Genomic DNA, 228432 nt, shown 5'->3' on the forward strand with positions numbered 1-228432 from the left:
CACGCACGGCAACATCGTCGACGGAAAACCCTGCACGCCGGAGTCGCTGCGTGAAAGCGTCGTCGGGACCGCCCGACCACACTGCAAGCACCCCTCCGGGGCGCAGCGCGGAATAGGCCTCGCGCAAACCGCCGGCATGATAGAGCCCATCGTTCGCCGAGCGGGTCAATCCTTCCGGACCATTGTCGACATCGAGCAGGATCGCATCATAAAATGACTTTTTCGACCTGATGACATCAGCGACATCAGCTTGCCGCATCTCAACGCGCGGATCGTCCAGCGCATTCTCAAAAAGTCCGGACAACGGTCCCTTCGCCCAGGCGATCACCGCCGGGACAAGTTCCGCGACAACGATTTTTTCCTTGGGGCCGACGACCGTCAGCGCCGCGCGCAGCGTGAAGCCCATACCGAGTCCGCCGATCAGAATCCGGCGCTTGTCGCGGTCGGCCGTTCGCGCACAGGCCAGTGTTGCCAGTGCCACTTCCGAGCCGCTGAGGCGGCTGCTCATCAGCTGGTTCTGTCCCAGCATGATCGAGAACTCGGAGCCGCGCTGCATCAGCCGCAGCGTGTCGCTCGTTCCCGGAATTGTGCCGGTGTCGATCAGGGTCCAGGGAAGCATGGAAACGGCTAATTCATCGGTGCTTTGGGGTCGCGCCGCTTCCGGGACGCCTCGATCACCGCGCCATTTCTGGCGGACTTCTTTTCGGAATCACGGCGCGGCTTGATGCTCATCGCTTCGATCCCGGGATCGGGCTTTGCAGTGTCCGCCGGGATGTTCATGGCGGCGATCATGACATCGAGCGACTCCTTATACTCGCCCGTGCTCTCCTCCGCGCCAGCCTGCTGGCGCACCGGTTCCGCTTCCGCGATGCGGGCCGGCTCGATGGCATTGTGATCGAACCGCACGCGCTGGAGCTTGTCCCCGACAAACCAGACGCAGCTGACGCCGGTGATTGTGTTGTCATCGAACACGCTGGTGTTGACCGCATCGATGGTCATGATCGGACCGCCTGACTTCAGCACCACGAGATCGCCTTCCCTCGGAATGGTCATTGGCAAATTCCCTTGGTTCCACTACGCGAATCGCAACCGTTGCATTGCAACAGTAGCAAATCGCTGCAGTGCAATCACCCGTTGCGGGCGGCGATCGCTATGGATCCAGGAGCAGTGCCCCGATGCTGGTCCAATACCGGCTTGTCGCGCTATCTCATTGTTTGGGCGGGCCCATTCGGATCGAAAGCCGGAGGATGACCGTTTTCAGACCAGCCGGAAGCGCAACCTAATCCGCCCCGAGATACGCCGCCTTGACCTTCGGGTCCGAGAGCAGGGCCGAGGCCGCGCCGCTCGAGATGATGTGGCCGGTTTCCAGCACATACCCGCGGTCGGCGATTTCCAGCGCCGCGGTGGCGTTCTGCTCAACCAGCAGCACGGTGATGCCGTCCTGCTTCAGCGCCGTGATCGCCGCCAGGATCTGGTCGACGAGAATGGGAGACAGTCCGAGCGAGGGCTCGTCGAGCAGCAGCAATTTCGGCTTGCCCATCAGCGCGCGGCCGATGGCCAGCATCTGCTGCTGGCCGCCGGACAAACCGCCCGCGGCCAGATGGCGCTTTTCGCGCAGTATCGGAAACATCGCAAATACCCGTTCGCGATCACGCTCGATGCCGTCGTCGCGCCGCATGTAGGCGCCAAGCCGCAGATTGTCATCGACGGACAGCGGACCGAACACCTGCCGCCCTTCCGGCGATTGGGTCATGCCGCGCGCGACGCGCCGGTGCGGCGGCAACCGGTCGATGCGATCACCGAGAAAACGGATTTCGCCACCGGTGGTCGGCTGCACGCCCGACAACGCCCGCAGCAGCGTGGTCTTTCCGGCGCCGTTGGAGCCGATCAAGGCCACAACCTCGCCAGCCTTGACCGCGAGACTGACGCCCTTCAGCACCTCGATGCGGCCATAGGCGCTGTGCAGATCGGTGACCTCGAGCATCGCAGCCTCAGGCACGGGCCGCCTCCCGTGCGCCGTGTTTGCCGAGATAGGCCTCCATCACCGCCGGATTGTCGCGCACTTCGCGCGGCGTGCCCTCAGTGAGGGGCCGCCCTCGCTCCAGCACCAGAATGCGATCGGAGATTTTCATCACCAGCTTCATGTCGTGCTCGACCAGCACCACCGCGATGCCTTTATCTGCCACGCGGCGGATCAACCGGTCGATCTCTTCGGTTTCAACCGCGTTGCAGCCGGCGGCCGGCTCATCGAGCAGCAGCACCTTCGGTTCAGCCGCAAGTGCGCGGGCAATTTCCAGCCGCTTGCAGGCGCCATAAGGCAGCGAACCGGCGAGCTGATCGGCGCCGCCGCGCAAGCCCACTTCATCCAGCAGTTGAAGTGCAGCCTCGCGTGTCGCGCTGTTCTGCCGCGACACCGACGGCAGCCGGAACAGGTCGGCGAACAGATTGCAGCGCTCGCGCAAATGCCGGCCGACCATCACATTCTCGGCGGCGGTCATGCGCTGGAAGATCTGCAGGTTCTGGAAGGTGCGCGACATACCACGCGCGGCCAGCCGATCCGGCGCAAAGCCGGTGACATCATTGCCGGCGAGTTCGACCTGCCCCTGGTCGGCTGCGTAGACGCCGGAGACCACGTTGAACAGCGTGGTCTTGCCCGCACCGTTCGGGCCGATGATGGAGAGGATCTGCCCTGGCGCCACCGTGAAGCAGACGCCGTCGATCGCCTTGATGCCGCCAAACGCAATGCCGATGTCGCGGGCGCTCAGGATGGTCATGCGCGGGCCTTCCGGGTCAGCCACTTGCCGGCGGTGGGCACAATGCCATCGCGCATGAAAATCATCGACACAATGATAATGAAACCGAGCAGCAGGTTCTCGTATTCCTGAAACACGGTCAGCACCTGCGGCAGCGTCACCAGCACGGCGGCACCGACGATGCTGCCGACCACGGAGCCAAGCCCGCCCAGCACCACCATGGTGACCATTTCGACCGAATGCAGGAAGCCGGCCTGATCCGGGTTGGTGAAGCCGTTCATCAGCGCGAGCATCGAGCCGGCCAGCGACGCGTACACCGCGGCCACCACAAACGCCTGCAGCTTGAAGCGGGCGACATCGACGCCGGCGACGCGGGCGGCGACCTCGCTGTCATGCAGCGCACGAAACGCGCGCCCGGTGGGTGTTTCATAAAGATTGAGCGCGATCCAGGTGCCGAGCAGCAGCATGCCGCCCGTGATCCAGTACCAGGTGTCGGAGCCGCTGGCACGCCAGCCGAACAGTGCGAGCTTGGCCACCGGCATGCCATCCGGCCCGCCAGTCCAGCGGCTTTCGGTGGTGATCACCATGGCCACCAGGACACCGAGGCCGAGAGTAGCGATCGCCAGATAATGGCCTTTCAAGCGCAGGATGGGACGGCCGACGAGAAAGGCCAGCACGGCAGAAATCACGGCGCCGGCGAGCAGCGCCGCCAGCGACGGCACGCCAAGATGTTTCGGGCCGATCGCGACCGCATAAGCGCCGATGCCGAAAAAGCCGGCATGGCCGAGGCTGACCTGACCGGCCTGCCCCATCAGCACATTGAGACCGATCGCCGCGAACGCCGACACCCAGACCAGCGCGGCGACGCGATAATAATAACTCGAGGGAAACAGCAGAGGCAGCAGCACGATGACCGCGGCGAGCACCAGCAGGGTGACGGCACGATGGCCCAACTGAAACGGCATCGCTCAGACCCTCTCCACGGTGCGCCGGCCGAACAGGCCCTGCGGCATCGCGAACAGCACGATCAGGATGACGATGAAGGCGAAGGCGTCCTTGTAGGTCGAGGAGATGTAACCGGCCCCGAAGGACTCCAGCAGTCCGAGCAGCAGGCCGCCGGCGACCGCGCCCAACGGATTGCCCATGCCGCCGAGCATCGCGGCCGCAAAGCCTTTCAGCGCCAGCAGCGTGCCGACATCATAACTGGTGAGAGTAATCGGCGTGACCAGAATGCCGGCGATCGCACCAATGGCAGCGGAGCCGCCGAACGCCAGCGCCATCACGGTTGTGATGTTGATCCCGACCAGACGCGCCGCCAGCCGGTTGGCCGCGGTGGCGAGCACCGCTTTGCCGAGCACGGTGCGTTCCAGAAACATGTAGAGCAGCAGCACGATCACCGCGGTGCCGCCGAGCACCCAGAAGCTTTGTGGCTGCACCGCCGCACCAAACAGATTGATCGGCGTGTCGCCGGAGAAGGCCGGCAGCTTGTGGAACTGCTTGTCGAACACCACCTGCGCCGCGCCGCGCAGCAGGATCGAGGCGCCGATGGTGATGATGATCAGCGTGACGGCGGACGCGCCACGCGCCGGCGCAATCGCCAGCCAGTAGAGTAGCAACCCGACGGCGACAGAGACAATCACCGCAATCAGCGCCGCCAGCGGCAGCGGGACGCCCATGGCCGAGACAAACACCGTCACCATGCCGCCGAGCATGACGAATTCGCCCTGCGCGAAATTCACCACGTCGGATGCGTTGTAGACCAGGGTAAAGCCCAGCGCGACCAGCGCGTAGACCGCACCGACCGTCAGGCCCGACATCAGGAATTGAAAAAACTCGGCCATAACCCCTCAACGGCCGGTGATCGGCCGCGCATTCAAGACGTTGGTGATGTGTTTGTCACTTGTTCCGTGACTTGGGTTTTTCGCTGCACGTTGCAGTGCGGCGTGTCGAAGCGTAGCTCCAAATTCTGCGTCATGCCCGCACTTGTTGCGGGCATCCACGCCTTCGCTTCGTCAACAAGGAAGACGTGGATGGCCGGGACAAGCCCGGCCATGACGGCGGAAAGGCAATGCCCCTCAAGTCCCCGGCGCCAGCAGCGTCCAGTCGCCGCCCTTGATCTCCAGCATGCGGAAGGCCGAGAGATCGAGGCCGAGGTGGTCGGTGGGCGACATGTTGACGACGCCGCCGGTGCCGACAAAGCCCTTGGTCTTTTCGATTTCGTCGCGCAGCTTCTTCGGGTCGGTGGAGTTGGCGCGCTTGATGGCATCGACCAGAATGAAGAGGCCGTCATAGGCGTGGCCGCCAAAGGTCGAAACCGGCTGCTTGGTGCCGTCTTCATAGGCCTTCTTGTAGTCGACCACGATTTTCTTCTGCGCGTCCGAATCCGGCAGCTTGTCGCCGACCAGCAGCGCCGCCGCCGGCAACCGGACGCCATCCGCCGCCGGACCAGCGAGATCGATGAAGCTTTTCGAGGCGACGCCATGGCTTTGATACAGCGGCGTTGCAGACATGCCGAGCTGGGCATAGTTGCGGGTCACGATCGCGGGGCCCTGGCCGAAGCCCGGATTGACCACGGCCTGGATGCCGGCAGTGTTCTTGATCTTGGTGAGCTGCGCGGTCATGTCGCTGTCGCGTGGGCCGTAGCTTTCCTCGGCGACGACCTTGATGCCGTATTTCGGTGCGGCGATATTGCATTGCGCGCGCATCGAGGCGCCGAAACCATCGGTGCCGGAGATCATCGCGATGTTGGTCAGGTTGCGCTGCTTCAGATTTTCGAAGATCTTTTCGCACGCCATCTTGTCGGTGTGCGGCGTCTTGAACACGTATTTCTGCACCGGCTGGACGATTTCGATGGCGCCGCCGAGCGAGATCAGCGGCACTTCCGCCGCCTCGAACACCGGGATCATCGCCATGGTGGTGCCCGTGGTCGAGCCACCTACCATCGCCATCACCTTGTCGTCTTCGATCAGCCGCGTCGCAAAGGTGCGTGCCTTGTTGGCGTCGCCACCATCATCATACAGCACGAGCTCGATTTTCTTGCCGTTGACGCCACCGGCCGCATTGATCTTCTCGACATACATCCGCAGCGTCTTGTCCTCGGGCTCGCCCAGGAAGGAGGCGGGCCCCGTGACCGAGAGAACCGAGCCGATCTTGATGGTCTGTTGGGCCAGCGCGGGATGGCACAGCGCTGATACCAGCGCCGTGGTCGCAACAAGACGTTTGATGGCTGAGAATGGTGTCATGTCTTCCTCCAGGGTTGCCTGCTCATTTTTATCGGAGCTTGGCGTCCTCAATATAATTGACCGAACGGTTGGTCAATAGTAAGTTGGTTGGATAACGGCGGCTGCGACAACGCGGCAACAGACCGGCCGAACGGGAGAACACCTTGGACACAGATCTGGTTTTGACCGAAACCCGCGAGGGCTATCGCGTTGTCACCCTCAACCGCCCCGACCGCCTCAACTCCTTCAATGCCCGTCAGCATGAAGCGCTGATGACGGCGCTTGTGGCCGCCGAGGCGGACATCAGCTGCCGCGCGCTGATCCTCACCGGCGCCGGCCGCGGCTTCTGCGCCGGGCAGGATCTGTCCGACGGAGTCTACACCCCCGGCGAGACGCCGGACCTGAGCGTCACCATCCAACGTTATTACAATCCGCTGGTGCGCAAGCTGCGCGACCTGCCGATGCCGGTGATCTGCGCGGTCAATGGCACCGCGGCGGGCGCCGGCGCCAACATCGCCTTCGCATGCGACCTCGTGCTGGCGGCAAAATCGGCAAAATTCATCCAGTCGTTTGCGAAAATCGGCCTGGTGCCGGATTCCGGCGGCACCTGGTTGCTGCCGCGGCTGGCCGGGCGCGCCCGCGCCCGTGGCCTTGCGCTGCTGGCCGAACCGATTTCGGCCGAGCAAGCCGAAGCCTGGGGCCTGATCTGGAAGACGGTCGACGACGCCGGCCTGATGACGGAAGCCCATCGTCTCGCGGCGCACCTCGCGACCCAGCCGACCAGCGGACTCGCTTTGATCAAGCAGGCGCTCGACGCGGCCGAAACCAACGACCTCGACCAGCAGCTTGATCTCGAACGCGACCTGCAGGGACAGGCCGGCCGCACACCTGACTACATGGAAGGCGTCACCGCGTTCTTTGAAAAGCGCGCCGCCGTCTTCAAGGGGCGGGTGTGATGGACGGCGATCACGATGGCCACGCGCTGGCGCAAGTGTCGGCGCAAGCGATGTGGGCGAACGACAACGCCAGCCGCGGGCTTGGCATGACGCTTGTCAGCGTGGCGCCCGGCGAAGCGGTGCTGTCCATGGTCGTGCGCAAGGACATGGTGAACGGCCACGGCATCTGCCATGGCGGCTTCATGTTCACGCTGGCGGATTCTGCCTTCGCCTTTGCCTGCAACAGCCATGGCGAGCCCGCGGTGGCGCAGCAATGCGCGGTGACCTTCATTCGGCCGGTTCGGGAGGGCGAAACGCTCACGGCGCATGCGCTGGAGCGCTCGCGTGTCGGCCGCGGCGGCATCTACGATGTCACCGTGCGCGCCGCCGACGGCGACGCTGTCGCGGAGTTCCGGGGACATTCACGTACGATCGGGGGGCGATCCCCCAGCACCAAGAGTTCATAAAAGAAGTTTCGGGAGGATTCCTTGCTGCAAATTCCACTCCGCAAGCTGGCTGAGCTGAAGCCTCAACCCACCGCGCTCGATCGCTTTGAAACCGCCTCGACCGACGAGCTGCGCGCCTGGCAGCGCGAGCGGCTGGCATGGTCGCTGCGCCATGCCTACACCAACGTGCCGCATTATCGCGCCAAGTTCGATGCCGCCGGCGTTCACCCCGACGACTTCAAGACGCTCAGCGACCTGGCAAAATTTCCGTTCACCGCCAAGGCGGATCTGCGCGACAATTATCCGTTCGGCATGTTCGCCGTGCCGCAATCCCAGGTTTCGCGCATTCATGCGTCGTCGGGCACCACCGGCAAGCCGACCGTAGTCGGCTACACCAAGGCCGACATCGACGTCTGGAGCGACATGGTCGCCCGCTCGATCCGCGCCGCCGGCGGCCGACCCGGCATGAAGGTGCATATCGCCTACGGTTATGGCCTGTTCACCGGCGGCCTTGGCGCCCATTACGGCGCGGAACGCCTGGGCTGCACGGTGATTCCGATGTCCGGCGGTATGACCGAGCGCCAGGTCCAGCTCATCACCGATTTCAAGCCCGACGTCATCATGGTGACGCCGTCCTACATGCTGGCGATCCTGGACGAATTCAGGAAGCAGGGCCTCGATCCGCGCCAATCGTCGCTGCGGATCGGCATCTTCGGTGCCGAGCCCTGGACCAATGCGATGCGTGAGGAGATCGAGGAAGCTTTCGACCTGCACGCGGTCGACATCTACGGCCTGTCGGAGGTGATGGGACCGGGCGTTGCCAGCGAGTGCGTCGAAACCAAGGACGGCCTGCACGTCTGGGAAGATCATTTCTATCCCGAGGTGATCGATCCGGTGACGGGTGAGGTGTTGCCCGACGGAGAACAGGGCGAACTGGTGTTCACCTCGCTGACCAAGGAAGCGATGCCCGTGATCCGCTATCGCACCCGCGACCTGACCCGGCTGCTGCCGGGCACCGCGCGAGCACTGCGCCGGATGGAAAAGGTCACCGGACGCACCGACGACATGATGATCATCCGCGGCGTCAATGTGTTTCCGACCCAGATCGAGGAAAAGCTCGCCACCATCCCGGTGCTGTCGATGCATTACCTGATCGTACTGAGCCGTGAAGGCCGCATGGACGAAATGCAGATCCAGGTGGAAGCGCGTCCGGACGCAACGCCCGAGGCGCGCAAGTCCGCCGCCAGGCAGCTGGAGCAATCGGTCAAGGACACCATCGGCATTACCGCGCGCGTGGATGTCCTCGACCCCGGCGCGATCGAACGCTCGCTCGGCAAGGCCAAACGCATCGTCGATCGCAGGCCGAAGCATGATTAGAAACTCATCGGCCTCGTGGTTCGAGACGCGCAGCCTTGCTGCGCTCCTCACCATGAGGAGTTTCCCCTCATCCTGAGGAGCCCGCGCAGCGGGCGTCTCGAAGGACGAGGCCACGAACTTAAGGACTACGGCACGACATGGCACGCTCTCGCGCCAGCGACTACGACGACAAACGACGCACCATCCTCAACCGATCGGCGGAGCTATTCTCCGAGCACGGTTACGACCGCGCATCGATGAACAAGATCGCGGAGGCCTGCGGCGTGTCGAAAGCGAACCTTTATCACTACTACAAAGACAAAGAAGAACTGCTGTTCGACGTCATTCGCTTCCATCTCGAGGAACTGCTTGAAACGGTTGAAGCTGCCGATCATCCCGAGCTGCCGCCGCCGGAGCGGCTGCGCGATCTCGTCGGCGGCTTGCTCGAGGCATATCGCGACGCGGATTCACAGCACAATGTCCAGATCAACAGCCTGCGTTTCCTGCCCCCCGAGCGCCAGGCGGAGCTCAAGGCGATGGAGCGCGAGCTGGTGCGGATCTTTTCCGACGCCGTACTCGGCATCGCCCCGCAGTTGAAGGGAACCAGGATGCTGAAGCCCGTGACCATGTCGCTGTTCGGCATGTTGAACTGGCACTATCTGTGGTTTCGCGACGGCGGCGACGTCACCCGTGCCGACTATGCCGACCTCGTCACCAAGCTGATCTCCGACGGCACCCGCACGCTGCGCGCACAGCCGCGGGCCGCGTCCAAGCGCTCCGCCGCGGCGGAATAATCACCGACATCCATCCCTTTAACCGCAGAGTGATCCCATGAAACTCGAAAGCTTCGTCCGCGGACAATGGGCGGCTCCCGGCCGCGACTTGATCGACATCCGCAGCGCCGTGACCGGCGATGTGGTGGCCCAGGCCAGCGGCGGCGGGCTCGATATGGCCGAGATCCTGCGTTACGCCCGCACCATTGGCGGCGCCAACCTGCGCAAGCTGACATTCCATCAGCGCGCCGACCTGCTGAAGAAGCTCGCCCAGCACCTGACCGAGCGCAAGGATGAACTCTACAAACTGTCGTTCCAGACCGGCGCCACCCGCACCGACAATTTGATCGATGTCGACGGCGGCATCGGCACGCTGTTCGTCTATGCAGGCAAGGGCCGCCGCGAACTGCCGAATTCAACGTTCCTGATCGACGGCGCGGTCGAACCGCTCGGCAAGACCGGCACCTTCGCGGGCCAGCATATCGTGACGCCGCTGCGGGGCGTCGCGGTTCATATCAACGCCTTCAACTTTCCCTGCTGGGGCCTGCTCGAGAAGCTGGCGCCGGCGCTGCTGGCTGGCGTTCCCGTGGTGACCAAGCCAGCCACCGTGACATCCTATGTCGCGCACGCCATGGTGCGGATGATCGCGGACTCAAAGATCCTGCCCGACGGCGTGCTGCAGTTCATCGTCGGCCCGACCGGCGACCTGTTCGATCACCTCACCTGCCAGGATGTGGTGTCCTTCACCGGATCGGCCACGACGTCCCAGACACTGCAACGCCATCCGGTGATCGCACGCGAAGCGGTGCGTTTCATCGCCGAGCGGGATTCGCTGAATGCCGCGATCCTGGCGCCCGACGCAGCACCGGGCACGCCGGAATTCGATCTCTTTATCAAGGAAGTGGCCAAGGAGATGACGGTGAAGGCCGGGCAGAAATGCACGGCAATTCGCCGCGCCCTGGCGCCCACGGCCCATGTGCCGGCCGTGATCGACGCGCTGCATGAGCGCCTGTCAAAAGTGCAAATCGGCAATCCCGAACTGGAAACCGTGCGCATGGGCGCCCTCGTCGGCCTCGACCAGCGGCGCGATGTGCTGGCGCATGTGGAAAAACTGCGGACGGAAGCGGAGCTTGTTGCCGGCGACCCGGAGAATTTTTCGGTCGAGGGTGCCGACAAGGTCCGCGGCGCATTCCTGCCACCGCTGCTGCTGCATTGCGCCGATCCGATCCGTGCAACCCACGTGCATGCCATCGAAGCGTTCGGCCCGGTGGCAACGGTGATGGGCTACGACGGCCTTGACCAGGCGATCACGCTGGCCAATCGCGGCGAAGGCAGCCTGGTGGCTTCGGTCTATACCCATGATCCACGCACCGCGTCCGACCTGGTGTTCGGCATCGGTGCTTTCCATGGCCGGCTGGTGCTGATCGATCGCGACTGCGCCAAGGAACAGACCGGCCACGGCTCACCGATGCCACACATGGTGCACGGTGGTCCGGGCCGCGCCGGCGGCGGCGAGGAACTGGGCGGCGTGCGCAGCTTGCAGCATTATATGCAGCGCACCGCGCTGCAGGGCTCGCCGGCGATGCTGACCGGCATCACCGGAAGCTGGATCAAGGGCGCGCCGGTGGTGGAAAAGGACCGCCATCCGTTCCGTTATCACTTCGAGGATCTCGACATCGGCCAGACCTTCTTTTCGAAGGAACGCACCATCACGCTGGACGACATCGAGCACTTCGCCCATTTCACCGGCGACACTTTCTATGCGCACATGGACGAGGAGGCCACCAAGGGCCATCCGTTCTTCCCGGGACGGGTCGCCCACGGTTATCTCTTGCTGTCATTCGCCGCCGGTCTTTTCGTGGATCCCGATCCGGGCCCGGTGCTGGCCAATTACGGCCTTGATTCCCTGCGATTCGTAAAACCATTGCAACCCGGTGAGACCATCAAGGTGCGGCTGACGGCGAAGGAAAAGTCTCCTCGCAACAAGCAGTATGGCGAGGTACGCTGGGACGTCGAGATCTCGACCGACAAGGGAGAGACCGCTGCAACCTATGAACTTCTGACCATGAACGCCGTGCGGCCTTGAACTGCGCGGCGGACATCAAAAACAGTTCAGAACAAGGGAAGGAAACCACAATGATCCTCGTCACCGTGATGTACCCTGCCGGCGCAGACACCAAATTCGATCTCGACTATTATCTGAAGACGCATATGCCGTTGGTGCAGAGCCGCTGGGGCAGCCTCGGCCTGAAGAATGCCCAGGTGGTGAAAGGCGCCGCTAAGGGCGACGGCAGCGCCGCCGAGTACCAGATGATGGCGCTGCTGACCTTTGAATCGCTGGACGCATTCAAGGCTGCCGGCAAGGCACACGGCGCGGAGATTTTCGCCGACATTCCGAAGTTCACCAACACCCAGCCCTTGGTGCAGATCAACGACATCCTGGCGTAAACCTCGCAACGCGGAACTTGTCTCCTCATCCGGAGCCCGCGTAGCGGGCGTCTCGAAGGATGAGGCCAAGGAATGCAATGGCCTCATGGTTCGAGACGGCGCTTCGCGCCTCCTCACCATGAGGATCATGTCAGAGCGCGATCGGGGCCATCGTTTCATGACATCATCGGACCACCAACTTGCCAACCGGGAGAGCGCCAGCGCTGCAGCCGCATCGCTCGCACAAGACTTCTCCCTCAAAAGCCTGCCCGACTCCTTTTACGACGACCCCTATCCCACCTATCTGGCCCTGCGAACGCTCGCTCCGCTGCATCGTATGCCGGACGGCTCGCTGTTCCTGACCCGGCATCGCGACCTTGAGGCGATCTACAAGGACACCACGCGGTTCAGCTCGGACAAGAAGGTGGAGTTTGCGCCGAAATACGGCACGGACTCCTTGCTGTTCCAGCACCACACCACCAGTCTTGTTTTCAACGATCCGCCGCTGCACACCCGCGTCCGCCGCCTGATCGCCGGCGCGCTGAACCCGCGAGCCATTGCCGAGATGGAGCCGGGGCTGATCGCGCTGGTCGACCGCTTGCTCGACCGGATGCAGGCGCGTGGCAGCGCCGACCTGGTCGAGGACTTTGCTTCCGCGATCCCGGTCGAGGTGATCGGCAACCTGCTCGCCATTCCGCATGAGGATCGCGAGCCGCTGCGCGGCTGGTCGCTGGCGATTCTGGGTGCGCTCGAACCAGTTTTATCAGCCGAGGTTCAAGGGCGCGGCGAGCGCGCGGTCGATGAATTTCTTGCGTATCTCCGTCGCCTGGTGACGCATCGGCGACAGCATCCGGGCAATCCGGATCATGACGTGCTCACCCGCCTGATCCAGGGTGAGGCGACCGGCGAGCGCCTGAGCGAGATCGAGCTGCTGCAGAACTGCATCTTCATCCTCAATGCCGGCCATGAGACCACCACCAACCTGATCGGCAACGGGCTGGAGCTGCTGCTGCGGTTTCCGGAGCAGCGGCAACGCCTGATCGACGATCTCGCCCTGATCAAGCCCGCGATCGAGGAGTTTCTGCGCTACGAGAGCTCCAACCAGCTCGGCAATCGCGGCGTCACCCAGGATACCGAGATCGACGGCGTAACATTGCCCAAGGGCACCCTGATTACGCTCTGCATCGGCGCAGCCAACCGCGACCCCGAACAGTTCGATCACGCGGAGCAGCTCGACATCACGCGCTGGCCGAACCGGCATCTGGCCTTCGCCTCCGGCGCCCATGCTTGCGCCGGCCTCAACCTGGCACGCCTCGAGGGCCGCATCGCCATCGGGCGATTCATGGCGAGGTTTCCAAATTTTGCAGCGGCAGGCCCGGCGCATCGGGCGAGGCGCGCACGGTTTCGTGGGTTTACATCATTACCGGTGAAGCTGGGCTAGGACGAAAGCTGGATACGCGGGTCAAGCCCGCGTATGACGGCAGAATGTGTCGAGGCGTTGCGACCCTCTCAGCGTCATTGCCGGGCGACTTGGCTGAGCCAAGTCGCGGTCTCAATCCAGCTTTTGGCCCTGGAAGGCCTTTTCATGACCACGCCCTTCGACAAGACCGCCGCCGCCAACTTGCTCAACACTGTCTTTGCGTCCTGGGTGCACGACCTCGACCTTTCGATCGAAACGGTCGAAGCCGAGCGCGCGGTGCTGCGAATGAAATTTTCAGAGAAACTATGCCGCGACAACGGCGTGGTCTGCGGCCAGGCGCTGATGTCGCTCGCCGATACGTCCATGGTGATCGCAGTCAGCGCCGCAGCCGGTGGCTATCTGCCGATGACCACGGTTGACCAGACCATCCATTTCCTGCGCCCCGCCGTGCGTGCAGATCTGCTGGCGGAGGCACGCGTGGTGCGGATCGGGCGCACCATGGCCTATGGCAGCATTACAATTGCGACAGACGGCGATTCACGTCCGGTGGCGATGGCGCAGACGGCTTACGCTCTGTTGCGCGACGCCAAATAATTACATCTGGTCGTAGTCAACCACCACGCGCTCCGACACCGGGTGCGCCTGGCAGGTCAGCACGAAGCCGGCTTTTAGCTCCCACGGCTCCAGCGAATAATTGACATCCATCGTGGTCTCGCCTTCGACGATCCTGGCGCGGCAGGTGCTACACATGCCGCCCTTGCAGGCGTAGGGCAGATCCATTCCGGCACGCAGCGCGGCGTCGAGGATGGCTTCGCCCTCGGCAATGGGCACGTCCTTGCGCTTGCCGTCGACGATCAGGGATGCCACCGCCTTTGGCGGCGCCTCCGGCGCGATCACCACCTTCGGTCGCGGCTTGCCGCCGAACTCGGAGACGAAACGCTCGACATGGACCCGCTCGGCCGGGATCCCCAGATCCACGCAGGTGGCCTCGATCTCCTCGCTCATGGCGAGCGGGCCGCACACAAACACATGATCGACCGCGGCCGCCGGCACCATCGCCCGCAACAGCACCTCGACCTTTTCGCGATCGAGCCGGCCATGGAGGATGGGGAGATCCTGCTCCTCCTGCGACAACACATGGAACACCGACAGGCGTCCCATGAAGCGGTCTTTCAGCTCTTCCAGCGCCTCGCGGAACAGAATGCCGTTGGTGGCGCGGTTGCCGTAGAACAGGAAAAAGCGGCTGTTCGGCTCACGCGCGAGAATACCACGGGCGATCGAGATGATCGGGGTGATGCCGGAGCCGGCGGCAAAGCCGACATGAACGCGCGCCTGGTCCGGCGCATGGGTCACGCCGAAGCGCCCGGTCGGCGTCATCACGTCGAGCTCATCGCCGGCCTTCAACTCCTCAAGCGCCCAGCTTGAGAACGCGCCGCCATCGACCTTCTTCACCGCGATGCGCAATTCGTGGTCGTCGGGACTGGAGCAGATCGAATAGGAGCGCCGCACCTCTTCGCCGTCCATCGTCGTGCGCAGGGTCAGGTATTGGCCGGAGGCAAAGGCATAGTCCTTGGCCAGGTCATCCGGAATGGCGAACGTCATCGACACCGCATCGGCGGTTTCGCGGCGCAGGTCGCGGATGGCGAGACGATGGAATTTCGGTGTGTGCGACATGGTCAAAACCTGACTATTGAACGTTGCCGAAAACTCGATTGGTCAATCCGTCATCCTGAGGTGGCCGTGCGCAGCACGGCCCTCGAAGGACGACGGCCCGGACCGTTCATCCTTCGAGGCTCGCCCAGCGGTGCAAGTGCACCGCAAGGCTTGCACCTCAGGATGACGGCTGACGTCGGTGTCACTCGGTGCATCAATCCTAATGACACTTGAAATAATCGAACGGCTCGCGGCAGGTCTTGCAGCGCCACAGCGCCTTGCAGGAGGTCGAGCCGAATTCCGACAGCACTTCGGTGTCCACCGAACCGCATTGCGGGCAAGCCACCTGCTGTTCGCCGAACAGCGCGCGGCGTCCGCCGCCGGCCTGCGGCGGTGCGATGCCGTACTCCTTGAGCTTCTGGCGGCCCTGCTCGCTCATCCAATCCGTGGTCCAGGCCGGCGACAGCACGGTGCGAACCCGGGCGTTGCGAATGCCTTCCCGTTCCAGCGCCAGTTCGATCTCCAGCGCGATCATGTTTATGGCCGGGCAGCCGGAATAGGTCGGCGTGATCGCCACCTCGACCGCGCCCTCGTGTACGGTGACATCGCGCAGCACACCGAGATCGGCGATGGTCAGCACCGGGATTTCCGGATCGACCACCTGCGCCGCTGCATTCCAGGCGAGCTGGCGCAGATCCGGGTTATGGTTGGCCGTAATCACCATGTCGCATTCGGGAATGTGCGCTGCATCGATTGCAGCTCGCTGAGCAGATGACCCAGATGTTCACTGTGGTGGCCGACCCGGCCGCCCTTCTGCATCCAGTCGTTGGTCGGCCGCTTCAATGTCGCGGTGTCCAGGACGCCAGACACGGTCTCCAGCCACCGCGCACGCAAGCTTTCCGGATCGATCGTGACGCCATCGGCAATCAAGCCAGCGTCGCTCTGGTCAGCATGAAACAGTTCGCCGGTGAAGGCCCAGAGATCGTCGACTGCGGTCTGCGCGCGACGATGGCTTTCCTCGGTGCCATCGCCGAGCCGGATCACCCATTCCGACGAATGCCGCAGGTGATAGGCGCTTTCCTTCTCCGACTTCGCGGCAATCGCCGCCAGGATCTCGTCCTTCGAGCCCATCATGGCGCGCGAGTAGGGATCGGCAAACGCCGAATAGAACAGCTGGCGCACGATGGTGCGGGCGAAATCACCGTTCGGCTGCTCGACCAGCAGCAGATTGCGATATTGCCGCACGTCGCGCAGGTAAGCGTACTTGTCTTCGTCGTTCCCCGCGCCTTCCACCTTGGCGGCATAGCTATAGAGCTCGCGCGCCTGGCCGATCAGGTCGAGGCCCATATTGGCCAGCGCCATGTCCTCTTCCATCATCGGTGCGTGGCCGCACCATTCCGACAGCCGATGGCCGAGGATCAGCGCATCGTCAGCGCGGCGCAGCGCGTACAGCACCAGCGGAGATTCGGTCACGGAGATTGAGGCGGCGGTCATGGGACGTCCTTGCATCCATTCAGCCTCATCCTGAGGAGCCTGCGCAGCAGGCATCCAGAAGGATGAATGTGGCAACGTGAGCGGCCTCATGGTTCGAGACGGCGCAAACGCGCCTACTCACCATGAGGGTTTCAATCACATATGTCCGACTTCGTCCGGCACGTCGTAAAATGTCGGGTGACGATAGATCTTCGACATCGCCGGCTCGAACATCATGTCCTTCTCGGAGGGGTCCGAGGCCACGATGGCATTCGACGGCACCACCCAGATCGAGAGGCCTTCGCCGCGGCGGGTATAGATGTCGCGCGCGGCCTGCAGCGCCAGCGTGGCGTCGGTCGCGTGCAGCGAGCCGACATGCTTGTGCGCAAGGCCATTGCGGCTGCGGATGAAGACTTCCCAGAGCTGAATGTTCTGAACGCTCATGTCTCTCTCCCTCAGGCTGCGACGGCAGCAGCGCTGCTACGCGCCTTCTGCTTCTCGGCATAGGCCACCGCGGCGTCGCGCACCCAGGCGCCGTCTTCGTGCGCCTTGCGGCGCGCGGCGAGGCGATCGCGATTACAGGGCCCGTTGCCGGACAGCACTTCTTTAAATTCGTTCCAGTCGATGGCGCCGTAATCCCAGTGGCCGGTGGTTTCGTTCCACTTCATGTCCGGGTCGGGCATGGTCAGGCCCAGATACTGCGCTTGCGGCACGGTGGCATCGACAAATTTCTGGCGCAGCTCGTCGTTGGAGAAACGCTTGATCTTCCAGCGCGTCGACTGGTCACCATGCTGACTCTGCTGGTCCGGCGGGCCGAACATCATCAGGCACGGCCACCACCAGCGATTGAGTGCATCCTGCGCCATCGCCTTTTGTTCCTCGGTGCCGCGCGACAGCGTCACCATGATCTCATAGCCCTGGCGCTGGTGGAACGACTCTTCCTTGCAGACGCGGATCATGGCGCGCGCATAGGGGCCGTAGGAGCAGCGGCACAGCGGAATCTGGTTCATGATGGCGGCGCCGTCGACCAGCCAGCCGATCGCACCGATGTCCGCCCAGGTCAGGGTCGGATAATTGAAGATGGAGGAATACTTCGCCTTGCCGCTGAGCATCTGCTCGACAAGTTCCTCACGCGAGGTGCCGAGCGTTTCCGCCGCCGCATAAAGATAAAGGCCATGGCCGCATTCGTCCTGCACCTTGGCGAGCAGCGCAGCCTTGCGGCGCAGCGTCGGCGCGCGGGTCAGCCAGTTGCCTTCCGGCAGCATGCCGACGATTTCGGAATGGGCGTGCTGGGAAATCTGGCGGGTCAGCGTCTTGCGATAGGCGGCCGGCATCCAGTCATTGGGCTCGATGCGCTCTTCGGCTTCGACGCGCGCTTCGAACCGCGCGGACTTTGCGGCATCCTCGACCACACGGTCGTCAGCTTGCGGCGCATTCAGTGCCTGCGTGTACATGGCCATCTTCTCCCTAGAGGCGATCAAAATATATAACAAAAAAATCAGATATCAAGATATTTTTGTAACATATTGTCTCAGGTGGATAGGAACCTGCGGCGCAGTTCCGGCCCCGGCGGCGGCAGCTGGCCGGACAGGCTTTCCCCATGATCGTCCAGCCATTTTTCCGAGGCCGGCAGCAGTGCCTGATAGATCCGGGCGCAAAAGAGACGGGCCTCGTCGGCGGGCCAGCCCTCCGGCAGCAGCACCGTCGGCAGCAGCGGATCGCGCAGGATTACCCGACGATAGTGATGGATCAGCAGGATGCGGGCGAGCATGGCATCAGCGGGCGCCGGCCGGGCATCCTGCGCGATCCAGGTCTCCAGCGGCGCGAAGGTCTTGAGGAAATCCCGATAGGAATCCGCCGTGCGCTGCAACGACCAGCTCTCGCTGATCAGCCGCCGCCCCATTTCGTCAGCGGCCGCCACCTCGAGCCGGATCGCACCCGCTGCTTCCGCCGGCACTGCGACGCCTGAGGGTGCCACCCAGACACCAGGCATCGGATTACCGAAGCCAGCCTCAGCCAGCGCGGCGCGCGAACTTTCACGGTCTGCGCCATTGCCGATCAGCAGCAGTTCGAAACGCCCGGCACCATCCGAGATGTGCGGATTGTAGACATGCTCGACGGCGGCTTCGAACCGCGCGCGGCCCTGCGGCGCGAGCTTGTAGAAACTCTTGCGCCCGACCTTGTCGCGGTCGAGCCAGCCGTCGGCGGCGAGCCGCGACACCGCGGTGCGCACCACGCCGCCGTCGGTCTCCAGCATTTCCAGAAACTGCAGCAGAGTGCCGAGCCAGACCGACCCGCCGCGCGGCAGGATGGCATCGCCATAAAATGTGATGATCAGCGAGCCGGTGCGCGACGGCTCACGTTTGAACTGGCTGATGATGCGGGCGAGCGGATGGACCATGATAATGATGCATCATCCATGGTTTTCCCATCAATGTCATCAGCTTAGCCGCCCCCAATAGCAGGCGGCTGCGAACAGCGCCTTGCTGCCTCAGCCTGACGGGTCTCATCCCAACGGGGGATGCATCCCTTATCATTCGAATGATAAGGAATGATCTGGGGACGCATCCCGTATCATTCGAACGATCGATGGAGGGGTTCGTATGACTTTGGAAGCGGAACTCGTGTCCCGCCTGATCGGCGATATCTACGATGCGGCGCTCAATCCCTCCCTGTGGGCCGACGTACTTAAGGACATCGCAGCCTTCACGCAGGGGCAGTCGGCCGGATTTGCGATCCAGAATTCACTGACCAAGAAAGCGCGAGTGGTCCAAACCTATGGCTGCGATCCCCGTTACCTGCAGCTTCAGATTGATATCTACGCGAAGTTCGATCCGACCTCGGATCTGTTCCTGTTTGAACCGGAGCAGGTGGTCAGCATCGCGGACTTCATGCCTTACGAAGACTATCTCCAAACTCGCTACTGTTGCGAGTGGGCTGCACCCCAGGGCTGGGTGGATTGGGCCAGCGCCGTGCTGGAAAAGTCGGCGACGGACCACGCGGTTTTCAGGGTCTACCGGCGCAAGAGCAACGGGATTGTCGATGACGAGATGCGCCGCCGCATGCGGATTGTGGTGCCGCATGTGCGCCGCGCCGTTGTCATCGGCGGCCTGATCGATCTGCGCACTGCGGAGGCGGCAGCCTTCGCTGACGTGCTCGACGATCTGAGCCCCGGGATGTTCCTGGTGGACGCGCGGGGACAGATCGTCCACGCCAACGGCAGCGGCCATGACCTGCTCGGCCAGGGCGACGTACTCTGCGACTCCAACAATCTGCTGACCGCCGTCGATACCCAGGCGAATCAGGCCCTGCGCGAAGTGATTGCGCAGGCAAGCGATGGCGACGACGCGGTGGGCGCGCGGGGCATTGTAGTTCCGCTGTCCGCCCCCGCGCCGGAACAATGGCTGGCCCATATCCTGCCACTCACATCGGGTGCGCGACAGCGAACCGGGCAGACTTATTCAGCGGTCGCAGCGGTGTTCGCGCGCAAGACGGCCTTCGACGCACCCACCACCCTCGAAAGGCTGGCAAAACGCTACCGGTTGACGCCGAGCGAGCTGCGCGTGCTCGACGCCATCCTCAATGTCGGCGGCGCGGTGATAGCGGCCGAAGCCCTCGGCATTTCAGAAGCCACGGTCAAAACCCATTTGCAGCATCTGTTCGAAAAAACCGGTGCGCGGCGCCAAGCCGATCTGGTCAAGCTAGTGGCCGCGCATCATAGTCCATTTCGGAGCTCATGAACCGGCACGCCCGCCGTCGCCAGCGACCCTTTCAGGGCAGCGTTGCCGGATCCAGATGACCTTGCAGCCGCACGCGAAGATCTTCCGCCGTCAAAGCATCAGTGAAATGCGCCACCAGTTCGCCGTCGGGGCCGAGCAGATAGGTGATGGCGGTATGCGGCACCGCATAGCCATTCTTGTCGTCGGGATCGACCGCGCGCTCCGCAAACACACGGAAGGCCTGCTTGACCGCATCGATCTGCTCTCGCGATCCGGTCAGGCCGGTGAAGCGCGGATATGTCCCAAGAAACGTCCGCATCACGTCCGGCGTGTCACGCTCCGGATCGACCGTGATGTAGAGCGGCTGGACGCGATCCGCCAACGGTCCAAGCGCATTGAGCACACCGGACAGTTTGGTCAGCGCCCGCGGGCAAACCACGCGACAATGGGTGAAACCAAAAAACAGCAGCGCAAAGCGGCCGTGGTAGCTGGCTTCAGTGACGGCGCGGCCATGATGATCGGTCAGTTGGAACGATCCCCCCACCGGCGGACGGGACGAGTTCATCAGGACCTCAGCGCCGCTGATTATAGACGTCGAGGCAGACTGCGCCGAGCAGCACCAGGCCCTTGATCACCTGCTGGTAATCGATGCCGATGCCGAGAATCGACATGCCGTTGTTCATCACCCCCATGATCAGCGCGCCGATCACGGCACCCGCCACCCGCCCGACGCCACCATAAGCCGAGGCGCCGCCGATGAAGCAGGCGGCGATGACATCGAGCTCGAAACCGAGGCCTGCCTTGGGCGTCGCGGTGTTGAGTCGCGCGGCAAAGACAAGACCGGCAAGGGCCGCCAGCACGCCCATGTTGACAAAAGTGAGAAAAGTCAGCCGCTCGGTCTTGATGCCGGAGAGCTTGGCGGCTTTCTCATTGCCGCCGACGGCGTAGATCTGCCGGCCGATGGTGGTGCGGGCGGTGACGAAGCCATACAGCGCGATCAGCGCGATCATGATCACCAGCACGTTCGGCAGGCCGCGATGCGACGCAATCAGGTAGGTGAAATAGACGATCACGCCGAACAGAATCGCGTTCTTTAGCGCAAAGAAGCCGAACGGCTCGACCTCGACCCCATGGCTTGCGCGCCGGTTGCGGGTGGTGACGCTGACATAGACCAGGGCGAGCGCCAGCGCCGCGCCGATCAGCAGCGACGTCGGATAGAGCGCGCCGGCATCGGGGAACAGCTCGGGAATGAAGCCGGACGACAATTTCTGGAAGGTCGGCGAGAATGGGCCGACCGATTGGCCCTGCAGCACCGCGAGCGCCAGCCCCTTGAACACCAGCATACCGGCCAGCGTGACGATGAAGGACGGAATCTTGAAATAGGCCACCCAATAGCCCTGCGCGGCGCCTATCAATGCGCCGAGCGCAAGACAGATAATGGTGGCCGGAATGAAATGCACGCCATATCGCACCATCAGCACCGCGGCGATGGCGCCGACAAAGCCCGCGACAGAGCCGACCGACAGATCGATATGCCCGGTGACGATCACCAGCAGCATGCCGAGCGCCATGATCACGATGTAGCTGTTTTGCAGCACCAGGTTGGTGAGGTTGAGCGGACGCAGCAGCGTTCCGTCGGTCACGACCTGAAAGAATGCCATGATCGCCAGCAGCGACAGCAGCATGCCGTATTCGCGCAAGTTGTTCTTGAGGAAGCCCGCATGCTTGCCCGCTTCGGGAAGCGCCACAGTCTTGTCGCTCATGGATGTGCTTCTCCCACCAACTGTTCGCCCATATTCTTGTCCAGGCTGCGGTCAACCAGCCGCTCGCCCTTGCGCACGATCACCCGCATGATCTTCTCCTGCGTCGCCTCGCTGCGGTCGAACTCGCCGACAAAGGCGCCCTCGTTCATCACGCAGATGCGGTCGCAGATCCCGAGCAGCTCCGGCATTTCCGACGAGATCACGATGACAGCCTTGCCGGCATCGGCGAGGTCGTTGATGATGCAGTAAATCTCATACTTGGCGCCGATATCGATGCCGCGGGTCGGCTCGTCCAGGATCAGGATCTCCGGATCGGTGAACAGCCACTTCGACAGCACCACCTTCTGCTGGTTGCCGCCGGAGAGATGCCCCGAGGTCTGGTAGACGTCGGCGCAGCGGATGCGCATGCGATTGCGAAAATCGCTGGCCACCCGAAGCTCCTTGATGTCATCGATAACGCGGCCCGGCGCGACACTCTTGAGGTTGGCGAGGGTGATGTTCTTGCGCACGTCGTCCGCCAGCAGCAGGCCCAGCTGCTTGCGGTCTTCCGTGACATAGGCGAGACCGGCGTCGATGGCGCGGCTGACGGTGGAGAGATCGACGTCCCTGTCGTTCAGGGTGACGCGCCCGGTGATCTTGCGGCCCCAGGAGCGGCCGAACAGGCTCATGGCGAATTCAGTGCGGCCGGCGCCCATCAGGCCGGCGATGCCGACGATCTCGCCGCGGCGGACGTGGAAATCCACATTCTTGATGACCTGCCGGTCGGTGTGCAGCGGATGATAGACCGACCAGTTCTCCACCCTGAACACCGGCTCACCGATTTTCGGCTCGCGCTTGGGATAACGATGCTCGAGATCGCGATCGACCATCTTGCGGATGATGCGGTCTTCCTCGACCGCACCGTCCCGGCAATCCATGGTGTCGACGGTGCGGCCATCGCGCAGCACCGTGATCCGGTCGGCGACCCGCGAGACCTCATTGAGCTTGTGTGAGATCAGGATCGCGGACATGCCCTGCGCCCGAAATTCAAGCAGCAGGTCCAGCAAGGCCGCGCTGTCGCTTTCATTGAGACTTGCGGTCGGCTCGTCGAGAATCAGAAGCCGCACCTCCTTGGACAGTGCCTTGGCGATCTCCACCAGTTGCTGTTTGCCGACACCGATGTTGGTGACCAGAGTATCCGGCGCATCGCTGAGCCCGACCTTGGCCAGCAATTGCTGCGAGCGCTTGTAGACCGCATCGCGGTCGATCACGCCGAAGCGCGACGGCGGATTGGCAATGAAGATATTCTCGGCGATCGAGAGCAGCGGAATCAGCGCCAGTTCCTGGTGGATGATGATGATGCCGCGCGCCTCGGAATCGTTGATGTCGCGAAACTTGCGCTCCTCGCCATCATAGATGATCGAGCCTTCATATGCGCCATGGGGGTAGACCCCGCTCAGCACCTTCATCAGGGTCGACTTGCCGGCGCCATTTTCGCCGACCAAAGCATGGATCTCACCGGCCTTGACGGTGAAATTGACGTCGCTCAGCGCTTTCACCCCGGCGAAGGCTTTGCTGATGCCGCGCATCTCGAGCAGTGTGGTCATGCAGGCTCCCCGGCACAAGGATAACCGTCAGTCATGCCCGCGCTTGTCGCGGGCTTGACTGCGGAGAGTCATCAGTTGAACTGCGACTTCTTGTAGTAGCCACTGTCGACGAGCAGCTTCTCCCAGTTGTCCTTGTAGACGACGACCGGCTTGAGCAGATAGGACGGCACCACTTTGACGCCGTTGTTATAGGTCTTGGTGTCGGTCACGGTCACGGTCTTGCCGCTCAGCGCCGCGTCCACCATGTCGGCGGTGACCTTGGCGAGATCGCGGGTATCCTTGAAGATCGTCGAATACTGCTCGCCCCGCGTCATGGACTTGATCGACTGCACCTCGGCGTCCTGGCCACTGACGACCGGCATCGCCATGTTGCCGCTGCCATAACCGACACCTTTCAACGACGACAGAATGCCGATCGACAACCCGTCATAGGGCGACAAGACCGCGTCGACCCGCTTGTTGGTGTAGAACGCACTCAGCAAGTTATCCATGCGGGCCTGGGCGGTGGCGGGATCCCAGCGCAAGGTCGAAACCTTGTCCATGCCCATCTGCTTGCTGGCGACCACCAGTTTGCCGCTGTCGATATAGGGCTGCAGCACCGACATCGCGCCATTGTAGAAGAAGTAGGCGTTGTTGTCGTCGGGTGAGCCGCCGAACAGCTCGATGTTGAAAGGGCCCTTGCCGTCCTTCAGACCCAATCCCTGCTCAATCGACTGCGCCTGCAGCACGCCGACCTGGAAATTGTCGAACGTCGCATAATAATCGACATTGGCGGTGTCGCGGATCAACCGGTCATAGGCGATCACGGTGACGCCCTTGTCCCTGGCCTGTTTCAGCACGTCGGACAATGTGGTGCCGTCGATCGAAGCAATCACCAGCACCTTGGCGCCCTTGGTCACCATGTTCTCGATCTGCGAGAGCTGGTTGGGAATATCGTCCTCGGCGTATTGCAGGTCGGTGTTGTAGCCGCGCTCCTTCAGCACCTTCACGATGTTGTTGCCGTCATCGATCCAGCGTGCCGACGACTTGGTCGGCATCGCGATGCCCACCGTGGATTTGGTCTGTGCCATCGCCGGGGCGACGAGCAGCACTGAACCAAGGGTGACGGCAGATAGCATCGATTTGAGTAAATTCATGTTTCACTCCCAAAAAGCGTTGAAGCCTGATCGCCGCTATGCCGCGGTCTTGCTGTTGGCGCCGGCGCAGCCGACGCGTGCCGCACTCAAGCGGCTTCGTATTCGTCGCAATGATCTGTCACACGCTGCGGTTTCGCAAGAGGCTCAGTTACAACTGTCACACCACCATGTGGGACAGGGGTCATGTCGGGCCGAGCCTGACGCGGGACTCCGGCACGCCTCGCGCCCACATGTTGAGCAGGAACGTCCGGCCGTGCTCCGGATCGGCCGCGCGTGCGGCTGCGTCCATGCCCTCATAGGCCGACGTCACCAGCAGCCGGTCTAAATCCGAACCGACGAAAACTGGACAACTGGCCTGCCTGGCCGGCACGCGCACCGTGCGCACACGCGCGCCTTCCGGCGAATAGGCATCGATGCATCCGCCGCCCCAGCGCGCATTCCAGATCACGCCGTCCGCATCGACCACGGCGCCATCAAGGCCGCCCACGCCGCGATGCGTATAAAGCGGCGACGGCACGCCGGTCGGAAGGCCCGTCGCCGGATCGAGCGCGACGCGGCACAGCACGTTCTCGCGCGTATCGGTGAAATAACCGGTGGCGCCGTCGGGAGAAAAGCAGATCGCATTGGGAATGCTGATATTGGAGAACAATCGCCGAAGATCACCATTGTGCAGCGCATAAATCGCGCCGGCGCCGGTCTCAGCCTTGCGGCCCATGGTGCCGATCCAGAACGTTCCGGACGGATGCACACGTGCGTCGTTCGAACGGGTCTGCGGATTGTCGGCCTCCAGCGGCAGATGCAGTGTGAGGCGGCCGTCAGGGATACTGCGAATATACAGCCCGTCGTCCGCGGCCAACAGCTGTTGCCGATCGTCGATCTTGGCGAGCGCACTCGCCATCACCGGAAGCTCGTGAATCAGCGTTTCCAATGAATTAAGGCGCGATTCGAACAAGCGGCGCTCGAGAATATCGAACCACCAGGCCGTATTGCTGACGGCATCATAGGTTGGGCCTTCACCGAGATGACAGCGCGTCTCACACAGAGTCATGGTGGGCACATCCTCGATGTGCTCGTCAGGGCCGATCACGCGCATTCCTCCAAGCTGCAACAGCGTGTCGTGATCCACACTCATGGCATCTTTGCGGCGAGATTTTTCAAGCTGCGGAAAAGCGATAGAGCGCATGATGACGATACACCTCCCCCGGCTGGAGCAAGACAGAAGGAAAATCAGAACGATTCGGTGTATCCGGCCAAGCCTGCGGTTCAAGACAGAGCGCGTCGGACTGACGATACAGCCGGCCATGCTTGCCCGGCACACTGCCGTCGAGATAATTGCCCGAATAAACCTGCAGGCCCGGTTGATTGGTGTGAAGCTCCATCACCCGGCCGGAGCGCGGCGCCTCAATCCGCGCGGCAAAGCGCAGGCCCGCATCCGGGCTTAAGCAGAAATTGTGATCGTAACCGCGCCCGCGCCGGAGCTGTTCGTCGTTTTGGCGAATGCGGGCGCCGATCTCGTTTGCCTCGCGAAAATCGAACGGTGTACCGGTGACGCTCCGAGGCAGCTCATGCAGTGGGATCGCAGTCTCATCCGTCGCCAGAAAAGCATCTGCGGCAACGGTCAGGCGATGGCTCAGAATGTCGCTGGTCGACGCCGCGCCGTCGAGGTTGAAAAAACTGTGATTTGTCAGGTTGACCACGGTCGGCCGGTCGGTCGTGGCCGTATGTTCGATCGAAAGTTCTCTTGGCGCCGAGATGCGATAGGTCGCGCTGACATCGAGCGTGCCCGGATAGCCCTCTTCGCCATGCAGGCTGCGATACGCCAGCGTCACCGCAGGCGCCGGTCCATCGTCCACCGCCGTGATGGTCCACAGCCGGCGGTCGAAGCCCTGGAGACCACCGTGCAATGCGTTCGGCCCGTTGTTGGCATCGAGTGAAATGCGTTCGCCGTCCAGCGTGAAACCGGCACCGGCAATCCGATTGGCATAACGCCCGACCGTGGCCCCAAAGAACCGCCGTGCGGCCGCATAGGATGCGAGATCGTCATGTCCCAGCACCACGTCGCCGACTTCGCCATGCCGATCCGGCACGAACAGCGCCTGCAACGCTGCGCCATAGGTGATGATGCGCGCCTCGAATCCATCCGGCGTCCGCAGCCGCACCCGCTCCACCACGGCGCTGCCAGGCAGACGTCCAAAGACCTCGCGGATGACGGACGATGTTGTCGCGGATGTCATGCTCACTCCTCGAACGCGTCGACGACCACACGACGGCCGAGCATGAAGGCGTCGGCGACATGCACCAGCGGGGCGAGATCGACATCGGATTCGCCGCGCGTAATGAGCTCGACAAAACGGCGGTAGATCGCCGGATACGCGACCTTCTTCTCATCCATCAAGACATTGTCGCCATGGATCAGCTTCGCGCCGCCTGCCGAGAGCGTCAACCGGCCCTGGTCGGTCTCGACCACGATGTCCCAGCTCTGCGTCCCGGTCTGGCGGAAATCGAATTCGGCGCGGATCGGCAGCCCCGCCGCGTCGGTAAAATCCAGGTCGGCAGCGATCGGAGCCGCGCAGTTGCTCGGAAAGGCAAGCTCGGCAGCGGTGAGAAAGAACGGACGCGGCAGGATGCGGGTGACGATGGAGAGCGCGTTGATGCCGGGATCGAACACGCCAAAGCCACCCGGCCGCCAGATCCAGGCCTGGCCGGGATGCCAGACCCGGACGTCTTCCTTCCAGATCACATGCACGGAGCGGATCTCGCGCTGCGCCAGGAAAGCTCTCGCCGGCTCGACCGCCGGCGCAAACCGCGCATGCCAGGTTGCGAACAAGGTTTTGCCCGAGGCCCGCGCCACCTCCGTCAGCGGCGCGATCGCGCTGACCACTGCGCCCGGCGGCTTTTCCAGCAGCACGTGCTTGCCGGCGGCAAGTGCCGCAGCGGCCTGCGCGCCGCGCATCAGTGGCGGAGTGCACAAGGCAACTGCATCGATCGGCGGCCCGTTCCGCAGCAGTTCTTCCAGCGAGGCGAAATGCGGAACGCCATCAAGGGTGGCGTTCGGATCGGCCACAGCTACCAGCGTAATGGCTGGCATCGCAGCAATCGACGGGAGGTGCTGATCCCGCGCGATCTTGCCGAGACCGACAATGGCAAGGCGAAGCGGCGTCATGCGGCTTGATCCCGGTGCGCCCAAAGCGATTTGATGAGAGATGTCATCCAGTCCGCACTCCCCCTATAGCGTTCCGTCGCGTTCGCCGGCTGATCTGCGACGTTGCAGGCCGTTGATGATCACCTTGGTCATGGCGTCCGCCGCCGCAGCCGGATCCCTTCGCTCGATCGCATCAACGATCTGCTGGTGGGTCAGGATGGTGACCTCGCGTTCTTCCTGCTCGGCGGGCGCACTGAGCAGAAAAGAAGCACGAAGTGCCGCTTCGATCACGCTTCCCATCGACCGCATGAACGGATTGCCGGAGGCGTTGGCGACCGCAATGTGCAGGCTGAGATCGGCATCGGCGAAGGCGCCGGAGTCGGACGGCTCACGCCGCATCCATGCGATGCTCCGCTGCAGCTCCGCGAGATCGGCGTCCGAACGCTGCCCGGCGGCCAGCGCGGCCGCGCGAGGCTCGACTGCGAGCCGTATCTCGGCAAGATCGCGCACGAATCGCATGTCGATGCCGACATCGAGATGCCAGGCCAGCACGTCGGCGTCGAACATGTTCCAGGCCGCGCGCTCGCGCACCACGGTGCCGACACGCACCTTGGTGCTGAGCAAGCCTTTCGCCACCAGGGTCTTCACGCTCTCGCGCAACACCGGACGCGACACCCTGAAGATCACCGTGAGTTCGGCATCCCCCGGCAGCTTGACGCCTTCCGCATAGCGGCCGGAAATGATGTCGATCCCGATGGTACGGGCGATCTCCGCATGGTTGGAGTGCGCACGGCGCGTGGGGATGACAACGAGCTGGGAACTCACGACACCACGACTCCTGCGGTTCGACGGCCCGATCGCCTGGCGAACCCGACAATGACCTGCTGCAGCACGATGAAGGCGAACAGCAGGATGCCGGTCACGATCTTGGTCCACCAGCTCGACAGCGAACCATCGAAATTGATGTAGGTCTGGATCAGGCCCTGGATCAGCACGCCGACGAAGGTGCCGAATACGAAGCCGTACCCTCCGGTCAATAGCGTACCACCGATCACCACCGCGGCAATGGTGTCGAGTTCGACGCCCACCGCCGAAAGCGAATAACCCGCTGATGTATAGAACGAGAACACGATGCCCGACAGGCCCGCCAGCATGCTGGACAGCATGTAGATGAGGATTGTGGTCGGCGCGACGCGTACGCCCATCAGCGCGGTCGAGACCCGGCTGCCGCCGAGCGCATAGACATTGGCGCCGAACCGCGTGAAGTGCAGCAGAACGATTCCCACGGCGAAGACCGCGAGCAAGATCATGGCGATGACTGTCAGTCGCCCGCCGCCGGGCAAGGCGATCGCATGATCGGCGAGATTCGCATACAGCGGCGCGTTGATCGGGATCGACTCCGTCGACATCAGGAAGCTGGTGCCGCGTGCCAGGAACATGCCGGCAAGGGTCACGATGAAGGGCGGCATGTCGAAAAACTGGATCACAGCCCCCATGGCCGCGCCGAACACGGCGCAGATCACCAGGATCATGGCAAAGGCGGCGAACGGCGGGACGTCATGCCGCTCGATCGCAAGCGCAAGAAACACCGTGGTGAAACCGATCACCGAGCCGACCGAGAGATCGATCCCGCCGGAGATGATGACAAAGGTCATCCCCATCGCCACGATGCCAAGGAAGGCATTGTCGGTCAAAAGATTGGCGACCACCCGGGTTGAGGTGAAATTCGGGAACTGCAGCGAGCAGATCACAAAGCCTGCGATGAACACGGCCGTGGTGACACTGACAGGAAGCAACCGGTTCATTTGCGCACCTTCGACAGCAGCAGGCCGAGATCGAGGCGCGGCGACTGCAGCAGCAGCACGATCAGCACCACCACGGCCTTGACCACCAGGTTGAATTCGGGCGGAAAGCCGGACAGCAGGATGCCGGTGTTCATGGCCTGGATGATCAGTGCGCCGACTACAGCGAGAACCAGGCTGAAACGCCCGCCGAACAACGAGGTGCCGCCGATCACCACGGCGAGGATGGCATCGAGCTCGAGCCACAGTCCGGCATTGTTGGCATCGGCGCCGAGGATGTCGGCGGCCGCGATCAGGCCGGCGATCGCGGCACACAGGCTGCACCAGACATAGACAGCCATGATCATGGCGCGGGTGCCTACGCCGGCCAGCGCACTGGCTTTGGCATTGGCCCCGGTCGCCTCGATCATCAATCCCAGCGCCGTGCCGCGCACCAGAGCGACCGTCAGCGCCAGCATGGCGAAGGCGATCACCACCGGCGCCGGAATGCCGAGCACCGATCCGCCGCCGAGCCACGCCAATTCCGGCGAGGTGAAGGTGACGATGCGCCCCTCGGTGACAAGCTGGGCGATGCCGCGCCCGGCCACCATCAGGATCAGCGTGGCGACAATCGGCTGGATGCCGAGCACCGCGACCAGGATGCCGTTCCAGAGGCCGCACAACAGGCCGGCTCCGAGCGCCGCCGCAATCACCACCGGCAGCGAATAGTTATCCGCGAGGCTCGCCGCGATCGCGCCCGAGATCGCCATCACGGCGCCGACCGACAGGTCGATGCCGCGGGTCGCGATGACCAGCACCATGCCGAGCGACAGCAGCGCCACCGGCGCGCCGCGATTGAACACGTCGATCAAGCTGCCGAACAGCCGGCCGTCCTGCAGCCGCAGGTCGAAGAACTGCGGCGACACCGTCCAGTTGATCGCCAGGATCGCCAGGAAGGCGAGGATTTGCGGCAGGCCGGCGCGCGGCAGACGAAGCGCCATCGTCAATGCTCCCGTTTCGCAAGCGGAGCGTCGGCGGCGATCGCCGCGACAATCGACGACACGTTGATGGCTTCGCCATGCAGCGCCTCGACATGGGCGCGATCGCGCAGCACGATCACCTCATCGGCATAGGTCACGATCTCTTCGAGCTCGGAGGAAATCACCAGCAGCGCCAGCCCCTCCGCACAAAGCTGGCGGATCAAGCGGATGATCTCGGCGTGGGCGCCAACATCGATGCCGCGGGTCGGCTCATCGAGGATCAGCAGGCGCGGTTCGGTCGCAAGCCAGCGGGCCAACAGCGCCTTCTGCTGATTGCCACCCGACAGTAGCCCTATCGGCCGCTCGGGATCGGGCGGGCGAATATCCAGCAGCTTTATGAAACGTTTTGCGATTTCGTCCTGCTCGTGCCGCGACAGCGGCTTCAGCAGGCCACGGCGCGCCTGCAGCGCCAGCACGATGTTCTCGCGCACGGTCAGTTCCGCCACGATGCCTTCGGTCTTGCGCTCCTCGGGGCAGTAGCCAAAACGGTGTTGTACTGCATCGCGCGGCGAACGCAGGCGAACAGCGCGGCCATCGACGGTCACAGTGCCGGTGTCCGGTCGCTCGGCGCCGAACACAAGGCGCGCGGTCTCGGTTCGCCCGGAGCCGAGCAGGCCGGCCAGCCCGACGACCTCTCCCTCCCGCAGTTCGAGATCGAAGGGCGCGAGATAGCCGGATTTGCCGAATCCGGAGAACACCGCACATGGCGGGCGCCGGACATCGGCGGAGACATGCACACGCTCGCTGGTGGCGTCGCTGAGCTCGTGTCCCAGCATCATGTGCACAAGCTCGATGCGCGGCAGATCCGCGGTCTTGCGCTCGCCGACAAGCCGGCCGTTGCGCAGCACCGTGATGCGGTCGCTGACCGCGTAGACCTGATCCAGAAAGTGGGTCACGAACAGGATGCCGATGCCGCGCTTTGCCAATTGGCGCATGATCGAAAACAGGATCTCGACCTCGTGCTTGTCGAGGCTGGCGGTCGGTTCATCGAGAATCAGCACGCGCGCCGACATGTCGACGGCCCGGGCGATGGCCGTGATGTGCTGGATGGCAACGGAATAGTCGCCGAGCGGCACCGACACATCGATATGGAGGCCGAACCCTTCGAGCAGCGCCGCGGCGCGGCGGCGCATGTCGCCATCATGGACCAGGCCGAAGCGGGTCGGCTGCCGGCCAAGAAAGAGATTCTGCGCCACCGACAGGTTCGGCAGCAGATTGACCTCCTGATAGACGGTGGCAATGCCGGCCTTCAGCGCGGCTTGCGCCGAGCGCGGCGCGATCTCGGCGCCATCCAGCCGCACAGAGCCGGCGTCCCGCGACACCACACCGGTCATGACCTTGATCAGCGTCGACTTGCCGGCCCCGTTTTCGCCAAGCAGCGCGTGGATTTCACCAGCGTGCAAGCTGAAATCGACGCCGTCGAGCGCGCGAACGCCAGCAAAACTCTTGCTGAGTCCGCGCGCTTCAAGCAGCGCAGAACCGTGGTCGGAAACATCAGGCATGCGTTCGATGTTCCCGCCGCCGGCGCCCAGCCTCAATATCCGAGGCCTTTCTTGCTGTCGTAGATCTTCTGCGGATTGTCAGCAGCGGTGAAGAGTTTTGACTCGGTCTGGATCCATTTCGGTGGCACGGTGCCCTTGGCTTTGTAGGCGATGATGGCGTCGAACGCAGGCCCCGCCATGTCCGGCGTCAACTCGACCGTGGCATTGGCTTCGCCCGCGGCGATGGCCTTGAAGATGTCCGGCACCGCATCGATCGAGACGGTGAGAATATCCTTGCCCGGCTTCAGGCCGGCTTCCTTCATCGCCTGGATGGCACCGACCATCATGTCGTCATTATGCGCATAGACGGCGCAGATGCTCTTGCCGCCGCCTTCGGCCTTGATGAAGCTCTCCATCACTTCCTTGCCCTTGGCGCGGGTGAAGTCGCCGGTTTGGCTGCGCACCACCTTGATGTTGGCAGACTTGGCAATCGCGGTGTCGAAACCTTTTTTGCGGTTGGCGGCGACACTGGCGCCGACCGTGCCTTGCAGCTCGACCACGCTGCAGGCTTTGCCGCCGAGTGTCTTCGCCAGCCAATCGCCGGCCACCTCGCCTTCGTGCACGCTGTCGGAGGTGACCGCGGTCAGATACAGGTCCTTGCCTGAGGGATCGATGTCGCGGTCGAGCAGCACGACCGGGATCTTGGCTTCCTTGGCCTCCTTCAGCACCGCATCCCATCCGGTGGAGACCACGGGCGCGAGAAAGATGGCATCGACATTCTGCGCGATGAAGGACCGGATCGCCTTGATCTGGTTTTCCTGCTTCTGCTGGGCGTCGGCGATCTTGAAATTGACGTTGCGCTTCTTGGCTTCCGACTTGGAAACCGAGGTCTCAGCAGCCCGCCAGCCGGATTCCGAGCCGATTTGCGAGAATCCAATGGTCAGTTGGGCAGCCTGGGCGTTGAAATTTAGCGCGGGGCCGGTCAGCACCGCAGCGGCAAGCAAGGCTTTAAAGGACAAACCTGTCTTGAAGGACATCCGTGTCATGAGGCGTTTTCTCCGAATTTTGACCACGCCGCTTCGTTGAGCGGCTCAGTGTGCGGCAGACTGACACGGAGAAAACGGCCTTACTAGTAATATTATTAGACTAATTATATTCCCAAAATGTGGGTTAAAACGTCCTTCCAATGACTTACGGTCCGGCGAAGGTCATTGAAAAGGCATGCGGCTTTGTGTCGGGACATCTCATGACGACGCCGTCATCGTCCGCGCGCACCTCGACCGAACCGGTCACACTGAGCGCATCGCCGCTGTCGCGGGCGATCACCTGACCATCGCAGCGCAGTTCCCAGGGGCCGCGCGACCAGATGTTGCCAAGCAGGACGGCGCCATCGGGCGTGCCGCCCTCGATCTGCTGCAAGGAAAACTCCAGCCGGTTCGTCGCCGGATCGAACACCGCTTTGCTAACGTCGACATCAGGCGCGACCCGCAGCAACGCCGGGGCCTCAAAGTGCGCGGCATCCCATGGCGCGTTGTAGAAGTGCCAGAGCCCATCCGGGATGTTGAGACGCGCATAACCGAGCAGCACGTTGCCGGACATCGGCTCCATCAAAGTGCGGTTGCCGGCGGCATCTTCGAACATGTCGTTGCGCGGATAATAGAGGCCACCGTCACGCCAGCGCGGGGCCATGTGGCGATCGGCATGGGTTAACAGACCACGCAATGTCTCCGCATCTCCCATCTCGGAGACCCAGGCCGCGACCCAGCCAAAGTCGCAGTCGTCATTGACGATCTGCTGCCCCATCACCAGCGGACGCGGATTGGTGTTGATCGACAGCGCGCCATCCTTGCCCGGCTTCACCAGGTCGCGGATCTGGCGCGGATAGTGTTCATGCACGAAATCGCGATTCCACATGTTCAGCAGCGCACCGGCCCAGGCATCGACCCATGGCGATTTGCCGATGTTCTCGCGGACCGCCTTGGTGTCCTGCGACATCATGATGTGATAGTGGCCATTCTCGCCGACCCGGCCAAAGTCTTCCCACGCCTGTTCGTAGCTGTGCGTGACCTCGTCAGCCATGGTGCCGCCATAGACCAGATCGTGCATGCGAAAGCCGAGGATCGCCGGCTGATTGCAAATCTGGAACACGCAGTTCGGCTCGCAGGCGACGCCGAGATATCCGCTCTCCACCATCTGCCAGTAGATGTGGTCATTCAGCGACTTCTGGTCGTATTCAAAGCGCTTCTCGCCACCACCCCAGAAGAACGACCAGTGCTTGAACGTCAGCGCGCCCGGCTGCGCATAACGGTCATCCTTGAACAGATAATTGTACATCAGCGCCATGGACTGCACGTAGGCGCTGTACATGATGTTATCACGCACCACCGGATTCCATTCCTCGCGGTAGTTTCCGGCCAAGTGCGCATTAAAAACGCTGCCGCCACGGCTGACGTCGCGCCAGTACATCCACACTTCCGGCAGCAGCATCTTCTCCATCAGCTTCTCGAACACCGGCTTGAACACGCCGGGTGCCGCGGGCAGGCGATGGCGGTGGGTCAATGCGAGCGCGTAGGCCATATAGGCAAGCTGAAAACGATAGCCGCCAAAATCCTCCTGGCCGTAGCCCTTGCCGTTCATCAGCTCCCACTGATTGGGCGGCTGGTTTGCCAGATTGGCGAAGTGGCGGAGATGTCCAAGCTGCAGAGCATCGAGTCCGTCGGCATCATAGGCCGTCATGGTGCTAGCAGTCATGGCGCGCTCTCCCTCGGGTGCTCTGCGGCACCGCCTTCACATTCGCCGGTCAAACTCCCGGCCCGAAGCCGACAGTGTCGCTCGCGCCCAGCCGTCCCAGCAAATCACGCAATTGGTCCATCTCGGCGTCGCTGAACTTGCCGTTCAACTGCGTGTCGAAACTCATCACCGCCTGGCGCAGCCGCAAAAACAGCGCCCGCCCTTTCGCCGTCAGCTCCACCACCTGCACCCGCCTGTTTTCCGGCTGGCGTGTTCGCGTCAGCAGCCCATCGCGTTCCATGCTGGTGAGATGATGGGTCAGGGTCGGCCCCTGCACGCCGATGGCGGCGGCAAGATCGGCCTGGGTGCGATGCTCGCCGTCCATCAACGCCAGCAGGATCAGCCAGACCGGACGCGATCCGCCCTTCTCGTTCAGCGTATCCTCAAAGCTGCGCGCGACGGACTTCGCCGTCTGCACCAGCAGCAGTCCGATCGGTTTGCGACCCGGCTTCATTATCATGCCAGATACATAGACATCTAACAGTTAGATGTCTATGTATTTCACGCAAGCGGATCTTCCCTTCCATTCGAAAGGACACCCCCACCATGATCACTGGAGTCATCATCCTGATCGCACTGCATGCCCTGAGCGGCATATTCTGGGCCGGATCGACCTTCACCTTGGCGCGCTCCGGCGGCGCCGGCAGCGACGCGCTGTTTCGCCCTCAGATGGGTGCCGCGGTTGTCGCGGTGCTGACGGGTGTCGGCATGTGGCACCTGCTGCACGCCGGCAATTTCGGACTGGGAGAGAAGGTGCTGGCAGCCGGTACACTTGCGGCCATCGCCGCCGCGGGCGTGCAAGGCGCGCTGCATCGCAAACAACCTGCGGTGGCGCAGCGGATCGCGGGAGGACTGTTGGCCCTCACCGTGGTGTGCATGGTGGTGGCGCGTTACGTCTGATCTCAGGGCATTGGCAGGGAATGCCATGCTGTTATATCTGTGGGGTCCGAGTTGCAGAAAAAGCAAACCCCACCGATGGACTTACGCCAGCTCCGAACATTCCGGTCGGTCGCCGAACTGGGCAGTCTCAGCAAGGCCTCCGACCGCCTGCGCGTCGCCCAGCCGGCACTGAGTCGGCACATCAAGCTGCTTGAGCACGAATTGCGGGTAGAACTGTTCACCCGCAACGGCCGCGGCATGATCCTCACCAGTGCCGGCCAGATGCTGCTCGATCGCACCAGCGGTGTCGTCAGGCAGATCGAGCAGGTGCGCGACGACCTGCAATCGATCAAGGGGACCCCATCGGGGAATGTGGTGCTCGGGCTGGTGCCCACAGTCAGTTGCGTGCTGTCTGCCGGCTTCGCCCGCCGCATTGTCGAGCGGTTTCCCGACATTTCACTGCGGATCGTCGAAAGCTATGGCGGGCATCTGGTGGAATGGCTGCACCGTGGCGAAATGGATCTCGCCATCATCTACGGGCCATCCACCGATCTGCATCTCTCGGTGCAAACGCTGGGGCGTGACGACTTGGTCGCGGTCGGCCCTCACGGTTGCGGGCTGGCCCAGCGCAAGCAGGTCGACATCGGCTGGCTGGCCGCGCAAAAGCTGGTGCTGCCGAGCAACTCGCACGGACTTCGTGTGCTGATCGAGAAAGCCGCCGCCCGCAAGTCGCTGTCTCTCAACGTCTCGGTCGAAGCCGACTCGTTTCGTGTGCTGACCAGTTTTGTCGAGGAAGGGCTCGGGTTCACCGTGCTGCCGCAGTCGGCGGTTCGCACCGAAGTTGCGCAGGGCCGCCTCGAAATCGCTGATATCGTCAAGCCGACTCTCAGCCGCGAACTGATCCTGGCGGCGCCGGCCGACCGTCCGCCGTCGATCGCGACTGCCAGCATTTCGAGCCTGATCCGCAAGGAGATCCAGAGCCTCGCCGACGACGGGCTCTGGAATATTCGTCTGGCGGCACAAACCGAGCGTAGCGTTGCACGAGGCAAGCGGTCGCAAGCCAAGTGACTTGAGTTAAGTGACCTGAAACCCGAGGTGCTGGCGGAACCGGTTCTTGACAAACGCACCATCGCGCGGCGGCAGCACGCGGGGCGGATTACCCGGTGCGATCGAGATGCGCAGGAAGCGCGGTCCTTCGCTCACACTCTGCAGCTTGCCGCGATAGGACTCGATGCCGGCGAGATCAGCGACGTCGGTGACCGACGTAAAGCCTGCGCCCTCGGCCACCGTGCCAAGACGCGCACCGCGCCCGGAATGGCTGAGCTGCATGCCGGTTTCACCGAAATGACCGTTATCGAGCACCGCAATGGTCAGATTGAGCGGCCGACTGACGCCGACCGTGAACAGGGCGCCGAGGCCCATCAATTGCTCGCCATCGCCGGTCAGCACCAGCACCGGCCGCTTCGGCTGCGCCTGGGCCAGGCCCAGTCCGATCATCGCCGCGCCGCCCATCGCGCCCCAGAGATAGAAATTGGCGTCATGCTCTCCGGCCGCGAACAGGTCGTAGGTCGAGGAGCCGAGTCCGGCCACCACCAGCAAATCCCCGCGGTCGGCCAGCAACGCCTTGACCGCATCACGACGATGCATTGTTCCAAATGTCGCTGACATCACTTCTGCTCCAGCCATTTCTTGCGGCCAATCATGCGTTGGGAGATGAGGACGGCCACCTGCTGGTCGCCGTCAAAGGCCAGCGACGCTGCCGCCGACACCACCTCCTCGGCTTCCTCCGGATGATTGATCCGCAGCACGGTGACGCCCATCAGCTCGAACGCGCCCGGCGTCGCCTGCCCCATCGGAATCTGCCAGGGATTGAACTCGGCCCATTCACCGCGCATGGTCACCAGAGTGAGGAATGGAAACCTGCAGGAGTTCATCAGCGAGAACATGTTGACGCAGTTGCCGACCCCGCTCGACTGCATCAGCAGTACGGAACGGCTGCCACCGAGCCAGGCCCCCGCGCAGAGCGCGACGCCCTCTTCCTCGGTGGTCAACACCGTGGCCGTCACAGCCGGATCGTCGTGGGACAGCGTGATCAGCCGCGAATGGCCGGCATCCGGCACATAGCAGACTTGCGCGACATCATATTGTTTCAGGGTCCGGTAGATCTGGAGCGGCCAGTCGGGTCCCGCGGCCCCGTCGCTCTGCGGGCCGGTCTTCTCAGCGACACCATCCATGGCAACCTCGTGATTTGCTTGTCGTTGGTTTAGCTATCGCATCAATTCGGGCACCTGACCTTCACATCTGTTTCAAGCTGTCATGCCGTTCTTTTATAGGCTGCAATCCGCTGCGCGCGTATGCTCACCGGCACAGGCGTCTTGCCCAGGTTGCTGCACGACAGCAAGAAACTGAAAACGAACAACAATTCAGGGAATGGAAGCACATGGAAAAAGTCGGCTTTATCGGATTGGGTCGCATGGGACGGCCGATGGCATCCAACCTGTGCCGCAAGGGCTTTCGCCTCACCGTCAACGACATCAACCCCGAGGCCGTTGCCGAACTCGAGCTGCTGCAGGCCGCCAGCGCGCCGACGGTCGCCGAGGTGACGAAGGCCTCCGACATCATCGTCACCATGCTGCCGAACTCGGCCGTGGTGGCCGATGTCATCGGCCGTGTCGACGGCATCATCGCCAACGCCAAGCCTGGCTCGCTGATCCTGGACATGAGCACCATCGATCCGGACACCACCGACCGGCTGGCCAAGGATGCCGCCGCCAAAGGACTGCGTTTTGTCGACGCCCCGGTGGGTCGGCTCGCTAGCCACGCCGACCGCGGGGAGTCGCTATTTATGGTCGGCGGATCAGTCGCGGATTTCGAGCGTGTCAAGCCGCTGCTCGAGGCGATGGGAAACACCATCTACCATTGCGGCGATGTCGGCACCGGCACCCGGACCAAACTGGTGAACAATTTCCTCGCGGTGTCGTCCTGCCAGATGAATGCCGAAGCGCTGGCGCTGTCGCAGCGCTTCGGGCTCAATCTCGAGCGCACTCTCGACGTGCTCTATGGCACCACCGCGGTCAACGGCCAGCTCAAGATCGCATGGCCGACCAAGGTGCTGGTCGACGACACCGAGCCCGGCTTCACCATCGATCTCGCCCACAAGGATCTGACGCTGATCATTGATTCCGCCAACGCCGCGAAGGCGCCGATGCCGATGGCCGCAGCCGCGCGGGAGGCTTTCAGCACCGCACGGGCGCGCGGTTTCGGCGCGAAGGATTTCTCGGCCATGGTCGATGTGCTATGCGACCTCGCTGGCATCAAGAAGCCACGGTTGCCGAAGACATAAGCCGCTACGGTGCTTTGTCGAAGCTCATCGCCTTCACATAAACCCAGACCTGTCCGTCAGCAATTCGCACGGGGTAGCGGCGCAGATCCCTGCTCGGCCATCCCGGCGAGATCTGGCCGTCGCGCAGGTCGAACGACGCGCGATGACGCGGGCAGAACAACCGGCCATCCCGGACATCTCCCCGGCAAAGATCGGCCTGCTCATGGGGGCAGGCGCGCTCGAAGGCGTAGATCTCCGAGGCATCGCGCAACACGATGAGCTCGATGCCATCGACACGAGCGGGAATGATCGAGCGCTCAACCAGGCGCTCGGACTCACAAATTGCAATCCATTCGTCCGCCATCACTGGCCGGCCACCGCGCCAGGCCTATCCGCCGAGATACGCACGGCGCACATGCTCGTTCTCGATCAGGTCCGCACCAGGACCGGACAACACCACTCGTCCGGATTCCAGCAGATAGGCATGGTCGCACATCTCGAGCGCGGCGAAGGCGTTCTGCTCCACCAGCAGCACGGTGGTGCCGGCATCGCGGATGGCGCGGATGATGGCGAAGGTCTGTTCGACGATATTGGGCGCGAGCCCCAGTGACGGCTCGTCAAACAAGACCAGCCGCGGACGCGACATCAAGGCGCGGCCGATCGCCAGCATCTGCTGCTCGCCGCCCGACAGTGTGCCGGCGACTTGCCGGCGCCGCTCGGCCAGCCGCGGAAACTCGCCATAAATGCGAGCCATATCGGTTGCGACCGCAGCGCCATCCGAGCGCAGATAGGCGCCCATTTCGAGATTTTCCTCCACACTCATGTGCGGAAACACCCGCCGGCCTTCCGGACAGTGGGCGATACCGCGTTTGAGCACCCGCTGTGGACCGGCATGGGTGATGTCTTCGCCGTCGAACAGCAGGGTGCCGGCGCGCGGCGGTACGAGCCCCGAGATCGCACGCAAGGTCGTGCTCTTGCCGGCGCCATTGGCGCCGATCAGCGCCACCAGTTGTCCGGCGGCAACCGTGAGCGACACGCCTTTCAGCGCCGTGACCTGGCCATAGCCACACACCATGTCGCGGATTTCAAGCATGGCGTGCCCCCTTGCCGAGATAGGCTTCGATGACATCGGGATTGGCGCGGATCGTCTCGGGCACGCCCTCGGCGATGATGCGGCCGTAGTTCAGCACCACAATGCGATCCGACACACTCATCACCATCGGCATATCGTGCTCGACCAGCAAGATGGTGACGCCGCGGTCTCTGATCGAGCGGATCAGTTGCACGAAGGTGTGGGTTTCCGAGGCATTCATGCCGGACACCGGCTCATCCAGCAACAGCATCGACGGCTCGGCCGCCAGCGCCAGCGCAACGCCGACCAGCCGTTGCTCGCCATAGGACAGTGAGCCTGCGATATCGTCGCTGCGCGCGGCAAGCCCGACCCAGTCGATGATCTCGGCTGCCCGCGCGCGCAACGCCCGCTCGGATGCGCGCGCCCGCGGCAGGCCTAGCACCGAAGCCGGCAGTCGCACTTTGTTTTGCCGATGCAGGCCAATCAGCACATTATCGAACACGGTGTCGCCGGGGAACACGCTGGTGCGCTGGAACGTCCGGATCAGGCCGAGGTCGGCGATCTGATGCGACTTTAATCCGCTCAACGGCACGCCGCGGTAACGCACCTCGCCTTTGCTCGGGGCGAGGAAGCCCGTCATCACGTTGAAGGCGGTGGTCTTGCCGGCGCCGTTGGGGCCAATCAGGCTGACGATCTCGCCTTCGCCGACGCTGAAATTGAGATCGGACAGTGCCACCAGGCCGCCGAACTGGACGCCGACATGCTCGATCGCCAGAACCGGTGCGGAACTCGCTGTCATCATGCCCGCTCCTCGACATTGCGTTCGACAAAACCGACTGCTGGTTTCGCCCGCCGGAAACGGCGCCAATGTCCAGCGAGCGAGGGCACGATGCCGCGCGGCAGCACGAACAGGATCACGATCAGCACCACGCCATAGGCGATCCATTGTGCTTCCGGCGCCATGATCGGCCGCAATGCCACCGGCAGCAGCCCGAAGATCAGGCCACCGACAATCGGCCCCGCCAGCGATCCCTTGCCGCCGCTGATCACCATGATCACCATGGTGACGGTGTTGAGAAACATGAACACGTCCGGATCGATGATGCGGATGTAATGGGCATAAAGACTGCCGGCCGCCCCCGCGATGCCGGCGGAGACGACGGCGGCAAGCGTCAGTGTGCGCGTCACATTAATGCCGACGGACACCGCGAGCGTCTCGTTCTCCTTCAGCGCCCGCATTGCGCGGCCGAACGGCGAATGGACCAGCTGGGAGATCAGGACATAGGTGGCGGCCCCCACCGCCAGCACCGCATAATAGTTCTGCAGCTTGGTGCGCAGGGTCAGGCTGCCGAACGCCGGCAGCGCCAGGGTGAACGAGGGAATGCTGGTCAGCGCCAGCGGCCCCTGGGTCAACTCCACCCAGTTTAGCGCCACCAGCCGCACCACTTCGGCGAACGAGATCGATACGATCACAAAATAAGCGCCACGCACACGGAACGATAGCCGCCCGACCAGATAACCACACAGCGACGCGATCGCGATCGCTAATACGAAACCCGCGACCGCCGGCCACGGCTCGTGCACGATGCGGAAACCGCCCGGCAAACCGATATCGAAGCCCAACGACGTCAGCGCGCTGACATAGGCGCCGATGCCGAAAAACGCTACATGGCCCAGGCTCAGTTGCCCGGTAAAGCCAAGCAGCAAATTGAGGCTCATGGCGGCAATGATGAAGATGCCGGTGGTGATCAGCGCGTTGAGCAGATACGGATCATGCAGCCAGAGCGGCACCGAGGCGAAAGCGAGCAGACCGACGAGGAAGCCTGTCAACCGGTTCATCCGACGCGCTCCGTCCTGGCGAACAATCCGGTCGGCTTGAACAGCAGCACCGCGATGATGATCAGAAAACCCATCGCATCGCGATAACCCGACGACACGTAACCGGCGCCAAGCTCTTCCGCCAACGCCAGTGTGAAGCCACCGATTACCGCGCCCGTGATGTTGCCGAGGCCGCCGAGAATGACGATGGCAAACGACTTGGCGGCGGCGAGATCGCCCATCTGCGGGAAGATCACATACACCGGCCCGAGCAGCGCGCCCGCCGACGCCGCCAGGCTCGATCCGATGGCGAAGGTCGAGGTGTAGATCAGATTGACATTAACGCCCATCAGCGCCGCGGTGTCGTGGTCCTGAAAGGTGGCGCGCATGGCGCGGCCGAGCTTGGTGCGATTGATCAGCAGATACGAGGCGATAATCAGGCAGGCCGCGGCGCCGAGCACGAACAGCCGCAGCCACGACACCGACACCGGGCCGAGCACCAACGGCTCTTCCGGAAACGGCGTCGCCACCGATTTCGCGACCCCGCCCCAGGTCCACAGCGCACCGGACTGCATCGCGATCCAGGCGCCGATCATCACCAGCATGGTGGTGTCGATGTCGGAGCCGCGCAGCGGCCGCAGCAGCGTCAGTTCGATCAGCGCACCGAGCAGCCAGCCGGCAACCACGGCCAGCGGCAGCGCGAGAAAGAAATTCACCCCGAGTTGCTGGGTGATCAGGAACATCATGTAGGCGCCGAAGGTGTAGAGCACGCCATGGGTGAAATTCACCACATTCATGATGCCGAAGATCAGCGTCAGCCCGATCCCCAGCAGCGCGTAGGTGCCGCCGAGGACCAGGGTGTTGACCAGATGCTGCAGGAATTCGCTCATGGCCGCTCGTTTGTTGAGAGATTCTATTGCTCGGCATTCCGGGGCATCGCGACAGCGATGGACCCGGAATCTCGGTCCTTACCGGTCGCTCCATCGAGATTCCGGATCGCCGCTACGCGGCGTCCGGAATGACGCGAAGGACGGTCAGTTACAGCGACGACAGCGAGATCTTGCCGTCGTTGATTTCGATCATGTAGACGTTCGGCTGGCTCTGGCCGCTCTCCTGGCCGGCCGGCCCCGACTTCTTGAAGATGATGTCGCCGTTGAGGCCCTTGACGTCGATGTTCCACAGCGCCGCCTTGATCGCCGCGGGCTCGGCCTTGCCGGCTTTCTGGATTGCGGCGGCCGCGGTGCGAATGCCGTCATAGCCACGGAAACTTTCCGTCACACCGGCGAACTGGAAGCCGCGCTTCTTCCACTCGGAAATGAAGTAAGCGGTCGCTTCCGGATTCGGGGTTTTCTCCGGGAACCAGGGCAGGAAGGTCGTCAGGTGCATGGTGCCGTTGGCGGCTGCGCCCGCCTGCTCGATGATCTGGTCGGGATTCTGCGAGCCGCCGGTGGTGATGATGCGTTTCTTCAGCCCAAGTGCGGCCGCCTGCTTGAAGATCAGAGTGAGCTGGTCCACTGCGGTCGTGATCATCAGCGTGTCGGCGTCGGAGCTCTTGAACTTGGAGAGCTGCGCGCTCATGTCCTGTGCCGACTGATCCATGGTTTCGATCAGACCGACGGTGACGCCCTTGTCCTTCAGCATCTTGCCGAAGTCTTCGGCGGCGCCGCGGCCCCAGTCATTGTTGATGACCAGGAAGTCGACCTTCTTGAGCCCGATCTTGCCCACCAGCGGGGCGAACGCCGCCGCCTCCACCGACGACGGCGGCGAGATGCGGAAGATAAAGGGATTGCCGGATGTGGTGATCTTGCCCGAGGACGACGTCTCGACCACCATCGGCGTCTCATAATCAACGAGCTTGGGCATCACCGCGAGCGTGAGGCTCGACCCCCAGGCGCCCATCATCACCGGGGTCTTGTCGCGGGTGATCAGCTTTTCCGCAACCGCGGCTGCCTCGGTCGGGTTGCTCTTGTTGTCCTCGATCACAAGCTCGAGCTTCTGGCCGAGCAAGCCGCCCTTGGCGTTGATCTCATCGGCTGCAATCTTTGCGCCGTTGACGACGTAGGTGCCGGATGCGGCAAAGGCGCCGGTCAGCGGCTCGTTGACGCCGATCTTGATGGTTTGTGCCGAGGCTGTGCCATCGAGCATGGCGAGCGCCAGCGCGATCGCCGGAAGAGACTTGAACGCGGTCATATGGTTCTCCAATCTGATACGCTGTTGATCGTTGCGTAGTCCAAACCCCGTCGTTCGCGCCCGGCACGCGAACGCCGATTCCTCACGCTGTGTCTCCACGTCCCCCGCGGTGGCGAAGCCATTGCTTCAGCTGGCCGCACACGAGACCGAACAACAGCGATAATCCATTCAAATCCTTGGCCGGTGCAGCAACCGCATCCATGGCGCCGCCCGACAGGCGGCGATCGAGATTGCTTGCAAACTCGGCGATCAGCCGCGCGGCGAGATCCCGCACCAGCGCGGGACGGCCGACCTGCGCCAGCAGGCCCTTCAGGCTGTAGCCGATCGCAAGCTCCACCCGTGTCGCGGCGCCGCCGTCGAGCGGTAACAGGCGGTAGCGGATTTCACCCTGGGTCGAGGACCGGCTGCGCGCATCATTGCCGATGCCGATAATACGGCCGGATCGGCTGGCGGGATCGCGCTCGATGCGCGCCGCGCCCTGGAAGGCCGCGGCGATCGGGCCAATTTTGACTCGGATCGCCCCGGTGACATGTTCCGGCTTCGGATCACCGGTCAGCGCGGCACCGGGCAGGCAGGCCGCGACCGCAACGATATCGCCGAAGATCTCCAACACTCGTTCCGGCGGATGGGCGATGTCGAAATGCTGGTCGAGCACCATCGCCGGCGTGAAATCGGGAATGACAATGGGTGCCCCGGTATCAGCCGCTTCGACATCCTGCACGCGCGTAAGCCTCGCGCTGGCGGTGCAAACGCCAATCTGGTGCCCGGCCCCTGCCGGACCAAGGCCAGCGCGGCCGGACACAGGCGCAATGCCACGGGCCCGCCGCGCCGAGATCACTGAGCGCACTGCGCGCACGATGCCGACATACCCGGTGCAACGGCAGAGATTGCCACTGAGGCCGATACGAATCCGCTGCTCGTCCGCGTCCGGCAGCCGCAGCACCAGGTCACGCGCCGATATCAGCATGCCCGGCGTGCAGTAACCGCACTGCAAGGCGTGCTCGCGGGTAAAGGCCGCCCGCAGTTCGATCGCGACTTCGTCGTGATCGAGGCCTTCGATGGTGGTGACACGGGCGCCGCCGCAGGTGACGGCAAAGGTGATGCAGCTGCGGGCCGGGACGCCGTCGAGCAGCAGGGTGCAGGCGCCGCAGACGCCGTGCTCGCAGCCGAGATGGGTGCCGGTCAGATCCAGCTTGTCGCGGACGAAGTCCGCGAGGTTGGTGCGGGGCTCGATCGCCGCATCGACGGCGCGGTCGTTGACGGTGAGCACGAGGGGCGTCATGCCGCGGCCTCTGCAACGGCGCGGCGCAGCACCGCGACATGGATGTGCCGGTCGGTTGCATTCGCAAGGCCGGCCTTGGCGAGAAAAGCATCGGCGACGCGGGCGTCGAACTGTCGGCCGAAATCGGCCGTGATGCGGCCGCCAAACAGTTCGGCGCCGTCGGCCAGGACAATCGGTGCGGCTTCCACGGCACCGACCACCACGCGAGCCGTCGCCGCATCGACATCGATCAGCACCGCACCAATGGCGTGAGCGAATTCGCCCGGCTTGCGGCAGCTCTTGGCGTATCCCCAGCGTGCCGAGGATGCCATCGCCGGCACTCGCACAGCTTCGACGATCTCGCCGGGCCGCAGCGCCGACTCCAGTGCGCCGATTACGAAATCTGCCACCGCGACGCGGCGTGTTCCGGTGCGACTGCGCAGGCTCAGTGTCGCACCGAGCGCCGCCAACGCCGAAACCCAGTCGGCCGAGGGATCCGCATGGCTGAGCGAGCCGCCGATGGTGCCGCGATTGCGCACCGCACGATAGGCGATGGCACTGGCCACCCGTTGCATGGCGCCACGGGTGAGGTCGGGAATGCGGCCGTCCTCGATATCGGCGTGGGTGACGCAGGCGCCGATTACCAGTTCGCCACCGCTCACCTCCACATGCTTCAGTTCCGCAAGACCTGCGATATCCACAATCAGATCCGGCGCCACCAGCCGCAAATTCAGCATCGGGCCGAGCGACTGGCCACCGGCCATGATCTTGATCACGCCATCGGTGCCCGCCATGGCAGCCAGCGCAGCACCGAGATCGGCGGGGCGTTCATAGGCGAAGGGAGCCGGTTTCATGCCGCCGGCCTTTCCGCGTCGCGCGCCGCCAGGATCGCCGCAACCACGCGGCGCGGCGAGATCGGCGAGTGCAGCAACTCGACACCGAGCGGGCGCAGCGCATCGTTAACCGCGTTGGCGATTGCCGCCGGCGGAGCGATGGCACCACCTTCACCAATGCCCTTGACGCCAAACTCAGTATAAGGCGACGGCGTTTCCATGTGATCGAGCCGCGGCTCCGGCACCTCGGTCGGACCCGGCAGGAGATAGTCGGCCAGCGTCGTTGCCAGCGGCTGACCGGCGGCGTCGAACGGCATCTCTTCATAAAGCGCTGTGCCGATGCCCTGGGCGAGACCACCAAAGATCTGGCCGTCGACAATCATCGGATTGACCAGCACGCCGCCGTCTTCGACGATGACATAGTCGAGGATCTCGACATCGCCGAGATCGGGGGCGACGGCCACAATGACCGCATGCGCGGCATAACTGAAGGTGCCGGAATCACGCTGCGGCTTGTAACCGCTCGTCGTCTCGAGTCCGGCCGGATCAACATCGGACGGCAGATCCTGCGGCCGGCGATACCAGGTGTGCGCAATCTCGGTGAGGCTGACGCTGCCGCTGCGTCCCTTGACCAGGCCATCGGCGAGAACAACATCGGCGGCGTTGAGCTGCAGCAGTTTCGCGCCGATCTTTTTGGCGCGCTCGCCAAGCTCGCGGCAAGCACTTGCCACCGCGCCACCGGCCATCACCATCGAGCGCGAGCCCCAGGTGCCGGTGGAATATGGCGTCATCGCGGTGTCGCCATGCACCACGCGCACCTTGGCCGCATCGACGCCAAGCATCTCATGGGCCACCTGCGCCAGCGTCGTCTCCATACCCTGGCCATGGGAGTGCACGCCGACCCGCAACTCCAGGCCACCATCCGGCGTCAGCCGCGCGCCGGCCTGCTCATGCCCCGGCACCATCGGGATGCCCCAGCCGGCATAAACCGACGTGCCGTGCGCCGCCTGCTCGCAATAGATCGACATCCCGACCCCGATCAGTCGCCCATCGGATTCGCCCTTGCGCTGGCGTGCACGCACGCCGGCGATATCGATCGCGGTCAGCGCGCGGCGCATCGCTTCGGGATAATCGCCGCTGTCGAAATGCTTTTTGGTGATGTTGTCGAACGGCATCTGCTCTGGGCGCACCAGATTGCGGAGCCGCACCTCGCCGGGCTCGAGGCCAGCTTCAGCCGCGACCGCATCGAGCATGATCTCCAGCGCAAAACACACGCCGGTGCGCGCCACCCCACGATATGGCAGGATCGGGCATTTGTTGGTGGCGACGGAGAAGGTCCGGCAGCGATAAGCCGGCATCTGATAGGGGCCCGGCAGAATGCTGGCGACTTGCGCGGCCTCGAGGCACGCGGAAAACGGATAAGACGAGTAGGCGCCGGAATCCACGGTCGCCTCGCAGTCGATGCCGCGCAGGGTGCCGTCCCGATCGGCATACACCGTGATCTTGTAGTGATGCTCCCGGCAATTGGCGCTGGCGACCAGATGCTCGCGGCGATCTTCGGTCCAGCGCACCGGATGCCCCCGCTGCAGGGTGAGCCAGGACAGGCAGACTTCTTCCGGCAGCAGAATGCCCTTGTGGCCGAAGCCGCCGCCGACATCGGGCGAGACGATGCGGATTTGCCCTTGCTCCATGCCAAGGCAATCGCTGAGGCCGTTGCGCACGATGTGCGGCATCTGGCTGCCGGTATGGAGCGTCAGCTGGTCAAGGCGATGATCGAAGCTCGCCACCACGCCGCGGCCTTCCAACGGCGCCATGCATTGCCGTGCGGTGGAAATCTCTCGCGTCACTTTGATCGGCGCGTCCAGCGCCGGCGTCAGGTCCACCTCGAAATTAGTCTCGAGAAAAACATTGTCGCCCCAGTGCTCGTGCACCAAGGCCGCGCCCAGCTCACGCGCTTTCAGCATGTCATAAACCGCGGGCAACTCTTCGAGATCGAGCGTCACGCTGGCTGCGATGTCTTCCGCTTCCGCGCGCGTCGGCGCCACGCACATGGCCACGAGTTCGCCGACTTGGCGCACCTTGTCTGTGGCCAGCACCGGCTGCTCGGACACCTTGAAGCCCGGCAATCCCGATACGGCGCGGATCGGCTTGATGCCGGTGAGATCGGCCGCGGTGAACACCGAGCCGCGATAACGCTCCGGCACGTGAATGCCACGAATGCGCGCATGCGCCAGCGGGCTGCGCACAAAGGCGACATCCTGCAGACCGGCGAGGCGGATGTCGGCGACGAACTGGCCACGCCCGCGCATCAGCCGATCGTCCTCCTTGCGCGGCAGCCGCGCACCGACGCCCTGCCCGGCGCTAGCATCCGAGGCAGGCTCTTGCGCGTTGCGCAGCATCATCACATCACCGCCGTCCAAGCTGACCCCCTATCCCCTCATGGCGAGCAGACGTGTGGTTATGCGGCCACCGCTTGCGGCAGGATCGAGGCCACCGCGTCGTAGCGAGTGCCAGCGCGCAGGCAGAACGCCGGCTGCAGCAACCGTTCGGCAGTCACTTCGGTGTTCTCGTTATCACGCAGGATGAAACGCCCCTGCTTTTCGCTGAGCACGCTGACGTCGGCCTCCATGCCGACCTTGAGTGCGCCAATGGTGTCGGAAAGGCCGAGCATCTGCGCCGGATGCGAGGTCACCATGGGCACCACCTGTTCCAGCGTCAGCCCCAGCGCCATCATCGAGCTCATCGCCTGCACCAGGCTGAACTTGGCCTGGCCCGCGAACGGATGGTTCTCGTCGTCCTCGTGCTCGTCGGGCGTGCCGGCGGGCTGCGGCACGTGAGTGTTGTAGCCATGGATATCGGCGCCGAGCGTCGTCGGCACGATGCCCGCAGCAATCGCCTTCTTCGCCAGCCGGTAGGAGAAGTGGCTGCCGTGGCCGACATCGACCCGCAGGCCGCGATCGAGCGCGGCACGGATCACCGGATGCACCTCGCCCTCGCGATTGACGAAGCCGCCGGGATGGCGCGTGAACGGGTGCGCAAGGATATCGCCGGGGCGCAGCAGCGGAATGACGCGATCGAGGATGGTGTCGACGTCCTCGCCGTTGTTACCGCTTTCCGGCAGGCCCCAAAGCTGGCCAAAATGCACATAAACCGGCAGGTCGGAGCGGCGGCCGATTTCGGCAGCCATCTCCATCACCCGGATGCCCCAGCGCGCGAAACCGCCGATCTCCGCATGCGCCTTGATGCCGCGCACCAGATCGAGATTGGCCGTGGCGGACTTTACCGTGGCGTCGACGTCGACGCCGTCGGGACTATAAAGCTTCGGATAGAAATGTCCTTCCAGCCCGCCGACCAGATAGGCGGAGAGAAATGCGTAGACCCGAGATTTCGCGGGCTCCGCAATGAAATGCCGGAAACCCGGCAGCGTCATGCAGGACGCACCGCCCTGATCGACCAGCGTGGTGACGCCGGACTGCACACCCACCATATCCGGCGCCATGCCGAAGCGGCCGGTGACATAATGATAGACGTGGCCGTGCGTGTCGATCAGCCCCGGCAGCACCAGCTGGTCGGTGACATCGATGACTTCTTTCGCGCTGGTCGGCAGGATATCCGCCTGCACTGCGGCGATCCGCCCATTGCGCACGGCGACATCCCTGATGCCGTCGATGCCCGAGGCCGGACAAATCACGCGGCCGCCGCGCAGCAGCAGGTCGAACGTGGGGCTGATAGACATGATCGGTCTCCTTCTCTCCGTCTCGTCATCCGGGCGGCGACCGCTTCCATCGGCACCGCCGAGATACGAAGCATACTTCGCATTCGGTGAAAGCAAAGCGGTATTACGAAGCATGCTTCGTATTTGCTAAAAGCAAGGAGCGTGCCATAAAGCGAATGCCGCGGTGCACACGAATCGCGCGCAGACAGTGTCCGGGCAGCGGGAGCAGATGGTGCGGAAGACCAACACGCGTCGGGATCAGACTCAACATCCGGCCTGGCCGCTCGAGCAGCGGCCGGGCTTCCTGATCCGGCGCCTGCATCAGATTCATGTGGCGCTGTTTCAGGACGCCTGCAGCAAATATGAGGTGACGCCGCTGCAATACAGCCTGCTGTCGGCATTGGCGCAGCGCGGAACCGCCGACCAGACCACGCTGGCCGCCGATATCGCGCTCGATCGCACCACAACGACTGGCGCGCTGAAGCGGCTGGCGGCCCGACATCTGGTCGAGCGCGCAGTGAATCATGAAGATCGGCGCGCGCGCGCCTGCCGGCTGACACCTGCAGGTACCGCATTGCTCGCAAAAATCGAAACGCCGGCCCGCGACGCGCATCGCGCGACAATCGCGGGCCTGAGCAAGGCCGACCAGACCCGGCTCATCGCCTTGATGCAGCGAATTGTCGCTGACGATGCCGGCCGCACCAGCGCCAACGACGCGATTGAATAAGGACACTCACCCTCGCGCAGCGATGAGAACTTAGGCAACGTGCCTCAGATCAAGCAGCGCGCCCTCACAGCTCCATCTTCATCGGCTCCGGGAAATAGCGGAAGCCGTCGCCCTGCTTGGCGATATGGCCGATGCCGGGCCAGGCGAAATGGTAGGCCAGCACGGGGGTGCGATTGGTCGCGAGTGTGGTGAGCATCTTCACCCGCGACTGCGCCGACTGCTTGGGATCGGTGTCGTAGGCGAATTCGGTCAGCGGCTTTTCCAGCAGCAGCACCGGGTGATGGGTCAAATCGGCGATGTAGCAGAGCTGCTCCTTGCCGGATGAGATCATGAAGATGGTGTGGCCGACGGTGTGCCCCGGCGCCGCCATCGCCTGGATGCCGGGCAGAAATTCCTGGCCGTCCTTGATGAACACCATGCGGTCGCGGTTGGGCGTGAGATTCTTCTGCGCGTGATCGAGAAACGCCTTCAGCGACGGCGCCACCTTGGCCGGATCTGTCCAATACTCATAGTCGGCCTGGGTGATGTAGTACTGCGCATTGGGGAAGTTGCGCGTGTCGGTTTCCGACATGCAGCCGCCGCAGTGATCGATGTGGGCATGGCTCATCACCACCGCATCGATGTCGCCGGGGTCGATGCCCGACGCCTTCAGGTTGGCCACCAGCTTGCCGGTGGTCGACCCGAACAGCGTCGAGGTGCCCATGCCGGTGTCGAACAGCACCATCTTGTCACCGGTGTTGAGCACCAGGATGTTCTGCTCCAGCACCGCGTTGGACACCGGCAGAAAATTGTCGGTCAGTTGCTTGTCCATCTCGGCCGGCGTCAGGCCAGCGAAACTCGCATGGGGATCGCCGAGCGGCAGCGTGCCGTCGGAAATGATGGTGGCCTCGGCGTCGCCGAGCTTGAAGCGATAATAATACGGCGCCGGCTTGTTGATCCTGGCCGCCTTGGCCAGCGCGTCAGGCGAACCGGACAGCGCCAGCGCACTGAGCGATGCGGCGCCGCCGAGCATCAGGTTGCGGCGGGAGAGAGAAGCGAAGTTGGAAATCGGATGGTCGGTCATGCGTTTCCCCTTGTTCTTCTTTGATCTGCCCGTTGTGGGCGAAAGGTAACTCCGTAAGCGCGATTTCGATCCCTGAATTCGATTGGACACTGATGCTGACAGTTTGACGCAGCCCGGATGCCGCTGATCACACCGGGCTGCGTCGGTTTTGATTTAAATCGTACGGCCGCCGTCGACCGGCAGCACCACGCCGGTCAGGAATTCAGCGTCGTCGCTGCCGAGATAGATGCAGGCATTGGCGATGTCGGATGGTTTTGACATCCGCCCCAGCGGAATCGTGGAAACGAACTTGGCGCGGTTCTCCGGTGTATCCGGCACGCCCATGAAGGATTCCAGCAGCGCCGTGGCGCCGATCACCGGCGCGATGCAGTTGACGCGGATGCCGTCGGGCGCGAGATCCAGCGCCATCGATTTCGACAGCAGGTTCACCGCACCCTTGGTGGCGTTGTACCAGGTCAGCCCCGGGCGCGGCCGCACGCCGGCGGTTGAGCCGATATTGATGATGCGGCCGGATTTCTGCTGGCGCATCACCGGCACCACCGCATTGGTCATCAAAAAAATCGACTTCACATTGATGGCGAAGACCTTGTCGAATTCTTCTTCGGTGACGTCCAGCAGCGGCTTGTTGCGAAAGGTCCAGCCGGCATTGTTGACCACGATGTCGAGCTTGCCGAAATTGTCGACCGCCGCCTTCACGGCTTTTTCGATGTCGGCTTTCTTGGTCACGTCGCCGGCCACAGCGATCGCGGTCTTGCCGGCCTCAGCCGCAATTTTCGCCGCACCCTCGCCGTTGAGATCGAGGATCACGACACTGGCGCCTTCGCGCACATAGGAGAGCACGATCTCCGCGCCGAAGCCTGATGCACCGCCGGTGACGAGAGCGGATTTTCCCTGAAGTCGCATAGTCATCTATCCTTGTTGTTGTTCGAAAGTTCTTTTGTTTGTCATCGCCGGGCTTGTCCCGGCGATCCCGATAAGGAAGGCACTGCGTCCCTGAGAGGGGCCACCGGGACAAGCCCGGTGGCGACAAGGAAAAAATATCAGCCGTGCTTGACCACGAGGGTCTTCATGGCGGCGAATTCGTACAGCGCCTCAAAGCCCTTTTCGCGGCCGTGGCCGGATTTCTTCATGCCGCCGAACGGCAGTTCGATGCCGCCGCCGGCGCCGTAGCCGTTGACGAACATCTGGCCGACGCGGACTTTCCGCGCCACGCGCAAGGCGCGGGAGCCGTCTTTCGACCAGACGCCGGCGACCAGGCCGAATTGGGTGCTGTTGGCCAGCCTGATCGCGTCCGCCTCGTCGTCGAACGGCATGGCGGCGAGCACCGGGCCGAACACTTCGTCCTGCGCCAGCTCCGACTTGGGATCGACCTGGGTGTAAAGCGCCGGGGCGACATAGAAGCCTTCGCTCGGCGCATCCTTCGCCACCTTGCCGCGGGCGAAGATGCTGGCGCCGGCAGCCTCCGCCCGCGCCAGCATTTTTTCGATGCGCGCTTTCTGCCCGGCGCTGATCACCGGGCCCAGATCGAGATCCATCTCCGGCGTGCCGGCGGTGAGTTTTTCGAACCGCAGTTTCAGGTCCGCCAAAAAGCGATCCCAGATCGGCCGTTCGATCAGCACGCGGGAGCCGGCCGAGCAGGTTTGCCCTGCGTTCTGGATGATGGCCGCCGCCACAGTGGTCACCGCCGCGTCGAGATCCGCGTCCGCAAACACGATCTGCGGCGACTTGCCGCCGAGTTCGAGGGTGCAGCCGATGTGGTTCCTCGCCGCCGCGGTCTGCACCAGAACCCCCACCTCGGGGCTGCCGGTGAAGGTGAGAAAATCCAGGCCGGGATGCGCAGACAGCGCCGCGCCGGCTTCTTCGCCGAGACCCGGCACGATGTTGAGCGCGCCCTCGGGGAAGCCGGCTTCCGCGGCCAACTCAGCCACGCGCAGCACCACCAGGCAGGCTTCCTCCGCGGGCTTGATCACGCAGGCATTGCCCATGGCGAGGGCCGCAGCCGCGGTGCGGCCGAAAATCTGGCCGGGATAATTCCAGGGGATGATGATGCCGACTACGCCCAGCGGCTCGTACAACGTGGAGACGAGATACCCGTCCAGGAACGGAATGGTGTCGCCATGCACTTTATCCGCGGCGCCGCCATAGAATTCGAAATAACGCGCCAGCGCAACCGCATCCGCGCGGGCCTGCTTCATCGGCTTGCCGGTGTCGGTGGCTTCCAGCAGCGTCAGTTCATCGGCATGATCCTCGATCAGCCGCGACAGTTTGGTCAGCAGCCGGCCGCGCTCGGTCGCGGTCAACCGGCCCCAGGCCCCCTCCTCCAGCGCATGGCGCGCGGCTTTCACGGCGCGGTCGATATCGGCGGCATCGCCGGCCGCGATCGAGGTGAACACCTGGCCGGTGGCCGGCGCCAGCATCGCCACGGTCTTGCCGGCCTGGGCGGGCTGCCACGTGTTGTTGATGAAAACGCCCTTGGCGGGCGGCAGCTTGAGGGGGATGGTCATGAGAGATCCTGACGTCGATAGTTTGATGGCATTCTTGATTGAGGTCTGTTGGGCCTTGCGAACGGGCGCACGCGACACCGCGCGACGGACCCCGAACGACACTGCCAAAGGAAACACTACCGGAGTAGCCGGGTGATTTTCGGCCCTGCGCTGGTGGCTGTCAAACCGAGCGATGCAGGAACGCGAGGGCACCGGGACCATGGCTGGCGGGATTGCGGAGCTGGTGGACCACGCTGACACGTATCAGTCACTTTTTGCAGTGCGGCAGCAGTCCTGCGACGCGGGAGAAAAATCACGCGGCAACTCCCACGTGCCGCCGTCTTTCGGCATCGACCGCGCCAGTTGCTCCCGCCGCAGGCGGAAGCGCAGGCGGGCGCGGGCCATGTGCTGGCGATCCCTGACCATGCGGCCGCGCTTGCCGATCCGCCAGTCGCCGCGGGAATCATCCGCGATGTCCAGCATCTGATCGCCCAGCGCCTGGGCGCCGAACGCGCGGGCGAACGCGTAAGGCATGGCGAAACCATGGTGATCGCGCCGCGCCCAGCGCAGCACCGTGGAATGTCGCGGCATTCCCGGCGCGCGGCAGATGCGCTGCAGCGGCCGCCCCGCCATCAGCGCCGCGCAGATCCGCGCGGCGAGCGCTTCGCTGTAACAGCTGGCCGCGCCCTTGCGCCGGGTGCTCGCGCGATAACGCGCGGCAAAGCCGTCGCGGTCCTGCGCCACCCAGGTGCGCACGGTGCGTTCGCCCGGCATGGTGGTGTCGCGGCAGATGACGCGCAGCGAGCAGCCCTGGGACAGCTGCGCGCAGATGTCGTCCGCGAGGTCGCGGCTGTAGACGGGGCTGGTGCGGGTGACGGGCGTCATGCCCGGAGTGTTGGTGATTTGCGGGAACGGGACAACGCGTGGGGGGTGTGGGTTATGGGGGGAAGGTGGCGGGGAACGTGATGGGCGCACACGCGCCGTACCACCCACATTGTCATCACCGGGCTTGTCCCGGTGATCTCGCTTAGGGACGCAGTGCGTCCCTTATCGGGGTTGCCGGGACAAGCCCGGCAACGACAAAAGAGAAGGATCACGACCGCGGCAGCGAAGCAAGACACGCCTCGTCACACCTTCTCCCGCGGGCCCTTCAACAACCTTCGCGCCTGATCGGCCACAAACGGATGGCTGTCGCCGCAGCGCGTGCAATGGAAGGCGAGGCCGGTCGCGCCCTTCGACGGCGCCAGCGCCATTTTCGATTTGCAGGAGGGGCAGTCGTGGCGGTCGGTTTCGTGCACCAGGATGGAGATCCAGGCGCGGATGCTGACAGCGAACAGGGCGCCCACCACGAGGGCAATCGCGATAAGCAGCCACATGGCGCGCAATCTCCACATGCAGGAGACGCTAGCGCGCGGCGAATGGTTAAGGGTGGTAGGTGCGTGGCACCTGTGTTGACCATGAATGTTTAGGGTGAATGGGGGTGGGTGTTGCACGAACCGCGGCCGCCTCGCTCCAGGGGGACGAGAGTGAAGCTGATGAGCGCCTTCGTCGCGGCCCATCCTTCGAGACGCCCGCTGCGCGGGCTTCTCAGGATGAGGTCGGAGGTGTTGGCAGACCCTTTGATCGCCGTGGCTTCGAGGCCAGCCGCGATCACACCACCGCGTCGCGCGGTGCGTCGGAGGGAATCGCGAGCGCGAGATAGAGCTCGTTGTCGCACATGACGAGTCCCTTGTTGGCGAACAGGTCCATCGCGGCGGCGATGTCGTCCGCGGACCAGGACAGGCCCAGCGTTTCCCTGATGTTCGCCGCGCTGAGGGGGCGATCGGCGATGGCGCGGTAGATCTGCGCGAACGGATCCTCGAACCGGGTGAACTGCGGTGATGTGGGATCACGGCCGTCGTCGATCTGTAGGAAGCCCGGCGACCAGCGGAAGGTGAGCCAGGGACGTTTCCTGTCCGCCGCCCAGGCCTGCGACCAGGCGGTGACGCCGGCACGGATCGGCTCCAGCACGTCGGCCGCAAGCTCGTCCGGAAAGACATGCTCAAAGAAGTAGGCGATCTGCTCACGCGCCACAGCGCCGGGATAGATGTAGGCAAGGCTGGCTTCGGGCCGCAGGCTCTGCACCGGGAAACGCGTGCGGTCGAAGTACAGCGGACTGAAACGCTCCAGCCACACGCGGGTGGCGCTCTCGGGCGGCTGCAGATGCACCAGATGCGGCAGCAGCGCCGCCTGCTGCTGGTAATCCTCCGCGCGCTCGCCGGGGAATCCCCACAACAGATTCCACCAGACAGCCACGCCGTAATAACGGCCCCAGCGCAGCAGGTTGACGTTGTGGGCGGCACGCACGCCCTTGTCCATCAGTTGCAGCACGTGGGAGCTCAGGGATTCGATGCCGGGCTGGATCGAGCGGATGCCGGCATCGCGCAGCAGCTTCACTTGCGCGCGGGAGATATTCGCCTTCACCTCGAAGAACAGTTCGTAGTGGCGCTCCTCCGAGGCGATGGCCGGGACCAGATCCCTGAAGAAACTCGCCGGCATGATGTTGTCGACGGCGTCATAGCGGAAGATGCCATGCCGCCGGGTCAGCTCGGCCAGCTCCGCCAGCACGCGCCCGGATGATTTCTGCCGATAGGTCATGGTGCTGCCGTTGAGGCCGCAGAACGTGCAGTGGTGCTTCTGCCCCCACCAGCAGCCGCGCGAGGTTTCGATCGGCACCGGCACGTTCGGCCGCTCGCCGGGCGCGATCAGCCCCAGCTCTTCGGCATGGCGGAAGAATTCGCCGTAACTTGGGATCGGCAGCCGGTCCAGATCGGCGATCAGCTTCTTCGCCGGTGTTGCCACAGTCGACCGGGCGAACACGCCGGGCACGTCGGAGGGCGATGTCCCCTCGCCCACCGCAGCCAGAAACGCCGGAAAGGCCTCGTCCGCTTCACCGTCGATGATGTAGTCGATCCATGTAAAGGACCGCAGCAGCTCCCGCCCCATGGCGCCTTCGAAATTCGCGCCACCAAACAGCGTGACGATGCCGGGGACACGCTCCTTCAGGCGGCGGGCCAGCGCCAGCGAGGCCACGTTCTGCTGGTAGGTGCAGGTGAAGCCGATCACGTCATAGCGTCCGGTGTCGATGACGGACTCGGCGTGATCGAGAAACGCCGGCACAAGCTCGTGGCGCATCCGTTTCAGCGCGTCCACGTTGAACCCGAATTTGTCCGCGAAACCGACAGCGACGGGAAAGTGGTGTGGAAACAGCGCCTCCCGATCCGGCGCGTCGTCGCGAAAGGCCGACGGGGCAAACAGCCAGTTGCCGACCTCGGGGCCACGATGGGCGCACAGCGCTTCATAAAAATCGCGCCCGACACGCGCCGCGAAATCCAAATTCAGGTGCAGGGTATCGACGGAAAATCCCTGCGCCTCGCCGATGGCGGACAGAAGCCCCAGTTGCGGCGAGGGCGTGCGCACCGAATAGAACGGCATGGAAATGAGCAGCGCCGCCGTTGTCTCTGGCCCGGGTGCGGCGCTTCGGTTCGCAGCCTCGGCAAGCGTTGGCTGTCCGGTTGGCATCATCCGATCACGGTTTCGCCGGCGGGTTAACTCGCACAATTCGCGCGCAAGGCCGCAGGACGCGTTGTCGAGGGGGGCGCGGATCGGGACAAATACTTGCATAAATGTGCGGAATTTCCTACTCTACTTTGCATTGCGAAAGACGATGAAGACCTAAGACCTTTGGTAGCTTGAGATTTTTGGACACTTGAGATTTTTGGACACCCTGGCGAAGCCACGGAGGCAGCGAATGTCCGATACTCTTGATTCATTTGAGCGCGGTTCTCTGGCCACCACACCCGAGCGCCGGATCTGGGAAACCCCGGTGCTGAAAATCCTGTCCCTGCGCGACGCCGCGAAAAATTATTTGAGCGGCACGCAAAAGATGATCTCGTCGCCGCCCTCGCCGCCACCGGCAGTGGTGCGCGTCAAGAGCGAGATCTCGACGGACAGGGCCAGCCAGCGGCTGGTGTAAGCCAATTCAGGGGTAGGTTTGGGGTCGACCATGTCACAGACGTCAGAGTGGCTGGTTCCAGAACGGGCCGGTGTCTGCGCGGACACCGGCGCGCTGCGCGTGTGGGAAGCGCCGGCGCTGCGGGTTCTGACACTGCGGGCCTGGATGAAGAGTGCGGCGACAAGCCGGACCGCATCCGCAGACGCGACCGCATCGCCACCGATGCCGGGGCCACTGTCGATGAACAAGGACGGCAGCACCTTCGACCTGCGCATGTCCCATCGCGACATGGGCAAGGGCGGCAACAACGCCGACGGCATGCAGCATAATCATAATTGACGGGACATCGTCTTCTGGCTCCGCGACGCGAAGACGTTTGCTTGTTTGCCGAGGCTTATCGCCTCTCTCTGCGTCGTCCCCGCGAACGCGGGGACCCAGTAAACGCAGGCCCTCGTGATGTGCTCCGCCTTCACTCCACTCACACCGGGCGTACTGGATGCCCGCGTTCGTTCGCGGGCATGACGGCGGTGGGCGGTGTGGCCACCCAGCGCAAAAGCCGGACGATGACACAGAAAATGTTGACGCGCCTTGGCCCACATCAATCCCCCTCACCGGTTCGCCGCTTCCACCCAGCGCAGGAAGTGGGCGGCGGCGAGGCCGCGGGTGAGGGCGAGGTGATATTCCTGGATGACCTTGTAGGTGTGCCAGTCGCCTGCCGGCCAAGTTGCCAGCGCGCCGCGGAGTCTGTCGAGGTCGATCGCCTTGCTCACAAGCGGTGAGGCCGCCAGCGTGTCGATCTCACGCGCGAGATCGTCGCGGCGTTTCTCCAGTTTCTCGTACCAGTCGGCGGACTGCAGCCCGCTCAGGCGATTGGTCAGCACCTCTTCGGGAATGAGGCCCCACATGGCGCGGCGGATCAGGGAGCGGTCGACATTCTCGGCGAGAAACTGTTCCGGCGGCACGCCGAGACAATAAGAGACGACATCGATGTCCGCGGTGGGATCGCGTTCCTCGACGCCGGTCATCGCCTTCACCGCGGCGTTGAAATCGCCGAGATAATCGATCGGGGTGAGGCTGTCGAACCGCTCACCCGGCCGGAACCGATAGAGAAAGTCATGACCGACATCCCGCGCCCGCGCCTCGATGCCCATGACAGCGGCATAGTCCGGCCGGATGACGCTGTGCTCCTGCCAGCGTGCGACACTGCCGCGATGGCGGCGATCGATCCAGTCGCCGAGACTGCACGGCAGCAGCGGATCGAGCAGCAGCTTGCGCAGCGACACCCAGCGGGAATCCGGTGACGCCCGGTAGAACTGCCGCCATTGCCGCCAGGCGGTGATCAGGCGGCCGCGCAGCAGGTGATCGACCGCCTGCGACCAGCCCGACCAGCTGATGGAGGTGTTGCCATAGGCGCCGCCGAGCAGCACCCGTGTGCCCTGCGCGCGCGCCAGCCGCGGAATCGCCAGCATCCAGCCGAGATTGCTGGGATTGCGCACCGGCCCCTCGAGAAAAAGAAACAGGCGCTCGAGATCGGCGAAATCGTCGCAGGCATCATTGCGCACATGGGTGACATCGATGTTGCCTGACAGCGCGGCGATGGCCTCCACATAGGGACACTCATCCGCATAACGCCCCTCCGGCACCGGGCCGTCGAAGCCCTCGCGCGGCACCTGGGTGAAGGCGGACAGCCGGCGGCCGCTCTCCGCCAGCGCGCGCGCCGCCAGCACCGCGACGGACGAGGAATCGAGCCCGCCACTGAGATAACAACCGACGGGATGGGCGCTGCGCAACTGCCGCCGCACCGCGCGATCCAGACACGCCCGCAGGCCCTCCGCATAAGCCCCGTCATTCGCCAGCCGCACCGGCGCGATCTCGTCCGGCGACCAGTAGCGGCGCAAGGACATGCGCCCGTCCGGCGTTACTTCAGCGAGATGCGCCGGCGGAAGACGAAACACATGGCGATACACCGTGGTGGCGTGATCGGCGTGATTGAGCACCAGGAAATCCGCGAATTTTTCCTCGTTGAACGCGCTGGTGACGCCATCGAACGCGAACAGGCCGGTGGGCATGGTGGCGAAGGCGAAGACGTGCTCCGTCTTCGTCCACATCACCACATGAAGCCCGAGGTGATCGCGCACCAGCCGCAGCACGTTGTTGCGCGGATCCCAGATCGCGGCCGCGAACGGACCGCGCAGCCGCGGCCAGATGGCATCGCCGAGCTGCTCCCAGGCCTGCAGCAGGATGCGCGCATCGGGCCAGCTCAGCGCGTCCGCAGGCGGCACGCCGATCAGCGCCAGCAGATCATCCCGATTGTCCAGCCGCAGATCGGCCGTGATGATGGCGCCGCTGGCGCCGCGCCAAGGCTGCCGGTCGAACGAATCCTCCGGCGTCATCCGCATCAGCACATGGGCGAGACCGGCCGGACCGGAGATGGCGGTGCAGGCCCGATCCGGCCCATGCGCGCGCAGGGCATTGGCAGCGCGTCCCAGCTCGCGCGGGCTGACCGGCGCGCCGTCAAACCGAAGCAGTCCGGCGATGCCGCTCATGCGGGACGAGACCCGATCATGGCAGCTCCCCGCCGAACTCGGCCAGGCGCGCAAGGCGCGGCGCCGGCGCACCGCCGACCACCACCTTGCGGCCGACTTCCACCCAGGCCTGCGGCTTCAGCGCCTCGCCTTCACTCAACACGCCAAGACACAGACGGCTGGCGATGCCGCGCCGGCGCAGCATGGTGTGCGCGGCCAGCGCCCGCGCCAGATCAGGCCCGCGCAGCCATCGCCATGCGCTGGCGGCATCGATCGCCCAGGACACCCAGGCGGTCTCATCAGCGGCAAACCGGTTGCGACGAATCCTGCGGTTCGCAAAGGCGAACACGCGCTCGGGCGACAGCAGGCGCACGCCGAGGCGCGCGGCAACAAGCAGGACGGCGGCCTCCGTGAGATAATTGCGCCGCCGCGTGCCGGCTTTCATCCGGATCGGCCTTGCGACATCCGTTGAAGCTCGCCGGGATCCGGCACCCGCAGCAGCCCGTTGCTCAGCATCTGCTGCAGGAACGCGTGAACCTCGGCTGCGAGCACATCGGCCTCGACCTGATACAGCTGCGCCAGCGCCTGGCAGACCTCGCCCACGCTGCGCGGCTGGGCCAGCATCGCCCAGATCTCGCTGCCGACCTTGTTCAGCCCGAAATACGCGCCGGCGCGCGCGCTGAGCATCATCACTTCCTCGCCCTGCGTCGTGCGGGTGGGCTCGCTATCCTGCACCAGGAGCGTATCGGCGGTCAGCGGCACGGTCGCAGGACCTTTGTCGCGCTGACGATAATCGTTCCGTTGCAATAGCGCTGCATGCGGGTCTCCCCGTCGGCGCGCCCGCATGGCAATTCAAGGTGGCGGGCCGCTTGAGACAAAAAATTCACTCGGAATTCCGGGAAATTGTAGCAGCGGAGGACCACCATTTCAAAGAGAGTTTGACGTCGGCCCGTGAAACGCGCCAGACTTGGCGCTGTCAGATTTGTGCGAGCCCGGAGATGCGCGATGCAATCCCTGCCGTCCCACAGTCCCGCCCCACACGACTTTGCTGAAGCAGCAGTTCTTGAAGCCCCAACTCCTGAAACACCAATTCTTAAAGCGCCATGGCTCGATTTCCTGTGGCTGGAGCTGACCCACAAATGCAATCTGGAATGCGTGCACTGCTACACCGACTCCAGCCCCACCCGCGCGCTGCATGGCGGCCTGATGGAGGCGGACTGGCGGCGCACCATCGATCAGGCGGCGGGACTCGGCTGCCGCAAGCTGCAGTTCATCGGCGGCGAGCCGACGCTGCATCCGGCGCTGCCCGACCTGATCCGGTTTGCGCGGGACAGCGGCTTTGACTGGATCGAGGTCTACACCAACGGTTTGGCGTTCAGCCCGCGGCTGCGCGCGGCGTTTGTCGACCACCGCGTGGCGTTGGCGTTTTCGATCTACGCGGCGACGTCGCTGCCGCACGACGCCGTCACCCGACGCGCCGGCAGCCACACCCGCACCATCGCCAATCTGAGGTGGGCGCTCGCCGCCGGCCTGGACGTGCGCACCGGCATCATCGCCACCGGCCTGAACCCGGAGGTGACGGCGACCCGGCGCTTTCTGCAGCAACTGGGCGTGCGGTCGATCAACATCGACAGCACCCGCGCGATGGGACGCGGCGGCGCGGCGGCAGAGGTTTCCACCGCAGCCAATTCCACCGCAGCATTATGCGGCCGGTGCTGGGAGGGCAAGCTGTGCATCACCGCCGATGGCCAGGCGATGCCCTGCACCTTTGCGCGGCAGTTTACGGTGGGGCATATCACCGCCGGCCTGGACAGCGTGCTGCGCGGCGCACCGCTTCAGCAGTTCCGGCACCGGCTGCGGGCGGAGCGCGGCGCGCGCGGCAGCGGCGGCCACGCGTTTTCGCCGATGGCGGAATGCGGACCGGTCACCCCGAACTGCGTTCCCCTCGGCGACCCCTGCTCTCCGGAAGAATTCCACCCCTGCCTGCCGATGGGCGGCCGCCCCTGCGTTCCGCAGGAAGGCCCCTGCACCCCCGAAGTGCCGCCCTGCGGCCCCGAAGGCGGCTGCAACCCGAACGCGCCGCCGTATTAGGAGCTCTGGAAGCTCTCCCGTCGCCAGCAAGAGCCGAGCGCGACCTAGTATCTCGCGCTCAATCCGACCAGCCATCTCTGCACCGGAAGAGCGGTGTCCTCGTCACGGCCCTTGGTATAGCTCGCTTTCAGGCCGACATATTTCTTCTCGTCGAAATTGTAGGTGAGCGAAGTTTCGAAAAACGACAGATTTCGAACGCTTCCGGCAAAGCCGTAGAGATAGGTTTCGGCCACCACCAGCGTGAAGGACGGGCCGCTGGAATCGGTCGTCAGGGCGAATCCGACACGAGATCCGGCGCGCCCGAAACTTCGATTGACCAGGCTTTCAACCGGATCGTTGCCGCGATCAGTGTAGTAGCCCATGTCCGCGCGCAGATCGAACAGGATCTCCGCGTAGGCGGATAGCCAGAACGGTATCGGGCGCGGATCGTTGAGGTTCATGCCGCCATTGGAGACGTCGAAGGCGGTGAATGGCCTGTAGAGTAGCGTGAGGCTGGCGATCTGGCTGTGATCCTTGGTGTTCTGGAGAAACTGAGGTTTTGCTGCGATGGTCTGAACCAGCACGTCTCAGGGGATGGTCGTTGTGAACATCATGCCGCCCGCGACGAAGCTTGTGGGATCCCGCGACTGCGCTTTTCCCTCCGTATCGGTGATCGATTGATAGAACGACACGTAAGGGACCGCGGCGGTGAAGCCGGACTCGAACGCATATCCGACCGCGCCCGTCAGCTTGTAGTTCTGTGTCTTCGTGGTGCTGTGGTCGCCGGAAATCGTCGCCGTGGCCTGGCTGGTCGACGAGAACGAGGGATTGTCGCGGCGGATCAGGAGATCGTTGGAGACCCCGCGGACGCGCAGCGGGGAGCCATCGGCAGCTGCCTGCGACTGCTGTGTTGACCATGAATGTTTAGGATGAATGGGGGTGAGGAGGACGATGAACTCCACACTCTGCGTGTCATCGTCCGGCTCGACCCTACGAGATTCACACATCTTCACGCAGACTACGGACCTCACGTTGTCTTCAACGTCGTGGCCACTCGGCAAAGAGTCGTTCCCTCCCCCCTTGTGGGGGAGGGTTAGGGAGGGGGGTAACGATAGATCCGCAGCGTGAGTGATCGGCTGCGTCGCACCATCTCTCATGCAGGTCGCGATGATCATTCCGCTTGAACGGTCCGACCGGGTCGATTCCTGACATTTTGGACCGGGCTGATGCCTGACAGTATTCGGTCATTGTTTTGCTGTCGCTGCCGTTTTCTGCTGAACGCGGAACCGGGCGCGCGGGGGAGCAAAGCGGAGGAAACGGTGGTCACGATCGATCACCCCCAGATCCCGGTCGCAGAAGCGCAGGATGTGGCCGCCGGTGTCGCGTTCGGCGAGACCAACGAGTTCGCCTGCAAGCGCTTCACCGACGAACACGAGCTCGCCGCGCCATTTGATTTCGCCGGAGGAACGCACACGGCGGACCTCATGATAAGCATCGTACCAGGGGTCATGGAGATGGCTCGGCAGGGCGCGCGACGGCGACTGCCAGAGCTTGGCGGGCGGCGCTTGATCGAGAGCCTCGTGCGGCCGCTCCTGGTTGAAGTGGTGGCGGAAGACGTCGAACCGGCGCTGCTGCTCGGCAGCCGTTGCCGCCGGCGGTTTCGAGGTCTCAGCCTTCAGAGTGCGGTGCATGCGCTCGTGCCGGGCGTTGTCCTGCGGACTCGCCGGCGGGATGTAGTGCGGCTCGATGCCGAGCTTGAGCCACCACACCGAGAGTGCCGAAAGGCCGCCCGCCCCCGTGGATCCGAACGGTGTACCGTTATCGGAGCGGATCGCATCGGGAAGGCCAATGTCCGCGAAAACGCGTTCCAGCGCGCCTTTAACGCCAGCCCAGGTCGGATCGACGATGCGGACCTCGACAAGAAAGCGGCTCGCAGCATCCGTGATGGTGAGCGGATCGCAGCGTGTCCCGTCGCGGGTTCGAAACCAGCCCTTAAAGTCGATCGACCATTCCTCATTGGGGACGCTTGCCGGCGCCACCACCTCGCCCTGTGCAATCGCTCGACGTCGGCGACGGCGTGTCTCGACCAAGCCTTCCCGCTTCAGGATGTCGCCGATCGTCGACGCCGCAGGCCAGTCGATCTCGGGCCGCCCGCGCTCAAGCCATGCCTTGACCTTCTTCGGGCCGAAATGCGGGAACCGTCGCCGTGTCGCGATGAGGCAGTCGGCCAGTTGGCTAGCCGTCGCATGCGGACAGCTCTCCACCGCGTGGCTTCTCTCCTCGAACCAGTGCGGCTCCCCGCTCGCGCGGCGGCGCTTCCACACGTAGAAGGTCTCCCGGCTGATGCCATACCGCGCGCACAGCTCCGTCACCGAAAATGCTCCCGTCTCGTACTCCCGAAACAACGCGATACGCTCCTCCATAGGACTGCTCTCCCTGAAAGGCATCGCCTGATCCTCCATCGAATCAGACGAAGCTTGCCTGTCAGGAATCAACCCGGGTCAAATTGTCAGGACTCAGCCCAGTTTGTACCAACACGCGGCCCCCCCTCCCCACCCTCCCCCACAAGGGGGGGAGGGAGCCGCAAAATCATCGTCTCGAAATCAAGACGTCGCGGATCGAGATGTGTGCATATCGTAGGGTCAAGCCGGACGATGACACTGAGTTTGGTGAAGCATTTCGACCTCCACAGCCGTCATGCCTGCTCGCCAGCGTGCAGCGCAACACCACCTCCGCCGTATTGAGCTTCCCGCGCCCTCTCCCCATATCGTGCTGATCAGGGAGTGCTTGCCGTGCGGATGCTCCGGGTGGCCCTTGTGATTGCGGCGGCGGTGATGGCGCTGATGATGGCGCCGCGGCCGGCGGCGCCGGCGGAGAGCAAGCCGCTGGCGCTGACGGTGGGGATTGACGGCGCGATCGGGCCGGCCACGGCGGGTTATGTGCGGGACGCGCTGAAGACAGCCCAGGAGCGGCGCGCCGAACTTGTCATCCTGCGGTTGAACACCCCGGGCGGGCTCGCCTCCAGCATGCGCGAGATCATTGTGGATGTGCTGGCCTCGCCGGTGCCCGTGATCGGCTATGTCGCGCCCTCGGGCGCCCACGCGGCTTCCGCCGGCACCTATATCCTCTATGCCACCCACATCGCCGCGATGGCGCCGGGCACCAACATCGGCGCCGCGACGCCGGTGGCGATCGGCGGGCCGCTGCCGGGCCTGCCGGGCGCGGGCCAGGACAAAGACAAGGACAAAGACAAGGACAAGGACAGCAAGGACAAGGACGGCGACACCAAGGCCGCGCCAAAGGATGCGATGACGGCGAAGGCCACCAACGATGCGGTGGCGCTGATCCGCAGCCTGGCCGAGCTGCGCGGCCGCAACGCCGACTGGGGCGAGAAGGCGGTGCGCGAGGCCGCGACCCTCACCGCCAATGGCGCACGCGACGCCCATGTCATCGAGCTGATCGCGCGCAGCGAAGCGGAGCTGTTGCAGCAGATCGACGGCCGCACCGTGGAGCTGGCCGGCGGCGCCACGCACACGCTCGCCACCAAGGACATCACCGTGGAGACCATCGAGCGGGGATGGATCGCGCGCTTTCTCGGCGTGATCACCGATCCCAATGTGGCGTTCATTTTGCTCCTGGTCGGCCTGTACGGCCTGTTCTTCGAGGTGACCACGCCCGGCGCGGTGGCGCCCGGCGTGATCGGGACGATCTGCCTGTTGCTGGCGGCCTATGCCCTGAACATGCTGCCGATCAATTATGCCGGCCTCGGCCTGGTGCTGCTGGGCATCGCGCTGCTGGTGGTGGAAGCCTTCAATCCCACCGTGGTGCTCGGCCTTGGCGGCGTTATCGCCTTTGTGCTCGGCGCGCTGCTGCTGTTTCGCACCGACGCGCCGGGCGTTCGCGTCTCCTGGCCGGTGATCGCGACGGCGGCGGCGATGTTTTTGGGCCTGATCGGTGTCGTGCTCGCCTCGCTGCGCCGCGTGCGCAACAGCCCGCCCAGCACCGGCGCCCACGCCATGCGCGGCCTTCCCGCGCAGGTGATCGACTGGTCGGGTGAGGGCCCGGTCTTTGAGGGCCATGTCTTCACCCAGGGCGAACGCTGGCGGGCGCACGGCGCCGAGGCATTCGCGCCCGGCGAGACGGTGGAGGTGGCCGACGTGACCAACCTGACGCTGGAGGTGCGGCGGCGATAGCCGCGGCGACGGCCGCGGAGGAGAGTTCGGGCTCGTGCTTTTGTGAGCCCCAGGAGGTGCCCCATGCTCGATTATGTCTCTGTCCTCGTGCTTGTCATCGTCGCGCTGGTGTTCTTCTCCCAGGCGATCCGCATCCTGCGCGAATATGAGCGCGGGGTGGTGTTCACGCTGGGGCGCTTCACCGGCGTCAAGGGGCCGGGACTGATCCTCCTGATTCCCGTGGTGCAGCAGCTGGTGAAGGTGGACCTGCGGGTGATGGTGGAGAACGTGCCGCCGCAGGACGTGATTTCCCGCGACAACGTGTCGGTGAAGGTGAACGCCGTGCTGTATTATCGCATTGTCGACGCCGAGCGCGCCATCATCCAGGTGGGCAACTACATGGCGGCGACCAGCCAGCTGGCGCAGACCACGCTGCGCTCGGTGCTGGGCAAGCACGAGCTCGACGAGATGCTGGCGGAGCGCGACCGGCTCAACGCGGATATTCAAGAGATCCTGGACCAGCAGACCGACGCCTGGGGCATCAAGGTGACCAACATCGAGATCAAGGACATCGACCTCAACGAGACCATGGTGCGCGCCATCGCCAAACAGGCCGAAGCCGAACGGCTGCGCCGCGCCAAGGTGATCAACGCCATGGGTGAACAGCAGGCCGCCGAGAAGCTGGTGGAAGCCGGCCGCATCCTGGCGCAGGAGCCGCAGGCCATGCAGCTGCGCTACTTCGCGGCGCTGCACGACATCGCCGGCGAGCGCTCATCCACGGTGGTGTTTCCGCTGCCGATGGATCTGCTCGGGCATTTGAACGGGCGGGGCAAGGGCGCGGGGTGAGGTGGCCGTGCAGGCTATCGTTACGGTGGACTCTCGAGGAAAGGATTGCGGATGTTCAAGCCATCGATGAGGCGGCCATGCTGCATATCCTCGCTGTAGAGAATATCGCATCCACCTTCGATCGCCGAGGCGACGATCAGCGCATCATAAAAGGAGAAACTATGATCGCGCGCCAGCGCGACCGCGGCTGCATGCGTGTCGGCGGTCAGCGGCAGGATGTCGGGAAACAGAAAGCGAAGAGAATGCAGCGCGGCCTCGACGATGGGCCAGTTCTGCCTTTGCTTGTTGCGCAACACGTTGGTGAATTCGTTCAGGACCTGGACGCTGATGACGCCGCCATCGGCAACAACCGCCAATGCACGTGCGCGCCGCGCATCCGTCGAATAAGCATAAATCAGGACATTGCTATCGAAGAACGCACTCACCGCTCATTCGCCTCGTCGCGGTCGAACTTGTAGCCTTCGGGCAGAGGAAAACGGAATTGCTCCATCCGCTTCAGAAACTCCGCGCGCTTGTCGACCTTCTCGACGGCAATCTGGCCTTTCGACGCCTCGACCACCTTCAGTTCGTCACCGGGGGCGAGACCGAGCTGATCGACCAGGGCCTTGGGCAATCGCACGGCCAGGCTGTTGCCCCACTTCGACACCTGCATGATCGCCTCCATGATATTCCAAAATTCATGTATATCATAAGCAGATACCATTTCAGTTCAAGGGGATCTAAGCCATTGATTTTACTTTTTAACTACGCAATCTCGCCGGCGGAGCGGATATCACCAGCACTCCAGCGCCTGGCTCTCGTGCCGCGTCTTCAAAGCCCAGGATACTTCCGCGTGATCGCCGCGCCCTTCTCCGTTTCCGCGCCTTGCGAAATCTCCCACCCCGGAAACGCCAGCAGATCATCCGCCATCTCGGTGATCACATCTTTCAGCTCCAGGCGCGCGAGCCAGGCGCGCGGGATCTCCTTCGCGCCCCAGAGCGCGCCGAGCAGATTGCCGGCGATGGCGCCGGTGGAATCGGAATCGCCGTCGTGATTGACGGCGAGCACCACGCCCTCGCGAAACCCCGGCGCCACCAGCGCGCAATACAGCGCGATCGCCAGCGCTTCCTCGCCGACCCAGCCCTGGCCGAGTTTGGCGATCGCCCGCCCATTCTCGCGCTTTGATGGCGCCAGATCGGAGGCCGCAAGATCCTCCGCGCGCAGAATGGCATCCAGCGTCTCCGCGTGATCCGGCGCGCGGCGCAGGCAGGCTTTGGCCACGACCAGCGCCTGCGCCAGCGGGACGCCCGCGACAAGTCCCTGCACCAGCACCGCGAGCACACCCGCGGGCAGCCATCCACTGGGATGGCCATGGGTGAGCGCCGCCAGCCGGACGCCGAGCTGGAATGTCTCAGACGGAGGCAAACCTTCTGGGGATGAACCTTGCGGCAGCCGCGCCGCGAACAGCCCCACCGGCGCCAAACGCATCACGCCGCCGCAGCCCTTGCTGTCATTGCGCGCGGGCGCGCCCAGCGCGGTCATGGCGTGCAGCGCCGCGAGACATGTGCGGCCGGGGCCGCGCCGCGCACTGAAGCCGATCTGCTCCACCAGCCATCCGGACGCCAGGGAGCGCGGCAGCAGTGGGTTGATCTCGCCCTGCGTCAGCAACCAGCGCAGATAGGCCGCTGACGTGGTGTCTTCGTAAGACGTGATGCCATTTAACGATCCGCGCACCCAGCCGCGCAGCAGGCCCTCGGCGGTGAACAGCGTCATCTGCGTATCATCGGTGATGGCGCCGACGCGTCCATACGCGGTATCGAACGCCTCGATGCCCCCGGGCCCATAAATGCGCAGGATCTTCTCCCGCGACATGAACTCGACCGGCGCGCCCAGCGCATCGCCGCAGGCGCCGCCGAGGAGACAGCCGCGAAAGCGGGAACGCAGCGCGGCCGGGGACAACCGCGACGTCCCAATCAACCGACCTTCCGTGCTCATGCCGCACGACCACTGGACGCTTCGCTCTGCATCAGCTGCGCTGAATCCTTGCCCCAGTGTTGCACCCGCCTCGTCGTGCGGGACGCTAGCGCGACCATGTATGTAGGCATCAAAGCCGCGAGACACTTGAAGGTTGCAGCAAAAACACTACCCTACGGTGATGGGGGAAAATACCGGCAATTTCAGCTTTCTCGAGGCGCACAGTCCTCAATTGGCCAAGCTTGGTCGGCTCGCCGAACGGTATTTCTTCGACGATCCTTCGACGGCCCTGGTCAAGCTGCGCCAGTTCGCCGAAATCACCGCCAAGGAAGTGGCCGCGCGGCAGGCCCTCCTTGCGGATAGCCGGGCAACCTTTGACGAGATTCTTCGCGCACTGCGGACCCGATCGGTCCTGCAACGCGAAATCGCCGATCTGTTTTATCACCTGAAGCGGACAGGGAACACCGCAGCCCATGAAGACCGCGGCACGGCGTCCGAAGCGCTGACGGCGCTCAAGATCGCCCGGGCCATTGGCGCGTGGTTTCATCAAACCTACGGCAACGCGCCATCGTTCCGGCTGGGGCCGTTCGTGCCACCGACTGCTCCCGTCGATGCGAGCGCAATCCTGCGAGGGGAAATCGCCACCCTGCGCCAAGCCGTCGCAGCCAGTGCCGACGCCGAAGCGAAGGCCCGGCTTGCGGCTCAGGAGGCGGAGGCTGCCCGTCGCGAGCTCGAAGGACGCGCCGAAGCGGAAGCCCGTGACCGGGCCTTCTGGGAGACATATGCGGGAGAGACCGAGGCCGCGCTGCGTGCCGCCGAACGCTCGCTCGCGAACACGCAGGCCGAGGCCGCCGCCGCGCCTGCACAACAGCTCGAGTTGCTTGCGCAGGCAGCCGTCAAGAGCTCCGAAGACGTCGTGCTCGATGAGGCGACCACGCGCGTCATCATCGACGAGCAGCTACGCGCCGCGGGCTGGCGGGTCGACAGTGCGCTGCTTCGTCATGCAAGCGGCATCCGCCCTGGACCCGCGGAAGCGATCGCGATTGCCGAATGGCCGACCGAGAGCGGTCCCGTGGATTACGCGCTGTTCGTAAATGGCCGTTGCGTCGGCGTTGTCGAAGCCAAGCGCCAGATCAGCGACGTGCCCGGCCGCATCGGGCAGGCCAAGCGTTATGCGCGCGGCATCACGCTGACCACGGACGAAGTGCCGTCCGGCGGCCCTTGGATTGATGGCGATGATCGTTTTCGCGCGCCGTTCGTGTTCGTCACCAACGAGCGTCCCTATGTCAAGCAGCTCGCCACCAAGTCGGGCACGTGGTTCTGGGATGCACGACACAAGACCAACCCGCGGGCGCTAGCCGAATGGTTCTCGCCGCGCGACCTGACCGAGCGGCTGGAGCAGGAGATCGGCGAGGATGTCGCCGGTTTCGCCGAACGCGAGCTCGGCGTCACCGGGTTGCGCCCCTACCAGCAGGACGCGATCCGCGCCGTCGAGGAGGCCGTCGCCCGAGGGCAGGATCATATCCTGCTCGCCATGGCCACCGGCACGGGAAAAACACGCCTTGCCATCGCGCTGATGTACGAACTCCTGCGCACCAAGCGCTTCCGCCGCATCCTCTTCCTGGTGGATCGCAATGCGTTGGGGCGCCAGACGCTAGATGCCATGAGCAACACCGACACCAGCGGCTTTCTCAAGTTCGATCAGGTGTTCCCGATCGCCGACATGGCGCGCAAATTCCCGGAGGCAACCGACCGGGTGCAGGTGGCGACGGTACAGGCGATGATCCGCCGCATCTTCGACGATCCCGATGCGGAACGGCCGACGCCGGGCACTTATGATCTTATCATCGTCGACGAGGCTCATCGCGGCTACACGCTGGACGCCGAACTGCGTGAGGAAGACCTCGGCTTTCGCAATCTCGCCGACTATCTCTCTGCTTACCGCCGCGTGCTCGATTATTTCGATGCGACGAAGGTCGCGCTGACCGCGACACCCGCGCTGCACACGCGCGAGATCTTCGGAGCACCCGCGTTCCACTACGGCTACCGTCAGGCCGTGATCGACGGCTACCTGATTGATCATCGTCCACCGCGCCGCATTACGACAGCGCTCAGCCAGACGGGGATCAGCTTCGACAAGGGCGAAGAGGTCAATATCGTCGATCCCCGCACGGGGCAGATCGACCTCTTCAATCTCGATGACCAGGTCGATTTCGAGGTCGCCGAATTCAACAAGAAGGTCTACACACGCCCCTTCAACAGGGCGGTGGCCGAGGCGATCGCGGCCGAGTGCCCACCCGACCAGCCCGGCAAGACGCTACTGTTCGCCGCGCGCGACGACCACGCCGATATCCTCGTCGACGAGCTTCGCATCGCACTGAGCGCGGAGTACGGGCCGCAGCCGCACGATCTGGTCGAGAAAATCACCGGATCGGTCGACAAGCCGCTCGATCGCATCAAAGCGCTCAAGAATGATCCGCGCCCCAAATATGTCGTCACCGTCGACCTGCTGACGACCGGCATCGATGTCCCACCGATTGTCAACCTGGCCTTTGTTCGTCGTGTCAACAGCCGCATCCTTTACGACCAGATGATCGGCCGAGCCACCCGCCGCTGCGACGAGATCGGCAAGGAATATTTCCGGATCTTCGACGCCGTCGACATCTACGCCAATCTGCAGGAGGTGACGGACATGCGGCCGGTGGTGGTCGACCCGGCCCTTAGCTTCACCACGCTGGCCGCCGATCTGGAGCGTGCCACCACCGATATCGACCGTGCGTTCGTGCGCGATCAGATTGTGGTCAAGCTGCGCCAGCGCCTGCGCCACATCGACGAGACCCGACGCGAAGCGCTCGAGGCGGTGCTGGGGCCGTTCGATGGCCTGGCTGACCGCCTCAAGTCTGCGCCGCCCACCGACACCATCGCATTGTTCCAGCAGCACCCGTCGCTCGCGGCAGTTCTCGATGCTGCCAACCCTGCACGCCCTCGCGACGGCATCTATATTTCCGAGCATGAAGACGAGCTTGTCTCGGTCGCGGACAACTATGGCGGCAAGGCTACGCCCGGCGACTATATCGAGAGTTTTGAGGCGTTCGTCCGCGCTAATATGAACGCGGTGCCCGCCATGATCGCGGCGACTCAGCGCCCACGCGAGCTCACCCGCAAGGAACTGAAGGAACTGGCCATCCTGCTCGATTCCAAGGGGTTCTCCGAGGCCAACCTGCGCCGCGCCTATGGCAGCGCCCGCAACGCCGACATCGCCGCGCATATCATCGGTTTCGTCCGCCAGGCGGCGGTCGGTGACCCGCTGGTGCCTTATGAGGCGCGGGTTGAGAACGGAGTGCAGCGCATCCTCGCGAGCCGGGCCTGGACATCCAAGCAGAAGCAGTGGCTCACCCGTATCGGCCGCGTCCTGAAGGCTCAGCCGGTCGGCGATCCCGAAATCCTCTCTGATCCACTGTTTGCACAGGCCGGTGGCTTCGAAGTGGTCGACCGTGCGTTCGATTCCGGGTTAAGGGAAGTGCTTAAAGACCTGAACGCTGCCATCTGGGACGGCGGCAGGGTCGCATAACGAAAGAACCGTGATGAACCCGTCCGCTGATCTCGTGAACAAGCTCTGGCGTCTTTGCTCGCTGCTCCGCAAGGACGGGGTGACGTACCAGCAGTATGTCACCGAGCTCACCTACCTGCTATTCCTCAAAATGGCGTCCGAACAGAAGGACGAAAGCCGCATTCCGGAGCAGTACCGTTGGAGCGCGCTGAAAGGCGCGAGCGAGACCGAGGTGCTGCAGCGCTACAAGCAGGGGCTGATCGACCTGGGTGACGGAACCAAGGTCGCTGATCGCTCGGTGGTGGCGATTTTCCAGAATGCGGCGACGATCGTCCGCGAGCCGGCGAACCTGCGTAAGCTGATCGACGCCATCGATGGCCTGCACTGGTTCACCGAAGAGCGCGACGCGTTCGGCGACGCCTATGAGGGCCTGCTGCAGAAAATGGCCGAAGAGACCAAGCGCGGCGCTGGCCAATACTTCACGCCACGTGCCCTGATCCAGGTGATGGTTCGCCTGATGCAGCCCAAACCGGGTGAAGTGATCCAGGACCCGGCAGCCGGCACCGGCGGCTTCCTGATCGCAGCCAACAGCCTCATGAAGGTGGCAACCGACGACTATTTCGAGCTCTCGCCTAAGAAGCAGACATTCCAGCTCCAACAGGCGCTTCGCGGAATCGAGAACGTGCCCGACACCTTTCGCCTGCTGCTGATGAATCTGCACCTGCACGCGATTGACCCGGACAATCTTGATCTTGCCGACACGCTGAGCCCGGCGGGAGCGCGACCGCAGTTTAAAAACGCCGACCTGATCCTCACCAATCCGCCCTTTGGCCCCGCTGGCGGCCCGCCGACTCGCGACGATCTGACGATTGCCGACCGGGTCTCGTCCTATCAGCTTCCCTTCGTCGAGCACTGCATCCGTGCGCTGAAGCTTGGCGGACGCGCAGCAGTGATCGTGCCGGACAACGTGCTGTTCGACGACGGGCGCGGTAAGCTGCTTCGCCAGCGGCTGATGAGCTGGTGCAATCTCCACACCATCCTGCGCCTGCCGATCGGCCTATTTTATGCCCAAGGCGTGAAAACCAATGTGCTGTTCTTCACCCGTGCCAACGAAGAAGCGCCGGCGGAGGACACCACGAAGGAGGTGTGGATTTATGATGCCCGCTCGGGCGCGCCCCAGTATGGCAAGACAAACCCGTTCAAGGCCGCTGATCTCGACGACTTTGCCGCCGCTTACGGCGACGATCCGCGCGCCGCCGCTCCACGCATCGACCAGGGCGAGGAAGGCCGCTTCCGCCGCTTCACGCGCGCAGAGATCGCTACACGCGGCGACAATCTCGATATTAGCTGGCTGAAAGACACCAGCGCTGAGGCCGAGGATGGCCTCGATACGCCGGAAGACATCGCAGCGGCAATCGAGGGGCATCTGAAGTTGGCGCTGGAGGAAATTGGCGCGCTAGTGAGTGAGCTGGAGAGCGAGAGCACTGGAGTGAGGGTGGAGACCGCGGAGGCGGCAGAGTGATGCTACCGAGCGGTTGGGTTCAAACTGCGCTAGGTGACCTTTTATATAAGGTCGAGGCCGGCAAAAACATGCGCTGCGAGGAACGCCCGCCACGCGGGGGCGAGCTAGGAGTGGTGAAAGTGAGTGCCGTAACCTGGGGGCGCTTCGATGCTAGTCAATCGAAGACCTTGCCGCCAGAATACAGGCCACCAGAACAGGCAAGAATCCATGCGGGCGATCTCTTATTTTCCCGTGCCAATACGCTAGAACTTGTTGGCGCGGTGGTTTTGGTCGAAACCGAGCCTGACGGATTGTTTCTCAGCGACAAAATTCTTCGCCTCGTCGTGAACGAGGATACAAAGAAGTGGGTATTATTGGTTTTGCGATCCGCGGTCGCGCGGAAACAAATCGAAGAACTGGCAACGGGCAACCAGTTTTCAATGCGCAACATCAGTCAGGATGCCCTGCGTCGTATTAAACATCCGCTCCCTCCTGCGGCCGAACAGCGACGCATCGTCACCAAGCTGGACAAGCTGACCGCGCACATCGCTCGCGCTCGGACGGAGCTGGATTGGGTACCGATGTTGGCGGATCGCGAGCGGCTAACAATTTTGCGCGCTGGAGTTACAGGCGACCTGACGGACAAGTGGCGTGAACGTGCGCAAACAGAGTCGGTCGCTCATTTGCTCACACGAGTAGCTGCACCCGAGCAAGGACGCGGCGGACGTGAAGCGACTGACAAGCTTATACCCGGCACCGCAGGACTGGCCGTGAATGATCCAGGCACCGTCCTCCCAGCGGGATGGCAATGGGTTCCCCTCCTGCGACTGGCGAAGCAAGAGACTGGACACACCCCAAGCCGTTCACGTTCTGACTATTGGAATGGCGGCATTCCCTGGATTGGAATCCGCGATGCTGGTGCACATCATGGACGTTCTATTGGTGAGACAATGCAGACGATTTCAGACGCTGGACTCGCGAACTCATCGGCTCGGCTATTGCCGACTGGCACCGTCTGCCTCTCTCGCACAGCATCCGTCGGCTATGTGACAATGATGTCGCGGCCGATGGCAACAAGCCAGGATTTCGCCACTTGGACCTGTACAGAAGCATTGTTGCCGGAATATCTCATGTTCGCGCTGATGGCTGAAGGTGACAACATCCGAAAATTCGGCATGGGGTCGACGCACACCACGATCTACTTTCCAGAGGTACGTGCTTTCCACATCGCCTTGCCGCCGATGGAAGAGCAGCGAGAGATTGTTAAACGCATTAGATCGGCGCTCGCTCACGCCGACCGCCTTGAAGCCGAAGCCGCCCGCACCAGCGCGCTGCTCGACCGGCTAGAGTCCATCATCCTTGCCAAGGCGTTCCGGGGCGAGCTGGTGCCGCAGGATCCGAACGACGAGCCCGCCAGCGTGCTGCTCGAGCGTATCCGCACCCCGCGCGCATCCGCACCTGCATCGAAGCGCGGCCACCGTACTGCTGCTGCCCAAGCATGATCCGGCTGACGGCATGAGTATTCCCGATTATCAGGCGCTGATGCTCCCCGTGCTTCGCCTCGCCGCGGCGGGCGAGACACGGGTACCCGACGTAGCCGACGCGATCGCCGACCAGCTCGGCCTCAGCGACGCCGAGCGCGCGGAGATGCTGCCCAGCGGCTGCTGCACAACCGCGTCCATTGGGCCAAGTTCTATATGAGCAAGGCCGGTCTCATCGACAGCCCCTCGTGTGGGCGCTTCACGGCCAGCGATGCAGGTAAAGCACTCCTGCAGTCGAATCCGCCCGCAATCGATGTGGACGTGTTGATGCGTTACCCGGCCTTCGTCCAGTTCTACAAGGCAAACGGCGCCTCGTCGTCGGATCAGACCTCTGCTGCCAAAGCAAGCGCGGACAATCCGGCAACCCCGGAAGAACAGATCGACGCGGCGCAAGCGATATTGCACGCCGCGCTCAAGACCGATCTGCTCCAGCGCATCCTGGCTCAGAGCCCCACTTTTTTCGAACGCGCGATCGTCGATCTCCTGATTGCCATGGGTTATGGCGGAAGCCACGAGGACGCCGCACGACGCCTTGGCCGCAGCGGCGATAACGGCGTGGACGGTGTGATCGACGAAGACCGCCTCGGCCTCGACCGCATCTATGTCCAGGCCAAGCGCTATGCGCCGCATGTCAGCGTCGGCCGGCCCGAAGTGCAGGGATTCGTCGGCAGCCTTGTCGGGCTCGGCGCCGGCAAAGGCGTGTTCGTTACCACTTCTATCTTCAGCGCGCCCGCGGCCGATTTCGTTCGGCACCTACCCCAGCGCATTATCCTAGTCGACGGTGATCGCCTGGCCGAGCTGATGATCGAGCACGGCGTCGGCGTGCGCGTGAGCCGCGCCGTAGAAGTGAAGCGAATCGACGAGGATTTCTTTGTCGAAGAATAAATGTTGCGCACCGCAACTGAAGAAAACGCCATTACCCGCTCCGAACAGCGCGCGCACGGATAAAATATTTCGGTGAATAACACGATACCGATGAGAAGCTGAAATATTCGAGGCGGAGCATCGAAGACGCACCATCCAGGTGCTCTCAAAGAGGTTCCTGATGTTGAAACCACTCAATGCGGAGCGCTTCTCCAAGCCATCATCAGAATTCGCTCCTGGCCCTGCTCCACAACTCAACTGGATCGACATCGACAAACTGGTGATCGATCACCAGTATCAACGTGGCATCAGTCGGCGCGGGGCAATCAATATCGCGCATATTGCCGATCAGTTCGACTGGTCAAAATTCGCCCCCGTTATCGTCGCACCGGTCGAGGGAGGACACTTCGCCGTCGTCGACGGCCAGCATCGAACAACCGCGGCCATGCTCCGCGGACTGTCCCAGGTGCCATGCCAGATCGTGCAGGCAGATCGCGCAAAGCAAGCCGCAGCTTATGCCGCGGTCAACGGCAACGTGACGAAAACGACTTATACGCAGCTCTTCCATGCCCGCTTGGCATCGGGCGAACAAAGAAGCCAGGCGATTGCCGAGGTTTGCGCCGCGGCTGACGTTGTTGTGCTGCGCACGAACACGACCCTGTCCAACATGAAAGTCGGTGAGACAAGCGCCGTGAATGCGCTGTTCAAATGCTACGAAGTCTACGGATATCAAACCCTGCTGTCCGCGCTGCGGTGCATTACACGAACGGCGGACGGCAATGCGGGCTATCTTCGGTCCACGGTGATCGAGGCCATTTGTATCGTCCTGCACAAGCACCCCGAGTGGCAGGCCGATGAGGAGACTTTATTGAAGTATATGGGGAAGTTCAGCTTCCCCGACGCATGGGGCGCAATCGTCGCCGGCCGAGATCAGATCTTCCCCAACACGGCCAAGTCCGACATGGCCGAGCGACTGGAGAAGCACCTTTCGCGCAGGTATTCTCACAACAGCAAGGCCCAAGCGGCTTAGGATTCGGGATGATGGCCCCTCCGCCGAGAGCGGCGGAGGGTTGGTCACGCTACCTACTGGATCGCGCCTTGTGTTCGCAACATAATCTTGCTTTTTAAGTTTTGCAAGATTATATCTATTCGACGGAGGCCTGCCATGGCGAATTTCATCGGAGGGCGTATCAAGGCCCTGCGCGAGGAGCGAAGCCTCTCGCAGGACGATCTCGCGCGCCTGTTCGGTTTCAAGGACCGTCAAACAGTTTCGGCGATCGAAACTGGCGAACGGCGCGTGACCGCCGAGGAGCTGGTCATTGCCGTCCAGAAGCTCGGAGCTCCTCTCGACTATTTCACCGATCCGTTTCTGCTCGTCGACGAAGGGCGCTTCTCCTGGCGGCGCCAAGCCGATGTCGGGCCGCAGCACCTGAAAGCCTATGAGCGCAGCGCCGGACGCTGGATCGCGGCCTTTCGCGTCATCGCTCCCCAGGTCGGCCGAACGGCACCGTTGCTGCGCAAATCGCTCGCGATCACGCGTCACCAGCGCTTCGAGGACGTCATGGACGCCGGCGATCGATTTGCCGACGAGCTGAAACTCGGCGAGGTGCCGGCACGGCGCCTTGTCGAGGTGATGGAACAACACCTCAGCATCCTCGTGCTCATGGTGGACGCGGTGCAAGGAATTTCCGGCGCCGCGTGCCGCTTGCCGGAACTGGATGTCGTGCTGATCAATCGCCATGAAGTCATCGGGCGTCGCAATTTCGACCTGGCCCATGAGCTTTTTCATATCCTCACCTGGGATTCCATGCCGCCCGAACATGCGGAAGACGCGCTGGAAACCGGCGGCAACCGCGTCGAGCAGCTCGCCAACATCTTTGCATCAGCGGTCCTCATGCCAACGCCGGTACTCGATCGGTTCGGTGACTGGTCCGATCTCGCCGAGGACGACCTGATCGATCGATTGAACAGCGCTGCGCACGCGCTTCAGGTGACGTCCTCGGCGCTGAAATGGCGGCTTGTTGCTGTCGGCCGATTGAAGCCGACCATGGCAAAGGCCATTCCGGACGCGGCTCTGCGCAACAATGGACGCGACGCCGCCCCGACCACGCCGCCTCCCCTGTACTCCAAACCATTCATGCAGGTGATCGCCCTGGCGATCGAACAGGGACGCGTATCGGAGCGGCGGGCAGCGGGACTGCTCGACCTGACGATGGACGATCTTGCCGACCTGTTCGCGACCCACGGGGTGCCGTCCCCGCTCGCGCTGTGAGGCGTCATGGCGCGGCACCGCGGTCCGGTCCTCGTCGATACCAACGCGATCCTGGAGTGCCACCGGGTTGGGGCGTGGCGCGCCCTGTCGAATGGCTACAGCCTCGAGACCGTCGAGGATTGCGTCATCGAGACCCAGACGGGTTTCCAGCGGCGCCGGCCGGAATTGCAGATCGACGCCGGACAGCTTCGCGCCTCACTCAAGGCGGTCCACGCGATCAACGATGCGCAACGCGCCGTGGTGGCGGTGCAGGCACCCGATATTGCACTGGATCTGGGTGAACAATCGTTGTGGGCTCATGCCCTCACACGCAGCGACGCGTGGGTGTTGTGCGGTCCTGACAGAGCCAGCATGCGCTTCGGTGTCCGGCTTGGACTGAGGGGGCGATTGATCGCCCTGGAGACGCTGCTGAGCGGCGCCGGGCATCGGCCGAAAGATGCACTCAAGCCGGCCTACACGACGAAGTGGCTCAACAAAACTCTCGAAGAGCTGTTCCTTTCGGAAGGATTCGGCCGATCATAATATAATCCTCGATATTCCTGCCCTTCCGACCGCCGTCGAACAGACCCGATCACAGATGCTACCCCCGCGAGCCTCCTTTGAGCGAATATCAGTATTACGAATTCCAGGCGGTCGACCGGCCGCTTACCGAGGCGGACCGCGCGGAGCTGAGGAAGCTGTCGAGCCGGGCGCGGATCACGGCCACGAGTTTCACCAACGACTATCAGTGGGGCGACTTCAAGGGCGATCCGGCCAAGCTCATGGCGCGCTGGTTCGACCTGCATCTGTACGTGGCGAACTGGGGCAGCCATCGGCTGATGATCCGCCTGCCGCTGCGGTTGGTCGACCGGCGGCATCTCGACGACCTGCTCCGCGGCGTCGACGGCGCCACGCTGACGGCGGCCGGCGAGCATCTGGTGCTCGACATCATCCGCGAAGAGGTGGAGTCCGACGAGGAATGGGACGACGGCGCGGGCTGGCTTGCCGCGCTGGCGCCGCTGCGCACCGCGGTGCTCAGCGGGGACCTGCGGCTGTTCTATCTGCTGTGGCTGATGGCGGTGGAGGACGGCACGATTGCCGACGATGTGCCGGAGCCGCTGCCGGGGATCGGCCCGATGACCGGAGCGCTCGATGCGCTTGCGGACTTCCTCGGCATCGCCCAGGACCTGATCGACGTGGTGACCGAGGGCGGCGTCGGCCCGGCGGACGACGCAATGCCGCAAGCCTCCGTGCGAAAGCTGATCGCCGGCCTCTCCGACAACGACAAGACCAGCCTCCTTGCGCGCGTGTTCGCCGGCGAGCCGCATGTGGCGAGCGAACTGCGGGCCCTGCTCCGCAAACGACAAACGCCCCGCCCGCCCGCGGCGCGGGCGCGCACGGCCGGCGAGCTGCGGGCGGGCGCCGACGCCATGCACGAGGCGCGCGAGCAGCAGCGAAAGGAACAACGAGCGACCGAGGAGAGGCGGCAGGCCGCGGCGCAGGCCCGCGCCGAACGGACGCGGCTCGATGCCATCCGCACACGCGGCGAAGCAGCCTGGCACGAGGTGGAGACCGAGATCCAGCGCAGCAACGCCGGGGCTTATGCGCGGGCCGCAAACCTGCTGCGCGACCTCAAGGCGATCGCGGAGGCGGACGGCACGGCCACTGATTTCAGCCGGCGCCTGAGCGCGCTCCGCACGCGCCACGCACGCAAGGAGCGGTTCATCGCGCGATTGGCGGAGCTGGGATAGCGTGACGGAGTCGATGGCTGGCTTGCTTCGCTGTTGCGCGCGAGAGCCGTCGGCGTGATGCTGCGTTATGATGGGGTATCGCTGACATCATCATCGCTGCGGAGGTTTCCATCATGCAACGCCGAGATCTCGCCGAGGGCCCCACCTTCCTGGTCTGGGTGCGCGGGCTTACCGGCCCGCAGCCGCAGCTGTGGGGCGAGGATGCGTTTTACGGGCCGGTGGCGGAGCGCGAGCGGGTGGTGCTGGCGGTGCGGGCGCTGCGGCGGGAGGAAGCGGGGATGCCGCTGCGGGAGCTGGCGGCGAGGTATCCGGCGCCGGAGGGGTGATGGGGGGTGGCGCTGAAAATGGCGAGGCGCCTCGCAACACTCTGCTGTCATCGCCCGGCCTCGACCGGGCGATCCAGTACCCGGGGTGCGGATGGTGTGAGCGATGAGCTGGTGGCCACCGCGTCCGACGCTATCGTTCAACCACTGACCGCGCTGCCTACTGGGTCCAGCGACTCGGCTCCGCCGAGTCGCAGAGGTCGAGCCGGACGACGACACTGAGAGTATCGAAGCGCTTCGGCTCCCACTGGCGCCACACACGCCACTCCCCTCAATGCTCTTCCGCCGCCAGCACGGCCTCCACACGAATCTCTTCGGTGAGCCGCGCTTTCAGCGCCGAGAATTCCGGCGAGGTCTTGATGGTGTAGTGGCGGGGGTGGCCGAGATCGACGCGGACATCGGCCTTGAAACGACCGGGGCGGGCGGACATGACGAGGACGCGCGACGCCAGGAAGATGGATTCCTCGATATCGTGGGTGACGAACAGCACGGTCTTGCGCTCGCGCTCCCAGATGCCGAGCAGCAGCTCCTGCATCAGCGCACGGGTCTGGTTGTCCAGCGCGCCGAAGGGTTCGTCCAGCAGCAGGATCGCCGGGGAATTGGCCAGTGCGCGAGCAATGGCGGTGCGCTGCTGCATACCGCCGGAGAGCTGTTTGGGATAATGGTTGGCGAAACCTTTCAGGCCGACGCGCTCCAGCCATTGCGCCACGATGGCGTTGCGCTCGCCCGCAGGCACGCCCTTTTCGCGCAAGCCGAAGCCGATGTTTTCCGAGATCGTGAGCCAGGGAAACAGCGTGTAGGACTGGAACACCATGCCGCGGTCGGCGCCGGGGCCGGTGACCTGCTGGCCGTCGAGCAGGATCCTGCCCGTGGTCGGCGTGTCCAGGCCCGCGATAATGCGCAGCAACGTGGACTTGCCGCAGCCGGAGGGGCCGAGCAGCGTGATGAAATCATTGTCGCCGACGGTGAGATTGGCCGGCAGCAGCGCCTGGGTCGGCTGGCCACCATGGACCGGCGGGAAGACGCGGGAGACGTTCTCGATGATCAATTTGCTCATGCGAGGCTCCAGGGAAAGAGCTTGCGGTTGAGCGCCTTGAACAGGAAATCCGAAATCAGCCCGATGACGCCGATGATAATGATGCCGAAAATCATCTGTCCCGTCGCGAGCAGCGCCTGGCTGTCGATGATCATGTGGCCGATGCCGGAGGACGAGCCGATCAGTTCGGCGACGATCACATAAGTCCAGGCCCAGCCCAGCACCAGGCGCAGGATTTCGGCGATGTCAGGCGCGGCGGAGGGAATCATGACGCGGGCGAGGATGCCCTGGTTGCGGGCGCCGAGCGTCAGCGCGGCGTCGACCAGATCGCGGCGCACGCTGCCGGTGGTGACCGCGACCATCAGGATCAGCTGGAACACCGAGCCGATGAAGATCACCATGAGCTTCTGCGTCTCGCCGATGCCGGCCCACAGGATCAAAAGCGGAATGAAGGCGGACGCCGGCAGGTAGCGCGCGAACGACACGAACGGCTCGAGGAAGGCTTCGATCGGCTTGAACGCGCCCATCAGGATGCCGACGGGGACAGCGACGAGAGCCGCGAGAATGAAGCCGCCGAGCACCCGCCACACCGTCATGCCGATGTCGAACGCGAAGCCGTGCTTGGTGAGCAGCTCATAGCCGTCCCGCACCATGGTGACGGGATCGGCCAGGAAGGTTTTGGAGACGAAGCCGCCGAGGGTGGCGAGCGCCCAGGCGGCGAAGAACAGGACGAAGAAGAGAATGCCGAGCAGGACGCGGGCGGTGGGGGAGACGGGGGCGAGGGGTTTCATGGGGATTGATAGACGTTGTTGAAGATCGCGGACATTGGCGTTGGGTCTTTGCGGTACCCCCCTCCCTGACCCTCGCCCACAAGGGGGGAGGGAACGAGATGCTCGGGCCGCCTTACAGACTCAACTCGCTTGCCGGCGTGGGTCATCGAAAAAGCGAATACGGAGATGCCTGCAGGATAGCGACGAACCGATCCGCAACCTCGCGTAACCGGATTGCTGCACCTCTCCGAACTCTGCCTGTTCCCTCCCCCCTTGTGGCAGGGCTGTCCCGGGAAAAATCACGCATAGGTGAACCCCAGCTGATCGGGAGAGAACCTGGGTTTTGGCCTGCTCGGATTGACGGGTGGCGGGGTGTCAATTTCTGCGATCGGTTTTCGCATGAACAGGCGTTGGCAAACGAGCTCAGCGAAACGTAGCTGCAGCATCGGCAAGGAATTCAGACGCCGCGCGAGGCGCAGGAGCAGATAGGCGATCATCGCGGCTATGATTTGCAGCCGAATGGCGTTGTCGTTCTTGCCCATGAACTTGTGGAGGTTGAGATGCTGCTTGATCCAGCGGAACAGGAGCTCGATCTGCCAGCGGCTCTTGTAGAGAGCCGCAATCTCGACTGCCGTGCGTTCGAGATCGTTGGTGATGAGAGTGATCATTCCCCCTTTGTCACGCCTGACCTTGATGCGTCGCAATGGGATCGGCAGACTGGAATCGCCCTTGCTGGCGAGCGAGACATTGGCATCGGCGATGACTCTGAAGCCGTCGCCTATGGTCTTGCGCACGTACCGGGACTTTGTCATGCGCAAGCGCGTGTTCACCTTGACGCGGGTGACGAAGAAAGCCTTGGCAGCATTGATCTTCTTCCACCAGCCAAAGTGATAATAGCCCTTGTCGAAAACGTAGGTCGCACCGGCTTCCAGCTCCGTTTGACGGCCGATCTCGACGTCATTGACGGTCGCCGGCGTAATCTCGACACAACGCGGGACATCGTTCCCTGGATGATAGACGACGTGCATCTTCAGGCCGCGGATACGGCCATTCCATTCGGCCCATTCGCACATCTTGCCCAACGGCACCGGGCTCGAGTCGATCAACCGAACCATCTCGGCCCCTTCCACCCGCGTGTGTCGATCGGCCTTCTTTGCCAGCATCGCGAAAGTTTCCGCGAAAATACTCACCGGACGACGTGCATTCGCACGCGAGAGTGTCGAGCGAGGGGTCTTGCCTACACCCAAATGATAATGCTGATGGGAGTTTGCCTTAGAGGTCGCTTCCACAGCGCGCAGGCTCGTGACCCCGCCCAATTGGGCGCCCACCATCGCCACAAGATGATCCCAGCTTTTGAACGTCTTGTCGTAGGCATTACCGTTATGTCGCTCGACGATTTCCCGAAATTGTCGTCGATCAATCGGTTTGAGGAGCTCCCCAAAGATGCTATTCACGTATTGCATGCCCGGCCCTTTTCTGTGTCTCGACAACCAGAAAGTATCCGGTTCACGCTGGAGTCGCCGGGCATGCGCTGCGGCATAGTGAATCATTCCCGGGACAGCCCTGCCCTTGTGGGGGAGGGTCAGGGAGGGGGGTGAGTGACGCTGTTCAGTCTTCATGATTTATCTGCACACGAGATCGAGCTGTCCGCCTGATAACATCGACGACGCCTTCCAAATTCGACACCACCTGATCGTTGGTGAACCGTAGTGTTGCAAAGCCCTCGGACGCAAAGACGTCATCGCGATCTCGATCAGCCTTCTGTTGTTCGGCGAAGTCATGACTCTCGCCGTCCAGCTCGACGACCAGCTTTGCCGAAAGGCAGACGAAGTCCGCGATATAATTTCGAAACGGGACCTGCCTGCGAAAACCAAGTCCGTCAATCCGATGAGCCTTGAGATAGCGCCACAGCAGCGTTTCGGCAGGAGTCATCGTCTGCCGAAGTTGCCTCGCCCTGTCGCGCTGACGTTTGCGAACGGTGGCGTGAGGCATTCGGTCCGACCGGGTCGATTCCTGACATTTTGGACCGGGCTGATGCCTGACAGTATTCGGTCATTGTTTTGCTGTCGCTGCCGTTTTCTGCTGAACACGGAACCGGGCGCGCGGGGGAGCAAAGCGGAGGAAACGGTGGTCACGATCGATCACCCCCAGATCCCGGTCGCAGAAGCGCAGGATGTGGCCGCCGGTGTCGCGTTCGGCGAGACCAACGAGTTCGCCTGCAAGCGCTTCACCGACGAACACGAGCTCGCCGCGCCATTTGATTTCGCCGGAGGAACGCACACGGCGGACCTCATGATAAGCATCGTACCAGGGGTCATGGAGATGGCTCGGCAGGGCGCGCGACGGCGACTGCCAGAGCTTGGCGGGCGGCGCTTGATCGAGAGCCTCGTGCGGCCGCTCCTGGTTGAAGTGGTGGCGGAAGACGTCGAACCGGCGCTGCTGCTCGGCAGCCGTTGCCGCCGGCGGTTTCGAGGTCTCAGCCTTCAGAGTGCGGTGCATGCGCTCGTGCCGGGCGTTGTCCTGCGGACTCGCCGGCGGGATGTAGTGCGGCTCGATGCCGAGCTTGAGCCACCACACCGAGAGTGCCGAAAGGCCGCCCGCCCCCGTGGATCCGAACGGTGTACCGTTATCGGAGCGGATCGCATCGGGAAGGCCAATGTCCGCGAAAACGCGTTCCAGCGCGCCTTTAACGCCAGCCCAGGTCGGATCGACGATGCGGACCTCGACAAGAAAGCGGCTCGCAGCATCCGTGATGGTGAGCGGATCGCAGCGTGTCCCGTCGCGGGTTCGAAACCAGCCCTTAAAGTCGATCGACCATTCCTCATTGGGGACGCTTGCCGGCGCCACCACCTCGCCCTGTGCAATCGCTCGACGTCGGCGACGGCGTGTCTCGACCAAGCCTTCCCGCTTCAGGATGTCGCCGATCGTCGACGCCGCAGGCCAGTCGATCTCGGGCCGCCCGCGCTCAAGCCATGCCTTGACCTTCTTCGGGCCGAAATGCGGGAACCGTCGCCGTGTCGCGATGAGGCAGTCGGCCAGTTGGCTAGCCGTCGCATGCGGACAGCTCTCCACCGCGTGGCTTCTCTCCTCGAACCAGTGCGGCTCCCCGCTCGCGCGGCGGCGCTTCCACACGTAGAAGGTCTCCCGGCTGATGCCATACCGCGCGCACAGCTCCGTCACCGAAAATGCTCCCGTCTCGTACTCCCGAAACAACGCGATACGCTCCTCCATAGGACTGCTCTCCCTGAAAGGCATCGCCTGATCCTCCATCGAATCAGACGAAGCTTGCCTGTCAGGAATCAACCCGGGTCAAATTGTCAGGACTCAGCCCAGTTTGTACCTTCGTGGCTACCCCCCTCCCTGCCCCTCCCCCACAAGGGGGGAGGGAACGAGATGCTTGGGCTGCCTCACGACGACACAAACGTCACTGCACAAACCTCGGATCAGCCAGCTTGCTCATATCCGGCAGCTGCTTGATGACGCCGACTTCCAGCAGCAGGTCCGCCGCTTCCTTGGAGAACGCCGCGTGTTCGCCGGTGAAGAACTTCTTGTTGGCCTCCTGGTCCTGCCAGCGGATGTATTTCGCCGAGTTGCCGAACGCCTCGCCGCTCTGCTTCACGTCGGCGCCCATGATCTCGTAGGACTTGGCTTCGTCCGACTTGATCATGGCGAGCGCCTCGAAATAGCTTTTGGTCAGCGCGCGCACGGCGGGTTCGTTTTCGGCGATGAACTTTGGCGTGCAGCCGAAGGTGTCCATGATCATCGGGTAATCCAGCGTGGTGGCAATGATCTTGCCGGCGTCGGGCTTGGCGCGCACCGCACTGAGATACGGCTCATAGGTCACCGCGGCGTCGTTCTGTCCGGCGATGAAGGCTTGCGCGGCGGGGCCGGGCTCCATGTTCACGACCGTGACATCCTTCACGCTCAGCCCGTTTTTCTTCAGGAACCAGGCCAGGGTGAAATAGGGGGCGGTGCCGGGGGCGGAGGCGGCCACCGTCTTGCCCTTGAGGTCGGCGATCTTGTCGGTCGCGGCGCGCACCACCAGGCCATCGGCGCCGTAGGACTTGTCGAGCTGGAACAGCTGCGTGGTGGCGACGCCGTTGGCGTTCCACGTCACCCAGGTCTCGACGGTGGTGGCGGCGCACTGCACGTCACCCGATGCAATCGCCAGATGGCGGCTGGCCTGCGGGATCTTCTTCAGGGTGACGTCGAGGCCGTTCTTCGCAAAGATGCCGGCTTCCTTGGCCAGCGTCAGCGGGGCGAATCCGGTCCAGCCGGACAGGCCGATATTGACTTTGGTCTGGGCGTGGGCCGACCCGGCCACCATCAGCATGGCGGCTGCCGCAACAACTGAAATCTTTCTCATCATCCCCTCCGGCCATTCGGCCGCTCCTCATTTGAGGGGCAATCGCAGCATGCGCGTTCCGGCAAGTCAACGCCGCGAATGTGGGCGCCCGCCGCCTTGTTGGGCGGCGAGCGGCGACCACGGTGCCATCCACCGCCCTCACGGCTTGCGCGACGGCCCCGGCAGCCGCACCATCTTGCGGCCGAATTCGATGTCCGCCTTCGGCATGTTGGTGCCGACGATCCTGACCGGCAGGGTGTTGCCCTGCGGCGGCAGCAGGCGCACCCATTTGGTGCCGGCGACGTTGAGGGTCTCGACGCCGGTGCCGGGCGGCACCTCGATGTCGATATAGGTGCCGGAGCCGGGCCGATTGGCCGGCCAGGCATAGACGCCTTCGCCGTAATGCGCATTGCCGCCGGTGGAGAGCCGCATCGAGCCCTCCATCTCGATCCGGGCGTAACTCATCTGCTGCGGGGAGGCGGTGAGCGTGTGGCGAAACGTCGCCGGCTTTGTCAGCACTTCCACGGTGCGCACCGGATTCTTGTTCTGCAGATCTGTCGCCGTGGTCTTCAGCCGCTCCACCGCGGGCGGCAGCGTCGTCTTCGGCGGATTGCCCGGCGGCTCGAACGGGTCCTCGTTGCTGGCGCGCAGGATGCGGCCGACGATGGCGCGGATCACCAGGCCGCCGACAATGCCGATGGCGAGACCGACCATCTCGTTCTCGACATAGGTCGCATAGAGACGGCGCGCGCCGAAATAGGTGGCGATGATGCGCGGCGTGGTGGCCGGCGAGAACACGGTGGGCGCGATCACGGCGCCGCCCGCGCCGCGATAATAAGCGAAACGCGCGGGCCCGCCGGCGCGCTGCGGCGCGGCGCGGATCGCCGCCTGCGCCTGCTCGATCGAGTCATAGACCTTGCCGTCGATCGGCTCGGCCTTGGTGAGCGAGAGATCGACAAGGGTGTCGGGCACATACACCGGCAGCTCCAGGCCGCTGCACACCACATGGAAGCCGAACAGATAGATGTTGTAGCCGATGCCGGTCATCCGCCTGTCGATGTAGTCCGCGTCGTCCTTCGGCGTGGAGACATGGACGTTGATCAGGTTCGGATGCCTGGCGTCGTCGGGATCGATCTCGAACTCCATCGGGCCGGAGGCCTTCGGCAGGTTGATCACCGGCGGGCCGTCGTTCGAAAACGGCTTGATGATGAGCAGGAAGGCCGCGAGCACAAAACCCCTGTGGTCTTTGGCGTCGACCCGCAGATGACCGGGGTGCCTGCGGGTGAGGCGGAACCAGCGAATGCCGGCGCTTGAGGTGCCGAGGTCCTCGATCGTCAGCGCCGAGGGATCGGTGGCGACCACGGCCTTGACGTGGCCGCCGCTGTCGCCGCTGAGGCCGGCAAACATCACGCCGTTGTCCGGCATGGTCTGGCGTGTCTGCGAGACAACCTTGGTGGGTCCGGCCAGCGAGCCATCGTCGCCGGACGGAAGTACGAAACTGATTACGGCCATGACGCCAGTTCACTCCCAAAACGACCCCTCCCCGGGCGTTGGTCGCAATCAGCGGAGAGTGCGTTCATGGCGCACACGGATGACGTGTGCCGTTGACGTGTGTCTTGGACGTGTGTCTTGGACGTGCGCCCTGGCACGCACCGTCGACGCGGTCTCCCCGCTCATCTCTCGAACGGGAGAGCGCAGGCGGGTTAGCTTCGTGCCGCCAAAATCTTCCGCCGATCGCATGAACCCGCCGCAACCGGCGCGCCACCAACACATGAGGATGCTGCCGCAAGATAGCTAAGGGGGGCGTCCGCGACGGCCCGGTCGCCGCCTGCTGTTTCAGCCAGTGGAGCGTGCCATGATCAATTATCCCGACGATTCCTTAAACGCGCAGTTTCCGCCGATCCGGATTTCCGGCGGGCATCATTTCGAGGCCGAGGTGCTGCGCATCGTGCGGCATCTGCATGTCGGCTCGCACTCGCGCATCGGCAACTACATCGTCAGCCAGATCCTGGTCAATGACGACCTGCGCGAGGGCGTGCGGATCCGCAATCCGCATCACGCCATCCACAACGCCATCACCAATCCGCGCGGCGCGGTGCGCGATTCCGACCAGCCGAATTCGACGCGGGCGGACCTGCTGGCCAATCCCGGCCGCGGCGCCGGCGCAACCATCGACTACTTCCCGTTCGAGTGGCCGCAGATCGGCGTCGGGCAACCGGGCCGTTCGCGCGACGAGATCCTGCTGCATGAACTGGTGCACGCCTTCATGATCCAGCGCGGCATCTCCAGTGTGCGCAAGCTGGATCGCGGCATCTATGCGCACCGCGTGCGCCGCTTCGACATCGTGGACGATTTCTATGCGGTGATGATCACCAACGTCTATGCCTCGGAAACCAGCCGCGGCCGAAGGCAGGACCACCATGCGTTCTCGGCGCTGGGCCGCAACGCCATGAGCATCGCCTCCGATCCCCGGTTCCGCCCGTTCTTCACCGCGCTGGCCAGCCACGCGCCGGGGCTGGTCACGGTGCTGCGGGGGATCGACACCCCGTTCAACCCCTGGCACCCGCGGATGGAACTGATCGACGCGACGTCGGTCTTCGATGACGCCTAAGCGGGCTCTAGCCGGGCCACGCGCGAGGTGCTATAGAGCGGCCGTCGCAAGACGATGGCGCTGAATCTCGAAGCGGACTGCGGGCAGACCCGGGGGCAGTACCCGGCGCCTCCACCTTAGCAGCCGGATTTTGGCAGATCGGCTTTGGCAGCTTGAGCTTAAAAGTCTCATGTCGGTGACGAGACATCACCGGTGAGATTGATTTTGTCGAAAGGCAGAATTCCGGGCCGCCAAACTGAGTTGCCAAAACCTGAGCTGTTAAGGCGGGGGCGAAATAGGATCGATGGTCGCGAAGAAGTTTCGAAGTGTGCTCGGCATGATACCGCCGTTATCGGGTCAAAACACTAAATGCAAACGATAACGTTGCATTGAACGAAGTGCGCCTCGCGGCGTAACCTGTTCGGGGTTGAGACACCTGGCAACAGAAGTCTTATTAGCCGCGTCGGCCTTCGGGCTGGCGCGGCTTTTATCTTTGGGGCGAGCGCTATCTTTGGGGACAAGCCTTCAAGTCTCAGCGCGCCACGTGAAAGCCAGCCTTGTGTCTCCGGTGGGCGCGCCGGCGGCATCGTAGCGGCGCTCGCTGATGCTGCCGCGGCCTGCCGCATCGATGGTCACGACGGTGCTGCTGCGCGTGCCGTAAACCGGATGCCGCACGAAGATCGCGTTGCGCGGCCACTCGGCTGTCGGCGCGCCCGGATTCTCCTCCGGCTCTTCGCGCAGTTTTGCAAACAGCGGCTCGATATCTTTGTTGCCTGCCGTCATCCAGCCGGCTACGGCGGTCTCCAGCGCGACGATCTTGTCCCATTTGTCGTCCGGGCCGCCATTCGACAGGCCGTGCAGCCCCGCCGTCAGCGCGCGCCGCTCGACCTGCGGGCGGTTCACCCAGAGATCGGCAGCGTCCGGCGTCACCACAAACAGATTGAGCGGATTGAGCGGCGCGAGATCGACCAGTTGTGGTGTCGCCAGTGCGCCGCGCCCTCGCACAAGGTCACGCACGGCGAGGCCGCGCGACGGCGCGGTGACTGATGGTTCGCCGCAGCCCGCGCGGTTGGTGACGGCGGCGAACCGGCCCGTGGTCGAGACGCCCAGCCATGTGCCGCCCGACACCAGATCCTGCCCCGCGATGATGTCGCCCTCGGGCCAGACCGCAAGCGGCGCACTCGCGCGATCGTGGCGCTCGTCGCGGTTGGCGATAGCTATCAGTTGCCAATCCGGATGGGCCTGCCAGGCGATCGCAAGAACACACATTCTGGCCTCCTTGTGCCGAGGGTTCCATAGCATGCCGCGCCGTGAGGCGATCTGCGGTTCATGCAGGGCTGGCAGCCGCTCGGCAAGCGCGACCGCGGTCGCTCCATGTTGTCCTGGATCCATGCTATCGCCATTGCTTCATAATCCTGGCTTCATAATCATGAATCCAAAATTACGTCCGATCCTGCGTTGAGGCCTTGCCGGAATGCCGCACCACTCTCGATTTCATCTGGGACTTGTTTTGACCGCCGCGTTGCTGCTGCAGACCATGGAAATCGATCCGGGCATCGCGCAGACGGCGCCTCCCGAGGCCAGCCAAACGCGCCCGACACCGCAGGACGACGCCTTGCGCCATATTCCGGATTACGAGGTGCTGACCCTCGCTTTTCCGCCAAACCTGGCGCGACTGATGGTGACGGGGCGCGACGATTATTTCGCAGCGATCAGCCGCGATGCGCCGGCCCTGCAGCGCCTGCGCCTGCTGCTGGGCTTCGGCGAAAGCCTACATGACGGCACGACCGAAGGGCTGCATGCCTATTTCAGCAATCCCTCGGGCACGCTCGCGCCTGACCTGCTGATCGCGCTGCGCGAAGCGGGCCTGACAGAGCGCGCGGCCGTGGTCGCGGATGCGATCGCCGCGTTCGGGCCGACCTATCCCGTCGACGACCGCAAGCGGTCGGACTTTTTCGCGCAGAGTTTTCTGCGCATCAAGGACGGCGTCGTGCCGGATCCCAAAAAGCCGCCTACCGCCGTGGACCTCAAGCTGCGGGAGCTGGGACGGCAGTTCGCCGACAAGACAAAGTTCCGCGCCGAGATCGAAGCCTATGTCCGTCGCGACGCTGGGCTGGCAGTGGCACTGACGCAGGCCCGCGCGCAATTGTCCGATACGCAGCGCCTGTCTTACCTGCAGGCGCAGCTTTTACCCGGCGTCTCCGGCTTTGGCGAGAGTTCAGCGATCCGGGAGCAGATCGAGCGCATGCCGCGCAATCATCGCACGGTGTTCGTGCTGACGCTGCTAACCGGCGAAGTGTTCAATGGCGGGCTGCATCAGTTCTTTTCCAACTCCAGCGGCGCCTTTGCCGAATACACGGCGCAAGCCTTGCGCGACATCGGGATGACGGGCCCGGCGGCCACCATCGACAAGGCACTGGCGATGTTTCCGAAACCCTATCCGGTCTCCACCCAGGAGCGCCGTCGCGTCGCGTTCAAGCATGACTGGAACAAATGGGACGACCAGCTCGACGCCCTCACCGGCGCGATCGACGGCGAAGACATCGACGGGGCGCTCGCGACCTACGCCCGGGAGCAGGATATTCTGCCGCGTTGAGGCGTAGCGTAATCGGCGAACGCCATTGCCCGCAACTGCTCGAGCGCTCAATGGCCTCGCGCCGAGATTTGTGCAAGACAGAGATCGTTCGAAAAACCGACCGGTGCAGGTTGCGATGAGCCTCATTGAATCCAACGGATGTCCGCACCTATTTTGTCCCAAGTGCGCAACAGACGTGACGTGGCCAGCTTCCCTCTCCGCTGAGGACAAATCTGTCATCGCAGTCAAGGTACGAAGCGACACGTTGCCCGGCGTCATGTTTATTCACCGGACGTTCGGCCTCGATCTTGGAGAAGCCAAAGCGCTTGGGTTTCACATCACGCGCAAAAGCGGGGAGTGCCACCGCTGCCATCGGCCTTTGCAAGACGCGGTCTCAGTTTGCCCGCATTGCCGATCAGCGAATCTGGATTGGTAATCCAATCGCTCGAAGCGATCCCGCGCGGAAACAACATTCGATCGGGCACAAATCCCTTCCCTCGCGCGAAGCGCTCGCAAGCGCAGGCTCCGCAGAGCGTCCCTCGTCTCAACCGGCAAACACCTCGTCGGTGTCCATGCGCACGCCGCGTATGATCCGGTTCTTGTCGTAGGCGCCCCGCAGGGGTGTGATGGCATAGCAGATCAGCAACGACGTCGAACGCCATCAGCCCCCCACTCTCAAATCAGCGCGTCGCTGGGGTTTGCAAAATGTACCAGAGGGTGGTACATTGGCCCATCATGGAGCCGCGGCATGATCGTGAGCTTTCGGGACGATTGGCTGCGCGATTTCTTTGTCACGGACGTCCGATCGAAGAGAATCCCACCAGATCTCGAAAGCCGCCTATTCCGCAAGATCCAGATGATCGACGATGCAACCACCGATCAGGACTTGCGGGTGCCGCCCAGCAACCATTTCGAAAAGCTGCGAGGAAACCTGGAAGGCCTCCATTCGATCCGTGTCAACCAGCAATGGCGACTGGTGTTCCGGTGGGATGGCGGCCGGGGCGAAGCGGCAGGCGTCTATCTGGACGACCACAGTTACCGGTGAGGTGAGCGATGTTGACGACGAAACGCAAACCGGCCAGCGTTGGCGAAATTCTAATCGAAGAGTTCATGAAGCCAATGGCCCTGACCCAAGGCATGCTGGCCGAAGCGATGGGCGTGCAACGCAAGCACGTCAACGAGCTGTGCAACGATCGCCGCGGCGTCACGGCCGCGACAGCCCTTATTCTCGCGCGCGTGTTCGGCAACAGTCCCGATTTTTGGCTGAACGTGCAGCGGCGCAGCGATCTATGGGCCGCCATGCAGTCGCCCCGCGAACGAGAGCGGATCAAACGAGCCCGGCCGCTGACGGCCGCATGAGCCAGAGACGAGTTTGCGGCAAGTGGACGGCAACGTTCGATGATGCGTGACGAATCGAATGTGTCTCAGCCGGCAAACACCTCGCCGGTGTCCATCCGCACACCTCGTATGGCCCGGTTCTTGTCGTAGCTCTCGCGCAGGGACGTGAGGGCATAGCAGATCAGCAGGGATCGGCGCGGGGCGCCGCTGGTGTTGCAGGTGGCGCCGTGCAGCAAGGTGGAGCCGAACAGCAGGATATCGCCGGCCTGCCCCGTCATCACCTTTGCTTCCCGATGGAGTTGTCCCGCCGGCACATTCAGGCCATCGTCGCGATGCGTGCCGGCCACGACCTGCGTGCCGCCATTGTCCGGCCCGAACGGATCGAGATACACCAGCGCGGTCATCGTCTCCATCAGGTTCGAGCCTGGGCCGTCGCGATGCAGCAGTTGCGCGCCGCCGTCGAGGCGCGGCGCGCGCCCCTCGACCTGCGCCAGGAAAAACGGCGCGCGCAGCACATGATGGGTGGCGGCCAGCAGCGCCGGCAGGCGGCAGACCCGCTGCACGATCGGATCGAGATCGAGCAGAGCATGGCGCCAGTCACGGCCCCGCGGCACCGGCCATTTTTCGGAAGGAAGCTCGCCGGCCTCGAAGGCGGTGCGCAACGGCTCGCGCCAGTCCACAGGGACGGCGCCGCGGAGCAGGAGAAAGCCGTCATCGTCGAGACGTCGCGCGTTTTCAGCGTCGAGCCGGTTGACCGTCGTTGTCAGCAACACATCGCTCATGGCTCAGTGTAAACGCGCGCGGGGCCGCGCTGCAACTGTCCGGCCCGAGCGCCTCAGAGCCTGACTGGAAATGTGGTTGGGACTTGCGCGGCGTATCATCCCCACTCCGTCATTGCCGGGCTTATCCTCAGCGACTTGGCTGCGCCAAGTCGCGGTCACAATCCAGCTTTCTTCAATAAATCACCACGCGAGTTGAGCGCTTAAGCTGGATCACCGGGTCAAGCCCGGTGATGACGCTGAATGTGGTGAGCTGCTTTCGATCATTCTGAGTCAGACTCTCAGGATTGCGCCGGTTCACGCGGCCTGAATGCGGCGGCATGGCGCTTGACGAAGTCGCGCATGGTGGTCGGTGCCTGGCCGGTGAGCTTGAACATGGTGTCGGTCATGCGGTCGTAACGCCCCTGCCTGGTCAACTCGGTCATGGCCGAGAGATGGCGCACCACGTGATCGGGAAAGCCCATTGTCCGCAGGCCTTCGCTCCACGCCTGGAGTGGAACGTCGCGATAGTGGATGGGCCTGCCGAGCGCGTCGGAGAACACGTGGGCATAGTGATAGAGATCAGCGGAGTCCGGCCCGGTCAGATCGTAGATCTGTCCGATATGCGGCGCGGGATCGTCGAGGATCACGGCCACCGCACGCGCCACATCGACCGCCGAAATCGGCGACGTCCTGCCGGCGCCCATCGGCAGCGCCAACACGTCGGAGGCCCGCACGCCGGCGGCGGCGAGTGTGAGAAAAAAGCCCTCGAGGAACACCGTCGGCCGTATGGTGACAACCGGCAGTCCCGACCAGCACAGTGCCTGCTCCGCCAGCCAGTGCAGCTTGTGCTGCGGGCTGTCGGTCGTCTCCCGGATACTCATCTGCGAAACCGTCATCTGCGACATGTTCACGAATGCCTCGACACCGTGATGGCGCGCCACCGCGGCGGTGTTGATGGTGGCTTCCAGATAGGCGGCCGAGACCGACATTCCGAAATAGATGCGCCGGCAGCCTTCGATGGCGCGGTGCATCGACGCGAGGTCCGTGAGGTCGCCCACAATGACCTCTGCGCCGAGCCGCCGCAGCGCTGCGGCACGCTCATCCTCGCGCCGAACCAAGGCGCGCACCTTGTGCCCCCTTGCCAGCAGGAATTCCGTCAGGTTGCGGCCGATGCCGCCCACGGCACCGGCGGCGCCGGTGACCAGGATCGGGGTGTCGTGGTGATGCCCGGTCGTCATGCCGCGGACCTCGGCTGAGGTTCGCGCGCCGGCAATCCCGCCTGCCGCATGACAAAGCGCTGGATCCGCGGGACGACGATCATCAGGATCGGCACCACCACGACATAACTCGTAACCGCGGCCTTCAGCCAGCGCGCCGCGAAATCCGGCTGGAAACCATAGTTCAAAGCGAGACCGACGAACGACATGCTGGTCGAGGTGATCAGGCCGGTGATCAGGGAGATCGCGGGTCCGATCAGTTTCGGGGGAAGAGCCATCTGCCTGCTCATTTGCTTGCTCTCATTTGCTTGCTCCTGGGAACGGGGTTATTATTTAGACGACGTATAACTTATACAGCGTAAAAGCAATAGGACCGATGCCGAGAACTGCCGATCCGGAGCTGCCTCACCGAATCTTGAAGGCCGCCGACGCCCTGTGGCAGTCGGGCGGCGAGGACGCCGTGACCATCCGCGGCGTGGCGGCGGAGGCCGGCACCACGACGCCGACGGTCTACAGCTATTATGCCGACCGGGAGGCGCTGCTGGCCGCGTTGCGCACGCTCGCCTTTCAACGCTTCTCAGGCTACCTCGCCAAATCGCGCGACTTCCAGGATGCCTGCGTGCGGCATCTCGAGTTCGGCACCAGCCATCCGCGCGATTATGAATTGCTTTATGGACGCGGCTGGATGGAGCGCGTCTCAGCGGATGCGCAGGGGGCCGAGATCGAACGCTACACCGCCCATCTGGTGCGCGCCGGTGTCGAACAAAGCCGGGCCACGCACATCGCCTATCCGATCATGATGATGCTGCACGGCGTGATCATGCATCGGCTCTTGAACAAGAAGCCGAGCGCCCTCGGCCGGACGATCGCCGCGGCCTGTCTCGAGGCCTGCAAAACGTTGCTGGAGAGCGCGCGGCGGAAGACATAGCGGCGGCCGCCGGAGCGGATGGCTTTGGCACCGTACGACCGGGTCGGTTTGGCCGTCCGATGCGGAGCTGTGTTGTCAATTTCAGGACACGATCAACGCTGGCGCTTTTTGAGCACGTCCAGCGCCCGGTCGGCGTGCACGGTCATTACCAACTCGCTGCTGATCACCTCGAGCACGGTCAGGTCGGTATCGATCACGAACGTGACGCGCTGCAGAGGCATCATCGGAATCCACCCCCTGACCCCGAACTGGCGTGCGACGACCTGATTGCTGTCCGATAACAGTGGATAGCCCAGTGAATGTTTCTCGGCAAAGTGCCGCTGCCGCTCCACCCTGTCGGCGCTGATGCCGACGGGCTGGGCCCCGACTGCCTTGAACTCGCCGATCAGATCGCGGAAGTGACAGCTCTCCACAGTGCAGCCAAGGCTCATGGCCGCGGGATAGAAGAACAGCACGACGGGACCATCGGCGAGGAGCCCGGACAGGCGACGCGGCGCACCGGTCTCATCGGGAAGCTCGAAATCAGTGACGACATCGCCTTTGCGCACGACAGGCCCCAATATGGAAACTGCGGGAATTCCTGGTGGCTCGATACCATATAGGAATTGGCGCATAAAAAAAGCCCGCTAACACATTTGCGTTGCGGGCTTTCCATCTTGGTTGCGGGGATAGGTGCCCCCCTTGCATCGTTCCGCGTGAGCCACGGCCATGCCTGGTGAGTGGCGAGTCAATTTCCGAGTTGGGTCAGTCGACCGCGCTGATCATTTTGACAAGAGCGCCTCACAATTCAGAGCCCCATATTCCCCCGCACCATCGCCAGATACTCGGGATCGTCCATGACCTTGCGCGCGGCGATGATCTGCACGGCGTCCTGCCCCGCGATATAGCGCAACCGGTCCGTGCCATCGGTGGCGGCCTGCCAGATCGCCTCCGCGACGACGACTGGATCGGAGTGCCGGCTTCCGGCCGCTCGCATGCCAGCCATTACCTTTTCGACAAACGGCCCGTATTCTGTTTGCGCCTGATCAACATCGAACATGGAGCCGACCGTCTCGGCGAAATTGGTGTTGATCATGCCGGGTTCGATCAGCTTTACCTTCACCCCGATGGCGGCCAGTTCGAAGGACAGCGCCTCGCTCATCCCTTCGACTGCGAACTTCGAGCCGTGGTAGAGAGTGCCAAGCGGGAAGGTGATTTTCCCGCCCATGGACGAGATATTGATGATTGTCCCTTCGCCGCGGGAGCGCATATGGGGCAGAACAGCTTTGGTGCAGAGCAGCGGCCCGATGACGTTGACGTCGAACTGCATCCTGATCTTGTGTTCAGGGGTCGCTTCGAGAATGCCGTAAGCGCCGTACCCCGCATTGTTCAACAGCACGTCGATCGCACCAAAGCGGTCGATACCGGCGGCGACAGCGGCCTCGACAGTCTCCAGCCTGGTCACGTCCAGCGCCGACACCAGAACGTTGTCGAGCGCATTGAGTTCGGTGTCCGCTTCGGGGTTAGCCCGAACCGTTGCGATAACGTTCCAGCCCTTATTCTGGAAAAACTTCGCGGTCATGCGGCCAATGCCGCTGCTGCATCCGGTGATGAGGATTGTCTTGGTCATGATTGATCTCCTTTCAGCTCAACGATTTGAACGCATCTTTCCACGGGCCGTCTGGCCTTTGCCATGTCATGGGCATTGGTGTTGATCTCGTCGCCATCTTTCAGGTCCGCAAATGACTTGGCCTTGATGACTTGGCCTTGAACGACTTGGCCTTGAATGACTTGGCCTTGAACGAGTCTTTCCACTCAGATCCCTGGCAAGGTCTGACGGATCACACCAAGGGATGTCCTTCCGGTCATCCTGGTGCCCCGCATCCGAAGTTCGTGATCCATTGCAGCAGTCTCTGACACGAACTTCGGATGCATCAGGGGCACTAGCAACTTTATGATTCTAGTACCGCTTTTCGATCTGAAGTTCCTGGGATGAGTTTGCGGCAAGCGGTGCAGGAACTTCAGATCGGCGGGACTAGAAATCCTTGCCGCCAAACCCGTCGACCATCATCTGCCCGGCCAGCTTGGCGAACTGTCTCCAGCTTTGATCGACCGAGAATTTGGACGCATTGGTCATCAGGTGGTCGATCTGCTTGCGGTTGGTCAGGGCGAAGGTCTGGGCGCCGAAGTCGTCGATGATGACCGACCTCACGATGTTCTCGAAGTTCAGCCCATTGCCAAAGTTGCCGACGCCCGAGACGAAATTTTCGGTGGTCTCACCACAGCCGCCCCATGTCAGATAAGCGTTCAGCCAGATGTTGGGCGCGACGTTGTTCACCGCGATGCCGCCGTAGCGCAGCTCGCGGAGAGCCTGGTGCACGCGGTCCTTATTTTCTTTGAACGTGGCGTTGTCGACCAGGATCATGCAGCCGAGAGAGCCTAGAAGCCGGTCATTGCAGAATGCCGTGGCTTTTGTCAGGAAGTCGTCGGCATTGTTTTCGGACTCCAGCGGCAGTTCACTGAGAATCTGGCAAAACGCCTCGTTGTGCACGGCAAAGTCATCCTCCCCAATGCCGGGAATGAACACGAAATCGCTCTTCGGATGCGCGCCGCCTTCGGGCTTCAGCACCTCAGCCGTGGGCTGGTTTTCAAGGAATTTCTCCTTGGTCTTGTCGGCACCTGGATAATAGGTCGCGGTGCCGAAAGTTTCCTCGGCGATGGCCGTGCGCAGGGCGGTGAGGAATTGTTCTCGCTGCGGCCAGTTCCTGGAGGTGATGATCGTCTGGGGGCGGCCACATATCGCACCACCATTGAGCTTGCCCACCGACGCAATCTGGATCGCCCAATGCTTCATGTCCTTGTCGGTCCATTCACCCGGCACGATGAGACAGGGATTGTTGCCGCCGCATTCCGACACCAAGGGCGCGGAGGCAGCGTCCTGAATGGCGTGCGCCACGCCGGTCGAACCGGTGAAGTAGATCGCGTGCAGCCCATCCAATGCCGACATCTCCCGCCCCTGATCGCTGTCGATGAAAGCCAGCGCTTTCCGCTCGATCAGCGGCGCGAAGATCCTGGCCCAGACCACGTCGCTGGCCTCGTTCAACTGGTGCGGCTTGTGGATGACAGCCTTGTTGTCCAGAAACAGCGCCATCGCCATCTCGATGGAGGAGCTATAGTTCCCGGCCCCCGAAATCGCGATCACGCCCGCCGGTTTATCCAGTGGGCTGATCTGTCTGGGTTCGCCTTCAACATGCAGCAGTCCCTTGGCCTTGCCGGCAAGCAGTTTGTCCTTCTTGTGGATCGGGAAGACGTCGACCTCGTAGAGGTTGTCGCCGATCTTGCGGCTACCATTCGCCCTAGGCATGGCGCCGGCGACCAGAGACTCGTAAAGGTGCCGGATGCCCATCAGCGTATTGCCCATGGCACTGACGGTCGTGGCGATCCCTTCGGCCCGCGATACCGCGCCTTCGCCGGCGTGGCCGCATTTCATCTTCGCATCGACCGCGCCAAGCTCTTCGGCATATTTCAGCAAGTTGCCCTGAACTTCTTCGATCAGCGCTAACCGCTCAACCGCGCTGGTGGCGGCCCAGCCTTCAGCATCGAGGCTGTCCAAGGCTTCCTGTGCATCCATTTTCTGATTCCTTCTGTCAGATATGCCGGGTCGCTAAAATGCGATGAGACCCCCCTCTTCGCCATCGCGATGCACGCCAAATGGATTGCATATGGCGCCAATCTACTGCTTGATGACGCCAGCACCTGTCATGCAGATAGCCTGCGCAAAATCCGATCACTATTGCTGAGGAGGACTCGCTGCCGGAGAAACAGATGTCCGAAACCCCGCGTTACCGCGTCGACCAGTTGCTGCGACTGGCCTGCGGGATTCTGAAAATTTCCCCGGATATCGTGCTGCGCCGCGCGCGCCTGCCCGAGCGCTATCTTTCTGCCGACGATAAGGGCGCGACGGCAGAGGAGTATTTTGCGCTCTGGTCCGCAACGGAGGCCTGTTATGGCTCTAACGATATGGCCGATAAGCTGGGGATAACCGTCGCCCATGGGCCGTTCGTCCCTGCGTTGTTCGCCTTTTCCTGCAGCCCCGACATTCGCACCGGTGTTGAAAGGCTCGCGGTGTTCAAACCGTTGGTCGGACCTCTCAGCATCGTCACCGAGTTGCAGGCAGATCGCTTCATTCTGCAATTGCGTCCCACGCAACCTGCATTGCAGATGCCCCCGTCGCTGGCACATACGGAGATCCTGCTGTTTCTTGAGCTTTGCCGCACGCATACGGCAACAAAAATCATGCCTCTTGAAGTCGCCCTGCCGGAGCCTGCATCGGCCGACATAGCCTATTTGGGGTGCACACCGATCAGGAAGACATTCCCGAGCATCACCTTGTCGTTGGAAGACGCGCGGCGCCCCCTGGTCAGTGAAAACACCGAAATGTGGTCTGTGTTCGAGCCAGACCTACGTCGCCAACTGGCCGACAAGCTCGCCATCAGCGGAATTCGTGACCGGCTTCGCAATGCTCTGCTGGAAGCGATCCCCAGCGGCGATACCGACAGTGATCGATTGGCGTCGCGGCTGCATGTGAGCAAGCGAAGCCTGCAACGTCACCTGCGCAACGAAGGAACGAGCTTTCAACAGGTTCTTGACGAAACCCGCGCCGACCTTGCCCGGCACTACCTTGGTCAGACGACGACGTCGCTGGATGAGATGTCCTACCTTCTTGGATACACCAGCTCAGCCTCCTTCTTTCGTGCGTTCCAGTCGTGGTTCGGCACGACCCCGACCAGCTATCGCCGGGCGCAGCTTCCCACCTGATGCGATCGGCAAGCTTCGATCTGTCGCGACCGCATGCAGATAGCCCTCGATTGGCCCGAGCAAACGCTTCATCGCGAACGCCTTGCCTGAGCCAGACTTGAAACATCGTTCCAGCTCGCGCGCGTGCGTTTCGTTTGCCACAGCCACGTACGACCGCAGAGCAACCGGCAGATGGCTCCTCGCAGACAGAACTTGTCCTTGCTGATGCGACCCAAATCGGCGACGCAGATCGTTCGTCGATCCGACGTAAATGTCGCCATTCCTGAGTTCAAGGAAATAGACGTGCCACAAGCACCGGTCTCCCTACGCTCCTGCGGAGCTTCGGGAGACACCCTTCGCCCGCTTCAGGGGCTTGAAGGCTGGCGGGCCACGCCCGATGAAGATGAGCACGTGATAGCTATCTGATAATTATGCGAATATTCCTAATTGTGCGTAACGGGCACGTTTAGCGGGAAGATGGTGAAGCCGGATGGATGTGAGATCCGCGGCATGGGCAAGCCCTTCGACCTCTGGATGATTACCAATACGCGCCGGGAGGCCGACCAACTCGTTGAGGAACGGGTGTTCTGGGTCACGTTGTCGATCGCCCAACAGATCGGGCTCGCCCAGTACCGAGCCACCGTCGCGCCGATGCGCGGTGGCATGTCTAATAGCTGCCGGGCGCTCAAGCGCCCGGTCAGCCTGATCAGAGATCGAGCGGTGGAAATTTTACGCTGGATCATCGCTGTCGTTGCCGTTGTCACGGCATGCAGCGGCTTGATGGTCGATTGATTTGTGCCACTCCGCGCGAAGCAGCATCTCAAAACCTGTGGGGGCGCTCACGCTTCCAAATGCTTTTTGAAACGCAGCGTGTCGAAATATTCCGTGAAATGCGTGATCAGGCCATCCTTGGCCTCGACGCGTACGATATAGATCTGATCGAAGGGCTTGCCGCTGGCGCTCATTGTGCCAGTGGCGGAATACTCACCAACCACCGCATCCCGCCCGACGATGCCATGCACGGTCAGCTCGCCGTTCTTCAATCCGGTGAGTAGCGACATGAACCATGTCATTCCACCGAGAATGGCCTCGCGGCCTTCCCGGAGCGTCGGGGCGTCGAAACTACCGGCATACGGCAGCTCAAACACCGCATCGTCAGCAAACAAGGCTGCCCACGCGTAAAGGTCGACCGGGAGGAGTTCGAGTGAGCGTCGCAGCAAAGCTTCGGCATCAGGGGTATGCGTATCGGTCATGGAAGTATCCTTTTGCTTCTTCGACCGGAGATATAGCTCGCCAACTGCCACACATTCAGCCCGAAACGCTGGAAGAACTATCCATACGCATGCACAATTTCCCCCTGTAAGCGATGCTTATCCCTGAAGGTCGTTGGCCGCCTTGACGCCGATCCGGGTAAACACAGTCGCGACCCATTCGACGAAAACCCGCAGCTTCGCATTCAGGTGGCGATTGGGCGGATAGACGACGTACAGCGGATGATGATCCCGCCGCCAATCGTCCAGAACGGACACCAGCGTCCCTGCTTCGAGATGCGGTTTAGCTGCGAAGCGGAAAGTCTGCCCGATACCGAGCCCGGTCAGCAGCGCGCTCATATGTGCCGTGCTTTCGTTAACAGCCGCGCCAGTCCGCGCTGCGACCTCGATGCTCTCCCCGCCACGCCCGAAGTGCAGCGGGAACACCCGGCCGCTCAACGCCGAGAAATAGCTCAGAATGTGATGGTGCGCCTCAAGCTGGCTTGGGTTCGAAGGCAGCCCATGTCGGGCAAGATACGCCGGCGATGCACATGTTACATAGTCCAGTTCGCAAATCCGGCGGGCGATCAGCGTGCTGTCGTTAAGCTTCCCCCCACGGATAACACAATCCACCCCGCCGCTGACCAGATCTACCGGACGATCACTGACGCCAAGGTAAAGCTCGATATCGGGGTAAAGCTCCCGGAAATCGGGAAGAGCGGGAATGAGCACAAGATTTGCCAGCGATGAGCCAATATCGACGCGCAGCTTGCCTTGCGGCTGCGCCTTGGTTCGCCTGGCGGCCAGATCCATTGCCAGCAGGTCATCGAGCAGGTGACGAGCACGCTCATAATAGGCGGCGCCATCGGGCGTGACGGTCAAAGACCGTGTCGTACGCTGGATGAGCTTTGTATCCAGATGGCTCTCGAGATCCGCGATGAGCTTGCTCACAGTTGATCGCGGCAGGTTGAGGAGGTCCGCAGCTTTGGCGAAGGAGCCCGCATCGGCAACCCGAACGAATGTCCGCATCGCAAGGAGTTGATCCATCGGGCCCGCCCTTCTTACAGCATTGAACGCAATGGTGGATTATAAAAACAAATTTCTTATCTTTATGCAAAATTGGCGAAGAAGGACAGTCCGCCCAGCAGACACCGCAGCAAAGGAATTTGACGATGAAAACCGCTCCTGAGCTTCTCGAAGCCTACCTCGCCACGATCCAGGACCCGGCTGCCGCAGCCCAACTTTTCGCCGATGACGGGATTCTGGAATTACCTACCGTCGATGCGCGAGCCCAGGGGCCCGAGGCAATTGAACGCTTTCTCACCGGCTTCCTGGCCAGAATGCCAGGCTTTGCGTTCAAGGATATCGATATCTCGATCAAAACCGATGAGCAGGCTTTCGGAGAGTATGGGGTAGAAGTGTACGTGCCCGCGACGGGCAAGGTTTACAAGCAGACCTATGCGGGGCGGCTCGTGGCCAAGGACGGGAAAATCAAGCTCTTGCGCGAAGCCCTTGATACGCTTGCCGCATCACGCGCCTTCAGCAACGACTAGCTGGTATAAGCCACCTTGCCGGTCCTACGGGCTGCTAAACAGCTGGTTTGGAAGCTTGCGCGAATTACCAGAGCAGTCCCGGCCAAGGCGGCTTTCATGGCGAGGAACCTGCTCGCCGCCGGGCATCGGGTCACGGTGTGAGACCGGGACCGGAGCAAGGCCGATGCCTTCATACCGCGAGGCGCTACCATCGCGGATGACATCGGCGCGGCAGCGCATGTCGGCACCGTCATGACGATGCTGGCGAACGACGAAGCAGACGATCCGCAATTAGGAGGCGCCGCTGGGCTCGGCAACGGCGATTATTGGGGCGTTGCTGACGGGCAGTTGCCAAGCCAGCAAATGACGGTTCCGGCGCAAGCCGACGATCACCATGGTGCGCCTGAACGGCGAGGATTGGTCGCGAACTGAAGCTCTCCCGATTTTCGCAAGCAAATATCGGACAATAGAGTGGAAACGGCGGTTCGCTATACCGCATGGTGATGTGCGGTGATCGGCGGCAATATCGCGCCATGGCGTAGAATCGGCGAGGCTGGCGGGCCACGCCCGACGAAGATGAGCACTACGTCTACGCTATAGCACTCTAAAGCCGCACGGTTTGGTTCCGGGGCTGATTGGCTCAATCTATCAGAGGCTATTAGGCATTCTCCGAATGGCTGGGTCTGATGATTAAGGGACGGTCGGCTTCCAGGATGATGGGGTTGCAAGCCGCCGCTCCTCATGATCGGGCATGAGCTTTTGGAGGTGAGCCGAAGGCGAACCTGTAAGCGTGGCCGAATGCACTTTGCGACGTATAGCCAACCTTGCTCGCTATGCTGGCGACAGTCTCATCACCACGCGCCAGCGCCGCGCGCGCGATGGTGAGACGCCACGCCCGCACGTAGCTCAGCGGCGGTTGTCCCACTCGCCGCGTGAACTCCGCAGAGAAGGCAGCGCGCGACATACCGGCCACGCCAGCGAGCTGGCCCACCGTCCACGGCTGCGCGATATCCCCATGAATGGCGCGAAGTACTCGACCGAGCCGAGGATCTGACAGAGCACCAAGCCACCCGATCTCGACCTGCTCAACGCTCTCCGCGTAGGCGCGGATCGCCTCCACCAGCAACACATCGGCGAGCCGGGCACTTACAATTTCGCTACCGATGATGTCCCGCTCGGCCTCGCCTTCCATCAACCCAAGGATCGTCGCCATCGCACCGGATGCGGCCGAGGATCGGGGAACGAACAGGAAATCCGGCAGCATGCCGAGCAGGAAATCCGCGTTCCCCGGATCGAACGAGACGGCTCCCCCGATCGCGACCGTCTCGTCACCCCCGAGACGCGCGGTATCGCAGTCGGCGCCGTAGAAGGTCTGGCCATCGAGGGGAGGCAGCTCTGGGGCGCTGGCCACCGCATAGGCCGTTGGTCCGAGCAGGCAGACATCGCCTGCGCTCATGAGCTGGGGCGCGCGCCCGGGTATCATCATCCAGCAACTGCCCCGCAGCAGCGCCACGAACTTGAGCCGGTCGAGAGCCGGAAATGCGAGAGCCCATTGGCCTGCGGCTTCCAGCTGGGTGCGGCGGGTCACCCTTGCACCAAGAACGCTGAGGACATCCGATAGCGGGTCAGTCACAGCTTTAGACGATCTCGACAAATCCATAGACATCCTAGCGTAGATAATCTTAGCCTAAACGCACATCTTCTTCTTTCAATGAAGGAGAATCGCAGTGGGTATCGAAGGCAAGGTCGTCGCCATCACGGGCGCAAGCAGCGGGATCGGCCGCGCGACGGCGAAACTGCTCGCAGAACGCGGGGCTTTTGTCGTGCTAGGGGCTCGCCGTGAAGAAGAGCTCGCGGCCATCGTGGACGAGATCACCGCAGCAGGCGGCAAGGCCGTGCATAAGGTGACCGATGTCCGCCACCGGAGCGATCTTGAAGCGCTTGTCGCATTGGCAATCGAGCATGGCGGCAGGCTCGACGTCATTGTGAACAATGCCGGGATTGGGCCCATATCCCGTTTCGATGCGCTGCGCGTCGAGGATTGGGACGCCATGATCGACGTTAATCTGCGTGGCACGCTCTACGGCATCGCTGCGGCGTTGCCCGTCTTCCAGCGTCAACAGTCGGGCCACGTCATCAACATCGTCTCGACCGCGGGCATCAAGATCCTCCCCACCATGGGTGTGTATGCCGCGACCAAGAACGCGGTGCGGACCATCAGCGAAGCCTTGAGGCAGGAAGCAGGACCGCATCTGAGGGTCACCGAGGTTTCGCCGGGGATGATCTCGACCGACTTTGCAAGCTCGATAACCGATCCCGCCATGAAGTCGGCGATTGGAGAACGCGTTTCCAATGTTGCCATCCCACCAGCTTCGATCGCTCGGGGCATCGCCTACGCGATCGAGCAGCCGGCTGATGTGGACGTCGGCAGTATTGTCATACGACCGACAGCCCAAGACTGAGCGTCTGATTTCGGGTGGCTCCTCGGGCTTGGTCAATAGCCGTCCATGGGTCGATTCCCACCGGTACGGAGCTGGCTGGACGTCGTGTTCGATATCCGCGTACGTGGTCCGTGTGGCAATCGGCGGGGAATGAGTAGCCATCGCGCGCAATATCGCACCGTAGGGTGTAATCGGCGGGGCTGGCGGAGAGGGGGGGATTCGAACCCCCGATAGGCTTGCACCTATGCCGCATTTCGAGTGCGGTACAATCAACCACTCTGCCACCTCTCCGCGGGGCCGAAACGACGGGCCGAGGCCCGTCCGGTTGTGGGGGGTGTTCTATGCGAGGATTCCTGGAGAAACAAGGCGGCAGGGGCGGAGATTTTCCCTCCTTCGCGCTGCGCGCTTCGGAGGACTGGCCCTCTGGGCCGGGATTGGGCCGGGGATCGGCTGAGAACGATGAATTTCCGGGCGGATTTCGGCCTCGGGCCTCGATCCCGCCGTGGCCCATCCCTTCGAGACTCGCCGCGACAAGCGGCTCGCGCCTCAGGGGTGACGTCGTGGGTGTGGTGAGACGGCTTGCCCGGCCGGGCCTCGTCGCCCTACCCCCTGACGCGGACGACCCGTCGGGTCTTTGGATCAACCATCACCGGGCCGCCGAGCTGCAGCTCCGCCTGCGGCACATGCAGCGCGATGAGCGGGGCCTTGACCTGGAACAGGCCGGCATGATGCTGCGCCTTGCGCTCGATCTCCGCCTCGGTTTGCGGCTTCGCGCCGCCGACCGTGACCACGGTATGGACATGGCGGATGCGGCCGTCGGCGTCGAACAGCACGCAGGTTTTTTCCGAGCTTCGCAGATCGCGCGTGCTGGAGATCAGGGTCACGGCGTCAGCCTCCAAAAAAATCCATCCGGAACAGCGCGCGCCCGGATGTCAGGTGGATGGCTTGCTGGATGAAGAAGGTGATGGACTGGATGTCGTGATCGAACAGCGCCGGCCGCCAGGAGGTGCTCGACGTCCCGTCATAGACCTGGTGGAAGGCGCCGTTACCGCTCGCATCCAGGGTGTAATAATCCATGATGCCGGCGACGATATTGATGAGCGGCGCACCGCCTTCGGCATGGGACACCGCGCGATACAGCGACGACGACAGCATCAGGTCGTAGCCTTGATCGAGCGTAATCTCGAGGGTGTGATTTCCGGCGGCATCAACTTCGCCGATCTTGTGCATGTCCGTGCGATAAATCGACATCAGGGCTCTCCGCGTTGGGTGCCTTTGCGCATGCGCGCGGCACCGGCCTGCGCGAGAGCCTGAAGAGGCCCGGCACGCTTGCCACTGCCGTGTCGCTTGCGATCACTCAATTGGTCCGCAGAGCGGGAGAACGGTTCAACGGAATGACTGAACGGTCGTCACCGGACGAGCTCCGCGCGCGGCCCTACTCCTTCTTGCCGTTCTTCTTCTCGGCCTTCTCGTCTTTCTTGTCCTTCTTCTCCGCCTTCTCCTTGTCCCTGCGGTTGGTGAAGCGGGCGTTGCCCAAACCCGTGCCGATGGTCAGCACGCCCCAGTGCTTGTGCTCCTGCATGAAGGGCACTTCGGAGAGGCCCTGCACCACGCCGTCATTGTGCATCAGCACCGCGGTGTCGTTGCCATCGATCTCGGGGATTGCAGACACGAGTTCGGCGGGCAGGTTGAAGCGGCTGCTTTCCCAGTTGCCCGGAAGATTCTGCGCGCCCTTTTCGATGGCGCCGTCGGCGTCGATCACGCCGGGGCAGGAGACGCCGATAAAGGGCGTGAGTTTCAAGCCCTCCTTCTCGGCCTCGCCGATCAGCTCCTTCAGCATCTTGACCAGTTTTTTCACCGCGCCCTCGCGGGTCGGCTCGTCGTCGGCATGACGCCACAGCTGTGATTTCCAGACACTGGCCTTGGAGAGATCCGGCGCCTTGTTCTGCCGGGTCTCCACCACGCCGCAGCGGATGTTGGAGCCGCCGATATCGATGGCCAGGATGCAATCGTGGCCCTGGAAGATCCATGAGGGCGCGAGATGCATGCAGCCGATCAGACCGGCTTCATCGGGATGATGGCGGATCGGCACCAGGTCCACCTTGTGGCCGTCGGCCTTGAGAATGATGTCGGCGCGCGCGATCACGAGCTCGCCGAGGCGGCTCTGGCGGAAACCGCCGCCGACCACAATGACCTCGGTCTTGTCCCAAGCCTTGGTTTTCAGAAATCGCTGGGTGACATGGGCAAGCTCGCGGGCGAACTCCTCGATGGCGCTGTGCACCAGGGCCGCGGCGGCGAGGTCGTCGCCGACCATGATCTTGTCGAGGTCTTTTTTGGAGATCTTGTCGGTCGGCATGTCGCCGAACGGATCCTCGCCGGCCTTGCGCAGCGGCTTGCGCCAGTCCTCCAGGATGTCCATGAACGCGCCCTTGCTGGCGCGATCGCCCAGGAAGCCGTTCTCGTCCTTCAGTTCGATGTTGTAGCTATCGATATCGACCGACGGCAGCCGTTCCGCGCCGTGCCTGCCAATGCCGGCGGTCACCAGGTCCTCAGCCATTGAAACTCCTCGGATCCCTCTTGAGCCGGGGTAACGGCTGTGGAACCCGTTGGTTTCATGGGGACTTCGCAGAGGCAAGCCATTGTCAGAACAGCGAAAATAGCCGTTTAATGGGCAGCTCCTCATATTCAGTGTCATCCGCGGGCTTGACCCGCGGATCCAGCTTTCTTCGCGAGAGGTGAAAGAAAGCTGGATTGCCGGGTCAAGCCCGGCAATGACGGAGTGGGGATGCGGGGCCTAAACACCCAAAAACAGGCCCATTTTGGCCGGTTTTGGCGGCCGTTTGCCTTGACTCGTGCCCGTCACACTCTATAAAGCCAGCAACCCGGCGCGGGATTTCTCGCGCCGTTTGTTTTGGCATGTCCCACAAGTTGTTTTTGTGAGCCGCCAAACATCACAAACCATAACGACTGACAAGAAGCCGGCCCCGGGGTTCGCTCCGAAGGCGCGGATCATGAACACGAAGGATAACAACGATGTTCGCAGTCATCAAAACCGGCGGCCGGCAGTACCGTGTCGTTCCGGATGATGTCTTGGAAATTGGCAAGATCGCCGGCGATGTCGGCACGATCGTGCAGCTGGGTGAAGTGCTTGTCGTGGGCGGCGATACGCCGATCCTCGGCCTGCCGACGGTGGCCGGTGCCGCTGTTGCGGCCGAAGTTCTCGACCACAAGCGCGGCCCGAAGGTGATCGCTTTCAAGAAGCGCCGCCGCAAGAATTCACGCCGCAAGCGCGGCTATCGCGACGAAATCACGGTGATCCGCATCACTGAGATCCTGACCGACGGCAAGGCCCCTAGCGTGGGACCGCGGCCGAAGCGGGAAAAGAAGGTGGTCGAGGCGCCGGTTGCCGGCGACACGGCCGCTTAACAGCGCCTGATCGAGAGCGTCTGATCGAAGAGGGTATCTTGGCGGCCGTGCGGCTGCCAAGAAGGCCTCTAAGGTCAGACGTTAGTGACAAAACGTGAGATGATTCCGTCAAGGAATCGGGCTACACACAGAACGGCATCGGAGACGAGCAATGGCTCATAAAAAAGCAGGCGGTTCATCCCGCAACGGCCGTGATTCCGCGGGCAAGCGCCTCGGCATCAAGGCCTTCGGTGGCGAGCACGTCATCCCCGGCAACATCATCGCGCGCCAGCGCGGCACCACGTGGCATCCCGGCCAGAACGTCGGCATGGGCACCGATCATACCCTGTTCGCCAAAGTCGAAGGCCGCGTCGAGTTCCGTGCGAAAGCCAACGGCCGCACCTTCATTTCGGTACTTCCGATCACTGAAGCCGCGGCCGAATAAACGGTGGACACCATACGAGTCCGCCGGTCCTGCTGAACCGGTGGAGCTCGTGAAGCTCCTAAGGGAGGCGGGCAACCAGCCTCCCTTTTTCTATGCCGTGTCGTCTAAACGCAAAACCGGTACCCACTTTTGCTGACGACACGGGATTGTTGCGCGTTCTCTTCACGCGTTTTTCGCAAAACGGTTTTGCGAACAGCGCGTCACCGCCCAAGGAGCATCACGATGTTGCAGGAACTGCCAATCTCCACATTACGCGAAGGAAGTACCCTCGTCCTCGAGACGGCCCGACTGGTGTTGCGCCAGCCGACCCTCGCGGACGTAAAAGCCATCGCGCGCCTGGTCAATGATCGCCGCGTGGCCGACAACCTGCGCCGCGTCCCGCATCCGTATACGCGCGATGACGCCGTCGACTTCGTCAGCGCCGCGGCCACCGCAGAGCGCGACACCGTGTTCCTGATCGAGCACAACCGCACCCCGATCGGCGTCGTCGGCCTCGACTGGCAGACATCGGACCAGCCCGAGCTCGGCTACTGGCTGGGCGTGGAGTCCTGGGGCCGTGGCTTCGCCACCGAGGCGGCACGCGCCGTGATCGACTATGCGTTTGAAGCCTACGCCGTCGAACGCCTGGTCTCCGGCGCCCGCGTCATCAATCCCGCGTCACGCCACATCCTGGAGAAGTGCGGCTTCCAGTGGACCGGCGTCGAGCTGCATCGCTTTCTCGCGCTGGGGTCCTCCACGCCGGTGGATCGTTTCCGCCTGGACCGCAGCGTGTGGGCCTCGCTGAAGAGCTGGGGGGCGAGTACGCGAAGGTGAGTGTGTGATGCGTTTGTGCGCTTCGCTGTGAGGGCGAAACACCTCTCCATTTTCGGCGTCATCGCCCGGCCGAAGGACCGGGCGATCCAGTATCCCAGGGCAAGCTGATGACAAGGGCGAGCGCGACGCTCGCCGCTTCTATCTCAGCGTTTATCCATCGGCCGTGTTGCCTACTGGGTCGCCCGGTCAAGCCGGGCGACGACAGCGGAGGATGGCGAGACGCATCGCATCTCACTGCGTCCCACGACTTCACTATCCCGGCGGGGCATCCACGACCTCGGCCCCACGCCCCAGCGCCTGCTCGCGCAGGAAGATGTAGAGGCCGGCGCCGATGATGATGGCGGCGCCGATCAGCGTGGGCATCGACGGCACGTCGTTGAACACCACATACCCGAAGATCACCGCCCAGATGATCATGGTGTATTGATACGGCACCACGATACTGGCGGGCGCGAGCTTGAGCGAGCGGTTCAGACAAAACAGCGCACTCACCGAAATCAATCCCGCGACCACGAACAATCCGAGATCCGGCAGCGACGGCGTCACCCAGCCGAACGGCGCCAGCACGGCGCCGACCGTAAACGTGCCGGCGAACTGGCTGGCCGCCAGCACCACGTCGGGGGTCTTGCGCAGCATGCGGGTGATCACCATCAGCACGGAGAATGAGAGGCTGCCGGTGAGCGCGATCAGCGACGGCCAGCCGATCGACTGCGACGAGGGCTGCAGCGCGATCAGCACGCCGCAGAAGCCCACGGCCACCGCGCTCCAGCGCCGCCAGCCGACATGCTCGCCGAGGAAGATGGCTGAGGCCGCGGTGACGAAGATGGGGGCTGCGAGATAACAGGTGATGATATCGGCCAGCGGCAGGTACACCGCGGCAAGAAAAAACATGCCGACTTCGGCGGTGGAGAACACGATGCGCGCGATCTGCAAGGCCGGCCGCTCCAGCGCCGTGAACACGGTGCGCTGGCGCCACATCATCGGTGCGATGATCAGGAACGCGGCACAGGCGCGCAGCCACAGCAATTGCCCCACCGAATAGGTGGCGACAATGTATTTGCCCAGCGCATCGCCGAACGAGAAGGTAAACACGGCCATCAGCATCAGGCCGATGCCGGCCAGCACCGCTGATTGAGCCTGCGCGCCACTGGGCGCGTCTGGAATCGTAGCCATTTGCGAGATCGAGCTCCCCGGCGAAAGACCGTCTTGCAGGTATCCCTGTCGATAGATCGCTCGGGGCTCGCAATCAACCCCCGCGGCTGCAGCGGCGGACCCGCAGCCATGCATCGTTTGTCGAAAGCCGCGCGGGAAAACGCAATTGACGCCGGCGGCAGTGATCCTGATCATCATCGGTATTGCGTGCGAACCATGGGAGCAGCTTATGCGCCGCCTTGTCACACCCCTGCTGGCGTCCGCCGCCATCATCATTGCAGCCGCAGCACCCGCCCGCGCCGAACTCGACGTCGCCAAACTCAAGACCGCGATCGCGACCTCGCTGGAGGCCGACTATCCCGGGCTCGACGCGCTCTACAAGGACATCCATGCGCATCCGGAAATCGCCTTCCAGGAGGTGAAGACCGCGGCGAAACTCGCAAGCGAGATGCGCGCGCTCGGCTTCGAGGTGACGGAGGGCATCGGCAAGACCGGCCTGGTCGCCATCTACAAGAACGGCGACGGCCCGACCATCATGGTGCGCACCGAACTCGACGCGCTGCCGATGGAAGAGAAGACGGGACTTCCCTACGCCAGCCGCGACAAGACCATCTGGGACGGGCGCGAGACCTTCGTGATGCACAGCTGCGGCCATGACATCCACATGGCGAGCTGGGTCGGCACGGCAAAAACACTGATCGGCCTCAAGAGCCAGTGGCAGGGCACGCTGATGTTCATCGCCCAGCCCGCGGAAGAGACCGTGTCCGGCGCCAAGGCGATGCTGGCCGACGGCCTGTTCACCCGTTTCAAGAAACCCGACTTCGGCTTTGCGCTGCATGACGGCCCGCTGGCCTATGGCCGCATCGGCTATCGCGTCGGCATCGGCTCGTCGAATTCGGACTCGCTCTGGATCAGGTTCAGGGGCCGCGGCGGCCATGGCGCGGTGCCGCAGCGAACCATCGACCCGGTGATGATGGCGTCGCGCTTTGTGGTCGACGTGCAGAGCGTGATCAGCCGCGAGAAGGACCCGACCGAATTCGGCGTGGTCTCGATCGGCGCGATCAATGGCGGCACCGTCGGCAACATCATTCCCGACGACGTGGTGCTGGAAGGCACCATCCGCTCCTACCGGCCGGAGGTGCGCACCCGGATGATCGCCGGCATCGAGCGCACCGCCAAAGCCGTGGCGGCGATGGCGGATGCCCCCGCGCCTGACATCAAGATCATCGAAGGCGCCAAGGCCGTCATCAACGATCCCGCCGTGGTCGGTACCGCGGAGAAGGTGCTGAAAGCCGCGTTCGGCGACAACTTCCGGGCGGGGCCCGGCGGCACCGCGAGTGAGGATTTTTCCGAATTCATCAATGCCGGCGTGCCGTCGATGTTCTTCAACATCGGGGTCTACGAGCCCGAGCGCGTGACTGCTGCGCGCGAGGGAACCGGCCCGGAGCTGCCGGCCAATCACTCGCCGCTGTTCGCGCCGGTGCCGAAACCGACCATCGAGACCGGGGTGACGGCGATGACACTGGCGGTGCTGAGCGCGTTTGATGGGTACGGGCGGGGGAAGTGAGACCCTCGGCGACAAAGCGGCGCGCCTTCCTCATGCGAATATCGCGGCCGTGGCCATGAACCAGCTCGGCCATTCGGGGGACAGATAGCAGGGCGCCCGGCGCAAGTGCTGCGATGTATCACGGATTTCGGATGCGGGGCACGAGGAGCACGCCATGACCGACAGGTCCTACCCCGAGGTCTCGCACAACCCGGATTTTCCGGCGATCCTCATCAGCGGCAGCCCGGCCTACCAGACGGAGGTCGTGCGCATCCTGGATCATATCCGCGCCCATTCCCGTATCGGCGCCTTCATCATCGACAGCATCCTGCTCAACGCCGATCGCAACGAGGGCCTGCGCATCCACACCCGCCGCCATCGGCCGCATGATCAACGCACCGCGGCCACCACCTCGCGCATCACCGGCGCGCCGCGCGGCAACGCGGCCGACCCCATGGCGCACCCACGCGGCGGCGCCGCGCCGACCATCGCTTTCGACCCGTTCGAATGGGAGGGACTCGGCGCCCGCCTACCCGACGCCCGCGACGAGGTGCTGATGCATGAGCTGGTGCACTGCTACATGGTGCAGCGAGGGATCTCGAGCGGCCAACGCCTCGCCGGATCGGGACCCCTGGGCTGGCTCGGCTCGTCCGACGATGTGTACGCGGTGCTGGTGACGAATGTGTATCTCTCGGAATGCGGCCGATCCGGCCTAATCCACCAGCGGCGCGATCCGCGGCGCGCGCCGTTCGACCGCCGCAACAGCCAGAGCATTGCCGTGGATCCGCAATTCCGCCCTTACTTCACCTCGCTTGCACGGCACGCTCCAGCGCTCGACCACGCGCTGCACCGGATCAAGACCGAGTTCAATCCGTGGATTCTGCATCCGGAACAGCCGATCGATATCTATGATCTGTGAACCTCCTTCGCCCGGCGCGTTTCGGAGGGCAGGCCCCTCCGGAGACCCCTTTTTCACGCCAGTAAACCTAGGCATTTGGCGGCGATCTATGTTACGCCACGGCCATGAAATTCCTTGATGAAGCAAAGGTCTATATCCGCTCCGGCGACGGCGGGAACGGCTGCGTGGCGTTCCGGCGCGAGAAGTACATCGAGTTCGGGGGACCGAGCGGCGGCAATGGCGGCCGTGGCGGCGATGTGATCGTGGAAGCGGTGGACGGGCTCAACACCCTGATCGACTACCGTTACCAACAGCACTTCAAGGCGCCCAAAGGCACCAATGGCATGGGCAAGGACCGCCATGGCGCCAATGGCAGCGACGTGGTGCTGAAGGTGCCGGTGGGCACCCAGGTGTTCGACGAAGACCGCGAAACCATGCTCGCCGACTTCACCGAAGTCGGCCAGAAGATGACCATTGTCGCGGGCGGCAATGGCGGCTTCGGCAATGCGCATTTCAAGTCCTCCACCAACCGCGCGCCGCGCAACGCCAATCCCGGCCAGTCCGGCGAAGAGCGCTGGCTGTGGCTGCGGCTGAAGCTGATCGCGGACGCCGGCCTGGTCGGCCTGCCCAACGCCGGCAAGTCGACGTTCCTGGCTGCGGTCAGCGCGGCGAAGCCGAAGATCGCCGACTATCCCTTCACCACCTTGCATCCGCAGCTCGGCGTGGTGAACGCCGACGGCCGCGAATTCGTGCTGGCGGATATTCCGGGATTGATCGAGGGCGCCCATGAAGGCGTCGGCCTCGGTGACAGATTTCTGGGCCATGTCGAACGCTGCCGGGTGCTGCTGCATCTGATCGACGCCACCTGCGAACATGCGGGCAAGGCCTACAAGACGGTGCGCACGGAACTCGTGGCTTATGCGGAGAGCCTCTCCGAGAAAACCGAGATCGTGGCGTTGAACAAGATCGACGCCGTCGATCCCGCCGAGCTGAAGGAACAGATCAAGCGGCTCAAGCGCGCGTCAAAAAAGACGCCGCTGCTGGTCTCCGGCGTCACCCGCGAGGGCGTGCCCGAGGCGCTGCGCGCGCTGACCGAGGTGATCGCGGAAGCGCCGGTGTCGGCCAAGGCGCAGTCGGGGGCAAACGCCGCCCCGTGGTCGCCGGACACGCATTAGGCTTTTTCAAAGTAGCCCGCATGAGCGCAGCGACATGCGGGAAACCCGGGTGTCGCTTCGCTCACCCGGGCTACGCTGTGTTCTCGCCGGTAAATTTCCTCACTCCGCAATCGAACGAATGACCCGCGCCGGATTTCCGCCGACAAGGGTGTTCGGTGGAACGTCTTTGGTAACAACTGCTCCCGCCGCGACAACCGAATTCTCGCCGACCGTAACGCCACCGATGATGGTCACACCTGCTGCGATCCAGACGTTTCGCTCGATCACGATGGGCGCGGCGGTGACGCCGGCGCGGCGCTGGGAGGGCTGCAGGGGATGGCCTGACGTGATGAGGCTCACATTCGGCCCGATCATCACATCGTCGGCAATGTCGAGACCGCCAAGGTCATAGAACGTGCAGTTCTGATTGATGAAGACATTGCGCCCGACACGGATATCGGGCCCACCGGTGGTGTAGAATGGCGGGATCAGCAGGAAGCTGTCGTCCACCGCCTTGCCGATCAGATCTCTGAACACGGCGCGGATGTCAGCCGCATCGTTGTATGTCAACCGGTTGAGCGTGGCTGTGAGCGCCATCGCCCGCTTGACGTTCGCCGTCATGGCCGCCGATTCCGGCGTTCGCCGGGGGATGAGCCGGGTGCGATCGTTGGCCATTGGTGATTGTCCTTCGGGCGGGGATTCGCTGAATGTAGCAAGTAGCCCGCATGAGCGCAGCAATATGCGGGGGCGCCCTCACCTGAAACCCGGGTGTCGCTACGCTCACCCGGGCTACGTCGCTACGACGAGCGCCGCAAAGACGTGGATGCTGACAGCGACTCGGCTGCGCCGAGTCGCTGAGCACAAGGCCGGGCATGACGGAGAAAATCAATAAACGCGGAACACGTGGGACGCGAAGCAGCGCCCCTAATCCTTCACCCCGTACCGGTGCAAATCATTGCCGTGCGTATCCAGCCACTTCTTGGCGCGTTCGGTGGCCGGGCAGATGCGTTCGACCATGCGCCAGAAGCGCGCCGAGTGGTTCATCTCGACGAGATGCGCCACTTCATGGGCGGCGAGATAGTCCAGCACATAGGCCGGCGCCAGGATCAGCCGCCAGGAGAACGACAGCGCACCCGCGGAGGTGCAGGAGCCCCAGCGGCTCGACTGGTCGCGGATGGTGATGCGCTTGACCTTGACGCCGAGTTCCTCGGCATAGGCGAGCGACGCCTTTGCAAGATCCTTGCGCGCCTCGCGCTTGAGGAAATCGTGCACGCGGCGGTCGACGTGCGCGAGGCCGCCGGCAACGCAGAGAATCTTTTCGCCGCTGTCGCGCGTCTCGGCCCACACCGTGCCGCGTTCGCCGGCGCGATGTACGATGCGATGCGGATTGCTGCGCAAGGGAACCGTCATGCCGGCGGAAAATGGAACCGCTTTGGGCAACCCGCCGAGACGCGCGGCGATCCAGGCGCCATGACGCTGCGCGAAGTCCTTGGCGTCGGCGATATTGCCACGCGGCGGCATGGTGAGAATGGCTTCACGGTCGCTGGGATGAATACGCAACGTGTAGCGACGCGCGCGGCGATGACGCCGCAATCGCACCGAATAGATTCCAGAGCCGAACCGCACCAGAATAGAGTGTGGCTCGGCCGGGCGCCGATAGAGAAGTGCACGAAAGGCCATGTCGGAGAGTCCCAGGTCGAGATTTTCGACCTGACTCTGCCACATCCGCAGCCACGACAATTTCTCGGCACAGAAACAAACCATTTGCCCAACATATAGAAGAGCTTGTGGAGTCATCTCCCAGATCGAGGGTCTCGGAACCGGATTAAAGATTCATTACTAGGGTTCCGAGACCCCCCGATCGAATGACTCTTGATTCATCCGATAGCCGCATTTGATATCATGATTCTGGCAGCTGAATCAAAGGTTTATGGCGGATTGCGGTGGCGATCCACGTTCAGGGCCTATTTGCTGGAAAAATCGCGATTTCGGTAATCGGCTACTCCGCAGCCGCTGCCGTCGGGGCAACCGCCGCCTTGCCGTGCGCCGAGGAAACCATGAAATCGGAGATGCGCGGCAGGATCTCCGAGCGGAAGCGCGAGCCGTTGAACACGCCGTAATGTCCGACGCCCTTTTGCACATAGTGCACCCGGCGATCCATCGGAATCGAACTGCAGAGACGATGCGTCGCCTCGGTCTGACCCAGTCCGGAGATATCGTCGTGCTCGCCTTCCACCGTCATCAGCGCAATGCGCTCGACCTTGGAGGGATCGACCGTCTCGCCGCGGTGTTTCATCTCGCCCTTCGGCAGCAGATGACGCACGAACACGTAGTCGACGGTCTGCAGATAGAACTCGGCGGTGAGATCCATGACCGCGAGATACTCGTCATAGAACTGGACATGCTTGTCGACGAGATCGCCGTCGCCCTTCACCAGATTGGCGAACAAATTCTTGTGCGCATCGACATGGCGGTCGAGGTTCATGCTGATGAAGCCGTTGAGCTGCAGGAAGCCCGGATAGACATCGCGCATGAAACCAGGATGCGGGAACGGCACCTTGGTGATGACATGGCCGCGGAACCAGTCCATGCCGCGCTCTTCCGCGAGCTTGTTCACCGCGGTTGGATTGCTGCGGGTGTCGATCGGACCGCCCATCAGTGTCATCGAAATCGGAACCAGCGGATCCTTGTTGGCTTCCATCACCGAGGCCGCCACCAGCACCGGCACCGAGGGCTGGCAGACAGCGACGACGTGCACGTTGCCGAGCGCATGCAGCATCTCGATGACGTAATCGACATAGTCTTCCAAATCGAAACGGCCGGCGGACATCGGCACCATGCGCGCATCGGCCCAGTCGGTGATGTAGACGTCATGGCCCGGCAGGAAGCCTTCCACCGTGCCGCGCAGCAGTGTGGCGTAGTGGCCGGACATCGGCGCCACCAGCAGCACGCGCGGCTGCGGATAGCGCAGCGGCTTGGTCAGCTTGCGCTTGAAATGCAGCAGGCGGCAGAACGGTTTCTCCCACACCGTCTCGACTTCGACCGGCACGCGCATGCCATTGACTTCGGTGGTGTCGAGGCCCCACTCCGGCTTGCCGTAACGACGCGTGGTGCGCTCGAACACTTCACAGGCGGCCGCGATCGACTTGCCGACCTGGGTGTGCGCCCACGGATTGAAGGGATTGGAGAACATCAGCTTGGTGGCGTCGAACATCGCGCGCGCTGGATTGAGCGAGGACTGCCCCATCTCGTACATCCAGTACATCGGCGTGGTCAGCGCAGGGCTGTCCTCGGCGGGAAGTTCCGGCGCGCCGCCAAATTCGCCAATCGGCATAGTGTCCCTCGAAATCCATTGTTGCGACGCGGAAAGTGTCTGTTGAATGACACCTCGTCAATGCCGAATTCGAACTAAGGGCGGATATGGTGGAAATCTATGCTAACCGCGGCCCCTGCCTCAGCTTTGATCTTTCGGCACTTTTTGCGAAGGCGAGCCGGGTCCCGCCTCGCTGGAAGCGCTATTCCCCGGTCTGGACCAGCGAGCCATTGTCCCGGGCGCTGTTCAAAAGCAGCAAAAACGCCCCGATCGAGGCCGAAAACAGCGCCAGATTGATGATCAGGGCCTGAATCATCAGGTCGGCCCGGAATACGTGATCGATCAGCACCGCCCGCATGCCCTCGAATACGTAAGTGGGCGGCAGGCACCAGGCGAGGACCTGCAGCCAGCCCGGCAACACCGCCACCGGATAATACACGCAGGTCAAAGGCAGCAGCACGAACATCAGCGTCCAGGCGAGGCCCTCGGCGCCCATGCCATTGCGCAGCACTAGGCCCGAGGCGATCAGGCCGAACGACCATGAGGTGAAGATCAGGTTGGCGAAGAACGCCACCAGCGCGATGCCGAGGCCATAGAAGTTGAAACCGAAAAAGCCGATCGCCATCAATGTCATCGGGATCACGCCGATGGCGAGGCGGATGATGCTCATGATCATCAGCGACAGCACGAACTCGCTGACCTTGAGCGGGCTCATCATCAGGTTGCCGAGATTGCGCGACCACATCTCTTCCAGGAACGACATCGAGAAGCCGAGCTGTCCCCGAAACAAAATGTCCCACAGGATCACCGCGCCGATGAAGGTGCCGCCGGCGACCGCGAAGAAGCCGGAGTTCTGCGAGATGTAGGCCTGCGAGAAGCCCCAGGTGATCAGTGTCAGCGCCGGCCAGTAGATCAGTTCCAAGAGCCGCGGCCATGACGACGTCAGCAGATACCAGTGCCGCAGCAGCATCGCGCCAACGCGATGCGGGGCGATGCCGAACACAAGGGAACGTGGCACACGGCTCATGACGCCGCCACTCCGCGTCCGCGCGCGACATCGAGGAAGACCTCTTCGAGATTGTCGCGGTTGTAGCGCGTCATGATCTTGGCCGGGCTGTCGTCGTCCTCGATGCGGCCCCGTTTCATGATGATGACGCGATCGCACAGGCGCTCCACCTCCAGCATGTTGTGCGACGCCAGCAGGATCGTCGCGCCGGCAGTTTTGCGATAATTTTCCAGATGGGCGCGAATCCAGTCGGCGGTGTCGGGATCGAGCGACGCGGTGGGCTCGTCCAGCAGCAGCAGTTCCGGGCGGTTGATCAGCGCCTTCGCCAGCGCCACGCGGGTTTTCTGCCCCGACGACAGCTTGCCGCTGGGACGATCGAGAAAATCGGTGAGATCGAAATCCGACGCCAGTTCGGCGATCCGCGCGCGCAGATTGCCGACCGCATAGAGCCGGCCGAACACCGAGAGATTCTGCCGCACCGTCAGCCGCATCGGCATGTCCACATAAGGGCTTTCGAAATTCATCCGCCCCCGCACCTGGTCGCTGTGCTCGGGCATAGCGAGATCCAGCACCCGGACCCGCCCTGACGTCGGCCGCACCAGCCCCATGATCATGGCAATGGTGGTGGTCTTGCCGGCGCCGTTGCCGCCCAGGAGACCGGTGACCGAGCCGCGCGGAATTGTGAAGGATATGCCATCGACCGCGCGGGTGGCCTTGTAGACCTTGGCCAGCTCAACGACGTCGATCGCAGCGCCATCCGTGCGCGCGGCGGCCGGTGATGCGAGGGGGGCGGGCTGGTGGATGGTCATGCCCGTTTCTTGAGCCATCGCGGAATGAATCGCAAGATTTGCGGCTGATTCAGCCGTGCAGAGCAGGTCGGACGGTGCGGCGCACAAAGGGGCCCGCATGAGCGATGGGAAATGATGCATCTCGTCACTCTCAGTGTCATCGCCCGGCTTGACCGGGCGATCCAGTAACCGGGGTATCCATGATGTGACGAGGAGCCAACAAAAACGCGACCAACACTTGCCCGTTTCGACTTCCTCGGTTCTCCCATCAGCCTCATCGCCTACTGGGTCCCCCGGTCAAGCCGGGGGACGACACGGAGTGTGGAGATGCACCTCAACACACCATGCCCCGACACATCCATGCGTCATCAGCGCAATTTGTCCTCCCTCCCCCGCATCGCTATGGTCCCCGCATGACCGACACCACCGTTCCTGAATTCCGTTATCACCGCCGTTTCGTTCGTCTCGACACCATCCTGCGGCTGCGCTGGCTGGCCGTGCTGGGGCAGCTGGCCGCGATCTTCATCGTGGCGCAGGGGCTCGAGTTCGACGTGCCGATCATCCCCTGCGTGGCGGTGATCGCGTTCTCCGCCATTCTCAATCTGTCGCTGCAGATCGCCTTCAATCCGCGGCAGCAGCTGCAGCCGATCTATGCGGCGGCGCTGCTGGCGCTCAACATTGCGGAACTGGCGGGGCTGCTGTTCCTCACCGGCGGCCTGCAGAACCCGTTCTCGTTCCTGTTCCTGGCGCCGGTGCTGATCTCGGCCACCGCCCTGACCACGCGGCTGACACTGGCGCTGGGACTTCTGGCCATCGCCTGCGCCACCGCACTGGGCTTTGTGCACATGCCGCTGCCGTGGAACAGCGACGAGCCGCTGGCGCTGCCACCGATCTACATGACGGCGGTGTGGCTTTCGATCGTGCTGGCGATCGGCGTCACCAGCCTCTACACCTTCCAGGTCACCGATGAAGCGAGCAAGCTTTCCGACGCGCTGGCCGCCACCGAACTGGTGCTGGCGCGCGAGCAACATCTGACCCAGCTCGACGGCCTCGCCGCCGCCGCCGCGCACGAACTGGGAACGCCGCTCGCGACCATTTTCCTGATCTCGCGGGAGCTGGAAAAAACCATCGATCCGACAAACCCGTTGGCCGGCGAACTGAAAACCCTCGGCGAGCAGGCCAAACGCTGCCGCGACATCCTGGCCAAGCTGACGCAGCTGTCGTCCAGCGGCGCGCCGTTCGACCAGATGCGGCTCTCCACCCTAATCGAGGAATCGGTGGCACCGCATCGCGACTTCGGCATCACCATCAAGGTGCGGATCGCGGTGGCCGGAACCACCGAGCCGGTGGGCAAGCGCAATCCGGCGATCCTCTACGGCGTCGGCAACATCCTGGAAAACGCCGTCGACTTCGCCAGGGAGACGGTGGAGGTGAATGCATGGTGGAACGCAGACACCGTGGAGATCGAAATTTCCGACGATGGCCCAGGCATTGCGCCTGACATGCTCAAGCGCATCGGCGAGCCTTATCTGTCGCGGCGGCCGACGCTGGAGGAGGAGCAGAAGCAGCATGGCGGGCTCGGGCTCGGCATCTTCATCGCCCGGACGCTGCTGGAACGCACCGGCGCCAAGATCAAATTCAGCAACCGGCCGTTTCCCGATCACGGCGCGGTGGCGCATATTTCATGGCCGCGCGATCGTTTTGAAACCTCGGAAACCCCAGAAAATGCAATAGCTTAGACCTGCGGCGGTTATGCCGCAGGCGGTTCCACCTGACATCACCTTGGCAGCAGAGACAGCACAAGCCATATCTTTGCAGTTGAGGTAGGATGGAAGAAGGAAATCACCACGTGAATGCAATGGCCGCCGTCTCCGAACAGACCGATCGCTCCCTTCTTATTGTCGAGGACGACAAGGCCTTCAACGAGCGGCTATCGCGCGCCATGGAAGGCCGCGGCTTCACCGTGACCTCCGTTGAGACCGTGGCCGAGGGCCTTGCCCATATCGGCCAGACGGCGCCGGCATTCGCCGTGGTGGATCTGCGTCTCGGCGACGGCAACGGTCTCGACGTGGTGTCCGCCCTGAAGCGGCAGCGCCCGGACGCCCGCGCCATCGTGCTGACCGGCTATGGCAACATCGCCACCGCCGTTACCGCGGTGAAAATGGGCGCGGTGGATTATCTGTCGAAGCCGGCCGATGCCGACGACGTGGTGGCCGCGCTCTTGGCCAGCAGCAGCGACAAGGTGGAGCCGCCGCAGAACCCGATGTCGGCCGACCGCGTGCGCTGGGAACACATCCAGCGCATCTATGAAATGTGCAACCGCAACGTCTCCGAGACCGCACGCCGGCTCAACATGCACCGGCGCACGCTGCAGCGGATTCTGGCGAAACGCGCGCCGCGCTGAGGCGAACCACCTTCATTGTCGTTGCCGGGCTTGTCCTCAGCGACTTCGGCTGCGCCGAAGTCGCGGAAACAACCCCGAGCAGGGGCGCACTGCCTTTCTATTTTAGGGACGCACTGCGTCCCTAAGCGAGATCACGGCGACTTGGCGCAGCCAAGTCGCTGGGGACAAGCCCGGTGATGACAACTATGGGGCGGATTTGCCTCCCACTCCTCACGCAGCCGTCAGTCGCGGCCCCTCCCCACACCCTGGAACTATCTGTTCCCTCCGCCGTTATCCTCCCGAACTCAAACGGGAACGGCGGACTATGCGAAAAGCGCGACATCTCGATATCTCCACGCGGCTCGAGGCCACCAAGCGCCACGGGCTGGTGGAGGACTATCGGATCGAGTGGCAGCGCCAGTCGTTTCGGCCCCCTCACGTGACTGTGAAGGGTCGAACCTCCGTCCCCCCTCAAGTGACCAAGAATTATGTGTCCGCGCTGCTGGCGCCGTTCGTGACCAGCAGCCGGATCTTTGTGACTTAGACAGGACGACATAACGCCGGCAGGGGCGTGATCCGGAGCCAACCGGAGACGAGGCGCACAATGAACGTTTCGATCTCGAGTTCAGTGACAGGTCCGATCCAGAACGCCATTCGCGAGGCGACCAAACTCTCGCATCAGCGGCTCGACGCCGCGATGACCTGGGTGGATCTGGGCCGCCTCAATCATTATTCCGGCTTCCTGCGCGGCCAGGCCGAAGCGCTGTTTCCGCTGGAGACCGCGCTGGAGCGCGCCGGCATCGACGACATTCTCACCGACTGGCCGCAGCGCGCCCGCACGCCGGCGCTGGAGCGTGATCTCTCGGCGCTGGACATCGCCTGCGATCCGCTGCCGGTGCCGCAATTCAACGGCGCGGCCGACATGCTCGGCGCGGTTTATGTGCTGGAAGGCACGCGGATGGCCAGCCGCGTGATCCTGCCTCGCCTCGCCGACCAGCCTGACACCTCCATCCTCGGCGCCACCGCCTATCTGCGCCACGGCTTCGGCAAGCGGTTCTGGCCGAGCTTCCTGGCCGCATTGGAAAACCATCCCGAAGCGCAGTTGCACCCGCAGCGCGCGATCGACGGCGCGCTGATCGCATTCGGCATGTTCGACAGCGCCCTGATCCCGGTGATGAGCCACGCCATCGACCGCTCCCGCAGCGCCATCCGGCTGGTGCATTCGGAGCGGGTGTAGGGCGCATTCCACCGCCATTGTGTCTTGCGCTACATGCCGAGGCATCTCGACACTCTCAGTGTCATCGCCCGGTGCGAATGATAAAATGAACGAGTCCGCGACGAATTGCCCGCCGCTTTAATGTCATCATTCCAACCATTAGCCTTGCCGCCTACCGGGTCGCCCGATCAAGTCGGGCGACGACACAGAGTGGGAGGAAACGCTTCTCCTACTCCCACATCTCCGCGTGCCCCTGCGGATCGGCCAGCCGGTTGAGCCGCTGCGCCGCCACCAGGGCGAAGCGCAGCAGCATCGTCTTGCGCGTCGCGGCGGGAAGGCGATGTTCCGGCGCCTCGCAATGCAGGTGGGCGCCGTAGGCGTCGGCGACGATCTGGCCGGTGTCGGGCGGAAAAATCTCGCAGGGCAGATCGCGGGTGAACGCGAAGAACAGCCGGTCGCAGTGCTGGCGGTAGTCCGCCCATTTCTGGTCGGCGCGCAGATCCTCCAGCGAGGATTTGATTTCCACGATCCAGATTTCGCCACGCTCATTGAGCGCGACCAGATCGGCGCGACGGCCTGACGGCAGCGGCACTTCGCTGACACAGCAAAACCCGAGCGAGCGCAACAGCCGCGCGGTGCCGCGCGCGATCGCCAGCGCCGTCTCGGATTGGCGGCCGTCGACCGGCAAGGCGGCGGCGACGGGAAGAAGATGAACGCTCATGGGGCGAAAATTACCAGAGTCGGCCGGCGCGATCCAGAAAGGCGCCCACCTGTTTCCCGTCATCCTGAGGTGGCCATGCGCAGCATGGCCCTCGAAGGGCGACGGCCCGAGCAGCAATTCCGGGGCCGTTCACCCTTCGAGGCGCGCAAGAGCGCGCACCTCAGGATGACGGATAACCTTACCCCACAAGCCGCAAATTCGTGCTGACAGCGCCACAATTCCGGCCCGGCTTCGGCTTGGCGCCGTCGCGATGCAGGGGAACTCTGATGGATGTGGGACACGAACGGTTTTGAAACCCGAACATCCCTGGAGGGGGAAATGTCTGTGCGCATCACGCTGCGAGCCCTCGCTCTCGCTGGCTTCGCCATGTCTGCCACCATCACGGCGGCGGCCGCCAAGCCCACTGTCGACGTCGCCTTCGTGCTCGACACCACCGGCTCGATGAGCGGGCTGATCGAGGGCGCCAAACGCAAGATCTGGTCGATCGCCACCGCGATCGTGGACGCCAATCCCGATGCCACCGTCCGCATGGGCCTTGTCGCCTATCGCGACATCGGCGACGACTATGTCACCAAGAGCTATGCCCTCACCACCGACATCCAGGACCTCTATGCCAACCTGCTGGAGTTGAAGGCGCGCGGCGGCGGCGACTGGCCCGAGAGCGTCAATGAGGCCCTCGATATCGCCGTCAACAAGATGGCATGGACCGAGGGCGCTGACACCACCCGCGTGGTGTTCCTGGTCGGCGACGCCCCGCCGCACATGGATTACCAGCAGGACAAGAAATATCCGGAGACACTCCAAGTCGCGCGGCAGAAGGACATCCTGGTCAACGCCGTGCTTGCCGGCGACGCCCGTGACACCGAGCGGGTGTGGCGCGACATCGCGCAGCGCGGCAACGGCCGCTTCATCCCGATCCCGCAGGACGGCGGCGAGCTGGTGGTGATCGAGACGCCCTATGACGACGAGATCATCATCCTGCAGAAGGAGATCAACGGCACCGTGATCCCCTACGGGCCGAAGGCGCTGCAGAATCGCGTCGAACTGAAGAAACGACAGCTGTCCGAGGTCGCAGCCGCCGCACCCTCGTCGGCCAGCGATATGGCGAGCTACATCAACAAGCGCTCAAAAGTCTCGTCCGAGGCCGTGACCGGCGACGGCGACCTGGTCAGCGACATCGCCAATGGCCGGCAGAAACTCTCTTCAGTGAAGGACGACGAACTGCCCGACGCCTTGCGCACCCTGGCGCCGGAACAGCGCGCCGCCGCCGTCGAGAAAAACACGGCGCAGCGCAAGCAGCTCAACGAGAAACTCGCAGCGCTGGTGATGAAGCGCGACAAATACGTCGCCGAACAGAAGAGCAAGACCCCGGCCAAGGCGTCGTCATTCGATCGGGTGGTGGAGGATACGCTGAAGGCCCAGATCAAGCGGTGACTTTGTCCACGATGGAATGATGTTTCGCCCGGCTCCCTCCCCCCTTGTGGGGGAGGGCTGGGGAGGGGGGTGCGCTACGAATCTCGAACTGAGAGATGCGCAACGCAGCCCAACCTTTCGCCCTGCGGATCTGTCGTTACCCCCCTCCCTAACCCTCCCCCACAAGGGGGGAGGGAACGACTCGTTGCCAATGCACAGGCGATGAAGAAACCAACTTTCGCGCCATCAAAATCTAGTGGCCTTCACACCCTCGGATAGTTCCTCTGCACCCTTCCCCGCTACCAATTATCACTTGGCGGGCCCGCAAAAATCGGCAATGTGACCCCATGAACGAGACAGCCCCCAAGGCCCGTGCCGCCATCATTCCCGTCACGCTGTTCGAGCAGAACTGCACGCTGCTGTGGTGCGAAACCACCAAGCGCGCGGTGGTGGTCGATCCCGGCGGCGACGTGCCGAAGATCCGGGACGCCATCGCGCAATCCGGTGTGACGGTGGAGAAGATCTGGCTCACCCATGGCCACATCGACCATGTCGGCGGCGCCGCCGAGCTGCGCGACGCCTTGAGCGTGCCGATCGAGGGCCCGCATATCGCCGACAAATACCTGCTCGACAATGTGGTTGGAAGCGGCGCCAATTTCGGCATGACCGGCGTGCGCAATTTTACCCCCGATCGCTGGCTCGATGAAGGCGAAAACGTCAGTGTCGGCGAACTGACCTTCGACATCCTGCATTGCCCGGGGCACTCGCCCGGCAGCGTGGTGTTTTTCAATCCGGCCATGCGTTTCGCGCTGATGGGCGACGTGCTGTTCAACGGCTCGGTCGGCCGCACTGACTTGCCCGGCGGCAGCCATGCGACGCTGATCAAGTCGATCACCGAAAAGATTCTGCCGCTCGGTGACGATGTCGGCTTCATCTGCGGCCACGGCCCGGGCTCCAGCATCGGCGACGAACGCCGCAGCAATCCGTTCCTGACCGGCGAAGCCTGAGGTCTCTGGCGCTGCTCCCCCGCGTGCAGTAGCATCCGCGCCTTTCCAGATCGCGGGACTTCACTCATGCCAATTTCATCCGTTCATTCGTCACGCGTGCGGCTTCTGTCGGCAGCCGTTTTCGGCTTTCTCCTGGCCTTCGCCACAACGCCGGCCTCCGCGCAATGCGACCCATGGATCTGCTCGAATCCGTATGGACCCTGGCAGAACAGGCTTCCGCCTCAGGCCCAGGCAGAGCCGCTTTGCGTGCTCGACCCGGTCGTCTGGGTCAATACGAAATCCCACGTCTATTATGCCGCCGGTTCGAGCGGGTACGGCCACGGCAGATCCGGCGCCTACATGTGCGAGGCCGATGCGAAATCGGCCGGCAACCGGGCAGCGCCACGCTGATCACATCACAGGATTTTCAATCATGCATAGGTCATTGATTCATTCCACGGCAGCAGCCGTCGGCGGCGTTTTTTTCGCTCTGGCCCCGATGCCGTCATCCGCGCAGGAGTGCGACCCGGACGTGTGCGCCAATCCGTGGGCTAATCAGGCGCTCATTATCAGGCTTCCACCCCAGGCGCGCGCGGAGCCGCTTTGCTTGTTCGAGCCGGTGGTTTGGGTCAACACCAAGTCGCACGCCTACCATGTCGCCGGATCGCGCAGTTACGGCCACGGCAGATACGGCGTCTACATGTGCGAGGCCGAGGCAAAATCCGCCGGTTACCGGGCCGGATCGCGCTGAACGCAATCCGGTCCTGGCCGGCGAAATGCTCTATGGTAAAGACGGCATGGCGAGGATCTCGATTTTGGTCCCGGCCGAGCCATCCGGATCGCCGTTGAAGGTCTCGAACGCCACCCACTTGCCGTCGCGCGACACCGAGGGCGCGCCGTCATAGGACGTGCGGGTGGCGCCGATGCGCGTCGGCGGGACGCTGCCGGGCGAGCCGGCGCTCGGGAAGGCCCACAACCCCGAATGATCGAGTTTGCCGTTGTCATCGCCGGAATAGACGATGTAACGCCCATCCGGCGTGAAGCACGCGTCGGACGCCTCCCCCTTGCCGGAGTTGACCACCGTTCGCAGTCCGCTGCCGTCGGGCGCGATGGTGTAGATATCCCACGACGACGAGCCAACGCTGCGTCGCGCCTGAAACACGATCAGGTCGCCGCGCGGCGACCAGTTGGGCTGGCGATCGTCACCGTTCAAGGTGAGTTGCTTCGATTCCTTGCCATCGGTCCTGATCTTCCAGATCGCTCCCGGCGAGCTCTCGGAGCCCCCGAGCGCGTGGGCTTCGAACACGATCCACTGGCCGTCCGGCGAGAACGACGGCTCCCAGCCGACCTTGTCCGTGAACTGGCTCACCTGCCGCACGGCGCCGTTTGCGGTCGCGGTCACCACAAAGATCTGGTCACCGTCATCCGGGTCGGCGGTGAAGACGATCTGGTTGGTCGCCGCATCCCAGCACGACCCGGGCAGGTTCACATTCTGCGCGACCACCATGGAGAGCTTGGTCGGCGCGCCACCGGTCACGTTGACCATCATGATGTCCGAAGCGCCCTTGTTGTAGCCCGAGCGGAAACGGGTGAAGGCGATCTTGCTGCCGTCGGGAGAAAAGCAGGGGTTCTGCAGACTGCCCGTGGTCGAGATCGGAATCACGCCCGGCGCGATGGCGGCGCGCACATCGCCGATGGCGGAGCTTGTGAGACAATCACTCGCGAGCAGAAGAATAGCTGCGGCACTCCATGAAACTTTTACGCAATTCATGCTTAAGCCCTCCCAATTGGGAGGTCGCGCAAAAATTGTCGACGCCCCCTTGCGCGCACAATGATGACGGCAGGCGGTGGCGCTTTCAATCATGCGCGCCGCGTTAGTGATTTGCTCGTTCTGCACGAGTGACGGTCAGCGGCGGTCTCACCGCACTGGCGCAGCGAGCACGGCTTACGCAGACACCGCCGCGGCACGCATCCAGCGCAGACACATCGCGCTGACGCCGATCGACAGCGCGACACAGGCAAGCGCCGCGAACAGCGCGAGATGATCCGAGTCCGTCTGTCCTGATTCCTGGCCGTGCAAGGCAAAGAACACCGCGCCGATCACAGCGACGCCGGCCGCGTTGGCGATCTGGGTGGTGGTGCCGTAAAGGCCGGAGCCTGAGCCTGCGCTGGCCTTGCTGACGGTGGAGAGCACCGCGCTCGACAGCGGCGCCATCACCAGGCCCTGGGCATAGCCAAACACGGCCAGAGGCAGCATCATCACCCAGATACTGGGATGAGCGACCAGCGCAACCGTCAGGGCGATGGCTGCAAGCCCGACAAGCTGCAAGGCGCAGCCTTCGATCAGCACCAGCGTGCCGCGATGCTTCGCCCGCGCGGCGCTGTGGCGCGAGGCGATCACGAAGGTCAGCGCCAATGGCACCATCGCGGCGCCGGATTGCAGCGGCGTGAAAAACAGCGCGGTCTGCATGAACAGCGTCATCACCAGATAGAACGAGAGGTTGGCGAAGAAGAAAAAGAACACCGCGCCGAGACCGCGCATGAAGGCCGGGTCGTCGAGCAAAGCGAGATCGATCAGCGGCATGCCGCCCCGCGCGGCCAGCCGGCGTTCGAACCGCAGGAAGCCGGCGATGACGACGACACCCGCCGCCATCACCAGCCAGACCCAGGGCGCCCAGTGCACATCGCGGCCGAACAGCAGCGGACCTATCACGCCGAGCAGGCCGAGAAACAGGATCATGGCCCCAGGAATATCGAGTTTCGTCCCGGCGCGGCGTGGCGCTGACGGCACCAGCCAGACGGCGGCGGCGATGATCGCAAGGCCGCAGGGCCCATTGACAAAGAACACCGCACGCCAGCCGAGACCGGCCAGATCGATCGACACCAGCAGCCCGCCAAGCAGGAAACCGGCGGCGCCCGCAAGCCCGAGCGCGATGCCGTAAACCGCGAAGGCGCGGCCGCGCGCTTCATCCGAGAACAGCACGTGGATGGTGGCCAGCACCTGCGGCACCATCAGCGCCGCGGTGGCGCCCTGCGCCAGCCGCGCCACGATCAATTCGGGCCCGGATTGCGCAAGGCCACACCACAACGATGTCAGCGTGAAGCCGAGTACGCCTGCGATGAAGGTCGGCTTGGTGCCGAAAATATCACCGAGCCGGCCGCCGGTGACGACGAGGCTGGCGTAACCAATCAGATAGATCGCAATGACGGCTTCGATCTGCGCGGCACTGGCCTTGAGCTCGGTGGCGATGGTCGGCAGCGCCACATTGACGATGAAAGCATCGACGCCGAACATGAACTGGGCCGCGACCACGGTCGCGAGCACCCACCAGCGGCGGGTCTGGTCGATGGCGGGGGACACGATCTGATGCATGCGGAGCCTCGGTCGCGCGCGGGTGGCGAGTGCGGTGAGACTGTGATCTCAGATCGGGGTCATGGGGTCGATTACCCCGGAGGTAATGGGGGGGGGGGCGCGAGCTCGTTATTGTTCGCGAGGCGCCTCAACATTTTCAGTGTCATCGTCCGGCTTTGACCGGACGATCCTGTAGGTGACGCCGGTCATGGCGAGAACGCCGGAGTCGGAAGCGGCGGGCTGTGTCCGCTCATTCTTCACACCAGCCGCGCTCCCGGTTACTGGATCGCCCGGTCGAGCCGGGCGAAGACACTGTGGGGATGATTCGCTCCGCCAAAAACGCAAATGCCCGGCAAGAGCCGGGCATGTCGGAAGAACAATCTCGATGACGCGGTCGACATCAGATCTCAGTGCCGGATCTCACTTCGCAGCCATCGCCAGCAGCATCGGGGACTGGGCGGGGGCGTCCGTGACGATCGGGGAGCCGGTGTAGGAGAACAGGCCGACGTGGGGCAGCTTGCTGTCGGAGGAGCCGGCCAGCGACACATTGCAGAGCAGGAAGGTGAAGGTGAGGATGAAACCGAGCGCCCGCATGATGATCTCCATTGTCCTGTTATCTTGGCCGCGACGTTGTCCGCCGCCCTGTTGGGCATAGTTAATAGTCCTCACCGGTTTCCGGGTGTCTGCGCCCCAAACCCAAAATGGTTTCGTCGGCCCGGAGAATTGTGTCGTCCGGCCGCCGGCGACGAAACATTCGCCGGCCGGGGCCGCATTCGGGCTGGCCCTGGTCAACTGGCCAAAATCGCCTTTCGCGGCGATTTTCGCTAGAATAGGCCCAGACAACGGCCTTGCATGGCAGGTTCGGCCCCGCCGGGACTGGTATCGGCCGGACGCCAGTCATAACTGCGAGTCGAGCCCCTGCCTGAAAGTGAGCGCCCCTTGATCAAGCCCCCCGGCACACTCGACCCCGCCCCCCGCCAATATCCCCCCCCGCGGTCACCCTGGTCCGCCGCTCCGCCCGGGGCCCGGCCGCCGCCCCCGCGGTGGTCTCCTTCGCCGATATCGAGCACTGGCTGCTGCACGAGGCGGCTGTCGAGCGGGACATGCTGCTGTTTTTCGAATCCTTCATCTGGCGGCTGGTGGCCGCCGGCGGCACGATCGCGCGCGTCAGCCTGCATATCGGCACGCTGCATCCGCAGCTGATCGGTTTCGGCTACAACTGGAACATCAATGACGGCTTGTGCGACGAGGTCAAAGTCGCTGAAGCCGCCACCAAGTCGGACAGCTACAAGCTGAACCCGCTCTACCGCGTGTTCGAGCTGGGCGAGACGGTGCGGCGCCGGCCCAACACGCCCGAAGCACTGGCGGAATTTCCGATGATGGCGGAACTCGCCGCCGCCGGCATGACCGACTATGTCGCTATCCCGCTGAGCGGCGCCGGCCATCGCAACGCCATCACCATCGCGACCAAGCATCCCAATGGATTTTCCGAGGCCGGCGAGGCGCGCTTCCAGCACCTGCTCAGCCTGTTCGCCCTGCATGTGGAGCGCTACGGCGCGATGCGGATCTCGGGCAATGCGCTGAACGCCTATCTCGGCCAGAGCGCCTCAGCGAAGGTGCTGAGCGGCTCGATCAAGCGCGGCTCGGGGGAATCGATCCATGCGGTGATCTGGATCTCGGACCTGCGCGGCTTCACGGATCTGTCGGACCGGCTGTCGGGCTCCGACATGCTGACGCTCTTGAACGCCTATTTCGAGGCGATGGCCGGCGCGGTGCTGGCGCATGGCGGCGAGGTGCTGAAGTTCATCGGCGACGGCCTGCTGGCGGTGTTTCCGGTGCAGGGCGACGACGAGATCACGATCGCCGCAAAGGCTGCAATCTCGGCAGCGCGCCAGGCGATCGTCGGACTGGACGCGCTCAACGCCAATGCACCGGCGGAGTTCTCGGACCGGACCAACTGGGAGCAACTGCGCGTCGGCATCGCCCTGCACGAGGGCGAGGTGTTCTTCGGCAACATCGGCTCGCCCGACCGGCTCGATTTCACCGTGATCGGACCGGCGGTCAATGAAGCCAGCCGCGTCGAAGCGCTGCAGAAGGTGCTTGGCCGCAGCATCCTGGTGACCGAGGCGGTGGCCCGCCATCTCGACTGCAAGATGGACCATCTGGGCGAACACACGCTGCGCGGCGTGGCGACACCGATTTCGATCTACAGCCCCGCCGAGGGTCATTCGCCGCGAGAGCTGGGGCTTGCGGCGGCGGGTGCGCCGCGGGGGTAGTCCTGGGGTCGTAGCCCGGCTTGACCTGGCCATCACGCAGAGAAGGTCGAGGCGCTGCGGCATCCACAGCCGTCATGCCCGCGCTTGTCGCGGGCATCCACGACTTAACGGTGACTCAGCAAGGCGTGGATGCCGACACCAAGTGCGGGCATGACGGAGCGGAGAAGATACGCTTGCGCCCATCACGAGGGCCTCCGTTTACTGGATCGCCCGCTTTCCTGTTTAGCCCGGACAGATCACTGACAGGTGTTCGGAGACATAGCTAACACGTCAAAATGGCTGGATTGGTCCTGTTTGGGAGGCCCTTTCCATGCCCTGGCGCGAGGTGTCGGCGATGGATCAACGACGAGAGTTTGTGCTGCTTGCACAGCAAGAGGGAGTGAACCGGCGAGAACTCTGCCGGCAGTTCGGCATCAGTCCATACATCGGCTACAAATGGCTGGCTCGCTGGCAAACGGGCGATCAAGAGCTGGCCGATCGTTCCCGCCGACCGCATGCGATGCCCAAGCGCAGCGACGCTGCAATCGAGGCGCAGGTACTGGCTGTTCGTGACAAGCATCCGGCCTGGGGAGCACGCAAGATTGCCCATTGCCTGAAGCGGGGTGGGCAGACGGTGCCTGTACCGTCCACGGTGCATCAGATCCTGTGTCGGAACGGCCGGATCAAGCCGAGCGAGCATGCGCCGCCAAACCCGGGCCATCGCTTTGAGAAGGAAGCTCCCAATCTGTTGTGGCAGATGGACTTCAAGGGCGACATCTTGCTCACCAGTGGGAGGGAATGCCATCCGCTGACCGTCGTCGATGATCATTCGCGCTATGCTCTGTGCTTGAAGGCTTGCGCCAACGAGCAGCGTCTGACCGTGCAGGAACATCTGACAGCCACCTTTCGCCGTTATGGCCTGCCAGAGGCCTTCTACACCGACAACGGCTCACCCTGGGGCGACACGTCCGGCGTTCATTGGACCGGACTGAAGGTATGGCTGCTCAAGCTCGGCGTCAGGGTGGTGCATGCCAGACCGCGCCATCCGCAGGCCCGCGGCAAGAACGAACGCTTCCATCGCACCCTGAAGGCGGAGGTGTTTGCCATGCGTCGCTTCCGCACCCTGCCGGAAGTCCAACGAGCCTTCGACGCCTGGCGGATGGTCTATAATCTGGAGCGTCCTCATCAGGGGCTCGGCATGAACGTCCCTGCCGATCGCTTCCGGCCCAGTTCCCGCGCCATGCCGCCTCGACTTCCCGAAGTCCAATACGACAGCGGCGACATCGTTCGTAAGGTCTCGTCGACGCGCAGCTACATCTCCTTCAAGGGGCGGATGTGGAAGGTTCCGCAGGCATTCTTTGGTGAGCGCCTCGCTATCAGGCCGCTGGACCGTGACGGGCACTATGGAATCTTCTTTGCCAGTTGGCAGGTCGCAACGTTTGACTTGACCAATGGCCAACCTGTTAGTGATGTGTCCGAACAGGTGTTAGCTATGTCTCCGGGCTAAACATTTCCGCGGGCGATGACAGCTGAGAGTGGGATATCCGCATTTGCAGACCAGTCCTTCGCATAGAACCACGCCGTTGACATCACCCGGCGGATGTTGATCCTGCGTCCACCCTAACATCATCGCGCGCGGCCCCCATGACTCACCCGACACCGAATCTCGAAGCGCTGCTGCCGTCGGGCATTCGCTCGCGTTTGATTCCGGACATCAATGGCCTGACCATGCATGTGCTGGAGGCCGGCTTCGAGAGCGAGGGGCGGCCGGTGATCGTGCTGCTGCACGGCTTTCCGGAACTGGCCTTCAGCTGGCGGCGGGTGATGCCGGCGCTGGCGGCGGCGGGATTCCATGTGATTGCGCCGGACCAGCGCGGTTATGGGCGCACCACCGGATCGGACAACCGCTACGATGTCGAGCTGCGCCCGTTCGGCGCCCTCAATCTGGTGCGCGACGTCCTGGGTCTGCTGGCGGCACTGGGCATCAAATCTGTTGCAACCGTGGTCGGCCATGATTTCGGCTCGATGGTCGCCGCCTACTGCGCACTGCTGCGGCCCGACGTGTTTCGATCGGTGGTGCTGATGAGCGCGCCGTTCGGCGGCCCGCCCGCGCTGCCGTTCGATACGCTGCGCCAGGGACCTGCGGCTCCAGCGCCCGACATCAGCGCTGCACTGGGCGCGCTCGACCCGCCGCGCAAGCATTATCAAGTCTACTACTCGGGCCGGGAGGCCGACGGCGACATGCACGGCGCGCCGCAAGGCGTGCACGATTTCCTGCGCGCCTACTATTATTTCAAGAGCGCCGACTGGCGCGGCAACACGCCCTATCGGCTGGAGTCCTGGACCGCCGGCGAACTGGCGAAACTGCCGACTTACTATGTGATGAATGCCGGCGAGGGCATGGCGGAGACCGTCGCCCATCACATGCCTTCGCGTGAGGAGATCGCCGCGTGCCGCTGGCTGCCCGACACGGAGCTTGCTGTTTACAGCGCGGAGTATCAGCGGACCGGTTTCCAGGGCGGCCTGAACTGGTATCGCTGCCGCTACGTGCCCGAGTTGAACAACGAACTGCAGATCTTCTCCGGCCGCACCATCGACGTGCCGTCCTGCTTCATCGCCGGCGCCAGCGACTGGGGCATCCACCAGCGCCCGCATGATTTCGAACGCATGCAGACCACGGCCTGCACGGCGATGCAGGCCTGCCATCTGATCAACGGCGCCGGGCACTGGGTGCAGCAGGAGCAATCGCAGGCGGTGGCGAAACTGCTGACGGAATTTGCCGCGGCGAATTCGGGCAAGTCGTAGCTGAATCGCAGGGTGGATGAGCGCAGCGATATTCGGGGCAGGCATCGCAAGTTCAATCCCGGATGTCGCTTCGCTCATCCGGGCTACGGGCCTCGGCCACTGCCGGCGCATTGGATGACAACACCTTCAGCCGCGCATTGCTCTTCGACAGCATCGCTTCATCAAGCACGCCGCGCTTCGACGCTTCCAGCACACAATTGAAAATGCGGAAATACTGCGCGCCATCATATGCCACCAGCAGCCAGTCGACGCCGGCATTGAGCGAGGACACCGTCGACTTGCAGATGCCGTGCTGGTAGACGGCGCCCATCACCATGTCGTCGGTCATGATGGGGCCCTGATAGCCCCAGGTGCTGCGGATCAAACCATCGACCAGGCGCTTGGAGTGCGACGCCGGTGTATTGGGATCGACGGCGGTGACAGCGGCGTGGCCGACCATCAGATGCGCGTTGCCGCCGGCCAGCAGGTCGCGGAACGGCACCCAGTCGGTGGCTTCCAGTTCCTCGACCCTAGTGTCGATGCGGGCGGTGAAGTGATGGGTGTCGTCACGGGCGCGACCGAGGCCCGGAAAGTGCTTGATGGTGGCGCCGACATGGGCCGCGTTCAGACCGCGGATGTAATTCGCGGCGATCTCGGTCACTTCAGTGGGATTGCCCGAGATGGCGCGGCGGCCGATCAGGCTGTTGAAGTCGAGGACGTTGTACTGAAGCGGCGGGCGCAGGTCCACCACCGGCGCAAGGTTGATGGTGACGCCGAGCTGCGCCAATTCGCGCCCGTGGGTGGCGCCATACTCCCGCGCTTTTTCTGCGCGTTCTTCCTTCGGCAACTCCGTGAGTGTGGCGAGCGCCGGGAGCGCGGTGAGTTGCGGCGACAGATGCGAGACGATGCCGCCCTCCTGGTCGGCGACCACGACCAGCGGCGGCAGGCCGGCGGTGCGGCGCAGGGCCTGAAGGCCCGCGATCTCGCCGCGGAGATCATCGGCGGTTTTCCCGCGAATGTTGTGATGGGTCACATAAATTCCGCCGATCAATCCCCGGGCCACTAGCGGGGCCACCGCCTCCACCCGTGAATAACCGACAATGAAGTGCTGGCCGAGACGCGCGACATCGGCCTGTTCGGCGCCGAGCACGGCGCGTTTGTCGCCCTGGAACACCGCCTCGGACCGCAGCATTCCCAGCGGCGGTACACACCAGAGCGCGACGAGCAGCCACCGCGCCACCCGGCGCTTGACGACCGTGCGCCCGACCCAACCCCGGCTCAGCCAGAGCAGCAGCACCACGACGCAAGCCATGGGGATCACGAGCATGAGCCGGGACCGCACCCCGGCGAAATACGGCTCATAAAGATTCAAACTCATGGCGACGAGAACGGGCGCCGCCGCCCAAAAAACAACAGCCGTCAAACGAGTCAGCACGGTCCGGACACCCATCATCGCCCCCTTCACGCAGGCGACCAGCCGCCTGCAGCGATGCGAACTAGCGGCAGACTTTGTGTCGAAGACTGGCCGAAAAAGGCATCTGCACAAAATCTGCAAAACAAACCTGAATGTCTGCACGTCCTCGCCGCGGACCGTGCACGCAGCGCCCCCAGGATGGTTCCCGCAAGATCACGCGCGACTCAACCTGGAGCATCACCCATGCCGATTCCGACACGACTTGCGAACGACGGCTGGTGGCTGAACGAACCGGCCATCCCGGTTCGCGGCACGCGGCTCCGTCAACCGGCAGGACCCAGCGACATGAAGATCCTTTCTCTCGAGCCCTTCGTTTTTCCCCTCGACCTCGGCAGGCCCACCAAACTGGCGGTCGCACTCGGTGTCGTGACTCTGGCCGACTGGCTGTTCTATGACCGCGCCATCGGCCTCTCACTGGCGCTGTTCCTGCTGGCGCTGGTGGGGGCCGCTTTGATGGCAAATCGAATGTTGGTTGACTGGCACCGCGCCGGCATCATCGCTGCACTGCTCACTGCCGCGCTTCTGCCGCTGGTCGAGGATCTCAACGCCATCTCGGCGATCTTCGGCATCCTCGGCGTCGCGCTCGTGGTATCGGCGCTCACCAATCCGTTTGCCGGGACCCTGGCGGGTTGGCTCACCAGCCTTCGGCCGCTGCTGCTGACCGGACCGTTTCGCCTGATCCCGGACCTGCTGCGGATGCGACCGCGATCGTTGCAAATGCGGCTGCTGACGGTGTGGGTCGTCCCCATCCTGCTGAGCTGCCTGTTCCTGGGGCTGTTCGTGGCGGCGAATCCGCTGATCGAGTACTGGATCTCGATCATCAATTTGAGTTCGACGACGTCGTACATCAGCGGCCCGCGACTGCTGTTCTGGTTCGCCGTTGCATCGATCGTCTGGCCGCTCATCGCCACCCGCTGGCGTCGGACCAGATCGCGAGAGCGGCGGCCGGATGTCTCCACCATCGCACCGGGGGCGGGATTTGGCCGCGATCTGTTCGGACCTGCCGCGATCCTGCGCTCTCTTGTGTTGTTCAACCTGCTGTTCGCGGTGCAGACGCTGTCCGACCTGACCTATCTCTGGGGCGGCGCCGCCCTGCCCGACGGCATGACATATGCGACCTATGCCCATAACGGCGCCTATCCCTTGATCGTCACCGCGCTGCTGGCCGCAGCTTTCATCCTGGCGGCGACCAGCAATGAGGAGGCGCAACGCTCGCCGCTGATCCGCGCGCTGGTGTTTGTCTGGACCGGCCAGAACGTCCTGCTGGTGATCTCGTCGATGCTGCGGCTCGATCTCTATGTCGAGATCTATGCCCTCACCTATTGGCGGGTGGCGGCCTTCATCTGGATGGGGCTGGTGGCCATCGGTCTTGTCCTGATCGTGGCGCGAATGGCCTTCGACCAGTCGAACCGCTGGCTGATTCTCGCCAATCTGTCGGCGCTCGCTTTGGTCATGTACATCTGCGCGTTCGTCAACTTTCCGGCTGTGATCGCGAATTACAATGTCGCGCACAGCCAGGAAGTATCCGGCAAGGGCGTCGTGCTCGATTTCGATTACCTGATGGCGCTGGGGCCGCAGGCGCTGCCGGCGCTGGACACCTTCAACCAGCGCGGCGTGCCGGGCCCCGGCGTGTTCGGAGCGGATCAGCGGGCCAAACTTGCCGCCCAGCTTGGTGTGGAGCTAAGGTCCTGGCGCGCCTGGAGCTTCCGCAAGTGGCGGCTGCAGCGTTATTTGGATCACCGAGCGAGGCACATGACCGCCTCGTGACGAAGGGAACATCTGGTGGCGCATCGGATTCTGGTGGTCGATGACGATCCGCACATCCGCGAGGTGATCTGCGTGGCGCTGAAGAAGGCGGGACTATCGCCGGTCAGCGCCCGCGATGGCGCGGAGGCGCTGACGCGCTTTGCCGTGGACCAGCCGGACCTGATCATTCTCGACGTGGGCATGCCGGAGGCCGATGGCCTCGACGTGTGCCGGCGCATCCGCAAATCGTCCGATGTGCCGATCCTGTTCCTGTCGGCGCGCGACGATGAAATCGATCGCGTGCTGGGGCTGGAGATCGGCGGCGACGATTATGTCACCAAGCCGTTCAGCCCGCGCGAGCTGATCGCCCGGGTCAATGTGATCCTGCGACGCGTCGCACGCCGCGACAGCGAAAAGTCCAGCGACGGGCGGCCGATGACGCAAGGCGCGCTGACGATCGAACCGCAGAGCCATTTGGCGCAATTCGACGGCAAGGATCTGGCGCTGACCGCGATCGAATTCGAGATCCTCAGGACCATGATCGCGCGGCCGACCATCGTGTTCACCCGCGACCAGATCATGAGCGCCGCCTATCGGCTGAACATCCAGGTGTCCGACCGCACCATCGACAGCCACATCCGCAACATCCGCTCCAAGCTTGCGGCGCAAGGCTGCGACAGCGCCATCGAAACCGTGCATGGGGTCGGCTTCCGCCTGGGGCGCTGCGAGAGCCGGCAATGAGCTCCGTGCCGATCGGGAGCAAGTGGCGGCCGACGTTGGGCCAGATCATCTTCGCCATGCTGACCACGGTGCTGATGCTGCCGCTGATCGGCCTCTTTATCTTTCGCCTTTATGACAACCAGCTGATCCGCCAGACCGAGTCCGAGCTGATCGCGCAAAGCACCGTGCTGGCCGCGGTGTACGCCCGCGAGGTGGAGGCCAGACTTCCCAACGGCATTACGCTCGGCGTCGAACTCTCCGCCGCGGACAGGCCCGTACCGGATGAATTCTCGCCGATCACCTCCGACCTCGATCTCGCCGGCAACGACCTGCAGGGACGCCGACCGGACGGATTGCCGCCGGCCCACCCGGCGGAGGCGGCTTATCGCGAGATCGGCGCAAAACTGGTGCCGCTGTTGCGCGACACCCAGCGGGTGACGCTGGCGGGTTTTCGGATTCTCGATCCCCAGGGCACGGTGATTGCCGGGCATGAGGAGACCGGCCTGTCGCTGGCGCATGTGGAAGAGGTGGCGGCGGCGCTGAAAGGGCGTTACCGCGGCGCGCTGCGCATCCGCCAGCGCGACAAGCCGCCGCCGCCGATCTATTCCATCAGCCGCGGCACGGGGCTGCGGGTGTTTTCGGCCATGCCGGTGATCGTGCGCGATCATGTCGCCGGGGTGATCTATGCCTCGCGCACCCCCAGCAACATCTTCAAGCATCTCTATGACGAGCGCGGCAAATTCCTGCTCGCGAGTCTTGCGGTGCTCGGCGTGACGCTGGCGATCGGCTTCATCTTCTCGCGCACAATCACCCGGCCCATGCACGAGCTGATCTTGCGCACCGACACCATCGCCCGCGGCGACCCCAACGCGTTCCGGCCGCTGGCGCACTATGGCACCCGCGAGTTCGCGCAGCTGTCGCAGCGGTTCCTCGCGATGGCGGAGCAGCTGTCCCGCCGTTCCTCTTCCATCGCCACCTTCGCGGCGCATCTCACCCATGAGCTGAAATCGCCGCTGACTTCGATCAAGGGCGCGGCCGAACTGCTGCAGGATTCCTCGCGTTCGGCCTCGCACGCGCTGACCGAGACGGAGCAGAGCACGTTTCTCGCCAACATCATCGGCGACACCGAGCGCCTGGAGACCATGGCGGCGCGCCTGCGCGAATTGGCGCGGGCGGAAACGCTTAGCCATGATGGCCAAACCACTCTCAGCGAGATCGCTGCCCCGCTGCAACGCCGCTTCGGCCAACTGACGATCGACTGCGACGGCGCGCTGGACCGCGCCATCGGCATCTCCGGCGAGACTGCGCTGATCGTGCTGTCGCACCTGGCTGACAATGCGTCGCGCCACAACGCCAAGACGATGCGGATCGCCGCATCGCCGCAGGCGGCCACACTGGTCATTGTCATCGGCAATGACGGCGACCCCATCTCGGAGCAGAACCGGCAGCGCATTTTCGACGCCTTCTTCACCACACGGCGGGAGAGCGGCGGCACCGGCATGGGCCTGGCCATCGTGCAATCGATGCTACGCGCCCATGGCGGAACCATCCGGCTGTTGCGCCCGGACCAGGGTGTGGCGTTTGAAATCGAGCTGCCGCTGGTGTGAGGGGTGGGCGCACATAGGCGCCAAGGTTCGTGTGCCGAGGCACATCAAAATTTTCTGTGTCATGCCCGCGGAGGCGGGCATCCAGTACACACGGTGTGTATGTGGTAGCGCTGAAATCCTTTTGAAGGCCTGCGATTACTGGGTCCCCGGTCAAGCCGGGGACGACACTGAGTGGGGCGAGATGCTTTCCGTTTTGGCACCCCGCGATGAGATCGTGGGATGCGCCCCCCTTTCACAGATGCGACGTATTTTGCTGTCTATGGTAAGACACCAGCCCACGCAGCAATTCTGGGAGCCGCGAGCCAGCCATGTCCCCGGTGTCTTTTCTTCTGAACGTGCTCTGGATCGTGATCGGCGGCTTCTGGATGGCGGCCGGCTGGGTGGTGGCGGCCATCATCATGGCCATCACCATCATCGGCATTCCCTGGGCGCGCGCTGCCTTCAACATCGCGATCTATACGCTGCTGCCGTTCGGACAGAGGGCGGTGTCGCGGGAAGAGTATTTCGGCCGGCAGGATGTCGGCACCGGACCTCTGGGGGTGATCGGCAACTTCATCTGGCTGATCCTCGCCGGCTGGTGGCTGGCGCTCGGCCATCTCGTGACCGCGTTGCTGCTCGCCATCACCATCATCGGCATCCCCTTCGCCTGGGCCCACCTCAAACTCGCCGGCATCGCGCTGTGGCCGATCGGCAAGGTGATCGTGCCGGCGTGACAGGCTGACGCAAAGGGCGCTGAGAATTGAAGCGCCTCGGCAGACAAGCAGAAAATGACCCTCACGGTCATCGCCCCGTCATGCGCCCGGCGCATGGAACAGCGTTTACAACATTGCGTAGTCCGTGCTACACCTTCGGGCCTCCACATCAAACTGGCCTGAATTTTCGAAGGGAAAGCGCGTGCCAATGACAATCAGCGTGACAGCCGAACGATCCCGCGATCTTGCGGACACATGGCGCGATCGGGCCATGCTGATGGCGCTCGTCGCCCTGCTCGCGGCGATGGCGATTCCGCTGCCGGTGCGGGCTGAAGACGCGATCGGCACCGCCACGCTGCCGCGGGACCTGAGCCCGTGGGGCATGTTCATGCAGGCCGACATGATCGTGAAGGCGGTGATGGTGGGCCTTGCGTTCGCCACCTTCGTGACCTGCACCGTGTGGCTCACCAAGACCGTCGAACTGATGGTGGCGCGGCGGACCGTGCGCGAGGCGCTGGCACAGTTGTCTCAGACCCGCAACCTGGAACAGGCGCTGGCGCAGGTGTCCGATGGGCCGGTGGCGGAATTTTTGCGCGCGGCGGATACCGAGCTGAAACTGAGTGGTGGCGGCACCGAGAAGGACGGCATCAAGGAGCGTGTCGCCTCGCGGCTGGATCAGCTGGAAGCGGAAGCGAGCCGGCGCATCAGCATCGGCACCGGCGTGCTCGCGACCATCGGCGCGACGGGACCGTTTGTCGGCCTGTTCGGCACGGTGTGGGGCATCATGAACAGCTTTATCGGCATCTCGAAATCGCAGACCACCAACCTCGCCGTGGTGGCGCCGGGCATCGCGGAAGCGCTGCTTGCGACCGCGCTGGGTCTCGTCGCCGCCATTCCCGCGGTGGTGGTCTACAATCTGTTCGCGCGCCAGATCGCCACCTACAAGGCGCGGCTGGGCGCCGCCTCCGCCGAGATCATGCGGCTGGTCAGCCGCGATCTCGACCACGGCATCCTCAACCAGGACGTGCTGCCCGACCGGCGCCGGCTCACGGCGGCGGAGTGATCTGACATGGGAGCGAAACTTGGCCGCAGCGGCGGCGACCTCGCCGAGGTCAGCGAGATCAATGTCACGCCGTTCATCGACGTCATCCTGGTGCTGCTGATCATTTTCATGGTCGCCGCACCGCTGTCGACGGTGGACATCGCCGTCGATCTGCCGGCATCGACGGCACAACCGCAACCGCGGCCGGACAAGCCGATCTATCTGACGGTCAAGTCCGACCTTTCGCTGGCGCTCGGCAACGACACGGTCAGCCGCGACGAGTTGCGCGGGCGGCTTGACGCGATGACCAGCGGCGACAAGGACAAGCGCATCTTCCTGCGGGCGGACAAGCTCGTGCCTTATGGCGAGCTGATGTTGACCATGAATCTGCTGCGCGAGACCGGTTATCTCAAGATCGCGCTGGTCGGCCTGGAGCAGGTGGCCGCGCCGCAATGACCCTGACCGACGACGAACGTTCCGACGCACGGCGCTGGCTCACCTGCAGCGCGATCGTGTTGTGCGCCTATGTGGCGGCGGCCGGCGGTCTCATGACCTGGCGCCCGTCGCAGCCGATCGAGGCTGCAGAACCCGCCGGCGCCATCATGATCGATTTCGCACCCCTGCCCGCCGCGCCGCAGGCTCCGCAAAATAATGTCGCGCCCGGCCCCGAGCAGGTGATGTCGGAGGCGACGCCCAAGCCCGAGATGGTGAAGCCCGACGAAGACAGGCAGGAGAAACTGCCGGAGATGCCGAATTCCGAAGTGGCGCTGAAGGCGCCCGAGCCAGCGCCGCAACCGGATGAAGCGCGCGAAGCCGCGCCCACCACATCGGCGCCGCAGGCGCAGACCGAACGCAGCGCCGTGCGTGCGGCGGCTCCCACCGAGGGACGGCCGGATGCGCAGCAGACCGAAGCCCTCGCCACCTGGAAGAGCCAGCTGATGGCGGCGATCGAACGCAACAAGCGTTATCCCGAAGCCGCCCGCGCCCAGCGCGCGCAAGGCATTGCGCAGATTTCCTTCGCGCTCGACCGCCAGGGCCGTGTGATTGAAACGCGCCTGGTGCGCGGCTCCGGCGCCACGGCGCTTGACGAGGAGGCGCTGGCGATCCCCCGCCGCGCGCAGCCGTTCCCGGTGCCGCCGCAGATGGGGGAGCGGATTGTGATCAACATGCCGATCCGGTTTACGGTGAAGTGAGGGCGGGCGTTGCTTCCTCATGACAATGATTGATGACGCGGAATTGGACTGAAGCGTTTCACCACCCACCAGTGTCATCGCCCGCGAAATGTTTAGCCCGGAGACATAGCTAACACCTGTTCGGACACATCACTAACAGGTTGGCCATTGGTCAAGTCAAACGTTGCGACCTGCCAACTGGCAAAGAAGATTCCATAGTGCCCGTCACGGTCCAGCGGCCTGATAGCGAGGCGCTCACCAAAGAATGCCTGCGGAACCTTCCACATCCGCCCCTTGAAGGAGATGTAGCTGCGCGTCGACGAGACCTTACGAACGATGTCGCCGCTGTCGTATTGGACTTCGGGAAGTCGAGGCGGCATGGCGCGGGAACTGGGCCGGAAGCGATCGGCAGGGACGTTCATGCCGAGCCCCTGATGAGGACGCTCCAGATTATAGACCATCCGCCAGGCGTCGAAGGCTCGTTGGACTTCCGGCAGGGTGCGGAAGCGACGCATGGCAAACACCTCCGCCTTCAGGGTGCGATGGAAGCGTTCGTTCTTGCCGCGGGCCTGCGGATGGCGCGGTCTGGCATGCACCACCCTGACGCCGAGCTTGAGCAGCCATACCTTCAGTCCGGTCCAATGAACGCCGGACGTGTCGCCCCAGGGTGAGCCGTTGTCGGTGTAGAAGGCCTCTGGCAGGCCATAACGGCGAAAGGTGGCTGTCAGATGTTCCTGCACGGTCAGACGCTGCTCGTTGGCGCAAGCCTTCAAGCACAGAGCATAGCGCGAATGATCATCGACGACGGTCAGCGGATGGCATTCCCTCCCACTGGTGAGCAAGATGTCGCCCTTGAAGTCCATCTGCCACAACAGATTGGGAGCTTCCTTCTCAAAGCGATGGCCCGGGTTTGGCGGCGCATGCTCGCTCGGCTTGATCCGGCCGTTCCGACACAGGATCTGATGCACCGTGGACGGTACAGGCACCGTCTGCCCACCCCGCTTCAGGCAATGGGCAATCTTGCGTGCTCCCCAGGCCGGATGCTTGTCACGAACAGCCAGTACCTGCGCCTCGATTGCAGCGTCGCTGCGCTTGGGCATCGCATGCGGTCGGCGGGAACGATCGGCCAGCTCTTGATCGCCCGTTTGCCAGCGAGCCAGCCATTTGTAGCCGATGTATGGACTGATGCCGAACTGCCGGCAGAGTTCTCGCCGGTTCACTCCCTCTTGCTGTGCAAGCAGCACAAACTCTCGTCGTTGATCCATCGCCGACACCTCGCGCCAGGGCATGGAAAGGGCCTCCCAAACAGGACCAATCCAGCCATTTTGACGTGTTAGCTATGTCTCCGAACACCTGTCAGTGATCTGTCCGGGCTAAACAGAAAGCGGGCGATCCAGTAAACGCAAGCGGGCGTGATGTGCGCAGCGCACCCCTCCCACACCGGGCGTACTGGATACCCCACTTTCGCGGGCATGACGCCGAGTGTGGAGGAGCGCAGTAGAATAGAGTGAAGCGCCTCGCCCTTCACCACTGTCATCGTCCGCGCGGGCGATGCAAAACACGCAGGCGTTCGTGATTTACGCGCCGGCCACCATCAGCACCGGGCGTACTGGATGCCCGCGTCGACCGCGGGCATGACACGGAGTGTGGAGAGGCGCAGTGCCTGACTATGCACCGCGCGCGGTGTCACCGCGCTTCAGTAGTTCGTGGTGATTCCACCCTGCGCGAACTTGTAGTTCACGCCGAAGCGAACGATGTCGTCGGTCAGGCGAGCGTTGAAATCGGCGGTGACGGTGGCGTTGATCGGGGTCTGCGGCACGACGCGGAGTGAGCCGAGGTCCGTGTGCAGATATTCCAGCTTGACCGACCACTGCTCGGCGATTTTGGTCTCAAGACCGGCGCCGATGGTCCAGCCGGTGCGGATGGCGTGGGTGTTGACCGCCGCGTTGGCGACGTTGCCGGCCGCATCATAGCCCGCGACATTGCCGGTGACGGCGACGCTGCCGACGGGAACGCCCATGGTGACGTAGGCCAGCGCCGCCGGCGTGATGAAGGTGCCGAGACGGCCACGCAGGGTGCCGACCCAGTCCAGCTGATGGCTGAGATTGCTCGTCACCGACGCATCGAGTGGCGCCAGCGCGGGATTGCAGACACTGGCCGCGCAGGTCGACGTCGATCCCGTGCGTTTGCCGGCATACTGGATGTCGCCTTCGAGGCCGGCGAGCAAGCGGCCGGAGACCCAGTTGTAGCCGCCCTGGCCGCCGACGGTAGCGGCATTCATCGCAAACGACGAGGCACCGCCGGCTACCAGATTGCCGGTCGATGCATTGGCCAGCGCGGTGTTGTCCTCGGAGCGGCCCCAGCCATAACCGGCATTGGCGCCGACATAGCCGCCGCCCCACCAGGCAGCAGCAGGCGCGTACGCCTCGCGGAATGCCCAGCCGCCGCCGCGCGGCGCCTTGACGGGAAGGCCGAAGGCGCTGGGCTTGTCGGCACCGTACTTGACGTTCATGAAGAATTTGAAGCCACGTCCCGGCTGCAGGATTTCATCCTTGTGGAATTGCACGGAGTTGCGCACGTCGGCATTCAGCAGATTGTCGCCGACCACGCCGCTGCTGACTTCCACCGGGCCCCACGGTGAATCCCGCCAGACATCGCGATGCTCGATCTGCAGCTTCAGGAGGTCATAACCCGGCGTGGAGGTGTCGAACTCGGAGAAATCGTTCTGCGTGAAGGCATGCAGCAGGCCGACACGCACGAACCAGTTGTCGTTGCGCCAGTAGGCGCCGCCACCGAGGCGCATCGGCGGGACGCGCGGCACGTTGCTGCCGTCGGTGAAGGTGGCCCGCACCAAATCGAACTGGCCGTCAATGCCGAAGATACCGCCCTGGAATGGCGCGAGGTCCCATTGCCAGGCGATCTCGCCGCCGCGGAAGATGGCGTCGCGCTGGGAATAGAACACCTGGATGTAGTCGGTGCCGGTGCCGCAGGTATCGAAGGTCGCCTGGCAGAGTTTGCCGGTGGCCGCGCCGAAGATGAAATTGTCGTAGCGGGTGTAGTAGGCCTTGGCATCGAAACGGAAATCACCGTCGATCCGCTTCAACCCGGCTTCGACCGTCTTGGCGGTTTCGAGCGTCAGCGCGGAGTTACCGATCTTGAAAGTCTTTTCCGAATCGTCGGGACCGCTGGCGAACAATTCCAGCGCGCGCGGCGCGCGCTCGATACGCTGGGCGGTGAGGCTCGCCACCAGCGACCACGGCAGATCCTTGATGGTGCTGACGCTGATGCTCTTGGGCGTGTAGTTGAGATCGGCCGGACTGCTGGTCGGCGCATTCGGCGGCGGCACCAGGCTCGACGGAAACAGGAATGCGGTGCCCGCGACATTGACGTCCTCGACACGGCCCGCCACCTGCGTGCGCCAGCTGTCGGTGTGCTTGACCTCTTCAAACAGATAACCCGCGACGGTCGCGGTCTGCGCCGGCAGCAGGATGGCCTGGCCGAAGGTGTCGAGTTTCTGGTAGGCGCCCTGGACGCCGGCAATGCTGGTCCAGGCTCCGATCGGCGTGGCGATCGCCGCGGATTCGACCTCGGCCTTGCCTTCCCATTGGCGGTTCTTGAAGGTCGCGCCGATTTCCTCGAAGCCGAGACTGCCGAGCGACACTTCATCATGCTTGTAGTCGGAATAGCCCGCCCAATAACGGACCACGGCAATCGCCGTGCTGTCAGGACGATACTCGCCCTTGCTGGTGACTTTCGTTTGCTGCAGGCGGTTGTGCTGCTGGGCCGCGGCGGTCGCAATGCCGGCGACATAATAGTCGCTGGTGAAGGTGGAGATCGCAGCACCAACATAACCACCGTCGAACAGATAGGATCCGCCGACGGCGGCGCCTTCGGCGCGCATCGCCGAGTTCGGCTGTTTTCCGGTGAATGCCGGCGCGGGCGACGGCGGCACCAGATAGGGATAACTGGGAATGCTGTAATCCGACGCCTGCCGGCCATAGACATCGGCATGGACGGCAAAGTTGCCGGCGCCGGCATCGAGCAGCAGCCCGCTTTCCCAGCCGCGGTTGACGGTGGTGACGGCCGAGCGCATTTCCGCGGTCAGCCCGCCGACCGGTACTGCGGTGGGAATGCGGTTGTTGGTGGCTTCGACCACGCCGCCCACCGCTTGCGAGCCGAACCGCAGCGCGCCGGGCCCACGAAACACCTCGGTGCTTTGCAGCGCCAGCGGATCGATGGGCACGCCGTGATCCTGCGCGATGTCGGCGACATCGACGGTGCCGACACCATTCTCCTGAATGCGCACCTTCGCATCCGCCAGACCACGCAGCACGGGACGCGCGGACCCGGCCGACAATCCCGCCGACGTGGCGCCCGGCATGGTGAAAAACGAATTGCTGAAACTGCCGCTGCTGTTGCTCTGCAACTGGCTCGACGTGAGGCCGGACAATGACGCCGACGGCGCGGGAAACGGTGAGACCGGAGCAGCCTGCGCGGGCGCCGTGGGAGGCGGTGTGAAACGCGGCGCGGGGGCGGCGCGCGCGACACGACGCGCCGGCTTGGGTTGCCGTCCCTCGACATTGACCTGGGGGATATCGATCTCGGCCGGGGCACTGGGCGAAGCGGCCGGCGCTGATGCTGCTGATGACGGCGACTGCGCGTCCGGTTGCGATTGCGGCGCCTGCGCGGCGGGCGTGGCCGATGGTTCCGGCGCGACCTGAGCGTTCACAACCGCCGACCATGACACCAGCGCAAGCGCCGAACTGCTCAAGAGAGCCAACCGTGTAAACCGCATCATTGTCCCCAGACGCCCACCAAACAGAACTTGCAAAGCCCGACTTGCGCCACGCGAGTTGCGAATGACTATCATCCGCACCAAGTTGTAGCATAGGCTACATACTGCTGCATCAGCTAACGTGTCAACATCGCCGTCTCAGGCAGATGCGGGACTGCGACAAATCTGCATCGGCCGGATGTATCGCGGACCACTTTCCTTCGGTGCGGAAACGCGCGTTGAATAAGCCTAAAATCGCGGCACGGCCGGTTGAAAACTGGCACGGCATGCCGCATGGTCGCGGCAGAGAATCGTGGTTTTCAGGTTTCGAGAGTGAGTTCAGTGTCGCTCAAGGCGCTCGCCCCCCGCGCAGTCGTGCAGGATCTTCCGACCGAGCAGGCCCAGGCCCGCCGCTTCGGCAAAGCCCGCTCCGCGCGTTCCACCGCGGTGCTGGAGGACTATGTCGAGTTGATCGACGACCTCTTGCGCACCACGGGCGAGGCACGCGCCACCGACATCGCGCGCCGGCTCGGCGTGTCGCATCCCACCGCTGTCAACACCATTGCCCGGCTGAAACGCGAGACGCTGGCCACCTCGAAGCCTTATCGCGGCGTGTTCCTCACCGAAAAGGGCGAGGCGCTGGCCAAACGCGTGCGCGCCCGGCATCGCCTGGTGGTCGATGTGCTGCTGGCGCTGGGCGTGCCGGCCGAGGCGGCTGAGGCCGATGCGGAGGGCATCGAGCATCATGTGTCGGAAGCGACCCTGAAGGCGTTTTCGCAGTTCCTGCAGAAACGCAAAACCTGATTTTTGCAAAGCCTGCTTTTGCATGACTGGCCGGTGATGCACGGGTAGCGCCGTCACGCATGGTCTGCATAATGCCCTGCAAAACGCGGGAGGCATCATGGCATTCAAGGATTTCGGCAAGTATGACGGGCTGGGGCTGGCCGAGCTCGTTCGCACCAAACAGGTGAGCGCGGACGAACTGCTGGACGAGGCGATTGCCCGCACGGAAAAGGTCGACCCGCAGATCAATGCCGTGGTCGTGCGCCACGACGAGTATGCCCGCAACCAGATCAAGCAGGGATTGCCACAGGGACCGTTCACCGGTGTGCCGTTCCTGCTGAAGGATCTCGATGCGCTGGCCGGCACCCGCACCACTTTCGGCGCCAGCCTGTTCAAGGATTACGTGTTCCATCACAACGGCACGCTGGCGCAGCGTTTCCTCGCCAGCGGCGTGACGATCTTCGGCAAGAGCGCGAGCCCGGAGTTCGGGCTGATGCCGACCACCGAGACACGGCTGCATGGTCCCACCCGCAATCCCTGGAATCTCGGACACTCCTCCGGCGGCTCGTCGGGCGGCGCCGCAGCAGTTGTCGCCGCGCGCATCCTGCCGGTGGCGCATGCCAGCGACGGCGGCGGCTCGATCCGGATTCCGGCCTCGGCCTCCGGCGTGTTCGGCCTGAAGCCGACCCGCGCCCGCAATCCGCTGGGGCCGGACCGCGGCGAAGGCTGGGGCGGATTTGCCTGCGGCCATGTGGTCAGCATCAGCGTGCGCGACAGCGCCGCGATGCTGGATGCGCTGCACGGCCCCGAGCCCTCGAGCCCCTATGTGGCGCCGCCGCCGGAGCGGCCGTTCCTCGAGGAGGTCGGCCGCGATCCGGGTAAGTTGCGCATCGCCTTCACGGACCGCTCCCCCAATGGAGACGCCATCGATCCGGAGATCGCGGCGGCCGTGCGCAACACCGCCGCGATGCTGGCGCGGCTCGGCCATCATGTGGAGGAGCGCGCGCCGCAGTTGCCGATCGACCCGGGACAAGTAATCGCGACCATCGTCGCCACCAACACCGCCCATTCGGTGCGGCTTGCCGCGCAGCGGCTGGGGCGCGAGATCACCGAGGACGATTTCGAACACATGACCCTGGCGATGTCACGCAATGCGGAGCGCGCCAGCGCCGTGGACTATGTCGCGGCTCAGCTCGGCGCATTCCAGATTTCGCGCGCGCTCGCGACCTTCTTCGAGAGCTGCGATGTGTTCCTGGCGCCGACCCTGTGCCTGCCACCGGTCAGGATCGGTGAGCTCGACACCATGGCTAGCGACCTCTCGCAAATCTCGCCGCTGCTGCGGCGCTATATACCGGGCACCAGCATGTTCAACATGTCGGGCCAGCCGGCGATGTCGGTGCCGCTGGCCTGGAATGCGGCGGGCCTGCCGCTCGGCATGATGTTCGCGGGCCGCTTCGGCGACGAAGCCACACTGTTGCGGCTGGCCGCGCAACTGGAACAGGAGCGGCCGTGGAAGGACAAGCGGCCGCCGGTGTGTGCTTAAGAGAAGCGCGGTGATTTTGTTCTTTGTCATTACCGGGCTTGTCCCGGTGATTTCGCTTAGGGGCGCAGTGCCTCCCTAAGCGAGGTTGTTCCCGCGACTTCGGCAAAGCCGAAGTCGCTGAGGACAAGCCCGGCAACGACAAAAAGGGACTAAACCCCCTATGGCCTGCGAAACTTCAGCACGAACTCATCGACCGGCGTCGGATTCCTGAACACGATCGCGGTGCGCGCATCCTCGGGATGGCGCAGGAAATCGGCGTCGGCGACGAACACAAAGCCGGCCGCTTCCAGCTCGCTGCGCAGCGTCGCCTCGGCGATGCGATGATAGGTCTTGCCGACGGTGGCGCCGTCTTCCGGCCGCGCCGAGTGATCCGTGACCACCAGCAGGCCGCCCGGCTTGAGCACCTCGAACAGCGCCTTGTCCATCCGCACGCGGTCGACGGGCAGGAACGTCGTGTCGTGGTAGCCGAAAAAGAAAGTAACGAGATCGAGGTTGCGCAGCGCCGGGTTGGACAGATCGTCGAACGGCGTGGTGACATTTTCGACATTGGCCATAGCCGGCGCCTTCATCCGCTCGGCGAACTTCTCCGACGCGCGATCGTGCTGGGCAAAGACCTTTCCGCCGGGCGCCACCGCGCGGGCCATCAGTTCGGTGCTGTAACCGGCGCCGGCCGCCATATCCAGCACACGCCAGCCGGGCTTCGGCGCAACGAAGGCGAGCAGCTTCACCGGATCGCGCTTGGCATCGGCCTGGCGATCGGCCTCGGAGCGATCGGTTGCTGCGACCAGCGCCGTGTAATCCTGCGCCCGCGCGGGCTGGGCCAGCAGCGTTAGAGCCGCGAAGGCGCAGTTGATCGCAATCCGGTGAAGGGTGGTGAAATTCATCAAAAACTCCCGTTTGCCGCGCGGCCCTGTTGTTGATGTCTGCGAGCCGGTCAGTCTTATTCTGACGCGTTTCTTCACACGAACCGGTATTCACTTCGCTGGAAAACGCTCTGAGCCCGGCCACATCAAGGCGATCGGGTGTTCAAGTCAAATGACATTGCCGACAGCGCAGCGGGGCCCAAAGGGACCATTTGTGACAGGGAATCGTGCGCCCTCTCCCGATTGTGTCGTCCCGGGCGGCCCCCTGAAACAAAACTCCCTGATAACGAAACCATTTCCCGCGCCGACGCAGACCGCCTGAAACCGGCCGTGGTTATCGATACGTCCAACAACAACGGCGGACATCGCCACAACAAACCAGACAACAGGGGTAACCATCATGACGATCTTCAGCGCAAAATCGATCCTCAAGGCCGCCGGCGTCGCCGCCATCCTGATGCTCTCGGCAACCGCAAGCCAGGCTCAGTCCAGCATCGCCCAGTCGGGCCCCTTTGCCGGATTTGACGGCTCCTGGAGCGGCAACGGCACCGTGCAGCTCGCGGACGGCACCTCCGAACAAATCCGCTGTCGGGCGACCTACAACGTTGTCGGCGGCACCGCGCTGAAGCAGTCGCTGCGGTGCGCGAGCGACAGCTACAAATTCGAACTCAGCAGCGACGTGCGGAGCCAGGGCAACCAGATTTCCGGCACCTGGGGCGAAGCCAGCCGCAACATCTACGGCAACCTGCAGGGCAAAGCCGGCAGCGGCCAGATCGATGTGTTTGTGGAAGCCGCCGGCTTTGCCGCGGAACTGACGCTGACCACCAAAGGCAACAAGCAGCTGGTGTCGATCAGCTCCAAGGGCCAGATCCGCGACGTCTCGATCAACATGGTCCGCAGCTGATTTTGACGGGGACGAAGCCCCCCTCTCGCCTCGCGCGTTTTGACAGTCACCGCTTTGCCCGGCCATAGCAGTCTGCGGTTGCGCAGACTGCGTAAACTTGTCTGCGATGCCGGGCATTCGCATTTTGGGGATACGCGCTTTGGCGCAACGGACCTGATGGACGGGCTTTCAGCCCGCCGCCACGACAAACCCACGACGGGCGGCCCGAGCCACCCGTCAGCCCGGCCGAGCCGCCATTCCGCGTGTTTGGGGCCTATGGCATTGCCCGAAAAGGCCTTTTGAGGCGTTCGAAAGCCCCAGCTTCCCGTTGCCCGCCCCGCCCCAATCAGCTAAAGGAAGCGTCACGCACCCGTAGCTCAGCTGGATAGAGCGTTGCCCTCCGAAGGCAAAGGTCACACGTTCGAATCGTGTCGGGTGCGCCAAAGAACAGCAACAACATCAGTTGCTTGTTGAAGCGCCCACGGGGCACTTGCCACCCAATCAGATTTGTCGGCACACTTTTGGCACAGTCGGCACAGCGCCGCTGCTCAAGTCATGAGTGGAGTACGATGGCGACAATTCGGGAGAAAGGTCCGCACCAGTGGCACGCGCAGGTGAGACGCAAGGGCTGGCCGATCGCAACCGCAACGCTACGGACCAAAAAACACGCTGAAGCCTGGTCGCGAGACGTTGAGAGCCAGATGGATCGCGGCATTTATGTCGATCGATCGGCCGGCGAGCGCACCACCTTCAAGCAAGCGATCGAACGCTATCTCAAGGAAGTGACCGACAAACGACCAGGCGAGGCCTCACGGCTTGCCGAGCGCGCCCGGCTTGAACGCTTCATGCGGGATGAAGGCGATCTATGCGCATATGCAGTTGCAAATCTGCAACCCGAGCATTTCGAGGACTACCGTGACCGGAGATTGACCCAGACGGCGAGCCGCGGCGCGCCGGGCGGACGCGGGCAATACAGGGGCGAATTGCGTAATGTGAAACTGCGGAAAGACGGCAAACCCAGGGCTAACGCGGCCAAGCCGAAACCTGCGCCCAAACCCGCGACGCTGATCGCACCCGGGACTGTTAAAAGGGAAATGACGCTCCTCAAACGCGTCATCGATCATGGGAAGCGGCGCTATGGATTGATGATCAACCCGGTCAACACCGAGGACGTAAAACGCCCCGTTGTGAACGACGAAAGAGACGTGCGTTTAAGCCATGAGGAAATTGACAGACTGCTGGCCGCGTGCCGGGAGGCTCGCAACCCTTGGATTGCGCCGATCGTCGAAATGGCTTTTGAGACTGGCGCTCGGCGCGGAAGCTTATTGAGACTTCGCTGGGAAGACGCCGACATCGCCGGCCGTGGCGCGCTCCTGCGGGGTGTCAAGAATTCGCGCAACCCCGAGGAGCGAATTGACGTGCAGATCGGCCTCACGCCACGCGCAATTGAAATTTTAGGCGCATTGGCGCGATCAATTAACGGTCAAGTGTTTCCGCTGTCCCAAAACGCTCTAAAGAGCGCTTTCAACCGCGCCCGTACCCGGACCGGGCTCGCGCATTTCCGCTTTCACGACACGCGGCATGAACGAGCATCGTCACTAATAGAAGCAGGATGGTCGGATTCAGCGGTGATGTCGCAAACCGGTCACCGCGATCCGAAATCGCTCAAACGCTATGTTACCCTGCGCAAATCTCATCTCGCCGACGCCCTGGCGGCGTTGCCGACGCGGACGAAGGAAGCGAGAAGCTAACTACTCGCTCGCCACTTGTCCGACGGTAAGCAGCTTGTCGCGCCCACACTGAAACGTGGGCCCGAAAGTGTCCGCCAGCTTCACCGCCTCGGCGTTAGCGTCGCGGCCGCGCTCAACAGCCACGACGGCAGCAACACAGGACGTGCGGTCGTTGTTGAGCTTATGAACTATCAGGGCCTGCCGTTGATTATCGAGAAAATATCGATGGATCGCCGCGATGGGCTTGCCGTCGCGGAGGCGCCACTCGATGGTGTTATGAGGGTCCGCAAAAGCACCGCCCAGCGCTGCGATCGCGCCGGAGCGCGGATCCGTAAGCTTCCCAAATGTCACCTGCGTACGTCCGTCGGCCGCCAGCATTTCGACCGGCCAGTTGTCCGGGCCCGGTCGACACCTCAGGGTAACGACTGGATTGTCGCGATCTCCAGCAGTCGTGATTGCCCGACACAAACGGTCGGCCGCGCCGTGCCGCACATCGTCAATGCGAGAAAAGACTGACGAATTAGACTCGGCCCGCGCCAGCGAGGCACAAGCAACGAAAGACGCCAGAACGGCAGAAAATAAACGCATCGTGCTGTCAGCTCCTCACCCCCACCAGGATAACGGCAATCGGTTCCCGCGAGATGTGCGCGACATTTCAAATTGTAGGATTGGGACAGCCACGCCCACGCGCCCCTGCGCGCGGGGAAAACATAGCTACACAGCGGCGGTACCACCCAACCGAACCGTAGCAATTCGCCGGTCTGCAGCGTTTTGTCCGGTTCGGATTTCTACTTCATCTTCGTTCCTTGCAACTACGATGAACCAGAGATGCTCCCTTCGCGAAGTCTGTCAATTTATTTGAGAGGCGCGGACGCCGAATGGTCAAGCACTATTGGTACTCAAAGACACATACCTGCGTATAGATGCATCGAATTTATGCGGCGAGAAGGCCTTCGTTGCGCTGAGTTAGAATTTCGTTCCATTTCCGCAAGATGGTCGTGTCTGCGGTCCGAAACTGCCATTTTGGATGATTCACATCGGCTACGAAAACAAACAAGCCACTGGCCTCGTGCGCTTTGGCGGCTGCTTCGATGTTGTGGGAGGCTGCCGTCATTGCGGCAGTCATTCCTACTCCGACGACTCTGTCGGCCCCCGGAGCCTGAATAGTCCAGCTTCTGACCATGGACCACGGGATTTCAACGGCGTTGTCTTCGTGCAGCACATACAAGTTGTGAGCGTCAATTGCGACAGCGTCAGCATAGGTGCCGCCCTTTTTTCCATAGGTATCGAGGTCCATGTAGTAGGGCTCTCCGCCGATGAATTGGAGGAATTTTTCATGGGTGTCGCGGGTAACGCTCGGCTCGAGTAGTTTGAAGCGGATTACGTTGTAAACCATGATCAATAGAAAGCTGATCGGGATCAAGATGATGGTGAGGCTAGGGGAAAGTATCAGGGCAACGATGAGAAAATTGACCAAAGGGTTAATTCGCTTGCTGCAATGAAGATTTTCTACGCGCATTTGATTTCTCATCGTTTTTGAGGCGTTCAGGAATAGCCCGACCGAATTCACATGAATATTTGCAAACAATAGATCAGCCGCGTGTAGAACAGTTTAGCAACGCATCTAAAGTTTTAGAAGATCGACGCGACGTCAGCGACTGAGCTTGCGCGCGCAATTCGTAAGCGCGGCATCGTCATCACCATGAACGTCGGTCACGCTGCGCGACCTACTGACCAGTTAGGCACCGCAACTATCGTCGCAGCGCTGGCAAACGGCTATTTTTCGGCCGGGCAACTGCAATTCGCCGGCGCGCGGCGTCAACGGTGCGTCTAGCATATTGTCCGGCGTCGGGATGACGCTCGTACACATTGGGTGACGCCTCCAAAATCGCGGCCTCGGCGTGCGCAGGCTCCCAACCCTGCTCCAACATCAAGGCGGCCGCGGCGAAATCGGCGCGCGACTCATCGCGGCTACCGTCGTCGGCCCGACGCACGTCGGCCCGGCTGCGGGCGGCTCGGAAGGCCTCCGCGGCCGAAGCCAGGTATCGTGCTCCACCGAGGTACACAGCGGCACGCTGTAGATCCTCGGCGCGGCGGGCGCGGCGATATTGCTCATTCTGTGCAGCGCGGACATTTTGGTCTTGCTGCTGCAAGGTAGCTCTCACTTCCGACAGCAATTTAGGCCCGGCGGGCGCAATATCGCCGGTCGAAGCGTGCAGTTTTGCAAAGGGAGCACCACGACGCTCGCTGCGACGCTCCTTTTTTCGGTTAGTGAATCCGGCCAGCCGGCCATACTGATTCCAACTCGCGGCGCCGGGGTCACCGCCGAAGCGTCTAGAGAGCTCCCTGGCCAAGTGTTGAGCTTCAGCGCGGGTGATCGGGTCACCAGCCACGCGGCACCAGCCATGGAATCGCCCCGGGCTCGACTCCACCTCGATCGCGAGCGGCAATCCGGCGGACTTCATTTGCGCGACCTGATCAGCGCTGAGGTCGTCGACAAAAACTAGTGGTGACCGGCGTTCGTCATCAAGTGCAGCGGGCCGGACAAAAATATCGCGATCAAGCGTATTCATGCGCTTCAACCATGCGATGGTGCGGTTTTCGGTCAGTTGCGCGGCCGTAAATCGGCGCGTGCGCTCCGGCTTCAGGTCGGCCCGATGTTTGGGCGGAATGATCCCGACCTCGAACGCCGGGCAAGCAAACGCCTGGACTTGCCGGCGGACCTGGTCGGCGGTCGGATCGCTTTTTACAACGACTCCTGCAAGCGCGGTCAGGCGCCTCAGTGACGGCGATGATGAAAATGGCGACATCGCCGGGGCCCTCACGGGTGCATCAAGTTCGGCCTGAAGAGCAGCGAGAGCATCTAATTTGCGCCTCTCGCCGTCGGCCCACAGACGCAGGGCCTCCTCAGGGGTCGCGTCCCCGGGGATTACCACGGGGGCAGAAGCGCCGACAGCAGTCGTGCGGGCGACATGCCCGCGGCCCGTCCGATGGCGAGGCCTATCAGCGACGACGGCACCGCGGCGATCGCTCCGGTCAATATTGCCACCAGCAGATGACTTCGACGCTGCCGTTGATCGACTTGCGTCGCGTAATTCGACACCGACTTGGCCTGATTGCTGACGTCGGTCACGAGGTAAATCAGGCTCGTAACCCTTTTCTCCAAGTTTTCGGCGGTCTGTTTCACCGCCGCTGAGTGAGACGATGGCAGACTCGCGGCGGTCATCTGAACCGCGTTCAGCGACGATTTTGCCTCGTGGCTCAAAGCACCCAGCGTGTTCCGGGCTTCCGTAGTCAGCTGCGCGATTGACTGTGCCACCGGTGTGATTGTCGCGGCCAGGCTCTCGATCGCGGCCGTGTGAGCGGCCATGATCTCGACCATCTGTTCGCGCGATTCGTCCATCTCCGCCCGGATTTCGCGCCGCCTCGCATCGGCTGACGCACTCGCGAGCGACATCGCGATCTCCTTTTTCGTCATAGTTCAAACCCCTCTTTTGTAGACGGCCCCACGAATAAGCCTTGCCCAGAGCCGCGCCGCGCATTTCGACGCCATCCAAAATAAAACTCAGGCCGGCCACCCGACCCGTGGACTGCAAGTTTGGCCTGACTTCCACGCCAGCGCACTGCAACCGCGCGACAAAGTCGAAGAAGGTTGCACCGCCGGAAACCGCGGCATCGACAGCTTCTTGCAGTTGCAATCGAACACTTGGCTGGTCGCGGCCTGCTGCGCCGAGCTCCCCGGCGGACGGGGACGCGCGGTGATTATCGCGCTTGGATGGGTCCAACAGGTGAGAACTCTCGACCTGAACGAGACCAAATTTGAGTTCGAGCGCGCGGATGCTTTGCTCCGCGCGCTTCCAGTCCCAAGAATCATTGACGACGGAGCCATCGCTGTTAATGCGGCTTGCCGCGATGTGAAGGTGGTCGCCATGCGAAAAAACACAATAGTGCTGATAACCCAGCGAAGTCGCGTGCAGCTCGGCCATAAGCGCCTGCTCAGCGAGCGAAGGGGGGTCGGCGGCGGTCCAGCGGAGCATGAGGTGTGAGACGGTAGTCGCGACGGCAGGGCGCTGGTCGGCGAGCATTTGAAAATGGGCCACCTGCTCGGCAGTGGTCTCGCCAGCAATTGTGCCGCCGAGGGCTGCGACACTTTCACGCTCGCGGCCCTGCGCATCTTGCGCGGCCGATACATAGGCAAGTAGCCCGGCTGCGTTGCCGCCCTTGGTGATTTTGCCAATCACAGGCGGGGCCCTCCCCCCGGACCATCGTTATCATCGGGAGCGCGGGGCAGTAGCTCGTAGGCCCCGTCTGCCCCCTCGCCGTCGCCGGCAACGGGGTCCGCGCTAGGTTGCTGCGTAAGATGTTCGGGGTGCTGCGAGCGGCGCGGGCGCGGGCGTGGCTTGCGATATTCGTCGGTTGGGTCGCGCCGCTTGTTTTCGGCGGCCGGGGGGAGCCCCGCCCCAACGCGTCGAGCATTTAGCGACTTTATGAGGTCGTCGTAATCGCGCAGTCGCGGTTCCACCGGATCGCGGAAAGCTTGAATGACCCTGCGGAAGACGGCGGTGAGCGCCGACGCGAGAAGGGCAGAATAACCGATCAACCATGAAATCGCTGTGCGCGCGGGCGCGATCACGGGAGGCAGTATTGCAGTTTGCCGCGATCGCTGACGCCGCTGGGCCGCGGTCGCTGGCTTCGGCTTCCGCTTTCGGCCGATTACCGCCGCCAGGAGCCGCGCAAACCACTCAGCGGTCAAGCGCCGTTGGTGAGCCCACCAGGCCGCCGCGGCCCGGCGCATCATGTGACCACCCGCAGCAGCGGGACGATTCCGAGCAGCTTTTCAACCTGCCCAGTATCGCCGCGCACATTCGCTTCGATGAATTGGTCCCCGCGAACGATCGCAGCACAAAATCTATGGTTTCCGTCAGAGATCGCCCAGGGCGCAAAATATCCGTGGTCCGGGAACCCGACGTCGACATCGATCGGGGTCGGATCCTTGTCGACAGCAAGCGCGGCGATCCGCGCGATATGATCTTCACGCGCAAAGCTCCATTTTCCTCCCCAGTGCGAAGGTAAAATATCACCCCGATCAATCGCCAATTTGACTTCAACGGCACGAATCGGAGCGATTCGAACGCCGGCGCGATCGAACCAAGGCGGCGTCAAGAGCGGATCACTAATGGCGCGCAACTTTCCGACAGGCACGGCCATTGGATCTAGCCCGATCAATCGAAATTCGATCATCGGTGCCCCTTAGCCAACGACGACGCCACGGAATTCAGATGATCGCGCAGGGCGGCGATATCATCATGCGGCCAGGCTGCGGGAGCGCGGCCTTCGTGCGCCAGCCGCGCCATCTGATTCAAATTATTGCCGATGCGGCCGAGCGACGCGACAACATCGATATCGACGCTCGCCGCTGGTGCTGCGATGGCCTGGCCGAGAGCGCGCCGCCGGACAAAAATCGCGACAGGCAATCGCGATGCAAACGCGGACGCCTGGATGGCCGCGGCTTCAGCCGCGGTCAGGCGCAGCTTGATGATGCGCTCACGCAATTCAATCGCGCGTGGCCGACCCCATTGTTTTTTTCTCGGTGCGTGGTCATCACTTGCAGTCAAAATCGCCCCCGTCGCTTGGGTTAGGTTGGCAAGCAAAGCGCGGCCGACCCAGCGTTGCCGGGCCCCGATAGGGCCCGAGCAACATGGCTGGCTTCCTTCGCTGCCGGTCAAACTGACGGTGACGACGATTTGCTTACGGCGCAACGGCTGTGGCGCAGTTGATCAAGGCCAAAAATGTTGACTGCTTGACGTTAGATATCGCTGATGGTCGCGAGTGATCGCCGTACAGATGTAAAATTGCGCGTTAAAAAAATTGTGAACAGCTTGGCGCGAATGATGAGCGGCCGGCGCCAGCGTAAACGCTGTCCTGGAAGCGGGACCAGCACAGCCAGCCATAGACCCCTGCCGTTGCAATCGACTGACGGGAACAGCGAGAGAGTAGCTCCGCGCACGCCGGAGCACCTGATCGCGACAGTGGCGATCACCTCGATGTAATGATTCTGCTTTTGCAGGAGACGCGGGACAGTTTGCCGTAGAATTCGAACGGCCTTGCAGGGCGGTGCCGGACGCAGCCGGCCGTCTGCGTCGCGAACGTAAACGCGGATCGGCGGGATGGATGTCAGGGCTTCAGCAGCATCGCCCAACCGATGCTGACCACTCCGTCGTCGTCCACGACCGGGAAAGGTCGCAATTTAACGTCGCTCGCCGCAAATTTGGCCAACCGCCAGGCGGTATCGGCTGCGTGTTCAGGTTCCCAGCCGCGTCGCAGCGTCTCGGTGGCGACGTCAATCATTTTTTGAACGGGCGGGGTGATTTTGGCTAGCTCAACGGTCGTGCCGTGGACCACGAAGGCACGGACTACAGGCAGGCCGTCGATCTGGTGATGCCGCTTAGACAACACTGCAGGCGTCCACAACGATGTCGGCGATCATCTGACCAAGCGCCTCCGGAGAAGGGCGTTTATCGGCAGAGCAATTCAGCCAGGCCCGGATGGCACGTTGGCACTCACTTTCGATAGTGAAGTGCTCCTGCACTACGTCGTCTCGGAACGACTTTGATTCCATCACGCCCTCCTACCCAAATATAAGTTATCGTGCACACGATAATTTATACATTACGGAATCAGCCGCAAGCGCTCACAGCACGGACCCTTAACAGGGCCCTTCTTTTTCCCGCGCCGCGCGGCGGCGCGGCTTCGTGGATTTGCTCCACCTCTCGTTCACTGCAGCACCACCACACCACCCCCTCCACCTCTAAAGAGGAGGTGGAGCGGTGGTGCGGTGGTGCAAGTGCTCCACCGCTCCACGCTGCTCTGCTCCACCTCAAAGTGGTGGAGCAGCAGGTCAAACGGCTGCACCGGCGACGACATATTTTCTTTTGACGCGCCGCCCGTCTTCCTTTTCCACGACTCGCAACATGTCGTTTTTGATCCATTTTGTGACGATAGACTTTATTGTCCCCCGCCCCGCGACATCGCCCAGGTCGATGCCGAGGATGTCGGCAACGATAATTCCCACCCATGCCGCCGACTGTGGGTCCTGCCGCGCCGCCCCCGCGGCTACGCGCTTCTGCACCTCGCGCAGATGGTGAATAGTCACTTCGCTAAATGGGTCTGGCCGGGTCCATACCTCGACGACAGCGACGTGGTCACTCGGCCGCTCGGCGGTCGAGTTACCGAGGTCGACGCTGGTCAAGCGGTGCCAGCGTGCCGATTCGGGCGGTGCTAAATTGGCTTTGCCGTCGTCGACTCGAAAATAAGAGCGCGCCTGATCGATGCCGAATGTCTCCGCTTCTTTTTTCGTCATTGTGTTGATGACTCGAACCGACCTTGCCGCGTCAACAAGAGCAACGGCCCCCCGCGCGTCTGCAGCGGTCCTGTCACCGTCACCCTTCCTCAAATGGTGAATGAGTCCGACGGCTGCGCGGGTTGCGTCAGCGATCCCGGCCCAGGTTTTCGCCACTGCCCCAATTTGATTGTTGTCGTTTTCATTGACCGAATGACAGCTGACAAATGGGTCGACTTTGAAAACATCAATCCTAGAGTCAACTATCGCCGCGACAACTTCGTCGACGACGGGGCGGTTTATAAGTGCCCCGCTGGGCGTCCCAGTCGCGATTATCATTTGGCTCACTCGGCCTGAGTCGAGAAATAAATTTCCGGCGATCTCACTCGGATCGATGCCATAGTGGATCATGATCGCGCCGACTCGACGCTCGAGCTCCTCAAGCGGATCCTCGCCATTCCAAACCCAAACGCGGAGCGGCCGCTTAACTTCAATCCCCAGTAACGGCCGCCCACTCGCCATTGCAATTGCTTCGGCGAGGATCAGAGATGACTTGCCCGCGGCACCGGGCGCCACGGTGGCCGATAGAAAGCGGCGGATATAATGCCGGCCATAAAGCCATTCCCGAGGTGGAATTGATGACGGATGACGCCATTTAAAAGGTGAGGCTTTGATGAGCCGCTTCCGCGGCTCCGCAGCGACAATAGCAGCCTCGGCGATCATTCATCGCCCTGCGGGAGCTGCGCCATCATTTCAGCGATCGTGGGCCGACCGCGTCTTCTGCGTGGCTGCTCTGCGGTTGTCGGCTGCTGCGGCAGCGGCGATCGATGTGCGGCGACGAAGGCGTGCAAATCGGCCACTGCGAATAGTGTTCGCCGCCCAATTTTTGTCTGCACAGGCCCGCGGCCACGATAGCAAAGATCGCGAAGCGCACCGGGCGTTATGCCCAGCAGCGCCGCAGCGCGGCGATAGTCGGCCAAAAGCGGATTGGTGTCGAGCGCGCCTCCTGGCGCGCGGGTATGCGTTGGCATGTGGCAGCCCCATCATCATATCAATGAGAGGCCGCTGCCCGCCCCTAGGCGCGGTGGACTCGGGTTACTTGGTCAACTCAACGACTCGGGGCCTTGTACGACTCTTACCGGGAGCGCCCCAAGGACGCTCTTGAGAAAAAGGCTCGCCCGGAAAACGAAGAGTGTCAACGCTGACGGTCGCCCACACCTGTTGAAACACGTGGAAAGTCGCGCTCAATCGCGCGTGCTCGCTGAACAGCACTTTGTCGTGCCTGGCGAAACCTGATTGCGCGGGTCCAAACACCATCGCTAATGATCGCCGGACGTCACAGGACGTATAAGCAGCGATTTTTCGCTGGCACAATTTTGGCACAGTGAGGGGCGACTTTTTGCGATAGCCCGCGACCGCCAGCGACTATTAAGCTATTGATTTTTATATATTTTAGTTTTAAAGAAGACGTTGTTACTGCCCTCCGAAGGCAAAGGTCACACGTTCGAATCGTGTCGGGTGCGCCATTTCCATTTTCCCAATTACAATGAGTCTAAGAGCTTGATGGGCATTGCGGTTTTCGCTTTCGAAAACCCGATCTCCGCCGAGTACTTAAGGTCGTTAAGGCTGTGTTTGCGGCGATAGCTGGATGGCTCTGTTCAAGGGCGTTCCTGCGATGCGAGCAGCGCCACCTTGCGCGCATCGAGCTTCGTTCGCTTTGGCAGAAGATGCTCGCCCTGGCGGACGTCTTCCCCCCAGAGCCGAATGTTCGCGCCTGCCTCAACCGGCTTTGTCAAAACTACTCGGTCATCCTGCCTTTCCGCGTGCTCTTGGAGGACCACGCGGTCAGCACCGGTGGGCACCCGCGCGCCGGTCTTCTTCGGTCTGACCAACTTCCAGCACTCGTTCGGATTTTCTACGCTTCGAGGATAGTCATTCACAGGAGGTGGCTGCAGGACCGGATCCTTGCCCGTCCGAGCGATTATGCGAAGGTAGCGGTGCAGCGTCTCCTGCATTAACGCTGTGTCGTCGAGCGACATCACCGGGACCACCCCTCAATGGTCGTCTTCCGGTCGGACGGCGCAGCTGTCGTCTGCGATCCGCGCCGTTTGGCTCCGCATCGAAGAACGTCAGGCGTTTCCAGCAATGACGTCCCGCCGCGCCTCGGCACCCGGCAGAGGCGTCTGCTTTGTTCTCACGACGGGAAGAGCCAGGGCCTTTTCTGCGTTGACGTCCAACCACTGATCGTCGTCGAGATCTATGTCCTCGACGATCGCCGAAACGGGACATAGCGGCTTGCAGGCTCCACAGTCGATGCACGCGATTGGATCGATGTAAAGCCGTTCGTCGTCGCCGTGGAAGCAGGAGACTGGACACACCGAGACGCAGTCCGTGAAACGGCATCCGGTGCAGTTTTCAGTTACGACATGCGTCATCAAGCGTGCTCCAAAGGCGCAGGTTGTCGTGAATTCGCGGCTAGAGCGACGATCGCATCGTTGTCGATCTTCGCGACTTCGACGAGGTTGTCGTTGAAGGTTGGAGCGCGACCCATATTCGCGACGCGATCAGAGCTGATCGAGTTCACCGCGCTCTTGGATTTCGAATCCGCGGACCAATGACCCAGGAAGCTCGCGACGACGCCCTTCATCGTATCGGCGGACACGACCGCCGATCCCACGAACGCGCCCCGGTCGTTGGACACCTTGACGGTGTCGCCGTTGACGATCCCGCGGGATTGCGCGTCGTCCGGATGCATGATGAGCACCGGGACGCCCTCTCTCTTCTGCTGCTTGATCTCGTTCGCGTACTGCGAGTTCAGGAAGCCGTGAGCCTTGGGGCTGATGATGTTAAGCGGATACTTCGATGCGATCTCGGGCGTACTGTGTTGGGATTCGAAGGGTGCATTATAGCTCGGCAGAGGATCGATATAGCCACCGTCCTGAAAGGCCTCGTAACCCGACCTGAACGGCGGCGGAACGAAATTGCCATTCGCCGCCTCACTGGATTTAAACTCGCACTTTCCCGATGGAGTCGGGAAATTGCCTTCCGCATGCGGCGTCCGAACATCTTTGTCGCCCACCGCGGCCTTCATATAGCCGCTTTCCTTCAGCGCCTCGAATGTGATGCCCTCCATGAGCGGCGAATTCCAATCGATGAAGTCCCGGATCATCTCCTCATCGGTACGCCGCCATTCCGGCTCGTCGAAGCCCATCGTCTCCGCAAGAAGACGGAAGAGCTGCGAATTCGGCACCGCCTCACCGGGAGCCTCGATCGCCTTATTGTTGTAGGTCCAGTAGAAGTGTCCCCAAGAGAACATTAAGTCCGTCTGCTCCGCCTGCATCGTTGAAGGCAGCAAGATGTCGGCGTATCTGGCCGTATCGGTGATGAACAGCTCGCTCACGACGAGGAACAGGTCCTCGCGCAGCAGACCCTTCTTAATCCGCTCCTGGTCCGGCGCCTGCACGACGGGATTGATGTTGTAGACCATCATGGACTTGATGGGCGGCTCGGACGTTTCGAGCAACACTTTGCCGAGGTTGTTGAGATTGAAGACGCGCGAGCCTTCCTTGATCCAGTCGGGCCGGCACATGGCATCCCACTTCAGCGCGAAGGCTCCCATCGTGATACCGATGTAACCGCCGCCCACGTGCCTCCAGGCCCCCACCAGAGCGGGCAGGCAGAGTATGGCCCGGGCCGCCTGACCACCGTTGCGGCTGCGTTCGATCGCGACGCCAAGCCTAATGACCGCAGGGGCCTGCGTGGCGTATTCCCGCGAAAGCGTCAGGATGTCCTCTACGGGTATGCCCGTGATCGATGAGACGCGTTCCACGGGGTATTCGGCCGCCCGGGCGGCGAGTTCGTCGAACCCGGCCGTGTACCGTTCGACGTAGTCGCGATCGTACAAACCCTCGGAAATGATGACGTTCATCATGCCCAAGGCGAGCGCGGCATCGGTGCCGGGCTTGATCGGAATATGCCAATCCGCCTGCGCGGCCGTCTTGCTGCGGAGGGGATCGATTGAGACGATCTTGGCGCCCCTGCGCTTCGCTTCGGCGATGAAAGGCCATTGATGATTGCCTGTGCTGAGCGTGTTTACGGCCCAGAGGATGAGGTACCGAGAATGGACTAGGCTCTCTGGATCCACACCCGTCGAACCGCCGATGGTGAGATGGGCTCCCACGTCGCGGCCGACGCCGCAGAAGGTCTTCTCCGCGACGGTCGAGCCGAGCCTGTTGAAGAAGGCGTCACCGACCGTCAATCCGTTCAAAACGCCCTCCTGCCCGAGATAGCTGCAGGGCATGATCGCCGCGGACCCAAATTCGTCGATGATGCGGGTCCAGCGGCTCTTGATCTCGCCGAGTGCCTCCGCCCAGCTGATCCTTTCGAACTCGCCGGAGCCCTTCGGCCCAACCCGCTTCATCGGATAGATAACGCGATTAGGGTTATAATGGTGCTTGGCGAAGTCGTTCAGCTTGGTGCACAGGCGGCCCTGCGTCACTGGATGCTCGGGGTCTCCCTTCACATCGATCAAGCGTCCGTTTTCAACAGTATAGATAAAAGCACATGTGTCCGGACAATCCTGCGGGCAAGCACCTTTTACCGTCGTCTTTTCGGAACTCATCTTTTCGCTCCATCGATTCGAGAGACTCGGCTTCCTTGTCGGTTACGCCGAGTACAGCTTACTCGTGATCTTCCACTTTCCGCCGGCGCGAGCCAACGCGAAAACGTCCGTTCCGGTGACTTCCTGAGAGCCGAGCTTCAGGAGAAACGGTACATGCACGCTCGCCACAGGCCCCGTTACGGCGACGTCCGGATCGGTGTGAAACTCCTCGACGTGGCCATTTGCCTTGTGCAAGCCGTCCACGACGTCGATGAAGTCCGGAAGCGACCAGACCGTCATCTTCTCATCCGCGATCGAGCAGTGGGATACGTTCGCGGTCTCCGCGAAGGCGTCCAGGAACAGGCCCTTGTCGTTCTTGTAGAGGGCCTGAAGATAGGTCGAGATCGTCTCGAGAACGAGCTTCTCGTCGCTCGGCGTGGTCGCGGCTACTGACTGTCGCATGGTTAGTCCTTTCCGGTTGTCTGAAGTGTCGTAGCTTGCTTGATCAACGTCTGATCTCTTGCAGTCACTTTGTTCCGAGGCGATCTCCTTCACTGTCGAACAGATGCAGTCGCCTCGCGTCGAATACGACCGACCGCGTGTAATCATCCGGGCTTTCGAGCTGGCCCGTCACCCTGATCTTGATCAGCTGGTCACCCAACAATGCGTTGACGATCGTGTATCCTCCGAGAGGCTCGATCGAACTCACGCCGATCTCCTGCCCCGAGCCATTGGTGGCACGGTGAATGTCTTCCGGGCGCACGCCCAGGATTCCCTTCGCCCCGGCCGGCACGTCGCTCCCGGCAGGGACGCCGACGACCATCTTGCCGCACTCGAAATGTCGTCCATCGTCGGAGAACCACCCGTGAAACAGATTCATCGGTGGCGAGCCGACGAGGGTCGCGACGGAGATCGTATTCGGCCTGTTGTAGACGTCGTCAGGAGCTCCGACCTGCGCCACGCGGCCATCGATGATGACCGCCACACGATCGGCTATGGCCATCACCTCCTCTTCGTCGTGCGAAACGTAGACGAAGGTCTGGTTCTTGGTTCGCTGAAGGCGCTTGAGTTCGACTCTCATCTCCTCGCGCAGGCGTGCGTCGAGTGCGGCGATCGGCTCGTCCAGGAGGATCGCCCGGTTGTCAGGCGCCAACGCGCGACCCAGAGCGATGCGCTGCCGCTCGCCGCCCGACATCTGGGCGGGGTTCTTGTGCAGGATGTGGCCAACATGGAGAACGTCCGACACCGCATCGAGCCGTCGGCCGATCTCCTTCTTGGATAGTCCCCGTTCGGAGAGTGCGAACGTGATGTTCTCCCGGCCGCTCATGTGTGGAAAGAGCGCAAGGTTCTGGAAGACCATTGAGATCTGCCGCTCCGCGACTTCCATTTCCCCTGCGTCCACGCCGCCGACCAGGACCTGCCCGCTATCCGGCTTCACGAGTCCTAGAATTAGTTTCAGGATGCTGGTCTTGCCGGCGGATGGCGGGCCCAGGATTCCGAACAGTTCTCCCCGCTGCACGGCCAGATCAATCGGCCCCAGCGTGAAGTTCGGATAGTTCTTGACGACTCCGCGAATGGTGATGGCGTTCACTGCAGCCTCCCATCCAGGCGGTCGCCCGTAGCCAGATCGAACGCCAGACTCTTGTCCGCACTCAGGTAGAACGCAATCTCTTCGCCGATGCTCAACCGGGCCTGTTCGTCGACGGACAGGAACCGCGACTCTCCGACCTGCAGATAGGCGAGCCGCGTCGGCCCGACACGCTCGATCACCTCGACGTGCCCCCTCATCTCGATGTCGTCGGCAGAGCGGCGCTCTCCGACATAGATGTGCTGCGGACGAATGCCGAGCGAACCTCCCCGAGCCGAGCGTGCGCGCGCGAAATCGGCAGCCGCGCGGCCAGACAATGCGATCTCGGCACCGCCATCAAGCAGAAGCTTCAGCTGCCCGGCATGCCCTTCGAGCTTCCCGTCGAGCAAATTCATGCGCGGACTGCCTACGAAGTTGGCCACGAAGCGATTGTGCGGGTCGTTGTAGACGTCGAGCGGTGCCCCGTATTGCATCAAGCGGCCCTTGTCGATGATCGCGATCTTGTCGGCCAGGCTCATCGCTTCGATCTGATCATGCGTTACGTAGATCATGGTTTGACCGAATTCGCGTTGGAGAACCTTCAACTCCGCACGCATGTAGGCACGGAAGCTCGCGTCGAGATTCGACAGCGGCTCATCAAGCAGAAAAACGCGCGGTTCGACGATCGCGGAGCGGCCGATCGCCAATTTCTGCATCTCGTTGACAGACAGGCTGCCTGCGGATTGATGCAAGCGGTGGACGAGCCCCATGCGCTCGGCCATCCCGCGCACCTTGCGTTCGATCTCATGTTTCGCGACGCGCCGCACCTCTAGGCCGTAGGAAAGGTTCTTGTAGACGGTCAGGTGGGTGAAGACCGCGTAGTTCTGAAAGACGAATCCGATGTTGCGATCCTGCTGTCGCATTCGCGACAGATCGCTTCCATTGAACGAGATCGATCCTTCGCTGGGATCCTCCAATCCCGCTATCATGTTCATCGTCGTCGTCTTGCCGCAGCCGGACGGACCCAGAAGAGCCACGAACTCGCCCTGAGCGATATCGAGGTTCAGTCCGCTTACGGCGATAAAGTCGTCGAAGCGTTTGGTCACGTTTGTTATCTGAACGGACGTCATCGGGTCACCCTCTCCTCTTTGCCGCGTGAGAGATGCCTCGTGCGGCGAGGAGGCTCAGCGAGAACAGGATCGTCAGGCCGATCGCGGCGACGTACGACCAGTCCAGGTCAGCAAAAGTCTTCTTGTAGAGGTAGAGCGATATCGTCTCGGTCTCGACGCCCGGACCGCCCTTGGTCATGACGAGGATGATATCGAAAATCTTGAAGCACTCGACCGCCCGGAGCACGAGAGCGATGCCGATGACGGGCTTCATTCGCGGCAGGATGATCTTGATGAAGTTCTGCCAGTTGGAAGCGCCCAGCAGGCGCCCGGCCGTCAGCTGATCGGAGGGAACTCCGAGCATTCCTGCCAGCAGGATCAGGAACATCAGCGGCGTCCACTGCCACGTGTCCGCGATGATTACCGACAGCATGGCGCGATGCACGTCGGTCAGCCAGGAGAAGCTGATCGGTAATCCGAACGTGTCATTCACCGGACCCGTGCCCTGGAAGAGCAGGAAGAAGATCAGACCGACGACCGCCGGCACGATCATCATCGGCGTCAGGATGATGGAGTAGAAGATCTTGCGGCCGACGAACTGCTCCATGAACAGATAGGCTAGACCGAGGCCCAGCAGGAACTGCGCAGGAACGGCGATCGCCATCAAGAGGACCGTTCTGCCCAATGCCGCCCACATCGCCCCGTCGGTGAAGAGACGCAGGTAGTTGTCGCCGCTATTGAAGCTTTCATAGGCGCGGTACCAACGGACGCCGTCGAGCGGGGTCCACCAGGTGACGCTGAGATAGAACTGCATCGCCAACGGAAAGACGACGATAAACACCAAGAGCAGGACGGCGGGAGTGACAAACCAGAAGCCGAGCTTCCGGCCGTCGTGGGCGACGCTCGACCAATAGCCGCGGCCAGGCTGCTTCATCTCGGAGCGAACGGGCTCGGCTGCCGTTTCGGTCATTGCTTGAGCGCTCCGAAGGTGAGACCTCGCACGAGGTGTTTCTGGATGAGCAATCCGAAGATCACCGGAGGAATCGCCGCGATCATTCCCAGCGCCGCCTTCATTCCGTACATCTGTCCGCCCATCGGAGAGGTCAGAGTGGACATGTAGATCGGCAAGGTGATCCAGTTCTTCTGGGTTAGCAGCAACGCGAGCAGATAGTCCGACCAGTTCAGGATGAAGACGAACAACGCGCAGGTGGCGAGCCCCGGCTTTACGATCGGCAGGGTGATGCGGTAGAAGACCCGCCAGTACGAACAGCCCGAGACGCGCGCCGCGTCCTCGATCTCGACCGGAACCTCGTCGAAGAACGTCTTCATGAGCCAGAACGCGAACGGCAGTGTCACGATGCCGTAGATCAGCGAGAGGCCCCACCACGTATCGACGGCTCCGATGAACGCCCACATGACCATGACCGGAATCATGACCGCGAGCGGCGGAAACAGCCGCAATTGAAGCACCTGCAACGGCAACGCCGACATGATTCCGAACCGGACGACCGCGTAGGACGACAACGTCCCCGCCACGACCGCCAAAGCCGTGCCGCAGATGGAGGTGATCAGGCTGGCGGTTAACGGCCCGAGAATGCTTCGATCGAGGCTGACGACCAACCCTTCAGCGTGGCCGAAGATGACGAACTCGAAGTTCTGCAGCGTCGGATTTCGTGGAAACCACGTCATGCCGCTTCCGGTCGTCCATTCGGCGAACGGCTTGAACGCCATGGTGACCATCCATAGCAACGGATAGATCACCACCACGCATGCGAGGAGGACCAGGGCATATCTGATTACTTGGGCTCGTATCGGCGTCCGCACGTTGCTGCTCCTATCCGCCGGACCCGCATCGCTGCGAGTCCGGCCCCCGTTTCATTCAAGTCAGATGCTGTCCGAGCCCATCGGCCAGGATGCGCGACTGGCCTTGATCGCCTCGACGATGCCTTTGCCGCGCTGACGGCGGATGATCTGCTCCCACTTGCCTTGCGCGGCATCCATCGCCTGACGCGGGGTCTTCTGCTTCGTCAGCGCCGCCTGGAGTTCTTCGTCCAGCGCGTTATCGAGCGCGGTCTGACCGCCGAAGTTCAGAGACGGCACCGAGCGCGCGATGGAGTAGGGAATCGTCTTCATCGCGTAGGGCTGATAGTTTGAAGCGACCAGTGGCTCGTTGAAGTTCGCCTTTTGGAAGGGATCGAAGAACCCGGTCGGGCTCACCATCAAGAACGTGAAGGTCCGGGTCGAACTGAGCCACTGGAGGAAGAGGTAGGCGGCTTCGGCGTTCTTCGATTTCGGCGATATCCATGCCGTTACGCTGTAGTACATGACCGCGCGGCGGTTGATCTTGTCGCCGAATTTGCGCCCGACCGGATCATGAGCGCCCATTAACCCCGTTGCCTTCGACTTCGGAGTACCGTCCGGCTTTTTGCCATCGCCGTACTTGGCGATCGCAGTGTACGTGCAGATCTGAGGGACCTGCAGATTCCAGAGCGAGTTCCAGCCTTCCAAGAAGGTAAAGTTCAGCGCGTCGGGGGGGGACCATTCGAACGAGCGTACGTGCTCTTCCGCGCATTTCACTCCCAGCTCGGAATTGAGGTTCGGTTGTCCCTCGTCGTTGAAGAAGTAGTGATTGGGGAAGTCCATCGACGCGAAGCGCGTGTAGAAGGTAGGAAGGCCCCAGAAGCGGCTCATCAGGCAGCCGTTGCCGTACATCTTGCCGTTGCCGAAGTCCTTGCCGGTGAAGAACTTCGAGATAGCATCGACCTCTTCCCATGTGTCAGGCACGGCGAGCGGGCGATCGACCTCCTTCAGGAAGGCCTCCTTCACCTCGGGCTTCTCGTAGAGGTTCTTCAGGTAATACCAGACGAGCGTGTCGCCATCGAGGCCGACCATGTAGTTCTTGTTGTTGTAGGTGTAGAGCTGCTTTCCGAACGCCTCCGTCGTGACGCCGCGCTCCGGATCGTTCCAGTCCGGCTTGTACTTGTTGACGAATTCGGACACGTCGGTCGCGCCACCCGACGAGACGAGGTCGCCGGTGGAATTCCAGGGACCGGTGTAGATGTCAAAGGCGCCATCGCCGGTCGTGACGTCCTGCATCACCTTCTTGAAGATGTCGTCGGGCGTCGCGCCGATCATCTCGACCTCGATGCCGGTCTCGCGCATCCACACGTCTAGCGGCGACATGGCACCGTCGCGGAACGGTTTGCGGATCTGGTCGATCGATCCGTCGAGTAACAGGACCGTCAGCTTCTTCGGAGCCTTGCCTGCCGCCTTGAGAGCCTTGATGCCTTCGATGGCCCGGCCTTCCGACATGCTGCTGTTGTACTGAAGACGTTCGGCACCTTCGAAGCCCAACGGGCCGCCCGTCATGCCAGGAGCATATTCGGCCGCTCGAAGTGGCGAGGAAACGAGGGAGCCACCGCCGCCTCCCAATGCCGCCGCGGCGACCAATCCGGTCGAGGTCTTTAGGAAATCCCGACGTGACGAATGTGAATTATCGTTTGACATGCTTCTGTTCCCCCTCTGTGGCCACTCTGCCGTTGCTCGATGTCGCGAAACTCCAGTTCTGATGTCAGGCCAGCGACTGCTCCGATGCCTTCAGCATCGCAGCGACCCTTGTCAGTTTCTCGCGCGGCTTGGCTTTGGCCGCCCCATTTGCCCGTTCCAGCGCGTCGATCCTGCGCCAGCCTTGGAAGTCGATGAGTTTGAGTGACCGCCCGCGAAGGGACGCGAAGAACAACTCTCGCGAGATGTCCCGCACATCGCATTCCGTCGCCTTCAGATCGGCCAGTAGGGAATCGATCGTGTCGATGGCGCACGCCCGGTTGGTCCCGATGATTCCGCTTGGTCCACGCTTGATCCACCCGGCGACGTACAGTCTCGGAACCGGGTTGCCATCGCCGTCAATGACCCGGCCTTCTTGCTGAAGGACCGTCGCCGAGCACTCATCGAATGGGACGCCTGAAATCGACGTACCGCGATATCCTACGCTGCGCACGACGAGGTGCGCCGGGATCAATATCCGCTCGCCGGTCGCCGACGTTGTCTGGCTGCCCGCCCGTCCTGAGAGCCGCAGTGTTTCGAATTCGACCCACTCGACCGTCCCCTTCCCCTGGATTGACGAAGGTGCGAGGAGAAAGCGGAAATGTATGCGCCTCCTCTTCGCTGGCGTTTCCTGCCGCTGCGCGAATCCGCGAAGAATTTCCAGGTTCTTCGATGCGGAAGGCGAGCCTGCGGTCTCGGCGGTCGACGCTTCGTCGAGCTGCAGTTCTGCGGGATCCACGAACGGCTGGGCTTCTTCGAGGTCGCCGAACTCGCGCAACTCCTTGCCCGTGAACTTCGCCTGCGCGGGTCCGCGTCGGCCTATCACGTAGATGTCGGTTATTTTGCTTGCCGCGAGTGCTTCCAACGCATGTTCGCAGATGTCGCTGCGTCGCAGCTCGTCGACGCTCTTGGCGAGGACCCGGCATACGTCCAACGCGACGTTGCCGTTTCCGATCACGATCGCGGACGGATGCGAGAAATCGAAGCTCTTGTCCCGGAAGTCCGGATGGCCGTTGTACCAACCAACGAGCTCGGTGGCGGAGACGCTTCCCGACAGTTCCTCGCCGAGGATTCCGAGCGGGCGGTCGCTCATCGCGCCGGTGGCCAGGACGACGCCATGATAGGCGGCCTGGAGTTGCGATACCCGGACGTCTCGTCCGACGTCCAGGTTGCCGACAAAGGAAAAATTCGGATGGTCCGCGATCTGTTCGAAAACGGCGGTGACGGACTTCAGCTTCTGGTGGTCAGGCGCCACTCCGTGACGGACCAGGCCGAACGGCACCGGCAGCCTGTCGAACATGTCGACCTGAACGGGAATGCCGGAGCGCAACAGGGCATCCGCAGCATAGAACCCGGCGGGTCCACTCCCAACGATGGCAATCTTGAAAACCATGAATCAAATGCCCAACGCTCGCTAAACATCGCGCCGAGCACCAAATTGGACCCTCCCGTCGCCTAGGTTTAGAAGAGGCCCAAGCCTTGGTTCTGAAAAGTGCCAAAAGGACTGAAATCAATGAATCCAAGGAGACAATTGTTTGTGCAGATGCAGCGACAAACGCTATAAAAATGGTCACAAACTGCCTATGTACGGAACAATTTGCTGCATCGAAGCAAGGACGGCGGGATCTTGCCTGAAGGCCGGTAAATGCCTTTCGTCTCATCTAAAGGGGCTGAACTTCGCCCCACACTTGTCGAATAGCGAGCGCATTGCTTAGCAACGCCACGTCTAACGACTTCCGTTTTCTAGCGCGGACTCGTGCGACCTAGGAGCGGGTGCTTTCAAACTCATCTCGCGCATGATGCCGTTTAGCTTTTCGACAGCTTCCAGGATCTTGTTCTCCGGTAGCGAAGCATAGCCGAACATCAAAGTGTCGTCGGGCGCTGTACCATCGAAGTCGAAGGCACCTCCGCTGGACAGGGCATACACGCCGACACCGGCGGCCCGGGCCTTCGTCTGAATGGCGAGCGCGCTCGGCATGCCCTTCGGCAGACGCCAGACGAGATGCAGACCGCTATCCTGACCCGTGATGACCGGCTCGCGAAACTTCTTGCGTAGCGCGGATATGAGCGCGTCGCGACGGCTCTTGTAGAGCTGACGCAGCTTGCGCACATGCCGGTCGAAATGCCCGTCGCTGACGAACTCGGCGAGCGCGCATTGCTCGAGCCACGACTGCCCGTTGCTCATCTTGGCCTTGAGCAGGCGGGCCTCCTCGGAGAATATCTGCGGCACCACCGCGAAGCCGAGCCGCAGACCTGCGCCGACCGACTTGGAGAAGGTGCCGATGTAGAAGACGCGTCGGCCCCTATCCAATCCAGATAGCGCCGTAAGCGGAGGTCCGTCGTACCTGAAATCGCTGTCGTAGTCGTCCTCCATGATGTAGCTATCCGTATCGCCCGCCCACCTGAGCAGCGCGAGGCGGCGGCTCAAAGTCATGACGACGCCCGTAGGATACTGGTGCGAAGGCGTGACGTAGATCAGACTGCGTGGCTTGTTTGGTAGACAGTCCGTCCTGATGCCCTCCGAATCGACTGGCACGGGCTCGATCGGGAGGTTCTCGCTTTGAAAGATCATCGAAGCGCCCGCGTAGCATGGATTTTCGATGCACAGGTTTTCCGTGTGGCCGCGCAGAAGATTCATGACGAGATTGAGCGCATCCTGACCGCCTGCAGTCACGATGATCTGGTCGGTCGTCACGTGCATGCCGCGGGTTCTTCCGAGGTGATCGGCGATGGCCCTCCGCAATTGCGGTAGTCCGGCCGGATCACAGTAGTCCGCGAGATACTGGGATTCCCCGGAAAGAAGTTTCGTAACGATACGGCGCCAGACACGTAGAGGAAAGCCGCTCGCTGCCTGCCGACCGACCCAAAAATCGATGGTTGGACGATCTTCTCCGCCACCAGGAGAACCCGCAAAGCAGAGGAGGGGTTCGCCGGCCTCCGGGGGTACCGGACCGTTGGTCCGCAGCGGTGGACGCGGGCTGCTGACGAGCAGAAGGTCGTCCGGAGGGATCGCCGTCACGAACAATCCAGACGTACCTCGGGGTTCTACGTACCCTTCCGCTGCCAGACGATCGAAGGCGATGATGACGGTGTTCCGGGACACCTGGTACCGCTCGGCCAGCAACCTGGTTGGTGGCAGCGACATTCCGGCCTGCAGGCGACCGTCCAGGATCAGCAATCGAACTTGGTCGAAGATCTGCGCCTGAAGCGATTTGTCCGACCTTGCATCGAGCGTGAGCGCCAATTCCACAGGTCAACCCTTTCGGCTTTCCAGATGACAGACGCAACCTTTTCGAACGTACCAAGGATTCAGCGTGGCATCTGCCTCTCGTCGCTATGAAAGCAAGATTTCCGCGTCTTTGTCGAGTGGCCGGTTTCTGTGATTGATGATCCGAAACAACGCATCGAACCGCAGTATGGTCGATGATCGGCCGCGACCTCCGAGAGCCCATTCAGCGCGCCCGCGGATCGCCAATGCAAATTCTCTCGGAACGAGGACATAGGGTTTGCAGGGGTCCGACGGCGACGAAGCCGGCTCACGTAATCCTCCTTACCTGCTGTGTCATTCGCGAAACATGCGTCGATCGGCCTATTGCCGACACGGCGCAAGGACCTCGATCCGACGACGGCCTGTCTCGTGCACCAGACCCGGTGAGCAATCTCCGGGTCTGGCGCCATTCCCGATTCGCGTCGCTAACGGGCGACGCCAAATAAGTATTGGAGCGGTTCGCGACGGGCACTAGAGCGGGCGTACGATCGACTGCTTGCGATAGTAGTCTTCGAGCGTATCGGGACCAAGCACGCCGCCACCGCAGCCACTCAGATTACAGCCACCATACGACACTCCGTGCGGGAAGAGATTGTGTGCGTTTATCCACGAATTTCCGGCGACCAGACGCTCGGCAACCCGCGTCGCTCGGTCGAGGTCGCTCGTCCACACGCTGTTCGCGAGACCGTACGGACTGCTGTTGACCAACGTTACCGCTTCTTCTTCGTCTTTGAACTTCATCACGTAGGCGACGGGGCCGAAGACCTCTTCGCGTGCGCAGATGTTGTCGGATGCTCCGCCGAGAAGCGCCGGCTTGACGTAGAAGCCTTCCTCGTAGCCGGAGACATCGGCGACACCGCCGGGAAGATAGGCTTCCGCACCTTCCTTCGCCGAACGCTCCACGTAACCCAGCACGCGGCGACGCTGCTTGTCGCTGACGAGGGGGCCGATCTGCGACGACTCATCCCCGCCGTAGCCGACCTTCATTCCCTTCATGGTCGACGCAGCCTTGGCGATGAACGCGTCGGCGACCTTCTCGTGCACGATCCAACGGGTCGCTGTGCAGCAGACCTGCCCAGCGTTCAAAGTGACCGCGGCCGCCAGAGCTTCTGCGGCGCTTTCGACCGCGATATCGTCGAAAAGGATTGCGGCTCCCTTTCCGCCGAGTTCGAGCTTGGCGGGAACGAGATTACGGGCACAGGCCTCGGCCACAAGCTTGCCGATCTCAGGTGAGCCGGTGAAGGACATCCGGTTGATACCACGATGGGACGAGAGAGCGGCGCCCGTGGTCGAACCCAATCCCGTGATCACGTTCACAACACCTTTCGGAATACCTGCCTCTTCCACGAGCCTCGCGAATATGAGCGCGGACAGAGGAGTGTCTTCCGCCGGCTTGATGACGATCGTGTTGCCTGCGGCCATCGCCGGCGCAACGCCCCACCCGAGCAACAGGAAAGGGAAGTTCCAGGGAAAGATGAAGCCGCACACACCATGCGGCTGCCTGACCGACCAGGCATCGTTTCCGGCCACCGGAAACGGCTCGCGATGTCGCGTGTTCACGCTGAGATCAGCGTAGTATCGGAAGGTCTGCGCCGCATGCGGAATGTCGAATGCGGTCGCCTGCACACGGGGCTTGCCGACGTCCCGCGATTCGATCTCAGCCAGCAACGGAGTGTGCTTGTCGATCAGGTCCGCGAGTCTATGAAGAAGGACAGCCCGATCCTTCGGCTGCATGCTGCGCCAGGCCGTCTTGTTGAACGCTTGACGTGCCGCACCCACTGCGGCGTCGACGTCCGCCGCCTCTGCGGCCGGGACCCGCGCAAGCAGCTTTCCGGTGCCGGGATCGAGCGTCTCGAAGGTCTTCCCGCTTGATGCGGCGACCTGCTCGCCGCCAATGTGCATTTTGATTGGCTGCGAAAGGAATTCACCGATTGCGAAAGCTTTCGAATCGATCTTATTCATGGCCGTCCTCCATTTTTGAACGCGACATACATCTCCGGACGCCAGTCGGCCTGCGACTGTCGTGCTTGGCGAGTTGCCGTAAATTATTCTTCACGTCTGCGTGCCAACGGATCGACCGCTCGGATCGCACCTTCGACGCCGATGGCCGCTTCGAAAGATCATCGACGGTTGGTTCTGAAAAGGACCAAACTCGTGGCCCTAGATGGTGCCAACCGATATTTTGAGCGAGATATTGGCGGACGGACGGAGACATTGCAGCAATCGGAAGAAGTGATGGCCAGCGAGCCATCCAGTCCACGGTATCGTCTAGGCTCGAAAAAAAACGCGGGACGGCGCGCGGTGAAATAGAGGTCGCATAGCTCCTTAACTGTGATCGCATTGTGATCGAGCTGACGCTCCTCGGCTGGATTGTCACCTTGCGCAACGCGCCCCAACTGAATCTTCGCCTCTTTCCTGCAAGCTCCGGCGTCCAGACGCCCGTGCTGTCCGATAGATGGGGATAAAGCGTCCCACCCTCCCAACCTCGTCACCCCAGGAATTCGCTGACATCGCGACCGGAGCGGCCTACGCCGGCAAGAAGCTCGATGTCTTTTCGGTCTACGGCGCGGTGAAATTCGTTGGCGTTCTCTGGATGGCAGATCTCGCCCGGCGATATCCTGCTCTTCGGCTCCTCTCGGTGAGCCCTGGCGGTACGCAGGGGACGGAAGCTGCCAATGCTCTCCCAGGCGGAATGCGTTTCTTCTACAACAACATCTATATGCCGGTGCTCGCCCCGCTGTTCGGCCTGGCCCACTCGCTTCCGATCGGCGCCAAGCGCATCATGGACGGTCTGGTCAATCCGTCGTTCAAATCGGGCCACTTCTACGGGGCTAAGGCAAACACGCTCACCGGGCCGTTCGTCGACCAAAGCGAGATCTTCGCCGATCTCGGCGACGCGACGGTCCAGCGCAATGCAGCGGAGGCGGTCCACCGGTTCACGCGCGCCGGTGTCTCGGAGCCGGCCTGATGCGCCCCTTCGGCGAAATCACCGAGTTGGCCGCAGAGAGGGCCGGCGGGATCGACAGGCTTGAAGATAGCCTGCTGAAGTCCCGCGCGTCGTCGCCAACTGAGATCGCCGCAATCCCGGACGACCGCATTCTCTCAGAGATGAGCCGCCGAGTGTTTCACGCCGGCTTCTCGTGGAAAGTCGTCGATGCAAAGTGGGAAGCGTTCGAGGTCGGTTTTTTCGGTTTCGATCCCAACGCGTGCGCCGCCATGTCCGAGGAGACCTTCGACGCGCTGCTCAAGAACAAGGCCATTATCCGGAATGGCGCAAAGGTCCGCTCGGTCGCGCTCAACGCACGGTTCGTGCTCGACCTGGCTGCGACGCACGGGAGCGCATCCCGCGCCTTCGCCGATTGGCCCGATACCGACTATCTCGGGCTTCTCAACCTGCTGAAGAAGCGGGCAAGCCGGCTTGGCGGCCAAGCCGCGATGCGCTTCCTACGGTCGATCGGCAAATCCTCTTTCATCACGACGGGCGGCGGCGTCGCAGCGCTGATCCGCGAAGGCGTGCTCGACAAGGCTCCGAGCGGCGTCCGTGACCTGCAGGCGATTCAGGACGCTTTCGGCGACTGGCAATCGGAGTCCGGTCGAGACTTCACCGCGATCAGTCGCATCCTCGCGATGAGCGTCGCGGGCGCGGACGCCGGGGAGCCCGGTCCATCGAGCGTCTACATTACGCCAAGCCTCACACAGCGTCAGAGAGAGACGCCAGGCTTGGGCGGGCGGCAGGATGCCGGCGCTCAAGCCGATTCCACACTCGCTCCCCAAGCGGGAGGGTGACTGCCATCGCGATCTCAAGACCAGGATCGGCCGGCAGCCGGTCCTGGCGACGTCTCCCCGATTGGTGGAGCGCATTCGAAGCCTGCCAACCAAGGAGAGAAAGATGCCATTCCTGGCGACATAACACTGCCCACCATCCCGGTGCTGGGTTCCACCATGGCTTATCGCGAGATCGGCGGCCCCGAGGGCGCGCCCGTCGCGATCTTCCTGCACGGCAACCCGAGCTCCTCCTACATTTGGCGCAACATCATGCCCCTGGTGGCGCCGGTCGCCCGTTGCGTCGCGCCCGACCTGATCGGTTTCGGCCAGTCCGGTAAGCCGGACATCGCATACAGCTTCTTCGACCAGGCGCGCTATCTCGACGCTTTCATCGAAGCGATGGGCATCGGTTCGGCCTACCTGGTGGCGCAGAATTGGGGAACGGATCTCAGCTTCCATCTCGCGGCGCGTAAGCCCGACTTCGTGAAGGGGATCGCCTTCATGGAGTTCCTGCGTTCGTTCAAAGACTGGGAGGACTTCTCCGAAACCCCTGAAATTCGTGCCGTCTTCCAAGGTTTCCGCACGAAAGACGTCGGCGAGGAGATGATTCTCGATCGGAATATGTTCGTTGACGCGCTGATGCCGCATGGGGCGGCGTCACCTATCTCTGCAGAGGCGATGGCGGTCTATCGGGCGCCGTTTACGACCCGGGAGTGTCGGCTGCCGACGCTTGCGTTCCCGAGGGCAATCCCGATTGCGGGCGAGCCCGCGGACGTCGATGCGGCGATCACCGAAGCGCACGCCGCCATGCGTGCCGCCGACTACCCGAAACTCCTCTTCACGGCCAAGCCTGGCTCCATCATCACCCCGGCCTTTGCGGCCGAGTTCGTCAAGAGCAGAAGAACATCGAGGTCGTCGAGTTGCCATCCGGCGCCCACTACCACCAGGAGGATCATCCCGTCGTCACTGAATTAGGTGCCACACAGGTGCATGGATCACGGAAATCGCGATCTGCTGAAGCACCGGACAATGACCTTGCCGCGCAAGTGCTCAGCTCGGTTTCGCGGCGACCGCTCGTTCCCGCTCTGCGCTTGCAAACTACGGGGGCTATCTAATCAGGCTTCTCGCAGACGGCCGAAAGCTTGTTGCCATCGGGGTCTCTAACGTAGCAGGCGTAGAAGCTCGCGTGGTAGGACCGAAGTCCCGGGGCACCGTCATTGGAACCCCCATTTGAAAGCGCAGCCTGGTAGAACGCATCGACCTTGGCGCGAGTGTCCGTAACGAATGCGATCATCGAACCGTTTCCGAAACTGGCGGGCTGCTTGTCGTAAGGCTCGTTGACCCAGAGCCAAGGACTAGTGCTGTCGCCCACGTTACCATAGCCGAACTCTCGCTCATTTGCGGTTCGAAGCTCCAAGCCCAGGACGGGCATAGTGGACTCGTAAAAGCGCTTTGCGCGAGTGAGGTCGTTGGTTCCCAAGGTTAGATAAAGAAGCATTTGCAAACCCGTTTATGTTCAGTGTTCCAATCGATAGTTTGGCGGAGTCGATCGCCGATCCTGGCCTCAACCGCGAACCTTTCATGAGCAGTGGTCGTAAGTTGTCGGCCACGGTTGGTCCCTCCGCGAGCGCTAAGATTACGCCGAAAGCGACGGCAAAGGGTGCTAAAGTGATAGGCGGCCACGGCTTATGGCGCCATAACTCACCATAGATGGGTCTAAAATTGAGCAATGATGCCAAAACCTCTCGCGACGCCATCGATCTGAAAAATTCTAAGTAAGTTGCAGAACGACACCCGGCACGGGCAATGCTCCTCCAGCCTTGTGGCTACGCATCGCAAAGCTTGAGCGAATATCTCGGACTGCGGGCAGCGAGAGTAATCGCTGGAGAACTATCGACTCATAGGTCGCCATGTCGGGTACGACGACCTCGATCAAGAAATCTATGTCGCCCGAGACCAGGTGGCAGGCTACGACTTCGGACATCGCAAGAACCGCATCGACGAAGGTCTCAGCATTTTCATGTGAATGGCGCTCAACGCGAATGCCAGCAAAGACCGTTAGCCCGAGGCCGATGGCAGCGCGGCCGAGCACAGTTCGATAGCCTTCGATTACGCCGGCGGCCTCCATCAGCTTGACCCGACGCAAGCATGGAGAGGGCGAAAGCCCGACGCGATCGGCCAGCGTTATATTCGGCAGTCGGGCATCCGCCTGCAACTCACGCAGAATTTTTAGGTCAATCGCGTCAAGCTGCATATTGGCACAACTCGTCATAGGAGGGCTTGCATTCTCCCAATTATATCAAAATGACGGCTATAAAATAGTGACTTTGGCACCATTGGGCGCGCGTTTCCGCATAGATTCTCCGCGAGGAGGAGCCGATGCCAAACAGAATGCTGAGTCAGGGTTTTTCGACCCACGCTATCCACTATGGGTACAATCCGCTGGATTATCATGGCGCGCTCAATCCGCCGGTCTTTCTGACCTCGACCTACGCCTTCGATCGGTCCCACACCGGCAGCGAGCGATTCGCGGGGGCGGCAGAAGGCTACATCTACGGTCGTGTCGGCAATCCGACGACCAGCATCCTGGAGAGTCGACTCGCTGCCCTGGAAGAAGGAGAAGCAGCGCTGGCGACCTCCTCCGGAATGGGCGCGTTGACCGCAGTAATCTGGACGCTTTTGAAAGTCGGCGACGAGATCATCGCTGACAAGACGCTCTACGGCTGTACCTTTGGTCTGCTACATCACCAGATCGAGCGGTTCGGTATCGTCACGCGCTTCGTCGATCTGACTCAGCCGACCGAATTGGCAGCAGCGCTGACGCCAAAGACACGCCTTGTGATCACCGAGACGCCCTCGAATCCAAACATGCGCGTGGTGGACATCGCCGCTATTGCCGACCTTTGCCACCGGACGGGCGCGCTGCTGCTGGTCGACAACACCTACTGCACGCCTTACCTGCAAAGGCCGATCACGCTCGGCGCCGACATCGTCGTGCATTCGGCCACGAAATATCTCGGTGGCCACGGCGATCTCCTTGCCGGCGCGATCATCGCCCGAAAGGAGCATGTCGAGCAGTTCCGCTTCACTGGAATCAAGGAGATGAATGGCGCCTGCATATCGGCGTTCGACTCCTTCTTGGTCCTTCGCGGACTGAAGACTCTGACGCTACGGATGGATCGGCATTGCGAGACCGCCATGAAGCTGGCCCATGATCTGGAGGCCCATCCAGGCATCGAGCACATCTACTATCCGGGCCTCGACAGCCATCCGCAGAACCGCTTGGCAGGCCGGCAGATGCGTGCGTTTGGCGGCATGATCGCCATGGAACTGCATGGCGGCCTCGCGGCTGGACGCCTGTTCATGGACGCTGTGCAACTCGCAACGCGCGCCGTGAGCCTGGGCGATGCCGAGACCCTGGTCCAGCACCCTGCCAGCATGACGCACGCGACCTATACGTCGGAGGAGCGGATCCAGCACGGTTTCACCGATGGGCTTATTCGACTGTCAGTCGGGTTGGAAGACTACGACGACCTTCGAACCGATCTTATCGGCGCCCTCGACCAGCTCGCGCGCTAGGGCCACATCGGCCTCGGTCTGTCCAAAGAAGGAGTTATGATGTCGGCTTCGAAACTGTTGCAAATCTCCTTAATTGCGTTCGGCATTGTATTCTGCCTGGTCTATCCGCTAGCAATCGTTTGGCCGTCGGGTTGGGCCTGGCACGATGGACCGCCCGCCACTTCGCAGTATTTCATGATGATCGTGGGCGTCTATGCAACGCTCGGCATATTTCTGATCCGCGCGGCGAGCGACCCGATAGCAAATCGGTCGCTGATCGATTTCACCATCTGGTCGAGCGTTGTGCATGCGCTCATTATGGCGGTCCAATCCTACAGCCCCGGCGCGCATACGGGACATATGCTTGGCGACGTGCCGGCGTTGTTGTTGGTAGCGGCGGTGCTTGGCGGGCTGACCTATGTTGCGGATCGTTCTTCGTACGGGACAAAAAGTTGAACAACTCAGACCGTCGATCTTCCAAACCATCGCGTTTAGGACCATTCTACTTTCTCCGGCGCCTCACCGTGGCGTCTCTCCCTGTGCCGTTGGATTGGTTTGCCGTTCCGCTCCGGCTCGTCATCGGCTTTGGCTTCGTCCAACATGGCTAAGCAAAGCTCGCTCGCGGCCCGGACGCGTTCATCGCGATTCTGCATGCCATTGGGATGCCCTTCGCTGAGTTTTTGGGCTGGGCAACCATCCTCATCGAAATCGTCTGCGGGCTATTTATTCTCGCTGGCGCTTTCGTCCCCGCCGCCGCGGTGCCGATGATTGTTGTGCTCGCGGTTGCGATCGTAACGGTACATCTGCCCAACGGCTTCAGCTCCATCAAACTCATTTCGTATGACGGGCAGGGCGCGCATTTCGGTCAGCCCGGCTATGAGACTGACTTGCTGTACTTGGCGGCCCTATTGGCCCTTTGCCTTGGGGGGGCAGGCCCGTATTCCCTGGACGCTTACTTGGCGAAGCGCCGTGCCTGGGGCCCCAGGAACGAAACGACGTCGACCAAAATCGAACCCAATCGCGAAAGCGCTAGCCTAAGTCAGCAGCCTTAACCCATTTTGGCACAGGGGCGGCTGGCGCACCGGCATTGGGTCGCTACCTCCGTCGAGTAGGGTCATTCGTCCGCTCACCGTTGGAGGTTAGCGACTGCGAGACATGCCGCTAAGGACGACATCGACGATTTCATGCAGCTCTTCGCGTGTGCTTCCGCCCGCAGCCTGCACCGCCATGCCTTGGACAACGGTCGAAATGTAGCGCGCAACCTTCTGCGGCACGCCTTCGATCGATGCATCTCCCTCGGTGCGAGCTTGTTCAATCCGCTCGCGTAAAATGGGTTCAATCGCCGTTCTACGGGCGGTCAGCTCATCACGGATCTTCGTGGCCTTGTTGCTGCAGGAAAGCGCACCCTGGACAAATAGGCATCCGGCAGGCCTTGAAGGGTCAGTGTCGGCATCCGCCGTTAGGCGAAGCAGCCTTTCGATGACGCCATAGGCGGTAGGTTGCGAAAGCGCTTCTGCGACGACCGGCGCTCCGCGTTCGGCATAAAGCGCTAGGACGTGGCGGAACAATCCTTCCTTGTTGCCAAAGGCAGCATAGAAGCTCGGGGGCTTGATCCCCATTGCCGCGATCAGCTCCCCGAACGCCGCCCCCTCATAGCCCTTCTCTAAGAAGATTGGCAGGGCGGCCGCTACCGCCGCGTCGAGGTCGAATTCCCTCGGGCGACCCATCGCCATTCTCATCTCCAATACTTTTCTAGTTGAAACTACATAAGTCTCTTGACGCAGCTTGTCCAATGTCAGATGTGTAGTTGTAGCTACATATGTTAGGGATCAGGACAATGACTCAGAAGCTCGCCGGCAAGGTAGCCCTCGTCACCGGAGGCTCGCGCGGCATCGGCGCCGCCATCGTCAAGCGTTTGGCGGAAGACGGCGCTGACGTCGCGTTCAGTTACTCTGCATCCAAAGAGCGCGCTGATCAGGTCGTGAAGGACGTAGCGGCCAAGGGCCGGCGCGCTGTGGCCTTCAAGGCTGACCAGGCCGTGACTTCCGAGGTCGAGAGCCTTGTGAAGAAAGTGCATGACGCGTTCGGCAGACTCGACATCCTGGTCAATTCCGCTGGTGTGTTCGTGACCGGCGTCGTCGGCGACCCTACTGCCGACATCGGCGCGTTGGATCGTCAGTTCGCGATCAACGTCAAGGGCGTCGTTACCGCCGTGCGCACAGCCGTTCCCTTGTTGAGCGACGGTGGGCGGATCGTCTCGATCGGCACCACCGGCGCCGACGGTATCCCGTTCGCTGGAGCGTCGGACTACGTCGCCTCCAAGGCTGCTATCGCCGCCTATACCCGCGGCTGGTCACGGGATCTTGGGGCTCGCAACATCACCGTGAATATCATTCAGCCTGGCGCGATCAACACCGAGATGAACCCCGAGGACGGCCCCTTGCCGCGACCCTCAACGGTCTGGCCGCGCTCGGCCGGTACGGCCAGCCGGAAGACATCGCAGCAGCGGTTGCGTTCCTTGCAGGGCCGGAGGCCGGGTACATTACAGGAGCGACGCTTAACGTTGATGGTGGCCAGTCCGCCTGATCCCCAACGCCGCTGCGTCTATGAAAAAGGAAGCGCAACCATGCCGACAAGCCAGCACCCCATCGATTCTGGTTTCGGCGCGGCGACCACTGCCCAGGAGGTGATCGTCGGGAGCGATCTCAGAGGCAAAACTGCGATCGTGACGGGAGGACATTCTGGAATCGGGCTTGTCACTGCTCGCGTGCTCGCCTCGGCGGGCGCCCATGTTGTTGTTCCCGCGCGAGATGAGGTCAAGGCAAGGGATGCGCTCGCAACTTATCCGGAACTGGTGTTAGATTCGTTGGATCTAATGGATCCGGCATCAATCGATGCCTTCGCGAAACGCTACCTCGCTTCGGACCGACCGCTCGACATACTTGTCAACAATGCGGGCATCATGGCGCCGCCGCTGGTCCGTGACAGCCGCGGATACGAAAGCCAATTCTCAACCAATCACCTTGGCCACTTCCAACTCGCAGCCAGGCTTTGGCCCGCCCTATGCGCGGCCAACGGTGCGCGCGTGGTCGTTGTCTCGTCGCGCGGGCATGCGCGCGGCGGTGTCGATTTCGACGATCCCAATTTTGAGCAGCGCCCGTATGATCGCTGGATCGCCTATGGGCAGTCCAAGACGGCCAATGCGCTATTCGGGGTTGCGCTGGATGAACGCGGGCAGGAGCAAGGCGTGCGCGCCTTCTCGCTACACCCGGGGGGCATCGTTACGGACCTCGTCCGCTACATGACGCCTGAAGAACTGCGAGCATCGGGCGCGCTGGACGGCGACGGACATCCCGTCATCGATCCGACCAACAACAAGAAAACGCCGGAACAAGGCGCTGCGACGACCGTTTGGTGTGCGACGAGCCACCAGCTCGATGGGCTGGGCGGTGTCTATTGCGAAAACTGCGACGTGGCGGGGCTTGCGCCGGCTGACGATAAGAGCGGCCTTGGCGTTCGACCTTGGGCGACTGACACCGCGGCTGCAGATCGTCTATGGCGTTTGAGCGAACAACTCACCGGGGCAAAGCTGCACGGCGGGGGTCTCTGACCTTCTCGCTGGTTGGCCGCTTACGGAACGCAAAATCATCCCATTACGTCCGATTGCTGAGCGAAACGCTCGATCAGCCATGCTGCGGCGGGGCCCGGTGGCGATTCAGTTCTATAGATCGCCTGCATCGCGTAGAAGCTGTTGCTCCATTCGGGTAGGTCGATTGCCTCCAGGCGACCTGCTTCGAGATCCGCCCGGACCATCGGCTCTGGCATACTGCCCCATCCGATCCCCGCGACTAGCAAGGCATGCTTAGAGCCAAGATCCGCCAAGCGCCAGGATCGGATGCCGACCACGCCAAAATCCCGCCCCGTCGTTAAGGTGGAGCGGTCCGCGAGAACGAGTTGGACGTGACCGCGAGCGTCTCCTGGCCGATTGGTGGCGCTGCGTGCAAGTGGGTGTTCGGGGGCTGCTACCGGTATCAGCCGAACGCCGCCCACGCGCACTTGTTCGATTCCGGCGAGCCCCTTGTGCTCTGGTCCACTTATGCCGACAGTCGCGGTTCCGGACAGCACAAGCTGCGTTACCGCCCCGAGGGCCTCGACATGGAGGCGCAAGGCCACTGTCGGGAATTTTTTCTCGAAAGCCTGCAGTGCGTCGACCACCCGTGCCGTTGGCATCATCACGTCCACGACGATGGAAACTTCGGATTCGAGGCCGCCAAGCATGCCGGCGACCTTCGCCCTCAAGCTGCTCACGCCGACGGAAACCGTCTGCGCTTCGGACAACACCGAGGCGCCGATGGTGGTCAGCGTCGGCTTGCGCGTTCGATCCCGGTCAAAAAGTTGAACCCCGAGCTGTTGCTCGAGGTTGGCGATGGCATAGCTCACCGCGGATGTCGCGCGACCGAGCTTGCGGCCTGCCGCAGCGAAACTCCCAGTGTCCACCACCGCGAGGAAGACCTGCAACTGATCGAGGCTCGGTACGCCAGGGCCCTGCATTTCTAATTCCTTGAACGTTATACCCAACCTTTTACGGGTTTTTTGTATCAGGACGAAGAACTAAATTCCGCGGACAAGAGTGAAGGTCTCTTCCGTCGACACCGGTGGCGGCAGGAATTTTCCCGGAGTCCGTCGTCGTGACATTGAGTTCGATCAGTAAAGTGGAAGTCGATCAGGTCATCCTGCCGAGAATCCACAATCTCGGCGCAGGATTCGAGGTTCGACGCGCCCTCCCTTCTGCACAGCGACAGATGGTTGGGCCTTTCATATTCTTTGACGCGTTCGGACCAACCGTCTTCGGACCAGGCGAAGGCGTCGATACGCGACCGCATCCGCATATCGGGCTCGCAACACTCACCTATCTCATCGAGGGTGAGATCGTTCACCGAGACAGCGCCGGCCATATTCAGACGATAGGAGCTGGAGAGGCCAATTGGATGACCGCCGGCCGCGGCATCGTTCATTCGGAGCGGACAGGCCCACCCCTAAGGGCAACGGGCAGCAGCCTCTTCGGGCAACAAGTGTGGATTGCGCTGCCCCGTTCGAATGAAGAGGCCGAGCCAGGTTTCTCGCACCATGCCGTAGCGGCTCTCCCTCGATTCGAGGGCGACGGCGCGTCGGTAACTCTGATCGCCGGAACCGCTTTCGGACGTCGTTCGCCGGTCGCGACCTTCTCCGACATGCAGTACGCCGACGTCGTCTTATCGGCAGGTGCGCGGTTTCAGGTCAAGGCCGAGCATGTGGAGCGCGCGATCTATGTCGTTTCCGGCCAAGTCGAGGCCGTCGGCCAAGATGGTCAGTTCTCCGCCGCCCAACTCATCGTGTTCAAGCCCGGGGCAGAGGTCGTCCTGCGAGCGATCGGCGCGGCCCGCGTGATGTTGTTGGGCGGAGAGCCGCTACCGGAGAAGCGGCACATCTACTGGAATTTCGTTTCCAGCTCCTCCGAACGCATCGAACAAGCAGTTTCCGATTGGCGCGAGCGCCGGTTCCCCGGTGTGCCTGGCGAGACCGAATACATCCCTTTGCCGGGCGAGGCCTAAGTATGGCGAACGTCCCTGAACTCTTCCGCTGGATTTCCCGGCTCTTTTCCACCGACGCCCCAGTCGAAATCGATCCCTCTCGTCAATTAAACCCTAGGAGTGCCTTCATGCCTAAAGTGCTGGTCCTTTACTATTCCACATACGGCCACATCGAAACGATGGCCCAGGCCGTCGCCGAAGGCGCTCGGTCGGCCGGAGCCACGGTCGATATCAAGCGCGTTCCCGAGACGGTCCCTGAGGAGGCTGCGAAGGCGGCGTATTTCAAGTTGGACCAGGCCGCGACGGTCGCGACCATCGACGAACTCGCCAACTACGACGCGATCATTGTTGGCGCCGGAACACGGTTCGGCCGGATTTCCTCGCAGATGGCGAGCTTCCTCGATCAAGCCGGCGGCCTTTGGATGAAGGGTGCGCTGAACGGTAAGGTCGGCGGCGCCTTCACCTCGACGGCGACCCAACACGGCGGCCAGGAAACGACGCTGTTCTCAATTATCACCAACCTGCTGCATTTCGGCATGGTGATCGTCGGCCTGCCGTACAGCTTTCAAGGGCAGATGCGCGCCGACGAGATAACCGGTGGCAGCCCCTATGGCGCGACAACGATCGCCGGCGGTGACGGCTCGCGCCAACCGACTGAAAACGAGCTGGCGGGCGCCCGTCACCAGGGTGAGTTGATCGCCAAGGCTACCGGAAAAATCTTCGGCTGATCTTCGCTCACTCGTCGACTGCGGGAGTCGTCAGGAAGGCGGCTCCCTGCCACCGCCCACAAGGATACAATTATGAACACCTACACTCGTTATCTGCCTCCGCTTGGCCGACTGCTCATCGCCGCCATTTTCCTCATCAGCGGCCTTGGCAAGATCGCAGCGCCGGCGATGACGCAGGGCTACATCGCTTCAACTGGGTTGCCCGCGCCGTTGTTGGGCTACCTCTTGGCCATTTTGGTTGAAGTAGGCGGTGGAGTGCTTCTCGTCGTGGGCTTCCAGACCCGGATCGTCGCGCTGGTCATGGCCGCATTTTCAGTGGCGACGGCGGCGATCTTTCATAACAACTTCGCCGACCCGAACACGATGATGCACTTCCTAAAGAACATCGCCATGGCTGGCGGCCTTCTTCAAGTGGTGGCGTTCGGCGCGGGAAGCATCAGCGTCGATGGTCGCCGAGAGAATCACTCGATGTCCACGGTCAAAGTTTGAACGCGCCATCCTTTGTCAAAGGCCATTGCCATGAGAACTGCTGTTGAATTGCTTGACGGCCATTTTCGCGAAATGAAAGCCGACTTTGCGGCCTGGTGCGCGCTCTACGCGGACGACGCGGTGATGGAATACCCGTATGGGAGCTACGCTGGTGTTGCCAGTCCGCTCACCGGGATCGCCGCGATCTCCAAGAGCGTGAAGGGCTTTCTGGACGCCGTGCAAGACTTTCACGTCAAGGTGTCGAAAGTTTCGCGCGTGGAAGGTGAGGACGCTGTCTTCGCGGAGTTCTCGGCCGAGGCAACAGTCATCGCCACCGGACGGCGTTACCAGCAAGACTATATCTTGTACTTGCGTGCAGATGCCGGGAAAATCGTCCTGCTACGCGAGTATTTCGACGCACCGCGCGTTGTCGCGGCCTTTCAACCCTAAAATTCGAGGTTAATCAGATGGCACATCGCGTTCGCATCTATGAGCAAGGGGCTCCGTCGGTGCTCCGCTACGAGGAAACCTCGGTCGGTGAGCCTGGACCTCAGCAGGTTCGTCTCAAGCAGGAAGCAGTCGGCGTCAACTTCGTTGATACGATGTTTCGCGACGGCAAAATCAATGTGTCGCTTCCCTTCGCCCTTGGGGTCGAAGCCGCCGGCATCGTCGAAGCGGTCGGGGAGGACGTCGCTGACTTAAAGCCCGGCGATCGGGTCGCGTACTGGTTCTCACTCGGTTCCTATGCTGACATTCGGCTCGTCGACGTCAGCGCCTTGGTCAAGCTGCCTGCCGATATTTCCACCGAGCAAGCCGCGGCGGTGTTCGCGAAAGGCCTGACCGCATGGATGCTCGTGAAGCGCGTCCACGTCGTAAGGTCCGGCGAGTTCGTGCTGGTTCAGGCTGCTGCGGGCGGGGTCGGTTCCCTGGTTGCGTCGTGGGCACGGGCACTCGGCGCTACCGTCATCGCCACGGTCGGCTCGCCTGCCAAGGCGGACAGCGTCCGGCAGCGGGGCATCGAAAGCGTCCTCCATGCCGGTGATCCTGACCTTGTGACCAAGATCAGAACGATCACGGGAGGCAAGGGCGTTGACGTTGTGTACGAACTGGTCGGCGCCGCTACCTTCTCCGCGTCGGTTTCCGCATTACGCGACGGCGGTGATCTGATCCACCTTGGCAATGCGTCGGGATCTCCATCCGTCGACAAGGAAGCTCTAGCCGCACGCTCGATCCATTACGTGCAACCGAGCACAGGACAGTTCGTGAAAGACCGCGGCAGCCTTGAAGAGTCCAGCGCCGAGCTGTTCGCGGCTCTTCAGGACGACGTCTTTGGAGAGATTGCCATCACCCGCTATCTGCTGCGGGACGTGGCGCAAGCGCATGAGGATATCGCAGCTCGTCGCATCTCTGGCGCCATCATCCTGACGCCTTGAGCGACGCCAGTCTGCGTCCAGATCTGGCTCTATCAGTCAGCGCCGCAACGCTATGAGGTCGGCTCTTTTATGATGGTGCTGGTCTTTCAGATCGCGCTCGCCCTGGGGGCGTTTACCGGCGGCGTGATCCTGGATCAAACCGGCATTGATAGCGCCTTCATAGTCGGGGGCGTGCTGCCGATCGGTTTCGCCGCGTTCACCCTAGCTCTTTGCGGAAAACGAGCTGCTGCCTCCCTGCCAGATTCACCGACCAGAGCGCGGGCGCGATCGAGTGACCGCCGAGGCATATCGAGATGGCGGGTTGGGCGGTGAGCGTCGAGCTTCGCGATCTACGATGGGCGATTGTTGCCGCACAACATCGCAGCCTACGGCAAGCGGCAGAAGCGCTCAACATCCGCCAATCAACCCTCAGTCGGAGTCTGCGCGATATCGAGCAAGAACTGGATGCGGTCCTCTTTGAGCGAACCAACGGCGGCACACGACCAACCCTGGAAGGACAGGAGTTTCTCGAAGCCGCAGCGCGGATAGTAGAGGAAATCGAGACAATCAAAGGGCGTCTTAGGGCGCGGTCACGGGGTGAGAGCGGCAGTCTGACCGTCGGAATTCACGCCTCGCTCTCGGCCGGTAATCTACGTGCGACGCTCGTCGAGCATCGGCGCCGTTTCCCAAACATGGAGGTACATCTGGTCGACGGGTCCAGCGATCATCTGCTGTCTGACCTCGCGAGTTCCGCTATTGATGTCGCCTTTATTGCCGGCAGCAAAACTCTTTGGGACGGGAAGTCACTCCCGGTCTGGAGCGAGCGCGTTGTCGTCGCGCTTCCCGATGACCATGGGCTGTCAGATCGCGAAATTGTGCATTGGACCGATTTCACTCACGAGTCGCTGCTCTTGCCGCACCGTGGGCCCGGACCGGAGTTTCTTCAATTGCTCGTCAGTGAATTGGGATGCCCGAATCATGGGCGACTCCTTCGTCATGATGTGTCGCTCGATCGCTTGCTGAGTCTGGTTAGCGCTGGTTGGGGGCCCCTTCTCGCCTTGGAGGGAGCGACGGGTGCGACGTATCCTGGGGTGACGTTCCGCGAAGTGCATGACAACGATGGGCCAACACGTCTCCGTTTTTGCGCCTATTGGCGGCAGACGAATCCCAACCCGTCTCTCAGCCCTTTTCTCGATATGCTGTACGAGCGCTATCCTGACCTGTCGGCAGAACCCCCGGGGGACTAAGCCGTAGCGCGCCGCGCTTTCGCGAACGCTCGATCCGTTGCCATGAACCGTTCGATCATCGGGGCTATCAGCTTTGCTGGATCAGCGACGGTCTGGCCGGTTGTCCGTCCAAGCACCTCGGCGTAGGCAATGAGATCGCGGTGCACGGCCGCCGGCAATTCGATGTTGACCTTGACCGGCTTGTCGTCCGCGAGCGGCCCGAGCTTGAGCTTCGTCATGGCTTTCCCCCTTGACCGTATGGCGCCAGCACTAAGTCGCGCGTGACGATGACGCGGACCGGGAAACCGGGGCGGATCGTCAGCGTCGGCTGGATGTTGAGCTGGCGTTGGACGATCTGCTGGCCGGTCTGGCTGATGCTGTTTGACGCGCCGCTTCGGATCGCTTGAACAAGGTTGTTCTCGTCTTGGCTCGTGCCCGCCTCCGCCCCCACGCTGAGAAGCGTCGAGAGGACGGCCGCCTTGAATAGCATACCCCAATGGTTATCGACCTAGTCCTCAAGCCCGGCATAGCCCTGGGTGTCGGCCCCGGGCTGGCGCTCCAGCACGATCGAGCCGCCGTCCGGCATGACAATCCGAGTCCAGACCAGCAACACGCGCGACTGCCCGAAAGCAACGGAGCTGTCGTATTGGCCGATCAGCTTGGCACCCTGCGGAATCAGAAGATACTTGCCGGTAGGACTGTCATAGACCGCCTCCGTCACCTGGGCCGTGATTTGTCCGGGTAGATCGGAACGAATGCCCGTAATGAGCGCGGCAGGGATCACGGTCCCGGCCTGCACGACATAGGGCGAGGCCTTGGCGTCGAGCCGGTCCGGACTGACCGTGCGCTTGTCAGTCGAAGCGTTGAGGAAGGCCGCCTTGCGGTCCTGCATGTTCTGCGCGGCGCCGGCGTCGATAGGCGGTGCGAGCGTCGGGGCCGCCGCAGTTCCCGTCGCGGCGGGTGCAGCGAGGCCGACCGGCTGCGGCTGCTGATTGGTCTGGGCGAAGAGCCGGCTGAGCCGCGCGGCCTCGATCTCCTGGGCGCGCCGCTGTGCTTCCGGATCGGGCGTCGTTCCGGGAACGACAGTGTTGGGCGCAGCCCCGGCATTGAGGATTGGCTTGCCGAGATCGCCGGGCAGCGGAGGCCCGAGTGGGGGCACCTGGCGCGGCAGACCGGTGTAGTCCTTCGGCAGACCGGCGAGTCCTTCGGCGGAGGGGCGATTCTGCGTGCTGAGCAGCTCCTGGCCGGTCTGCGCGCTGTTGCGGGTCTGGAGCGCATAGCCGAACGCGCCGGCGACGGCGAGCGCCGATACGGCGCCGAGGCCAATCAGCACTCTGCGCGATAAGCGCGTGACGCGCGGGCGCTCGCCCCGAAGCCGCAGGTCCGGCGTTACGGACGGTTCGGGCGCGGCGCTCCTTTCCTCGTTCGGAGCATCCGTCATGACCGCGGCCTTCCGTCGGTGCGGACGATGCGTACACGCCGCTCGCTATCCTTATCGCCGAGACGCAACTCGGCGGCCGCGAACAGACGGTCGACGATGTAGTAGTTGCGGTTCACGCGGTAATTCACCAGCTCGGACCCGCCGGCCGGACCGATGACGAACAGAGGCGGCATCTCGCCCTGGGCGATCCCGCTCGGAAACTCGATGTAGACCTTGTGCCCGTCGTCGAAGGCGCGCAGCGGTCGCCAGGCGGGATTGTCGCCCTGGATCGCGTAGCGGAAGTTGATCGAGGCGAGATCGACGCCGCTCGCGATCGGGGCCGCGGCGTCGGCCACTTGGTTTTGCCGCCGAAGCGCGATGAGCTGGTCTTCGGGATACTGCCAGGAGACCGAAGCCATGTAGGTCTTCTCGGTCGAGCGCAGCTCAAGGAGGTAGGTCCGCCGATCCGTGTTGATCACCAAGTTGGTGAGCAGCTCGGGTCTCGTCGGCTTGACCAGGATGTGGACCTTCTTGGTCGCGCCGACGCCGCTCTCGGTATCGCCGATAATCCAGCGCACGACGGGCCCGGAGCCAACGAGCTGCTCCCCGTCCTGCAGCGCGATGTCGGTGATCTCGCCGGGCGCCGTATAGACTTGGTAGAGCGCCCCGCCGGAAACCACATCCGACGGCGCATTCGGTTCAGATCAATCGTCAACGATCTTCGCGAGCCTCATCTCAACATCTCCATCAATCAACTCAGACGCACGAGCCAACAACACCTTCATGTGCGGCTGTTCGAAATGCGCGTCGAGAGCAGCCCGCGAAATCCAGCGCTCGTAGAGGAGCCAAGTATTCGGGTCATCGACACTGCGGTGCAGGACATAGTCCAGCGCGCCGGGTTCGGCCCGCGTCGGCGCGACGACCGCGCGGAGGGCAAGGCCAAGGGCTTCTGCTTTGCCTGACTGTGCCTTCAGGCGTGCGAACACGACCAATGGTTCGGACATGATAATCTCCTCAAATGATTTCCCAATATCAACGCAACGATCTGGCGAGCGTGACCCTGGGCAACAGAATTTGCACCAATGGCGCCATTTGTCAGACGGTGCCGACCTCGTCCGGTTCCTGCGCCCAGCCCTCAGCATTTCCAGCAGTTGCCATGTGGCGGTGCCTCCACATTGCGGGCGTCTCGCCTTCCCATTCCTTGAACGCACGATAGAAGGAACGGGTATCCTGGTAGCCAAGCAGATAGGCGATCTCGTCGATCTGGACGGCGATATCGGCCAACAGGCGGCGGCATGTCTCCTGCCTGGCCTCGACGAGCAGCTCCTTGAAGCTGGTGCCTTCGTCAGTGATACGCCGCTGCAGCGTCCGCTCGCTAAAGCCCAGCTGGCGCGCGACATCGCCTATGTCGGGCCTACCGCTCGGCAGGCTGGCCTTGAGCGCGGTGACCACTTGCTCGGATACCGTGACCGGGCGATCGAGCTTCTGCAGTTCGGAGGAGAGCGCAGGCGTCATCAGCGCTATCATCGCGGCGTTGTGCCCCGGGAAGGGACAGTCCAGATCCGCGCCATCAAAGATGAGCGCGTTGCGCAGGCAGTTGAACCGCACGGGCGCGCCGAAATACCGCTCGTGTTCGCCATGCCCTGTGCTCGCCCGGCTGAGCTCAATCGCGCAAGGGACAACCCAACGACCCGTCCCGCGCCTCGCCAGTTCGACGAGCGTGGCAAAGGTTAGATCGACGCTGACGTCAGGCTCTACGCCCGGAGAATAGAGCCAGTCGATCGTCACCACGCAACTACCCTGTTCCTCCGTGAGGACAAGCCGCTCGGCGCTGCACAGCCGCTTGAATCTTGCGAGCCGCGCCATCCCGTCACGCAAATCGCGGGCATAGAAAGCCGCGACTGTGGACGGCGGGTGAGCCGACGTATCGGCATGTTCGATCAGGTAAAGGCCGACCGCAGGCACGTCCGACAACTCGCCGAGGCTCGCCATCAGCGCGAAATACTGTGCCGTGGTCAAAATTCCGTCGCTGGAGAGCGGCAGGTTGAGCGGCAGCTGGGCGCGGTGCACCAACTCAGCCGGGCGGATGCCGATGCTCTCTACCGCGCGCCAGAAACCGGGTGGGATTTTGCAGCGATCTGCGGGCGCCTGTGTCATGGCTAGGCCGCCTGGCTCAGGATAAGGCGGTCAAACATCCGGTCGCTGAGCCAGACCCGCAGCGCGATCAGGAGCTTGGCGAACTTGCCTGCGGCGTAGCGGGTACGCGGACGACGCGCCCTCACCGCTTTGGCAACCACATCTGCGATTAGGCGGGGCGGCGAACCTTTGCCCTCGCCATACGCCTCCCGCGTGCCACGCACGATGGCCTCGACCAGCTTGGCGTAGGGGCCTTGCCCCGACCGCTCGAGCAGGCTGTCGGTTGCGATGTTGCCGAAATTGGTTTCAATGATCCCCGGTTCGATGACAATCACGTTGATGCCAAAGGGCGCCAGTTCGAGGCGGAGGCAATCTGACCATCCTTCGAGCGCATGCTTGCTCGCGTGATACCAGCTGCCCAGCGGCGTGTACATCTTGCCGCCCATCGAGCTGATGTTGACGATACGCCCCGCGCCTTTGGCGCGCATCGCTGGCAGGAGCAGCTGCGTCAGGTGGGCAGCCCCGAACAGGTTGACCTCGAACTGATAGCGGGCCTCGTCGATGCCGATTTCCTCCATCGGGCCATAAAGCCCAAATCCGGCATTATTGACCAGCACGTCCACACCGCCCGTAGTTTCGGTGATCCGGCTTACCGCCGCCTCAATATCGGCCTCCTTCGATACGTCCATCCGCAGCGGTTCGGCGCCGAGCGCCGCAAGGTCATTCATATTGTCAATGCTGCGCGCTGCGACGAAGACTTGATAGCCATCAGCGATCAGGCGCTTGGCGATTTCCTTGCCCATCCCCGACGAAGCGCCAGTGACAAGGGCAGTTTTGCGATCTTGGTTGAACATGGTGTGCTCCTCTTTCGATGCACTGCATTTAGATCGGAGTGGCACACGCCACATTCACGAATGGCGCCAATAAACTCACGAACGGCGCCAAATGGCCAGCCGCTTCCGCTTCTTAGCGTCGAAAGCATCGCAGACCCGGCAGCCATCCGCAGCCCACATGCGGTCGTTGTCGCCCGGACCAGCCGGACGGGGCATTGTAGGCGGCGGTCAGTCGCTCCGGCGGCCGTTGGGGCGGGACCAGATCAGGCTGTAGCCCTCGCCCTCTTCGTCGTCGAAGAGGTTGGCGAAGATCGGGGCGGTGAAGCTCGGATCGTCGAGCTTGAGGCCCAGATAGTCGCGGCCCTCGTTGGAGCGCTTGGCCCAGGCGGCGCCGATCTCGACCCGGCCGACATAGACGCGGTGGCTGGGGCTGTTGTCGCCGGAGCGGCTGGTTTCGGGGACGATCCGGACGTTCTTGGCCTGGACCGAGAGGGTGACGATTTCGCCGGTGAATTCGTTCGAGCCGGTCTTCTTGAAGGTGCCGATGGTCGCCATGGTAGTTCTCCTTGATCTCTGTTTCCGAGCCCGCACCATTGCGGCCTCGATGGTGATCGAGGGGCCGGAGGCGATCGACGGCGCACCCCGAAGGGGCTCGACAGCAAAGGAGGGGCTTTCTTGTCTCGCGAGGAATGACGGGGCAGCCGGCAGGGGAAGAAAGTTTTGACGCCGCTGTTGCGCCATAGGCGGTCGAGGCTTCAGCCGGCCTTCGGCCAGATCAATCCATCGAAGAGGCCGTTCGGTGCGCTCGGCCTGACCGAGTTGACATCAAGGAGAACGTGGCGACTTTCGAGTCACCGTGGAGATCGGCCGGTAGGTTCGACGGCGATGCGGGACCTGTCCTGGCCACCACGGGTCTCCTGCTTCCGACACGAAGCTCCGGCTGCACGCCCCGTCGCGCGCTTCGTTGGCCGTATGCGTGAGACCTCGCCACCTGGGCCAAGTACCTCAGCGACCCGCCGCGAAACCCGGTGCTCGGCGATGATCCGGTGAGCCTCGACGCCAAGCCGCCCTCACGCCGTATTCGACGACGAGGACGGCGGGATGCGGAAGCCTGATCCAGCCCCGCCCCGTCGACGTGATGGTGTCAGCCCCGCGCCAAACCCTGTCCGGCTGGTCCGGGCGCGGCCATTCCTGTGAAGCGGACGAACGCCGTGACGCTGACGGCGATTGCGCCGACGACGGCGAAGATAGTCTGCCAGGTTGGCGAAGGCATCGCCATCTGCGCGATTCCGTGCGTCGCGCTGTAACCGGCGACGGTCGCGGGCGCGACGTAGAGCAGGATGATCAGGAGTCGAAGCCACGCCCACGGCACAAAGGCGAGCGCGAGCTGGCCAATGCCAAAGGTTACGCCGCCCGCGACGAGGCCCACGGCGATTCCACCGAGCGCGCCGGCCCCGGTGTGGAAGGCCCAGATCCCGGCAGTCAGGCCAACGAAAAAGGGCAGCGCGAAGACAGCAAGGGTGAACAGCAGCCAGCAGAAGAAGCCGATGCCGACGATGACAAGCAGAGGTCCAAAGATGATCATGGCGGTGTACTCCGTGAGATAAAGGTCTGACGGTCGCGCCTTCCACCACCACCACGGCGCGGGCATAAGTATAGCCGCAAATAGGCGGCGGCGGGAGGGGAAATCCCGCCTGGCTAAATGTCACTAAACTCATTCAAATAAGCTTGCAGGACGTCCCGTTGCAGGTGGAGGGTGCCGCATCTACCTTCGCGAACGATCTCGATGAGGCCGGACAGCTTCAGTTCGTGAGCATGGTGCGACATCGTCTGGCTGGTGATGTTGTGCAGCGTCACCAGGTCGCTGAACGGGATGTGCCCTCCGTTCGCGGCAATTTGCTTGAGAATCTCCACACGACGCGGCTCCGCGAGCACCTTGGCCACGTGGGCAAACTGCTTTGGGGGCAGCCGGTTCTCTGAATCGTTCGCCTTCTTTGCTGGCATTCTTCGTTCGTCCCTCGCTACGTGTCTGCACACTCGAACATGTCCACCTTTCATTAGACACACTCGGGAGCATTCGCAAAAGCGATGCCCGTCCCCGCTGCACCTCACGTTTCCGCAGCGGAACGCTAGCCGTTGTAGAGCTTCTCAGAGAGCTCCCATAAGGCTCTGGCCAGCTCGTCGTCGCGCCTCGGCTCTACCACTTTCGTAACCTTGCGGTCCGAGAAATACTCTCCTGTGTGGGACGCGGCCTCGGGACTTGTGGCAAGCCAGATGAGCGTGTCGGCCCCCATCTCCGGGGTTTTCGCGAAAATCGGACTCACCACGCTGAACGCCCACTTGATAAACCCGCCGTTGTTCAATCCAAAGCCCGAGTTCACAAAGCCCGGGTTCCAACAGTTGGCGGTGACGCCTGACCCTTGGAGCCTTCGTGCAAGCTCGCGCGTGAAGAGTATGTTCGCGTACTTTGACTCTCCGTATGCAGGCCAGCCGGCATTATCCGGTTCACGCTTGGCGATCCGGCCGAGATCGAACTTCCCTATCTTGTGCCCCAGACTCGAGGTCGAGACGACGCGCGCCCCTTTCGTGCTCTTCAGGAGATCGAGGAGCGAATAAGTAAGGCCGAAATAGCCCATGTGATTGAGCGCGAACGTCATCTCGAGCCCGTCCTTGCTCAATTGGTATTTGCTGAAGAGCGCCCCCGCGTTGTTCACGAGCACGTCGAGCCTCGTGTGGGAGGCGCGGAATTCGGCGGCGACGCGCTTGATATCGGCGATGCTCGACATGTCCGCCACGAGCAAACTGACGTCGTTGTTCCCCGTCGCCTTCTTCAATTCGGCAACGACGCGGTCGCCTTTTTCCTTGTTCCGCGCAACGAGGACGACCTCCGCCCCCCGCTTCGCGAATTCGCGTGCGGCTGCTTTGCCAATCCCCTCCGTTGACCCAGTGACAAGAAAGACTTGTCCTTGCAGATCTCTACTCATCGGGTCAATTCCTCGGTGGGTCAGGCTAGCGCTGGTCCAGGAACGAAGGCCCCTCGGCCTTTATCGCTGCCTGGGCGCTGGGACGAGCACCGACGCGATCGCGGTAAGCCAACAGACCGCCAAACGAGGCCAGATCGATTTTGGCGAGGTCGGACCAGCGCAGGATGGTGAACAGGTATCCATCAGCCAGACTGAACGCTTCACCCGCGAGGAATGCGCGATCCTTAAGGTGCTCGCCCAGGAAGGTCAGGCGCTTTTGCAACTTCTCCAGGCCGGCGGGATTGGGACCGGGGAGAACCCTCATGAATCCCTCGTAAATCTCGCTGCTGATGAATACCAGCCACTCCACGGCCCGGAAATAATCCAGTGAGCCGAACTGAGGAAAGACGGCGGACTCGGCTCTCTTGCTGGCCAGGTATTGCACAATCGCGACGCCCTCGGTCAGCACCTGGCCCGGCTCGACTTCCAGCGCGGGCACGTAGCCCTTGGGGTTGATGGACAGGAAATCCAGGCCGGTCTCGGTCTTCTTGGTGCGCGGGTCGACTTTGACCAAGCTGTGGTCGAGGCCTAATTCGATAAGGGCGATATGGGGGGAAAGCGAGCAGGCGCCCGGCGTATAGTAGAGTTTCATAGTAGCGGCCTCCTTGGTCGCGAGCCTTTTGATCGATTGATCGATACGTGTCGATATATCGATTACGGCAGAATGTGTCAATGAGATGTGGTGGTCGGCGATGCGGTCTCCTTTTTAGGTGGGCTGATCCTGACAGCGAGGGGAACGGTCGCTGGCCCGCGGTACGACGCCTTTGAAGCGAGCCGGATGGGCTGGAAAGCGAAGCTGGCGAACAAACCCAGCAGCGGCCGCGCATTCATCTCAAAACCGCTCCGCCCACGGGCGGAGAACTGAGTTGTGAGTGTCGAGCTTCGAGATCTACGATGGACTATTGTGGCAGCCCAACATCGAAACCTTCGCCAAGCGGCCGAAGAGCTGGCGATTCGACAATAAACGCTGAGCCGCAGCCTACGTGACCCTGAGTTTAAACTGGCCCTTCTCGGGCGAGCTTGTGTGGTGATGCACCCCTTCATGGTTGGAAGGGGTCGAATTCGTGGATGACGGCGCCGGGATCGCCGTCATATTCGGCGGCCAGCATGACGCCGTAGTTGCCAGCGTCAGCATGAAAGATGACGACGCAGGCCATGAGGGTGGTGGCGAGGTTCCACCCGTTGGCGAATGCGAGGGCTTGAGACATTGATCCGGCTCCTGTGCTGAGGCGGGGGCCATCCCCGCGCGACAGGCGCCCGATGTGTCCGGCCGAGGGCCGCAATCACCGCGAAGGCGAAGACGCAGCGGCGGCACGCGTTGCGTAAGCCGACCCTTTACGGGTTGATGGCGTCAGGCCCTCGGCCGGACCAAGGATCAGCGCTGATAGACGCGGGGTGGCACCCGCCGGCAGGAGCCGCCACTCAAAGGCCGTCGCAGACAATGCGTGGAACCTCGTTGTCCTCACGGTGCGCTGACCGATCGGCTAGGGTGTGCTTACGAGTCGACATGATGGTTGAGGCATGCGGCATGGCGGAATTCACGGGACGCGATCTGCACCTGGTGAAGAAGGCGCTCGCCATTGCGGTGCTGGCGATCGAGCGGCAGCCGGGGCCGTTTCAATCGGCGTCCGATCAGAGCGATATGAAGGCGCTGCTCGACGGCCTGATCGAGAATGATACGGAGTTGGCGCACGATGCTCGCGCGGCCCGGATCGCGGTGACGGGTGAACCGGACTGAAAGGCGGTCTTGCGAAAAGCCGGTGATCCGCCTTTGCGGTTCGACGTCAATACGTATTGAGGAAAGGCGGCGCTCATGCGCCGCCGAACTTCCAGACCGGGATGCCGAGCTTCTTCGCCTTGTCGGCAAGGTTGTCCTGGATGCCGGTGCCCGGGAAGTGCAAGACGCCGATCGGCAGGGTCTCCACCATTGCATCATTGCGCTTGAACGGCGCGGCCTTGGCGTGCTTCGTCCAGTCAGGTTTGAAGGCGATCTGCGGGACCTTGCGATTGTCGGCCCATTTGGCGGCAATCAGCTCGGCGCCCTTGGGCGATCCGCCGTGCAGCAGCACCATGTCCGGGTGCTTGGCGTGGACCTGATCGAGCTTCGCCCAGACCAGCCGGTGATCGTTGAAGTCGAGCCCGCCGGTGAGTGCGACCTTCGGACCCGGGGGGAGGAGCACCTGGTTCGCCGCGCGCCTCTTCGCCGCCAGGAAGTCGCGGCTGTCGATCATCGCGGAGGTCAGATTGCGGTGATTGACCTTCGACCCGTTGCGCGGCCGCCAGGTTGAACGGGTGTGGTGCTCGAATTGGTCGGCGGCCTGGTCGCGCATCAGCTCGAAGGCGTTGCGGCGTTCGATCAGCGTCTGGCCTTCCGCCGTCAGTCGTTCCAGCTCGACGGACTTGACCTCGCTGCCATCTTGTTCCCGTTGCGCGCGTTGCTGCGCCAGCTCGTTGTCATCGAGTTCGCGTTCGATCCTGTCGATGGCGCGATGGAAGACGTTCACCGTCGACCAGAGCAGGTCCTCGAGGTCGGGTTCGAGGCGAGTGTCGGCCAGCGCCACCACGAGAGCGTCGAAGATGTCGGAGATGCTGCCTACAAGGATGTTCGCTTCGGGAAGCGGCCTGGGGTCGGGTTCGTCGTTGAAGGGACGGTAGCCATAGAGCTGGAGTTCGTGGAGGACCTGGTCGGTCGGGGATGAGTTGTGGTGCGGCTCGAAATCGTCGTCGTGGTCGGTGGTCATCGCGGCTTTCCTTGTCGGATCGGCCGCGCCCATCGCGGCCTTCATGGCGACGAAGGCGGCGGGCGGCACGGACTTGCACCCGCAGCGCAGCGGAGGGCCGAAGCCTCGGCGGAAGACCGAAGGGGCCGACTATTTTGTCTCGCGATGTAAAGGCGGCTCCGCCGCCGACGGAAAATAGTCGGCCCACAAGGTTGCCGGTCCGGGCCGCTTGCTGCCCGATCGCCCTCTCAGAAGGCCGTGGGCGTGGTCCTCTCCGACGCTGAGGAAAGCTTGACCGCCGACCCTGTGGCGACGACGCCGGCGAACCGCCTCTCATCCCGTTCCGGCTATGCCACCAGTTCCATGAAGCGGGCGACGTCCTGTGCCGCGATCTGCACCCGGCTTGCGGCCCGAAGCGCGTCGATCCCGAGCAGCCGGAGATCCTCGTTGAAGTCGCCGAGTCGTGGCGAGATCACGATCGCCTCGATCCCGGCCTCTTGCGCCCGGTCGATCAATGTCGCCATTGCGCCGTCGCCGGCGGGATCGTCGTCGCGGGCGATGTAGAGTCGTCGCAGCGTGTCCGGGAACAGGATGGCGGAGAGATGTGCCGCCGAGAGGGCCGCGACCATCGGCAGGGTGGGAAGGACGCATCTGAGCGACAGCATCGTCTCAATGCCCTCGCCGGCCGCCATCACCTCGCCCGCCACGCCAAATCGAACAGCATGACCGAGAAGGTCGCCAATCGCCCGCCGCGGCGTGTCGATCGGCGCCTTGCCGAGCATCGCCTCAGTAAAGCCGCCGGGGTCGAGCCAAGTGCGATGGGCGCCGGTCAGATGGCCAGAGAGATCAGTGACGGAGGCGATCATCGCCGGCCAGGTCTCGGTGGGGCTATGCTCGTTTGGCCGGTAGTAGCAGCGGGCGTGGAAGCGGAGGTTTCCGGTTCCGTGCAAAGCCGTAATGCCGCGATTGCGGAGATACGTCTCTACGAGAGTCCGAGACATCGGCTGCGACATGGCGAACAGTCGCCGCGCCGCGTCCGGCGATCCAGCCGGGGCGCTCGGTGTGCGCGATCGAGGGCGATCCGGCTCCGGCTCGGGATGTGGCATGCTGAGAAACGAGCGTGCCTCATCGGCGACGTCCTTGAAGTCGACGAGGCCGCAGCTTTCGCGGATCACATCGAGCAGATCGCCATGCTCGCCGGTGGCGGCGTCGGTCCATTTGCCGGCAGGCCCTTTCACCGACTCCTTGAGCCGGACGAACATCGAGCGGCCCGGCGTGTTGCGGACATCGCCCACGAGCCAATAGCCGCCCTCCCGTCGGCCGGAGGAGAGGTAATGGCGGCACACCGCCTCGGCTTGCTGCCCAAGGCGTTGTGCGAGAACACGCACAGTATCGGCCATGATGGTCCTCGAAAAGAAAAGGCCCGCCGTCGCCGGCGGGCCTAGTTGCAGTCGGCAGCTACTCGGCTGCGATCATGGGCTCGCCGGTATCGTCATTCTGGGCGACCAGTTCGTCTTCGTCCTCCGGCAGTTTTTCGCTGGGCTGCTCCGGAGTTTCCTCGGTCGCAGATTCCGGCGCCTGTTCGACACCAGCGGCGCGGCCCGGCGTACGCAGCGGCTCGGGCAACCAGGCAGTGTCGGCCAGCAGCGCTTCCGCCTCGGTCGCCATGTCGCCCTTCTTCAGATGCTCGATCCGATCGGCGGCGCGCTGGTCTTTCGCCTGAGCCACCGCCTGCAGGATGCGGGCCTTCGTCACTCGGCCGAGGAAGTTATCCACGGTGGGCTTCCAACCGGCCGCCGCCATGTCGAGGTCGACCGCCTGCGCGAGGCGATCGGCGTGGGCGAACGCCCGCGGGCGACGGTTCCAGGGTTCGTACACGGCGTTCACCGACATGCTGACGATGTGGGCGAACAGGCCGGCCTGGCTGTCGCCGTCCCATTCCTCTAGCGCGCCCCAGAGGTCGGCCGACTCCTTCGGAAGCGCCTTCGCCCAGCTCTCGTGCCGAGCCCGGATCGCCTCGGCCGATGCGCTGTCGTTCAGCCCCGGCGCCTGCGTGCTGAAGCTGGCGCTCTTCAGGTCGAGCTCCAGGCAGCTATCCGAGCCGTAGTGGTAGAACGTCTTCAGCGTGAGGACGTGCAGGGCCGCGCGGAAAGCGACGTCGGGCCGTTCGCCGAGCGCGTGCCGAAGGGCCAGTGTGCGATGCGAGGTCAGCTCGGTCATCAGCCGGTCGGAGATGGGCGACAGACCCTCGTCCTCCTCCGGTTCGGCTACAGCCTCGGTCGTCACGATGGCCTCGGCGCCTACGGAGCTGGCGGCGATGGCTCGTTCGTCCTCGTCATCTGCGGACACGTCGGACTCCGGCTCGGCCGCCAACTCGTCCTCCGGCCGGATATAGCCGCGCTCGACGCGAAGCTGGCCCTCGGCGCCGATGCTTACGAAGGCGCCGGCGCGGGCGACCTCGGCGCTGTCGAACACCACGGGCCGGGTCCCGAAGCCCTCCAGCGCGGTTTCCAGCTCCGACAGGCGCTCGTCGACCTCGTCCGGCAATTCGTCGGCGTCCTGGTATTCCTCGGACAGCCGGTCGAACTCGGCCTGGAGCGCGTCCCGGGTCGCCTCTTCCTCGGCCGTCAGCGCGATGGTCTCGCCCCGAAGCTGGCGCAGACCAAAGGCATGGCCGTAGGCGAAATCGGGCGCGACATCGATCCACTTCCAACCCTCGGCGGCCACCGCTTCGGACTCCGCCTTGAGCTTGTCGGCGACCATCTGGTCGACGAGCGGGACATCCTGCAGCCAGCCGCCATCGTCGCCCTGGAACAGGTCGCGCAGCACCGTGCCGCCCGCCGCCACATAGGCGTCCACGCCGACGAACTGTGCCCGCTTGTCAGCGGCCCGGATCGCGCCCTCGGTCAGCATGCGGCGGATGACATAGGGCTGCTTGTCGTAGGAAGCCTTCAAGCGCTCGAACACCTGCTCCTGGCGCTCATGGTCACCCGAGACGGTGAAGGCCATGAGCTGGTCGAGCGTCATGCCATCCTCGGCATAGACGTCGTGCAATGCCGACGAGACCGACGCCAGCTTCAGGCGCTGCTTCACCACGTTGACCGAGACGAAGAACGCGGCAGCGATCTCTTCCTCGGACTGGCCCTTCTCGCGCAGCGCCAGGAACGCCCGGAACTGGTCGAGCGGATGCAGCGGCGCGCGCTGGACGTTCTCGGCGAGCGAGTCCTCCTCGGCGATGCCGCTGTCGCGCACGATGCACGGCACCGGCGCGGTCTTGGCGAGACGCTTTTGCTTCACGAGCAGCTCCAGCGCCCGGTAGCGCCGGCCGCCGGCCGGGATTTCGAACATGCCGGTCTCGACGCCGGCCTGGTCGACGACAGCGCGCACACTCAGGCCCTGCAGCAGGCCGCGGCGGGCGATATCGTTGGCCAGCTCCTCGACCGAGACACCGGCCTTCACGCGCCGGACGTTCGACTGGGAGAGCAGGAGCTTGTTGAAGGGGATGTCGCGCGAGGGCGAGAGGGTGATCTTCTGAACAGTGGTAGCCATCGGGATGTACTCCGCGACGAGCGCCGAAAGCCTCTCTCTCGGCATGCAACTCGTCACGAAGCGCAGCGCCGCCCTCTTCCTCTGAAGGGCAGCGCCGCGAAACCGACGATCAGGAAAGACGGAAAGGCACGAAGCCGGAGACACGCTTTTCCGCATCTCCAGCTTTCCGGGAGTCAGGCTGCCCGGTGGAGCAGCTTCTTGGCCCGCGCCTCCAAGTCGAGCCGGGCGTCTTGGTGGGTCTTGTCGCGCGCAACGGCCGTGATGCCCTGCACGAAGTCGAACACACTCTCAGGTTTGCGCCCTTCCTCGGCGAGCACCGTTTCGATGATCTTCGCCGTCTCGGTCTTCGAGAAACCGCGCTTGCGCAGAAACTCGCTGCGGTCATCGTCGGTGCGGGCCACGATCTTTTCCCGCGCCGCCTTGATGCCGTTGACGAAGGGCATCGGCGAGGAGTTGGCGAACCGCATCAACGCCGGCGCAGCCTCATGCGCGAAGCGCGAGGCGGCATATTTCGAGTGGCGGATGGTGATCTCCTCGAAATCCTCGACACCCCAGAGATTGCGGTTCTGGCAGACGGCGCGGAGATAGAAGCTCGCCATGCCGAGGGTCTTTGCGCCCACCTCGGAATTCCAGCAATAGAAACCGCGGAAGTAGAGATCGGGCGAACCGTCGGGCAGCCGGCCGGCCTCGATCGGATTGAGATCGTCGACCAGGAAGAGGAAGACGTCTCGATCGGAGGCATAGAGCGTCGTCGTATCCTGCGTGACGTCGACGCGCGGGTTGTAGATGCCGGTTGACCAGTCGAGCACGCCCGGGACTTTCCAGCGTGTGTCGCCCGTGCCGTTGCCGGCGATCCGCTGCACGGCCGCGACCAGCTCGTGGTCGAAGATGCGGCCGTAGTCAGGGCCGGTCACGGCTCGCAGCTCGACGCGACCATCTTCGATTTCGAGCGTCTTCACCTGCTCGGCGCGATGGGACGTCAAGCCGTATTGCAGATTGATACCGGCCAGCGGCGCCGGAAGCTGCCGCAGATAGGCCGCCGGCGCTCCGACCAAGCCGGCGAGTTGACCGAAGCTCCAATGGGTCGGCGCGATTGGCGTATCCGAGCCGGGCAGCATCAGCGCCAGGCGCTCAGCATCGTCGCGACTCGCCTCCACCCGGATCGCCGCGCTCTCGACGGTTCGGGTCCGGCTACGCTCGGTCCGCCCATGCACGGCGGCATAGAGGTCTGACAGGGAAAGATAGCGCTCGTCAGCGGGCCTCGAAAACCATTCGGAGGACACGCGGCCGATCCGCTCGCCGCGGGTCACATCCACCTTGTAGCCGCCAGCGCGGTCGCGAGCGGCGTCCAGAATCTCCACTTGGGTCATGGCTAGTCTCCATGACGGGCGCCGGAGGCCTCTCCTCCAGCCTTCAACCCGTCACGGCGAAGCCGGCCGTCCTCTCCCTCTAAAGGGGGCGTTGCGGGGATCCCTCCCCGCAGAAGGGGGTGCGTCGGCGACCGCGGCGGCGACCAGGGGGAAGGCTTTCCCCTCCAGGCCTTCCAGATCGCGGTCCAACAACTTCCAATTAGCGGACCATTGACTCCCAATCAGCCGGAACCGATAGTTCCAATCTTCCGGATTCGGAGATGGCATGTTCGAGCGGTTTGTGGAGCGACGGGCGGAGGAAGCCCTTTCAGATACGCCGGTGGTCCTGATCGTAGGCCCGCGCCGTGCCGGCAAGACCACGCTCGTCCGAAAAATGGGAGAAGCCGGGCGGACCTATATCACGCTCGACGATCAAACGGTCCTTGAGGCCGCCCAGTCAGATCCCGCCGGCTTCATTCGCGGCCTCGACCGGGCCATCATCGACGAAATCCAGCGCGCTCCTGACCTCCTGCTGGCCATCAAAAAGACGGTCGACGAGGACTATCGGCCGGGCCGCTTCCTGCTGACTGGCTCGGCGAACGTCCTGACCTTGCCGCGAGTCGCCGATAGCCTGGCCGGCCGGATGGAAACCATCCAGATGCTGCCGCTCGCAAGGGCGGAGGTCGAAAGTCGGACGCCGACTTTCCTGGAGCATCTATTCGGAGGAAAGCTCCGGAGCCAGCGGGAGGCGATCCTCGGCGACAACCTTACCCAGCTTGTCTTGCTCGGCGGCTTCCCCGAAGCGATCAGTCGCGACAGCGAGCGGCGGCGGCAGGATTGGTCAAGATCCTATCTCACGTCGGTGCTGACGCGCGATCTGCGGGATATCGCTGACGTCGAGAAGCTGACGGAACTTCCGAAATTCGTAAGGCTGCTGGCCGAGCACTCCGGCCAGTTGGTCAACTATTCGCAGTTCGGCGCCGGCATCAACGTCAGCCACAAGACGGGCCAGCGCTATGTCGGGCTGCTTGAGCAGGTGTTCCTGATCGCCACCGTGCAACCATGGTTCACCAATGCCCTGAAGCGCATCGTCAAGACACCGAAGCTGCACTTCCTCGATTCCGGCCTGCTAGCGACTGTGCGCGGTCTTTCCTTCGACAGGGTCAAGGCGGATCGCGGCACGTTCGGCGCGCTGCTCGAAAGCTTCGTGTTCGCGGAGGTTCTGAAGCTGATGACGGCCTCGGACCTGCGGCTGACACCGCATCATTTTCGGGATCGGGACGGGCGCGAGGTGGACATCGTGCTGGAACGTGATGATGGGATGATCGCGGGCATCGAGGTCAAGGCGAGCGCGACGGTCAAAGCCGGTGATTTCGGCGGCTTGCGGGCCTTGGCCGAGGCGTGCGGAGACCGCTTTGCCTTTGGCGTCGTCCTTTACGACAGCATGGACGTCGTGCCGTTCGGCGACAGGCTGGCGGCGGCGCCATTGTCGAGTCTCTGGGATGGAAAAGCGCTGCCGAGCAAGGCAAGCAAGGGAGCGCCACATGGGGCTCTATAAAAAGTGGTGCGACGGCACAAAAGAGAAGGACAAGCGGAAGTGCTACTGGACGTATGTCGAGAAGGAAGGTGCCCGCGACGAAATTTGCGATGATCTCGCCGAGACGATCCGCTCGCATTACGACCGGCTAGAACGCATCGCCGAGGACGTGAAGCGGCTCGGATATGACGTCGCCGCCAAGATTCTCAGCGAGGCGATGCCGCAGACGCCCAAAGGCCGCTCCGGCGATCTCGGTGAGATTCTCGCGACCGAGCTGGTTGAGGAGGAGATCGGCCTGCGCGTCCCGGTGCGCCGCCTCCGCTACAAGGATGGTCGCAACATGGCCATGCGTGGCGACGACTTCATCGGAGCCGGATACGATGCGGCTGGCGAGAAGCTCTGGCTCCTGAAAGGCGAAGCCAAGAGCAACAAGGTGCTCGGCAAGGCCACGGTCACGAGCGCGCGTAAGGTGCTCAATCGCGACAATGGCCGCTGCACGCCCGATTCCTTGTTGTTCGTCGCCAACCGCCTGCTGGAGAGCAATGACCCGGACGACAATGCGCTGGGCCGCAGTCTCCGTGACGAGGTCGGGCTGAAGTCGCTTCGCGCCGATCGCATCGACCACATGCTCTTCACCGTGTCGGGCAACGGCCCTCATGCTTCGCTGAAGGAGGATCTCGACGCCGCAGGGACCAATCGGGACCACTACGTCGTAAACATCCACGTCGAGGATCACCAGGACTTCATCGCGGCCATGTATCAGGAGGCTGAAGATCTTGGAGACGATTAACGAACTGACCGCGTTCCTAGCGACCGCGACTGTCGACGGCATCCTCGGGCGGCTGCTCTATCGTGGTGCAGCCTGGTCGCTGATGCGCAAGGAAGGCGTGTTGCCGCCGAATGCGCCACCCCTCGGCGCAACGATCGAAACGGATCTTGCCGAACACGGCTTCGCCCTGCTTCGGGGCGCGATGGCCCTGCGTACTCAGGCCGGTGCATCGGAATTAACCGGCAAGGCGTTCGAGCGCGCCGCCAACGCCTTTGAAGCCCTTGTACGCAACGGCGCCCCGGAGTCGCCCGATCGCGGTTTCCGGCGCACGATCGCCGCTGCGGCCTACCACTTGGCCGGCTTCTCCGCCGTCGCCTATTCGCTCTTCAATGAAACGGCGGATGACCTCAATGCTTCGCCGGGCGAAACGGCGATCCGGCACCTGATCCTGCGCGACCTTAGCCAGTTGCGCGGCTTCGTGCGCGAGTGGTTGGACGATGAGGCGCACGACGACGAGCAGATCGCCGAAACGCTGACGGGCGAAGAGCCCGACATCGACGAGGCCCTATCGACAATCCTCAACACGACGATATGCCGGGCGCTAGCTTATTTCGACTTCGCGCTCGAGACGGGCGAGCCCGAGCCGATCGAACGCGCGCGGGAGCTGCTCGGCACAGCGGTCAGTCTGGCGAACAACGCCGAGAATGTTCCGCTGTGGTGGATATCGAACCTTTGCCGGCACCTGATCGACGACCTCTGGCAGCACTCGTTGCACCAGAACCTGCCAATCGAACCTCCCGAGGGAACGGAGGAGAAATACCCGGACCTCCGCCGGTTGTTCATCTCGTCGCTCTACGCCCGCAAGACCTCCGAGGTGGAGCTATGGCCATCGCAGCGCGAGGCGGCCCAGCGCTCCACGGACGTCAACGACGATCTGGTCGTCGCCCTGCCAACCAGCGCTGGCAAGACGCGAGTGGCTGAGATCGCCGCGCTGATGACTTTGTCGTCGGCGCGACGTGTGCTGATTGTTACGCCGTTGCGCGCCCTGTCGGCGCAGACCGAGCGGTCCTTCCGGAAGACCTTCGCTCCTCTCGGCTTCAGCGTCTCCTCTCTCTACGGCGCTAGCGGCCTTTCGGCCGGTGATGAGGATGCACTGCGCACCCGTGAGATCATCATCGCGACGCCCGAGAAACTCGACTTTGCACTGAGAAGCGACCCCTCCCTGATCGACGATGTCGGCCTGATCGTCCTGGATGAAGGCCATATGATCGGCCCGAGTGAGCGTGAAATCCGCTATGAGACGCTGGTGCAACGCCTGCTTCGGCGCGCCGACGCAGCCGACCGCCGGATCGTCTGTCTCTCCGCCATCCTGCCGAGCGGCGATGAGCTGGACGATCTCACCGCCTGGATTCGTTCCGACGAACCGGGGGAGCCTGTGCGTTCCGATTGGCGCCCGACGCGACAACGGTTTGGGGGGCTCACCTGGCGGGGCAAGGATGCACTGCTCCGGCTCGACCTCGACGACGATGGTCCGTTCCTTGACAAATTCGTCGTGGAGAAAGCCCCACGGGGGAAAGAGAAGAAGCCCTATCCCCGCAAGAACTCGCACCTTGCGGTGTTCGCGGCGTGGGAATTCGCGAACCAGGGCAAGCGAACCCTAATCTTCTCGACTCAGGCGAATTGGGTCGAGAGCTACGGCAAACAGGTGGTGGACCTCTGCAAGCGCGGCTATCTGGAGTCCCTGCTAGATGACGAGGCGTCGATCGCCCGCGCCCTGGAGGTCGGGACGGAGTGGCTGGGCGAAGACCATCCTGCCGTCGCCTGCCTGAAGCAGGGCGTCGCCATCCACCATGGCCGGCTGCCGAGCCCGTTTTTGCGGGAGCTGGAAGCTCTCCTGTCCGACGGCGTCCTGAAGGTCATCGTCGCATCGCCGACGCTCTCGCAGGGCCTCAATCTCAACGCCGCCGTGCTTTTGGTGCCCGCGTTATATCGGGCGGCCGAGAAGATCAAAGGCGAGGAGTTTGCCAACGTCGCCGGTCGCGCAGGGCGAGCCTTCGTGGACGTTGAAGGCCTCATCGTCCACGTCATGTTCGACAAGATCGATTGGCGAAAGAAGGAATGGGGGAAGCTTGTCGCTTCCACCAAAGCCCGCACACTGAAGAGTGGCCTCATCCAGATCGTCGCCGAGATCCTTGAGCGCTTGTCTCGCGAGGGAGTCCTGGATCGCGATGATGCGTGGGAATACCTCGCCAATGCCCGCGAAGCCTGGAGATCGCCCGAAGAAGAAGCCGCAGTCGCCGCGCGACTGGCCGCCGGCGCGGAATACGATGCCGACGGCGACGACGATGAAGGCGGCGGCGATGACATGAAGAGACCATCGACGAGGAGCCGCTTTCACAGATCGTTGAGCGCCTCGATGCGACGGTGTTTGGTCTGATCGAAGCACTCGATTCCGATCGCGCCGACCTGCCGAAGCTCTTGGACGAGGCGCTCAAGGGGTCGCTCTGGGCCCGCCAGATCGCTCGTGAGGATGAGGATGTCGCCCCGCTGCACAAGAAGGTGTTTGAAGCGCGGGCCGATCTCATTTGGAAGACCACAACCGCACAGGCGCGGCGTGGGCATTTCGCCATGGGCGTCGGGCTTGAAGCGGGTCTCACTATCGACGCCATGGCCGATGAGCTGGCCGAACTCCTCGACCGGGCAGATGCGGCGTCACTAAGCGGCGACATCGACGAACTTGTCGATGCGCTCGGCGGCCTCGGCGAGCGGCTGCTGTTCATGCGGCCCTTCATCCCAGACAAGGCCAACGCGCTGCCGGCGAATTGGAAGGCCATCCTGCGCAGTTGGGTGTCTGGCGAGGACGTTGCCAAGATCGGACCGCAGAACATGCGGGCCGTTGAGGAGGCCTTCACCTATCGCTTGGTCTGGGCGCTGGAAGCCGTGCGTACCAGGCGGATGTCGCTCGGCTGGTCGCCGGAGGTGGTGGCAGGCGGCGCCGCCGCCGCGGTCGAAACTGGTGTCCCGCAATTCATGATGTCGATGCTGATTCGGGCTGGTCTTCCGTCTCGGCGCGCTGCCATGGCGGCGATCGAGGATGCCAAGCCTGTCTTCGTCACGCCCGCTGAGATGCGGGCCTGGCTCTAGTCTGACGAGATCACGGCCTACACGGATGCCGGCGACTGGCCCACTCCCGACACCGCCGCATTGTGGGCGCGCTTCCGGACCGAAGCTCTCAGCGGCGGCATCCAGAAATGGTCGGTCGAACACTATAAGCGGCTGCTCGACATCGCCGCCGCCCCGCCTGCCGGCCTCTACAGGATCGTCACCGACGAGGGGGACGGGAGGACGTGGTTGGCAACGCCCGACTACCAGCGGGTGGCCGCATTCAAGAAGCCGGCTGTCGATCCCAAGCCCAGCCTTTTCTCAGGCAGGTTGGCCGGCAACACCAGGCTCGTGGAAGCCTTGCGCGTCGGCCGCGGGAAACTGCGTTGGCCGCAGGCCGATGCGTGAAGGAGACCGTAGCCATGCTCTACGCTGGGTTGGAGATCAAAAACGCGCTGTGTTCGCGGATGGACAAATGGCAATCCGCCGTGGGCGCGGCGGCATCTCCACTGCCGTCATTCCAACGGAAGGGCAAACCCAAAAGATGAAACTGGCTGCGCCGACAGAACGAGACCTGATCTTCATCTCCAAGGCGACGCCTGGCGACGACCAGTTCGTGTTGTGGCTCGCGCCGCGTCTCGAAGCCGCGGGTTACAAGGTTTTCGCCGACATTTTCGATCTCGACGCCGGCGACGAATGGCGCGGCAAGCTCACCGCGACCCTTCAGACAAGGGCGATCAAGATGTTGCTGTGCTGCAGCGACGAAACGCTCGGGAGAAGGGGCGTGCGCGAGGAAATTGCCATAGCCGAGGACCTGACAAAGCAGCTCCAGGATCCCAATTTCATCATCCCCCTCAAGGTACGCACATTCCAAAAACTCTTCGGCATCGGCGGCCTTCAGTATGTCGATTTCGAGAGTGGCTGGGCCAAGGGACTGGCGAGCCTGCTCAAGTCGCTTGAAAGGCAGCAGGTGCCGAAGGCTGGCGGCGGGATCATACAGCCCGAATGGTACGCGCATCTGCGCCGGCGCGCCGTGGAGATCGAGACCGCTCCCGAGGTCCTGACATCCAACTGGCTCCGGATCATTCGGATGCCGGACAAGCTCAATCATCTGGTGCCGCGCAACCGGGCCAATGAGGCTTTGCTGCGCAAGCTCGGCGCGTCCTTCGAATACCCGATGGCCGAGTTCGGCGACGGTTTCCTGACCTTCGCCAGCCCGCTCGACCTAACAGAACATTTTGAGCGGGTGGGGCCGTTTCGCGCCGAGCGTGACTTCGATGTTCTCGATCTCCTCGAGAACGGCTCATCGGACGCGGGGATCGAAAGCCGGGATGCCCGATCGATCATGATGAATCTCCTGCGCCAGGCGTGGGAGAAGCATTGCGCTCGCGAAGGGTTTCTTACCCACACCTTCTCGAGTGGCCTGTCCTTCCATGTCGGCGAGGACAAATTGGGTCTCAAGAAGCGTGTCTCATGGGGCCGCCAAGGTCAGAGCCGCAACTCGATGCTGCGCGGCGTCGCCCGCAAGAAGATCTGGGAATATGGCGTCAGCGTTATTCCCAGCCTCTTTCCCTACCCACATATGCGCCTAAAAGGCCGGGTGCTGTTCTCCGACATCGGCGAGCGCAACAAGCCGATTGTCATTCCAGACACGAAAACCCAGTTTCGCCTGCGGCGTTCGATCTGCTCGGCCTGGCGCAACAAGGCCTGGCACGGGCGTGTGATGGCGTTCATGGAGTTGATGGCCGGCGACAGCCCCTATGTCGACCTTGCCGTCGGCTCGGGCGGCAGCATCACGCTCGACGCGATGCCGATCCAGTTCACGGCACCCGTCACCGCGCGCCAGACCGACAAGCTCGGCGAGGATGCGGAAGAAGCCGATTCCACAACGCTCGGCGGCCACTTCGAGGAGGATGACGCTTGATCGAACTTCCCGAAAAGTCCGTTCCGGTCCTCTACATTCCGGAACCACCGCTCGGATTTGGGCATGGGCAGGCTTCGGATCATCCGAAGGACGGTCTCACGCTTTACGGGCCGGCGTCGATGCCCGATCGTGCGCAGATCACGATCGGCGCGATTGGTACAAAACATGGCCTGGACCTCCTGCGCCGCTGGCTCCAGGCGATCGGCAATCCCGTCGCGATTCCGCCTCGCGGCAAGCGCGACAAAGAATTCCGGCTGCATCTGTCCGACTTTCCCGGTCTCGAAGAGGCCTTCGGGATCCGCGCCGATCCGGGCGCCATGATTACATGCGAGATCGATCCGGCGGACATCCGCGCCGCGATTGCGATCGAGAACCATCACGAGGCGGTGGCCGCAACGACCAAGCTGTTCATCGACCCGATCGAGCGTCACGCGAAAAATGAGGAGCGGACAGTTGACGTCTGGATCTTCGTGGTGCCGGAAATCGTGTTCGAAACCTGCCGGCCGGTTGCGGGTCAGCGCCGCAAGGTCGAGCTCCTAAAGGGGGAGTTGTCTAGGCGCCAGAAGGGGCGCGCCGACCTTCCGCTGCTGGCGGGAGTCATTGATGACACGCTTGAAGCGGTGTTCGACGACATCCCCGACTTCCACCGTCAGATCAAGGCCAAACTTTTGAAGCTGGGCATGACCTCCCAGCTCATTCGCGAGACGACGCTTGCCCCCGAGGAATTCGTGAACAAGGCGGGATATCCAAAGCGCGGCACTCAGGATTCCGCCACCGTCGCCTGGAACCTGGCGACGGGCCTGTTCTACAAAACGCAGGCTGAACCCCCGTGGAAGATCGCCGGTATGCGGCCGGGCGTCTGCTACGTCGGCTTGGTCTTCAAACTCCTTCCCAATCATCCCGACAATCACGCTTGCTGTGCGGCTCAGATGTTCCTGAGCGAAGGGGATGGCGTCGTCTTTCGCGGGGCGAACGGACCCTGGCAGACCGAAAATAGAGAATTTCACCTCAGCGATCTGGCGGCTGGAAAGCTGATCAAGACGGTTCTGGACACCTACAAGCAGCGCTTCGGGGTCTATCCGAAAGAGCTGTTCATTCACGGCCGAACCAAGTTCAACGACGCCGAATGGGAGGCCTTCAGCAAGGCCGCGCCTGATGGCACCAATATCGTGGGTGTGCGTATCCAATCGACCCATGGGGAGACCAAGCTCTTCCGCGACGGTGATTATCCGTGCCTGCGCGGCACGGCAATCCAGCTCGGCGACAAAGACGCTTATCTGTGGACCACTGGATATGCGCCGCGCATCGACACTTATATTGGCCCTGAAACGCCGAACCCGCTGTTCGTGACCGTGCTGCGCGCGAGTGGTGAATTTCCGGCCATCGAGACTGTGCTGGCCGACATCCTGGGCCTCACAAAAATCAATTACAACGCCTGCAATTTCAGCGACGGGCTGCCGGTCACCATTCGTTTCGCGGACAAGGTTGGCGAAGTGCTGACCATGGGAAGCGCCGCAGGGGCAGAGCGGCAGCCGTTCAAATTCTACATCTAATGATGGCGGCGGTTGGAAGCTACGCGGCCAGCTGTTGCTTCTCCTCGCCTTCCGCCTCGTCGTCACCGGCTGCCTTGAGAAGGAAGCGAGCGAGTGCGGCCTTCCGGGAGTCGCGGTCGAGCGCGTAGGCGGTCTGCTTGAATTCTTTGCCGTCGAGCAGGCCTGCGATGTACCCCGCGATTGTGTCGGCCGCCATGATGAGCGCGGTGTCGAGCGTGTGGATGTAATTGCTCGTGACAGAACCCTTCGCGTGGCCGACCAAAGCGGCGATTGTCATTTCGGTGAATCCCAGGTCGTTGGCCAGACTCGCGAAGCTGTGCCGCAGAACGTGAGGTGTCACGTCAGAGAGGGGCGAGCCTTTGAATATCTGCTCCCAATGTCGCGGGAGGCCGCCAAAAGCATTGTCCTCGCCATAGCCCGGGATGACGTATGTGCCGGTGGACGTCTCCCGCCGCTCTTCCATAAGCTCCACGACGGGCAAGCCGACGGGGCGAACGGACATCCCTTCCTTGCTGGCGATCAGGCGAAGGCAACTTCCCTCGGCGTCCACCTCCGCCCACTGCAATCCGACGATTTCGCTCCGTCGGCAGCCGGTTAAAGCGATCAGCCTGATAATGTCGATGCTTGGCGCGAACTTGTCGTCCTCCTGGGCCTTTCGAAGCATATCGCCCAACGTCCGGTACTCAGCTTCGGTCAGGCGGCGCGTGCGGACGGCGTCTTTCGGTTTCCGAACGCCATGAGCGGGGTTGTTGCTGATAATCCCGGACTCGATCGCGTAAGTAAGAATCCCGCCCAGCAATGAAACGGTTCGCGCGGCGGTTCCGGCTCCTCCCCGCACAATCGCTTTCCCGCGCAGCTTCCCGGTTTTTTCGGACATCCGCGTCTTACCAACGATTACGTCGTTCATCATCTTTATGACGTCGGCCTTGGTAAGATCCTTGACGCGACGCGTGCCGACGAGCGGGATGATATGGCGGTTGATGCGACCGGTATCGGTGGCAATCGTATGCGACTTCTTGGAACGCCCGCCCTTTCCCCGGATAAGGCCGGCGTTCATGTCATTGACGTAGAGCGTACAAAGCTCCCTGACCGTGATGGCTTTGTGATCGAGCTGGCGCTCCTCGGCAGGATTGTCTCCCTGCGCCACTCGGCCGAGCTGGACCTTGGCTTCCTGTCTCGCGCTTTCCGCGGTCCAAACGCCGTGCAAGCCGATCGTGAAGCGACGGGAGCGGCCGAGCGCTCGGTACTGGAGGACGTAGCTGCGCTTTCCCGATGCGAAGACACGCAAGCCAAAGCCTGGTAGCTCGTCATCCCAGATGACGTAGTCCTTCTCTCGGGACTCGGCTGCATCGACGAGGCGCTTAGTGAGCTTAGCCATGGGACTTCTCCCGTCCGAACGCTTGATTTCGCGTAAGCACCACGTAAGCAGTGGGGCGCAAATCGGAGCGTGTTCTAGGATAAGCCGGGCGAGGCCGAATTTCAAATTGTTTAGTGATTACAGTAGTATAGAGCATCGGGGCAAACCCTGTCGACAAGCGTCGTAAGCAGGAGTACTTCCTCCGAAGGCAAAGGTCACACGTTCGAATCGTGTCGGGTGCGCCATTCTACGCCAGAGCACGTCACGACGCGTTGGAGCAACCCGCCTCTTGGCGCAGCGGCGGCGGCTAGGGACTGGTTTCGCAGCGGTGCGTCGACCTGCGCTGGATCAGGTCCCATCGGTTGCCACAGAGATCTTCGAAAACCGCGACGACGCCATAAGCTTCTTGCCGTGGCTCCTCGATGAATCGCACGCCGGCCGCGATCATGCGCGCATGATCGCGATCGAAATCATCCGTCTCCAGGAACAGGAAGACCCGCCCCCCGGTCTGGTCACCAATGCGTGCCACCTGAGCCGGACCGTCAGCCCGCGCCAATAGCAGGCCGGAGCCGGCACCGCCCGGTGGGCGCACGACCACCCAACGTTTGCCGCCGCCGAGCGGCGTGTCCTCGCAGAGATCGAAATCCAGGGCCCCGGTGAAGAAGGCGATCGCCTCGTCATAGTCCGCAACCACGAGGCTGATGAGGGAAAGATGCTGATTCATAGCTCACACCAAGCCGAATGAGACAAGCTGCCCGTCAATCGCGGAGTGTCGCAACTTTACCGACAGGAGCGCGTGGCGGGCTGCCGTATCATAGCGCTACTACGAAGCAATAGTGCGAATCTTCATCGGCCGTGGCACCCCATTCCGGTATTTCGCTGTTGCCGCAAAATCGGCCGGTTTTTCGATTGACCCAGTCAAGTTGTCGAATTGAGTGCACTGTCACTGTAATAGCCTCTTGCACCCGTTCGCCCGATGCTATCCCAAGGTGAAGTAAGATTGCGGGCCGCGCGTCAACCCTTCTGTTGAAGTCCGCCCGATACCTCCTGGTCACCGCTTTTCTCCAAACGTCGTTAAAGTGCATCCCGGAACACCGCATCGATTTCCGCAGCCCAATGGCGCCGAACACTCTCGTTTACGGGAATCAGCGGTGACGGCCCGTAACTGAATAGATCCTGACCAACTGCAGCTCAGCGCTACAGCACCCAATCGGGACAAGATGCAATTCGGCAACATTGCGCGGAAAACCGATCGCGGCAAGCAGGCTCCGATCCAAACTCAGCCGAACGGTGGATGCGCCGAGATTCTTGCTACGCTCTGCTTGCGAAATGCAAATTGAAAAAGCAACTGGAGCATAGAAATGCGTTTCAAAACTGTGAGGTTGGCGGCTGTTTTGTTCAGCTTTGGTGTCGCGTCGAGCGCTTCGGCCGCCGACATGGCCGTGAAGGCGCGGCCGACTGCTATCGCCCCCTTGCCGTCGTGGACCGGGTTCTACGCTGGCTTGAACGCCGGTGGTGCGTTCGACCATGGTTCGCTCGCAACAACGGGAACGCCGGTTTCGTTCAACCCCGCTGGTTTGAACATCGGCGCACCGGCGACGGCGAACGCTCTTGCCGCAGTGCTCGCATCGAATCCTTCCCGTTCGACCGGCATGTTCATCGGCGGCGGCCAGTTCGGCTATAATTTCCAATTTGCGCCAACCTTCGTCCTGGGTTTTGAGACAGACATCCAGGCCCTTGCAGGCTCCGGCGGAGACTCCAACTTTTCCACGACCTCGTCCTTTGCACCCTTCGGTTTTCCGGCGAATAGCTATTCATCGTCAGCCTCGTTCACGCAGCGCCTCGATTATTTAGGGACGGTGCGCGGGCGCATCGGTTATCTCGCCACGCCGAGTCTTCTGACTTACGCCACTGGCGGTCTCGCCTACGGCGGCGCGCATGTCAGCTCCTCATACAGCATTCAACAGACGTTCCCGGGATGGAACACGAGTCTCGTGCCACCGATTTTCGGCGGGGCAAGCGCGTCAAATACCGCTGTCGGCTGGACGGTAGGCGGCGGCCTCGAATGGATGTTCGGGTCTAACTGGAGCGCCAAGTTCGAATACCTCTATTATGACCTTGGCTCGGTTACAGCGACGGCTCCGCTCACTCAAAACATCAACGTCAGCACGCCTTGGGCTACCGCGCTTGCACAGACGAGCGCACGCTTCAACGGCTCAATCGCCCGCGTCGGCGTGAACTATCACTTCAACTGACTAGAGCGTTTTCGAGCGAAGTGGATACCGGTTCGCGTGAAGAAAACGCGTCAAAACAAGAATCTAGAGCTCCGTTCCGATTCCATCGGAACGGAAACAGCTCTAGGCTCATGATCCATCAATTCTTTTGCGACTTGATTGATCGACTGATTCATTGGCGACGCGAGGAGGCGTTGCCAATGGCTGATTTGTTTTTGCTCTCAGAGGTGTAGATGCGCCGCGCACAGCCGCCAGTCTGTTAAAAAAGGCGCTGTTCCCCGACGTATCGGGCGCACCAAAGGCGGCCTGAACTCAAAACTTCACGCCGTGTGCGATGGCCACGGACGTCCGCTGATCATGTTGCTGAGCGAAGGTCAAGATCCTCCTGGATAGCTCACAATCATAAGGCAATTTCAATACTATACGAGTTCGCAGTTTTATTCTGAATGGTGCGCCACTTCGGTACGAAACTGCGAATGCCAGCGGCCGTCGATTCTACGCCCGCAGCAGCGACAAGTGTCCGTAGCAGTTCGGTTTTCATGCCAAGGATGCGAATCTCGCCGCCACTGGCGACCTCAACGCGCTCGGCAACGGCCCGCAATGGGTAACCTGCCAGACGGGTGATTCAATTTCATATTGCGGCGCTGAAGCCGTTACGGTTTCGACGTCATCACCTTCTGCACGATTGTCCAGGTTCCGTTGACCTTCAAGCACGACAACAGGTCCGTGACGTGCCGCGGCGGTATCTGCAATTTCAGCTTCAGAAGCGCGAGGTCTCTCTCGACGTCGATGGACAGGATCTGGTCGTCACGCTCCGCTCCCTGTTGTTTTGGAGCTTTCGTGCTGCGGACGACGGCCAGCCACGTCGCAACCGGCGTCACGCCGATGTCGCCGTCGTCGGCGATTTTCGTCACGGAGCTCGCGGGATGAAAGATGGATGCAAATTTCCCGGCATCCATGTCATAGGCGGCGTCGAAGTAGGTCTGCGCCAGCGCGCGCAAAGCGTGAACATCAGTATCCATATTAGCATCCATGGGCCACCTCGCCGTTACGTCCAACCACTCCCGACACGTGGCAAGCCCGCGCCGAGCACCAGATAGGCGAAGCGTGGGAACGTCGCTTCGCGTCATCCCGTCGATCAAGCTAGGACACGGGCACTTATGAGACTAGACATCTTGCGTGAGATAGAGTCATGAGCAATATTCATGAACCATGGGACACGAACTGAACGAACTCGCTGCATTTGCAATTGTCGCCAGTGAGCGAAGCTTTACACGTGCCGCAGCGAGGCTGGGCGTCTCCCAGTCCGCCCTGAGCCACACGATCCGCAGACTCGAGCAGCGCCTTGCGCTGCAGCTTCTTGCCCGGACGACCAAGAGTGTCGCGCCAACCGCTGCGGGCGCAGCTCTTTTGCAAGACCTGTCTCCGGCGCTTGAGCAAATTACGCGTGCGCTTAACAAAGCCCAAAGCGTTCGCCACCGACCTGCGGGACGCCTTCGACTCATCGTGTCACGATCGGCTGCGGAGATGGTGTTGTTGCCGAGGCTCGCAGCATTCACTGAGGCTTACCCTGACGTCGTTCTTGACGTTGTCACCGTCACGGGTCCCGTCGACATCGTCGCCGGCGAGTTCGATGCGGGTATTCAACTCGGCGAGTATGTTCAAAAGGATATGATTGCGGTGCGCGTCACGCGGGCGTTGCGTTTGGCGGTGGTGGGATCGCCCGGCTATTTTGCGTCACGCAGCATTCCTCGCAAGCCCAGGGATCTGAACGATCATCGATGTCTCAACCTGCGTCTTCCGAGCGGTCCGTATCGGTGGGAGTTCGAGCAGGGACGCAAGGCCATCACAATCGGCGTGACCGGCCCGCTCATCATCGACGATACCGACCTGGTGATTCAGGCGGCGCTCACCGGAGCCGGCCTTGGGCTCGCCTATGAAGAGCAGGTGGCGGAGCATGTTGCCGAGCACCGCCTCATTCGCGTGCTGGAGGACTGGACGCCCCCCATTCCCGGCTTCTTCATGTATTACCCCAGTCGCCGGCATCAGCCGGCCGCGCTGACTGCGCTCGTCAACGCGCTGCGATGCTCTTAAAAGAGCCGGAACGTCTACAAGGGACGCGCCAAAGGCCGGAGGCCACGCGTTCGAGGCTGCAGACGCCGACCGCGGTCTTGAAACGTGCGTGCGACGTGGGGTAAAGTCCTGCCGTGGGGACATGCAGACTCCCCGTCAGACGCCTCGGTCCAAGCTCTGCGCGACACGCGATCCGTCGTGGAGTTTGCGCATGGACACCGAACATCACGCCCCCCTCCGATATACCGTAGCCATCCTTTCGCGCGGAGACGCCGCCGCACGTCGGGATGCGACCCCGCAAAACAGTCGCTTCGTCCGCGTCTTCGAAGCACTTGCCGCCATCGGCATCGACGCGCGCCCGGCGATCTATGACGAAAGCTTCGCCGACGCGGTCTGCGATCAGCTGCTCGCAGTCGACGGCGTGCTCGTCTGGGTCGACCCGATCCACCAGGGACGGACGCGCGAGGCCCTCGATCCCCTGCTTCGCGACATAGCCGCGCGAGGCCCATGGGTGAGCGCACATCCCGACGTCATCCTGAAGATCGGCGTCAAGGACGTGCTCTATCGCACGCGCCATTTGGGCTGGGGCGCCGATGTGCATCGTTACGACAGTGCCGCGGCCTTCCGCGCCGAATTCCCGTCACGCCTGCTGGCGGACAGCCCGCGCGTGCTGAAACAGAATCGCGGCAATGGAGGCCAGGGTGTCTGGAAGATCGAGGCCTTGTCGCACGCAGAAACCATGGTCCGGGTGCTCCATGCGCAACGCGGCAGCCGGCCCGAGGATATACCGTTCGACGTCCTCGTCGCCCGCTGCGAACCATATTTCGGCTGGGGCGGCTGCATCATCGATCAGGCGTTTCAACCCCGCCTGCCCGACGGGATGATCCGCTGCTACATGAGCGGGTCCCACGTCGCGGGGTTCGGGCATCAACTGATCAAAGCCCTGATCCCGCCGCCGCCGGAAGGCCCGGACTCGCCCGCGGCGCAACCGGGCCCGCGGATCATGCACGGCCCGGACGCCCGGCAGTTCCAAGCCCTTCGGAGGCTCATGGAGAATGAATGGACGCCGCAGATGATGGCGACACTGGGCCTCGATGAGCCGTCGCTACCGGTCATCTGGGACGCGGACTTCCTTTACGGAACACGGGATGCGGCCGGCGCGGACACGTACGTTCTGTGCGAAATCAATGCGAGCTCCTGCTTCGCGATCCCGGACGACGCCCCGGCGGCGATCGCACGAACGGTGAAGCGCCGCCTTCTGCAGATTCCGGCGGCGGGATGATTTTCACGCAAGGGGGACCTTGACGTCGCCGCAGGCGTGAGGCGGCCCGCGCGCAGCACGGCCGGACCAGGCGTTGCCCCCCAAGGGCAAAGATCATAGGTTCGCGCCATGCCGGGCGCGCGCCATTCCATTAACGTGCAGCCGCCGCTCGCCAACATCGTTTGAGGTGATATGGCCGACCCGCGCGACTTTCACATTCCGCAATCGTCCTACAGCAAGGAAGACCTGCTCAAATCCAGCGAGGGCGGCTATTTCGGCCCCGGCAATGCCCAGCTGCCCGCACCGCCCATGCTGATGATGGACCGCATCGTCGAGATCAGCGTGGACGGCGGCGACTTCGGCAAGGGCCATGTGGTTGGCGAGCTGGATATCAGGCCAGACCTCTGGTTTTTCGATTGCCTCTTTCTCGGCGACCCGGTGATGCCGGGATGCCTCGGCCTGGACGCCATGTGGCAGATCATCGGCTATTGGCTGGGATGGTCGGGCTCATCCGGCAAGGGACGCGCCATCGGCGTCGGCGAGGTCACGTTCCGCGGCGGCATCACCCCGGATGTCAAACTGGTGCGCTATGAGATCAGCATGCGCCAGGTCAGGCGCGGCAAACTCGCACTTGGCATTGCCAACGGCCGCGTCTTTGCCGACGGCACCTGCGTCTATACCGCCAGGGATATGCGCGTCGGACTGATCGTGGCCACGGGCTAGTGTCCCGAATTCGAAGTTCGCATCATTTACCGCACCCCTGAACGAACTTCGAATTCGAAAAGGACACTAGCAACTTTATGATTCTAGTGTGCTTTATGAACGCGAAGCTCCTGAAAGAGCTAGCCGCATAATCACAGGAACTTCGCGTTCAGCACACTAGGGTCCAGACTCATTAGATCCACCATACAAGAGCGGCGGCGAGGCAGACAGATGCCAAGTAGTTGCGGGCCAGCTTATCGTATCGGGTTGCGATGCGCCTGAAGTCCTTCAGTCTGCTGAAAGCGCTCTCGATACGCCAGCGCAGCTTGTAGAGGCGCTTGTTGAAGCTGAAAGGTTGCTTCCTGTTGCGGCGGTTTGGGATAACCGGCTTGGTCCCGCGCGCGTGCAATTCCTCGCGCAATTCGGCGCTGTCGTAAGCCTTGTCGCCGAGCATGCACTCCGGCGGCATCACCCTGTGGATCAGTCGTTCCGCGACCGGGCAGTCATGCGCTTCACCTCCGGTCAGCAGAATGGCGATCAGGCGCCCCTTAGCATCTGCGAGTGCGTGGATCTTCGTGTTGCGCCCTCCGCGCGAGCGGCCAATAGCCTGATTGTGCTCCCCCTTTTTCCGCCCGCTGCCGAGCGATGTGCTTTGACATGGGTTGAGTCGATCATTTGCGTGTCCGTGGCGCGGCCCCGGCCGGCAAGCTCTCGGAACAGATTTTCCCAGACCCCACGTCGTGCCCAGCGCACAAAGCGATTGTAAATCGTCGTCGGAGGACCATATTCGGGCGGGCAATCGCACCAGCGGCAGCCGCTTCTCAGCACATGAATGATGCCGCTGATGACCCGACGATCATCCGCGCGCTCTACGCCGCGGACATCCGTCGGAAGGTGAGGTTCAATCCGTCCCCACTGTTCGTCGCTCAACCAAAATAGATTCTTGCGCACGATCCCAAACCCTTCCAAAAGCGAATCAGGATCGTATTGTCTCTGCTGAGAAATTAATGAGTTCTAACCCTAGTACCCCCTTTTCTTGGAACGTGAGTCGCGATTCAAGGTCAGGATGATTCTGCTAGCAAGAGAAGCCCCTTCTTCCGCAGAGGATCGCGTATCACTCAGCTCTGATTCCGGGTACTAGTGTCCCGAATCCGAAGTTCGCATCACCCAACCGCATCTTCGGAGCGAACTTCGGATTCGATAGGGACACTAGCAAATATATGATTCTAGTGTGGTCTTTGGTTCAGAAGTTCGCTCGAAGGACTCGCGGCAACGGTGGAGCGAACTTCTGAACCACCACACTAGGGCGTGGGCTTATTTGTATTGATGCGCGTCTGACGAACGCCAGATAGTTTGGCCGCGAGTTTATCGTATCCAGCCGCGACGCGCCTGCACCGCTTAACTTGTTGAAGAATCGCTCGACCACAAAGGCAAGTGCTTATGGAAAAACTCAGCTTTCAAAATCCGCTATTTAATATCTACGCGCTCGCTGCCTGCATCATGATTCTCAAAGCCGTGATGATGTCATGGCTGACCGTTGTTCGAATGATGCAGGTTAACGGTGGGTTTCGCTCCCCGGAGGACATCAAGAAGACGATCCTCAATCCAAACCCGAGCGCTGAACAACTCGCACCAAATGAACATGTGGATCGCGTACGGCGAATTCAGCTGAACGATCTTGAAAATCTGCCGTTCTTCCTGATCGCTGGATTTCTCTTCATCTTGACCGAGCCATCAACAACGCTCGCCCGATGGTTGCTGTACGGCTATGTCGTCTCGCGGCTATTACATTTCGCTGCCTATTTCACAGCAAGAACTCACGATACACGCGCAATGCTCTGGACCGTGGGCTCTTTGATCTTGATCTTTATGAGTTGCTGGACGCTCCTTGTTGCCTTGCGTTCATGACGGCCGCAGCTTTCGGGCACGGCGGACTCCGGCAAGCTGTCAGTCCCGCAGATTTATGAGTTCACGGCCTGCAGGTCACAGGACCAGACGAACCGGCCGGGACTTCACCGCCTTGCCCGATCGCCGCAGAACCGCGGCGCCAGCGGCGCGCAGCATGCGGCGAAAGGTCGGGCATTCCATGTGGCTCGGCGCAGGGCAAGCGGCGGCATGGCGCAGACCGTCGCGCATCGCGATGAGACGGCGAATGGTGTGGTCCAGTTCATCCGCCTTGGCCGACAGCCGGGCGCGGTCAATCTGGGGACGACCATCCGTGGCAAACATCAGCGCGATCTCCTCCAGCGAAAATCCCGCCGTGCGCCCCAGCGCAATCAGCGACAGCCGCTCCAGAACGCCTGAAACGAACAGCCGCCGCAGGCCGCGCCGGCCGACCGACACGATCAATCCCTTCTCCTCATAGAAACGCAGTGTCGAGGCCGGCACGCCCGAGCGCGCCGCGACCTCGGCGATGTCGAGAATTTTCAGGCCGCCTTTTTCATGGTTGACCTCAAGTTTACTTGAACTTGTAGTCTGCCGGTATTCGCTGCGCGGCTCAAGCAAATCCGGAGGTTCGCGATGAAGACCATCCTCATCCATGCCGTCATCATCGGCATCGGAGCCACGGCCGTGATGGATATCTGGACGCTGACCCAACAACGCGTATTCGGCGTGCCCGTGCTGGACTATGCCATGGTCGGCCGCTGGATCGGCCATCTCCGGCGCGGCCACGTCCGTCACGACAGCATCGCCACTGCCGCGCCGATTGCCGGCGAAGGGCTCATCGGCTGGACAGCGCACTACGCGATCGGCATCGCCTTCGCCGGCCTCTTGCTCGGGATATGGGGCGTGAGCTGGGCGCGGACTCCGTCACTCGTGCCCGCGCTGATCGTCGGCCTCGGCACCGTCGCCGCGCCGTTTCTCATCTTGCAACCGGCCCTCGGCGCGGATTTCGCCGCGTCGCGAACGCCTCGCCCGA

The 228432-nt window shown here is 62.8% G+C and carries 224 protein-coding genes, 3 tRNA genes, 1 other RNA gene and 6 pseudogenes (2 of these 234 only partly in view); 98 read left to right on the top strand and 136 right to left on the bottom strand.

The genetic code is table 11. From position 1 onward, the window contains the following. From RS897_RS07740 to RS897_RS07770, 7 genes are all read right to left on the bottom strand, one after another. A protein-coding gene (locus tag RS897_RS07740) for a spermidine synthase (protein WP_315835999.1) crosses the window boundary here: on the bottom strand, nt 1-619 show its 5' portion. 137 nt of this gene lie to the left of the window's left edge; 619 of the gene's 756 nt are visible here — the first part of the coding sequence; its start codon is at nt 617-619; its stop codon lies off the left edge, out of view. Between the two features lie 8 nt (nt 620-627). Continuing rightward, nucleotides 628-1053 carry a YodC family protein gene (locus RS897_RS07745; protein ID WP_315836000.1) on the bottom strand — a complete coding sequence of 142 codons (426 nt, stop codon included), beginning with the start codon at nt 1051-1053 and terminating at the stop codon, nt 628-630. A 226-nt stretch (nt 1054-1279) separates the two neighbouring features. Then, complete coding sequence (locus tag RS897_RS07750) at nt 1280-1984, bottom strand: ABC transporter ATP-binding protein (RefSeq protein ID WP_315838552.1); 705 nt, start codon at nt 1982-1984, stop codon at nt 1280-1282. Between the two features lie 7 nt (nt 1985-1991). Then, nucleotides 1992-2774, bottom strand: coding sequence for an ABC transporter ATP-binding protein (locus RS897_RS07755; RefSeq protein ID WP_315836001.1), 783 nt, complete (start codon nt 2772-2774; stop codon nt 1992-1994). Further along, complete coding sequence (locus RS897_RS07760; protein WP_315836002.1) at nt 2771-3718, bottom strand: branched-chain amino acid ABC transporter permease; 948 nt, start codon at nt 3716-3718, stop codon at nt 2771-2773. Before RS897_RS07760 ends, RS897_RS07755 begins: the two co-directional genes overlap by 4 nt. Before the next feature lie 3 nt (nt 3719-3721). Beyond that, on the bottom strand, nt 3722-4594 hold the full coding sequence (locus RS897_RS07765) for a branched-chain amino acid ABC transporter permease (protein WP_315836003.1): 873 nt from the start codon (nt 4592-4594) through the stop codon (nt 3722-3724). A gap of 234 nt (nt 4595-4828) precedes the next feature. Continuing rightward, complete coding sequence (locus RS897_RS07770; RefSeq protein WP_315836004.1) at nt 4829-5995, bottom strand: ABC transporter substrate-binding protein; 1167 nt, start codon at nt 5993-5995, stop codon at nt 4829-4831. A 143-nt stretch (nt 5996-6138) separates the two neighbouring features. Here RS897_RS07770 and paaG point away from each other — a divergent pair, with 143 nt between their 5' ends. From paaG to RS897_RS07810, 8 genes are all read left to right on the top strand, one after another. Further along, nucleotides 6139-6930: a 2-(1,2-epoxy-1,2-dihydrophenyl)acetyl-CoA isomerase PaaG gene (gene paaG / locus RS897_RS07775; RefSeq protein ID WP_315836005.1), complete on the top strand. Its 792-nt coding sequence runs from the start codon at nt 6139-6141 to the stop codon at nt 6928-6930. After that, nucleotides 6930-7376 carry a hydroxyphenylacetyl-CoA thioesterase PaaI gene (gene paaI, locus RS897_RS07780; protein ID WP_315836006.1) on the top strand — a complete coding sequence of 149 codons (447 nt, stop codon included), beginning with the start codon at nt 6930-6932 and terminating at the stop codon, nt 7374-7376. Before paaG ends, paaI begins: the two co-directional genes overlap by 1 nt. A gap of 21 nt (nt 7377-7397) precedes the next feature. Next, the gene (gene paaK / locus RS897_RS07785) at nt 7398-8732 is read left to right on the top strand and encodes a phenylacetate--CoA ligase PaaK (protein ID WP_315836007.1); all 1335 of its coding nucleotides are present in this window, start codon (nt 7398-7400) and stop codon (nt 8730-8732) included. Between the two features lie 137 nt (nt 8733-8869). Further along, entirely contained in the window at nt 8870-9505 is a 636-nt protein-coding gene (locus RS897_RS07790; protein WP_315836008.1) for a TetR/AcrR family transcriptional regulator, read from the top strand. A 37-nt stretch (nt 9506-9542) separates the two neighbouring features. Then, nucleotides 9543-11570, top strand: a complete 2028-nt coding sequence (paaZ, locus tag RS897_RS07795) for a phenylacetic acid degradation bifunctional protein PaaZ (protein WP_315836009.1) — start codon at nt 9543-9545, stop codon at nt 11568-11570. A gap of 50 nt (nt 11571-11620) precedes the next feature. Next, a complete protein-coding gene (locus RS897_RS07800) occupies nt 11621-11932 on the top strand; it encodes an EthD family reductase (protein ID WP_315836010.1) in 312 nt (103 codons plus the stop codon). A 157-nt stretch (nt 11933-12089) separates the two neighbouring features. Then, nucleotides 12090-13352 (top strand): cytochrome P450, encoded by a 1263-nt coding sequence (locus tag RS897_RS07805; RefSeq protein ID WP_315836011.1) that lies wholly within the window; start codon nt 12090-12092, stop codon nt 13350-13352. 144 nt (nt 13353-13496) lie between these two features. After that, a complete protein-coding gene (locus RS897_RS07810) occupies nt 13497-13925 on the top strand; it encodes a PaaI family thioesterase (protein WP_315836012.1) in 429 nt (142 codons plus the stop codon). Here the strand turns inward: RS897_RS07810 and paaE are convergent, their stop codons facing one another. The 6 genes from paaE to paaX form a co-directional block, all read right to left on the bottom strand. Then, nucleotides 13926-15005 carry a 1,2-phenylacetyl-CoA epoxidase subunit PaaE gene (paaE, locus tag RS897_RS07815; protein WP_315836013.1) on the bottom strand — a complete coding sequence of 360 codons (1080 nt, stop codon included), beginning with the start codon at nt 15003-15005 and terminating at the stop codon, nt 13926-13928. A gap of 199 nt (nt 15006-15204) precedes the next feature. After that, complete coding sequence (paaD, locus tag RS897_RS07820) at nt 15205-15708, bottom strand: 1,2-phenylacetyl-CoA epoxidase subunit PaaD (RefSeq protein ID WP_315836014.1); 504 nt, start codon at nt 15706-15708, stop codon at nt 15205-15207. Beyond that, nucleotides 15702-16478, bottom strand: a complete 777-nt coding sequence (gene paaC / locus RS897_RS07825; RefSeq protein ID WP_315836015.1) for a 1,2-phenylacetyl-CoA epoxidase subunit PaaC — start codon at nt 16476-16478, stop codon at nt 15702-15704. The genes paaD and paaC overlap by 7 nt, the downstream gene beginning before the upstream one ends. A gap of 135 nt (nt 16479-16613) precedes the next feature. After that, entirely contained in the window at nt 16614-16901 is a 288-nt protein-coding gene (gene paaB, locus RS897_RS07830; protein ID WP_315836016.1) for a 1,2-phenylacetyl-CoA epoxidase subunit PaaB, read from the bottom strand. Nucleotides 16902-16912: 11 nt separating this feature from the next. Continuing rightward, nucleotides 16913-17911: a 1,2-phenylacetyl-CoA epoxidase subunit PaaA gene (gene paaA / locus RS897_RS07835; protein WP_315836017.1), complete on the bottom strand. Its 999-nt coding sequence runs from the start codon at nt 17909-17911 to the stop codon at nt 16913-16915. A 77-nt stretch (nt 17912-17988) separates the two neighbouring features. After that, complete coding sequence (gene paaX / locus RS897_RS07840; protein ID WP_315836018.1) at nt 17989-18858, bottom strand: phenylacetic acid degradation operon negative regulatory protein PaaX; 870 nt, start codon at nt 18856-18858, stop codon at nt 17989-17991. A gap of 223 nt (nt 18859-19081) precedes the next feature. Here paaX and RS897_RS07845 point away from each other — a divergent pair, with 223 nt between their 5' ends. Continuing rightward, nucleotides 19082-20197: a helix-turn-helix transcriptional regulator gene (locus RS897_RS07845; RefSeq protein ID WP_315836019.1), complete on the top strand. Its 1116-nt coding sequence runs from the start codon at nt 19082-19084 to the stop codon at nt 20195-20197. A 31-nt stretch (nt 20198-20228) separates the two neighbouring features. On the opposite strand, the gene RS897_RS07850 is transcribed toward RS897_RS07845, so the two are convergent. The 14 genes from RS897_RS07850 to RS897_RS07915 all read right to left on the bottom strand — a co-directional run bounded on the left by RS897_RS07850 (nt 20229) and on the right by RS897_RS07915 (nt 35349). Beyond that, nucleotides 20229-20741, bottom strand: coding sequence for an SCO family protein (locus tag RS897_RS07850; RefSeq protein ID WP_315836020.1), 513 nt, complete (start codon nt 20739-20741; stop codon nt 20229-20231). Between the two features lie 7 nt (nt 20742-20748). After that, nucleotides 20749-21939: a multiple monosaccharide ABC transporter permease gene (gene mmsB, locus RS897_RS07855; protein ID WP_315836021.1), complete on the bottom strand. Its 1191-nt coding sequence runs from the start codon at nt 21937-21939 to the stop codon at nt 20749-20751. Continuing rightward, nucleotides 21936-23525 carry a multiple monosaccharide ABC transporter ATP-binding protein gene (gene mmsA, locus RS897_RS07860; protein ID WP_315836022.1) on the bottom strand — a complete coding sequence of 530 codons (1590 nt, stop codon included), beginning with the start codon at nt 23523-23525 and terminating at the stop codon, nt 21936-21938. Before mmsA ends, mmsB begins: the two co-directional genes overlap by 4 nt. 71 nt (nt 23526-23596) lie before the next feature. Continuing rightward, nucleotides 23597-24661 carry a multiple monosaccharide ABC transporter substrate-binding protein gene (gene chvE, locus RS897_RS07865; RefSeq protein WP_407654452.1) on the bottom strand — a complete coding sequence of 355 codons (1065 nt, stop codon included), beginning with the start codon at nt 24659-24661 and terminating at the stop codon, nt 23597-23599. 181 nt (nt 24662-24842) lie between these two features. Continuing rightward, nucleotides 24843-25727 (bottom strand): SMP-30/gluconolactonase/LRE family protein, encoded by an 885-nt coding sequence (locus RS897_RS07870; protein ID WP_315838554.1) that lies wholly within the window; start codon nt 25725-25727, stop codon nt 24843-24845. An 88-nt stretch (nt 25728-25815) separates the two neighbouring features. Beyond that, nucleotides 25816-26895 (bottom strand): aldose epimerase family protein, encoded by a 1080-nt coding sequence (locus RS897_RS07875; protein WP_315836023.1) that lies wholly within the window; start codon nt 26893-26895, stop codon nt 25816-25818. Nucleotides 26896-26897: 2 nt separating this feature from the next. Continuing rightward, nucleotides 26898-27824, bottom strand: a complete 927-nt coding sequence (locus RS897_RS07880; RefSeq protein WP_315836024.1) for a Gfo/Idh/MocA family protein — start codon at nt 27822-27824, stop codon at nt 26898-26900. Between the two features lie 63 nt (nt 27825-27887). After that, nucleotides 27888-28628 (bottom strand): FadR/GntR family transcriptional regulator, encoded by a 741-nt coding sequence (locus RS897_RS07885; protein WP_315836025.1) that lies wholly within the window; start codon nt 28626-28628, stop codon nt 27888-27890. Next, nucleotides 28625-29608 (bottom strand): galactofuranose ABC transporter, permease protein YjfF, encoded by a 984-nt coding sequence (gene yjfF, locus RS897_RS07890; protein WP_315836026.1) that lies wholly within the window; start codon nt 29606-29608, stop codon nt 28625-28627. Before yjfF ends, RS897_RS07885 begins: the two co-directional genes overlap by 4 nt. Continuing rightward, nucleotides 29605-30585, bottom strand: coding sequence for an ABC transporter permease (locus tag RS897_RS07895; protein ID WP_315836027.1), 981 nt, complete (start codon nt 30583-30585; stop codon nt 29605-29607). Before RS897_RS07895 ends, yjfF begins: the two co-directional genes overlap by 4 nt. A 2-nt stretch (nt 30586-30587) precedes the next feature. Next, the gene (locus RS897_RS07900; protein ID WP_315836028.1) at nt 30588-32126 is read right to left on the bottom strand and encodes a sugar ABC transporter ATP-binding protein; all 1539 of its coding nucleotides are present in this window, start codon (nt 32124-32126) and stop codon (nt 30588-30590) included. A gap of 32 nt (nt 32127-32158) precedes the next feature. After that, nucleotides 32159-33124, bottom strand: coding sequence for a galactofuranose ABC transporter, galactofuranose-binding protein YtfQ (gene ytfQ / locus RS897_RS07905; protein ID WP_315838555.1), 966 nt, complete (start codon nt 33122-33124; stop codon nt 32159-32161). A gap of 172 nt (nt 33125-33296) precedes the next feature. Further along, nucleotides 33297-34856 carry a linalool dehydratase/isomerase domain-containing protein gene (locus RS897_RS07910; protein WP_315836029.1) on the bottom strand — a complete coding sequence of 520 codons (1560 nt, stop codon included), beginning with the start codon at nt 34854-34856 and terminating at the stop codon, nt 33297-33299. Nucleotides 34857-34905: 49 nt separating this feature from the next. Beyond that, nucleotides 34906-35349 carry a MarR family winged helix-turn-helix transcriptional regulator gene (locus RS897_RS07915; protein ID WP_315836030.1) on the bottom strand — a complete coding sequence of 148 codons (444 nt, stop codon included), beginning with the start codon at nt 35347-35349 and terminating at the stop codon, nt 34906-34908. A gap of 92 nt (nt 35350-35441) precedes the next feature. On the opposite strand from RS897_RS07915, the gene RS897_RS07920 reads away from it, so the two are divergent. Further along, the gene (locus RS897_RS07920) at nt 35442-35795 is read left to right on the top strand and encodes a hypothetical protein (RefSeq protein ID WP_315836031.1); all 354 of its coding nucleotides are present in this window, start codon (nt 35442-35444) and stop codon (nt 35793-35795) included. 75 nt (nt 35796-35870) lie between these two features. Beyond that, nucleotides 35871-36842: a LysR family transcriptional regulator gene (locus RS897_RS07925; protein WP_315836032.1), complete on the top strand. Its 972-nt coding sequence runs from the start codon at nt 35871-35873 to the stop codon at nt 36840-36842. Between the two features lie 6 nt (nt 36843-36848). Here the strand turns inward: RS897_RS07925 and RS897_RS07930 are convergent, their stop codons facing one another. Further along, nucleotides 36849-37442 (bottom strand): thiamine pyrophosphate-dependent enzyme, encoded by a 594-nt coding sequence (locus tag RS897_RS07930; protein WP_315836033.1) that lies wholly within the window; start codon nt 37440-37442, stop codon nt 36849-36851. Continuing rightward, on the bottom strand, nt 37442-38008 hold the full coding sequence (locus RS897_RS07935; RefSeq protein ID WP_315836034.1) for a thiamine pyrophosphate-binding protein: 567 nt from the start codon (nt 38006-38008) through the stop codon (nt 37442-37444). Before RS897_RS07935 ends, RS897_RS07930 begins: the two co-directional genes overlap by 1 nt. A 14-nt stretch (nt 38009-38022) precedes the next feature. Between RS897_RS07935 and RS897_RS07940 the strand changes: the two genes are divergently transcribed. Continuing rightward, nucleotides 38023-39117, top strand: a complete 1095-nt coding sequence (locus RS897_RS07940) for an NAD(P)-dependent oxidoreductase (RefSeq protein WP_315836035.1) — start codon at nt 38023-38025, stop codon at nt 39115-39117. Nucleotides 39118-39121: 4 nt separating this feature from the next. Here the strand turns inward: RS897_RS07940 and RS897_RS07945 are convergent, their stop codons facing one another. From RS897_RS07945 to RS897_RS07990, 10 genes are all read right to left on the bottom strand, one after another. Beyond that, nucleotides 39122-39460, bottom strand: a complete 339-nt coding sequence (locus RS897_RS07945) for a Rieske (2Fe-2S) protein (protein ID WP_315836036.1) — start codon at nt 39458-39460, stop codon at nt 39122-39124. A gap of 24 nt (nt 39461-39484) precedes the next feature. Continuing rightward, the gene (locus RS897_RS07950; protein WP_315836037.1) at nt 39485-40189 is read right to left on the bottom strand and encodes an ABC transporter ATP-binding protein; all 705 of its coding nucleotides are present in this window, start codon (nt 40187-40189) and stop codon (nt 39485-39487) included. Continuing rightward, nucleotides 40182-40967 (bottom strand): ABC transporter ATP-binding protein, encoded by a 786-nt coding sequence (locus RS897_RS07955; RefSeq protein WP_315838556.1) that lies wholly within the window; start codon nt 40965-40967, stop codon nt 40182-40184. Before RS897_RS07955 ends, RS897_RS07950 begins: the two co-directional genes overlap by 8 nt. After that, the gene (locus RS897_RS07960) at nt 40967-42007 is read right to left on the bottom strand and encodes a branched-chain amino acid ABC transporter permease (RefSeq protein WP_315836038.1); all 1041 of its coding nucleotides are present in this window, start codon (nt 42005-42007) and stop codon (nt 40967-40969) included. Before RS897_RS07960 ends, RS897_RS07955 begins: the two co-directional genes overlap by 1 nt. Then, on the bottom strand, nt 42004-42876 hold the full coding sequence (locus tag RS897_RS07965; protein ID WP_315836039.1) for a branched-chain amino acid ABC transporter permease: 873 nt from the start codon (nt 42874-42876) through the stop codon (nt 42004-42006). Before RS897_RS07965 ends, RS897_RS07960 begins: the two co-directional genes overlap by 4 nt. 148 nt (nt 42877-43024) lie before the next feature. Continuing rightward, the gene (locus RS897_RS07970; RefSeq protein WP_407654453.1) at nt 43025-44176 is read right to left on the bottom strand and encodes an ABC transporter substrate-binding protein; all 1152 of its coding nucleotides are present in this window, start codon (nt 44174-44176) and stop codon (nt 43025-43027) included. An 82-nt stretch (nt 44177-44258) separates the two neighbouring features. Continuing rightward, nucleotides 44259-45458, bottom strand: coding sequence for a xanthine dehydrogenase family Fe-S subunit (locus RS897_RS07975; RefSeq protein ID WP_315836040.1), 1200 nt, complete (start codon nt 45456-45458; stop codon nt 44259-44261). Next, nucleotides 45455-46291, bottom strand: coding sequence for an FAD binding domain-containing protein (locus RS897_RS07980; protein ID WP_315836041.1), 837 nt, complete (start codon nt 46289-46291; stop codon nt 45455-45457). Before RS897_RS07980 ends, RS897_RS07975 begins: the two co-directional genes overlap by 4 nt. Further along, nucleotides 46288-48672 (bottom strand): xanthine dehydrogenase family protein molybdopterin-binding subunit, encoded by a 2385-nt coding sequence (locus RS897_RS07985; protein ID WP_407654538.1) that lies wholly within the window; start codon nt 48670-48672, stop codon nt 46288-46290. The genes RS897_RS07980 and RS897_RS07985 overlap by 4 nt, the downstream gene beginning before the upstream one ends. Nucleotides 48673-48728: 56 nt before the next feature. Beyond that, on the bottom strand, nt 48729-50006 hold the full coding sequence (locus RS897_RS07990) for an amidohydrolase/deacetylase family metallohydrolase (protein ID WP_315836042.1): 1278 nt from the start codon (nt 50004-50006) through the stop codon (nt 48729-48731). Nucleotides 50007-50214: 208 nt separating this feature from the next. On the opposite strand from RS897_RS07990, the gene RS897_RS07995 reads away from it, so the two are divergent. Next, the gene (locus RS897_RS07995) at nt 50215-50712 is read left to right on the top strand and encodes a MarR family winged helix-turn-helix transcriptional regulator (RefSeq protein WP_407654539.1); all 498 of its coding nucleotides are present in this window, start codon (nt 50215-50217) and stop codon (nt 50710-50712) included. A gap of 64 nt (nt 50713-50776) precedes the next feature. Here the strand turns inward: RS897_RS07995 and RS897_RS08000 are convergent, their stop codons facing one another. The 6 genes from RS897_RS08000 to RS897_RS08025 all read right to left on the bottom strand — a co-directional run bounded on the left by RS897_RS08000 (nt 50777) and on the right by RS897_RS08025 (nt 57732). After that, on the bottom strand, nt 50777-51775 hold the full coding sequence (locus RS897_RS08000) for an MBL fold metallo-hydrolase (RefSeq protein ID WP_315836044.1): 999 nt from the start codon (nt 51773-51775) through the stop codon (nt 50777-50779). A 153-nt stretch (nt 51776-51928) separates the two neighbouring features. Next, nucleotides 51929-52678, bottom strand: coding sequence for a glucose 1-dehydrogenase (locus tag RS897_RS08005; protein WP_315836045.1), 750 nt, complete (start codon nt 52676-52678; stop codon nt 51929-51931). A gap of 137 nt (nt 52679-52815) precedes the next feature. Next, nucleotides 52816-54279, bottom strand: coding sequence for an aldehyde dehydrogenase family protein (locus tag RS897_RS08010; RefSeq protein WP_315836046.1), 1464 nt, complete (start codon nt 54277-54279; stop codon nt 52816-52818). Nucleotides 54280-54522: 243 nt separating this feature from the next. After that, nucleotides 54523-55143: a terminase small subunit-like protein gene (locus tag RS897_RS08015; RefSeq protein ID WP_315836047.1), complete on the bottom strand. Its 621-nt coding sequence runs from the start codon at nt 55141-55143 to the stop codon at nt 54523-54525. A gap of 242 nt (nt 55144-55385) precedes the next feature. Beyond that, nucleotides 55386-55634, bottom strand: a complete 249-nt coding sequence (locus RS897_RS08020; RefSeq protein ID WP_315836048.1) for a hypothetical protein — start codon at nt 55632-55634, stop codon at nt 55386-55388. Nucleotides 55635-55908: 274 nt separating this feature from the next. Further along, nucleotides 55909-57732 carry a RiPP maturation radical SAM C-methyltransferase gene (locus RS897_RS08025; RefSeq protein ID WP_315836049.1) on the bottom strand — a complete coding sequence of 608 codons (1824 nt, stop codon included), beginning with the start codon at nt 57730-57732 and terminating at the stop codon, nt 55909-55911. 316 nt (nt 57733-58048) lie between these two features. Between RS897_RS08025 and RS897_RS08030 the strand changes: the two genes are divergently transcribed. After that, nucleotides 58049-58273, top strand: coding sequence for a hypothetical protein (locus RS897_RS08030; RefSeq protein ID WP_315836050.1), 225 nt, complete (start codon nt 58049-58051; stop codon nt 58271-58273). A 30-nt stretch (nt 58274-58303) separates the two neighbouring features. Continuing rightward, nucleotides 58304-58591 carry a hypothetical protein gene (locus tag RS897_RS08035; RefSeq protein ID WP_315836051.1) on the top strand — a complete coding sequence of 96 codons (288 nt, stop codon included), beginning with the start codon at nt 58304-58306 and terminating at the stop codon, nt 58589-58591. A gap of 269 nt (nt 58592-58860) precedes the next feature. Here RS897_RS08035 and RS897_RS08040 read toward each other — a convergent pair whose 3' ends face one another. From RS897_RS08040 to RS897_RS08050, 3 genes are read right to left on the bottom strand one after another with little or no spacing between them, the layout of a single operon-like run. Further along, nucleotides 58861-60798, bottom strand: coding sequence for an asparagine synthase-related protein (locus RS897_RS08040; RefSeq protein ID WP_315836052.1), 1938 nt, complete (start codon nt 60796-60798; stop codon nt 58861-58863). Nucleotides 60799-60814: 16 nt separating this feature from the next. Continuing rightward, a complete protein-coding gene (locus RS897_RS08045; RefSeq protein ID WP_315836053.1) occupies nt 60815-61222 on the bottom strand; it encodes a lasso peptide biosynthesis B2 protein in 408 nt (135 codons plus the stop codon). Further along, nucleotides 61219-61584, bottom strand: a complete 366-nt coding sequence (locus RS897_RS08050) for a PqqD family protein (protein ID WP_315836054.1) — start codon at nt 61582-61584, stop codon at nt 61219-61221. The genes RS897_RS08045 and RS897_RS08050 overlap by 4 nt, the downstream gene beginning before the upstream one ends. A 198-nt stretch (nt 61585-61782) precedes the next feature. On the opposite strand from RS897_RS08050, the gene RS897_RS08055 reads away from it, so the two are divergent. Continuing rightward, nucleotides 61783-62868, top strand: coding sequence for a radical SAM protein (locus tag RS897_RS08055; protein ID WP_315836055.1), 1086 nt, complete (start codon nt 61783-61785; stop codon nt 62866-62868). Between the two features lie 44 nt (nt 62869-62912). On the opposite strand, the gene RS897_RS08060 is transcribed toward RS897_RS08055, so the two are convergent. The 3 genes from RS897_RS08060 to RS897_RS08070 form a co-directional block, all read right to left on the bottom strand. Next, on the bottom strand, nt 62913-63431 hold the full coding sequence (locus RS897_RS08060; protein WP_315836056.1) for a hypothetical protein: 519 nt from the start codon (nt 63429-63431) through the stop codon (nt 62913-62915). A gap of 3 nt (nt 63432-63434) precedes the next feature. Next, nucleotides 63435-63860, bottom strand: coding sequence for a hypothetical protein (locus RS897_RS08065; RefSeq protein ID WP_315836057.1), 426 nt, complete (start codon nt 63858-63860; stop codon nt 63435-63437). A gap of 231 nt (nt 63861-64091) precedes the next feature. Beyond that, nucleotides 64092-65270, bottom strand: a complete 1179-nt coding sequence (locus RS897_RS08070; RefSeq protein ID WP_315836058.1) for an integrase core domain-containing protein — start codon at nt 65268-65270, stop codon at nt 64092-64094. A 369-nt stretch (nt 65271-65639) separates the two neighbouring features. On the opposite strand from RS897_RS08070, the gene RS897_RS08075 reads away from it, so the two are divergent. Then, nucleotides 65640-67040: an NfeD family protein gene (locus RS897_RS08075; RefSeq protein WP_315836059.1), complete on the top strand. Its 1401-nt coding sequence runs from the start codon at nt 65640-65642 to the stop codon at nt 67038-67040. A 63-nt stretch (nt 67041-67103) separates the two neighbouring features. Beyond that, entirely contained in the window at nt 67104-67865 is a 762-nt protein-coding gene (locus RS897_RS08080) for a slipin family protein (protein WP_315836060.1), read from the top strand. A gap of 20 nt (nt 67866-67885) precedes the next feature. Here the strand turns inward: RS897_RS08080 and RS897_RS08085 are convergent, their stop codons facing one another. From RS897_RS08085 to RS897_RS08095, 3 genes are all read right to left on the bottom strand, one after another. Further along, complete coding sequence (locus RS897_RS08085) at nt 67886-68290, bottom strand: PIN domain-containing protein (RefSeq protein WP_315836061.1); 405 nt, start codon at nt 68288-68290, stop codon at nt 67886-67888. After that, nucleotides 68287-68517: an AbrB/MazE/SpoVT family DNA-binding domain-containing protein gene (locus tag RS897_RS08090; RefSeq protein ID WP_315836062.1), complete on the bottom strand. Its 231-nt coding sequence runs from the start codon at nt 68515-68517 to the stop codon at nt 68287-68289. Before RS897_RS08090 ends, RS897_RS08085 begins: the two co-directional genes overlap by 4 nt. A 158-nt stretch (nt 68518-68675) precedes the next feature. Beyond that, nucleotides 68676-69839: an ADP-ribosylglycohydrolase family protein gene (locus RS897_RS08095; protein ID WP_315836063.1), complete on the bottom strand. Its 1164-nt coding sequence runs from the start codon at nt 69837-69839 to the stop codon at nt 68676-68678. A 133-nt stretch (nt 69840-69972) separates the two neighbouring features. Between RS897_RS08095 and hsdR the strand changes: the two genes are divergently transcribed. The 10 genes and pseudogenes from hsdR (at nt 69973) to RS897_RS08145 (ending at nt 81602) form a co-directional block, all read left to right on the top strand. After that, a complete protein-coding gene (hsdR, locus tag RS897_RS08100) occupies nt 69973-73389 on the top strand; it encodes a type I restriction-modification system endonuclease (RefSeq protein WP_315836064.1) in 3417 nt (1138 codons plus the stop codon). Between the two features lie 13 nt (nt 73390-73402). Next, nucleotides 73403-74890, top strand: a complete 1488-nt coding sequence (locus RS897_RS08105) for a class I SAM-dependent DNA methyltransferase (RefSeq protein ID WP_315838559.1) — start codon at nt 73403-73405, stop codon at nt 74888-74890. A gap of 119 nt (nt 74891-75009) precedes the next feature. After that, nucleotides 75010-76371 carry a restriction endonuclease subunit S gene (locus RS897_RS08110; protein ID WP_315836065.1) on the top strand — a complete coding sequence of 454 codons (1362 nt, stop codon included), beginning with the start codon at nt 75010-75012 and terminating at the stop codon, nt 76369-76371. A 40-nt stretch (nt 76372-76411) separates the two neighbouring features. Further along, nucleotides 76412-76584: pseudogene (locus RS897_RS08115) on the top strand (winged helix-turn-helix domain-containing protein); the annotation flags it as partial. Nucleotides 76585-76902: 318 nt separating this feature from the next. After that, nucleotides 76903-77295, top strand: coding sequence for a restriction endonuclease (locus tag RS897_RS08120; protein ID WP_315838560.1), 393 nt, complete (start codon nt 76903-76905; stop codon nt 77293-77295). A 160-nt stretch (nt 77296-77455) separates the two neighbouring features. After that, nucleotides 77456-78304: a DUF6551 family protein gene (locus RS897_RS08125; protein ID WP_315836066.1), complete on the top strand. Its 849-nt coding sequence runs from the start codon at nt 77456-77458 to the stop codon at nt 78302-78304. 135 nt (nt 78305-78439) lie between these two features. After that, nucleotides 78440-79546: a helix-turn-helix domain-containing protein gene (locus tag RS897_RS08130; RefSeq protein WP_315836067.1), complete on the top strand. Its 1107-nt coding sequence runs from the start codon at nt 78440-78442 to the stop codon at nt 79544-79546. Nucleotides 79547-79552: 6 nt separating this feature from the next. Beyond that, nucleotides 79553-80068, top strand: coding sequence for a hypothetical protein (locus RS897_RS08135; protein WP_315836068.1), 516 nt, complete (start codon nt 79553-79555; stop codon nt 80066-80068). A 77-nt stretch (nt 80069-80145) separates the two neighbouring features. Further along, nucleotides 80146-81276 carry a hypothetical protein gene (locus tag RS897_RS08140; RefSeq protein WP_315836069.1) on the top strand — a complete coding sequence of 377 codons (1131 nt, stop codon included), beginning with the start codon at nt 80146-80148 and terminating at the stop codon, nt 81274-81276. A gap of 113 nt (nt 81277-81389) precedes the next feature. Beyond that, a complete protein-coding gene (locus RS897_RS08145; protein WP_315836070.1) occupies nt 81390-81602 on the top strand; it encodes a hypothetical protein in 213 nt (70 codons plus the stop codon). A 268-nt stretch (nt 81603-81870) separates the two neighbouring features. Here RS897_RS08145 and RS897_RS08150 read toward each other — a convergent pair whose 3' ends face one another. The 7 genes from RS897_RS08150 to RS897_RS08180 all read right to left on the bottom strand — a co-directional run bounded on the left by RS897_RS08150 (nt 81871) and on the right by RS897_RS08180 (nt 89262). Continuing rightward, nucleotides 81871-82656, bottom strand: a complete 786-nt coding sequence (locus tag RS897_RS08150) for an ABC transporter ATP-binding protein (RefSeq protein WP_315836071.1) — start codon at nt 82654-82656, stop codon at nt 81871-81873. Further along, the gene (locus RS897_RS08155) at nt 82653-83426 is read right to left on the bottom strand and encodes an ABC transporter permease (protein ID WP_315836072.1); all 774 of its coding nucleotides are present in this window, start codon (nt 83424-83426) and stop codon (nt 82653-82655) included. The genes RS897_RS08150 and RS897_RS08155 overlap by 4 nt, the downstream gene beginning before the upstream one ends. Nucleotides 83427-83704: 278 nt before the next feature. Further along, the gene (locus tag RS897_RS08160; RefSeq protein ID WP_315838550.1) at nt 83705-84868 is read right to left on the bottom strand and encodes an IS4 family transposase; all 1164 of its coding nucleotides are present in this window, start codon (nt 84866-84868) and stop codon (nt 83705-83707) included. 145 nt (nt 84869-85013) lie between these two features. Next, nucleotides 85014-85397, bottom strand: coding sequence for an endonuclease domain-containing protein (locus RS897_RS08165; protein WP_315836073.1), 384 nt, complete (start codon nt 85395-85397; stop codon nt 85014-85016). A 60-nt stretch (nt 85398-85457) separates the two neighbouring features. Continuing rightward, entirely contained in the window at nt 85458-86636 is a 1179-nt protein-coding gene (locus RS897_RS08170; protein ID WP_315836058.1) for an integrase core domain-containing protein, read from the bottom strand. A 193-nt stretch (nt 86637-86829) separates the two neighbouring features. Continuing rightward, nucleotides 86830-87771 (bottom strand): ABC transporter substrate-binding protein, encoded by a 942-nt coding sequence (locus RS897_RS08175; protein ID WP_315836074.1) that lies wholly within the window; start codon nt 87769-87771, stop codon nt 86830-86832. Nucleotides 87772-87909: 138 nt separating this feature from the next. Continuing rightward, nucleotides 87910-89262, bottom strand: coding sequence for a hypothetical protein (locus RS897_RS08180; protein WP_315836075.1), 1353 nt, complete (start codon nt 89260-89262; stop codon nt 87910-87912). Nucleotides 89263-89605: 343 nt separating this feature from the next. Between RS897_RS08180 and RS897_RS08185 the strand changes: the two genes are divergently transcribed. Together RS897_RS08185 and ssrA are read left to right on the top strand one after the other, a co-directional pair. Beyond that, nucleotides 89606-90361 carry a hypothetical protein gene (locus RS897_RS08185; protein WP_315836076.1) on the top strand — a complete coding sequence of 252 codons (756 nt, stop codon included), beginning with the start codon at nt 89606-89608 and terminating at the stop codon, nt 90359-90361. A gap of 4 nt (nt 90362-90365) precedes the next feature. After that, nucleotides 90366-90797, top strand: a transfer-messenger RNA (tmRNA) gene (ssrA, locus tag RS897_RS08190). Nucleotides 90798-90865: 68 nt separating this feature from the next. Here the strand turns inward: ssrA and RS897_RS08195 are convergent. Further along, entirely contained in the window at nt 90866-91609 is a 744-nt protein-coding gene (locus tag RS897_RS08195) for an NRDE family protein (protein ID WP_315836077.1), read from the bottom strand. A 241-nt stretch (nt 91610-91850) separates the two neighbouring features. Here RS897_RS08195 and RS897_RS08200 point away from each other — a divergent pair, with 241 nt between their 5' ends. From RS897_RS08200 to RS897_RS08210, 3 genes are all read left to right on the top strand, one after another. Further along, nucleotides 91851-92936 carry a DMP19 family protein gene (locus RS897_RS08200; protein ID WP_315836078.1) on the top strand — a complete coding sequence of 362 codons (1086 nt, stop codon included), beginning with the start codon at nt 91851-91853 and terminating at the stop codon, nt 92934-92936. A gap of 727 nt (nt 92937-93663) precedes the next feature. Continuing rightward, nucleotides 93664-93960 (top strand): type II toxin-antitoxin system RelE/ParE family toxin, encoded by a 297-nt coding sequence (locus RS897_RS08205; RefSeq protein ID WP_315836079.1) that lies wholly within the window; start codon nt 93664-93666, stop codon nt 93958-93960. A gap of 8 nt (nt 93961-93968) precedes the next feature. Then, nucleotides 93969-94274 (top strand): HigA family addiction module antitoxin, encoded by a 306-nt coding sequence (locus tag RS897_RS08210; RefSeq protein ID WP_315836080.1) that lies wholly within the window; start codon nt 93969-93971, stop codon nt 94272-94274. A 65-nt stretch (nt 94275-94339) separates the two neighbouring features. Here RS897_RS08210 and RS897_RS08215 read toward each other — a convergent pair whose 3' ends face one another. The 3 genes from RS897_RS08215 to RS897_RS08225 all read right to left on the bottom strand — a co-directional run bounded on the left by RS897_RS08215 (nt 94340) and on the right by RS897_RS08225 (nt 96509). After that, on the bottom strand, nt 94340-95035 hold the full coding sequence (locus tag RS897_RS08215) for a phytanoyl-CoA dioxygenase family protein (protein WP_315836081.1): 696 nt from the start codon (nt 95033-95035) through the stop codon (nt 94340-94342). A gap of 278 nt (nt 95036-95313) precedes the next feature. Next, a complete protein-coding gene (locus RS897_RS08220) occupies nt 95314-96252 on the bottom strand; it encodes an SDR family NAD(P)-dependent oxidoreductase (protein WP_315836082.1) in 939 nt (312 codons plus the stop codon). Next, a complete protein-coding gene (locus RS897_RS08225; protein ID WP_315836083.1) occupies nt 96249-96509 on the bottom strand; it encodes a DUF2798 domain-containing protein in 261 nt (86 codons plus the stop codon). The genes RS897_RS08220 and RS897_RS08225 overlap by 4 nt, the downstream gene beginning before the upstream one ends. A 98-nt stretch (nt 96510-96607) precedes the next feature. Between RS897_RS08225 and RS897_RS08230 the strand changes: the two genes are divergently transcribed. Beyond that, on the top strand, nt 96608-97159 hold the full coding sequence (locus RS897_RS08230) for a TetR/AcrR family transcriptional regulator (RefSeq protein WP_315836084.1): 552 nt from the start codon (nt 96608-96610) through the stop codon (nt 97157-97159). A gap of 92 nt (nt 97160-97251) precedes the next feature. On the opposite strand, the gene RS897_RS08235 is transcribed toward RS897_RS08230, so the two are convergent. The 4 genes from RS897_RS08235 to RS897_RS08250 all read right to left on the bottom strand — a co-directional run bounded on the left by RS897_RS08235 (nt 97252) and on the right by RS897_RS08250 (nt 100769). Then, the gene (locus RS897_RS08235; RefSeq protein WP_315836085.1) at nt 97252-97707 is read right to left on the bottom strand and encodes a peroxiredoxin; all 456 of its coding nucleotides are present in this window, start codon (nt 97705-97707) and stop codon (nt 97252-97254) included. A gap of 239 nt (nt 97708-97946) precedes the next feature. Then, entirely contained in the window at nt 97947-98768 is an 822-nt protein-coding gene (locus RS897_RS08240; protein ID WP_315836086.1) for an SDR family oxidoreductase, read from the bottom strand. Further along, nucleotides 98765-98953 carry a hypothetical protein gene (locus RS897_RS08245; protein ID WP_315836087.1) on the bottom strand — a complete coding sequence of 63 codons (189 nt, stop codon included), beginning with the start codon at nt 98951-98953 and terminating at the stop codon, nt 98765-98767. The genes RS897_RS08240 and RS897_RS08245 overlap by 4 nt, the downstream gene beginning before the upstream one ends. Nucleotides 98954-99173: 220 nt before the next feature. Beyond that, complete coding sequence (locus RS897_RS08250; protein ID WP_315836088.1) at nt 99174-100769, bottom strand: aldehyde dehydrogenase family protein; 1596 nt, start codon at nt 100767-100769, stop codon at nt 99174-99176. A 194-nt stretch (nt 100770-100963) separates the two neighbouring features. On the opposite strand from RS897_RS08250, the gene RS897_RS08255 reads away from it, so the two are divergent. Continuing rightward, nucleotides 100964-101956, top strand: coding sequence for a helix-turn-helix domain-containing protein (locus tag RS897_RS08255; RefSeq protein ID WP_315836089.1), 993 nt, complete (start codon nt 100964-100966; stop codon nt 101954-101956). Here RS897_RS08255 and RS897_RS08260 read toward each other — a convergent pair. Continuing rightward, nucleotides 101876-102247 (bottom strand): GIY-YIG nuclease family protein, encoded by a 372-nt coding sequence (locus tag RS897_RS08260; RefSeq protein WP_315836090.1) that lies wholly within the window; start codon nt 102245-102247, stop codon nt 101876-101878. The two genes, RS897_RS08255 and RS897_RS08260, sit on opposite strands and share 81 nt — an antisense overlap. A gap of 198 nt (nt 102248-102445) precedes the next feature. Here RS897_RS08260 and RS897_RS08265 point away from each other — a divergent pair, with 198 nt between their 5' ends. Beyond that, complete coding sequence (locus RS897_RS08265; RefSeq protein ID WP_315836091.1) at nt 102446-102727, top strand: hypothetical protein; 282 nt, start codon at nt 102446-102448, stop codon at nt 102725-102727. Between the two features lie 47 nt (nt 102728-102774). On the opposite strand, the gene RS897_RS08270 is transcribed toward RS897_RS08265, so the two are convergent. Together RS897_RS08270 and RS897_RS08275 are read right to left on the bottom strand one after the other, a co-directional pair. Next, nucleotides 102775-103188, bottom strand: coding sequence for a nuclear transport factor 2 family protein (locus tag RS897_RS08270; RefSeq protein WP_315836092.1), 414 nt, complete (start codon nt 103186-103188; stop codon nt 102775-102777). Nucleotides 103189-103305: 117 nt separating this feature from the next. Continuing rightward, the gene (locus RS897_RS08275; protein WP_315836093.1) at nt 103306-104232 is read right to left on the bottom strand and encodes a LysR family transcriptional regulator; all 927 of its coding nucleotides are present in this window, start codon (nt 104230-104232) and stop codon (nt 103306-103308) included. 125 nt (nt 104233-104357) lie between these two features. Here RS897_RS08275 and RS897_RS08280 point away from each other — a divergent pair, with 125 nt between their 5' ends. Continuing rightward, entirely contained in the window at nt 104358-104738 is a 381-nt protein-coding gene (locus RS897_RS08280) for a nuclear transport factor 2 family protein (protein ID WP_315836094.1), read from the top strand. Between the two features lie 231 nt (nt 104739-104969). Further along, complete coding sequence (locus tag RS897_RS08285; RefSeq protein ID WP_315836095.1) at nt 104970-105149, top strand: hypothetical protein; 180 nt, start codon at nt 104970-104972, stop codon at nt 105147-105149. A 307-nt stretch (nt 105150-105456) separates the two neighbouring features. Here the strand turns inward: RS897_RS08285 and RS897_RS08290 are convergent, their stop codons facing one another. Beyond that, nucleotides 105457-106383 carry an AraC family transcriptional regulator gene (locus RS897_RS08290; protein WP_315836096.1) on the bottom strand — a complete coding sequence of 309 codons (927 nt, stop codon included), beginning with the start codon at nt 106381-106383 and terminating at the stop codon, nt 105457-105459. 61 nt (nt 106384-106444) lie between these two features. Here RS897_RS08290 and RS897_RS08295 point away from each other — a divergent pair, with 61 nt between their 5' ends. Further along, complete coding sequence (locus tag RS897_RS08295) at nt 106445-107179, top strand: SDR family oxidoreductase (protein WP_315836097.1); 735 nt, start codon at nt 106445-106447, stop codon at nt 107177-107179. Nucleotides 107180-107359: 180 nt separating this feature from the next. Here the strand turns inward: RS897_RS08295 and RS897_RS08300 are convergent. From RS897_RS08300 to RS897_RS08315, 4 genes are all read right to left on the bottom strand, one after another. After that, nucleotides 107360-107449 (bottom strand) — tRNA-Ser (locus RS897_RS08300). Nucleotides 107450-107760: 311 nt separating this feature from the next. After that, a complete protein-coding gene (locus RS897_RS08305; protein WP_315836098.1) occupies nt 107761-108042 on the bottom strand; it encodes a hypothetical protein in 282 nt (93 codons plus the stop codon). A 4-nt stretch (nt 108043-108046) separates the two neighbouring features. Beyond that, complete coding sequence (locus RS897_RS08310) at nt 108047-108409, bottom strand: hypothetical protein (protein WP_315836099.1); 363 nt, start codon at nt 108407-108409, stop codon at nt 108047-108049. Between the two features lie 184 nt (nt 108410-108593). Then, nucleotides 108594-109715 (bottom strand): ROK family protein, encoded by a 1122-nt coding sequence (locus RS897_RS08315; protein WP_315836100.1) that lies wholly within the window; start codon nt 109713-109715, stop codon nt 108594-108596. 476 nt (nt 109716-110191) lie between these two features. On the opposite strand from RS897_RS08315, the gene rplU reads away from it, so the two are divergent. From rplU to RS897_RS08330, 3 genes are all read left to right on the top strand, one after another. Beyond that, entirely contained in the window at nt 110192-110584 is a 393-nt protein-coding gene (gene rplU, locus RS897_RS08320) for a 50S ribosomal protein L21 (RefSeq protein ID WP_315836101.1), read from the top strand. A gap of 151 nt (nt 110585-110735) precedes the next feature. Next, the gene (rpmA, locus tag RS897_RS08325; RefSeq protein ID WP_315836102.1) at nt 110736-111008 is read left to right on the top strand and encodes a 50S ribosomal protein L27; all 273 of its coding nucleotides are present in this window, start codon (nt 110736-110738) and stop codon (nt 111006-111008) included. A 222-nt stretch (nt 111009-111230) separates the two neighbouring features. After that, nucleotides 111231-111821 (top strand): GNAT family N-acetyltransferase, encoded by a 591-nt coding sequence (locus tag RS897_RS08330; protein ID WP_315836103.1) that lies wholly within the window; start codon nt 111231-111233, stop codon nt 111819-111821. 252 nt (nt 111822-112073) lie between these two features. On the opposite strand, the gene RS897_RS08335 is transcribed toward RS897_RS08330, so the two are convergent. Further along, nucleotides 112074-112994 carry a DMT family transporter gene (locus tag RS897_RS08335; protein ID WP_315836104.1) on the bottom strand — a complete coding sequence of 307 codons (921 nt, stop codon included), beginning with the start codon at nt 112992-112994 and terminating at the stop codon, nt 112074-112076. Nucleotides 112995-113202: 208 nt separating this feature from the next. On the opposite strand from RS897_RS08335, the gene RS897_RS08340 reads away from it, so the two are divergent. From RS897_RS08340 to obgE, 3 genes are all read left to right on the top strand, one after another. Then, on the top strand, nt 113203-114540 hold the full coding sequence (locus RS897_RS08340) for an amidohydrolase (protein ID WP_315836105.1): 1338 nt from the start codon (nt 113203-113205) through the stop codon (nt 114538-114540). Nucleotides 114541-114694: 154 nt separating this feature from the next. Then, nucleotides 114695-115438, top strand: a complete 744-nt coding sequence (locus RS897_RS08345; RefSeq protein WP_315836106.1) for a hypothetical protein — start codon at nt 114695-114697, stop codon at nt 115436-115438. Nucleotides 115439-115542: 104 nt separating this feature from the next. Further along, nucleotides 115543-116592, top strand: a complete 1050-nt coding sequence (gene obgE / locus RS897_RS08350; protein WP_315836107.1) for a GTPase ObgE — start codon at nt 115543-115545, stop codon at nt 116590-116592. Between the two features lie 99 nt (nt 116593-116691). Here obgE and RS897_RS08355 read toward each other — a convergent pair whose 3' ends face one another. From RS897_RS08355 to RS897_RS08375, 5 genes are all read right to left on the bottom strand, one after another. Continuing rightward, on the bottom strand, nt 116692-117246 hold the full coding sequence (locus RS897_RS08355; RefSeq protein WP_315836108.1) for a sugar O-acetyltransferase: 555 nt from the start codon (nt 117244-117246) through the stop codon (nt 116692-116694). Nucleotides 117247-117495: 249 nt separating this feature from the next. Continuing rightward, entirely contained in the window at nt 117496-118335 is an 840-nt protein-coding gene (locus tag RS897_RS08360) for a M48 family metallopeptidase (RefSeq protein WP_315836109.1), read from the bottom strand. Between the two features lie 235 nt (nt 118336-118570). Continuing rightward, the gene (locus RS897_RS08365) at nt 118571-119905 is read right to left on the bottom strand and encodes a polyhydroxyalkanoate depolymerase (protein ID WP_315836110.1); all 1335 of its coding nucleotides are present in this window, start codon (nt 119903-119905) and stop codon (nt 118571-118573) included. A 181-nt stretch (nt 119906-120086) separates the two neighbouring features. Further along, nucleotides 120087-120911 (bottom strand): ABC transporter permease, encoded by an 825-nt coding sequence (locus RS897_RS08370; RefSeq protein ID WP_315836111.1) that lies wholly within the window; start codon nt 120909-120911, stop codon nt 120087-120089. After that, entirely contained in the window at nt 120908-121699 is a 792-nt protein-coding gene (locus RS897_RS08375; RefSeq protein WP_315836112.1) for an ABC transporter ATP-binding protein, read from the bottom strand. Before RS897_RS08375 ends, RS897_RS08370 begins: the two co-directional genes overlap by 4 nt. 392 nt (nt 121700-122091) lie before the next feature. Between RS897_RS08375 and RS897_RS08380 the strand changes: the two genes are divergently transcribed. The 4 genes from RS897_RS08380 to RS897_RS08395 all read left to right on the top strand — a co-directional run bounded on the left by RS897_RS08380 (nt 122092) and on the right by RS897_RS08395 (nt 125298). Continuing rightward, on the top strand, nt 122092-123417 hold the full coding sequence (locus RS897_RS08380) for an ActS/PrrB/RegB family redox-sensitive histidine kinase (RefSeq protein WP_315836113.1): 1326 nt from the start codon (nt 122092-122094) through the stop codon (nt 123415-123417). Between the two features lie 110 nt (nt 123418-123527). Next, entirely contained in the window at nt 123528-124082 is a 555-nt protein-coding gene (locus RS897_RS08385) for an ActR/PrrA/RegA family redox response regulator transcription factor (protein WP_315836114.1), read from the top strand. A gap of 304 nt (nt 124083-124386) precedes the next feature. Further along, nucleotides 124387-124605: a hypothetical protein gene (locus RS897_RS08390; protein ID WP_315836115.1), complete on the top strand. Its 219-nt coding sequence runs from the start codon at nt 124387-124389 to the stop codon at nt 124603-124605. 60 nt (nt 124606-124665) lie between these two features. Further along, nucleotides 124666-125298: a biliverdin-producing heme oxygenase gene (locus tag RS897_RS08395; RefSeq protein WP_315836116.1), complete on the top strand. Its 633-nt coding sequence runs from the start codon at nt 124666-124668 to the stop codon at nt 125296-125298. 208 nt (nt 125299-125506) lie between these two features. On the opposite strand, the gene RS897_RS08400 is transcribed toward RS897_RS08395, so the two are convergent. Next, a complete protein-coding gene (locus tag RS897_RS08400; RefSeq protein ID WP_315836117.1) occupies nt 125507-125998 on the bottom strand; it encodes an MmcB family DNA repair protein in 492 nt (163 codons plus the stop codon). Nucleotides 125999-126316: 318 nt separating this feature from the next. Between RS897_RS08400 and RS897_RS08405 the strand changes: the two genes are divergently transcribed. The 4 genes from RS897_RS08405 (at nt 126317) to RS897_RS08420 (ending at nt 129148) form a co-directional block, all read left to right on the top strand. Then, complete coding sequence (locus tag RS897_RS08405; RefSeq protein ID WP_315836118.1) at nt 126317-127432, top strand: vWA domain-containing protein; 1116 nt, start codon at nt 126317-126319, stop codon at nt 127430-127432. 326 nt (nt 127433-127758) lie between these two features. Then, a complete protein-coding gene (locus RS897_RS08410; RefSeq protein ID WP_315836119.1) occupies nt 127759-128418 on the top strand; it encodes an MBL fold metallo-hydrolase in 660 nt (219 codons plus the stop codon). Between the two features lie 66 nt (nt 128419-128484). After that, nucleotides 128485-128808: a hypothetical protein gene (locus RS897_RS08415; protein WP_315836120.1), complete on the top strand. Its 324-nt coding sequence runs from the start codon at nt 128485-128487 to the stop codon at nt 128806-128808. Between the two features lie 22 nt (nt 128809-128830). Beyond that, a complete protein-coding gene (locus tag RS897_RS08420) occupies nt 128831-129148 on the top strand; it encodes a hypothetical protein (RefSeq protein ID WP_315836121.1) in 318 nt (105 codons plus the stop codon). Nucleotides 129149-129178: 30 nt separating this feature from the next. Here RS897_RS08420 and RS897_RS08425 read toward each other — a convergent pair whose 3' ends face one another. The 3 genes from RS897_RS08425 to RS897_RS08435 all read right to left on the bottom strand — a co-directional run bounded on the left by RS897_RS08425 (nt 129179) and on the right by RS897_RS08435 (nt 132343). Then, on the bottom strand, nt 129179-130168 hold the full coding sequence (locus tag RS897_RS08425; RefSeq protein WP_315836122.1) for a hypothetical protein: 990 nt from the start codon (nt 130166-130168) through the stop codon (nt 129179-129181). Between the two features lie 174 nt (nt 130169-130342). Then, the gene (locus tag RS897_RS08430) at nt 130343-131770 is read right to left on the bottom strand and encodes an MFS transporter (protein WP_315836123.1); all 1428 of its coding nucleotides are present in this window, start codon (nt 131768-131770) and stop codon (nt 130343-130345) included. A gap of 399 nt (nt 131771-132169) precedes the next feature. Beyond that, nucleotides 132170-132343 (bottom strand): hypothetical protein, encoded by a 174-nt coding sequence (locus RS897_RS08435; RefSeq protein ID WP_315836124.1) that lies wholly within the window; start codon nt 132341-132343, stop codon nt 132170-132172. Nucleotides 132344-132792: 449 nt separating this feature from the next. Between RS897_RS08435 and RS897_RS08440 the strand changes: the two genes are divergently transcribed. From RS897_RS08440 to RS897_RS08450, 3 genes are all read left to right on the top strand, one after another. Next, entirely contained in the window at nt 132793-134025 is a 1233-nt protein-coding gene (locus RS897_RS08440; RefSeq protein WP_315836125.1) for an adenylate/guanylate cyclase domain-containing protein, read from the top strand. Between the two features lie 310 nt (nt 134026-134335). After that, nucleotides 134336-135511 carry an IS481 family transposase gene (locus RS897_RS08445; protein WP_315831254.1) on the top strand — a complete coding sequence of 392 codons (1176 nt, stop codon included), beginning with the start codon at nt 134336-134338 and terminating at the stop codon, nt 135509-135511. A 137-nt stretch (nt 135512-135648) separates the two neighbouring features. Further along, nucleotides 135649-136809 carry an alpha/beta hydrolase gene (locus tag RS897_RS08450; RefSeq protein ID WP_315836126.1) on the top strand — a complete coding sequence of 387 codons (1161 nt, stop codon included), beginning with the start codon at nt 135649-135651 and terminating at the stop codon, nt 136807-136809. 52 nt (nt 136810-136861) lie between these two features. Here RS897_RS08450 and RS897_RS08455 read toward each other — a convergent pair whose 3' ends face one another. Further along, nucleotides 136862-138115: a glycoside hydrolase family 3 N-terminal domain-containing protein gene (locus tag RS897_RS08455; protein WP_315836127.1), complete on the bottom strand. Its 1254-nt coding sequence runs from the start codon at nt 138113-138115 to the stop codon at nt 136862-136864. A 432-nt stretch (nt 138116-138547) separates the two neighbouring features. Between RS897_RS08455 and RS897_RS08460 the strand changes: the two genes are divergently transcribed. From RS897_RS08460 to RS897_RS08490, 7 genes are all read left to right on the top strand, one after another. Beyond that, a complete protein-coding gene (locus RS897_RS08460; RefSeq protein WP_315836128.1) occupies nt 138548-140029 on the top strand; it encodes a DUF4153 domain-containing protein in 1482 nt (493 codons plus the stop codon). A gap of 15 nt (nt 140030-140044) precedes the next feature. Then, nucleotides 140045-140749, top strand: coding sequence for a response regulator transcription factor (locus RS897_RS08465; protein ID WP_315836129.1), 705 nt, complete (start codon nt 140045-140047; stop codon nt 140747-140749). Continuing rightward, nucleotides 140746-142335, top strand: coding sequence for an ATP-binding protein (locus RS897_RS08470; RefSeq protein WP_315836130.1), 1590 nt, complete (start codon nt 140746-140748; stop codon nt 142333-142335). The genes RS897_RS08465 and RS897_RS08470 overlap by 4 nt, the downstream gene beginning before the upstream one ends. Nucleotides 142336-142643: 308 nt before the next feature. After that, a complete protein-coding gene (locus RS897_RS08475; protein ID WP_315836131.1) occupies nt 142644-143048 on the top strand; it encodes a YccF domain-containing protein in 405 nt (134 codons plus the stop codon). Nucleotides 143049-143331: 283 nt separating this feature from the next. Further along, nucleotides 143332-144090 carry a tonB-system energizer ExbB gene (exbB, locus tag RS897_RS08480; RefSeq protein WP_315838561.1) on the top strand — a complete coding sequence of 253 codons (759 nt, stop codon included), beginning with the start codon at nt 143332-143334 and terminating at the stop codon, nt 144088-144090. A gap of 6 nt (nt 144091-144096) precedes the next feature. Beyond that, complete coding sequence (gene exbD, locus RS897_RS08485; protein ID WP_315836132.1) at nt 144097-144525, top strand: TonB system transport protein ExbD; 429 nt, start codon at nt 144097-144099, stop codon at nt 144523-144525. Beyond that, nucleotides 144522-145262, top strand: coding sequence for an energy transducer TonB (locus RS897_RS08490; RefSeq protein WP_315836133.1), 741 nt, complete (start codon nt 144522-144524; stop codon nt 145260-145262). Before exbD ends, RS897_RS08490 begins: the two co-directional genes overlap by 4 nt. Before the next feature lie 92 nt (nt 145263-145354). Here the strand turns inward: RS897_RS08490 and RS897_RS08495 are convergent, their stop codons facing one another. Both RS897_RS08495 and RS897_RS08500 read right to left on the bottom strand, forming a co-directional pair. Further along, on the bottom strand, nt 145355-146530 hold the full coding sequence (locus RS897_RS08495) for an IS481 family transposase (RefSeq protein ID WP_315831254.1): 1176 nt from the start codon (nt 146528-146530) through the stop codon (nt 145355-145357). A 407-nt stretch (nt 146531-146937) separates the two neighbouring features. Continuing rightward, the gene (locus RS897_RS08500; RefSeq protein ID WP_315836134.1) at nt 146938-150036 is read right to left on the bottom strand and encodes a TonB-dependent receptor domain-containing protein; all 3099 of its coding nucleotides are present in this window, start codon (nt 150034-150036) and stop codon (nt 146938-146940) included. Nucleotides 150037-150357: 321 nt separating this feature from the next. On the opposite strand from RS897_RS08500, the gene mntR reads away from it, so the two are divergent. Then, nucleotides 150358-150819 (top strand): manganese-binding transcriptional regulator MntR, encoded by a 462-nt coding sequence (gene mntR, locus RS897_RS08505; protein ID WP_315838562.1) that lies wholly within the window; start codon nt 150358-150360, stop codon nt 150817-150819. Between the two features lie 97 nt (nt 150820-150916). After that, complete coding sequence (locus RS897_RS08510; RefSeq protein WP_315836135.1) at nt 150917-152341, top strand: amidase; 1425 nt, start codon at nt 150917-150919, stop codon at nt 152339-152341. A 158-nt stretch (nt 152342-152499) separates the two neighbouring features. Here RS897_RS08510 and RS897_RS08515 read toward each other — a convergent pair whose 3' ends face one another. Then, on the bottom strand, nt 152500-153225 hold the full coding sequence (locus tag RS897_RS08515; RefSeq protein ID WP_315836136.1) for a class I SAM-dependent methyltransferase: 726 nt from the start codon (nt 153223-153225) through the stop codon (nt 152500-152502). Nucleotides 153226-153604: 379 nt separating this feature from the next. On the opposite strand from RS897_RS08515, the gene RS897_RS08520 reads away from it, so the two are divergent. From RS897_RS08520 to RS897_RS08530, 3 genes are all read left to right on the top strand, one after another. Beyond that, complete coding sequence (locus tag RS897_RS08520) at nt 153605-154108, top strand: hypothetical protein (protein ID WP_315836137.1); 504 nt, start codon at nt 153605-153607, stop codon at nt 154106-154108. A gap of 345 nt (nt 154109-154453) precedes the next feature. Beyond that, nucleotides 154454-154530 (top strand) — tRNA-Arg (locus RS897_RS08525). A 258-nt stretch (nt 154531-154788) separates the two neighbouring features. Further along, nucleotides 154789-155838, top strand: coding sequence for a tyrosine-type recombinase/integrase (locus RS897_RS08530; RefSeq protein WP_315836138.1), 1050 nt, complete (start codon nt 154789-154791; stop codon nt 155836-155838). On the opposite strand, the gene RS897_RS08535 is transcribed toward RS897_RS08530, so the two are convergent. The 20 genes from RS897_RS08535 to RS897_RS08630 form a co-directional block, all read right to left on the bottom strand. Then, a complete protein-coding gene (locus RS897_RS08535) occupies nt 155839-156405 on the bottom strand; it encodes a hypothetical protein (protein WP_315836139.1) in 567 nt (188 codons plus the stop codon). It abuts the gene before it with no gap. Between the two features lie 346 nt (nt 156406-156751). Next, nucleotides 156752-157336, bottom strand: coding sequence for a hypothetical protein (locus RS897_RS08540; protein ID WP_315836140.1), 585 nt, complete (start codon nt 157334-157336; stop codon nt 156752-156754). A 232-nt stretch (nt 157337-157568) separates the two neighbouring features. Continuing rightward, on the bottom strand, nt 157569-160058 hold the full coding sequence (locus RS897_RS08545; RefSeq protein WP_315836141.1) for a DNA-primase RepB domain-containing protein: 2490 nt from the start codon (nt 160056-160058) through the stop codon (nt 157569-157571). A gap of 553 nt (nt 160059-160611) precedes the next feature. Beyond that, on the bottom strand, nt 160612-161058 hold the full coding sequence (locus RS897_RS08550) for a hypothetical protein (protein WP_315836142.1): 447 nt from the start codon (nt 161056-161058) through the stop codon (nt 160612-160614). Beyond that, entirely contained in the window at nt 161055-161576 is a 522-nt protein-coding gene (locus RS897_RS08555; RefSeq protein WP_315836143.1) for a plasmid mobilization protein, read from the bottom strand. The genes RS897_RS08550 and RS897_RS08555 overlap by 4 nt, the downstream gene beginning before the upstream one ends. A 415-nt stretch (nt 161577-161991) precedes the next feature. Continuing rightward, nucleotides 161992-162273, bottom strand: a complete 282-nt coding sequence (locus RS897_RS08560; protein WP_315836144.1) for a hypothetical protein — start codon at nt 162271-162273, stop codon at nt 161992-161994. A 442-nt stretch (nt 162274-162715) separates the two neighbouring features. Further along, nucleotides 162716-163879, bottom strand: coding sequence for an AAA family ATPase (locus RS897_RS08565; RefSeq protein ID WP_315836145.1), 1164 nt, complete (start codon nt 163877-163879; stop codon nt 162716-162718). Then, complete coding sequence (locus RS897_RS08570; protein ID WP_315836146.1) at nt 163876-164187, bottom strand: helix-turn-helix transcriptional regulator; 312 nt, start codon at nt 164185-164187, stop codon at nt 163876-163878. Before RS897_RS08570 ends, RS897_RS08565 begins: the two co-directional genes overlap by 4 nt. A 627-nt stretch (nt 164188-164814) precedes the next feature. Next, nucleotides 164815-165195, bottom strand: coding sequence for a hypothetical protein (locus RS897_RS08575; RefSeq protein ID WP_315836147.1), 381 nt, complete (start codon nt 165193-165195; stop codon nt 164815-164817). A 90-nt stretch (nt 165196-165285) separates the two neighbouring features. Further along, entirely contained in the window at nt 165286-165591 is a 306-nt protein-coding gene (locus RS897_RS08580) for a ferredoxin family protein (protein ID WP_315836148.1), read from the bottom strand. Continuing rightward, nucleotides 165591-167777 carry a molybdopterin-containing oxidoreductase family protein gene (locus RS897_RS08585; protein WP_315836149.1) on the bottom strand — a complete coding sequence of 729 codons (2187 nt, stop codon included), beginning with the start codon at nt 167775-167777 and terminating at the stop codon, nt 165591-165593. The genes RS897_RS08580 and RS897_RS08585 overlap by 1 nt, the downstream gene beginning before the upstream one ends. 42 nt (nt 167778-167819) lie before the next feature. Beyond that, nucleotides 167820-168218, bottom strand: a complete 399-nt coding sequence (locus RS897_RS08590) for a nuclear transport factor 2 family protein (RefSeq protein WP_315836150.1) — start codon at nt 168216-168218, stop codon at nt 167820-167822. Between the two features lie 64 nt (nt 168219-168282). Then, entirely contained in the window at nt 168283-169347 is a 1065-nt protein-coding gene (locus RS897_RS08595; protein ID WP_315836151.1) for an ABC transporter ATP-binding protein, read from the bottom strand. Next, nucleotides 169344-170453 (bottom strand): ABC transporter ATP-binding protein, encoded by a 1110-nt coding sequence (locus tag RS897_RS08600; RefSeq protein ID WP_315836152.1) that lies wholly within the window; start codon nt 170451-170453, stop codon nt 169344-169346. Before RS897_RS08600 ends, RS897_RS08595 begins: the two co-directional genes overlap by 4 nt. Nucleotides 170454-170457: 4 nt before the next feature. Then, complete coding sequence (locus RS897_RS08605; RefSeq protein ID WP_315836153.1) at nt 170458-171402, bottom strand: carbohydrate ABC transporter permease; 945 nt, start codon at nt 171400-171402, stop codon at nt 170458-170460. Beyond that, nucleotides 171399-172163 carry a carbohydrate ABC transporter permease gene (locus RS897_RS08610; protein ID WP_315836154.1) on the bottom strand — a complete coding sequence of 255 codons (765 nt, stop codon included), beginning with the start codon at nt 172161-172163 and terminating at the stop codon, nt 171399-171401. Before RS897_RS08610 ends, RS897_RS08605 begins: the two co-directional genes overlap by 4 nt. A 153-nt stretch (nt 172164-172316) precedes the next feature. After that, on the bottom strand, nt 172317-173939 hold the full coding sequence (locus RS897_RS08615; RefSeq protein ID WP_315836155.1) for an ABC transporter substrate-binding protein: 1623 nt from the start codon (nt 173937-173939) through the stop codon (nt 172317-172319). A 64-nt stretch (nt 173940-174003) separates the two neighbouring features. Beyond that, complete coding sequence (locus tag RS897_RS08620; protein WP_315836156.1) at nt 174004-175368, bottom strand: FAD-dependent oxidoreductase; 1365 nt, start codon at nt 175366-175368, stop codon at nt 174004-174006. A gap of 333 nt (nt 175369-175701) precedes the next feature. Beyond that, a complete protein-coding gene (gene pdxR / locus RS897_RS08625; protein ID WP_315836157.1) occupies nt 175702-177225 on the bottom strand; it encodes a MocR-like pyridoxine biosynthesis transcription factor PdxR in 1524 nt (507 codons plus the stop codon). Nucleotides 177226-177714: 489 nt separating this feature from the next. After that, nucleotides 177715-179205: an aldehyde dehydrogenase family protein gene (locus tag RS897_RS08630; protein WP_315836158.1), complete on the bottom strand. Its 1491-nt coding sequence runs from the start codon at nt 179203-179205 to the stop codon at nt 177715-177717. Nucleotides 179206-179698: 493 nt separating this feature from the next. Here RS897_RS08630 and RS897_RS08635 point away from each other — a divergent pair, with 493 nt between their 5' ends. The 3 genes from RS897_RS08635 to RS897_RS08645 all read left to right on the top strand — a co-directional run bounded on the left by RS897_RS08635 (nt 179699) and on the right by RS897_RS08645 (nt 181983). Then, complete coding sequence (locus RS897_RS08635; RefSeq protein ID WP_315836159.1) at nt 179699-180211, top strand: hypothetical protein; 513 nt, start codon at nt 179699-179701, stop codon at nt 180209-180211. Beyond that, nucleotides 180211-181029: a DNA-3-methyladenine glycosylase I gene (locus RS897_RS08640; protein ID WP_315836160.1), complete on the top strand. Its 819-nt coding sequence runs from the start codon at nt 180211-180213 to the stop codon at nt 181027-181029. The genes RS897_RS08635 and RS897_RS08640 overlap by 1 nt, the downstream gene beginning before the upstream one ends. A 156-nt stretch (nt 181030-181185) precedes the next feature. Further along, entirely contained in the window at nt 181186-181983 is a 798-nt protein-coding gene (locus RS897_RS08645; RefSeq protein WP_315836161.1) for a haloalkane dehalogenase, read from the top strand. Nucleotides 181984-182119: 136 nt separating this feature from the next. On the opposite strand, the gene RS897_RS08650 is transcribed toward RS897_RS08645, so the two are convergent. Both RS897_RS08650 and RS897_RS08655 read right to left on the bottom strand, forming a co-directional pair. Continuing rightward, nucleotides 182120-182506, bottom strand: coding sequence for a VOC family protein (locus tag RS897_RS08650; protein ID WP_315836162.1), 387 nt, complete (start codon nt 182504-182506; stop codon nt 182120-182122). Nucleotides 182507-182779: 273 nt separating this feature from the next. Further along, nucleotides 182780-183262 (bottom strand): Lrp/AsnC family transcriptional regulator, encoded by a 483-nt coding sequence (locus tag RS897_RS08655; RefSeq protein WP_315836163.1) that lies wholly within the window; start codon nt 183260-183262, stop codon nt 182780-182782. A gap of 125 nt (nt 183263-183387) precedes the next feature. On the opposite strand from RS897_RS08655, the gene megL reads away from it, so the two are divergent. The 3 genes and pseudogenes from megL to RS897_RS08670 form a co-directional block, all read left to right on the top strand. After that, the gene (gene megL, locus RS897_RS08660; RefSeq protein ID WP_315836164.1) at nt 183388-184587 is read left to right on the top strand and encodes a methionine gamma-lyase; all 1200 of its coding nucleotides are present in this window, start codon (nt 183388-183390) and stop codon (nt 184585-184587) included. A 39-nt stretch (nt 184588-184626) separates the two neighbouring features. After that, the gene (locus RS897_RS08665) at nt 184627-185022 is read left to right on the top strand and encodes a DUF6632 domain-containing protein (RefSeq protein WP_315836165.1); all 396 of its coding nucleotides are present in this window, start codon (nt 184627-184629) and stop codon (nt 185020-185022) included. A 167-nt stretch (nt 185023-185189) separates the two neighbouring features. Next, nucleotides 185190-185618 (top strand): annotated as a pseudogene (locus RS897_RS08670) (DoxX family protein); the annotation flags it as partial. 87 nt (nt 185619-185705) lie between these two features. Here RS897_RS08670 and RS897_RS08675 read toward each other — a convergent pair. Continuing rightward, nucleotides 185706-186299: a TetR/AcrR family transcriptional regulator gene (locus RS897_RS08675; protein ID WP_315836166.1), complete on the bottom strand. Its 594-nt coding sequence runs from the start codon at nt 186297-186299 to the stop codon at nt 185706-185708. A 104-nt stretch (nt 186300-186403) separates the two neighbouring features. Here RS897_RS08675 and RS897_RS08680 point away from each other — a divergent pair. Continuing rightward, a pseudogene (locus RS897_RS08680) lies at nt 186404-187152 on the top strand (SDR family NAD(P)-dependent oxidoreductase). 40 nt (nt 187153-187192) lie between these two features. Further along, entirely contained in the window at nt 187193-188176 is a 984-nt protein-coding gene (locus RS897_RS08685) for an oxidoreductase (RefSeq protein ID WP_315836167.1), read from the top strand. 35 nt (nt 188177-188211) lie between these two features. Here RS897_RS08685 and RS897_RS08690 read toward each other — a convergent pair whose 3' ends face one another. Beyond that, the gene (locus tag RS897_RS08690) at nt 188212-189117 is read right to left on the bottom strand and encodes a LysR family transcriptional regulator (RefSeq protein ID WP_315836168.1); all 906 of its coding nucleotides are present in this window, start codon (nt 189115-189117) and stop codon (nt 188212-188214) included. Between the two features lie 143 nt (nt 189118-189260). Between RS897_RS08690 and RS897_RS08695 the strand changes: the two genes are divergently transcribed. The 6 genes from RS897_RS08695 (at nt 189261) to RS897_RS08720 (ending at nt 193991) form a co-directional block, all read left to right on the top strand. Further along, a complete protein-coding gene (locus RS897_RS08695; protein ID WP_315838563.1) occupies nt 189261-190157 on the top strand; it encodes a pirin family protein in 897 nt (298 codons plus the stop codon). A 107-nt stretch (nt 190158-190264) separates the two neighbouring features. After that, complete coding sequence (gene wrbA, locus RS897_RS08700) at nt 190265-190864, top strand: NAD(P)H:quinone oxidoreductase (protein ID WP_315836169.1); 600 nt, start codon at nt 190265-190267, stop codon at nt 190862-190864. Between the two features lie 72 nt (nt 190865-190936). Next, a complete protein-coding gene (locus tag RS897_RS08705; protein WP_315836170.1) occupies nt 190937-191353 on the top strand; it encodes a DoxX family protein in 417 nt (138 codons plus the stop codon). A gap of 30 nt (nt 191354-191383) precedes the next feature. After that, the gene (locus RS897_RS08710) at nt 191384-191782 is read left to right on the top strand and encodes a nuclear transport factor 2 family protein (protein WP_315836171.1); all 399 of its coding nucleotides are present in this window, start codon (nt 191384-191386) and stop codon (nt 191780-191782) included. A 17-nt stretch (nt 191783-191799) separates the two neighbouring features. After that, complete coding sequence (locus tag RS897_RS08715; protein ID WP_315836172.1) at nt 191800-192765, top strand: quinone oxidoreductase family protein; 966 nt, start codon at nt 191800-191802, stop codon at nt 192763-192765. 308 nt (nt 192766-193073) lie between these two features. Further along, nucleotides 193074-193991 carry a LysR family transcriptional regulator gene (locus RS897_RS08720; protein ID WP_315836173.1) on the top strand — a complete coding sequence of 306 codons (918 nt, stop codon included), beginning with the start codon at nt 193074-193076 and terminating at the stop codon, nt 193989-193991. Here the strand turns inward: RS897_RS08720 and RS897_RS08725 are convergent. The 12 genes and pseudogenes from RS897_RS08725 to RS897_RS08780 form a co-directional block, all read right to left on the bottom strand. After that, nucleotides 193988-194209, bottom strand: coding sequence for a DUF2274 domain-containing protein (locus RS897_RS08725; protein ID WP_315836174.1), 222 nt, complete (start codon nt 194207-194209; stop codon nt 193988-193990). The two genes, RS897_RS08720 and RS897_RS08725, sit on opposite strands and share 4 nt — an antisense overlap. Continuing rightward, nucleotides 194206-195411: pseudogene (locus RS897_RS08730) on the bottom strand (TraB/TrbI/VirB10 family type IV secretion system protein). Before RS897_RS08730 ends, RS897_RS08725 begins: the two are co-directional and overlap by 4 nt. Beyond that, nucleotides 195408-196064 (bottom strand): annotated as a pseudogene (gene trbG / locus RS897_RS08735) (P-type conjugative transfer protein TrbG); the annotation flags it as partial. The pseudogenes trbG and RS897_RS08730, both read right to left, overlap by 4 nt. Nucleotides 196065-196094: 30 nt before the next feature. Further along, entirely contained in the window at nt 196095-196394 is a 300-nt protein-coding gene (locus RS897_RS08740; RefSeq protein ID WP_315836175.1) for a putative quinol monooxygenase, read from the bottom strand. A 91-nt stretch (nt 196395-196485) separates the two neighbouring features. Next, the gene (locus tag RS897_RS08745) at nt 196486-197547 is read right to left on the bottom strand and encodes an AraC family transcriptional regulator (protein ID WP_315836176.1); all 1062 of its coding nucleotides are present in this window, start codon (nt 197545-197547) and stop codon (nt 196486-196488) included. Nucleotides 197548-197549: 2 nt separating this feature from the next. Continuing rightward, complete coding sequence (locus RS897_RS08750; protein WP_315836177.1) at nt 197550-198380, bottom strand: oxidoreductase; 831 nt, start codon at nt 198378-198380, stop codon at nt 197550-197552. 207 nt (nt 198381-198587) lie between these two features. After that, complete coding sequence (locus RS897_RS08755; protein WP_315836178.1) at nt 198588-198914, bottom strand: DUF736 domain-containing protein; 327 nt, start codon at nt 198912-198914, stop codon at nt 198588-198590. A 589-nt stretch (nt 198915-199503) separates the two neighbouring features. Beyond that, nucleotides 199504-199944 (bottom strand): hypothetical protein, encoded by a 441-nt coding sequence (locus RS897_RS08760; RefSeq protein ID WP_315836179.1) that lies wholly within the window; start codon nt 199942-199944, stop codon nt 199504-199506. Between the two features lie 113 nt (nt 199945-200057). Then, nucleotides 200058-200363 (bottom strand): winged helix-turn-helix domain-containing protein, encoded by a 306-nt coding sequence (locus RS897_RS08765; protein ID WP_315836180.1) that lies wholly within the window; start codon nt 200361-200363, stop codon nt 200058-200060. 125 nt (nt 200364-200488) lie between these two features. Further along, nucleotides 200489-201343, bottom strand: a complete 855-nt coding sequence (locus tag RS897_RS08770; protein WP_315836181.1) for an SDR family oxidoreductase — start codon at nt 201341-201343, stop codon at nt 200489-200491. A gap of 25 nt (nt 201344-201368) precedes the next feature. After that, on the bottom strand, nt 201369-201974 hold the full coding sequence (gene gstA / locus RS897_RS08775) for a glutathione transferase GstA (RefSeq protein WP_315836182.1): 606 nt from the start codon (nt 201972-201974) through the stop codon (nt 201369-201371). A gap of 448 nt (nt 201975-202422) precedes the next feature. Continuing rightward, the gene (locus RS897_RS08780) at nt 202423-202590 is read right to left on the bottom strand and encodes a hypothetical protein (RefSeq protein ID WP_315836183.1); all 168 of its coding nucleotides are present in this window, start codon (nt 202588-202590) and stop codon (nt 202423-202425) included. 299 nt (nt 202591-202889) lie between these two features. Between RS897_RS08780 and RS897_RS08785 the strand changes: the two genes are divergently transcribed. Next, nucleotides 202890-203120, top strand: a complete 231-nt coding sequence (locus tag RS897_RS08785) for a hypothetical protein (RefSeq protein WP_315836184.1) — start codon at nt 202890-202892, stop codon at nt 203118-203120. Between the two features lie 73 nt (nt 203121-203193). Here the strand turns inward: RS897_RS08785 and RS897_RS08790 are convergent, their stop codons facing one another. The 4 genes from RS897_RS08790 to RS897_RS08805 form a co-directional block, all read right to left on the bottom strand. Then, complete coding sequence (locus RS897_RS08790; protein ID WP_315838564.1) at nt 203194-204123, bottom strand: DUF2493 domain-containing protein; 930 nt, start codon at nt 204121-204123, stop codon at nt 203194-203196. 326 nt (nt 204124-204449) lie between these two features. Beyond that, on the bottom strand, nt 204450-205502 hold the full coding sequence (locus RS897_RS08795) for a DUF7146 domain-containing protein (RefSeq protein ID WP_315836185.1): 1053 nt from the start codon (nt 205500-205502) through the stop codon (nt 204450-204452). Nucleotides 205503-205560: 58 nt separating this feature from the next. After that, complete coding sequence (locus RS897_RS08800) at nt 205561-207651, bottom strand: ParB/RepB/Spo0J family partition protein (RefSeq protein WP_315836186.1); 2091 nt, start codon at nt 207649-207651, stop codon at nt 205561-205563. A gap of 173 nt (nt 207652-207824) precedes the next feature. Next, nucleotides 207825-209021, bottom strand: coding sequence for a DUF932 domain-containing protein (locus tag RS897_RS08805; protein WP_315836187.1), 1197 nt, complete (start codon nt 209019-209021; stop codon nt 207825-207827). A gap of 265 nt (nt 209022-209286) precedes the next feature. On the opposite strand from RS897_RS08805, the gene RS897_RS08810 reads away from it, so the two are divergent. From RS897_RS08810 to RS897_RS08840, 7 genes are all read left to right on the top strand, one after another. Beyond that, nucleotides 209287-210558, top strand: a complete 1272-nt coding sequence (locus tag RS897_RS08810; RefSeq protein ID WP_315836188.1) for an ATP-binding protein — start codon at nt 209287-209289, stop codon at nt 210556-210558. Next, nucleotides 210545-211327, top strand: a complete 783-nt coding sequence (locus tag RS897_RS08815; RefSeq protein ID WP_315838565.1) for a HamA C-terminal domain-containing protein — start codon at nt 210545-210547, stop codon at nt 211325-211327. The genes RS897_RS08810 and RS897_RS08815 overlap by 14 nt, the downstream gene beginning before the upstream one ends. After that, nucleotides 211314-213743, top strand: a complete 2430-nt coding sequence (locus tag RS897_RS08820) for a DEAD/DEAH box helicase (protein ID WP_315836189.1) — start codon at nt 211314-211316, stop codon at nt 213741-213743. The genes RS897_RS08815 and RS897_RS08820 overlap by 14 nt, the downstream gene beginning before the upstream one ends. 41 nt (nt 213744-213784) lie before the next feature. Further along, nucleotides 213785-214450 carry a hypothetical protein gene (locus RS897_RS08825; RefSeq protein WP_315836190.1) on the top strand — a complete coding sequence of 222 codons (666 nt, stop codon included), beginning with the start codon at nt 213785-213787 and terminating at the stop codon, nt 214448-214450. 60 nt (nt 214451-214510) lie between these two features. Further along, nucleotides 214511-214816, top strand: coding sequence for a hypothetical protein (locus RS897_RS08830; protein ID WP_315836191.1), 306 nt, complete (start codon nt 214511-214513; stop codon nt 214814-214816). 67 nt (nt 214817-214883) lie between these two features. Beyond that, nucleotides 214884-216332 carry a toll/interleukin-1 receptor domain-containing protein gene (locus RS897_RS08835; RefSeq protein ID WP_315836192.1) on the top strand — a complete coding sequence of 483 codons (1449 nt, stop codon included), beginning with the start codon at nt 214884-214886 and terminating at the stop codon, nt 216330-216332. Beyond that, a complete protein-coding gene (locus tag RS897_RS08840; protein WP_315836193.1) occupies nt 216329-217885 on the top strand; it encodes an argonaute/piwi family protein in 1557 nt (518 codons plus the stop codon). Before RS897_RS08835 ends, RS897_RS08840 begins: the two co-directional genes overlap by 4 nt. A 19-nt stretch (nt 217886-217904) precedes the next feature. Here the strand turns inward: RS897_RS08840 and RS897_RS08845 are convergent, their stop codons facing one another. Then, complete coding sequence (locus RS897_RS08845) at nt 217905-219263, bottom strand: tyrosine-type recombinase/integrase (protein WP_315836194.1); 1359 nt, start codon at nt 219261-219263, stop codon at nt 217905-217907. 140 nt (nt 219264-219403) lie between these two features. On the opposite strand from RS897_RS08845, the gene RS897_RS08850 reads away from it, so the two are divergent. Next, nucleotides 219404-219487: transfer RNA gene (locus tag RS897_RS08850), tRNA-Arg, on the top strand. A 62-nt stretch (nt 219488-219549) separates the two neighbouring features. On the opposite strand, the gene RS897_RS08855 is transcribed toward RS897_RS08850, so the two are convergent. Continuing rightward, the gene (locus tag RS897_RS08855; protein WP_315836195.1) at nt 219550-219966 is read right to left on the bottom strand and encodes a VOC family protein; all 417 of its coding nucleotides are present in this window, start codon (nt 219964-219966) and stop codon (nt 219550-219552) included. A 637-nt stretch (nt 219967-220603) separates the two neighbouring features. On the opposite strand from RS897_RS08855, the gene RS897_RS08860 reads away from it, so the two are divergent. After that, entirely contained in the window at nt 220604-221497 is an 894-nt protein-coding gene (locus tag RS897_RS08860) for an outer membrane protein (protein WP_315836196.1), read from the top strand. A gap of 237 nt (nt 221498-221734) precedes the next feature. After that, a pseudogene (locus RS897_RS08865) lies at nt 221735-221854 on the top strand (IS5/IS1182 family transposase); the annotation flags it as partial. Nucleotides 221855-222129: 275 nt separating this feature from the next. Here the strand turns inward: RS897_RS08865 and RS897_RS08870 are convergent. After that, nucleotides 222130-222498: a nuclear transport factor 2 family protein gene (locus RS897_RS08870; protein ID WP_315836197.1), complete on the bottom strand. Its 369-nt coding sequence runs from the start codon at nt 222496-222498 to the stop codon at nt 222130-222132. Between the two features lie 190 nt (nt 222499-222688). On the opposite strand from RS897_RS08870, the gene RS897_RS08875 reads away from it, so the two are divergent. The 3 genes from RS897_RS08875 to fabA all read left to right on the top strand — a co-directional run bounded on the left by RS897_RS08875 (nt 222689) and on the right by fabA (nt 225533). Then, entirely contained in the window at nt 222689-223570 is an 882-nt protein-coding gene (locus RS897_RS08875) for a LysR family transcriptional regulator (protein ID WP_315836198.1), read from the top strand. A 190-nt stretch (nt 223571-223760) separates the two neighbouring features. Then, nucleotides 223761-224831 carry a Cj0069 family protein gene (locus RS897_RS08880; RefSeq protein ID WP_315836199.1) on the top strand — a complete coding sequence of 357 codons (1071 nt, stop codon included), beginning with the start codon at nt 223761-223763 and terminating at the stop codon, nt 224829-224831. A 171-nt stretch (nt 224832-225002) separates the two neighbouring features. Then, a complete protein-coding gene (gene fabA / locus RS897_RS08885) occupies nt 225003-225533 on the top strand; it encodes a bifunctional 3-hydroxydecanoyl-ACP dehydratase/trans-2-decenoyl-ACP isomerase (protein WP_315836200.1) in 531 nt (176 codons plus the stop codon). 172 nt (nt 225534-225705) lie between these two features. On the opposite strand, the gene RS897_RS08890 is transcribed toward fabA, so the two are convergent. After that, a protein-coding gene (locus RS897_RS08890; RefSeq protein WP_315831865.1) for an IS5 family transposase occupies nt 225706-226463 on the bottom strand; the annotation gives its coding sequence in 2 pieces (ribosomal slippage) (nt 225706-226136 and nt 226136-226463; 759 coding nt in all). A gap of 489 nt (nt 226464-226952) precedes the next feature. Here RS897_RS08890 and RS897_RS08895 point away from each other — a divergent pair. Further along, the gene (locus tag RS897_RS08895) at nt 226953-227420 is read left to right on the top strand and encodes an MAPEG family protein (protein WP_315836201.1); all 468 of its coding nucleotides are present in this window, start codon (nt 226953-226955) and stop codon (nt 227418-227420) included. Nucleotides 227421-227495: 75 nt separating this feature from the next. Here RS897_RS08895 and RS897_RS08900 read toward each other — a convergent pair whose 3' ends face one another. Further along, entirely contained in the window at nt 227496-228053 is a 558-nt protein-coding gene (locus RS897_RS08900) for a helix-turn-helix domain-containing protein (protein ID WP_407654454.1), read from the bottom strand. Between RS897_RS08900 and RS897_RS08905 the strand changes: the two genes are divergently transcribed. Beyond that, nucleotides 228033-228432: the 5' portion of a DUF2938 domain-containing protein gene (locus tag RS897_RS08905; RefSeq protein ID WP_315836202.1), read on the top strand. Its footprint extends 95 nt past the window's final position; the window shows 400 of its 495 coding nt (coding positions 1-400); the start codon lies at nt 228033-228035; the stop codon falls past the right edge of the window. The genes RS897_RS08900 and RS897_RS08905 overlap by 21 nt on opposite strands.

The sequence above is a fragment of the Bradyrhizobium prioriisuperbiae genome (assembly GCF_032397745.1).
Lineage (GTDB): Bacteria > Pseudomonadota > Alphaproteobacteria > Rhizobiales > Xanthobacteraceae > Bradyrhizobium_A > Bradyrhizobium_A prioriisuperbiae.

Coding starts and splice junctions, on each gene's coding strand:
- RS897_RS08615 (WP_315836155.1), bottom strand. CDS start 173,939: ATGTCAAACGATAATTCACATTCGTCACGTCGGGATTTCCTAAAGACC.
- RS897_RS08415 (WP_315836120.1), top strand. CDS start 128,485: ATGCCAATTTCATCCGTTCATTCGTCACGCGTGCGGCTTCTGTCGGCA.
- RS897_RS08750 (WP_315836177.1), bottom strand. CDS start 198,380: ATGTTCAACCAAGATCGCAAAACTGCCCTTGTCACTGGCGCTTCGTCG.
- RS897_RS07995 (WP_407654539.1), top strand. CDS start 50,215: ATGGTGCGGAAGACCAACACGCGTCGGGATCAGACTCAACATCCGGCC.
- RS897_RS08755 (WP_315836178.1), bottom strand. CDS start 198,914: ATGGCGACCATCGGCACCTTCAAGAAGACCGGCTCGAACGAATTCACC.
- RS897_RS08180 (WP_315836075.1), bottom strand. CDS start 89,262: ATGGCCGTAATCAGTTTCGTACTTCCGTCCGGCGACGATGGCTCGCTG.
- RS897_RS08055 (WP_315836055.1), top strand. CDS start 61,783: ATGCAATCCCTGCCGTCCCACAGTCCCGCCCCACACGACTTTGCTGAA.
- RS897_RS07960 (WP_315836038.1), bottom strand. CDS start 42,007: ATGAACCGGTTGACAGGCTTCCTCGTCGGTCTGCTCGCTTTCGCCTCG.
- RS897_RS07770 (WP_315836004.1), bottom strand. CDS start 5,995: ATGACACCATTCTCAGCCATCAAACGTCTTGTTGCGACCACGGCGCTG.
- RS897_RS08270 (WP_315836092.1), bottom strand. CDS start 103,188: ATGACCGATACGCATACCCCTGATGCCGAAGCTTTGCTGCGACGCTCA.
- RS897_RS08610 (WP_315836154.1), bottom strand. CDS start 172,163: ATGGCGTTCAAGCCGTTCGCCGAATGGACGACCGGAAGCGGCATGACG.
- RS897_RS07900 (WP_315836028.1), bottom strand. CDS start 32,126: ATGCCTGATGTTTCCGACCACGGTTCTGCGCTGCTTGAAGCGCGCGGA.
- RS897_RS08780 (WP_315836183.1), bottom strand. CDS start 202,590: ATGTCTCAAGCCCTCGCATTCGCCAACGGGTGGAACCTCGCCACCACC.
- RS897_RS08135 (WP_315836068.1), top strand. CDS start 79,553: ATGGCGCGGCACCGCGGTCCGGTCCTCGTCGATACCAACGCGATCCTG.
- RS897_RS08395 (WP_315836116.1), top strand. CDS start 124,666: ATGAACGTTTCGATCTCGAGTTCAGTGACAGGTCCGATCCAGAACGCC.
- RS897_RS08380 (WP_315836113.1), top strand. CDS start 122,092: ATGACCGACACCACCGTTCCTGAATTCCGTTATCACCGCCGTTTCGTT.
- RS897_RS07915 (WP_315836030.1), bottom strand. CDS start 35,349: ATGAAGCCGGGTCGCAAACCGATCGGACTGCTGCTGGTGCAGACGGCG.
- RS897_RS08155 (WP_315836072.1), bottom strand. CDS start 83,426: ATGAAACCCCTCGCCCCCGTCTCCCCCACCGCCCGCGTCCTGCTCGGC.
- yjfF (WP_315836026.1), bottom strand. CDS start 29,608: ATGAACCGGTTGCTTCCTGTCAGTGTCACCACGGCCGTGTTCATCGCA.
- RS897_RS08500 (WP_315836134.1), bottom strand. CDS start 150,036: ATGCGGTTTACACGGTTGGCTCTCTTGAGCAGTTCGGCGCTTGCGCTG.
- RS897_RS08805 (WP_315836187.1), bottom strand. CDS start 209,021: ATGACCCAAGTGGAGATTCTGGACGCCGCTCGCGACCGCGCTGGCGGC.
- RS897_RS08080 (WP_315836060.1), top strand. CDS start 67,104: ATGCTCGATTATGTCTCTGTCCTCGTGCTTGTCATCGTCGCGCTGGTG.
- RS897_RS08170 (WP_315836058.1), bottom strand. CDS start 86,636: ATGGAGGAGCGTATCGCGTTGTTTCGGGAGTACGAGACGGGAGCATTT.
- RS897_RS07755 (WP_315836001.1), bottom strand. CDS start 2,774: ATGACCATCCTGAGCGCCCGCGACATCGGCATTGCGTTTGGCGGCATC.
- RS897_RS08690 (WP_315836168.1), bottom strand. CDS start 189,117: ATGCAGGGCCCTGGCGTACCGAGCCTCGATCAGTTGCAGGTCTTCCTC.
- RS897_RS08145 (WP_315836070.1), top strand. CDS start 81,390: ATGCAACGCCGAGATCTCGCCGAGGGCCCCACCTTCCTGGTCTGGGTG.
- RS897_RS08800 (WP_315836186.1), bottom strand. CDS start 207,651: ATGGCTACCACTGTTCAGAAGATCACCCTCTCGCCCTCGCGCGACATC.
- RS897_RS08370 (WP_315836111.1), bottom strand. CDS start 120,911: ATGAGCCGTGTGCCACGTTCCCTTGTGTTCGGCATCGCCCCGCATCGC.
- RS897_RS08550 (WP_315836142.1), bottom strand. CDS start 161,058: ATGATCGAATTTCGATTGATCGGGCTAGATCCAATGGCCGTGCCTGTC.
- RS897_RS08045 (WP_315836053.1), bottom strand. CDS start 61,222: ATGAAAGCCGGCACGCGGCGGCGCAATTATCTCACGGAGGCCGCCGTC.
- exbB (WP_315838561.1), top strand. CDS start 143,332: ATGGCGATTCCGCTGCCGGTGCGGGCTGAAGACGCGATCGGCACCGCC.
- RS897_RS08030 (WP_315836050.1), top strand. CDS start 58,049: ATGTCCGATACTCTTGATTCATTTGAGCGCGGTTCTCTGGCCACCACA.
- RS897_RS08565 (WP_315836145.1), bottom strand. CDS start 163,879: ATGATCGCCGAGGCTGCTATTGTCGCTGCGGAGCCGCGGAAGCGGCTC.
- paaI (WP_315836006.1), top strand. CDS start 6,930: ATGGACGGCGATCACGATGGCCACGCGCTGGCGCAAGTGTCGGCGCAA.
- RS897_RS08010 (WP_315836046.1), bottom strand. CDS start 54,279: ATGACCATCCCCCTCAAGCTGCCGCCCGCCAAGGGCGTTTTCATCAAC.
- RS897_RS08250 (WP_315836088.1), bottom strand. CDS start 100,769: ATGGATGCACAGGAAGCCTTGGACAGCCTCGATGCTGAAGGCTGGGCC.
- RS897_RS07935 (WP_315836034.1), bottom strand. CDS start 38,008: ATGGATGGTGTCGCTGAGAAGACCGGCCCGCAGAGCGACGGGGCCGCG.
- RS897_RS08835 (WP_315836192.1), top strand. CDS start 214,884: ATGGCAATCCGCCGTGGGCGCGGCGGCATCTCCACTGCCGTCATTCCA.
- rplU (WP_315836101.1), top strand. CDS start 110,192: ATGTTCGCAGTCATCAAAACCGGCGGCCGGCAGTACCGTGTCGTTCCG.
- RS897_RS07760 (WP_315836002.1), bottom strand. CDS start 3,718: ATGCCGTTTCAGTTGGGCCATCGTGCCGTCACCCTGCTGGTGCTCGCC.
- RS897_RS07950 (WP_315836037.1), bottom strand. CDS start 40,189: ATGCTTGAAATCCGCGACATGGTGTGTGGCTATGGCCAGGTCACGGCG.
- RS897_RS07800 (WP_315836010.1), top strand. CDS start 11,621: ATGATCCTCGTCACCGTGATGTACCCTGCCGGCGCAGACACCAAATTC.
- RS897_RS08790 (WP_315838564.1), bottom strand. CDS start 204,123: ATGACCACCGACCACGACGACGATTTCGAGCCGCACCACAACTCATCC.
- RS897_RS08895 (WP_315836201.1), top strand. CDS start 226,953: ATGGAAAAACTCAGCTTTCAAAATCCGCTATTTAATATCTACGCGCTC.
- RS897_RS07975 (WP_315836040.1), bottom strand. CDS start 45,458: ATGACGCCCCTCGTGCTCACCGTCAACGACCGCGCCGTCGATGCGGCG.
- RS897_RS08345 (WP_315836106.1), top strand. CDS start 114,695: ATGACCGACAGGTCCTACCCCGAGGTCTCGCACAACCCGGATTTTCCG.
- RS897_RS08185 (WP_315836076.1), top strand. CDS start 89,606: ATGATCAATTATCCCGACGATTCCTTAAACGCGCAGTTTCCGCCGATC.
- RS897_RS08175 (WP_315836074.1), bottom strand. CDS start 87,771: ATGAGAAAGATTTCAGTTGTTGCGGCAGCCGCCATGCTGATGGTGGCC.
- RS897_RS08495 (WP_315831254.1), bottom strand. CDS start 146,530: ATGCCCTGGCGCGAGGTGTCGGCGATGGATCAACGACGAGAGTTTGTG.
- RS897_RS08160 (WP_315838550.1), bottom strand. CDS start 84,868: ATGCAATACGTGAATAGCATCTTTGGGGAGCTCCTCAAACCGATTGAT.
- RS897_RS08000 (WP_315836044.1), bottom strand. CDS start 51,775: ATGACCGACCATCCGATTTCCAACTTCGCTTCTCTCTCCCGCCGCAAC.
- RS897_RS08275 (WP_315836093.1), bottom strand. CDS start 104,232: ATGGATCAACTCCTTGCGATGCGGACATTCGTTCGGGTTGCCGATGCG.
- RS897_RS08650 (WP_315836162.1), bottom strand. CDS start 182,506: ATGCTTCTTTATCTAACCTTGGGAACCAACGACCTCACTCGCGCAAAG.
- RS897_RS08125 (WP_315836066.1), top strand. CDS start 77,456: ATGTTGAAACCACTCAATGCGGAGCGCTTCTCCAAGCCATCATCAGAA.
- RS897_RS08020 (WP_315836048.1), bottom strand. CDS start 55,634: ATGTGGCTGCTTATCGCGATTGCCCTCGTGGTGGGCGCCCTGTTCGCT.
- RS897_RS08220 (WP_315836082.1), bottom strand. CDS start 96,252: ATGACGACCGGGCATCACCACGACACCCCGATCCTGGTCACCGGCGCC.
- RS897_RS08765 (WP_315836180.1), bottom strand. CDS start 200,363: ATGCCAGCAAAGAAGGCGAACGATTCAGAGAACCGGCTGCCCCCAAAG.
- paaB (WP_315836016.1), bottom strand. CDS start 16,901: ATGAGCGTTCAGAACATTCAGCTCTGGGAAGTCTTCATCCGCAGCCGC.
- RS897_RS08605 (WP_315836153.1), bottom strand. CDS start 171,402: ATGACCGAAACGGCAGCCGAGCCCGTTCGCTCCGAGATGAAGCAGCCT.
- RS897_RS08230 (WP_315836084.1), top strand. CDS start 96,608: ATGCCGAGAACTGCCGATCCGGAGCTGCCTCACCGAATCTTGAAGGCC.
- megL (WP_315836164.1), top strand. CDS start 183,388: ATGCCAAACAGAATGCTGAGTCAGGGTTTTTCGACCCACGCTATCCAC.
- RS897_RS08810 (WP_315836188.1), top strand. CDS start 209,287: ATGTTCGAGCGGTTTGTGGAGCGACGGGCGGAGGAAGCCCTTTCAGAT.
- RS897_RS08285 (WP_315836095.1), top strand. CDS start 104,970: ATGACGATGCTGGCGAACGACGAAGCAGACGATCCGCAATTAGGAGGC.
- wrbA (WP_315836169.1), top strand. CDS start 190,265: ATGCCTAAAGTGCTGGTCCTTTACTATTCCACATACGGCCACATCGAA.
- RS897_RS08845 (WP_315836194.1), bottom strand. CDS start 219,263: ATGGCTAAGCTCACTAAGCGCCTCGTCGATGCAGCCGAGTCCCGAGAG.
- RS897_RS08035 (WP_315836051.1), top strand. CDS start 58,304: ATGTCACAGACGTCAGAGTGGCTGGTTCCAGAACGGGCCGGTGTCTGC.
- RS897_RS08535 (WP_315836139.1), bottom strand. CDS start 156,405: ATGCGTTTATTTTCTGCCGTTCTGGCGTCTTTCGTTGCTTGTGCCTCG.
- RS897_RS08620 (WP_315836156.1), bottom strand. CDS start 175,368: ATGGTTTTCAAGATTGCCATCGTTGGGAGTGGACCCGCCGGGTTCTAT.
- RS897_RS08770 (WP_315836181.1), bottom strand. CDS start 201,343: ATGAGTAGAGATCTGCAAGGACAAGTCTTTCTTGTCACTGGGTCAACG.
- exbD (WP_315836132.1), top strand. CDS start 144,097: ATGGGAGCGAAACTTGGCCGCAGCGGCGGCGACCTCGCCGAGGTCAGC.
- RS897_RS08040 (WP_315836052.1), bottom strand. CDS start 60,798: ATGAGCGGCATCGCCGGACTGCTTCGGTTTGACGGCGCGCCGGTCAGC.
- RS897_RS08760 (WP_315836179.1), bottom strand. CDS start 199,944: ATGATCATCTTTGGACCTCTGCTTGTCATCGTCGGCATCGGCTTCTTC.
- RS897_RS08015 (WP_315836047.1), bottom strand. CDS start 55,143: ATGACGCCCGTCACCCGCACCAGCCCCGTCTACAGCCGCGACCTCGCG.
- RS897_RS07910 (WP_315836029.1), bottom strand. CDS start 34,856: ATGACTGCTAGCACCATGACGGCCTATGATGCCGACGGACTCGATGCT.
- RS897_RS08330 (WP_315836103.1), top strand. CDS start 111,231: ATGTTGCAGGAACTGCCAATCTCCACATTACGCGAAGGAAGTACCCTC.
- RS897_RS07990 (WP_315836042.1), bottom strand. CDS start 50,006: ATGTCTATCAGCCCCACGTTCGACCTGCTGCTGCGCGGCGGCCGCGTG.
- RS897_RS08675 (WP_315836166.1), bottom strand. CDS start 186,299: ATGGCGATGGGTCGCCCGAGGGAATTCGACCTCGACGCGGCGGTAGCG.
- RS897_RS08425 (WP_315836122.1), bottom strand. CDS start 130,168: ATGAATTGCGTAAAAGTTTCATGGAGTGCCGCAGCTATTCTTCTGCTC.
- RS897_RS08215 (WP_315836081.1), bottom strand. CDS start 95,035: ATGAGCGATGTGTTGCTGACAACGACGGTCAACCGGCTCGACGCTGAA.
- paaZ (WP_315836009.1), top strand. CDS start 9,543: ATGAAACTCGAAAGCTTCGTCCGCGGACAATGGGCGGCTCCCGGCCGC.
- RS897_RS08880 (WP_315836199.1), top strand. CDS start 223,761: ATGGACACCGAACATCACGCCCCCCTCCGATATACCGTAGCCATCCTT.
- paaE (WP_315836013.1), bottom strand. CDS start 15,005: ATGTCGCACACACCGAAATTCCATCGTCTCGCCATCCGCGACCTGCGC.
- RS897_RS08355 (WP_315836108.1), bottom strand. CDS start 117,246: ATGGCCAACGATCGCACCCGGCTCATCCCCCGGCGAACGCCGGAATCG.
- RS897_RS08195 (WP_315836077.1), bottom strand. CDS start 91,609: ATGTGTGTTCTTGCGATCGCCTGGCAGGCCCATCCGGATTGGCAACTG.
- RS897_RS07945 (WP_315836036.1), bottom strand. CDS start 39,460: ATGGCGGACGAATGGATTGCAATTTGTGAGTCCGAGCGCCTGGTTGAG.
- RS897_RS08315 (WP_315836100.1), bottom strand. CDS start 109,715: ATGGCTGAGGACCTGGTGACCGCCGGCATTGGCAGGCACGGCGCGGAA.
- RS897_RS08400 (WP_315836117.1), bottom strand. CDS start 125,998: ATGAGCGTTCATCTTCTTCCCGTCGCCGCCGCCTTGCCGGTCGACGGC.
- RS897_RS08340 (WP_315836105.1), top strand. CDS start 113,203: ATGCGCCGCCTTGTCACACCCCTGCTGGCGTCCGCCGCCATCATCATT.
- RS897_RS08420 (WP_315836121.1), top strand. CDS start 128,831: ATGCATAGGTCATTGATTCATTCCACGGCAGCAGCCGTCGGCGGCGTT.
- RS897_RS08655 (WP_315836163.1), bottom strand. CDS start 183,262: ATGCAGCTTGACGCGATTGACCTAAAAATTCTGCGTGAGTTGCAGGCG.
- RS897_RS08225 (WP_315836083.1), bottom strand. CDS start 96,509: ATGGCTCTTCCCCCGAAACTGATCGGACCCGCGATCTCCCTGATCACC.
- RS897_RS08475 (WP_315836131.1), top strand. CDS start 142,644: ATGTCCCCGGTGTCTTTTCTTCTGAACGTGCTCTGGATCGTGATCGGC.
- RS897_RS08580 (WP_315836148.1), bottom strand. CDS start 165,591: ATGACGCATGTCGTAACTGAAAACTGCACCGGATGCCGTTTCACGGAC.
- RS897_RS08360 (WP_315836109.1), bottom strand. CDS start 118,335: ATGGTTTGTTTCTGTGCCGAGAAATTGTCGTGGCTGCGGATGTGGCAG.
- RS897_RS08105 (WP_315838559.1), top strand. CDS start 73,403: ATGAACCCGTCCGCTGATCTCGTGAACAAGCTCTGGCGTCTTTGCTCG.
- fabA (WP_315836200.1), top strand. CDS start 225,003: ATGGCCGACCCGCGCGACTTTCACATTCCGCAATCGTCCTACAGCAAG.
- RS897_RS07920 (WP_315836031.1), top strand. CDS start 35,442: ATGATCACTGGAGTCATCATCCTGATCGCACTGCATGCCCTGAGCGGC.
- RS897_RS08435 (WP_315836124.1), bottom strand. CDS start 132,343: ATGCGGGCGCTCGGTTTCATCCTCACCTTCACCTTCCTGCTCTGCAAT.
- RS897_RS08575 (WP_315836147.1), bottom strand. CDS start 165,195: ATGTCGCTCGACGACACAGCGTTAATGCAGGAGACGCTGCACCGCTAC.
- RS897_RS08590 (WP_315836150.1), bottom strand. CDS start 168,218: ATGCGACAGTCAGTAGCCGCGACCACGCCGAGCGACGAGAAGCTCGTT.
- gstA (WP_315836182.1), bottom strand. CDS start 201,974: ATGAAACTCTACTATACGCCGGGCGCCTGCTCGCTTTCCCCCCATATC.
- RS897_RS08515 (WP_315836136.1), bottom strand. CDS start 153,225: ATGAATTTCACCACCCTTCACCGGATTGCGATCAACTGCGCCTTCGCG.
- RS897_RS08410 (WP_315836119.1), top strand. CDS start 127,759: ATGAACGAGACAGCCCCCAAGGCCCGTGCCGCCATCATTCCCGTCACG.
- RS897_RS08745 (WP_315836176.1), bottom strand. CDS start 197,547: ATGACACAGGCGCCCGCAGATCGCTGCAAAATCCCACCCGGTTTCTGG.
- paaA (WP_315836017.1), bottom strand. CDS start 17,911: ATGTACACGCAGGCACTGAATGCGCCGCAAGCTGACGACCGTGTGGTC.
- RS897_RS08715 (WP_315836172.1), top strand. CDS start 191,800: ATGGCACATCGCGTTCGCATCTATGAGCAAGGGGCTCCGTCGGTGCTC.
- RS897_RS08490 (WP_315836133.1), top strand. CDS start 144,522: ATGACCCTGACCGACGACGAACGTTCCGACGCACGGCGCTGGCTCACC.
- RS897_RS08310 (WP_315836099.1), bottom strand. CDS start 108,409: ATGTCGATTTATCGCACGGACATGCACAAGATCGGCGAAGTTGATGCC.
- RS897_RS07955 (WP_315838556.1), bottom strand. CDS start 40,967: ATGACAGCGAGTTCCGCACCGGTTCTGGCGATCGAGCATGTCGGCGTC.
- RS897_RS08025 (WP_315836049.1), bottom strand. CDS start 57,732: ATGCCGTTCTATTCGGTGCGCACGCCCTCGCCGCAACTGGGGCTTCTG.
- RS897_RS08005 (WP_315836045.1), bottom strand. CDS start 52,678: ATGCGACTTCAGGGAAAATCCGCTCTCGTCACCGGCGGTGCATCAGGC.
- paaD (WP_315836014.1), bottom strand. CDS start 15,708: ATGGTGATTACGGCCAACCATAACCCGGATCTGCGCCAGCTCGCCTGG.
- RS897_RS08725 (WP_315836174.1), bottom strand. CDS start 194,209: ATGACGAAGCTCAAGCTCGGGCCGCTCGCGGACGACAAGCCGGTCAAG.
- RS897_RS08470 (WP_315836130.1), top strand. CDS start 140,746: ATGAGCTCCGTGCCGATCGGGAGCAAGTGGCGGCCGACGTTGGGCCAG.
- RS897_RS08785 (WP_315836184.1), top strand. CDS start 202,890: ATGATGGTTGAGGCATGCGGCATGGCGGAATTCACGGGACGCGATCTG.
- RS897_RS07985 (WP_407654538.1), bottom strand. CDS start 48,672: ATGATGCTGCGCAACGCGCAAGAGCCTGCCTCGGATGCTAGCGCCGGG.
- RS897_RS07965 (WP_315836039.1), bottom strand. CDS start 42,876: ATGAGCGAATTCCTGCAGCATCTGGTCAACACCCTGGTCCTCGGCGGC.
- RS897_RS08860 (WP_315836196.1), top strand. CDS start 220,604: ATGCGTTTCAAAACTGTGAGGTTGGCGGCTGTTTTGTTCAGCTTTGGT.
- paaX (WP_315836018.1), bottom strand. CDS start 18,858: ATGGTCCATCCGCTCGCCCGCATCATCAGCCAGTTCAAACGTGAGCCG.
- RS897_RS07810 (WP_315836012.1), top strand. CDS start 13,497: ATGACCACGCCCTTCGACAAGACCGCCGCCGCCAACTTGCTCAACACT.
- RS897_RS07745 (WP_315836000.1), bottom strand. CDS start 1,053: ATGACCATTCCGAGGGAAGGCGATCTCGTGGTGCTGAAGTCAGGCGGT.
- RS897_RS08640 (WP_315836160.1), top strand. CDS start 180,211: ATGCGCCCCTTCGGCGAAATCACCGAGTTGGCCGCAGAGAGGGCCGGC.
- RS897_RS07765 (WP_315836003.1), bottom strand. CDS start 4,594: ATGGCCGAGTTTTTTCAATTCCTGATGTCGGGCCTGACGGTCGGTGCG.
- RS897_RS08520 (WP_315836137.1), top strand. CDS start 153,605: ATGACGATCTTCAGCGCAAAATCGATCCTCAAGGCCGCCGGCGTCGCC.
- RS897_RS07980 (WP_315836041.1), bottom strand. CDS start 46,291: ATGAAACCGGCTCCCTTCGCCTATGAACGCCCCGCCGATCTCGGTGCT.
- RS897_RS08365 (WP_315836110.1), bottom strand. CDS start 119,905: ATGCCGATTGGCGAATTTGGCGGCGCGCCGGAACTTCCCGCCGAGGAC.
- RS897_RS08445 (WP_315831254.1), top strand. CDS start 134,336: ATGCCCTGGCGCGAGGTGTCGGCGATGGATCAACGACGAGAGTTTGTG.
- RS897_RS07750 (WP_315838552.1), bottom strand. CDS start 1,984: ATGCTCGAGGTCACCGATCTGCACAGCGCCTATGGCCGCATCGAGGTG.
- RS897_RS08130 (WP_315836067.1), top strand. CDS start 78,440: ATGGCGAATTTCATCGGAGGGCGTATCAAGGCCCTGCGCGAGGAGCGA.
- RS897_RS08875 (WP_315836198.1), top strand. CDS start 222,689: ATGGGACACGAACTGAACGAACTCGCTGCATTTGCAATTGTCGCCAGT.
- RS897_RS08430 (WP_315836123.1), bottom strand. CDS start 131,770: ATGCATCAGATCGTGTCCCCCGCCATCGACCAGACCCGCCGCTGGTGG.
- RS897_RS08585 (WP_315836149.1), bottom strand. CDS start 167,777: ATGAGTTCCGAAAAGACGACGGTAAAAGGTGCTTGCCCGCAGGATTGT.
- RS897_RS08070 (WP_315836058.1), bottom strand. CDS start 65,270: ATGGAGGAGCGTATCGCGTTGTTTCGGGAGTACGAGACGGGAGCATTT.
- RS897_RS08710 (WP_315836171.1), top strand. CDS start 191,384: ATGAGAACTGCTGTTGAATTGCTTGACGGCCATTTTCGCGAAATGAAA.
- RS897_RS08165 (WP_315836073.1), bottom strand. CDS start 85,397: ATGCCTCACGCCACCGTTCGCAAACGTCAGCGCGACAGGGCGAGGCAA.
- RS897_RS08870 (WP_315836197.1), bottom strand. CDS start 222,498: ATGGATACTGATGTTCACGCTTTGCGCGCGCTGGCGCAGACCTACTTC.
- RS897_RS08450 (WP_315836126.1), top strand. CDS start 135,649: ATGACTCACCCGACACCGAATCTCGAAGCGCTGCTGCCGTCGGGCATT.
- RS897_RS08210 (WP_315836080.1), top strand. CDS start 93,969: ATGTTGACGACGAAACGCAAACCGGCCAGCGTTGGCGAAATTCTAATC.
- RS897_RS08090 (WP_315836062.1), bottom strand. CDS start 68,517: ATGCAGGTGTCGAAGTGGGGCAACAGCCTGGCCGTGCGATTGCCCAAG.
- RS897_RS08375 (WP_315836112.1), bottom strand. CDS start 121,699: ATGACCATCCACCAGCCCGCCCCCCTCGCATCACCGGCCGCCGCGCGC.
- RS897_RS08665 (WP_315836165.1), top strand. CDS start 184,627: ATGTCGGCTTCGAAACTGTTGCAAATCTCCTTAATTGCGTTCGGCATT.
- RS897_RS08095 (WP_315836063.1), bottom strand. CDS start 69,839: ATGAGCACGGAAGGTCGGTTGATTGGGACGTCGCGGTTGTCCCCGGCC.
- RS897_RS08635 (WP_315836159.1), top strand. CDS start 179,699: ATGGGGATAAAGCGTCCCACCCTCCCAACCTCGTCACCCCAGGAATTC.
- RS897_RS08685 (WP_315836167.1), top strand. CDS start 187,193: ATGCCGACAAGCCAGCACCCCATCGATTCTGGTTTCGGCGCGGCGACC.
- RS897_RS07850 (WP_315836020.1), bottom strand. CDS start 20,741: ATGAACTCGTCCCGTCCGCCGGTGGGGGGATCGTTCCAACTGACCGAT.
- RS897_RS08900 (WP_407654454.1), bottom strand. CDS start 228,053: ATGGATGAGGATGGTCTTCATCGCGAACCTCCGGATTTGCTTGAGCCG.
- RS897_RS08855 (WP_315836195.1), bottom strand. CDS start 219,966: ATGAATCAGCATCTTTCCCTCATCAGCCTCGTGGTTGCGGACTATGAC.
- rpmA (WP_315836102.1), top strand. CDS start 110,736: ATGGCTCATAAAAAAGCAGGCGGTTCATCCCGCAACGGCCGTGATTCC.
- RS897_RS08335 (WP_315836104.1), bottom strand. CDS start 112,994: ATGGCTACGATTCCAGACGCGCCCAGTGGCGCGCAGGCTCAATCAGCG.
- RS897_RS08280 (WP_315836094.1), top strand. CDS start 104,358: ATGAAAACCGCTCCTGAGCTTCTCGAAGCCTACCTCGCCACGATCCAG.
- RS897_RS07895 (WP_315836027.1), bottom strand. CDS start 30,585: ATGGCGCTTCGTCTGCCGCGCGCCGGCCTGCCGCAAATCCTCGCCTTC.
- RS897_RS08645 (WP_315836161.1), top strand. CDS start 181,186: ATGGCTTATCGCGAGATCGGCGGCCCCGAGGGCGCGCCCGTCGCGATC.
- RS897_RS08405 (WP_315836118.1), top strand. CDS start 126,317: ATGTCTGTGCGCATCACGCTGCGAGCCCTCGCTCTCGCTGGCTTCGCC.
- RS897_RS08150 (WP_315836071.1), bottom strand. CDS start 82,656: ATGAGCAAATTGATCATCGAGAACGTCTCCCGCGTCTTCCCGCCGGTC.
- RS897_RS07970 (WP_407654453.1), bottom strand. CDS start 44,176: ATGACCGCGTTCAAGTCTCTTCCGGCGATCGCGCTGGCGCTCGCCATG.
- RS897_RS08815 (WP_315838565.1), top strand. CDS start 210,545: ATGGGGCTCTATAAAAAGTGGTGCGACGGCACAAAAGAGAAGGACAAG.
- RS897_RS08290 (WP_315836096.1), bottom strand. CDS start 106,383: ATGTCTATGGATTTGTCGAGATCGTCTAAAGCTGTGACTGACCCGCTA.
- paaC (WP_315836015.1), bottom strand. CDS start 16,478: ATGACCGCCGCCTCAATCTCCGTGACCGAATCTCCGCTGGTGCTGTAC.
- RS897_RS08255 (WP_315836089.1), top strand. CDS start 100,964: ATGTCCGAAACCCCGCGTTACCGCGTCGACCAGTTGCTGCGACTGGCC.
- RS897_RS08460 (WP_315836128.1), top strand. CDS start 138,548: ATGAAGATCCTTTCTCTCGAGCCCTTCGTTTTTCCCCTCGACCTCGGC.
- RS897_RS08265 (WP_315836091.1), top strand. CDS start 102,446: ATGGGCAAGCCCTTCGACCTCTGGATGATTACCAATACGCGCCGGGAG.
- RS897_RS08705 (WP_315836170.1), top strand. CDS start 190,937: ATGAACACCTACACTCGTTATCTGCCTCCGCTTGGCCGACTGCTCATC.
- RS897_RS08530 (WP_315836138.1), top strand. CDS start 154,789: ATGGATCGCGGCATTTATGTCGATCGATCGGCCGGCGAGCGCACCACC.
- chvE (WP_407654452.1), bottom strand. CDS start 24,661: ATGAATTTACTCAAATCGATGCTATCTGCCGTCACCCTTGGTTCAGTG.
- RS897_RS07805 (WP_315836011.1), top strand. CDS start 12,090: ATGACATCATCGGACCACCAACTTGCCAACCGGGAGAGCGCCAGCGCT.
- RS897_RS08600 (WP_315836152.1), bottom strand. CDS start 170,453: ATGACGTCCGTTCAGATAACAAACGTGACCAAACGCTTCGACGACTTT.
- RS897_RS07875 (WP_315836023.1), bottom strand. CDS start 26,895: ATGACATCCGCGACAACATCGTCCGTCATCCGCGAGGTCTTTGGACGT.
- RS897_RS08390 (WP_315836115.1), top strand. CDS start 124,387: ATGCGAAAAGCGCGACATCTCGATATCTCCACGCGGCTCGAGGCCACC.
- RS897_RS08510 (WP_315836135.1), top strand. CDS start 150,917: ATGGCATTCAAGGATTTCGGCAAGTATGACGGGCTGGGGCTGGCCGAG.
- RS897_RS07790 (WP_315836008.1), top strand. CDS start 8,870: ATGGCACGCTCTCGCGCCAGCGACTACGACGACAAACGACGCACCATC.
- RS897_RS08120 (WP_315838560.1), top strand. CDS start 76,903: ATGGGTTATGGCGGAAGCCACGAGGACGCCGCACGACGCCTTGGCCGC.
- RS897_RS08570 (WP_315836146.1), bottom strand. CDS start 164,187: ATGCCAACGCATACCCGCGCGCCAGGAGGCGCGCTCGACACCAATCCG.
- RS897_RS07930 (WP_315836033.1), bottom strand. CDS start 37,442: ATGTCAGCGACATTTGGAACAATGCATCGTCGTGATGCGGTCAAGGCG.
- RS897_RS08205 (WP_315836079.1), top strand. CDS start 93,664: ATGATCGTGAGCTTTCGGGACGATTGGCTGCGCGATTTCTTTGTCACG.
- mmsA (WP_315836022.1), bottom strand. CDS start 23,525: ATGACCACACTGCTCGAGATGCGCGGCATCAGCAAAGCCTTCGCCGGG.
- obgE (WP_315836107.1), top strand. CDS start 115,543: ATGAAATTCCTTGATGAAGCAAAGGTCTATATCCGCTCCGGCGACGGC.
- RS897_RS08240 (WP_315836086.1), bottom strand. CDS start 98,768: ATGACCAAGACAATCCTCATCACCGGATGCAGCAGCGGCATTGGCCGC.
- RS897_RS08540 (WP_315836140.1), bottom strand. CDS start 157,336: ATGCGCGTAGAAAATCTTCATTGCAGCAAGCGAATTAACCCTTTGGTC.
- RS897_RS08795 (WP_315836185.1), bottom strand. CDS start 205,502: ATGGCCGATACTGTGCGTGTTCTCGCACAACGCCTTGGGCAGCAAGCC.
- RS897_RS08455 (WP_315836127.1), bottom strand. CDS start 138,115: ATGCTCGTGATCCCCATGGCTTGCGTCGTGGTGCTGCTGCTCTGGCTG.
- RS897_RS08740 (WP_315836175.1), bottom strand. CDS start 196,394: ATGTCCGAACCATTGGTCGTGTTCGCACGCCTGAAGGCACAGTCAGGC.
- mmsB (WP_315836021.1), bottom strand. CDS start 21,939: ATGAGCGACAAGACTGTGGCGCTTCCCGAAGCGGGCAAGCATGCGGGC.
- RS897_RS07925 (WP_315836032.1), top strand. CDS start 35,871: ATGGACTTACGCCAGCTCCGAACATTCCGGTCGGTCGCCGAACTGGGC.
- RS897_RS08630 (WP_315836158.1), bottom strand. CDS start 179,205: ATGAATAAGATCGATTCGAAAGCTTTCGCAATCGGTGAATTCCTTTCG.
- RS897_RS07880 (WP_315836024.1), bottom strand. CDS start 27,824: ATGACGCCGCTTCGCCTTGCCATTGTCGGTCTCGGCAAGATCGCGCGG.